The sequence below is a fragment of the Campylobacter helveticus genome (assembly GCF_002080395.1).
GTDB lineage: Bacteria > Campylobacterota > Campylobacteria > Campylobacterales > Campylobacteraceae > Campylobacter_D > Campylobacter_D helveticus.
In genome coordinates, this window is sequence record NZ_CP020478.1 from 1,590,825 (window position 1) to 1,758,726 (window position 167,902).

Here is a 167,902-nt window from a genome sequence, read left to right on the forward strand (position 1 = left end):
TCCAAATTTCTCAAAAAGACTCTCACTCGCACTTTTTGACACCACGCTTACCTCAAATCCAAGCGTTTTAAGGGCTAAAAAATGCTTTTTGCCTATGCTTCCAAAGCCTATGATTAAAGCTTTTTTATTCTTTAATTTCATCATTTGCCCTTTTAAATTCTTCCAGTCTGCCTATATCAATCCAATAATCCTCAACTAAAAAGGTATTCACCCTACCCTTTTGCATCACCTTTTCTATAAGTTCTGGCATATCAAGATAGCTATTTTTCTCTAAAAGCTCTAAAATTTGTGGCTCACACACATAAATTCCCGCACTCACTAAAAAGCTTTGCGTTGGCTTTTCCTCGATGTGTGTGATGAAGCCATTTTTTTCCTTAATCACCCCATAAGGCACTTGTTGGTGAAATTCCCTTACGCAAACACTCATTAAAGCCTTGCTTTTTTGATGAGCTTTTAAAAGCTCGTTAAAATCAAGCTCGGTTAAAATGTCCGCATTCATCACAATAAAGCTTTCTTTAAATTTTTGCTTTATGAGGCTTAAAGCCCCCGCAGTGCCTAGCTTTTTCCGCTCTTTAACATAAGAAATTTTAACATCAAATTCCTCGCCCTTTTTAAAATAATCCTCAATGATTTGCTTTTTATAATTCACACAAAAGATAAAATTTTCAAAGCCTTGCGTATGGAGTCTTTGAACGATATTTTCTAAAATAGGCTTTTTACCAACCTTTAGCATAGGTTTTGGCGTTTCTTTAGTCAGCTCTTTTAAGCGTGATCCAAGCCCACCTGCCATTAAGATGACATAAAAGGGGAGTTTTTTCGTGCTTAAAAGCGAAGAAATAGAGCGGATAGAAACGACCTCGCCCTTTTTATTTAAAACAGGAAAATCATAAATATCAGTTTTTGCACTTAATTCTAAAAGTTTTGCTTTGCTTGTATTTTCGGCTATGGTAATGGGGTTTTTGGTATAAATTTCTTTAATTTTGCTTTTTAAATTTTTACCATTTATCAAAGCTTTTCTAATGTTAGAATCTGAGATAATGCCCAAAAATTTCCCATCTTCACCCACAACAATGCCAAGCCTTACCCTTTCTCGTCCTATAATCTCAAGTGCTTTTTCTATGCTGGAATTTACACTTAGCTTTAAACTCTCTATATTCATTTTCTATCCACAAAATCTTTTTGTAAAATTGTAGCTAAATTTGTGTTTTTAATCACATCTTTTATAAAAATCGATGGACTTTTTTTACTTTCAAAAGGGTTTTTAAAATGCTTCATTTTTTCTTTAAATTCCTTACTTTCAAGCCTTTTAAAAGCCTTTTTTAAATCTTTCATCTTACAATCAATGATATTATCCCCCCTAATTCTTCCTTTTTGCCTATCGCCTATATTAATGCAAGGGGTTTTAAAAAAGCCACTTTCACAAATTCCACTTGAACTATTTCCCACCACTGCTTTTGCGTGTTTTAAGGCACTTAGATACTTAAGCGCCCCAAGATTATCAAAAAGCTTTGCTTTATGAGAGTTTTTAAGGCAGTAATTTTCTAGGGCTTGATTGATTAAAAGTCCGTTTTCATCGGCATTTGCCTTAGTAAAAATAAGTGTAATATCTTTAAGTGTATCTAAAAAATCAAGTAAAATTTGCACTTCTTTTTTTGTATTTTGCAAATTTAGCGTTTCGCTGTGATAAGTGATGAGTAAGAAATTTTTAAGGCTTAAACCAAGCTCACTTTCGAGCTCTTTTTTGCTTAAAAGCTTTAATTTTTTGACATTTTCCCCTGCTAAGGAGCCGACATTAAAAATACGCCCCTCCTCCTCGCCAAGCTGCATAAGCCTTTTTTTATAAGCTTTGGTGCTGACAAAATGAAGACTAGCCATTTTAGAAATGCTATGCCTAATGCTGTCATCCATAGCACCTAAAGTAAGCTCCCCACCGCAAAGATGAATAATGGGGATATGCATCATCAAAGCCGCACTTGCAACGCCTAACATTTCATATCTATCCCCTAAAATAACCACCGCATCAGGTTTTAATGTCTCAAAAGCCTCCGCAAAAGCACTCACCGCCACCGCCAAACTTTTCGCAAGGCTTAAGCTACCATCATTATCTTGTAAAATAGGAATTTTTTTAGTGATAGTGAAGTCTTTTTCTATCTCTTTAAAAGTGTAACCAAAATTTTCGCTCAAATGCGCCCCCGTTACCAAAAGCAAAAGCTCACATTTTTCATCTTTCTCAAGCTCTTTTGCCAAATTCCATAGTAAATACCACTCCGCCCTAGTCGCACTCACGAGGGCTATTTTTTTCTTACTCACGGATAAGCTCATCTTTTTTGTAAGTTTTTAAGGCTCTTTTTCCCAAATACTCCTCATACCGCATCGCACTAATGCCACTTCCTGGGCGTTTTGTCGTTAAATTTTGTTCGCTAAATTTCTCGCCTTTTTGAATTTCACGCTTTGCTACTAAACTTTTTCTAGCGATGATAATATTTTTCGCCTCGCTTTTACTTGCCTTTTTTATCCCATTTCCTAAGGCTTTTTCAAGCGTCCTTATACCCTCACAAAGCTCTTTTAGCTCACTAGGCTCTAAACTTGCCTTGTGGTCGGGTCCCTCCATCGTTTTATCCAAAGTAAAATGCTTTTCTATCACTACTGCACCTAGTGCCACCGCACCTAAGGCTGCGACTATACCCTTAGTGTGGTCCGAGTAGCCCACTTTAAGTTTAAAAGCCTCTTTTAAGGTTTTAATCGCATTTAAATTCACCTCTTCAAAGGGGGCTGGGTATTCAGTGGTGCAGTGCAAAAGCGTGATGTCTCTCGTGCCATTTTTGCGTAAAATTTCAAGCGCAGCTTCAATTTCTGCTAAATTTGCCATACCTGTGGATAAAAGCACCTTTTTTTTGCACCTTGCCACCGCTTTTAGATAGGGTAAATTTGTGATTTCTCCGCTTGGGATTTTAAAATAAGACAAATTAAGACTTTGCAAAAACGCCACACTTTCTAAATCAAAAGGCGTGGATAAAAAAGCGATATTATGTTTTTTGCAATGCTTCATAAGCTCAAAATGTGCCTCACGGGAAAGCTCGAGCTTTTTTATCATCTCCAGTTGGCTTTCATCTTTGGCAGTATTTTCTAGTTGGTATTTTGCCTTTTTTGCTTTTATGCTAACGCAATCCTCCGCCTTAAAGGTTTGAAATTTCACCACATCAGCACCCGCTTTTGCGGCTTGTTCAATCAGCTTTTTGGCTAAATTTAAATCACCATTGTGATTAACCCCAGCTTCTGCTATGATTAGCACTTTTTTCACTCTTTAACCCCTACAAAAATAAAATGATGCGCACTCCCCTCAAATTCATAAAAATTTATCGGGTCGTATTCTCCAAGATAAAGGCACTTAAAAGGGGCAAATAAAGCCTTTAAATCCTGTGCGTCTTTGACAAAATGAATATAGCTTGTTTCATTTAACCTACCTTTTAAAACAACCTCTCTAAGCCCCTGAGAGTCTTCATTTCCTGCGTGTTTGAAATAATAATTTTTCTCACTCATCATCGTTGCAAAAAAGATAGCCCCTTTTTCACACATTTCATAAAGCTCCGCCACATTTTGCGCCAAAACGCTTTTAGGCAAATAATAAAGGCTTTGATTCGCGATAATTAAATTCATCTTTTCCTCAAAAAGTCCCGCAAGGCTTGAATTTGGCTGTATAATCTTACAGCCCCCCCCCCCCAACAAGTTTTTCATAAGCTTGTTTTAAGCTTGGCACTATATCCACACCAAAGCATTTATAGCCCTTACTCGCAAAATATGCACTATGCACGCCCTTACCACAACCAAAATCAAGCATATTTCCAGCCCTAAAGCCTAGCTTGTATTTTAAAATTCTCTCATAAAAACGCACGATATGTCCATCGGCAAAACTAAGTCCATAATTTAAATCATCATATTTTTCTTTATAGGCTGATAAAGAATCTTGCATTGTTTTATTTTTTCCTTTCTAATTTACTTTTTAGCGGGATTTCGCCTAAAAGTAACTTCAAGGGCGTAGCGTTCGCACTTGTGCGATGAGTTACGAAAACGCACCGCGTTTGAAGTAAAAACGCTAAAGCCCAAGCCGCCGCTTCGCAAAAGCCGTCATTGCGAGAGTTTGTTAAAAACTCGTGGCAATCTATAACTTGCCGTCCCTAGCAATGTCAGCACAAAAGCCTATTTAAGCTCATTTTTAAGCTTAAATTCGCCAAATTCATTTTGATAAAAAAGCTCTTTATTATAATGCTTTTCTATGATTTGCCAGAATTTTGTTTTTGAAATCCCTACAAAAGAGCAAAAATCCTCCACGCAACGATTATCTAAATTATGGTCTCTTTGCTTAACGATTTTCACAGCTTCCTCACGGCTTAATAATCCATACCTCACAAAACGCGCCGCGTAATCGCTACTCATCGCGTGCCCAAATTTAGGATACTTCATCCACGCGTGTAAAATGTAGCCTATGCTATCAATTTGGTCAAAATTTTCCGCCGTGTGCGTTCTATCCCACTCACCCTGCAAATCACAAAAGCCACGCTTTTTCGCAAAAATATAATTTTGATACGAATTCCACTTTATAAAATAACTCAAATATATAGGCTCAAGTTTGTCTAAATCATCTTTACTAGGGTCAAAGAAAAGCTGTAAATTTTCTTCTTTTACCTCATCGTCTAAAAACTCGTTTAAGTCCATATCACTCGCTACGCCGTTTAAAAATATGCCCTTAGCGCTTGGCGTTTCTTTCGCATCTCCCCCCCCATACTCATAGCTTACATTTTCACCATACACAAGTAAAGGCGTGTTAAATTTCAAAGCCATACCAAAAGGATAGCTATAAATGAGGCGGTCGATAAACCAAGTTGGTTTTCCGTATTTTTCAAAGGTTTTTAGCATTACTCTTTTTTGAGTGCTGATGTCTGGCTTTAGTGTGATAAGGTGGCATTTAAAGGTTTCGCTGATATTTCTTAGGTTTTTCTTCCCGGCTTCTGTCATTGTGAAATTATCCTCCACGCTAAAAAGCACAGGGTTCATTCCAAGCTTTTCCTTCATAATATGCACTTGATAATGGCTATCCTTACCCCCACTCACAGCGATAGCGCAGTCATACTCAAATTTACCATTACGGCGGCGATGCTTATCGCAAAGCGCTTCTAGCTCTTTAAATCTTGCTTTATAGTCGATTTTGTCTTTGTTTTTGTGATTGATACAAGCAGAACAGATATTTTTACCTTTTTCATCAAGGCTAAATTTAATCCCCGGGCGTGTGTTTGGCATCACGCAATAATCACAATATTGCATTTCTTTCCTTTTTAAAATCTAATTTTAGATTAAATCGGCAAATTTACAAAAAACTTACCCCCCCCCCCGTGTATCTATATTTTAAAAAGAAAGGATTATTTTGCTTTGCACATAAGTTTTTATAATTTTCTTCATCAAACACAAGCCCAGCGATATAAAAATGTGTCCAAAGTGTAGAAAAACGGCTTTTAAAATAAAAAAGCGCATCATCATCCTCCACGCCCCCACCCAAAAGCACAAATTTCACACCTCTTTCCACACAAAGCTCGAAAAAATAATCAAGCAAAGCGGCATTAGCATTTCTTTCATTACAATTCGCACTTAAATGATAATAAGCAAAATCTTTTTCCACGAAAAAATCCGCAAAAGCTAAAATCCTCCCCTCATACTCAGCTCTTAAGCAAAGATGAGATTTGAAACTAAAAAGCGTGTCAAAATACTCTTGACTAAAAAAATAAAAATCATCTGCTTTATTGCGTATCATCGTTTTTTCATAAAGCTCACAAAAAGGCTTAGAAAAACTTTTATCACAAAAAGAAATTTCAAGCTCTTTTCGTGCCTTTTTCACATAGTTTAAAATGCGAGGGCTATAAGCTTTTCTAAGGCTTGTAAAATCTTGATTTGTATTGACTAAAACGATTTTTCTTTCTTTTTTGAAAAAATCAAAATACCTTTCATAAAAAGCCAAATTTGTATCAAAAGGGTGTAATCTTATAAAAAAAGCGATGATATTTTCAGCTAGAGCCTTTTGCTTTAGCTTTTCTAAAGCTTCTTTTAAAAAGGCTTCATCGCTAGAATTACTATAAAATCCACTATACCCATAGGGACTTTGCAGGTCAAAAAAGGGCGAATTTGGGATTTTGTTTTTAATGCCAAGTGTCTTAAAAATGAAGCCATTTTGACAAAAGCTAAATTCAAAAACCTCCCCATAAAGCCTTGCGTAGTCTTTATGAAAATAAATATCCGTGCCAAAATTTCCGCTCTTATCCCCCAAAAAAGCGTCCAAGCTTATCCTACTCATCTTCCAAAGCTCTGTTTTTCTCATTTTGAAGTGGTGGGAAGCCACCCCCCCCCCCCCCCCCCCGTGTGTGAAATCAGGCATTTTCACGCCTTCAAAGATGAGAAGCTTATCTAGCACCTTGCCCTTATTTTCTAAAATTTGAGTGCTTAAATTAAGAAATTTAAAACCCTCGTGCGTATAAAGCTCTTTAATGCTTAACTCATCATCAAAACGCAAAAATCCCAAATGAGTATAAATTCCCTCTTTTGGCTCGAAAAAATCGCCCTTACTCTCATCATAGCCCAAAAGTCCTTTTGCCAAAGTGATGGAAAAAAACTTACCTCCCGCCTTGAGTTTTTTAAAAGCCTTTTGAAAAATGGCTCTTGTTTTTTCCCTGTCATTACAACACAAACTTGCCACATCAATCACCGCGTCAAAACTTTCATCTTTAAAATTGTCAAGCTTTTCTAAATAATCGCCGATTTCAAGTTGTGCGATTTGTGTGCTTAGATTTTCATTTTGCATTCTTGTTTTAAAGCGTTCTACGCCTGTTTTGCTCCACTCTATACCGCTTACTTTAAAACCTTCTCTTGCACAAAACCATAAATTTGCACCTGTTCCTAGTCCTAATTCTAGGATAGAAATTTTATTTCTATCTTTAGCATTGTAAAAATTTCTAGCGATAAAACGAATCACACTTTCGCTTGGGTATTTACCCCATTCTTTTTTGGAAAAGATTTGTTCCCAAAAACTGCTTTCATTCATAGCGTTCCCCCTCGATGATGTAAAGCTCATTTAGCTGTTTTTCTAAGTCTTTTTGGATATGAATTTTAATGCTAGTGATTTTATAATTTTTCCCCTCATAAAGTCTTCTTAAATCCCCCTCATCACAATATCTTATCACGCCCGTGCAGGCGTCGCTTCCACTTGTTGGCTTGACTTGATGATAGCCTAAATTTTTATCCTCTTTAAAACCATCATTATAAAGACTAGGGGTAATGGAAAAAAATTTACCCCCAACCTTGAGTTTTTTCACCGCTTTTTCTATGATTTGCTTTGTTTTTTCTATATCGTTGTAAGCTAAAGAGTAGCTATCCATCCACGCGTCAAAACTTTCATCTTTAAAATTGTCAAGCTTTTCTAAATAATCGCCGATTTCAAGTTGTGCGATTTGTGTGCTTAGATTTTCATTTTGCATTCTTGTTTTAAAGCGTTCTACGCCTGTTTTGCTCCACTCTATACCGCTTACTTTAAAACCTTCTCTTGCACAAAACCATAAATTTGCACCTGTTCCTAGTCCTAATTCTAGGATAGAAATTTTATTTCTATCTTTAGCATTGTAAAAATTTCTAGCGATAAAACGAATCACACTTTCGCTTGGGTATTTACCCCATTCTTTTTTGGAAAAGATTTGTTCCCAAATCTCTTCATTTGAGCCTTGATTAGTCGAAATTTCTTTATTATCCGCATAAATTTTCATTTTTTTCCTTTGCAATAAACTCATAATTATAACAACATAAATTAATATTATTACAATATAATTACGCTAAATTTAATGAATCATAAGGAAAACTCAATGTTTGAAGTCGTTATAGGACTAGAGGTTCATACCCAGCTTAATACCAAAACAAAAATTTTCTGCTCTTGTGCCACATCTTTTGGCGAAGAGCCAAATACTAATGTTTGCCCTACTTGCCTTGCTTTGCCCGGTGCCTTGCCTGTGCTTAACGAAGAGGCGGTAAAAAAAGCCGTGTCCTTTGGTAAAGCCGTTAATGCCACCATACACAAAAAAAGCGTTTTTAACCGCAAAAATTATTTTTATCCCGACCTGCCAAAGGCTTATCAAATTTCGCAATTTGACATCCCTATCGTTGAGGGTGGGGAGCTTTTCATCAATGTAAATGGCGAAAACAAACGCATAGGCATTACAAGAGCGCATTTAGAAGAAGATGCGGGGAAAAATATCCACGAAGCAAATTTTTCTAAGGTGGATTTAAACCGCGCGGGAACGCCTTTGCTTGAGATAGTGAGTGAGCCTGAGCTTAGAAGCAGTGATGAGGCGGTGGCTTATCTTAAAAAACTGCACTCCATCATACGCTTTTTAGACATTTCGGACGCAAATATGCAAGAGGGGAGCTTCCGCTGTGATGCAAATGTAAGCATTCGTCCTAAGGGCGATACTAAGCTTTACACGAGGGTGGAGATTAAAAATCTTAACTCGTTTCGCTTTATCCAAAAGGCGATTGATTATGAAGTCGAAAGGCAGAGCAGAGCGTGGGAGGATGGCACTTATGATGAAGAAGTCGTGCAAGAAACAAGGCTTTTTGACACAAGCAAACTCATCACGCGTTCGATGAGAGGCAAAGAAGAAGCGGCTGAGTATCGTTATTTCCCTGACCCTGACCTTTTGCCTGTGCTTTTGAAAGAGGAATTTTTAAATTTAAGCATACCAGAGCTTCCTGATGAGAAAAAAGTGCGTTATGTCAAGGAATTTGGGGTAAAAGAAAGCGATGCGGAGGTGCTAATTAGCTCACTTGAAATGAGCCGTTTTTTTGAAAATTTATGCGGACAAAATTTAAATCCTAAACTCTGCGTAACTTGGCTTACAACTGAGCTTATGGGACTTTTAAAAGGGGATTTAACCATAGAAAATTCCCCTGTGAGTGCAGAAAAACTTGGCACTTTAATCAAACGCATTGAAGAGGGTGAAATCAGTGCAAAGGCGGCTAAAGAGGTTTTAGCCTTTGTGTTTGAAAATGTAGAAGTGGAGATTGACGCGGCGATTGAAAAACTAGGACTTAAGCAAGTCAGTGATGATTCAGCGATTGAAGCTGTGATTATGCAAATTTTAGAAGCAAATGCCGATAAAGTCGCGGAATATAAAAGTGGCAAGGATAAGCTTTTTGGCTTTTTTGTAGGACAGGTAATGAAAGAGGGCAAAGGAGCTTTCAACCCTGCAAAAGTCAATGAGCTTTTAAAAGAAAAGCTTGCTTAAGGAGGACTAATCCTCCTTCATCTTCTTTAATTCCTCCACCACCAAAGGCAAGTCCTTAAAGCCGTCCGTATCCATAAAATGCCCACCTTTTTCTACTAAGATTAACTTAGCATTTAAAGACTTGGCGAGCTTTTGACTAAGGAAAGTTGGGACGATTTTATCATCTTTTGCACTGATAACGACTCTATGTTTTATTAAGGTTTTTAAGCTTTCATAATGAGGCTTTTGATGCGTAAAATTATCCAAAATAGGCAAAATTTCCAAAGGCTCATCAAAAGGAGAAACCAAAATCACACCGCCTATTTTTACACCTTTTTCGCTTAAAAAATGTAGCAAACTCACACCGCCTAAAGAATGCGTGATAAAATAGGTCTTTTCGTCTAAAACAAGCTCCTTATCCATAGTTTCAAGCCATTTTTTCAACTCAGGCTTACTTGCATTTGGCAAATCAAGCGCCTTAACTTCATAGCCTAAATCATTAAGCTCTTGCCTTACGCTTGGTATCCAAGCATAATTTGAGTCACAATTAAAGCCGTGTAAAATATAAACGCCCTTAGCATTAAGCAAAATGGCAAATAACGCCAAAATCAACAAAATTTTTTTCATTATTTCTCCTTGTTTTTGATGATTGTAACAAAATATTATTATAATTTCGCAAGTTAAATTCAAGGATAAAAATGTATGATTATCTCTCACATCAGCCCCTGCTAAAAGCTTGTAAGCACTCACACGAACACGCCCACAATCACGAGCATTCTCACGCTGATGTAAGAGTTATGGATAAAAAAATTTTAAGCATTTCTTTGATGATGACAGCCTCAATGATGCTTGTGCAATTTATCTACGCCCTACTTTCAAATTCCTTAGCGCTTTTAAGCGATACCTTACATATGTTTTCTGATGTATTTGCCCTAACTTTAAGCCTTTTAGCCTTAATAGCCGTGCAAAAATGGCAAAACGAGCAAAAAACATTTGGCTATTTTCGTCTTGAAGTTTTAGTCGCTTTTATCAACGCTTTAAGCATTATTTTATCGGCTATTTTTATTATTTATGAAAGTATTTATAAGCTTTTTTATCCCGAAGAAATTGATGCTAAGACTATGATTATCGTGGCTTTTTTAGGACTTTTAGTCAATGCTTTCAATGCTTTTTTGATGTTTAAAAACACAAATTTAGATAATCTTAATATGAAATCCGCCTTTTACCATATGATGAGCGATTTGCTTGGCTCTTGCGTGGTCGTCGTGGGTGGAATTGTGGTGTATTTTAGTAAGATTGTTTATATTGATAGTCTTTTAGCGCTTATTTTGGCACTTTTGCTTTTGCGTTGGGCTGTGATTTTACTAAAGCAAAGCACAAATATTTTGCTTGAAAGCTCACCTGTTGATATTAATGAAGTCAAGGCTATGCTTTTGCAAGATGAAAGAGTTGATGAAGTGTTTGACTTGCATATCACGCAAATCACCAACAAAATGCTCGTTGCCACAATGCACATCAAAACTCCACTTAAAAGCCTTGATGAATTTGAGCTTTTATCTAAAGATTTAGCAAAAAATTTGCTTGAAAAATTTCATATCGGGCATTCTACCATACAGGCTTTAAGGAGTAAAAATGAAATTTAAAATGGCTAATGTTAATTGCATAAACTGCGTAAATCTTATTAAAAATTCACTAGAAAGCACCTTTGGCACTATTGACATTGACCTTGAAAATAAAATTTTAAGTGCCAATTTACAAGAGAAAGATAAAGCAAATTTTGAAAAAGAATTAAATGAGCTTGGTTTTGAAATCATAGAGCAGCTTTAATGAAGGAATTAAGACTTAAAATTGGCAAAATGACCTGCGTAAATTGCGCCAACGCCATCGAAAAAGCGACAAAAAAACTTGAAGGCGTAGAGGAAGTTAGCATTTCTTATACAAATTCAAGTGGGGTTTTTTTACTTAAAAATGAAAACGCAAAAGAAGAAATTAAAAACAAAATTTCTCAACTTGGCTTTGAAATTTTGCACGATGAACAAAGTGTCGAAAAGGCTAAAGAGAAAGAATTAAAACACCTTAAATTTAAGCTTTTACTTGCCCTTGTTTTAAGTAGCGTGATGATGCTATTTGAAATGTTTGTTTTTAACGCTTTTTCTTACAACCTACAACTTATCTTAAGCTTTATTGTAATTTTTTATTGTGGATTTGGCTTTTTTTCTAGTGCTTTAAAGGGTTTAAGATATAAAAATTTAACGATGAATACCCTCGTTGCTTTAGGAAGTTTTAGTGCGTTTTTATATTCTTTATGCGTGTATTTTAAACTTTTTGGGGAGCATTTGTATTTTAGTAGCGCGGCGATGATTATCACCTTTGTGCTTTTGGGTAAATTCATAGAGGAAAAAACGAAAAATAAAGCTCAAATTTATCAAAACAAACTCCAAAACCTAGAGGCAAAAAAAGCAAAGCTTATACTTGAAAATGGCGAGATTAAAGAGCTTCCTAGCTCTTTTGTGAAGGTTAATGACATTTTGCAACTTTGCAAAGATGAGATAAGTCCTGTGGATGGACTGATTTTAGAGGGGACGGCTGAAGTCGATATGAGTTTTTTAAGCGGAGAATTTATGCCTGTGCTTAAAAAAGCTGGAGATACTATCGAGGCTGGAGCATTGATTATTAGCGGGAATTTAAAATTAAAAGCAAGTAAAAAGGCTATGGATAGCACCCTAGAGCAACTTAAAAATCTCGTCTTTAAAGCAAGTCTTTCCAAAAGTCCCCTTATAAGGCTCATCGATAAAATTTCAGCGTATTTTGTGGGTTTCATTATCATTTTAGCCCTCATCGTTTTTCTTTTTTATCTCCCAAATTTCAATCAAGCTTTTTTACACGCCCTTGCCGTGCTTTTAATCTCCTGCCCCTGTGCCTTAGGACTTGCCACACCCCTAGCTTTAGCTCTTGCTTTTGAAAGGGGGGCTAAAAATTTCATTTTGCTTAAAAACCCTGCCGCACTTGAAATTTTAAGTCAAGTCAAACTCGTGCTTTTTGATAAAACAGGCACACTCACGCAAAATACCCTAACAATTTTTAATCATAATCTAAGTGAAGAAAATTTCCTCAAACTCGCCCAAATTCAATCCCTTAGCCCACACCCCATAGCAAAAGCCATCTTTAAAGCAGCGAATTTGAAAGAAAATCATTTAAAAGGTGAGCTAAATCATCACATCGGTAAAGGCATCTTATATAAAGAAAATGAAAATATCTATCTCATAGGAAATGAAGAGCTTGTTAAAGATACAAAAAATTTAAAAGCAGCAAAAGAATTTCTAAATTCTTGCGAAGAAAATGCACCCATTAGGGTTTATTTTACAAAAAATGGCATTTGTCTTGGTGGCGTAGCTTTAAGCAATGTTTTGAAAAAAGATGCTAAAGACCTTGTTAATTTTCTAAATTCAAAAGAGATTCAAAGCGTTATTTTAAGCGGAGATAATGAAAAAAGCGTTGCCAAAATCGCTAAAGAGCTTCAAATCAAATTTCACGCCAAAATGAAGCCTGAAGATAAATTTAACTTCCTACAAAAAGCACAAGAAAAGCATAAAATTCTTTTTGTAGGGGACGGCTTAAATGACGCCGCAGCCCTTAAAAAAGCGGACATTAGCATAAGCTTTAGTGAGGCGAGTGAGTTGGCAAAAAAAAGCACCGATATTATTTTAATGCGTGAAGATTTGACGCTGATTAAGTTTTGCTTTATCTTAGCTCAAAAAACAAAAAGCATTATCAAACTCAATCTTTTCTGGGCATTTAGCTATAATCTTTTTAGCATACCCCTTGCCGCTGGGGCATTTAGCCTTTCGCTAAGTCCTCATTTAGCTGCTTTAATGATGAGTTTAAGCTCTTTAGCTGTGGTTTTAAATTCTCTAAGGCTTAAAATGGATAAAACTTTCTAAAATCACACCATCAACGCCCATTTCATAAAATTTTTCCAAATGACAAAAGTCCTCGACCACATATAAAATTTTGCTATCAAATAAATAAAATTCCGCCGCCTTTGCACTAAATTTAACCAAATTTTCATCTTTAAAAATCAAAAATTCAGCCCCCAAAGCATTAGAAAGAAAAATTTCATCTTTGCTCTTAATAAAAATGGCAAACTTAACCCCCTGCTTTTTCGCCTCTTTAATACATTTTTCATCATAATCAAAACAAAAAATCGCCCCTTTCTCATTAAAATGCTTATGGGTGAAAATAAAAGTGGGAGCTTTGATAAGTTTGTGTCCAAAAATAAGCATAAAAGTCCTTTTTGCTTTGATTTTATCGTATTTTGCTTAAAGTTAATGAAAAAACGATAAAATAAAAATAAATTCAGTCAAAGAGTGCTAAATGAGTTCGATTGCTATCATCGGTGCTGGAAAATGGGGAAGTGCGTTATACCACGCCCTAAATGTAAAAAATACTTGCTTCATAAGCTCTCCCACTCCAAGAGAAATGCCAAATTTCATTTCCATTGAAAAAGCCCTAAAGTGCGAATACCTCATCTTCGCCCTAAGCACTCAAGCCCTAAGAGCGTGGCTTAAAGCTCATTTTGAAAATCAAAACGCAAAAGTTTTAATCGCATCTAAGGGAATCGAAGCAAAGACGGGGCTATTTTTAGATGAAATTTTTATGGAATTCTTAGATGAAAATCAAATTTGTGTCTTAAGCGGACCCTCATTTGCCACAGAAGTTGAAAATCATCTCCCCACAGCCTTAATGATAAATGGTAAAAATCTAAATCTTTGCAAAGAATTTGCAAATTTTTTTCCCTCATTTATCAAAACTTATGTTGATGATGATGTAAGAGGTGCTGAAATTTGTGGAGCATATAAAAATGTCCTCGCCATAGCAAGTGGAATTTGCGATGGCTTAAAACTTGGCAATAATGCAAGAGCAAGTCTCATCGCAAGAGGCTTAATAGAAATGCACCGCTTTGGCAAATTTTTTAAAGCAAAGGAAGAAACCTTTTTGGGATTAAGTGGGGCGGGGGATTTATTTTTAACCGCTTCTAGCGTGCTTTCAAGAAATTACCGCGTGGGATTAATGCTCGCTCAAAATAAAAATTTAGAAGAAATTTTACAAATTCTTGGCGAGGTCGCTGAGGGAGTGGGGACGGCTTTTGCTATCGATAAACTCGCTAAGGAAAAAGATATTTACACGCCTATAGTGAGTGAAGTGGTAAAAATTTTAGAGGGCGAGGGTGTAGAAAATTCTGTGAAAAAACTCTTAAAACAAAGTGATTGGATATAAGATGATAATTAAAAATGCAAAAATTTATGGAAAAGACTTAAAAGATGTCGCAATCTCGCAAGGACATATTCAAAAAATAGGCGAAAATTTACAAGGAGATGAAATTTTTGACGCTAAAGGGCTGACACTTTTACCTTCTTTTATAGATTTATGTGTCAATCTTAAAAATGAAAAATTTTCTTTATCAAATTTAGAACTTTTGGAAAAAGAATGCCTAAAAAGTGGGATTAGCACCATACTTTTACGCGATGTGATGGACTTTGATGAGGAAGCTTTCACTTTATTTTTACAAAATTTATCACATAGGAACTTGCAAATTTTTTCTAGCATTAAAGTCAAGGAAAAGCTAAGAAATATCGCCACACTTATCAATAAGGGTGCTGTCGCTTTGGAGCTTGACAGCTCACTAAATGCTAATATCCTTAAAATCGCTATGCAATACGCCCTAATGAAAAAAGTGCCTATTTTTGCTAAATGCTTAAATGAAGATTTTGATGATAATGGCGTAATGAATGAGTGCGCACTTGGCTTTGAACTAGGACTCATCGGTATGAGCGGGGTGGGTGAATTTAGCGAAGTTGCCAAACTAAGAGAAATCGCAAATTTTTATCAAAGCGAAATCATTTATGACCAACTTAGCCTTGCAAAATCAATTCGTTTAGCACAAGATGAAGCGATTTTAGTCAGCATACATCACCTAATTAAAAATGAAAATGCTTGTGAAAATTTTAATACCGCTGCGAAAATCAAGCCCCCTTTAAGAAGTGAAGAAGATAGGGTTTTTTTACAAAATGCTCTTAAAGAGGGTAAAATTCGCTTTTTAAGTGCTGCACATTGTCCTAAATCTATCAATTTAAAAGATTTAGCCTTTGATGAAGCGGCATTTGGAATTCATAGCATTTGTGAGTATATCAGCCTTTGCTATAGCTTTTTTATCCGTAATCACTTTATGTCTTGGGAAAAATTATGTGAATTTACAAGCCTAAACGCGGCAAAATTTTTGAAGCTAAATAGCGGAGAAATCAAGGAAGGTAAAGAGGCAAATTTGGTTTTATTTGATGAAAATGCAACGATAAAAGCACCCACAAATTCCCTTTATAGCAAAGATGAGCTTAAGGGAGAAATTAAACATCATCTACTTAAAGGGCAGTTTGTCCTTTAATGCTCAAATTCTTTAAGCTCTTTAGTTGTGCCAAGCAGTATCACAACATCGCCCGAAAAAGCTGTAATCGTCTCTAAATCAGGCAAAATTTCCCAGTCGGCATTGAGTTTTTTATAAGCGACAAGATGCATATTTTGAGCGATGTGCTTGAGTGAATTTCCTGCCAATTTATCATCAACAATAATCTTTACCGCACGCATTGTATTAGAAGAAAGGTCAAAAACCTCAAAATCCATACTCTGCACCAAAAATTCCTTCACCAGTCTCTTCGCACTTTCTTTTTCTGGGTAAATCACCTTAGTCGCACCTAGCTTTGAAAGAATTTGCCCATGAATGTTAGAAGTCGCTTTTGCTATGATATTACTCACGCCTATATCCTTAAGAGCCATTAAAGTCAAAATGCTTTTTTCAACATTTTCACCTATACTCACAATCACAACCCCAAGGTCGTGAAAACCAGCCTCTTTAAGCGCGGCAGCATTTGTAGAGTCTAAGATATAAGCATAATTAACCGCACTTTGTATGCTTTTTAACGCCTCTTCGTCTTTATCGGCGATTACCACAGTATGCCCAGCAGCCAAAAGCTCCTCCGCTACAACAGAGCCAAATTTCCCAAGTCCTATCACTCCATAAGTTAAATTCTTCATCGCTTCCCTTTTTACAAATTCACTTTACCCTGAGGGTATCTTAAATGCTTTACCTTATCTTGCCTGAAAACAGAAAGGAAAAAAGCAAATACCCCTATCCTTCCGCTTATCATCATTATAATAATAATAATTTTACTCACATCGCTAAATTTCGCACATAAAGAAAGTGTGCCACCATCTCCCACAGAAAGCCCCACGGTAGCAAAGGCTGAAGAGGTTTCAAAAAACAAAGCAATAAATTTAAAATCCGTCTCAAGCAAAGAAAGAGAAATAGCCGCCACAACGATATAAACAGCCGAGCCAACGCTAATAATAAAAGCTCTACTAATGGTTTCTTGTGGAATTTCATAGCCAAACATTCTCACGCGCCCATTTCTCAAAGTCCAGTAAGCATAAAGTAAAAGCACCATCACGGTCGTTACTTTCATACCTCCAGCCGTTCCTCCGGGCGCACCACCTATCACCATAAATAAAGAGCCAAAAAACAAACTCGCATCTTTAAAGCCCGCAATGTCTAGGGTATTAAAACCCGAAGTGCGGTAATTTACAGCCGCAAAATAAGAAGCTAAAATTTTATCAAAAAAAGAAAAGTCGCCTATGGTTTTAGTATTATAATACTCAAAAATAAAAGTGATAAGGGTAGAAAAAATAATAAAAAATATCGTCGCAAAAACGACAATTTTCGTATGCAAACTAAGACTTTGCAAACGCTTTTTTTGAAAAAAATAAAGCTCAATCACCACAAAATACCCAAGTCCGCCGATAATCACAAGGGAAGTGATGAGAAGATTGATAGTAATATCGTGTTTATACTCTAGCAAGCCATTTTCAAAAAGGATAAAACCTGAATTATTAAAAGCGCTTACCGCGTGGAAAAAACCAAACCATAAAGCCTTAGTAAAACTCATCTCTAAAGCAAAACGCAGGGTAAAAAGTATAGTCCCTATCAACTCTATGATAAAGATAAAAAGCAAAACTTTTTTAAAAAATTTAAAAATCCCCTCCATTGAAGGGTAAAGAAAGGACTCTTTAAGTAAATTTCTACCGCTAAAACCGACTTTTTTGCGTATGAGTATATAAACAAAAAGCCCTATACCCATATAGCCCAAACCGCCTATTTGCACGAGTGCTAAGATGATAATTTGCCCCCAAAGTGTAAAGTCCGCAGCCGTGTTTTTCACAACAAGTCCCGTCATACTTACAGCGGAAGTGCTAGTAAAAAAAGCATCTATAAAAGATATGGGCTTAGTGTGAGCCCAGTCAAAAGACAAAAGCACAGCACCCAAAAAAGCGATGATAACATAACCCGCAAGAAAAATTTTAAAGGTGCGTCTATCTAGTCCAAATTGTTTCAAAAATCCTCTTTTCAAGTTAAAAACTTTAATTCTATCTTATCAAAACTTTAAAAAATATAAAACAAATTTAGGAATTTTAAACTTATATTAAAGTTAAAAAGATAGAATTACATTTTTATATTTTGCGTGGTTGGATAGCTCAGTCGGTAGAGCAGCAGACTGAAAATCTGCGTGTCGGCAGTTCGATTCTGCCTCTAACCACCATCTTATTAGCTTTCTATTAAAATTTTATCAACAAAAATTAAAGTTTGAATAATTCGCAATGGTCTATCTTAAATTGAAGCATTTTCGCACTTTCTCTACCTCCATCACCGCCTTTTCTTTGCATAGTAACTTTGCCTATTTTAAGGCTTCCCTGCGGAGAAAATTTAACAATATCACTTCATTAAAGGGCTTTAAACTCTAATTTTTCCCTTTCCCAAACGCCCCATTTTTCTAAATCATAGCTTTTTTCTATGAGATAAAAATTTAAGCCATTTTCACCGCACTGCTTCACACTAACTAGCTCAAAAATATAATCTAACTCTTTATTAATGTAAGCCTCTTCAGCGATTTCTTTTAACTCGTTTAAGGATTTTCCTAACATTAGCTTTCTATGCTCCTCTTCGCTTATATCCTCCCATAAAACGCCATAACCCACCAAAAACTCCGCATAATAAATTCTTAAATTCTCCAAAGCCTCACTTAAATCACCAAACAACTTAATTTCTTGCAAAATTTCATCACTTCTATTTTCGCCCATATATTTTAAAAGCACACCATACATTACACTAATCCTTGATAAGATATTTGCACACTTTTATTTTGTTTAAAATCAAAATGTTTTAAAGGATTGAAAAATAAACTTTCTTTCGGCATTTCTTTTAAATTTCTTACAACAAACAAACAATAATTTTCCTTAAATTTATCTGCCATTTCATACTCTTTTTGCGTGAGTAAAAACTGCCCCTTATCTTCACTAAGTCCCTTAACCTCTACGCAAATTTGCTTATGATTTAAATCAAGCTTAAAATCAAAACCGCAACCAAATTCTCCAACATCAAGCACATTAAAATTTACAAAATGCTTTTTAAAATTTTGTAAAAAATACTGCTCCGCAGCCTTACCTGTGGCCACTCTTTTGATAAAACTTGTCTCTAATTTAAAATCTAAAAATTCACTCACTTGTAATTTTGCTTCATAATTTTCAATTAAAAAGCTAGAGATTAAATTTTTAAAAGATTCAAATTCTATATCTTTATATTTTTCAAAAATGATTTTTGTATAAGTTCTAAGTTCTCTTTTGTGCCAACCCTTTCTAGCATTATCAAAATAAGGGTCAAATTCATCTCTATAATTTTTAATATTACTAGGCTTACCTTGCAAAGAAAGCCCTAAGATGTTAAAGGCTTCTATAAAGCTGGAAAAGCCTAGAGCCTTGTAAGCTAAGGTATCAAATTTAGAAAGAAACAAACCACAAAGGATAAGCTTATCTCTATTTTTTACAGCGATTTTAGGCATAGCTTTCCTTACACAATAAAAATAGACTTTCCAAGCTAAGACGCCCACCGCCAATGCCGCTACAAAAATCTATGAAAGTCATTTTTTACCCTTAAAATAACAATTATAACGCAAAATGAAATAAAGCAAAGATAAACCTAAGGCTAGATATTCAAAAATGTAAGGCACTTTTGCGGATAAAAAATAATGATAACTTGCTATCACAAGGCATAAATAGCCAAGTTTTCTTACTTTTTCAAGCTTTTTAAAACGCTTAAACGAACTTAAAAACATTAAAAAAATGATGATAAAAGCCACAAAACCACTTCCCTCAAAAACCCTTGTACTAATGTCTTCATAAAGTTTTACGACGCTTAAATTCTTAGAAAAAACAAAATACACCAAAAAATGCAAAAAAACCCAAATTCCCCCAAAAAGTCCTAATAATTTTGGATAGGTTTTTGTGTATTTAAATTTGAAAAGAGAAAAAATAATGCTTAAGTGCAAAAACAAAAGTGCGAAAATGCCCGTATAAAAATAAAGCTCTAAAATTAAATCAAAACCAAAAAAAATATTATAAACGATAAAAGAAACAGAAAAAATAAAACTGAAAATAAAAGCACAAAAAGCCAAATTCTTATAAAATTTAGCCTTTAAACACATCAAAAATTCACTTTCAAATCCATACCATCATACAAATGAGCAACTTCTTTTTCATAGCCATTAAACAAAAGTGTAGGCTTAGTGAAAAACTCGCCCAAAGCCCTCTCATCTGCTTGAGACCATCTAGGGTGGGAGACTTTAGGATTGACATTAGCATAAAAGCCATATTCATCAGGTGCATAAGCTTGCCAAGTGCTTATAGGCTGCTCTTTCACAAATTCGATTTTAACGATGGACTTGATGCTTTTAAAGCCATATTTCCAAGGAACAACAAGGCGTATAGGAGCGCCATTTTGTGCTAAAAGTGGCTTTTTATACATACCTACGGCTAAAATGCTTAGAGGATTCATCGCCTCATCTAGTCTTAAAGCTTCGACATAAGGGTATTTAAGACTTGGAAAAAGAGCGTTTTGGTCAGGAAAACGCTGCTTATCTAAAAGCGTGGTAAATTTGACAAATCTCGCCTCACTTGTAGGCTTGACCTTTTCTATCAAATGCCTTAATTCAAAGCCCACCCAAGGAACAACCATAGACCAAGTTTCCACACAACGAAAACGATAAATTCTCTCCTCCAAAGGAAATGCTAAAAAATCTTGCATATTTAGCTTTAAAGGCTGCTCCACCTCCCCACTTATCGTAACCTCCCAATCCTTAGTTGTGAAATTTTTAGCACACTCTACGGCTTCTTTTTTATTAACAGAAAACTCGTAAAAATTCACATAAGTTGTAGCGAGTTTTTCATCGCTTAATTTTAAATCTTTAGCACTCTCATCAGTCTTAAAATCAAGCTCCAAAAGCTTCGCTTCAACCAACGCTGGACTTAGCAAAGCTCCAACGCCAAGTTTAAGAAATTCTCTTCTTTTTTTATATAAATTTTCTGGGGTTATCATCACCGTCCTTACAAATTTGCAAGAATTTTTTCGCACACTTCTTTGGGATTTAAAGCCTCGTAAATAGGACGCCCAACAACTATAAAATCGCTCTTATTCTCTTTTGCACTCTTCAAATTTGCCACTCTTTTTTGGTCATTTGCCTCTTCTTTAAAAGGACGGATGGCAGGAGTTAGAGTTAAGAAATTCTCACTTGTATTTTGCTTAATCAAAAGACTTTCAAAAACAGAACAAACCATACCATCAAGCCCACTTTCATAAGCTAATTTTGAAAAATTAACAACAGCTTCTTCTAAATTTTGTCTATAAACACTATAAAATTCCTCTTCATCAAAGCTCGTTAGTGCCGACACACCAAGCACCAAAGGGCGTTTTGAGGCTTTATCTAATCTTTGCATAACACTTTGCATAGCCTTTTTTCCAGCACTTGCGTGAAGATTTATCATATCAACGCCAAGTTTAGCACACTCCTCACACGCATCCGCCATAGTGTTTGGAATGTCATAAATTTTTAAATCCAAAAAAATAGGCTGTAGGCTAATTTTTCTTACTTCCTCTATAAATTTAAAACCATCTCTTATATAAGTCCTAAGCCCTATTTTAAGCCATATATCAAGCCCTTTTAACTCTTTTATAAGCTCTAAACACTTCTCTTTACTTTCCAAGTCCAAAGCCACACAAAGCTTCATTTTTCAGCCTTTTGCATACCATCTAAAACACCATTGATAAGCTTAGGGGCGTTTTCATTTGCTAGCTCTTTTGCAAGCTCCACAGCTTCATTTATCACAATAGCCGCTAAAGTGTCAGTATATAAAAGCTCAAAAGCCCCAAGCCTTAAAATCGCCCTTTCAATGTGTCCTATTTGGTGAATTTTATTTTCGTTTAAAAAGATATCAATGCGTTCATCTAAACTTTCTAAATGCTCCAAAACTCCATTATACAAGCTTAATGTAAAATTTTTTGCTTCGTTACGAATCTTTTTTTCATTTAAAAATTCATCAACAAAATTCTCATTTTTACCATTTAACTCTAAAGCATAAAGCAAAGAAATCACACTTTGTCTAACCTGATGTCTGCTTGCCATCTTAAGCCCTTAAAACGCTAGTAAGTCCTAGCATTTCCACTAAACTTACCATAGCTTCAAAGCCTTTATTTCCAGCTTTTGAGCCTGCTCTTTCTATGGCTTGTTCTAAATTATCTGTCGTTAAAACGCCAAAGCTTACAGGCACATTGTATTTCAAGCTTACATTTGCTATTCCCTTGGTCGTTTCAGCCGAAACATAGTCAAAATGCGGCGTTGAGCCTCTTATCACTGCACCCAAACAACAAATCGCATCAAATTTCTTGCTTTCTATCGCCGTTTTAAGAGCAAAAGGCACTTCAAAAGCACCCGGCACTAGAATAAGGCTTAAATTTTCCTCTTTTCCTCCGTGTCTTAAAAACGCATCTTTTGCACCCTCGACCAAGCGGTCTGTAATGATATGATTAAATCTTGAATTAATAATAGCAATCCTCTCATCACCTTTTAAATTTAGCTTTCCCTCTAAAATTTGCATCATTTATCCTTTTATAGTTTCTTGAATTTTTAAAAGTGTCGCAACACAATCTTTCAAACGCTTTATATCAAGCATATTTGCCCCATCACACAAAGCTTCGCAAGGATTAATGTGCGTCTCAAAGAAAAAGCCATCAACCCCAACAGCCGCCGCAGCCCTTGCCAAAGGCGGGGCAAATTCGCTCTTTCCGCCGCTACTACCCCCAGCAGCCCCTGGCATTTGCACACTATGCGTTGCATCAAAAATCACAGGTGCAAATTCACGCATAATCACCAAAGAACGCATATCAACAACTAAATTCCCATAGCCAAAACTACTCCCCCTCTCTGCCACAAAAACGCCATTTTCTTCTGCCACTTTATAGCCTTGAGATTTGACATTTCGAGTTTCTAGAACTTTTTTAATGCTATATTGTATATCGCTTGGAGTGAGAAACTGCCCTTTTTTAATATTAACTTTTGCAGAAGTTTTTGCCGCTGCGACAAGCAAATCTGTTTGACGACATAAAAAGGCAGGAATTTGAAGCACATCGGCAACCTCGCTTACTCTCTTTGCTTGCCAACTTTCGTGGATATCTGTTAAAATTTGCATACGAAATTTTTCTTTGACTTTTTGCAAAATTTCTAAACCTTTTTCAGGTCCCGGACCACGAAAAGAACTAATGCTTGTGCGATTTGCCTTATCAAAACTTGACTTAAAATAAAAATCGATTTTTTCATTTTCATTAAATTCTTGCAAAGCCTCTGCTACGCTAAAGACAAGCTCTTCGCTTTCTATCACACAAGGACCTGCAATTAAAATCATTTTTTTCATTACTTTTCCTCTACGAATTTGGAGCGATTATAACAAAGAAAATTTAATTATGTGTATTTGAGAGAAAAACCCTCTTAAGAGGGTTTTAAGCTTAAGAAAATTGAGGTTTTATTTGTGCTATCCAAGCGTCAATTCTTGCTTCTGTTTGGTCTTCTTGATTGTCATTATCCAAAGCCAAACCTACAAATTTGCCATCAACAACCGCATCGCTAGATTCAAAAGTATAGCCTTCAGTTGAAACTTCGCCCACTAAATTTGCTCCGGCATTTTTTAAATTTTGTGCTAATTTTCCCATACCACCACAATAAGTATCAGAATAGCTTTCACTATCACCCATTCCAAACACTGCTACAACCTTACCGCTAAGATTTAATGCTGAAAAATCAAAACTATCCCAGTCATCTTGCAAATCGCCACTTCCCCAAGTCGAAGTTCCACAGATAAGCTTATCGTAAGAATTTATCTTTGCCGCATCAACATCTGCTATGTTTAAAACATCGCTAATTCCAAGCTTAGATGCGATGGTATTTGCCGCACTTTCAGTATTTCCCATAGCACTTCCGTAAATTACTGCTACTGACATTTGTTCTCCTTAAAAATTTGTTTAACACGCGTTAATTTTAGCATAGTTTTTCTAAATCACACAAAAAAAGTTTTATTTCTAAATATTTGGGCAAGAAAATTTTTTATCTAATTTAAAAATTTTACAATATTCACAATACACACAACTCACGCTTCTTTTAGCACACACTAAAGGAATTTTGCGTTTTTTAACTTCTGTTTTAATTTTTTTCATTGTATTGTGGTTTAAAAAACTTGTTAGCATAACCACGCATTGCGTATCGCTTGGAATAGGTTTTTTATTAACCCTATTTTCATTTCTAGCATCCCAATGCACTATCTTTTTTGCACCTAAATCGTGTAAAACAGCCCGAATAGGCGTAATTTCATCTGCACCGATAACCAAAACTGACATTGTTCTTCCTTTCTTATTTTGATAATAATTATTATATTATAAAAAGCTAAATAAATTTTGAAATGTATTATCAAAACAGAAAAGAAATTTAAGTTAAAATTTCATAAAAACTTAAACTTGTCGCACCAAATTTTTTTAATTTTACTCTTGTGAAATTTGCGATATTTTCAGGCGTTTTAGCCTTGCTTTGGTGTTCAAAAATTATCCTTTCAACCAAACTTAAATCAAGTCTTGTTAAAAAATGAAAAATTTTATTATAAATCCCCTCAAAGCCCTGTCTCACATCAAAGGGGGGGTCAAAATATAAAATTGTAGGTTCATTAAGCCTTTTTAAAAGCTCGGGCAAAAGCAAAAAAGTATCTGCGTTTAAAATTTCAAGCTCAGCGTTGAGAGATTTAGCATTTTGCGAAGCGATTTTAAAAGCATTTCTATCAAGCTCAATCGCATAAGCCTTTAAAGCATAATTACTTAAAGCCTCAGCAGCCATCAAAGCACTACCCCCAAATGCCTCGATAAAAATTCTCCCTCTTAAATGCTCTCTTAAAACATTAAAAACACAAGCTCTCACTATGCTTTTTGTGCTTCTAGTTTTATCGAGGCTAGGCAAAAGAAATTTTTTGCCCTTAAATTTCCCACTTTCTATTGTCGTATAAAGTTTTAAAGATTTTTTAGGAGTAGAATTTTTGTAATTTTTCAAAAATTCTTTTACGCTAGGAAAGCTCTCATTCATTGACTAAAGCTTTGACAAGTTTATTTTTAAGCTCTAAAATCGCAGCATCAATCTTATTTTGATAGTCTTTTTTAAATTCATTAGCGATATTATCAATCTGTGCCTCAAGCTTTCTTTTTTCCTCTTCGACACGCTTTTGCGTGGCAAGTTGCAAAGCGCAATCAAATTCCTCCAAACTCGCAAGAAGCTTTTCTTTACTAAAAGGAATAGCCAAAAAAGGTGAATTTTTCGCTATGATAAAAAGTGGCTTAGAGCTTGGAATTTTCATATCACTAATGATAAAATCGCAATCTTTTTTCATCACCAAATGTTCTTTTAAAAACAGCTCCAAAGCCCTTTCTAAAAGCAAATCCTTAAATTCTAAAGAAATTTTCATACCAAACTTACCTTTAACGCGTGATTTTTAAGGCTATCGGGCTTAATGTTTTGAGTTAAAAGCTCAAATTCCTTAAAATTTAAAACATAAAAGTCGTTAAAATCCCTCCCACAACTTTGCATTAATTTCTTCGCACAGGTGTCAAAAAGATAAAAATCTTCCTCATTTTCTAGCAATAAAAAATCACACCCACTATCATAAGCGTCTAAAACAATATCCGCCGCCATTTTATAGCTTAATTCCTCGTTTAATTTTAAAAGCGAGTAGGCATTATTTTTATAAGCCTTGTCAAAATTAATAAACCGCGCTTTGAGTCTAGATTTAAGAGAATCTTCTAAGTCAAAATTGTAGCAACCTATATTAAAATTAGAAAAATCACATTTTAAATTCTCTCCAAGCTTCAATTTTTCCCCACCCTCTTTTCTCATAGAAAGTAAATTTTTATCAAACAAATTCAAGTTTAAAATTTCTTGTTGAAGCCAAGTTACAGCACTTTCAAGCTCATCAAAAGGGCTTTTAAGATGATAAAAAATCCCCTTTTTTCTATCGCACAAAATTTTTAAAATCGCCTCTTTTTTGCTAGGGTTTTTCTCTATCATCTTATACGCAAGGTAAAATAAAGCATCGCCCATAAACTCGCTATGAAATTCCAAAAGCTCACTTGCATAATAAAAATGCTCCAAGCCCCCATAAAGCTCTTTGTCTTCCTCATCCGCAAAAGGTGCGAGGAAGGTAAATTTTTCCCAAAAATCACCCTTATCAAAAAGCAAATCCTTATACGCCCTTTTTAAGCTTAAAGGCTCAATCACGAGCTCTAAGCCGTGTTGTTGCAAAAGCTCTTCTAAAGAAGTTGCAAGGGGGACAAAAGAGCCATTGATTTTTACAAAGGTGTTTTCATTTTTATCAAATTCAAAATAAATATCATCATCTTGCACCTGCAAAAGCAAGTCATAAAGGCTTAAAAAATTCTCATAATTATCATAAACATAAGGCTTATAATAACTCTCATAATCTAATTCTTTGTCGAAGCGAAAAATGCGTAATTCTAGGCTTTTCATTTTCTATCCTTTTTTGGAAATTATAATCAATTTTTGCAAAATTTCACTAGAAATTAAAGAAAATTCTATAAAATTTAGCTATGTGTAAGGAAGATTTTATCATCAAGGCTTTTTCAAATAAACTTAACGGAGACGATGGTGCCGTGCTTAAAAAATGGTGCTTGAGTAAGGATTTATTTTTTGAAGATGTGCATTTTAAGCGCTCTTGGCTAAATTTAGAACAAATCGCTACAAAAGCTATGCTTGTCAATATCTCAGACGCCATCGTAATGAATGCCGTGCCAAAATACGCTCTTTTAGGACTTAGCCTCCCAAATTTAAGCAAGAAAGAGATAAAAAAATTACAAAAAGGCTTTTTAAAAACAGCTAAACAATTTAACATCAAAATCATAGGCGGAGATACCATACAAAGCGATAAAATAGGCATTAGCATTACTTTGATTTCTAAGGTGAAAAAGCCCATTTTTCGCACAGGGCTTAAAAAAAATGATTTACTCGCCTTTACGGGAAAACTAGGACAAAGTCTCAAGGGGCTTAAAGCACTCCAAAAAGGCAAAAAGCTTAATAAAAATCATAAATTTATCAAGCCAAAACTTCACCCCAAATTTTTCTATGAAATCGCCCCTAAAATTTCCTGCGCTATGGATATTTCGGACGGACTTAGTAAAGATTTATCGCGTCTTTTAAAATGTAATCATTTAGGCGTTTCTTTACGCAAGAAATTAAGCAAAAAAGAGCTTTACAGCGGAGAAGAATACGAAATTTTATTTGGCTTTCCTAAGAAAAATAAAAAAGCCATCAAAAAAATCGCCAAAAAATATAAAATCAAGCTTAATATTTTCGGTAAAGCAGTGAAAGGAAAGTATGAATTCAGCGGAAGAGAACATCATTTTTAAGCCCTTACGCGTCTTAAGACATAGCCCTATAAATGTGCATTTTAGTAAAAATAGCGAAGATTTTGTTGTGAGAGAAAAACCACTCTATGAATTTAGTGGAGAGGGAGAGCATTTAATCTTGCAAATTTGCAAAAAAGACCTAAGCACGAGCGAGGCTTTAAGAATTTTAAGTGAATTTAGTGGGATTAAGATGCGGGATTTTGGCTATGCTGGACTTAAAGATAAGCAAGGCTACACCTCTCAATACATCTCCCTACCAAAAAAATTCGAAAGCACTTTGACAAATTTTTCGCATCAAAAAATGAAAATTTCGCAAAGCTTCACGCATAACAATAAGCTAAAAATAGGACATTTAAAAGGAAATTCTTTTTTTATTAGGCTTAAAAAGGTGCTTGCAAATGACGCCCTTAAATTAGAACAAGCCCTAGAAAATCTCAATAAAACAGGCTTTGCGAATTATTTTGGCTATCAGCGTTTTGGTAAATTTGGGGATAATTATAAAGAGGGGCTTGAAATTTTACGCGGTAAAAAAATGAAAAATGTTAAAATGAAAGATTTTTTAATCTCCGCTTTTCAAAGCGAGCTTTTTAACCGCTACCTTAGCAAAAGAGTGGAAATTTCGCATTTTGCAAAGGAATTTAGCATAAAAGAACTTAGTGAAATTTACAAAATTTCCAAAGAAGAAGCAAAAAATATCAAAACACAAAAACAATTTTTCAAGCTTTTAAATAATGAAGTTTTAGGGCATTATCCTTTTGGAAAATGTTTTTTATGTGAAAATTTAGAAAAAGAACTTGAAAGATTTACGGCAAGAGATATTAGCGCTATGGGGCTTTTGGTAGGAGCTAAGGCGTATAGATGTGGGGAAGGATTTGCTAAAAATTTGGAGCAAGAAATTTTTAAAGAGGGTTTGAAATTTGAAGATAAAATGCAAGGTTCAAGGCGTTTTTTATGGGGGTATTTGAAAGATTTAAGCTATAACTACGACGCACAAAAAGCCCATTTTAGTTTTGAATTTTTCCTAGAAAAAGGCTCTTATGCGACGGTGATTTTAGAGGAACTTTTGCAAAATTTAGAAGAAAAAACTAATTTTTTTTAAAAAAAAGTCGATATTAGAATTACCCCACGATAAAGGAGCAAAAATGCAAGTGAATACCTACGCAAATGTCGCTAGCATCACACAATCAGTTAGCAATAAAAAGGCAGACACAAAGGCGGAGTCTAAAGTAGAAACTAGCACTCAGGATATCAATTTGCAAAGTGCGAATTTAAAAGATGAGGAAACTTTAGATAAGTTAAATTCTCTCGGTGGAAAAGGCTTGACGCAACTTTATTTTATGGAGTTTGCACAGCAAAGTATGAATGCCATTTTTGGCAATACTAACGCACAAGCTGGCTTGGCAGATATGTTTAATGGCGGAGGCTTGGCAGGCTCTATCCTCTCTAAGATAGATTTTGCTGGACTTGGCTATACAGGCAAAAATCCCCTTGCGATGAATCAAGATGAGCTTAAAGAGCTTGTTGGAGAGAATGGATTTTTCGGTGTTGCAAATACGGCAAATCGTATTGCAGATTTTGTAATACAAGGCGCTGGAGATAATCTCGAAAAGCTTCAAAAGGGCTTTGAAGGGATGAAAAGAGGCTTTGAAGAGGCAAGTAATATGTGGGGCGGAAAACTTCCTCAAATCAGCCAAGACACCATTAACCAAGCCATAGAAAAGGTAAGTAAGCGTATCGATGAACTCGGTGGCAAAACGCTAAATCTTGAAGCTTGAGAGTGAATTCTAAGGCACAGATTTTTGTGCCTTTCTTCTTATAACCCTTTTCAAATTTCGGTATTTTCACACTTAGAAAACTACAAATCATATAAATTTTAAACTTGGAACACTTCTTGCTTTATCCCTTTCGAGCAATATTTTGAAAGGATTTAAAATGGGTTTTAGAATAAACACAAATATCGGTGCGTTAAACGCTCACGCAAATTCAACGGTTAATGCTAACCAGCTTGACAAGTCTCTATCAAGACTAAGTTCTGGTCTTAGAATTAACTCAGCAGCAGATGATGCTTCAGGGATGGCGATAGCAGATTCTTTGCGTTCTCAAGCAGCTACTTTAGGGCAGGCTATCAACAATGGTAACGATGCCATAGGTATCTTACAAACAGCGGATAAAGCAATGGACGAGCAGCTTAAAATCTTAGATACAATTAAGACTAAAGCAACTCAAGCAGCACAAGATGGACAAAGCACTAAGACAAGAAATATGCTTCAAGCTGACATCAACCGCTTAATGGAAGAGCTTGACAACATCGCTAATACAACTTCTTTCAACGGAAAGCAGTTATTAAGTGGTGGTTTCATCAACCAAGAATTCCAAATCGGCTCTCAATCAAACCAAACCGTAAAAGCAACCATTGGACCAACTCAATCAAGTAAAATCGGTCTTACAAGATTTGAAACAGGCGCTCAAATTATCCAAAGTAGCGAAGTGGAAATGGTTATTAAAAATTACAATGGCTTAGAAGATTTCAAATTTCCTAAAATCAAAATTTCAACTTCAGTAGGAACAGGAATCGGTGCTTTGGCAGAGGAAATTAATAGGGTCGCAGATAAAACAGGTGTAAGAGCTAGCTTTAATGTCCAAACTACAGGCGGAAGACCTGTTATGGCTGGAACAACTGATGAAAATTTCGCAATTAATGGCGTAATTATCGGTAAAATTGCTTACGAAAACAATGATGCAAACGGCGCTCTCATCGCTTCTATCAACGCTGTAAAAGACACAACAGGCGTTCAAGCAGCTTTGGATGAAAATGGCAAATTACTTCTTACTTCAACAGATGGTCGTGGGATTAAAATCACAGGGGCTATCGGTGCTGGGGCTGGTATCGCTAAAAATATGGAAGAAAATTATGGTCGTTTATCACTCATTAAAAACGATGGTAGAGACATCGCTATCGAGGGAACTGGCTTTGGCTTTGATAATGACAAACTTGTTTCTCAAGCTTCTGTATCTTTAAGAGAGACTAAGGGACAAATTTCTAAAGACTTAGCTGAGGCTATGGGCTTTAACTCTGTGGATAGACTAGGAAGTATTCAAATTGGTGTTTCTGCTTTATCTGTTTTAGAGGGAACAGGTATGAGTACAATTACGACTTTAGTCAATGGAGCTGGTAGTGGTTTCTCTCAATGGGTTACAAGTAAAATCTCAAATGTGGGACAAATGGTAGATATAGGACCAGGACTTGGACAGCTTTCTACTATGTCTTTCTCTGCTGTGGGTCTTAGTGGGCTTTCAAAACTGACTTTCTCAAGTGTTTATACTGTGGGAATTAATGCACTTTCAACGGTCAATGGAGACTTGCTAGTTGGTTCAGCTCAGGCGGGTGGTTTAAGTGCAGCGCTTAGTATGCTTGGCGTTGTGAGAGAAACAAAGAGAAATGATAATATAGGACAAGTCCAAACCGCAGGTGTAACCACCCTAAAAGGTGCTATGGCGGTGATGGATGTCGTTGAAACTGCGACCATTAACCTCGACCAAATTCGTGCGGACATCGGTTCTGTGCAAAACCAGCTTCAAGTTACGATAAATAATATCACCGTAACTCAGGTGAATGTAAAAGCTGCCGAATCAACTATCCGTGATGTGGATTTCGCGGCTGAGAGTGCGAATTTCTCAAAATATAACATTCTAGCTCAAAGTGGTTCTTATGCGATGAGTCAGGCTAACCAAGTGCAACAAAATGTTCTAAAACTACTACAATAATCCTAATGGGTGCAAAAAGCACCCATTAAACATTTGCCCCGCTGCTTAACTCCCACATCGGTAAAAATATCCCCAAAGCTAAAAATAAAACCAAAATTCCCACCAACAAAGTCATCAAAGGCTCTAAAAAATGCAAGAATTTATCTAACAAATCTTCTTGTTTTTCTTCATAAAAATGTGCTATCTTGGCACTTAAATTATCCAACGAAGCACTTTTCATCGCACTATGAAGCAAAGAAATGACAAGCTCATCAAAAATCCCTGCCTTTTTAAAAGCCAAAGAAAGCTCTAAGCCCTGCTCTAAAGAAAGATGAATTTGTCTAAATTTCTCTTTTAAAAATTGATTTTCTACGCTAGAACTTGCCAACTCAAAAGCGTGAGAAAGTGCATTACCACTTTGCAAAAGTAAAGAAAAAATCATAAAAAAATAATAATTTTGATTATAAAGTATAAAACGCGAAAAAAATGGAAGCTTTAAAAGCATAAAATCCACCAAAAAAGCAAATTTTTCACTCTTTTTATACGCCAAAACGAAAACGCTTAAAAACCCCACAAAACCAAAAATCAAGGGCAAATAATACGCACTTAAAAACATATAAAAACTCAGTAATACCTGAGTGATAAAAGGCAAATTTGCTCCCAAACTTTCAAAAAGTTCTAAAAATTCAGGCACAACAAAAAACATCAAAAATAAAAACGCCCCAAAAAGTGCCACAAAAACCATACAAGGATAATGAATCGCCTTTTTAAAACGCTTTTTATTTAAAATAAGCTTTTCTCTAAGCTCTGCGATTTGAGAAAAAATGAGAGCTAAATTTCCCGTTTTTTCACCCATTTTAATCAAACTCAACTCACTCAAATTTAAATTTAAAGATAAATTGCTAAATGCTTGACTTAAATTCTGCCCAGAATTTAAATTCGCACTTAATTCCCCCAGCACACCCCTTAGGCTCTTTACTGAACTTTCACCCATCAAATTTAAAGCTTCTTTCACGCTCAAACCTGCATTAAGCAAAAGGGCAAATTCCTTAAAAAACGCACAAAAAAGCATATCGTTTATCTTGACCTTGCTTTGTTTTTTTAATTCTTTAAGGCTTAAAATTTGTAAATTCTGCTTTAAAGCCATTGCCTGGGCGGTGTTAAGATTTTTCGCTTTTAGAATTTTTCTTAATTTTTGTTGATTTTTAAGATAATAAAGCTCATAAGTTTTCACCCAACCACCCTCATAAGCTCATCAATGCTAATAATCCCAAGCCTCGCTTTTTCAAGTCCTAGCTCAAACATACTTAAAAAGCCTCTTGTTTTTGCGTGGTTTAAAAGCTCATTTTTACTTGCATTTTTACGCACTAATTCTTTTAAGCCCTCATCAAGCTCCAAACACTCGCTAATTAATTCCCTACCCAAAAAGCCGCTAAAATGGCAATTCTCGCACCCCTTAGCTTCATAAAACTCGCCTTTAAATTCATCATTTCTCACACTTTTAATTTTACAATGCGGACAAAGCTTTCTTACAAGGCGTTGGGCAATGATGAGATTAAGCGAAGAGGCGATTAAATAAGGCTTTGCTTTCATATCAAGCAAACGCTCTATGGTAGAAAGCGCGTCATTTGTATGTAAAGTGCTAAGGATTAAATGTCCCGTTTGTGCGCCTTTAAGGGCTATATCAAGGCTTTCTTCATCGCGGATTTCCCCCACCATAATCACATCAGGATCCTGCCTTAAAATCGCTCTTAAGGCATTACTAAAATCAAGTCCCGCCTTAGAATTAAGCGCGATTTGCTGAATTTGAGGCATTTTATACTCTATGGGTTCTTCTGCGGTAATGATTTTCTTCTCCACACAGGCAAGACTTTTTAAACAAGCATATAAAGTCGTGCTTTTACCGCTACCAGTGGGACCGGTTAGTAGTATCATACCAAAAGGCTTTTTGATATTTTTCTGCACTAAAGTTAAATTTTCTTTAGAAAAATGCAAGTTTTCAAGACTTAAAAGCTTCAAATCCTGCTTTAATATCCTAAGCACCACACTTTCGCCCTTTTGCAAAGGTAAGGTTGAAATACGAAAATCATACTCCACACCCTCAAAGCTCTTATTAAAACTTCCATCTTGTGCTTTTCTACTCTCAGCAACATTTAAGTGCGCCAAAAGCTTAATGTGAAAAACTAGGGCTTGATAAAGCTGCTCCTCTAAAGTGCAAAAAAGGCGTAAAATTCCATCCACACGAAAGCGTATTAAAGCCTCATTTTCCAAGCTTTCTATATGCACATCGCTTGCATTTAGCTTTAATGCTTCTTGCAAGATAAACTCAAATAGCAAGCTCACGCTACTTTGCCCGTCCTCTTTCAAATTCGCATTTAATTCTTGCTTTAAATTGGTGCTTAATTCTTTTAATCTTTGCTTGATATAAAGCTTGTTTAAGTTTTGATTTAACTGATAAACATCACAAAGCGCATTTTTGATAAATTTGGAGCGAAAAAGATGCTCTATCTTACTTAAAAGCTCTAAATTTAGAGGTTTAGCAGAAAGGATAAAAATGCTTTCTGCATCTTTTTGTAGGGGGAGAATTTGATTTTGCCAAAGCAAAGAAAAGGCAAACAAATCGCATAAATTCTCATCTATCTCCTCAAATTCTACAAATTCCAAGCCTAAATGCTGTGCCAAAGCCCTTAAAAATTCCTCGCTCCTTACACCCAAATTTGAAAAAAGCACATTTAAATCAAGCCCATCTTTTAAATAAAGCTCAAACAAAAAACGCCTCAAAGCTTCATCTTTAAAGCCCTCTTGCACCTCTTCATTAAAACCTAAATTCTTTAAAAATTCCATTATCTTATCTCGTAAAGCTCATATACTCTTTTTGCCTCAGCAACTTCCCCTAAGGCTTCCTTAGCCCTAGCAAATAAAAGCAGACTTTGTTTAGAATTTGCGTCCATTTCATTTGCTTTTAAGGACCAAAAAATCGACTTTTTATAATCCTTTGCATTAAGGTAAAGCTCTGCTAATTTTAAGGCTTTTTCAAGGCTAGGATTTTGATAAAAAGACTTTTTTAAATTTGGCAAATTTAAAACATTTGAAGTGATGATAAATTTTTGTGGAGGGTTTTGCAAAAGCTCTAATTCCTCTTTTAAGCTCTCTTTTTCTTTTTCAAGTTTTTGGTTGCTTAATTTTTGTTTTTCTTGTAAGATTTTTGCTTGACTTATCTTAGTTTCCAAAACCTTTTTTTCAGCACTTACCTTTAAAGAAAGTGCCTTTTTTTCTTGCCATTTTTCCCAAATGAAAAAACCAAATATTAATAAAAAAATTCCAACAAAAAATGCCAAAATCCTTTTAAGCCACAACTTTTTTAAATATTTTTTGTAAGCCTTTTCTAGCTCATAAACCCTCTCTTGCATACCTAACCCAACAAATGATTTTCTAAAGCGCTTAGCTTTAAAGTGTAAAAACGCTCTTTATTTAAAAAGGCGTGAAGCTCTTTAAAACTCTTTAAAATTTTATCGACATTTCTTAAATTACTCTTGCAAATCTTAAAAATAAAATTGAGTTCTTTTTCGCTCAAATTTACATTGTGCTTTTCTTTTGCATAGTGCAAAAGCTCCGCTTTTTTCAAGCTTTTTAATTCAAATTCTGCTAAAATTCTGCTTTTAAAATGCTCTTTTGTGAGAATTTTTAGCTTTTTGTGTGAGCTTAAAACTATTAATAACTCATCACTATAAAGGCGTAAAATTTCAAACAAGCCCTCATCATACAAACCCACCTCATCAAATAAAAGTATGGAATTTTCACACTTTAAAGGCTTTAAAAAATTTTTTAACTGCTCTTTATCTTTAAAAATTTCTGTAATTTTTAAAGCATTTTCCTCTCTTGCAAAACGCTCCAAAATCGCACTTTTACCACTACCGCTTTTTCCATATAAAAAAATCAATCCCCTTTTTTGAGTGCTAAATTCCTCCAATCTTTTTAAAATTCTATCCTGACTTTCTATGCTAATAAATTCACTCATAATGCTTAAACCCTAAATCCTTAAGACTTAAAACACCCATTTGTTTATCCACTATGCTAGGCGTGATGATGAAAACGATTTCGGTGCTATTTGAACTTGACTCATCGCCACTAAATAAAAGCCCAAGCAGTGGAATTTTAGAAAGAAAGCTTACTTCACTCCCTTCTTTGATTTGATTATGTGAGATGAGTCCGCCTAAAATTAGCGTTTGGTTATTTTCCATAGAAACAACGGTGGAAAGCTTTTTTTGTATGGTATCTGGGGCTATGGTGCGGGGACTGCTTTGCCTTTGATTGTCTTGAGGATATTTAAAATCGCTTAGGCTTGGATTAATACGAAGCATAATTTTATTATCATCTGAAATTTCGGGCAAAATACTTAATAAAATTCCCACAAAAATAGAATAATTGCTAAAACTCTCACTCACAGTTGTGCCATTTTCTGTGCCTTTGGAGCTTTCTTTTACTTGGTAATTAATCGTATCGCCTACTGAAATGATGGCTTGTTGGTTATTTAAAGCCATAAGCTTTGGACTTGAAAGCACTTGCGTTTTGCCATTTTGAGAAAGAAAATTTAACACGGCACTAAAATTAAGATTTGCCCTTAAACCCAAATTTTTCACAAAACCTTGTCCGCTTTGAAGCTGGATGAAAGAGCCTTGCCCATTTTGCGTTGTGCTAGCAAAATCGACATTGAAATTTTGCCAATTTATCCCACTTGAATGATTTTCATTTAAACTCACCGCAATGATGCTCACATCGATAATCACTTGCTTTTTAAGTCTATTTTCAAGTCTATTAATATACTCTCCCACTTTTTTAAGCTGGATAGGTGTGCCTGTAACGATGATAATTCCAGCATTTGCATTGATAATCGGCGCTTTAGTCTCACCATAAGCATTAAGTAGGGTTGTGATTTCTTTTTCTATATTTTGCCAAAAATCAAATTTTTCCATACTTTTAATCATATTATCATCATTTTCATCGCTTAAATCAGCCTCATTTTGTCTTGGCTTAGAATCCACAGAAGCCTTGATAATGCTTTGTCCCTCGCGTATAGATGTGATGTAGCTCAACTTAAAAATTTGAGTTGAAATTCCCCAAATGCTTAAAATTTTTCCATCAAATTCATAGTTTAAATTATTTTCTTTCAGCAAAAGTTTAAAAAGCTCTTCTAGGGTCATTTGATGAATATATAAACTTTTTTGCATTTTAGTCAGCTCATTTTTAGCAAATTCATCTTTTACAACAATACTAAAGGTGCAATAACTCGCAAGTTCATCAAGTGCTTCCTCTATACTTAAACTTTCTTTTATATTAATATCAAAAAGTCTTTTTTGACAATCAAAACCATAAAGAAAACTCAAGCAAAAAACAAATTCAATTAATACTAATCTTAGCATTTTGTCTAAACTCTAAAGTAATATTTTGTTCATCATACTCAAACACAACGCTTCTTGCCTCGATACGCCTTAAAATTGCATTATAGATAATGTCATTTTCCTTATACCATTTATCATTAATTTTAACTTTTTGCGGAAAAATGGCTTGAATTTCTAGCTTCACCATTTGTTCTAAAGTGGGATTTGAAAAAGGATTTTGCAAATTTAAAAGTTCATCTTGTATATCTTGTGCGTGTAAGCTAAACCCTAACAAACACGCACAAAAAACCCCTCTCACTCGCCTTGCTTTTCATCACTATAATCAGCCATAGCGATGCGTTTGAGCTGTCTATAACGGCGTTGCGCGTCTTTTTTATTACGCTCAAAAAGCTCATTTGCGTGGTCTGGATTTGCTTTTTTTAAAGAATTATAACGCACTTCATTCATCAAAAACTGCTCATAAAGCTCCCAATCAGGCTCTTTGCTAACCATAGTTAAAGGATTCTTTCCTTGCTCTTCAAGGCGTGGGTCAAAAGTATAAAGAGGCCAATAACCACACTTAGTCGCTAACTCGCCTTGCTCTCCAGAATAACCAAGCCCACCCTTAATACCGTGTGCTATACAAGGAGAATAAGCTATCACTAAAGATGGTCCATCATAAGCCTCAGCAGCTTTTAAAACCTTGATGAGATGACTATAATTTGCACTTGAATTAACTTGTGCTACAAAAATATAACCATAAGTCATAGCAATTTGCCCTAAGTCTTTCTTTTGGATAGGCTTACCCGCCGCGGCAAACTGCGCTACAGCCCCGGTGCGTGAAGATTTAGAGCTTTGTCCGCCTGTATTAGAATACACCTCCGTATCCATTACTAAAATATTAACATTCTCTCCACTCGCTAAAACATGGTCAAGCCCACCATAACCTATATCATAAGCCCAGCCATCTCCGCCAAAAATCCAATGCGACTTTTTCATCAAAAAGCTTTTTAAATTTAAAATATCTCTAACGCCTTTAATATCTTTGTGTTGCTCTAAAAGAGGAAGCATTTTATCGCGGATTTGAAGCGATTCTTCGCCTTTATCTTTATTTGCAATCCACTCTTTAAACAAAGCACTTAAAGCATTTGGAACTACATTTATGTTTTCAGTCATAATGTTTTCTATACGATGCCTTGTATTTTCAGTCGCAATCTTCATACCCAAACCAAATTCAGCATTATCTTCAAACAAAGAATTAGCCCAAGCAGGTCCGTGTCCATTTTTCACGCTTTTTCTATATGGCGTAGAAGGCGCAGAACCCCCATAAATCGAACTACAACCAGTCGCGTTTGCAATAATCATCCTTTCGCCAAAAAGTCTTGTAATAAGAGTAATATAAGGCGTCTCTCCACAGCCCGGACACGCTCCGTGAAATTCAAATAAAGGCTGTGCAAACTGCGCTCCCTTTACACTCTCTTTACTTAAAATATTATCTTTATACTCGATTTGCTTAAATAAATAATCTGCATTTTCTTGCTCACCAAAATCCATTTCCTCTTGTAAAGGCACCATAACTAAAGATTTTTCTTTAGTAGGACACTCATGCACACAAAGCTCGCAGCCCGTGCAATCAAGCGGAGAAACTTGAATTTTAAAGCTTAATTTCTCACCCTTAGTTCCTTTAGCGTCTAAAGCGTGTTCTTTTACGCCTCTTGGGGCTTTTGCCATCTCTTCATCATTAATCAAAAATGGACGAATTACCGCGTGAGGACACACAGAAGCGCATTGATTACACTGGATACAATTTGACTCTATCCAACGCGGCACCATAACACCAACACCTCTTTTTTCAAATTCAGTCGTGCCGTGTTCAAAACTTCCATCTTCATAACCCAAAAACGCTGAAACAGGTAAATCATCCCCCTTAGCCGCATTCATAGGCTTAACGATTTTTTCTACAAATTCTGTCCCTTTGTAAGCATTAGTTTCTTCTTTTCCTTTGATTTCTAAATTTTTCCACTCAGGCTTTACTTCAACTCGCACAAGCCCATCAGCACCCATATCTATGGCTTTATAATTCATCTCAACGATAGCATCGCCTTTTTTACTATAAGACTTATAGGCAAGTTCTTTCATAAATTTTTGCGCATCTTCATAAGGTATGATGTTGGCAAGTTTAAAGAAAGCAGATTGCATAATGGTATTAGTGCGATTTCCAAGCCCTATATCACGCGCAAGTTTAGTAGCATTGATGATATAAAAATTCACTTCCTTTTCCGCTAAAGTCTTTTTAACAAAATCGGGCAATTGCCTTATAGTCTCTTCAGCATTCCAAATGCTATTTAATAAAAAAGTTCCACCTTTACGAATTCCAGCTAAAACATCATAAATTTCTAAATAAGCCGCCACAGAACAAGCGATAAAATGCGGTGTAGAAACAAGGTAAGTTGAGCGGATAGGCTTTTTAGAAAATCTTAAATGCGACCTTGTGTAACCACCTGATTTTTTAGAGTCGTAAGCGAAATAAGCTTGTGCGTAAAAATCAGTTTTATCACCGATAATTTTAATCGAATTTTTATTTGCCCCAACAGTTCCATCAGCTCCAAGCCCATAAAATAAACACTCAATGGTGCTTTCATCACCAAGTGCGAGTTTTTCACCCGTTTTTAAAGAAGTGTGGGTTACATCATCGTTAATCCCAACTGTGAAACCGTCCTTTGGATTATCAAGTTTAAGATTTTCAAAGACGGCTAACATTTGAGCAGGGTCGACATCTTTTGAGGAAAGTCCGTATCTTCCGCCCACTATAATAGGAGCGTTTTCTCTGCCATAAAAAGCAGATTTCACATCGATATAAAGTGGCTCACCTAAGCTTCCCAGCTCTTTTGTTCTATCTAAAACTGCGATTTTCTTTACAGATTTTGGCATTACATCAAAGAAATATTTAAGGCTAAAAGGACGATAGAGATAGACCTTAAAAACCCCAACTTTCTCACCCTTAGAATTGAGATAATCAACAACCTCTTCCAAAGTCTGCGTAACCGAACCCATAGCAATCACAATGCGTTCAGGCTCTTGATGTCCATAGTATGTAAAAGGTTTATATTCCCTACCTGTGATTTTAGAAATTTCTTGCATATATTCATTTACTACATCAGGCAAAGCATCATAAAAACGATTTGTCAATTCTCTCGTTTGAAAATAAATATCATCATTTTGTGCCGTGCCTCTTGTTTTAGGATTTTCAGGATTTAAAGATGAATTTCTAAAGGCTAAAACCGCCTCCCTATCAAGTAAGCGGTCAAAATGTGCATAATCCATCACCTCAACTTTTTGAATTTCGTGGCTTGTCCTAAAACCATCAAAAAAATGTAAAAACGGCACACGCCCCTTAATCGCCGCCAAATGCGCAACACCTGCTAAATCCATAGTTTCTTGCACAGAATGTGAGCAAAGCATAGCAAAACCAATTTGCCTTGCAGCATAAATATCTTGATGGTCCCCAAAAATAGAAAGGGCTTGAGACGCTAAAGAACGCGCCGCAACATGGATAACACAAGGAAGAAGCTGCCCTGCGATTTTATACATATTAGGAATTTTAAGTAACAAACCTTGAGAAGCCGTGTAAGTTGTCGTTAAAGCTCCAGTTTGCAGTGAGCCATGCACAGAACCAGCCGCTCCAGCCTCACTTTGCATCTCAACTAACTTCACAGGCATACCAAATAAATTTTTCTTTCCAGCAGCCGCCCACATATCAGTATAATCAGCCATAGGAGAACTTGGAGTAATAGGATAAATTCCAGCAACCTCAGTAAAAGCATACGCCGCATAAGCTGCAGCTTCGTTGCCGTCCATAGTTTTCATTATTTTACTCATTTAACTCTCCTTATCTACTCTTTTTTCAACTATACTATAATTTTATTAATATTATGAAAAGTCCGCTTAAAATTCGGCTAATTAGGAGAAAAATTTACTCATTTATTTGAATTTTGTAAGAATAAAAAAGCCCAAGCTAAACGCCTGGGCTTATTGCAATATTTTGAAAAGATTCATAAACTATATCGCTCATTTTTCAAAATACTTTAGAGTTTTTTATAACTTTTTATCTTTTTCAAGCTGATTGATATTAAGCATAATAAATTTATAGCCAAGATAAATCACCAAAGGCCAAGTTAATAAAAATAAAGCTTCCATCTTCTCTCCTTAATAAGCGTGTGCGTCGTTTGCGATTTCTTCCTTAGTAATTTTAACTTTATCCATCGCATTCCACACATAAGCAATATAAGCTAAAACAAAAGGCACAAATAAAGATACATAGGCCATAACACTAAGAGTATAATAGCTCGAGCTAGCATTTTTTATCGTAAGAGAACTTTGCAAATCACTAAGACTTGGGTAAAAGGCACTTTCTCCCAAACCCACACTTAAAAATAAAGCAAAAACAGCTAAAATAGTGCCAACACCTAAAGTCCAAATAGCTTTCGTGCATTTTTTAGCTCCTTGCACCATACCCAAAAGCACCAAAACAACACCCAGAACCAAAATAACCGCAAAAATAGGGTAAGAAAGAAAATTTTGCAAATAAACATTCGCCTTCAAACTTACCACACCACCATCACCAACAAAAAACCCATCTTTAAAGCAAATCCACCCTAAAAAACCCAAGAAAAAAGGTAAAAACAAAAGACTATTAAATTTAAGTTTAGCAATACACTTAGCCTTAATAGCTTCATCACTTATATTATTCATAAAATACGCCGCACCCAAAATTCGGCTTAAAAAAATTAAAGCAAAACCTAAAAGATAATTGTAAGGATTAAGCAAAAGTTCAAGCCCTCGCAAAGGGTGTTGCCACTGAACAAAATTTTGTGAATTTAAAGAAAAATGTGAGCCACTAAAAAAACTACTCACCGCAACTCCTATTAAAAATACGCCCAAAAATCCGTTGATTTTAAGGAAAATTTCATAAGTTTTCGAACCAAAGACATTATTTTCTTTCGAGCGGTATTCATAACTTACCGCTTGAAGTATAAAGCAAAGCAAAATAGCAAGCCAAGCCCAATAAGCCCCCCCAAAACTAGTCGAATAAAAAAGTGGAAACGCCGCAAAAGCCGCTCCACCAAAAAGCACTAAAGTTGTAAAACCAAGCTCCCATTTACGCCCTAAAGAATTTACAAGCATCGTTTTCTCTAAGGCGTTACTTGAAAGCTCGTCCATCAAAGTCTGCCCCCCTTGAACGAAAAACATAAATACCAAAAGTCCCCCCAAAAGACTTAAAACAACCCACCAATAAATTTGCAAGGCTTCAAGTTCTAAACCAAAAAACATTATCTAGCCTCCTTTTCGTGAAAACCTTTTTTAATCTGCGTTAGCATAATCTTAATCTCAGCCAAAAGTAAAGCTGTAAAAAGCACAGCAAAAATCCAAAAAGAAATTTGCACATTAAGCTTTCCAAGCTCTGTGGCAGCGATTCCAACAGGCATTAAATCCTGTATCGCCCAAGGCTGACGCCCTACCTCAGCCACTATCCACCCCGCTTCAGCGGCAACATAACCAAGCGGTATGCAAAAGATACAAAACCATAAAATTTTGCGAAATCTCTCAATATCATTTGCCATAGTTAAATAAAGCGTTACAATGAAAAGCACGAAAAATAAGCTTCCAAGCCCAACCATTATATGAAAACTATAAAAAGTCAAAGCGATAGGCGGCACAGCATCTTCTGGCTTCTCTAGGTAACCATAACCAAAATCCTTAAAATGACTTTCAAGCGAAGCTTTGCTTGTTTGCATTAAGCTCGTGTTGTTATTTTCTTTAGCATTTTGATAATTTTTTAACGCCTCTATGGCTATCTTACCTCTATCGATACGATTTTGCAAAGGCTCTATACCTTTTTCTGTGTTACCATAAACTATGTCTTCAATGCCCGGCACAAAAGAATTTGGATCTCGATTTCCCAAAATAGAAAGTGCATAAGGTATAGTCAAATCAAACAAAAATACGCTTTCATTATCATCTAGCTCTTTCTTAGGATTCAATACACCAAAAGCAACGATACCCGCTCTATGCTCCCCTTCATAAATTCCCTCCATAGCTGCGAGTTTCATAGGCTGAGTTTGCGTTACCCTATAAGCACTCTCATCTCCGCTAAAAAATAAAAACACCGAGCAAATTAAACCAAAACTAGCACCCACCACCAAAGACTTTTTCGCCTCTATAATATGTCTTTTTTTAAGTAAAAACCACGCCGAAATTCCCATCACAAAAAGTGCAGAAATCACATAACCGCTTCCTATAGTGTGTAAAAATTTCGATACAGCCACAGGGGAAAGAGCGACTTCAAAAAAACTTTGCATTTCACTTCTTGCTGTATCTGGATTAAACGCCATACCGACAGGATACTGCATCCAGCCATTAGCAACCAAAATCCAAAACGCAGATAGATTTGAGCCTATCGCCACACACCAAGTTGAAATGAGATGAAATTTCTTAGAAACCTTATCCCAGCCAAAAAACATCACAGCAAAAAATGTCGCCTCGAGGAAAAAGGCAAAAATACCCTCCACAGCCAAAGGTGCACCAAAAATATCACCCACAAACCAGCTATAATTCGCCCAGTTTGTGCCAAATTCGAATTCCATTATAATGCCAGTAGCTACGCCTATAGCAAAATTAATGGCAAATAAAGAAAGCCAAAATTTAGTGATATTTTTCCAACGCTCACTACCCGTTTTTACATAAATGGTTTCCATTATCGCAATGATAAAAGAAAGTCCTAAAGTAAGCGGCACAAATAAAAAGTGGTAAAGTGCCGTTAGGGCAAATTGCGCTCTAGACCAATCTACACTACTAAGTTCGCTCATTGATTTTCCTTTGAGATGAGATTTTGCATAACGAAATTTGTTTTACTTGCATCGTCTTTATAAAGGCTTTTAAAATTCACATCAAAAACAAAAAGTTTAAGAACGATGAGAATAATAAAAAGCTTTATAAAGATAATTTTCCAAAGAGTTTTGCCTAAGGTTAAATTTTTAAAACCATCCTTGTAGAAGTCAAAAATTTTAAAAACAAAACGCAAAGCCATCAAACCTTCCTTAACAAATCTTGAAACAAGTTTGGGATTTTATCTAATTTTATGTTATGATAGACTTAAAATTAAAAATTAAGAGAGGTTTTTATGCGAAAAATTGGAATTTTACTATTCGTTTTACTCGCGTTAAGTGCTTGTGGAACAAAAGAAATTAACCCGCTCGGCTCTTCTTTTGGAGCTAAAGATGATGGCGACCCTTTAAAACTTGGAGCAAATCCCACTTTTCCAGCAAAGCAAAAAACGCCTAGTCTCATTGATGGAAGTGATTTGGTCCCACAAACTAGTGTCGTCCCTCTGCCAAGACCGATTTTGGGTTCTTCAGCAGATAGTCCTTTGACAAGTGATTTTATGAGCATTCTAGGACCTAGTGGAGCAGCTTTGACCGTGTGGGCTTTAGCACAAGGGAATTGGATTTGGGGCTACACTTTACTTGATAGCAAAAGTTTTGGAGACGCAAGAGTATGGCAACTTCTTATAAGGCCGGACAATATTGTTTTGATTAAAAATGCCAAAACGCTCACTTGTCTCAATGCTTATAGAAATGGTATAGTGCATTTTTCCTGCGATGTAACTAATCCTGCACAGCTTTGGAAGCTCAAGCCTATGGATAATGGGGCGGTTCAAATTGAAAATATCGCGACAAAAAAATGTATCCAAGCACCGATTAGTAATCCTTTGGGAGATTTTAAGGTTTTTAGCATTTTTATCACAGAATGCCAAACAAAACAAAATTTAGACCAGCAATGGTATCTTACCACCCCACCTTTTAACGCGCAACCTCTATATAGGGAGAAATGATGAAAAAAACTATTGCTTTTTTATGTTTAACACTCAGTTTTCTTTGGGCGGATTTAGAAAAATATAATGTTGGGACTTGGAATTTGCAAGGCTCATCTGCTGCAAGTGAAAGCAAATGGAATGTAAGCATTAGGCAGCTTATAACAGGCGATAATGCTTTAGATGTTTTGATGGTGCAAGAAGCGGGTGTTTTGCCTAATTCTGCAACGATGACTGAAAGAATGGTGCAGCCCGGAGGAATTCCCATCCACGAATACATTTGGAATTTAGGCTCAAATTCGCGTCCTAATTCTGTGTATATTTATTATTCTCGAATTGATGTAGGTGCTAACCGTGTCAATTTAGCCATAGTTAGTCGCGTTCAAGCCGATGAAGTTTTTGTTTTACCGCCCCCTACCACAGCCTCGCGTCCAATCATTGGCATACGCATAGGAAACGATGCTTTCTTTTCCATTCACGCTCTTGCTAGGGGAGGTAATGATGCTGGAGCTATCATCACGGCGGTAGATAATTTTTTTAGAAATCGTCCTGAAATTAATTGGATGATAGCTGGAGATTTCAACCGCTCACCTGATACCCTATTAAGACTTGTCGATTTTGATGTGGCAAACCATATCAATGTCGTCTTTCCCTCAAGCTTCACGCAAATTAGTGGAGGCACACTTGATTATGCCGTTACGGGAAATTCTAATAGAAAAAGAACTTATGTCGCACCGCTTTTAAGTGCGATTTTGATGTTGGCAAATTTAAGAACTCACTTAGTTTCCGACCATTTTCCTGTTAATTTTAGAAAATTCTAAGGAGAAAAAATGAAAAAAATTTTAATATCAATTTTATTTTCCATCAATCTCATTTTTGCACAAAATCCTAGTGAGGGGGATTTAGAAAATTTTACGCAAATTTTTTCTTTACGCAGTTTGGAAAATGGCATTATCTTAAGCGTATTTAGAGATAGCAAGGAACTTTTACATCAAAATTGGAAGTTAAGAGAGCTTGTTTTAAGTCCTGAGCTTAAAGCAAAGGATAAAATGGCAAATAAGGTGCCTTTTGGTTATGTGCAATTTGTAACACCTACGCAAGATGATACCTGTATGGCGATACTACCGAATGGATTTTTTGGGGCGAAGTCTTGTTCGAAAGATTTAGAGGAGGGAGCTTTAGAAACAGTTTTTTCCATTATGCCAACTACAACCTCAGCCGTGCAAATTCGCTCTTTAGTTTTAAATTCTAATGAATGTATCGGCACTTTTTTTAATCCCAATGTTCCCATAGAAAAGCGTTTTGGACTAAAGCGTTGCACATTTGACCCATTTTCTGTAATTTTACCGGAAGATTTGATGATACTTACCCCTCCCTTATTTAAGGCGAATGTTTTATAAGAGTTCTTAATGAACTCTTATAAAACATAGGCTAAAATTTTGACGCCCAAGCACTTTTTTAACTTCTTTAGAATTACGAAAGTCCTCTTTTATGGTAATAAAAAGCCACCACAAGCAAAAGTAAAGTCCATAAAGCAAACTGCCACGCAAAACCTAAGGCTAACAAAAGAGGGGTTGTAAGTATGGGACTTAAAAACTGCCCTAAAAACATAGCACTAGCAAGTCCCCCATAAGCTCTAGCACGCACTTCTTGCGTGGTCTTTGTGAAAAGATAAGCGTTATTGTTTGTGATGATAAGCCCTCCAGAAGCTCCAAAAATAAAAAGCGTTATTAAAGCCATCCTAAAATCTTGCACCAAAGCGACAAGTAAGAAACCAAAAGCCTCTAAAATCACAGCCAAAACGAAAATTTGCTTTATGCTCAAAAGCTTTTTTAAATCCTCATAAAAATACGCAGAAAAAGCATAAGCGAGCGTAACCAAAGCCATAGCAAAGCCTATGTATTTTGCCTCAAGTCCCAAAATATCTTCGATATAATGAGGAAAATGCACCCCCACTAAATAATACATAAACACGCTAAAAAAACCTATAAAATAAGCATTAGCGTAATTTTTGTATTGAGGCTTAACTTTAAAATTTAACTTCTTTTTCTTTTTGCGAGGCTCAAAAAGGTAAAAAAGGCAAAAAATGAAAATCAAAATTCCACTACCATACACATAAAAAGCATAATGCCAAGATAGGCTTACAAGATAGCCCGCTAAAACAGTTAGCACAGCAGAGCCTAAAGCCATTACAAAGCCTTGCAAACTCAAAGCCCTATCACGCCGCTCTATGCTAAAATAATCCCCTATCAAAGCACTCGCCCCTGTGGTAATAAAAGCTCCACTTATACCCAAAACAAAACGGCTTAAAAGCAGGGTATAAATGCTATCACACCAAGCCCCACTTACCCCAGCTAATGTCCAAATGAGCATCATAGGATAGAGCAATTTCAGCTTGACATATTTATCCATCAAAATTCCCGCTAAAGGCGTGAAAAAAATCATAGCTAAAGCAGGTATGGTAAGGCTTAAGCCCGTTAAAAGCTCTATGTGAGGCGTAGAGGCAAATTCCTTAGCGATTTGTGGCAGAGCAGGACTTACTAGCACGGGTCCTAAAAAAGTCATCATTGCTGCGGAAAAAATGGCTAGCTTAAAACCTAGCCTTTCAGTTAAAGTTGCTATTTTACGCTCTAGTTTATTTTGAGCCGTTTGCATCAAAAAGCCTCATCTTTACAAATTTGCAAACTATTCCACCTCCCTCATATCAATCACATAGCGGAATTTTGCTGTGCCATTTGTGAGTTTTTCATAAGCCTCATCGATTTGACTAGGCTTGATAAGCTCGGTTTCAGGGTAAATTTCGTGCTTGAGTGAAAAGTCCATCATTTCCTGTGTTTCTTTAATGCCACCTATCAAAGAGCCATACACCCTTTTACCCGCTTTATAAACAAAATCTTTCACACTAATGCTAGGCATATTATCGTGTGGAGGAAGCCCCACGATAGCAAATTCTCCGCCAAATTTTAATAAATCCAAATACGCACTTGGCTCATAAAAAGTAGGGATAGTGGAGAGGATTAGGTCAAATCTTTCTTTAACTTCATCTGTATTTGTGCTGGTATAAAAGCCGCTTACTCCCATTTTAAACGCTTCTTCTTTTTTCTTTTCATTTCTGGCAAAAACACTTACTTTAGCACCCATTTTTAAAGCATATTTCACTGCCATCACACCAAGCCCACCAAAGCCTGCCACACCGACTTTAAAGCCCTCTTTGACCTTGCTAAATTTCAAAGGACTATAAGTCGTAATGCCCGCACAAAGTAAAGGTGCGACCTTTTCCATAGGGGCATTTTCAGGCACAGTAATAGCGAAATTTTCGCTCACGACTATATTGTTAGAATAGCCTCCGTAGGTATTAACCCCTCCGTGAAAGATGTCTTTGCTATTGTAAGTAAAAATGGTTTGTCCTCTTTCACAAAATTGCTCTTGTGAGATTTTGCACGACTCGCACTCACCACAAGAATTCACCATACAGCCTACCCCAGCATAATCGCCCACTTTAAATTTACTTACCTTTTCACCCACAGCGACCACTTCACCCGCTATCTCGTGTCCTGGAATGCAAGGATAAACCGCCTCGCCCCACTCGCTTCTTGCGGTATGTATATCGCTATGACAAATTCCAGCATAAAGAATTTTGATTAGAATATCTCTTTCTCCAAGAGGATGACGCGTAAAATCAAAAGGCGTAAATTTCGCGTCCTTGCTTAGCATAGCATAGCCCTTTGCAGGGATATTTTCTTTTAAATTTAACATCACTTCTCCTTTGTTAAAATTTGCAAAATTCTAAAGCAAAAGAGTAAATTAAAAGTGCAAAAAAGCACTTTTAAAAAATAAGTTTAAAGACTATATTTCCTCCAAAATAGCCCAACTCGTCCTTATTGAAACTATTTTTATAAAAGCCCTCTAGCCCAAAAATAGAATTTGGAGTGAGGTAAAAATAAGAACCCGTATTGAAAAAGAATTTGTAACGATAAGGGGCTTTATATCTTAAAAGCTCGTTTGTCGTCCCTGCGAGAAAGTGCTGATAATCATCTGTGTTAATAATCGCGCCCTGCAAACCTGTGTTTAATTTTAAATAATTCTTTTCAAAATAAGTGCTAAATTCCACTCCGCCCACTACATCTAAATTATAAGCACTTAAACTTTCGCTTTTTAAAGGCACGGCGTTACCATTTTCGCCTATTTTACTTCTATAATTATAAAAATGCTCCAAACCCACATAAGGCTTAATGTTAAAAGAATCCTGATAGACATAATTGAAAGCAAGTAAATTTTGCATACTAAGCTGATAAAACTCATAATCTCCCGTTGAGTTAAGATTAAAAGCTGGGAAAACGATGGTTCTAGAAGTATCAAAAAGTCCTACACCGAGATAAATTCTATTATTTGTTGAAAGTCTATCATCAAATTCATAGTGCTGAGAAATTCCCACCCCAAATAAATCGCCTTTTGATGAAGTTTTATGATAATCATCCCTTTTATGCAAAGAATTATAACCATAATCTAACTCAAATCTTAACAGATTCCCCTCCACTTCCTTATAATTATTGATATGAAAGCCTAAGGTGTAGCCTTTCCCCTCACCCAAAAAACCTGAGCCAAAAGTGCTTACTTCATAAGAAGAATAATCTTGATTAAAATTTAAAAGCTCTCTATCACGCATTGCGTCCATACTTGCAAAAGGTAAAGAAAGATAGCTCATCCTAATGCCTTTATCTGTATCATCTAAAATTCCACGCATTACATTAGAATTATATGAACTTACCACAAAGAAATTTTTTATCGCTCTATCGTCAATTGCCCTAGCTTGTCTAATCGGCGAAACCCCTATAATATCTCCCAAAGCTAGGCTTCTTAACAAAGCCCTTTCATTAGCACTTCCGCTACCATTTGCAAAGACTAGTTTTTCAAGCTGTTCGATTTGAGCGGGATTGTTTCCCCCTCCGCCGCCGCCCCCACCTCCGCCGCCGCCTGAGCTAGGACAGGTTAAAGTTTGCCCTTGCATACCAACAATGATAGAGCCATCGGGACAGGATAGGGTTTGAGTCATATTAGTCCCACCTGTGATACTAATATCCGTTTTACCGCTAATCGTTCCTGTAATGAGCTGTAAATTTCCTTGCTGATTAATGCCTGTAATATCTGCTTTAATGTCGCCTTGATTATTAAGTCCGCTTCCGCCAACTTCAAGCTTTCCAAAATTTCCACTATTATCTGCCTTAAAGTCAATGGTAGAATCCGCCTTATTTTCCATACCACCTTTTATAACGACACTACCACCATCGATAGATAAACCCGAATTTGTGTTATTTGTGGTATCCTTAAAGCTCTCATTAACAAGCTTTCCATCTATCGTAATGCTTCCTCCCTCATTGACGATTTTACCATTTCCACAAGTTCCCATTTGCGCACAAATATTAGGGTTATTATTACCTCCTTTGAAAAAGCCATTATACACATCGCCTTTGATGTGGATAGTGCCATTTTTATTTGTAACTGTGGCAAGTCCTAGCTCATCACCTAAAACACTCTTGTTTAAACCTTGAATCGTTAAAGAATTCGCGCTAAATGTGCTATTTTCTATCAAAGCATCTTGACTAAAAGTTACTTGCGTCCCAATATCCACAACGGAATTATTTTTCGCGCTGAATTTTCCGGAAGTTGTAAAACTTGCCGTGTTTTTAATCGTCAATTTACTATCGTCTATATTAATATCTCCGTGCGTAGAGAAAGAATTTTTAGCCTTATTTGTGCCTGTAAATATAAGAGAAGATTGATTTGTCAAGCTAATACTTTGCCCAATAAAGCTATCGAAACCTTGAATATCAAAAGTCGCCTCGCTTTGAGTTAGATTATTAAAGTAGATAGGAATGTCTTTATTATGCGTTGTGATACCACCTGTTGGGTCTTGCCGTGTGATTGTGAGAGTGTGCTTACCTGTAATGCTTAAATCATAGCCACCATTACTGCCATTATAATTAAAAGCACACTGCTGCTGATAACACGCGGCTTCGGCTTTATGTGTCTCATCTTGCGTTAGTGTAATGCTAGTGCTTGGAAATTTACTTGTATAATTTGCATAAGAATTTATGGCACAAAAACATATTATCGATAAAGTTTTTTTCATAATAATTATTACCTTTTTAAAAAATTTTGTGAAGCGGATTATACAAAAAAAAAAAAATAAGCCATAAAAATCCTAAAAAATTTTGTTGAATTTTTGGGCTTTAATAAGACTTTTTAAATCTTAAATAAAAAAATTTTAAGCTTTTATTAATAAATGTTAGAAAAAATGGAATTTTAAGAGTAAATCTATAAATAATATTCTATAATTTGAACTTATCATTTAATTTTAAGGAGAGTCGATGCACCCAGGTAATGTGTTGAACTACGACTATACGGTGGCAAAATATTTTATGTTTGCGACCATATTGTTTGGGATTGTAGGTATGGCTATAGGCACACTTATAGCTTTCCAAATGGCATACCCTGATTTAAACAATTTAGCAGGTGAGTATACAACTTTTTCAAGACTTAGACCCCTACACACTTCAGGCGTAATTTTTGGTTTTATGCTTTCGGGGATTTGGGCTACTTGGTATTATATAGGACAGCGTGTTCTTAAAGTCTCTATGGCAGAGTCGGCATTTTTAATGGCTGTTGGAAAGCTACATTTTTGGCTTTATATGATAACTATGGTTATCGCTGTTATCACGCTCTTTATGGGAGTAAGCACTTCTAAAGAGTATGCTGAGCTTGAATGGCCTCTTGATATCCTTGTGGTATTAGTATGGGTTCTTTGGGGTGTGAGTATCTTTGGACTCATAGGGATTAGACGCGAGAAAACTCTTTACATTTCTCTTTGGTATTACATCGCGACTTTCTTGGGCATCGCTATGCTTTATTTGTTTAATAATATGGAAGTGCCAACCTACTTTATCGCTGGACTTGGAGACTGGTGGCATAGTGTTTCTATGTATGCTGGGACAAATGATGCTTTAGTGCAGTGGTGGTATGGACACAATGCCGTTGCTTTCGTCTTCACCGTGGGAATCATCGCTCAAATTTATTATTTCTTACCAAAAGAAAGCGGACAGCCAATTTTCTCTTACAAGCTTTCTTTATTTGCGTTTTGGGGCTTGATGTTTGTTTATCTTTGGGCTGGAGGACACCATTTAATTTATTCCACAGTGCCTGATTGGATGCAAACTATGGGTTCGATTTTTTCCGTTGTTCTTATCTTACCTTCTTGGGGTTCAGCGATTAACATCTTGCTAACAATGAAGGGTGAGTGGAGTCAGTTAAGAGAAAGTCCTCTTATTAAATTTATGATTTTAGCTTCAACTTTCTATATGTTCTCAACTCTTGAAGGTCCTATACTTTCTATTAAGTCAGTGAATGCTCTAGCACACTTTACTGATTGGATTCCAGGGCATGTTCACGATGGCACACTTGGCTGGGTTGGCTTTATGACTATGGCAGCACTTTATCATATGACACCAAGAATGTTTAAAAGAGAGCTTTATAGCAAATCTTTAATGGAGGCACAATTTTGGGTGCAAACGACAGGTATTGTGCTTTACTTCTCATCAATGTGGATAGCAGGGATTACTCAAGGTATGATGTGGAGAGCTACTGATGAATATGGCAGCCTACTTTACACTTTCATCGATACTGTTGAAGTGCTTATGCCTTATTATTGGATAAGAGCGATTGGCGGATTGTTGTATTTAGTTGGATTCTTTATGTTTGTTTATAATATTTATAAATCAATTAGCTGTGGAAAAGTGCTTGACAAAGAGCCAAAAAGCGCTTCACCTATGGCAGCATAAAAGGAGAAATAATGTTTGCTTGGTTAGAGAAAAATCCATTCTTTTTTGCTGTGGCAGTTTTTATTGTAATTGCTTATGCGGGTATTGTCGAAGTTTTACCAAATTTTGCAGATAATGCAAGACCACTTGAGGGCAAAAAACCTTACACCGTTTTAGAACTTGCTGGAAGACAAGTTTATATCAAAGATAGCTGTAATGCTTGCCATTCTCAGCTTATCCGCCCATTTAAGTCCGAAACAGATAGGTATGGTATGTATTCTGTTAGTGGCGAATTTGCTTATGATAGACCATTTCTTTGGGGTTCAAAAAGAACGGGACCAGATTTAGCACGCGTGGGAAATTATAGAACGGCGGACTGGCACGAAAATCATATGCTAGACCCAACTTCTGTTGTGCCTGGTTCTATTATGCCTGCATACAAACATATGTTTAGTAATAATGCCGACATCGAAACAGCCTACGCAGAAGCACTCACAGTGAAAAAAGTTTTCAATGTCCCTTATGATGTAGAAGGACAAACTAAACTTGGCACTTGGGAAGAAGCACAGGCGGAAGTTAAAGCTCAAGCAGAAACTATCATAGAACAAATGAAAAATCAAGAAGTTAAAGATGCTTTTGCTAAGGGAGAAATCAAAGAAATTGTCGCTTTGATAGCTTATCTAAATAGCTTAAAGTAAAAGTATGCAAGACTTAGAGATTTTTTTTGGCGTGATAGGACAGCTTTTAAGCTTTAATTTGTCCGGTATAGAAAAACACGAATGGGAGATTTTTCAAGGCTATGGCTTTTTCTCCCTTGTGGTTTTTTTGGTGGTAGTTTTATATGCGTATTGGTTTCATCTTTATAGAAGCGAGAAAAAGGGCGAAAGAAATTATGAAAAATATGCCGACCTCGCTCTAAATGATGAACTTGGTGACCGTATTTTAGAAAATAAAAGGAGTGCTTAATGCAGTGGTTAAATTTAGAAGATAATATAAATCTTTTGTCTTTGATTGGTGCGATTCTTATTATCTTAATCACACTTGTGGTGATAGCTAGAATGTTCCAACAAATGAAAGAAAAAAAAGATAATGCGGAGCTTAGTGGGCATAACTGGGACGGCATAGGAGAATATAAAAATCCTCTACCTATTGGGTGGGCGGTTGTATTTTTTCTCACTATCGTTTGGGCGATTTGGTATTTTATATGGGGTTATCCTTTAAATTCCTACTCAAGAATAGGCGAGTATAATGAAGAAGTTGCAACCCACGCAGCGAAATTTGAAGAAAAATTTAAAAATCTTTCTGCAGAAGACAAAGTTGCTATGGGTGAGAATTTATTTTTAGTGCAATGCTCACAGTGCCACGGAATTACAGCCGATGGTATCAATGGTAAAGCACAAGACTTAAATCTTTGGGGTTCTGAAGAAGGACTTGTAGATGTCATCACTAAGGGTTCTAAAGGTATGGGATATCCTATGGGAGAAATGTCTCCTGCGACGGATTTAGGCATCGCAGCTGAAGATATCCCAGCCATTGCAGCTTATGTTGCGAAAGAAATTTCTGCGATTAAAAAAACAGCAAATGAGGACTTAGTTGCTAAAGGTAAAGAGGTATTTGCCACTTGTGTAACCTGCCACGGCGAAGATGGCACAGGAGTTATAGGTGGAGAAGTAATGGCGCCAGATTTAACAAAATATGGCTCGGCTGAATTTGTCGTTGAAGTGCTAAATAGAGGTAAAAATGGTGCTATCGGCTCTATGCCTAAGTTTAATAGCGACCTTTTAAGTAATATTCAAAAACAAGCTGTTGGCGAATATATAATTTCTCTTTCAAGGGGTGAATGATGGAAAATACTAATCGATGTGTGTTTTCACTTTCAGGTGTTACAGGAATGCTTATAGCAACAATCTTATTGCTTACGATTTTGGCTGGACTTACGATTTGGGGCATTAAAGCACAGCAAGATGTAATGCAAAAACCTTACAAACTTGAAAATCCGCAAGCAGTTAAAATGATAGGCTCTAAAGAGCAAGAGCATATGATTATAAAGGACGCAAAATGAGCAAAACACTTGAATATTTAATTGTTATCGGCTTAATAGTCAGTGCTGTGGTTACAGCTTGGTCTGTTTTAACCATAAATCATCTTAACATAGGATGAAAAAATTTTTCCAAGATGGCTTTTTAGCCATCTTTTTATCTTTTTTTGCTCCCATTTCTTCTTTTGCTTTGGACGCGGTTATTTATAATGAAAATGTTTTAAGCCAAAAAGTAAGCAGCAAAATCAATCTCATCGGCAAAGAATTATATGAAAAAACAGGCATTTTCCTAGCTCTAGCCGTAGGTGATAAAATCTCACTTGAAAGCTTAACTCAAAAGCAAAAAGATTTACCTCAACCTAGCGTTTTGCTCGTTCTTTCCAAAGAATCGCATAAAGTTGATATAGTAGGCTCTAGCGAAGCTTTAAGCTTTTTTGACAAAGAGGCAGTTTTAAGCCCATATGCTGGCACAGGGACGATACTTCCTATTTTAGCGTCCAAAAAGGGTGATATTTACAATGCGGCTCTTTTAAATGGTTACGCAGATATAGCCGATAGACTTGCAAGGTATTTCAAAATAGAACTTGAAAACTCCATAGGTAACGCCAATAGAGATACGCTAAATATCCTTCGCATTTTACTTTATGGCTTTATTTGCTTTGCTCTGCTTTATTACACCCAAAGAAGAATGAAAAAAAGACACCAAAGCCAAGAGACAAAAAGGAGACGATTTGGATAAAAAGAAAAGTTTTTGGCCCTATGGAATTTTACTATCCATTTTCGCCATAGTTTTAGCTTGCATCGCGACGATTATTTTTGCAAGTCAGTATCCTGTTTATGAAGATGATAGCTTTTTCTTATCTTATCAAGAAGTTAAAGATAATTACGACGAACTTGAAACAAAACAAAATAATTTTGATAAAAATTTTGCCCTAAAACTTGACGATAGGGAGCTTAAAGAGCAAGTCATTGACACAAAACGCGATAAAAAAGCTTATATCCTAAAAGATTCAAACCTTACTCTACTTCTAATCAAACAGCAAAAAGGCAAATTTGACTTTAAAGATGTGAATTTAACAGCCAAGCTTACCAGACCCCACACAAACGAAAATGATGCTTTTTTGCAAGGCGTTGAAGAATATGGAGTGGTAAATGTGCCTATTGTTGGAGCTAAATTTGATACAAAAATTTATTCCTTTATTTTACCACCTCTTGCAAAAGGCAGATGGCAGCTTAAAGTTAAGGCTGAAAACGAAGAAATTTTAGGCTTTAAAAGTTTTGAATTTTTTGTGCAATGAAGCTCTATATTTTTAGCTCTTCGAGAAAGATTAGGGAATATTACGAGAAGTGCAAAAGCTCAAATGCTCTTATAAATCAAGCCATAGGTGTGGCAGAATTTTTAGAAAAAATTTGCTTTGTCAGGGGCTTTAGGGCAAGTGCGTATGAGCGCTTACTCCTAATGCAAAAAGCTTGCAAACAAAGCAAAGATTTAGAAAAAAAGCTTGGAATTTCTACGGAATTTTTTGCTTTTTTAAAAAATAACGAATACCTTTTTTCCTTTTTTAAAGAGCTTGTTTTAGAAAATAAAACAATTAAAGACTTGCAAGATAGTGATTATTACACAAACTATAATGAGCATTTAGAAATTTTAGACTGCGTTTTTCAAAATTATTTAAAACTTTTAAAAGAAGCCACTTTATACGATGAGCTTTCCTTGCCACTTTCTTACACGCTAAATACAGATTTTTTAGACGATTATGGAGAAATCATTTATCATTTAGAGGGCTTTTTAAGTCATTTTGAGCTTTCTTTACTTTTGCAAATTGCAAAATATAAAAAGCTCATTTTTTGCTTTAAAACAAGCAAATTTAATCTTTCTTACCTCAAAGAATTACCATTTTTAAAAGATTTAAACCTAAAAGAAAACTGCTTTTATGAAGTTGATATAAGCAAAAATTGCTTATTAAAAGAAGAAATTTTAAAGCCAAGAAGTGCATTTATTAAGGTGCAGCATTTCGAGCTTAGAAGTTTGCAAGTTGCCTTTGTTTTAGATGAAATTTCAAATTTCATAAGAGCAGGTTTAAAGCCTGAAGATATAGTCATTATCACGCCTGATGAGGACTTTTGTGATTTTTTACGCCTTTTGGATAAAAATAACACTCTAAACTACGCTAACGGTATCAGCATTAAAGAAAGTGTATTTTATCAAAAATTAAAAAGCCTTTACGAGAGTGCAAATTTGGAGGATTTTAATTTTTGTGATTTGAAAGATTATTTTAGCGAAGCACAAAATTTTGATTTACATAATAGTCTTTTGCATTATTTTGAGCTTGATTTTAAAGAATTTAAAGCTAATTTTCATCAAAAATGCGATTTTTTTTATTTTGAAAATTTCATCAAAACACTTTTAAAAAACGAAAAAAGCGAACTTAGTCTTTTTGTGGAAAAAGAGCTTTTTTTCATTAAAAATTTACTTCACAATCAAAATTTAAGCCTTAAAGAGCTTTTGGAGCTTTTCTTTATCCAAATTTCTTCTTTTAAGCAAAGCTATGTTGGTGGCGGAGCTGTTACTGTAATGGGGATTTTGGAAAGCAGGGGGCTTAGTTTTGACGGGGTGATTGTCGTGGATTTTAACGAGGATTTTATCCCTAAAAGAAGCATTAATGAAATGTTTTTAAACGATGAAGTGCGTAAAAAAGCGGGTCTTATCAGCTATGAAAAAAGAGAAAATTTGCAAAGATTTTATTACGAGCAGCTTTTTACAAATGCTAAGAAAATCAGCCTCTCTTATGTGGAAAATGAAGAAAAAAGCAAAAGTCGTTTTTTAGAAGAGCTTGAATTTAAACTTGATTTTACTAAGGAATTTGACCAAAAAGCCTATTTAAACGCTTTAAAGCTAGATTACGAAGCGAAAAAAATCAACCTGAGCCCCATTCCATCACCTCAATTCAAACATAATCTTTTTAGTACTCCACTTTCTTTTTCAAGGCTTAACTTATTTTTACACTCTAAACGCACCTATTTTTACAAATACATTTTAAATTTAAAAGAGCCAAGAGCCTTAGATGAAGGTCAAAAGGCGAAAAATTTAGGCATTTTTATCCATAAAATTTTAGAACTTTACTATCAAAAAAATGAAAACTTTAAGGAACACCTCTTTATACCCTTGCTTGAAGATGAGGCTAAAAAGGCAAACATCAATTCACTTGACTTAGAGCTTTTAAAGCTTAAATTTAAGCATTTTGCCAAGAGTGAGGAAAAGCATTTTAAAGAGGGCTATAAGGTTAAATTCTTAGAACTTGAGCTTAATAAAAACATTAATATTAAAGGGCGAGAAATCAAACTCACAGGCAAAATTGACCGCATTGATGAAAATAAGCTTTTAGAAAAGATGATTTTAGATTATAAAAATGGAAAAATTAGCGAAAAATCCTATCAACTTGCCTTTTATAAGCTTTTATATGATGAAAAAGCGGCGGCGTTTTTTTATGATTTAAATGATTTTGAACTAAAAGAGGGTGAAAAGCACAAAAATGTCGAAGAGCTAAAAGAGCTTTTGGGTGAGCTTTTGGGTGAAGAAGAAGTGCTTTTTGAAAATGAAAAAAATGATTGTTGTCCTTACAGACTTCTTTACGAAAAGGATTTAAAATGAGTGGATTTAAGCCCTTTTTAGCCTTGGAGGCGAGTGCTGGCAGTGGGAAAACTTTTGCTTTAAGTGTGCGTTTTGTCGCTCTCATCTTAAAAGGTGCTAAAATCAACGAAATCCTAGCCATAACTTTCACTAAAAAAGCTACCAATGAAATGCAAAAAAGAGTGGTTGAAAGCTTTTTAAATTTTGAAAAAAAAGAAGCGGAGTTAAAAGAGCTTTGCAGACTTTTAGGGAAAAATAAAGATGAACTCATTGCTTTAAGGGACACTAGAAAAGAAGAGTTTTTAAGACAAAAATTAAGAATTTATACTTTCGATTCTTTATTTTCTCAAATTTTACGCGCTTTTGCTTTAAATTTGGGCTTGATGAGCGATTTTAGTATAAAAGAAAACCCAGACGACATTAGGGCGATTTTTTTTAAACTACTTTCACGCGAAGAACTTAAAGATTTAGCAAAATACATTTTTGAAATTGACAAAAAAGAAGATTTTTTCAAAGAGCTTGAAAATCTTTATCAAAACGCTTATTTTAAAGAACTTCCCCTGCCAAATTTCCCAGATATATCAAAGCTTGAAGAGGCTTATTTGGATTTAAGAAAATATTGCTTAAGCCTTAATGACAAAAAACTAAGTGCGAATTTTAAAAGTGAAAAATTAGACTTAAAAAGCTTTTTAGGTAGCACTTTTATGAAAAAATTTGAAACGACAAAATACTTGCAAGATTTCGCAAACGAAGATGAAAAATTGTGTCTAAAAAGAGAGCATTTTCTACACCTTTCAAACCTCTACGCCATAGAATTTGAAAACTTTAAAATAGCAAAATTAATGCGACTTTTAGAGCTTTTTACAAAGGCTAAAAATCACCTACATAAAGAAAAAAATGCCTTAAGCTTTAGCGATGCAAGCCGCAGGGTTTTAGAACTCATCAAAAGCGATTTAAAAGAGATGATTTATTTTCGCCTTGATGGACGCATTAGTCATCTTTTGATTGATGAATTTCAAGATACGAGCGTGGTGCAGTATGAGATTTTAAAGCCCATTATCACCGAGCTTGTAAGCGGAGAGGGTGTGAAAAAAGAGCGGAGTTTTTTTTATGTGGGGGACAAAAAGCAAAGCATTTACCGCTTTAGAAAGAGCAAAAAAGAGCTTTTTGACCTACTTAGAAATACCTTTAGCCAGATTGAAAAAGAAAGTCTAGACACAAATTACCGCTCTTTAGAAAGGCTGGTGGAATTTGTCAATTTGCATTTTAAAGATAAATTTGAAAATTTCACGCCACAAAAGGTCTTAGAACAAAATCAAAACAAAGGCTTCGTGCGTGTGGTGCAAAGCGAAGAAGAAAAAAAACGAAAGCAAGGCGAAGAAATCAAGAAAAAAGCCTTAGAAGCTTTAAAAAACGAGCTTGATTTCTTAGTGCAAAGGGGCGTATTACACGAAAAAATTTGCATCTTATGCTGGACAAATAATGACGCAGATAGAATTTTAGATTTCTTAAAAAAGCACAAAATCCCCGCTTTCACCGAAAGTAATATTTTACTTGAAAATAAAGCCAGTGTAAGGGCGGTGCTTGAATTTGCCAAATACTGCCTTTTTGGCGATGAATTTTATCTTCATTTTATCAAAGAGCTTTTAGGCTTTGAGCCTACAAAACTTAAGCTTGATTTAGCAAAAAGTAGTGAGCAAAATGTCCTTTACCTCATCAAAAATTTAAAGCTAAATTTAGCCGATACAGCCTTATTACAATTTTTAGAATATGCCAAGCAAAAAAGCAATTTTATGGAGCTTTTATTTACCCCCTGCCCTGAAAAAATCTTAAGTGAGCAAAGCTTTGGAGTGAGCATTATGACCGTGCATAAGTCTAAGGGCTTGGAATTTGACAATGTCATTTTACTTGATAAACTCTCAAAAGCCCCAAATGAAAGCGATAATATCTTGCTAGAATACGACATTGCCAAAGGTTGGCAAATAAAGCTTAAAGATAAAATCCGCGAACTCACAAATGATAGCCTCCATCTTGCTTTTTTGCAAGACATAAAAAAAGAAGAAATTGAAGATGAGATTAACCAGCTTTATGTCGCTTTCACAAGGGCTAAAAAAGCCCTCATCATCATCAAAAAAAACCCAGAATTTGTAAATGGAAGTTATCCAAGCTATTTTAACGGCGGAGCTTATTTAAATTTAGAGTGTTGCGAAATCGGCGCAATTGAGAGCGAAAGCACACAGCTTAAAGACGAAGAACAAAAGCTTCAAAATGCTTTAAAAGAATTTGTTAAAGTCCCACTTCAAAGCGTTTTAAAAAACGAAACGCAAAATGAATTTCACTTTGGAAATGCCTTTCACTTTTGTATGCAAAGCTTAAAGCTCCCACACGGAGAAAATTTAGAAAGCGTCAAGCAAAAGACAAGGGATAAATTCCGCCATTTTTTAAATGAAAACGAGTTTGAAGTGCTTTTTAAAAGGATAGAAAATTTATTACAAAATGAAGAATTTAAAGCCCTACTAAAAAACAAAACGCTTTTAAAAGAACAGAGCTTGAGCTTTAATAATGAATTAAAAAGGCTCGATTTACTCGCTTTAGATGAAAATGAAGCCGTGATTATTGATTATAAAACAGGTGAATTTAATACTAAAAATACCGAGCAAATCACGCTTTACAAACAAGCCATTAAAGAAATTTTAAATAAGCAAAACACAAAGGCTTTTTTGGTATATTGCCTAGAAAATGAGACTCAAATTTTGGAGCAAAAATGAAGCAGTATATTTACATCGCACAGGGAAGTTTAGAGCCTAGCAAATGCAAAATAGGCATTACAAACGATTTAAATCGCCGCTTGAAAGAATACAACTCCATTACGGGAATTTCAGCTGAAAATTCTTATTCTTATCTTTTTGCCGCCGAGGTGAATGATATGAGAGCCTTAGAGCAAGATATTAAAAATAATTTTTCTCACCTAAGAGAACAAAAAAGCCGAGAAATTTATTTTTATAATCCAAGCTTATTTGATATGTATATTGATTTCATACAATCAAGCGAACATTTTCTTAAAAAAGTTCTTTTTAAAGAGCCTAAAAAGCCTAATATCGTAAAGCCAAAAGCAGTGCCAAGTATGAAAGAAAGAGGTGTTACTAGAAAGACTTTGCTAGATAAGGCGATGAGAGTAAAAGACGATGAATTTTATACGCGTATGGAGGATGTGGAGAAAGAACTCTCAATGTATCCAGCTAAAATTTGGAAAGATAAAGTCGTCTTTTGCAACTGCGATGATGCCATAGGAGTTAAAAGAGACTACACTGACTCTTCTGCTTTTGCCTTGTATTTCTTAAAGCATTTCTTTCGTCTTAAGCTTAAAAAACTCATTTGCACCCATTATGGTGGTAAAGTGGATTTGTTTAACGCGGGGACAAAAGGCTATATTTTCACTAAAGAAGGAGTAAGTGAAATCGTAGAAACACCAAAGGACTATACGGGGAGTTTTGACTCTGAGCTTTCTCTTAAAATTCTCAATGAGGAAGCTAACATCGTTTGCACCAATCCGCCTTTTTCAAGGGCTGTGGAGTATTGGGATATTTTAATTAAAAGCAAAAAGAAATTTATCATTGTTTCAAACATTACAAACTGCATTAACACGGGCTTTATTTCACACTTTGCCGATAAAAAAGCTTGGGCAGGGTATAATCGCGTTGATAAATATCTAAATCCCAAAAGGATAGAAGTACAAGCGGCGGGGCATTTTTTCACCAATTTTCCTATTAAAGACCGCCCTAAAATCAAGCATTTAAAATTCACACCCCTAGATGAAATCCCTGATGTGTATCAAAGATATGATGATAGCGGTACACTTTTAGTGGATAATAGCTATATACCAAATGATTATGATAGACCTTTTGCTGTTTCTACAAGGCAAATTTTAAACGGTGTGCTTGAGTGTGGATACGAAATAATTTATAAAAGAAAATATGTGCCATATATCGATGGAAAAGAAAAATTCGCCAGAGTACTTATCCAAAAATCAAAAACTAAGCTTTAAAAAAGCTTAAATTAAGTTAAATTAAAGAAAATATTATTATAATTGCCTTTTTAAAAATTTTTGGCAAAAGGTAAGAAAATGACAAAGATAACAAAGCCAAACGAAGTCAAACGAGAATGGATTGTTTTAGATGCTGAGGGCAAACGCTTTGGGCGTCTTTTGACAGAGGTGGCGACTATTTTAAGAGGTAAAAATAAGCCTTGCTTTACTCCAAATGTGGATTGTGGGGATTATGTGGTGATTATCAATGCTTCAAAGGCAGTTTTTACAGGGGCAAATAAAGCTGAAGATAAGCTTTATCACAGACATTCAGGCTATTTTGGAAGTGTGAAAAGTGAGAAATTTGGAGACTTACTTGAAAAAAATCCTGCAAAGCTTTATAAACTCGCTGTTAGAGGAATGCTTCCTAAAACAAACTTAGGCAGAGCTATGCTTAAAAAACTTAAAATTTACGCAGGTAGTGAGCATCCGCATACCGCACAAATTGCTAAAGAAGGAAAATAATTATGGCAAAAGCAACATACGCAACAGGTAAAAGAAAAACCGCTATCGCTAAAGTTTGGGTAAAAGCTGGTAGTGGAAAAATAAGCGTCAATGGAGTGGATTTAAACACTTGGCTTGGAGGACACGAGGCGATTAAACTTAAAGTCGTGCAACCTCTACTTGTAACAAAACAAGAAGCCTCTATGGATATCCGTGCGACAACTTTAGGTGGGGGCTACTCTGCACAGGCTGAAGCTTTAAGACACGGAATTTCAAGGGCTTTAGCAGCGATGGACGCAGACTTTAGAGCCTTGCTTAAACCGCAAGGTCTCTTAACAAGAGATAGCAGAAGCGTGGAGCGTAAGAAATACGGACGCAGAAAAGCAAGAAGAAGTCCGCAGTTTTCTAAGCGTTAATTTGATTTTAAACTATTTTTTAAGGAATATCTTATGAAAAAAGTTCTTTTGTGTTTAGGTTTAGCAAGTGTTTTATTTGCTGCTGATAATAATGTGAAATTTGAAATCACCCCTACCCTTAACTACAATGTGTTTGAGGGAAATTTAGACCTTGATGATAGGGCTGCACCGGGTGTGAGACTTGGCTATCATTTTGATGATTTTTGGCTTGACCAGCTTGAGCTTGGCTTGGAGCACTACTCTAGCGTAAAGTATGCTAACAACGATAGAACAAACATCACAAAGGTGTTTTTGAGTGCGATTAAGGGCATTGATGTGGGTGAGAAATTCTATTTTTATGGTTTAGCTGGTGGTGGCTATGAAAGATTTTCTAACGAACAATTTGACAATGAAAGTGGTGGTTTTGGACACTATGGTGCTGGTGTAAAGTATAGACTAAGCGACTCTTTGGCTTTGAGACTTGAAACAAGAGACCAAATCAATTTCCACGAAGCAAATCATAACTGGGTTTCAACGCTTGGCGTAAGCTTTGGTTTCGGTGGCTCAAAAGATGGTGCTGTAAGTGGAAGTAGCTCTAAAACAAAAGCAATTAGCCCAGTGCAACCAAGAGAGGGTGCTTTACTTGATGAAAATGGTTGTGAAAGGACTATTAGCCTAGAGGGACATTTTGAATTTGATAAAACAACTCTAAATCCAGCCTTTGAAGAAAGAATTCAAAAAATCGCTAAAGTTTTAGATGAAAATGAAAAATACAATACGATTTTAGAGGGACATACTGATAACACAGGCTCAAGAGCTTACAATCAAAAGCTTTCAGAAAAACGCGCTCAAAGAGTTGCAAATGAGCTTATGAAATTTGGTATAGAAAAAGAACGCATTGAAGTAAAAGGTTACGGACAGGATAGACCTCGTTCAAGTAACGATACAAAAGAAGGTAGAGCGGATAATAGAAGAGTTGAAGCAAGATTTTTCTTAGCTCAATGAAAGGCAAAACCCTTCTTTTTGACTTAGATGGCACTTTGATAGATTCAACTCCCGCCATCTTAAATTCTTTTTATTTTGCCTTTGAAAAGCTTGGCTTGGAGCCGAGCTTGGACGAGGATATTAAGAGCTTGGTAGGGCTTCCACTTGATGAGATGTTTTCCAAGCTTTATCAAGATAAAGCCTATCTCGCAAATCAATTTATCGACTTTTATAGAGAAAAATACCATAAAATTTATTTAGAGCAAACCACACTTTTGCCTTTAGCAAAGGAAGCGTTAGAATTAGCTGACACATTTGCGGATTTAGCTGTCGTTACGACCAAAGGTTCGCAATTTACCAAACCTTTATTAGATTTTCTAGGCGTGGGACATTTATTTAAAACCATAATAGGGCGTAATGATGTCAAATTTCCCAAACCTCATCCAGAGCCTATTTTAACAGCTTTGGAAAGATTAAATAAAGACAAAACTCACGCTTTTATGATAGGCGATACACAATTTGACATCTTAGCAGCTAAAGCCGCTGAAATTTCCCACATTGCTTTAAGTTGTGGTTATGAAAGCATTGAAAGCCTACAAAAGCACAGCGATTGCATTAAAGATAATGCCTATGAAGCAGTTAAATTTATAAAGAATTTATAATATTATCTTTTATAAAAAGCTATTTCATCTAATGTTTTATAACTTCACATTAACTTCACAAAACAATGTTAAACTTCTCTAAATTAATTTTCAAGGAGACAAAATGAAAACAAAATTAGCTCTAGCAGCTTTATTAAGTGCAGGTGTGCTTTACGCACAAGATATAGTTATCCAGCCAAGTCAGCTTCCAGCCAACGCTCAAAGCTTTTTAAACACTCATTTTAAAGGTGTAGGCATAGGACTTGTAAAGAAAGACCTAGATTCTTACGATGTAACCTTAACCGATGGCACGGAAATTGATTTTGTCATCAATGGAGAGTGGAAAGATGTCGATGGTAAATACAAAGCTATCCCGCTTGGCTTCCTACCTTCTGTTCTTGTCAGCAAAGTGCAAGTAAGCCAACCAAACGCACAAATCATTCAAGTAGAAAAAGAAATCAACGGATACAAATTTAAATTTAATAATAATATGGAAGTTTATGCGGACTTCAATGGCAATATCTTAGGGCAGAAATTTGACGACTAGTCGCTAAAAAGGGAATTTAGCTTTTCTAAATTCCCTTGCATTGTTTTCAAATTTTCCTCTACACTTTTTTTAAAATCTACAAAAAAAGGATTTTGCAAACAAGCAATTAAAGCATTTTTATCTCTAGCAAAATAACTTGAAATTTCAAAGCTTTTTTCTTTTAATTTTTGATAAATTTGCTCTTCTTTTCCACCATTTATAGCCTGATGAGCCATTAAACAAATTCCACAAAAAAAGTGTCCTAGCTCATCTTTAAATTTTACATCATAGAGGGTAAAAGCTTTAAATTTAATCCCCTCTCCGCAACGAAATTCCTTTAAACTCTCGCTTAATTCAAGTCTTGTAAATTCCTCTTGCAAAAGACGCTTTTTAGTGAAATGCGCCTTATGTCGTGCTAAAAAATAATTTAAAATGCTAAGTTCTAGCTCTTTTTTAGCATTGATGAGTCTTTTGCTCGTCAAACGAAAGAAAAAAACACCCACAAAAATAGCCAAAGCAAAAGCTATCATCACATCTTTTATAAAAACAAAAGCTAAAAAACCCACAAGCAAAGCTTCAATCACGCTTAAGAATTTTAAAACGCCTAAGCGTTTTAAAAGGTATAATCTCTGCGTCTCCAAATTTAGCATTAAGATTTGCTTTTTTCCATTCTCTTTCTTTGCGCCTGGTCAAGATAACGCTTTCTCACACGCACATTAATAGGCGTTACCTCGACAAGCTCATCTTCTTCTATCCACTCTAAAGCCCTTTCAAGACTTAGTTTTCTAGGTGGCACGAGCTTTATCGCATCATCGCTTCCACTTGCCCTAACATTAGTAAGATTTTTACCCTTGATAGGATTCACATCTAAGTCATTATTACGGCTATGCTCCCCTATAATCATCCCTGTATAAACCTTAGTCTGCGGCTCGATAAAAAGCACACCTCTATCTTGCAAATTAAAAAGAGAATAGCCCAAAGCCACGCCATTTTCCATAGAGATTAAAGCACCATTTGCTCTTTTTTCCACTGCTCCGCTAAAAGGTCGAAATTCTAAAAAGCTATGATTCATCACACCCTCGCCTTTAGTGTCCGTTAAAAACTGCGAACGAAAGCCTATAAGCCCACGCGCTGGGATTTCAAACTCAAGCCTTGTTTGTCCATCTCCTGTGGGGCTCATCGTTTTCATCTCGGCTTTTCTTTTGCCAAGCTTTTCTATCACTGCACCACTAAATTCTTCTGGCACATCGATGACCAAATGCTCAAAAGGCTCGGTTCTAACTCCGTCTTCATTTTTAACGATAACTTCAGGACGCCCCATACAAAACTCAAAGCCCTCTCTACGCATATTTTCCGCTAAAATGGTGATTTGCAGCTCACCCCTACCACTGACTTTAAATTTACCTTCTCCGCTACTTTCATATTTCATCGCTATATTTGTTTTCATTTCAGCTTCCAAACGCTCGGCAATTTTATTGGAGGTTACATGCTTACCCTCGGTGCCTGCTAAGGGTCCGTCATTTACAGCAAAAACTATGCTTAAAGTCGGCTCTTCGATGTGAAGAGGGTCAAGAGGCATAGGATTATTAGGGCATACTATGCTATCGCCCACATCTAGGGTTTCAAAACCTGCAATGGCGACTATATCCCCACTACTTGCTTCCTCAATATCCATTTTTTCCAAACCCATAAAACCTATAAGCTTAGAAACTCTACCATTTACCTTTTCTCCGTCAGCTTTGACAAGCATTACAGATTGATTTTTCTTTACCACACCATTAAAAATTCTTGCTATGCCTATTTTACCAACAAAATTATCATAACCCAGAGTAAAAACTTGAAGTTGAAGAGGATTTTGCCTATCTCCGCTTGGGGCTGGAACGCGTTCAAGTATGGTTTTAAAAAGCGGTTCCATATTATCACTTGTATCATTTAAATCAAGTTTTGCATAGCCGTTTTTAGCTGCTGCATAAACGATAGCAAAGTCAAGCTGCTCATCATTTGCATCTAAAGCGACAAAAAGGTCAAAAATTTCATTAATCACTCTTTCAGGGTCTGCGGCTGGTTTGTCGATTTTATTTATCACCACAATGGGCTTTAAGCCAAGCTGTAAAGCCTTTTTTACCACAAATTTGGTTTGAGGCATAACGCCTTCTTGAGCATCTACCAAAAGCAAAACCCCGTCTATCATCTTTAAAACACGCTCAACCTCACCACCAAAATCGGCGTGTCCTGGGGTATCGATGATATTAATCTTCGTTCCTTTGTAGTTAATAGCAGTATTTTTAGAAAGTATGGTAATGCCTCTTTCCTTTTCTATATCATTACTATCCATAACGCGTTCTGCGATTTGCTCTCTCTCGCTAAAAGTGCCTGACTGCTTTAAAAGCTCATCAACCATAGTTGTTTTTCCGTGGTCAACATGTGCTATAACGGCGATATTTCTTATATTTTCCATTTTTGCTCCCAAATAATTTAAAGTGCTGATTATATAAAAACTTTGCTTAAAGATTTAAATTTAACTTATAGCAAAGTTGGAATACTTTTTGCTTTAAAGTTTGCAAGACTTAATTTTGAAAGGATACAAAATGTCAAAACCACTTAACGAAGTGCTTTTAAGCGAAGTTTTTAATGAGAAATGTCTAGCAAGGGAAAGCGAAACATTACTACAAGTTCTTAATTTACTAGAAATTTTAAAAAGTAAAGAAAACGATAAAATGGCAAGAATTTCAGGCGAATTGAGTGAGCTTTTAGAAAATGAAAAAAACTTTAAAAAAATCTCAAAAGCAAAAGATTTAAACGAACTTTTGGATATTTTAGTCTCTTTGCAAAAAGATAAGATGATAAAAGTTTATGAAAATTCCTATTTAGAAGAAAAATTTCCAACTTTAACAAAGGATAATTTTTTAAAAATCAACTAAGGATTAAAAATGTCAAACTTAGCCCCACAAAGCGAGGTTTTAAATCTCGCTCCTAGTAAGAATACAAACCAAGCTTCTTTTAGCAAAAATGTAAAAAATAATCAAAAAGAAGAAGCTTCAAGCGATAATGAAAGAGAAAGCTTTTTAAATTCCTTACTAGCCTCCATTGAAGAGACAAATGAGCATTTGCCTCAGCATATGAAAATAAGCGAAGCAGAAGTTGTGGGCGAAGTGATGAGCAAGCTACAAGTTGGTAATTTCGATGAGGGAGATAAAATTAGCATTTTTGAATCCGCCTCTTTAATGCAAATTTTATCGGTTCTTGACAAATTAAAAACGGATATGTCAAATGTAAAATTAGCCAACCTTGCTAACAATAACAACAATGCGCTCTTACAACTCATCAAAAATGAAAATAACTTCAACGCTCTTAAAAATGCCAATAGTCTTGGAGAGCTTTTGGACTTAGCTAAAGATATGGGGCTTGAGGTTAGGGATATTAAGGTTGATAGGCTGCTTGATTTAAAGGCTACTTTTCCAAATTTGGATAAAAAAGAGTTTTTTAAAGGGGCGATTGATAATGTTTTTAAAGAAATTTTAAATAACAAACTTGCCCACATAGAAAAAAACTTAGATAAAAATTTACAAACAAATAACAAAGTGCCTAAAAAAACAAATGAAGCAAATTCTTTGCTTTCTAAAACCTTACAAAATTTAGACACTCTCATCAAAAAAGAGGATAAATCCAAGAAAGAAAATAATGAAGAAGTAGAGATAAAGCTCAACACGAAAAACCATAAAAATGAAAATTTCAGCGAAATTTTAGAAGGATTTTCTAAAAAAACTAAAATCAGCGAAAACGATGAAAAAAAGACTCGCCCCGCACTAAAAGAAGAAACGATAAAAGAGGTCAATTTAGAAAATAAAAAAGAAACTTTTGTCAATAAAAAAGAGCCTTTGAAGGAAGTGAAAGAAGAAACGATAAAAGAGGTCAATTTAGAAAATAAAAAAGAAACTTTTGTCAATAAAAAAGAGCCTTTGAAGGAAGTGAAAGAAGAAACGATAAAAGAGGTCAATTTAGAAAATAAAAAAGAAACTTTTGTCAATAAAAAAGAGCCTTTGAAGGAAGTGCTGGATAAAGAAATTCTAAATACTCAAGAAAAAACAAAGTCTCCCCTCAAAGAAGCTGTTTTAAATGCGACCTTAAATAGCAAAGAAATGCCAAAAGAGACAGCAAAAGAAGCAATAATAAAAGAGGTGCAAAAAGACCTAAGCAAAGAAAGCCTTAAAGATATGAAATTAAACCGTGTCAATAGCGAGGGAATGAAGGTTGTAAGCGAAAATTTGACAAAAATCGTGCAAAATAAAAACAATGAAAACGCCTTTGGTGAGCTTTTAAATAAAGAAACAAACAAAGAATTCGTTGCGACAGAAAAAAGTGAAAATGTCAATGTAGAAAAATCCAGTATGGAGGATTTAAATAATCTTGTGAAAGATTTAAGCAGGGTAAATCAAAACCAAAAAATTGTAACCCCAAAAGAAACCTTGCAATATTTCTCTCAGGATTTAAAAGAGGCTATGGAGCAGTATAAAGCACCTATTACTAAGCTTAGCATCACACTAAATCCGTCAAATTTAGGCGAAGTTGAAGTTACTTTAGTGCAAAGAGGGGCGAACCTCCATATCAATTTTAACTCAAATCCTAACGCGATGAATTTATTTATCCAGCACCAAGCCGAATTTAAAAATTCTCTTGTAAATATGGGCTTTACAGGACTTGAAATGAATTTTAGCGAGCAAGGCAAAAGAGAACAGCAGCAAGAAAAGAAGTCAAAATCTCACTACTATGATGAGAAAATTGATGAGGAAAGCAGCCCTAAGATAAATTTAGAGCTTGTTTTAGCAAAATATTTTTAAAGTGGAACAGTTATTGCTAAAACTATAAAAAACAAAGGAGTGAAAGATGCAAACAAGTTGGAATCCTAATTTAAACTGGCAAAATGGAAGCGGTGGTACTCGGCAAAAACCTGAGGAAAACTGGAACCCTAATCTTAACTGGCAAAATAAACCTCAAACAGAGGATACACAAAAGCCTACAACTCCAAATCAAGGTAACCCAGGTGCAGAGCTAGATAAAGATGCGTTTTTAAAACTTCTTTTAATAGAAATGCAGCATCAAGATCCAACTGACCCTATGGATAGTGATAAAATGCTTACGCAAACTTCACAACTTGCCGCCCTTGAAATGCAGCAAAATACAAATAATGTTATGCAGCAAATGGTCGCGCAAATGGAAAAACTCTCAGCGGCTATGGGAACAAGCCAAAGTATCGGTGCTTTAGGAGCTATTGGTAAAATGGGAACCATTGCGGATAACAAAATCAAATTAACAGGTCCGGATGAAATTATCGCTCTTAAAATGTATCTACCAGAAGCTTCTAATAAAGATGGTATCACACTAGAAGTTTATGATAAAGATAATAAGCTTGTTTATACGGAAAAAGCGAGCGAGGGCAAGGAAGTTTCAGCAGGACACTTTACTATGGAGTGGCCGGGAAGAAATAATGACGGCGTTTATGCAGGTGATGGCGAATACACAGTGAAAATAGTCTATAACAACCAACAAGGTGAGAAAATTACCGCAAATTACGGAACATACCCTATCGAGGGCGTTGTCTTTAAAGAGGGGATAGCTTACGCAAAAATGGCAGGACAAGAAGTGCCATTTGACCAGCTTGGAGAAATTACGGATTATAAATTTGGAGGCGGCACGGAAAAACCTGAGGAAAAACCTGAGGAAAAACCTGAGGAAAAACCTGAGGAAAAACCTGAAACAGAAAATCCTAAGGCTTAAGCTATGATGAGTTCGTTTTATAATGGAATAAATGGTGTTAAAACCAACAGCTTTGGTATTGACATTAGTGCAAATAATATAGCAAATGTCAATACTACAGGCTTTAAATATTCTAACGCGGAATTTAAAGATGTTTTTTATAGCACCATTACTTCACAATCCACAAACCCAGCTCAAGGGGGCTATGGCTCGACCTCAGCATCTTCAAAGCTAGTTTTTGAGCAAGGTTCTCCTGTGGCAAGTGAGGGGGAATTTGATGTAGCTTTACAAGGAAAGGGCTTTTTTGGTGTTTTGGGTGCTGATGGTATGCCTTATTATACACGAAATGGAGCTTTTAGACGCGATGCAAATGGCTATTTGGTAGATTCTTATGGAAATTTCGTATTAGGAACGATGAATCCAGCCTTTCAAGGTATCACATATAGCGATAGAGTAGCGGGACTTATGGGAGACCATTTAAATACTGGAATGCCTGTTAATAGTGGCTTTACGGTTAATTCTAGCGACCCATTTGGCTTAGGAACAACAGGTTCGCAAGGACCGCTACAAGTGCCTTTAAATATGTATCTTCCACCAAAAGTTACACAAAATGTAATATGGAAAGGAAATTTGGATACTAGCACAAAAACAGAGGTCGTAACGCTTGACTTGGATACTAATAAAATCAAAGTAGAAAAAACTGCCGATGGCAAATATAAAGTAAGTGGTAGCGTAAGTAAAGATGAAATTTTTAGCGCAAAAGAAAATGATAGAATTTTGCTTAATTTTGTCGATAAAAACGGCGTAAAACAAAGCTTTGAAGCAACTTTGGATAAGGATTTAAATTTTGTCAGTAATGAGCTTGACTTAAAAGGCTTAGACTCAGACTCCATAAAACTTGAATCCGCACAAATAAGCACCGAACAGCAAAAAGCCAACAAAGATGTTTTAGAAGCTCCCATTTATAATGCTGATGGTAGTAAAAGCACTCTGAGACTAACCCTAGAACGCGTTTTGCCTCAAGTGGGTGATACTATGGTTTATAAAGCCACAGCACAAATTTATAATGCTGCTGGTGAAGCTGTGGGGGAACCAACTGAGGGAAGTTTGACCTTTAACGAACACGGAGCATTGCTAAGCAACGACATTAAAAGCGTGAATAATCCAAATGGAGGGACTATAAATATAGACTTAGGAACGCCTTACGACCCTAATATAGCGGGAAGTGGCTATAGTGGAATTTATGTCCAAGCAGGAAAAGATAAAAATGTCATCACTCAACACGATGGTATAGCAGAGGGATTCTTTGATAAATATAGCATAGGTAATGGCGGTGATTTAATAGCTCAATTTAGTAACGGACAAACCGTATCTGTAGGAAAAATAGCCCTTTATAACTTCATCAACGAACAAGGCTTAATGGCTATGGGAGATAATATCTTCGCGGCTACGGGAAATAGTGGGGAGGCGAGTTTTGTGATGAAAGATGGCAAAATTGTTAATACTGCTAATTTTAAGGGAGGTTTTTTGGAGCAGTCTAATGTGGATTTGAGTGTGGAGCTTTCCAATCTCATCGTTACACAAAGAGCCTTTGATGCGAGTTCAAAAAGCATTACAACAAGCGACCAAATGATACAAAAAGCCATCAATATGAAAAAATAAGTCCTAACAATAGGGCTTATTTATATAAATTCACCATTAAAAATATTTCATTTTAGTGCTTTGTGAAAGTTTTTAATAATTTTTATTGACAAATAAAACCTTTTTTAATATAATTTTTGTGATTCTCAAAAAAGAATACAAAATGAAAATCACAAAGGATAAATAATGAAACAATACGAAACCTATCAATGTCAAAAATGTGGCAATGAAATCGAGGTGCAAAAAGTAGGTGGTGGAGTGCTAACTTGCTGCAATGAAGCGATGAAGTGCATTACTGAGGATTTAACAGCTGTTAATTTAATGAAAGCTTTCGCAGGTGAATCTATGGCAAGAAATAAATATGACCTTTTTGCTGATATAGCAGAAGAAGAGGGATGGCACGCTGTAGCAAAACACTTTAGGGAAGCTGCAGAAAATGAAAAATGGCACGCAAGAGCAGAATTTAAAGCTTACCACGAATTAGTCGATGGCAAAGCTTTAGAAATCACAACCAAAAATCTCGTTTGTGCAGCTGAGGGGGAAAATTATGAGCATAGCATTATGTATCCAAATTTTGCTAAAATCGCAGAAGATGAGGGCAAAAAAGCTATCGCGAGACTTTTCACAGCCATAGGTAAGGTAGAAATAGAACACGAAAGAGAATATCTAGCTCTTAAAAAAATGCTAGAAGAAGAGGAATTTTTTAATAGTGAAGTTGAAGAATTATGGGTTTGTGAAGTGTGCGGACACATTCATCGTGGTAAAAAAGCTCCAGCAGCTTGTCCTTTATGTAAAGCACCAAAAGAATATTTTAAGCGAGAATTTTTAGGCTAATGCTCGTTGGAATCGATGAGGCTGGGCGTGGAGCTTTGGCTGGTCCTTTGTTTTTGGCAGCTTGTGAGCTTTACAAACCCCTAAAACTCATCGATGATTCCAAAAAGCTTAGTGAAAGAATCCGCGAAAAACTCTACGAAGAAATTATTTCTAATTCTAATTATCTCATTCTTGCTTTTTCTAATATGCAAATTGATACACTAGGGCTTAGCAAATGTTTGCAAAAAGGGCTTGAAATTATAAATTCACATTTTGAAAGAAAGAGAAAAATTTTTGACGGCAATACAAATTACGGCGTTTTAGGCATAGAAAATTTGATAAAAGCCGATAGCCTCATCGCTGAAGTTAGTGCCGCAAGTATTTTAGCCAAAGTTAGCCGAGATAGAGTAATGAAATTTTTAGCCTTAAAATATCCTCAATACGGCTTTGAAATTCACAAAGCTTATGGCACAAAAAATCATAGAGAACGCATAGTAAAATATGGTGCTTGTGAGCTTCATCGCAAAAGTTTTAAGCTTATATAGTTAAATCTCTTTGTGAAAAATATCCGCAACTCCAAGTTGAAAAGGCTATAAGATGCGCTGTTTTATGTTCTAAATTTGAGTTAAAGCAAGAAGATTTTGAGGACTTTGAAAATATTATTAAGCTTTTAATCCAAAGTCCTCAAGAAACAAAAGAAAATTGAGCTTATCTAAGAGAAAATAAGCATTAATCACTCATAATAATGATGGCATTAGTTTGTTTGTTGCAACGACAAGATTTATTTGTTGAAGCAACAATTTTAGGGTCTTTTTCCCCCACTTAAAAAAACATATTTGCCAGCTATACAAGCTGAAAGCCCGTGAAATTGAATTGTTTTTCCCTCGATATTTTTTAGATTATAATCAAGGTTATCAAAACAAGCGTCATACATCTCACCAGCATTAGCACTCACCGCAAAACCCAAAACAAGGCTCGTTAAAACAAATAATTTTTTCATTTCTCTTCCTTTTTAATTTTAATTTGTTAGCTCTTTCAAGCACCTTTTTCTTTACAACGCAAAAGTTTTAAGCTTATATAAAACCTTTAAAACCCATAAAAGAAAGATAAATTCCATAGCCAATCATTAAAAGCGAAGCAAAGATTGAAAAAAAATAGTTTAAACGCTCTTTTAAAAAAGTCGAAAAGTATGTGAAAAAAAGCAAAGATGGCAAAGTAGAAATTCCAAAAATAAGCATTATGAAAGTAGCTTTTGTGATATTTGATTGACTTAAGGCGTTTGCTAAAAAAAAATAAACTAAACCGCAAGGCACAAAACCATTACAAAAGCCCAAAATAACAGCTCCTTTAACGCCTTTAAAATGCATCGCTTTTCTTGTAAGCTTAGAGAAAAAAAGCTCCCATAAAATATTTTTCTCCAAAAAATTTAAAATCTGTCCTCTAAAAAGCAAAGCTAAACCCAAAATCCCCATAAAAATGCCTAAAATAAAAAAAGTAAGGCTTTGAATTTTGGCATTAAAACCTAGTAAAACCCCAAAAACTCCACATAAAATTCCAAGTAAAACATAAGCAAAAATACGCGATAAATGATAAAGCAAATTTAAAAAGAAAGGATTTTTAGCCTTAGAGCTTAGTTTTAAAAAAGCAAGATTAAACCCCCCGCACATCGCATAGCAATGGCTAAAACTCGATAAAAAAGCTATGGATATAATGGCAAAAATTTCACTCAAATTAACTTCGCAAATTCTTCAAAAATATACTTGCTTTCGTGCGGACCCGATGAGCTTTCTGGGTGATGTTGCACGGAAATAACGGGATAATCTTTATAACGCACACCCTCGACATTATCACCAAATAAATTTCTATGCGTAATAACCGCAACTTCACAAAGTTCTTCTGGGACATTATAATTATGATTTTGTGCGGTAATTTCAACCTTTTTAGTTTCTAAATTAATGACAGGGTGATTTGCTCCGTGCTGTCCAAATTTCATCTTGTAAGTTTCATAACCAAAGGCATTACTTAAAAGCTGGTGTCCTAAACAAATGCCAAGCATTGGAATTTTAGCTTCTGCAAGTTTTCTAATCTCTGCAATTTCATTTTTTAAAATTTTAGGCTCACCCGGACCATTAGAGAGAAAAACGCCGTGAATTTCACCCTTTTTAAAAAGACTTATCAGCTCATCTGCTTTAACATCGTAAGGGAAAACCTCCACGGCTAAATTTGCACCAACAAGCTCATTTAGGATATTTCTTTTCACGCCATAATCAATCACAGCAATTTTTTTCTTTGCTTTTTTAGGCTCATTATAAGTTTTGCCGTTCCATACGCCTTGCTCGTGTTTATAGGGCTTTTTAGTCGAAACTTCTTTGACAAAATTCACCTCATCGATCTTTTTACTTGCCAAAAGCTTTTCTTTAAGCTCCTCTTTATTTGAAATTTCTGTCGAAACAATGGCTCTTAAATTTCCGCTATCGCGTATAAGCTTAACCAAAAACCTCGTGTCAAGCTCACAAATTCCTATCTTCTTATGCTTTTTAAGGTAAGCTTCCAAACTTTCCTTAGCTCTATAATTTGAAAAGGTGGAGCTAAATTCACGCACCAAAATTCCGCTTGCAAAAATCTCTTTACTCTCATTATCATCGTCATTAGTGCCTACTATCCCAATTTCTGGCATAGAAAAAACGATAAATTGCCCCGCATAAGAAGGGTCTGAAACTATCTCTTGATAACCACTCATAGAAGTGTTAAAAACAAGCTCACCAAGAAAAGTCCCCCCACAACCAAAAGCCTTAGCACTTAAAAAAACATCATTTTCTAAATAAATGAAAGCTTTCATTTAAAACATACCTTTTTTTCTAAGTTCTTCTTGGTAAAGTTTTTCAAAAATCAGCTCATACTCCTCGCTCCCAGGCACTGGCTTACTTTTATAATTGCTTATCTTATCATAAACCTCATCTTCGATTTTCTCGTAAATCCTTAAATATTCCTCAATGCTTGAAAAAATGAGGTTTTTCACCCTATTTTCACTCACAATAAAATTAATATAATCATTTTCCACAAATTCACTTAAAATTTGATGGGCGAGGTGATTATGTCTATCTTCTTTATCTAAAATCACATCATATTCAGCAGCCAACTTTCGCTTCACAAGCCAAAACATATTTTTCCTATCGACCTGCATAAGTTCCATTTCATCCTCTTGATTTTCAAGCAATCCTCTCACTCTCTCATCTAACTTCTTCTCTTTATTTAAATCCTCTTCCAAAATATTTTTCACACATAAATTTAATTTTTCTAACTGGTCTTTAATCTCTATAAAAGAAGAATGGCTAATATCAAGCATTATTTTATTTGCTATATAGGGGATATGTGGAAATTTAATACGCATCTTTAAACCTTTATTTTTGATTTAAAATAATAACTTATTTTCGGTAAAAAATGGTTAAAAGCTTTAATTACTTGCGTTATTTTCCGTTGTATTATTATCCACACTCTCTTCTTTTTTATCTAAATTTTGAAGAAGTAAAGTCAGCTCGGAAGCTTTTTGTGGCTGCATTTTAGAAAGCACCCCTGAAATTTTTCTCGATTCTAAAGAAAGCATTATTTTACTTGCCTCCTCTGCGTCCATTTGACTTAAAACATCTGCCACAGCCGAGTCTTTCATTTGAGAGTAAATTTCTTTTATCCTACCCTCTGTTTTGCTGTTTATAGAATTTAAAATTTCCTCATTCTGCTTTAAAAGCCTCTCATTTTCCGCCTTTAAACTCTCAATCCTAGCTAAAGTTGCATTTACCTCAGCTTCCTTTTGACTTAGGGCATTTATCTTCTCTTTTTGCAAACTTTCAAACGAAGCCCTATAAGCCTCTAATGCTTGTCTCGCCTCATCAAATTCACGCGTTTGAATTTCTAGTTCGCCCTTTCTTGATTCAAAATATTGCTGACAATCCTCAGCAAAAATAACTCCAAAAAATAATACTAAAATTCCAATCTTTCTACTCATCTTTCTCCCCTTTAAAAAAACGACTAATGGCAAGTTCATCAAGAAATTTATCTTCTGCTTTTTGCAGGGCTTTTTGCATAGCTTTTAATTCTTCGCTTTGCAAATACTTTATCTTTTCATAGTCCAAATGTGCTTTTTTATATAAAAATTGATAATGATTCACTTCCTTGTGAGAGAGTTCCACTTTTTCTTTAGCTCTTGCTAAAGCCTCCCTTGCGACATTTGCCATAAAAGCATTTGCTTTTAATTCTTCGCTTGAAATCGTGCCTTTTAAAGACCCCAAATTTAATAATTCTTGCTGCGCTAACTCCAAAAGCCTTTCATTTTCTCTTTGTCTTCGTTGTGCGACATTTAAGTCCGTTTGTGCTTTATCAAGCTGCTGTTTTTTAACTTTAATCACCGCATTAAATTTGCTTTTCATAAAACAATCGTATCGTCTCTTTCAGCACTTGTAGAAATGAGCTTTACCTTTACGCCGACTAATTCTTCAAGTCTAGCAATGTATTTTTTAGCATTTTGAGGAAGTAAATCAAAATCCCTTATGCCAAAAACCTTATCCCAGCCATCAATTTCTTCATAAATGGGCTTAACTTTTTCTAAATCGCTCGGCATATAATCAATCTCTTTGCCCTCATACTCATAAGCACGACAAATTTTAATTTTTTCAAAGCCGTCCAAAACATCAAGCTTCATCAAGGCTAAAGAATCCAAGCCATTGAGCCTTGCTGTATATCTTACTGCCACAGCGTCAAACCACCCACATCTTCTTTTGCGTCCAGTGCTTACGCCTATTTCTTTACCTATCCTTGCGATTTTTTCGCCCTCTTCACCCTTATCCTCACTGGGGAAAGCTCCATTTCCCACTCTAGTCGCATAAGCCTTAACGATACCGATGATAGAACCTGTCTCTTTAGGGTTTAGCCCAAGTCCCGTTAAAGCCCCTGCTGAAATGGTATTTGAGCTTGTTACAAAAGGATAAGTGCCGTGATCAATATCTAGCATAGAGCCTTGCGCGCCCTCTAAAAGCACCCTTTTGTCTTCATCTAAAGCTTGCCAAAGCAATCTTGTCGTATCAGTGATGTAAGGGGCTAAAATTTCATTAAAACGCTTCAAATCTACCAAAAGCTCTTCTTTACTTGGAATTTCCACACCCAAAAAATCTAAAAAAGTCTTGTTATCTTCAAAATCTTGCATCAAATTTTCGCATAATTTTTCAGGGTTTAAGAGCTCTCCCACCCTATGTCCGCTTCGATTCATTTTATCCGCATAACAAGGACCTATACCTCTACCTGTCGTGCCTATGGCATTTTTGCCTTTAAGTTTTTCTTTTGCGATATCTATTAAAGAATGATGTTTTAAATTTAAATGCGCCCTATCACTGATATAAAGGCGTCCTTTAAGATTTTCAAATTGCGCCATTTCTGCGATTAAAACCTCAGGGGAGACAACCACGCCATTGCCTATGATATTAATACAATTTTGATGCAAAACACCAGAAGGCAAAGAATGCACCGCATAGCGAACACCATTGACCCAAATCGTATGCCCAGCATTATGTCCACCAGCACTTCTGCAAACAAAATCATAATTTTCACACAGCTTATCAACTACCTTGCCTTTACCCTCATCACCCCATTGAATTCCTACAACAATATCAGCTTTACTCATTACTTTCCTTTTTGTGGCGAGAAGATGAGAGAATCGAACTCCCCAAAGAATAGCCAGCTACCCTTTCATCTGATTTGAAGTCAGTGGCGCTCACCAGACACGCTTATCTTCCGCTTGGATTATAGCATTTTAAGTCAATTTTACAAAATCCACCCATAACATTTCGCAAGATAAAAATCTTTCGTTTTATTAATTAAGACTTAAATGACGCATTATCTCACGCCAAAATTTAACATTGCCAAGCCAAGCTCTTTTGTATTTTTCACCTTTTGGGTGGATGTCATTAAAGCGATATTCTATTAAACTCAAGTCCCCCTCCCTCCCTCCCCACTCTAATCCAAATCGCTCCATATCTCTTTGGCTTTCATCGTGGCGAATATTGATAAGTGTATATTTTGCCTTATGGAAATTTTGCATTCGTCCTAAAAAATTCTCAAATTCCTCATAAGCTCCTTGCCTACAAGAAACAAAACAGATATGTTTAGAAGCTTTAATATGGCGTTTTAAATTTTCAAATCTTCTTCTTTTTTGCGTAATAAAACGCTCATAACCCTCATCTAAACTTTCCTCAAAAGAAAAATCGTGCATTGAACGCATACCATTTTGCCTATCCCTCACCCAACGCTTATGTGTCGTGCTAGGCACTTCTTCATAATCTTTAAAGAAATTTGCAAAATCTTGCTCAAAACACACATTAATATCCACCAAAGTATAAAGTCCCAACCAATCAAAAGGTGAGGAAAAGGTGCGTAATTTAAATTTCTTTAAATAAAACGCCACCTTACAACCCGCCCCCACACTGATAAAAACATCAGCCTTAAGGCTTTTTCGGCGTTTGAAAAATTTAAAAATCAATCGCCAAGACTTGGCTTCATCTCTAAAATTTTCCAAGGAAGCCCCTGTGAATTAAGCTCGTCCATAAAAGGCTTGGCGTCAAATTCTTCCATATTTTTCACACCAACCCCACTCCAAATTCCACGCGCTACAAGCTTTGCACCTATCATCGCAGGAACGCCTGTGGTGTAGCTTACGGCTTGAGCGCCCGTTTCCTTAAAGCATTCCTCGTGATTGCAAACATTATAAATATAAATTTGCTTATCTTTACCATCTTTTACGCCTCTTATCACGCAGCCTATATTTGTGTAACCTTTCGTGCGAGGACCTAAACTTGCAGGGTCAGGCAGAAGGGTTTTAAGAAATTCGATAGGGATAATCTCCTGCCCCTTATGCTTTACAGGCTTAATGCCTAACATACCAACATTTTCAAGACATTTCATATGTGTAAGATAACTTTGCCCAAAGGTCATAAAAAAGCGAATTCTTTTAAGATGAGAGATATTTTTAACCAAGCTCTCAAGCTCTTCGTGATAAAGCAAATAGCTATCCTTTACGCCCACTTCAGGATAATCCCATTCCATTTTTATCTGCATAGGCTCAGTTTCTATCCACTGCCCTTTCTCCCAGTAACGCCCCTTAGCTGAAACCTCGCGTAAATTAATTTCTGGATTAAAATTTGTAGCAAAAGGGTAGCCGTGGTCGCCTGCATTGCAATCTAAAATATCAATGTAATGGATTTCGTCAAATAAATTTTGCTTCGCATAAGCACAAAAAACATTTGTTACACCCGGGTCAAACCCACTTCCTAAAAGCCCTAAAATCCCAGCTTTTTTAAAGTTTTCATCTTTTGCCCATTGCTCTTTATATTCAAATTTAGCTAGGTCTGGATGCTCATAATTTGCTGTGTCTATGTAGTGAATTCCTGTTTTCAAACAAGCGTCCATTAAGCTTAAATCTTGATAAGGCAAGGCTACATTGAGTAAAATTTCAGCTCCTGTTTTTTTGATAAGCTCCACAACCGCTTCGACATTATCCGCGTCAATTTGTGCCGTAGCAATCTGCACTCCCAAACGCTCTTTAATAAAAGCTGCAATTTCGTCGCACTTACTTTTTGTCCTACTTGCAAGAGTGATTTTGCTAAAAACATCGCTATTCATCGCACATTTTACACTTGCAACCCTACTCACTCCACCCGCACCGATGATAAGAAGATTTGCCATTCTCTATCCTTAAAATCAATTTTAAATTATTGTAACAAATTTAAGCTAAATGCCATTACGAATTTTTATTATAATTTCTCATCTTTTTTAAAGGTTTAAGATGTTTTCAGCGTTTTTTCTCTCTAAAAAATGGGCTTTATGGGCTTATGTAGGGCTTTTTGTGCTTTTAACCTTTTTATATTTGCAAACAAGCCTTAATGTCGCTATCAACGAGTGGTATAGGGATTTTTACAATATACTTCAAAAACCAAATATCCAAAATGCGCCTTTAATGCTTGATGAAAACGCTACAAAAATAGCCAACGAAAATGCACAAAAAGCTTTAGAAAATGCAAATTTTATCAATAAAGCCTCGATTTTTTATTATCAATTTCTAAACGAATGCTTTTTTTCTAGCAAAAGCATAGCCACTAAAGAAGCTTATGCTATGAGTGATTTTTACTCTAGCATAGCCGTATTTTTATGTATCGCTCTACCCTATGTTTTTATCGCAACTCTTAGCATTTATTTTGCCAGTGTTTATACCTTTAAATGGCGCGAAGCGATGACCTTTGCTTATCTTAAATTTTGGAAAAATAAAGATGATAATATCGAGGGAAGCTCCCAAAGAATCCAAGAGGACGCTTATAATTTTTCCAAAATAGTCGAAAATTTGGGACTTGCTTTCATAAAATCTTTAATGATACTAATGGCATTTATTCCTATTTTATGGAATTTAAGCGAAGATGTATCTAAAATTCTTTTTAAGGATTTAGGCGAAGGAAGTGCGTTTTATTTTTTAAAAGATATGCAGGGTTTGCTTGTCTATGTGGCTTTATTCATCTCGCTTGGAGGGCTTATTATATCGTGGTTTGTCGGTATTAAATTACCCGGGCTTGAATATAACAATCAAAAAGCCGAAGCTGCTTTTAGAAAAGAACTTGTTTATGCGGAAGATAACCGCAAAGACTACGCAAAAAGCGAAACAATGATAGAACTTTTTACGGGACTTAAATTTAATTACAAAAGGCTATTTTTACACTATGGCTATTTTAATATCTGGCTTATAATGTTTGAGCAAATCATCGTTATCGTGCCGTTTTTAATAATGGGTCCATCACTTTTTGCTGGAGCCATAGGGCTTGGCGTGGTAATACAAATTAACAATGCTTTTGACCAAGTGAGAAGTTCTTTTAGTGTTTTCATTACAAACTGGACTAAAATCACAGAGCTTAGAAGCATACACAAACGCCTTGATGAATTTGAAAAAAATATCTTGTATAAAAGAGGTGGCTAAATTTGACTAAGCTTTTCTTTTAGCTTTTTTAAAGAGGATGAAAGCTTTAACTCATAAGCCTTTTTAGAGTCTAATAAATCCTCATCAAGGCTTAAAATTTGGGCTTTTGCAAAGGTGGCAATTTCTTCCACACTTTTATCTTTACAAAGCCTTTTTCCCTCTTTAAATACACATTTTAAAAGTTCTTCGCGTCTCAAATTTGAGGGCAGAGTTTCTAATTTTTCATCATAAATTACAAGCTCATCATAAAGTGCTTTTTTACCCTCATAAATGCGAAAAAGCCTTTTAAAATGTGGAGTTGTCATTTTATAAGCGTCTTGAGAAATTTTAATTTTAGGGCAAACTTCTCCCTCATTTTCCACCGCCACGAGCTTATAAACACAGCCGAAAATCGCATCGCTAGAAGCCGTTATCAAGCGTTCTCCAACCCCAAATCCATCAATTTTTGCACCATTTTTTAACAAAGCCTCAATGCTTTTTTCATCTAAAGAATTTGAAACGATGACTTTGCACTCTTTTAATCCAACCTCATCAAGCCTTTGACGAATTCTAATGCTTAATCCACACAAATCACCAGAATCAACCCTTACAGCCCCATTTTCAACACCAAATTCCTTAAAAACCCTAATAGCATTTTCAAGCCCAAAAAAACAATCGTAAGTGTCGATAAGCAAGGTTGCATTTTCAGGATAAAGCTTTACAAAAGCCTTAAAAGCCTCATATTCGTTTTCAAACATTTGCACCCAAGAATGTGCCATAGTTCCACTTGCTTTTACGCCATAAAGCTTGGAGGCTAGGGTATTTGAAGTGGCTAAACACCCACCTATCATCGCCGCTCTTGCACCCTTAAGTGCCGCCTCGCTTCCGTGCGCTCTTCTTGCACCAAATTCAAGCACCGACTTGCCTTTTGCTGCTCTTACAATGCGATTTGCCTTAGTGGCAATAAGGCTTTGGTGATTTAAAGTGCAAAGCAAAAAAGTCTCTAAAAGCTGAGCTTCAATCGCCCTTGCTTTAATTATCATCACAGGTTCATTAGCAAAAATGACAGAACCCTCATCTAACGCGTAAATTTCACCACAAAATTTGAAATTTTTTAAAAAATTTAAAAATTTTTCCCCAAATCCCTTTTGTCTTAAAAAAGTAATATCACTTTCGTCAAAATGCCAATTTTCTACGAAATTTAAAATATCTTCTAAACCCGCAAAAATCGCAAAAGCCCCGTCATCCGGAGCCCTTCTAAAAAAAACATCGAAATAGCAAATCGTGTCCGCAAAACTCTCATTCAAATAGCCTTGCGCCATAGTAAATTCATAAAAATCACAAAGAAGATGATAATTAAAAGTCGTCAAAGCTTATGCTGCCCTTAGAATAATTTGTAACCTTGCTTTCGAAAAAATTGCTTTTTTGGTCGTTAAATTTAGAAAAATCATCAACCCACTTAATCGGGTGTTTTGCATTATACATTCTATCCAAATTTATCGCAACAAGCCTTGTATCTACAAGATAATGAATATACTCTTCGATAATATCATCCGTAAAGCCCATAATTTGATTTTGCGTGATATATTTTCCCCACTTAATCTCAAGCTCTCCAGCCCTTTTAAACATTTCATAGATTTTACTAATATTTTGCTCATTAAACAAATCGGCTCTTTCTTTACGCACCGAATTTATCATATTTTGAAATAATAATAAATGCGTGATTTCATCTCTTTGAATGAAGCGAATCATTTGCGCAGAACCTAGCATTTTTCCTGCTCTTGCTAGGGCATAAATCGCCGTAAAACCGCTATAAAAATACACACCCTCTAAAATTTGGTTCGCCACCATAGCAAGCAAGAGCTTATTATCATCAACATCGCCTGCCAACTCTTCATAAATGCCCGAAATAAAATCATTTTTCTCACGCAAAGTGGCATCGTGTTTTTCCATTTCATAAATCAAATCCGTATTATCACAAATCGCTTCAACCATTACCGCGTAAGATTTGGAATGATTTGCCTCTTCATAAGCTTGACGCGCTAAGACGGCATTGATTTCAGGGGCTGTGATGTAAGGATTGATATTATCGGCTAAATTGTTAGTTTGAAAACTATCCATTGAGATGAGTTGAGACCATACCAAATCATACATTCTTTTTTCTGCCGCTGTTAAATTACAACGATAATCAAGAGCATCTCTAGTTGTATCCACCTCTTTTGGAAACCAAGTATTTGCTTCCATTAAATCCCAAAGCTTTAATGCCCAAGTGTATTTTGCCTTAGTGAAATTTAAAATTCCGTGCGGATTACCTGAAAAAACTTTTCTATCACCTAAACTCTCATTAGAATTTGGATTATAAATTCTCTTTCTTTGCATTTTTATCCTTTCAAAACTATGCAAGTTTGCGTTAAAACATCGTGCAAACTTAAAGTGTCTTTTCTCAAAAAACTCACAAACAAACCAAAAAACAAACCAAAACTTATGATAAAAATCAAATATCTTAAACAAATTTGTAAAAAATTTGCCTTTCTGCCTGTTCTTTTATCTATCAAATATAGTTCATAAGCCCTAAGTCCCGGACTTTGCGCCTTTAAGCTTAAAAATAAAGCTTGGATAAAACCAAAAAGCAAAGTGCAAAAAGGTGGGATTAAAACACTTGCCAAAAAAGCCTCTTTGGAACCTAAAATAAAATAAAAAGCATACAAAATAGGCACATAAATCAAAAAAATATCAATCAAAAAAGCGCGAAATCTAAGCCACCGTGAAGCAATTTTCGCCTTAGCTTTCATCAGTTTCCACGACTTCCCGGTTTTATTGCCTTACTTCCTTGCAAACAAAGCCCACAACTTTGTGGCTCATAAATTTCAAAATCAAAATTTCCCAAAGCAAAAAGCGGTAAATTTGCAGGGAGTTTAGCGTTTGCTTTTCTTTCGTTATTTAAATTTTTTACCGCACAAAAGCCACGATTTGCCAAAGCAGCAAAAGCTACAACCTCGCCTCCTAAATTTTCAATAATTTTTGCACTCTCTAAAGCACTGCCACCTGTGGTGATAATATCTTCGCAAATGATGAATTTTTCACCTTTTTTTACTTCAAAACCGCGTCTTAAAGTCATCACTCCCTCGACTCTTTCTGTGAAAATAAAACGCTTTTTACTCGCTCTAGCTAATTCATACCCTGCTAAAACTCCGCCCAAAGCAGGAGAGCAAATGCTATCAAATTCTATCTTATAAGAAGTGATGATTTTAGCTAAATTTTCGCATAATTCTCCTGCTAAAATGGGATTTTCAAGCACTTTTGCACTTTGGAGGTAAAATTGCGAGTGTTTGCCAGAACTTAACAAAAAATGCCCCTCTAAATACGCTCCACACTCTTTATAAATTTGCTCTAAGTTCATCATTAAACCTTTAAAAGCTGTGCTTCTTTATCTTTAACGCTTTCATCAATTTTTGCCGTATAAGCGTCGGTGAGCTTTTGCACTTCATCGTAAGCTTTTTTTGCTTCATCTTCGCTTATCGCCTTATCTTTTTCAAGCTTCTTTACTGCATCATTGGCGTCTTTTCTGCCATTTCTTATTGAAACTTTAGCTTTTTCGCCCATAGCTTTAGCGTGCTTGACATTTTCCTCTCTTTGCTCTTTCGTCATAGGGGGGAAAAAAAGCTTCACGCTCTCGCCGTCATTATTTGGATTAACCCCTATGTTTGCCGCAGCTATGGCACTTTCTATGGCTTTTAACATAGGCTTTTCCCAAGGAGTAATGCTAATGGTCGAAGCATCACTTGCTAAGATAGTGGCAACTTGATTAAGTGGGGTCGCGCTACCATAATAATCCACCTGTATAGGGTCTAAAATATGTATATTAACTTTACCCGTCCTTAATGTCGTAAAATCTTTTTTAAGAGCCTCTAAACTTTTTTCCGCTTGACTTTTTTGTTTTTCATAAATTTCATTTAGCATTTTAAGTCCTTATTTAGTTGCATTTGCTTCGTTTGGAAGTTGTGGAGCGCTTGGCGCACTTGGCAAATTTGTCGGCAAACTTGGCAAAGTTGCATTTGTATCAATTTGCACTTTTTCTGCTAAAGAATTTTTATTAGAACTATTGTAAAGATAGCCTAGTGCTATGGTATTTGCGATGAGTAAAAGTCCCATTATAAAAGTAAATTTTGCTAAAAAACCCGCAGGACCTTTCGCACCAAAAAGACTCTCATTGCTCCCACTATAAGCACCAAGTCCTATACTTGAGCTTTTTTGTAATAAAACAGCAACACAAATTACCACAACGATAACAAATTGCAAAACAATTAAAAGAGTAATCATACAAAATCCTAAGAAAAAAATTTAAATTATTTTAACTAAAAAAGCTTGAAAAGAGTTTGAAACACAAAAATTTGCGAGAAAACTCGCAAATTATCGGCTATTAAAGCTTCTTAAAATATTAAGTAGAGAAATGAAAAGATTTACAAAATCAAGATAAAGAGCAACTGCACCCTCAATCGGCGTTTCATAATTTCCGCGTATGATATTTTGCGTATCATAAAGGATATAAAATGAAAAAAGAATAGCAGCTACCGCAGAAATCGCTAAATTTAACAAGCTACTTTGGAAGAAAAGGTTAAGCAAAGAAGCTGCTACGACTACAATTAAAACGATAAATAAAGCTTTTCCCATTAAAGTAAAATCTTTTTTAGTATTCATAGCAAAAATGCTAAGTCCGCCAAAAGCCACAGTTGTAAGCGCAAAAGCTTGAGCTACAATCACACCACCAGCCGGTAAAGCCAAAACAGAAATAAGCAAAGGCGTTAGTGTAAGCCCTGAAACAAAAGTAAAGGCAAAAAGTAAGATGAGATTAAGCGGAACTTCTTTTTTCTTATACATTAAGCCAAAAAGTAAGCCAAGCTCAACCGCAAAAAGCACCCAAAATGTGATTTGTGATTGTATAAAAAACTGCGCAAGGGCAAAAATTCCTATATAAGCACCCACAGTTGCTGCCAAAAGTGAAGCAGCGAAAAGCTGGTAGGTTTGCTTAATAAAAACACTCAATTCACTTGAGCGTGTGTTTTCAAATGTGCTAGATTTAGTATAATCTCTATCGTAAAGACTCATTATTTTCTCCTTGATAAATTAGTGGGCGAAATTTAACATACTTTCTTTAAAAATTAGTAAATTAATCATTTTTTTACACAAATTCACTATAATGAAACTTTATTAATCGGGGCAGGATATGGAAAATCTTATCAGTGGTGCAATTAAATTTATGCAAGAGGATTTTAAGGAACATTCTAAGCTTTTTGAAAGCTTGAAAAATAAGCAAAATCCCCACACTCTTTTTATAGGTTGTTCTGATTCTAGAGTGATACCAAATCTTATTACAAACACAGGACCCGGAGAGCTTTTTGTTATAAGAAACATAGCTAACATTGTCCCACCTTACCGCGTGGGGGAAGATTATCTAGCTACGACTTCAGCAATAGAATACGCGCTTACAAGTTTGCAAATTAAAAATATCGTTGTTTGCGGACATAGTAATTGCGGAGGCTGCAATGCTCTTTATAGCACTGAAGAGGAACTAGAAAAAGTGCCAAATGTTAAAAAATGGCTCACTATGTTAGAGCCTATCAAAAAAGATGTCTTGCTTTTCGCTAATAACGACTTAGCGATGCGTTCTTGGCTCACAGAAAAGCTTAACTTAGTCAATTCTTTGCAAAATATCCTTACTTACCCGGGTGTTGAAAAAGCCTTAAATGAAGGTAAAATTGAAGTACATGCGTGGTATTATATCATCGAAACAGGTGAAATTTATGAATACGACTTTAAAGCCAAAATTTTTACCCTAATTCAAAATAGGAAAAATGTATGAAAAAAATTCTTCTTGCAATCTTTCTTTCTTGTGTTTTGCTCTCCTATACTTTTGGTGAGAATTTAATAGAAAACAACACAAATATAAGAACGGAAAATAGTCTTTTTAACCTTGTGCAAGGCTATGTAGAGCTAAATACCAAAATGAAAGAATACAAACAAGTCAGCGATACAAATTCAAGCACTTATAAACAAATTATCGATGAATTGAATCAAGAGAAACAAAAAATTCTTTCAAGAATACCAGAAATCATCGTCTCACAAGAAGTTGAGCAAAAAGATGTGGATAAATTTTTACAAAAAAAGGAAAGTTTGAAAAAAATTAAAAATAGTAGCCAAAAACAAAGCTTTACCTACATTAATGCTAACCTTGATTTGCTTTATTTGCAAGTTTTAGAAGAATTTTACAATACCCTTACCAAACTCAAAGAGCTATTTAAAAACGCCGCTGGTAGTGAAGATATGATAAAACTTATCGATGAAAGTATGGAAAATTTACAAGCACTTGTAAATATAGACCTTACATCTTACAAAAATAAAATAACAAATACAGCAGAACTAGAAACAATAAATACAAAAGAAGCGCTCATAAAAGAAACATTTACTTCTTATAGCGAAATTTTGAAATATCTTAGAACCAACGCTCGTTTGCTAGAAAGTAACTATCTCTTTAGCGCTCTTGGGCTTCAAGTTTGGATAGATAAAATCAATTCTCTTGTTAATATAGAATTTCTTAATGTCGGTAAAATAACCATCTCTCTACTCGTTTTAGTCTTTTTTATGTCGCTTAGAAAATTCTTTTCTCACATTGTGTATTTTTTCCTCGTAAAGCTCGTTTATCGTGGCAAGGCAAATGCTGATGAGATTAAAACGATGTTTATTGAAAATATTAAAAAGCCTGTGGGTTTTTTACTTGTCATTTACGCCATTAGCCTTTGCCTTACGATAGCTTTTTATCCAGCACCTATGAATTTAGGACTTAGCAACACTTTCTACATCATCTATGCCATTTTCATCGCATGGCTTGTTTTGGCTGTTTTGGATGGATATGGAGTTGTTTTAGTCTCTAAGCTCGCACAAAAAAGCGGTAAAAAAGAAGTCGTTAATCTCATCATCAAAATTTTATATTTTGTCATCATAGTCATCGCCTTTTTGTTTATCCTAGCCCAGCTTGGTTTTAATATCTCCGCCATCATAGCTTCACTGGGAATTGGTGGTTTGGCTGTTGCTTTAGCGGCAAAAGACATTATCGCGAATTTCTTTGCCTCCATACTGCTTTTATTTGACAATAGCTTTAATCAGGGTGATTGGGTTGAGGTTTCTGGTGTAGAGGGAACCGTCGTAGAGACAGGACTTAGAAAAACAACCATTAGGACTTTTGACAATTCCTTAGTCTTCTTGCCAAATTCAGTCATTATGGGAGCAAATATTAAAAACTGGAGCAAAAGACGCATAGGAAGACAGGTAAAAATGTATCTTGGTGTAGGTTATGATGCCTCACCTGAAAAACTAGAAGCTTGTGTTAAAGACTTAAAAGAGCTTTTACACACAAGTCCTTTAGTCGCTCACGCTGATGATAGTGCTTTAAAATACGGCGATAGTTCTGCTAAATACCGCCAAAATCTCGTCTCTATAAACGACCTTGAGGGTTACAAAAACGACTGCTATGTAGGACTTAGTGATTTTGGAGAAAGTAGTATTAATATCGAAATTTATTTTTATACTAAAGCTGTTACAGCGGAGGGCTTTAGAAATGCAAGACAAGCCTTAATGCTTGAATTTATGCGTATTGTAGAAAAACATGGGCTTAGCTTTGCTTTCCCAAGTAGAAGCATTTATATAGAAAATTTACCTCCACTTGATGGGATAGTGAAAAAATGAAATTTGTGCATTTTATATGGAACGGCGAAAAACATTTAGGCGTTTTAAACTCTAAAAATAAAGTTGTTTGCTTTAAGCATTTAGAAATTGAAACTAATGATATGAACGAATTTATTATCCACTATGATAAATTTAAAAGTAAATTAACAAATTTAGATTCTTATCCCGCCATCGAAGTGCCTAAAGAAAGATTTTTAGCGCCTATACTTGAGCCTTTACAAGATATTATTTGTCTTGGAATCAATTTTTTAGACCACGCAAAAGAATCGGCTAAATTTAAAGGCGAGAGTTTTGAAGAGCGAAAATATCCTGTGTATTTTGGCAAAAGAGTGAATTACGCCTCCGCTGCTTATAGTAAAATTCCGCTACACGAAAGTGTTACAAAAAAGCTTGATTATGAATGTGAGTTAGCGTTTATTTTAGCAAAAGACGCTTACAAAATTAAAGCAGACGAAGCGCAAAATTACATCTTTGGTTATACCATTATCAATGAAATTTCAGCTAGAGATTTACAAGCCAAACACAAGCAGTTTTACCGCGCCAAAAGTTTGGAGGGAAGCACTATAATGGGTCCTTGTATCGTAAGTGCTGATGAGATAGCTTATCCGCCAAAGCTTAATCTTAAAAGCTATGTTAATAAAGAGCTTAGGCAAAATTCCAACACAAAATATTTTATCTTTGACATAGCCTATGTTTTAGAGGAATTAAGCGCCGGAATGCGTTTAAAAGCTGGTAGTATCATCTCTATGGGAACGCCAAGTGGCGTAGGTATGGGGCTTAACCCACCACAATTTTTAAAAGATAAAGATGAGGTGCGTTGTGAGATTGAGCAAATCGGCGAACTTTGCAATGTTATCAGCAAAGATTTATAAATTGAGTTGATAAAATCCATTTTTAAGTCGTTTAAAAAGCTTTTTTTCCTCTAGAAATTTAAAAGTAGCGATAATGGTCGGCTTACTTTGCTTTAATTTCTCCTCCAAATCGCTAATTTTAATCATCACAAAACCATTTTCATCAGCATTTTCACAAAGAAAATAAAGTAATTCAAAACGCTTTTTACCTAGAATTTTTTCTAAAGCTTTTTTAAAATTTTCACTCATAAAAAACCTTAAATAAAATAAAAACCCAAGACATTAAAGCAAAAAGCACAGAAAAAAGCACTGCCACGCTACCATAATCCTTAGCCATTTTAGCTTTTTCGTGCCACTCATTTGTGATTAAATCCACACAAGCTTCAATAGCCGAATTTAAAGCTTCCACAATGAGGATAAGCACTAAAACACCCGCTAAAAATAAATGCTCCGCAAGTGTGATGGGTAAAAAGCAATTTAAAACTAAAGCGGGGATAATAACACAAAGTTCTATTTTAAAAGAAGTCTCAAATTTCAGTAAAGCCACCAAACCTTGCAAAGCGTATTTCGCATTAGAAAAAAGAGCATATTTTGGTTTCAATTTCCAGCCTTAAGTTTAGGATTTAAAAAATCAAATTCCTCTTTATAAAATGGTGTTTTAATTTCAAAATATCCCAAAATAGTGCTAAAAATATTATCTTGAGAAAGCTTTATATCTTTATAACGAATAGCAATTTTTTTCAAATTTTCATCATCACTCCACACAATCAAAGGAATATGCGTTTGCGTTTTTGGAGCGATGGCATAAGGCATTGAGTGCAAATAAATTCCATTTTCCCCAAGACTTTCGCCGTGGTCTGAAAGATAAATGAGAGTATTTTGATAACCTTGCATTTTTTTAAGTTCATCGATAATTTCTTCCACGATATAATCAGTATAAAGTATGGAATTATCATAAGTGTTAGCGATTTGCTCAAAAGTGCATTTTGAAAGCTCATTTGTATCGCAAGTGGGAGTAAATTTTTCAAATTCCTTAGGATAGCGTTTATAATAAGCTGGTCCGTGAGAGCCTTGCAAATGCACAACAATTAAATTTGCGGTGTCTAAACCAGCGAGACTTTTTTTAAATTCTTCAATTAAAAAACCATCATATTCTTCATTAAAAATTTTGGCATTTTCTAGCCTTTGACACACCCCTTGACAGCCACCTGAATTATTATCAAGCCACGAAACTTTCACACCAGTTTTAACTAAAAAATCCAAAAGATTTTCTTCATAAATTTGATTAGAAAAATTCTGCCTATTTGAAGCGGAAAACATACAAGGCAAACTTACAGCCGTGGAGGTGCCACAACTTGCAATTTGACTAAAATATATCACGCCTTCGTGGGGGGAGGCAGGATTAGTTTGATTGACGCTATATCCACCAAGGGAATAATTTTTTGCTCTAGCGGTTTCGCCCACTATAAGCACGAGATTTCTTTTTGTAGCATTATTTTCCCTATAAGCTCCCTCACTTAAAATTTTAAGCGCTGGTTTAGAAGCAAGATAAATTTTATAGTAACGCCATAAAGCGTAAAATTGATAAAATGGGGTATTATACATTCTAAGCTCATTATGCTCCCTAAAAAATGGAACAAAGGTTTTTGTAAAAGGCAAAAAAGTGATACAAAAAATTCCACTCGCAACGAAGATATTTAAAAGCTTGATGCCAAGTTGTTTTTTAAATGGGGGATAAACAATTTGAATTTTAAAAATGAAAAAAACCGCAACCAAAACAATTAAAACAACAAACATCAAACGCAAGTTAATTAGGTCAAAAGCCTCTTTAGTGTCTGTATTAAAGACATTATGTATCATATCAGAATCAATTAAAATTCCATAGGTTTGCATAAAATAAGCGCTCATCATCGCCACGATAATGAAAAGCATAGATAAAAATCGACTTAAAAATCGCACAAAAACCAAAGAAAGTATAATATGCACTAAACAAGCATACGCTAAGATAAAAGCTAGAGTAAGCCAAAATGGATTTTGTGATAAATTTTTATAGATAAAAACAAAAGCATTGAAATTTATTAATACGATAATAATTGTATTTAAAAGCACAAATTTAAACCAAGAGATTCTTAGCATCAAGTCCTTTCAGTGTGAAAAATTTAAAGAGCATGATTATATTTTTTTTTCATTAATGTTTAGCAAAATTATGATAAGATTAGCCCTTTTTGAAAGGATAAAAATGAAACTAATTTCGTGGAATGTCAATGGACTAAGGGCAATTTGTGATAAAAATGCACTTGATTGGATTGCAAATGAAAAAATCGATTTTATAGGCTTTCAAGAAATCAAAGCTCACGAAGAAAAATTTCCTAAAAAAATTTATGAATATCCCTTTAAATATATGTATTTTAACTCTGCTAAAAGGGCTGGGTATTCCGGCGTGATGAGCCTTTGTAACTTTGAATGTGAAACAAAAAAATGTGAATTTTTTGATGATGATGAGGGAAGGGTTTTAGAACATCGCTTTAACGATGTCGTGCTTTTTAATATCTATTTTCCTAATGGGCAAAAAGATGAAGAAAGACTTAATTTTAAAATGAAATTTTATGCAGATTTTTTAAAATACTTAGACAAGCTTTTAAAAGAAAAAAAGCACATTATCATTTGTGGCGATGTCAATACAGCCCACAAAGAAATCGACTTAACCCACCCAAAAGCAAACGCTAACACTTCGGGATTTTTACCCATAGAAAGAGCCTGGATAGATGATTTATTAAAACTTGGTTTTATCGATAGTTTTAGAGAAATCAACGGCGATATAAAAGAAAAATACTCGTGGTGGTCTTATAGAATGAAAGCAAGAGAAAGAAATGTAGGCTGGAGAATTGATTATTTTTTCATTTCCAAAGGGTTGAAGTCTAAGCTCAAAAACGCATTTATAAGAGAAGACATTTTTGGCTCAGACCACGCTCCTGTTGGGATAGAGCTTGACATCTAACTCTGCCACAAATGCGTAATGAGGATTTTAAAACCGAGTAAAATTAGCACACCGCCGCCTAGAAATTCAGCTTTACTTTTAAGATAAATTCCAAAACGACTGCCGATTTTTAAAGCCGTAACACAAAAGATAAAGGTAATGCTAGCTATAAGAAAAAGGGCAAGTATAAGCGATACTTGTAAAAAAGCAAAACTCACGCCAACAGCTAAAGCATCGATACTTGTGGCAATCGCAAGGGAGAGCATTGTTTTAAAATGAAAGCCATCATCACTAGGACAGCTTTCCTTTTCAAAACCCTCTTTAATCATTTTAATCCCTATAAAAACTAGCAAAACAAAAGCTATCCAATGGTCGATTTTTGAATAAAAGAACTAAAACTTATGCCGATAAAAAAACCGATCAAAGGCATTAAAGCCCGAAATCCCCAAAATAAGCCCCAACGATAAAATAATGTTTTATCGTGGGAGTCTTTATCTAAAACCCTTACACAAAGACACCGCAAAGGCATCCATCGCCAAAGCACAGGAAAGTAAGATAAGCTCTAAAAGATTCATAACAATTCCTCAAAAAGCAAAATTAATCCTCGCTATCCTCACTTCTTACTTTTTTTACAACTTTCACTCTTTCAATAGAATTTCCGTCCATTTTTTTCACTTCGTAATAGCACAATTCATCTTCAATTCTATCGCCCACCACAGGCAAACGCCCCAAAAGATTAAAGACATAACCACCAATCGTAACTTGCTCCAAATCCTCATCATAAGTAATAAGCAAAAGTTCCTCAACTTTCTCTATATCGCAACGCCCTTGGAATTCATAGATATTATCAGCAAGTTTTTTATAATTATCTTCATCATACTCGCTCTTAATCTCCCCTATAATTTCCTCCATTATATCTTCCATAGTCAAAAGCCCAGCAGTGCCTCCATACTCATCGATAACTAAAGCAGTATGCGAACGCTCCTTATTCATCATTACAAGAACCTTTGAAATGCTAAGATTTTCAGGAACTAAAATCAGCGGCTTAACAAAATCTTCCAAATTTTCACTCTTAACATTTAGCTCATTTTGCACAATATCTCTAATATGCACCATACCCAAAATTGTATCCTTAGAGCCGTCTATATAAGGAAAACGCGTATGTTTATACTCGCAAATGATTTGCATATTTTCACTATAAGATTTTTGCTTGTTAAGACATATCATATCTTTTCTGGGCGTCATCACTTCCTTTGCAACCGTATCACTAAAATCAACAGCATTGCGAATAATCTCCGTTTCAAATTCATCTAAAACTCCGCCCTTTTGACTCTCACTAGCAATAATCTTAATCTCCTCTTCACTATGCGTTAGCTCGTGTTCTTTTGCGGGTTTAATGCCAAAAATTTTAAGTGTCAAAGCCGCCAAAACATCAAAAATTTTAATGCAAGGTAAAAATAAAATCCAAAACCAATGCAAAGGTCTTGCTACCCAAAGCACGGCTTTATCGGCAATAGCTATAGCAATACTCTTTGGCACAAGCTCACCCAAAACCACATGCAAAAGGGTGATAATACTAAAAGCGATAACAAAAGCTATGGTGTGGATTAAAACTGCATTTAAACCCAAATTTAAAAGCGGAACTTCAAGCATTTTAGCAATGGCAGGTTCTCCTATCCAACCCAAAGCTAGAGAACTTAGCGTAATGCCTAACTGACAAGCACTCAAGTAAGTATCGAGCTTAGAGGTTACCTCCAAGGCTTTTTTGGCATTAGGCTTTTTTTCTTTAACAAGCTCTTCAAGCTTAGAACGACGAACCTTAACAATGCTAAATTCGGATAAAACAAAAAAGCCATTTAGGAAAACTAAAGCGAGTGCAACAAAAATCATAAGAATAGAATAACCCGCATCCGTAGCTACAGGTAAATTTTGATTCACAATTTGACTGGGGTCCAATGAAACTCCTTAAAAATAAATATTTAATTATACACAATTAAATATATAAACTTTGCTTAAAAGAAGTAAAATATACTTTATAGAGAAATTGATTTTAAGGTTTTGAAATCAATTTCTAGAGTAAGGTCAAAACCTCATATTAATTTTTAACAAGATAATGAGTGCAACCATCATTAGCCACCTCTTTTTTATAATTATTATCAATAAATTTATTAATCAACTCTTTAAAACTACTACAACCATAATTTTTTGGATTAAAGTCTGGATATTTGCGTTGCATTATCGGAGGAATTTGGGAATATTCTGCACGATTTTTCTCCTCGATAAGCTGGTCGATAGTATTAAAAAGCTCTTTGATTAATTCATCGCTTTTTTCTTGCTTTTTATTTAAATAATGAAACTCATTAAAAGCATTAATATAAGATTGATTTGCTTTATTTTCCACTATACCCACAACTTGTTTTTTATTTTCTCTTAATTTATGCACTAAAGGAATGTAATCGCTATCACTTGAAACAATGATGAAAATTTCAATATCCTTTTCATAAAACATACTCATCGCATCCGCCATTAGATACATATCGCTTGAATTTTTGCGGTTAAATTTGAAATTTTGTATCGCAATGATAGAATGTTTGGCGATTTCATCTTTCCAACCACCTACCACTTGACTTGTCCAGTCCGCATAAATTTTTTTGATGATAGGCTCTCCATAACTTGAAGCAATATTAAAAATATCTTTGGCATATTTAAAGCTAATATTTTCAGCATCGATGAAAATGGCTACGCTTTTATTTTCCATTGTTTTTCCTTTTGAAACTCCCCCTTAATTTAGGAGGAGGAATTTTTAATTATTTTTTAGGCGGGTTATTGCCGCGACCGCCACCACTTGGATTACCAGTAGTGCTTGGACCATTAGGTGGTCTAGGATTACCATTTGGCATTTTATTATCCTCCTTTCTATCAAAATGCCAGATCTTAACAAAAAAAAAAAAAAACAATTTGTCAATACATATACTCTTTATTGTAAAAAAGCATTTAAAAATAGAGGAATAAAAAATAAGAGAAAAAAGGGGAGGATAAACTCCCCTAAATTTACGCAGGATAAACAGAAACTTTTTTTCTATCTTTGTCTTTTCTTTCAAATTTGACAAAGCCATCAATGAGAGCGAAGATAGTGTGGTCCTTACCTATACCTACATTATTTCCAGCGTGGGTAGCTGTACCTCTTTGACGGATGATGATATTACCCGCACGGACAAATTCTCCACCAAATTTCTTCACACCTAAACGGCGTCCTATGGAGTCGCGGTTATTTTGAGTTGAGCCTTGACCTTTCTTGTGTGCCATTTTTTACTCCTTAAGCTTTAATTTCTTTAACAACAACGCGAGTAAATTGTCTTCTAAAGCCTCTTTTTAGCTTAGAATCTTTTCTGCGTCTTTTTTTGTAAATTACAACCTTTTTATCTTTTCCGTGATTTATCACTTCCAAGACGACTTTTGCACCCGCTACAAAAGGCGCACCTACCTTTAATTCTTTATCATTGACAGCAAGAACTTCGCTTACCTCAATGTTTGCCTTGCTTTCAGCTTCAAAATAATCAAGCTTTAGCTCATCGCCAACGCTTACCTTATACTGCTTTCCGCTATGTTTGATAATAGCATACATTGCTCTTCCTTTAAAATGGTAGTCCTACAAAGCACCAAAACTGGATTTAAAAGCTTTAGTAGTTAAAGGGGCTAATTCTACAAAATTTAACTTTAAAATTTGTTAAAATCCAAGCTTTACGCCTCCACCTTCTTCAACCTCATAATTTGCATCGCGTCCTATGGTATAGCCATTTCCGTTGCCATTGCTACCCAAAGGACGGCATATATCGCCCACTTTCACGCTACCTTCAGTGATTTTTGCATAAGAAAGTTTAGGTGTGGAGCGTGTGATTTCTATGCTACCACTTTTAGTTTCTATCCTACCTGTAACTTCTTTTGTATAAGAATCTTTCACAGCCTTACCCAAAGAAAAACACTCATAGGTGTCGCCTTGATTTAAGCTTTGCGAAAAAACAATTTCATCGTTTTCTACACTTGCCACTTTCAAAGGATAAATTGCATTTAAAATATCGCCGGAAATACGACCAGCAATTTGACCTAAAGCTTGCTCATTTGCATTTAAACTATCGTCTTTAAGGGACACTTTCATTGAAAGCGTATTGGCAAATTTAATCTGCCTTGTTGCGAACAAAAGAACGCGGTAATCCACAACCACTTCCGCTTCCATTTTAGTTTTCCCTGTAAGATTGCTTGTTTTTTGTTTGCCATCAAGTCCCGAAATTGCAAAAAGTAAAATATAATCTGTCCCTAGCACATTTTTAAGCTTATAAATTTCATCTTTCGCACTATTGCCACTTTTAATAATGGCTTTTTCCATTTCATAATAGCCATTAGAATCCCTATCTAAGACATTGAATTTTCTACTTTGTAAAAGATTTGCGATAATTTTTTGTTGCAGAGCAACCCCTATGCCCCTTTTTCTAGGGTCTGGCGTAGAGTCAAAAACGGTGATACTTCTACGACTATCTGCACTTAGCCCGGGAGCTTGATATTTTTTGGTTGTTGTTGTTTTAAAAATTGTAACATTTGCCACAAATTTGCCATTTGTATCCTGCTCCACACTATTGATTTCATAAGTATCGGCTCTACCTTTTGTAACTTTTGAAATTTGTTCGCTATAGTTATCTTGTATGGTTGCACCTGAGCCATCTGTAGAAACATTAAGGTTAGATTGCTTAAGTGAGTTGATATTTACACCACTCATTTTTCCCATAGCCTCAATAATGGCATTATTTATCGCCTCTTCTCTGGTTAAGCCCATCCCCTCACCAGTGCTTGATTTTGTAGAAGTTGTGCTGACTACTTTTGCATTAAGACTTAAACTTAATAATAAGCTTAAAAAAAGAATTTTAATTAACCTCATATCTATCCTTAAAAATCATCTACGCTATTAACAACATTAGAGCTTCTTTGTATGTTTGATGACCTTTTTTCTTTGATTTGAGATTGCGAATTTGATTTTAACGCTTCATTTGTATTTTCCACATTTGCATAAGAATAAAATCTCACAACGCCAACATGCTCTATGCCATTTTCACTTGTATAGCTCCACTTTTTAAGAGTGCGTATCCCTTTGATACTTCCACTTGCACTAGCTTTAACCTTCTTATTTACTTTATCAATGATATTTGTAATGCTTTTGGTTTGCTCTTCGGTTGAGCCATCATTCACATTGATAGTTTGTTTAATAAGCTCTTCATAATTATCCCCTGTAACCTCTTCATTTTTAAGGCTTAAGTTGGTATTGATAAATTCAATAATAGCCGCATCCGCCATAGTCATAGCAGTATCTTTGGCTCTATCTTCTAAAATATTAGTTTTTTTAGCATTGCTAGAATCTGCGACATAACCCCAATTTCCATAACTTAAAATAATAGGCGCACCATTTTCATCATACACTAAACGAATTCCATATTCATTTAAAAAGCCTTTTTGCTCTTTTGGCAAATACTCGCTTACAGCCTTACCCTTGCCCTTAATGGTGCTTTTTCTAGCTAGTGCCATATCTTTAGCCAATTGACGCGTTTTGCTAGAAACCACAGCGATAACTCCCACATCATACTCGCCTCTTCTTTGTGTGATTATCGTTTGCACGGGGATAAGTCCGTTCATTGAGCCTACCGCTGTTGTCATAGTTTTGCTGATAAATTCTTCCTTTAATAAAGTCTTTTTCCTCTCCTCACTTAAGGAATTTGCATTAATACCCAAATCACCCAAGGCGCTATCAAGTTTTGCACCCGCTAATTGTGTCAATTTATCTAAAATTTGGTCCATTTTATCGCCTTTTGGCAACTCTTCAAATTCTCTTGCATTGGTGGAATTGTCCGCCTCATAACTTTGAATTTTACTTGTAGCTATCCTACCGAAACTATCTCTTATATATTCAGTTTGTAAATTTAGCATAGCTTTTTGATAGGCGTTTTGTAAAGCCTGTGCAAATTGTGGGTCCGTATCATTTACAGCCACTGATGCTTTACCTGTATAAAATGTTTTGCCGTCTTTTGTTTCGCCATATTTTATACCAAAATCATTTGAAAATTCTTCAAAAAATTCATCTAGCGATTTTGGGGTAATATCTTTGGTGCTTGCATCAGACATTTCATTTTGAGTGTCGATGTCTTGTTGAGAAATTTCTACAGGTTGTGAGCCTTGTGCGTAAAGAAATCCCGCAAACGCCACCAAACTAATTAACAATATCTTTTTCATTTTTATCCTTTAAATTTTTATGAAAAACTCTAAGCCTCACAAAGCTTAGAGCAAAATATAATGCTTAACTTACCAAGTTACGCTCTTGCTTGAGCCTGTTTTATCGATAGTTTTTTCATCTTCCCAATACACAAGCCCTGAATTTAAATCCGTAAGTCTTAGTAAAAAGAAGTATTCCACTTGAGTTTTGCCATTGCTAAGCTTGACATTATCTTGACGAATTTTCCCCGCTAAAGAATAATCAGGCGAAACAAGTGTGCCTTTTTTGGCTATGGTGTTTTGATTAAATTCGTCATTATCTCTAAGCTCTCTTACATCTTCACTCATACTATCCAACGCCCCTCCAGCCGCTACTGCTGAAGTTAGCACAAATTTGCCAGATTTTCTTAAAGCTGTGGTAATTTTTGCAGTTAATTTTTCAGTATCAATTCTTTGTGGAGTGTCATTGACAACTCTACCAATCGCAATCACTTTTCTAGTCCCCGGCTTAATATTTGCAAAAGCTGGGTCGCTAAGCATACTATTTATCATAGTCTCTGCTGTATTTTCAAAATCTTCTCTATCAAGTCCTAAAGTTAAAGCGTCGCCTTTTTTAACCTGAGAAGCCTTGCCATCTGTATAAGTGCTTTGCACACAACCGCTTAAAAATAAAGCTCCCGCTAGAGCTACCGTTAAAAATTTTGTTTTTTTCATTGTTTTGTCCTTTCGTTAGTTTTTTGTTTTCATATCGATTCTAAAATCCACCGCTCTTTTGTCAAAAGCAAGTTTTCTTAAAATCACCTCTTGATTGGCTGGAAGTCTTATAAGCTGATAATCTTCTTTCACGGAATTTCTCAACACAAAACCATCTTTATCTAGCCAATCCACCTTATAAAACACATCTTTTGCAAAAGTGCTTTTTAAAACAAGTTCAAATTCTAAAAAGCCATTATCATTAGTGCGTTGTTTCATTTGCTTAATAAGACTTTTAGGCAAATTTGAGCTTAAATTTGCACTATTCATCTCAAAATTACTTTGCGTAGGGGCACACGCACATAAAAAAAGTGCCGCAAAAAATAAAAAATACTTTTTCATTGCAAACCTATTTTTCTATCACGCTGACATTTGCAGGTAATACAGGCGAAAAAGAACGCACAAGCACAAGAGCATTTTTATTTTTATCTAAATTGGAGTTAAAAATTTCTACCCCTTGCGGATTTTTCACGCTTAACTCGCCTTTGTTTTCTACCATAACGACTGAGATATTTTTCGGTAAGCCTCTCCAACTTCTCACATCAGCCGCATTTGTCGCTGCTGTCGCCACAGAGCTTGCCAAAGTGAACCAACCACCTGTATTGTCATTATTTGCCACAACTAAATTAAGGCTTGTTTTAAGTATAGTTTGAGCCAAAGCTTTAGTAATCATTGCTGGCATATTAAGCTTAAATTCTGTCGCAACAATATCATCTAAATCTACAATTTGCTTGCTCTTTTCTCCATTTGCGCTAACAAATTCAAAAGAAGGCTCTCTTTTCTTCAATGTTTGCAAAGCTACACTTGTGCTAATCACTTTTTTATCCACTAAAAAAGGAAGTGTTAGAGTAAAATCATCTTTTATCACGCCAAAGCCATTTTCATAAACGACAAAAATATATTTTTTCTTGCTTTTGGAAAGTCTTTGCGAAGAACTTTTAAAAAGCTTTGCTTGTTTCCCAATTTCCGCATTTTTAGGATTTATAACCGCCACCTCTCTAAAAAGGTCATTTGCTTTTCTATAATCTCTATCCATAAAGAAAAACACCGAAGCTAAATAAGTCGCATAAGGATTTACAAATTTCTTGGTCGTATCGAAAGATTCGAATAAATGCTCGTATTCTTTATTGATAACCTTAGCATTTTCATTCATATTTTGTTTATAATTTGGGTCTTCTTTAGCTTTTTTAAGCTCTTCTCTATTTTTTTCAATCTCTTTTGCAAAATATTCTTTAGCCTTTTCTTGACGCATTAGAGCGCGGTTAAATTCCACTCTGGCGTTTTCATAATCATTTAAGCTCATAAAATTCAAGCCCTTATAAACATTAACCATAATTCTTTCATACAAAGAACCCTCATAATCGACTATGGTATCATTAATTAAAGTTGTTGCAACGACCTTAGCACCCTTTTTGCCGACATTTTGTAAATCCACATCATATTTATAAGACTCTTCAGCCTTATCAAAAAAGACATTACTTTTATTAAAATCTCCACAATTTCTAGCGATTAAGCCTACATTTAAGCCCGTGTAAATTACATCATCATTTTTTTCTAATTTTTGCAAATTTGTAGCGAAAAAATTCTCATCACAATACTTATTTACCAAAGCATTTTCAAAGGTTGCATTTGTTTTAGCACCATTTGAGCAAGCACTAAATAATAAAGCTCCCAAACCAATAAGGACTAAACTAAATTTAAATTTCATTAAAACTCCTAAAATTTAAAATAAAACTTGGATTATAACAAAAAAAAAAAAAAATAAACAAAGGAAATATTTGAAGAATTCCCGCTTAAGCGGGAATTTAATTAGAATAGTGAAACGACCAAGAAGCCTAAAGCTACGGCAATCGCGATTGCCAAAACGCCTGGCAAGAAGAAAGCGTGGTTAAAGATAAATTTACCTATTCTTGTTGAGCCTGTATCGTCCATTTGCACTGCACCAAGCAAAGTTGGATAAGTTGGTAAAACGAAAAGTGCAGAAACCGCCGCAAAACAAGCCACGAGCATAGCAGAATCTGTAACTGTTGCTATACCTAAAGCAGAAATGATAACAGGGGTAATCGCCTTAGCTGTAGCTGCTTGAGAATAAAGAAGCATACTAGCAAAGAAAAATGCCACTGCTAATAAAGCTGGAGTTTGTTTAACCCACTCACCAGCGACATCTTTAATCGCTTGTTCGTGTCCCGCAACGAAAGTATTTCCAAGCCAAGCCACACCAAATACACAAACACAAGCTGTCATACCACTTTTAAATACGCTAGTATCTAAAATTTTGCCCGGCTCTACCTTACAAAGCCAAGTAATCAAAGCCGCAGCGGTAAGCAAGAAGCTCATAATGGCTGCATCTCTAGGCATAATCACAGGGTCAATCCACTTGATATTATTTGAAATTGCAGTTGCGTATAAAACCACAGCCAAAACTGTAAATAGGAAAATTCCCACAGAAAGTTTTGCGCCTGGCTTATCTGTGCCGTGAAGAATTTCGCCTGCATCTTTAACCAAACCAGCCTTTAAACGCTCTTGATATACAGGGTCTTTACTCAAATCAAGCGGAGTGATAAGGCTAACGATGAAAGCAGTTAGCATACAAGCAATGAAAGTTGTGGCAATCCAAATTCCTATCAAGGTAGGATAATTCCAGCCAAATCCCTCTAGCACACCACTCATATAAACCACAGCTGCACTTACTGGAGATGCTGTAATGCCAATTTGTGAAGAAACAACCATCAAAGAAAGAGGTGCTGAAGGTCTTATGTTTTGAGACTTAGCCACATCAACAACAACAGGCATAAGGGAGAATACCGCATTTCCTGTTCCTGCCAAGATAGTAAGTAGCCAACCACAAGCTGGAGCTAGGTAGTTGATAAATCTAGGATTTGCTCTTAAAAGCTTTTCAACCACACGCACCATATAATCAAGTCCGCCAGCTTGCTGCATTGCTGAAATGGCAGCGATTGCAGCGGCAATGATTAAGATAACATCCCAAGGAATGCTTCCTGGCTTCATACCTAAAACAAGTGATAAAATCACAACACCAAGCCCACCAGCATAGCCAATCGCTATACCACCCAATCTAATACCGACAAATATCGCCCCCAAAAGAACGATAAGTTCTAAAATAACCATAATATCCATAATTTTCCTTGTGCAAGAAAAGCTTAATTAAGCTTTTCTTTTTTCTTTCATTTGAGGATTTAACATATTTTCAGGGTCTAAAATTTTGTCAATTTCCTCTTTTGTCAAATAGCCTCTTTCAAGACAGATATCACCCACAGCTTTTCCTGTTTGTAGGGCTTCTTTAGCCATACTTGCGGACTTTTCATAGCCTAGGACAGGATTAAAGGCTGTAACGATACCGATGGAATTTAGCACGAGTTTTTTGCAGGCTTCAGGATTAGCCTTTAAGCCTTTTACTGCTTTATTTGCTAGGGTTTTCATAGCATTTTCAAGTAAAATTAAAGAATTAAACAAGCCATAAGCAATGCCCGGTTCAAAAGCATTAAGTTCAAATTCACCTCTTTCAGAGCAAAGCATAATTGTAACATCGTTGCCAATAACTTCATAACAAGCCTCACCAACAACCTCACAAATTACAGGATTAACTTTACCTGGCATAATAGAACTTCCCGGCTGCATCGCAGGAAGGGTAATTTCACCTAATCCACATCTAGGACCTGAGTTCATAAGTCTTAAGTCATTTGCAATTTTAGAAAGTCTTACTGCGGCAGTTTTTAGACAACCGCTTACATAAACGAAATCGGCTGTATCTTGAGTTGCAGCGATTAAATCTTCAGCAGGAGTGAATTTGACGCCTGTGATTTCTTTAAGTTTTTTCTCAACAACATTTTTATAATCAGGATGGCAGTTAATTCCTGTTCCTATTGCAGTTGCACCTAGATTTAGAACAGCCATTGATTCTCTTGCACGAGTTAATTTTTCTATATCACTTTTAATATAGCTTGCAAAGGCGTTGAAAGTATTACCCAAAGTTGTAGGAACAGCGTCTTCAAGTTCAGTCCTACCCATTTTAATCATATCTTTATATTCTTTTGCTTTGATTTCGAGCTCGTTTTTAAGCTCTTCCATAGCCTTAAGTAAGTCGCCAAGCTTAGCGTGTGTAGCAACTTTAATAGAGCTTGGATAAGTGTCATTTGTAGATTGCCCTAAATTTGTATGGTCGTTTGGATGGAGATATTGATATTCGCCTTTTTTATGTCCCATACTCTCCAATGCGATATTTGTTAAAACTTCATTAACATTCATATTTGTGCTTGTGCCAGCACCGCCTTGAATCATATCGACAACAAACTGGTCTAAAAACTCACCTGCAATTAATCTATCACAAGCTTTCGCAAGAGCATCTGCTTTGTCAGCATCAAGAACGCCCACTTCCTTATTTGCTAAAGCTGCAGCTTTTTTAACTTGCGCAAAAGCCTTAATGAAGAAAGGATAGTTCTTTAAGCTTCTTCCACTCATATGGAAATTCTCAAGCGCCCTAAAGGTTTGAACTCCATAATACACATCATCAGAGATTTCAAGTTCACCGATGAAATCGTGTTCTTTTCTTGTTCCCATTTTGAACCTTTCTAAGTAATTTAGATTATTTTATGCAAATTTATGCAAACTGCAATTTGCATAAAAATTTCTTAATTGTAACTCAAAATATTTAATAAAAACTTAATAGGTTAAAATTGGTAAAATTATAGAATTTCTAGGATAGGATTTATCTTTATTTTGTTAAAATATTAACAAAATTTAAATAATGGAAAAGAAAATGCAAGAAATTGCCATAAACCCACAAAATATTAAAATCAATCCAGACTGGAAAGAATTTTTAAAAGAAGAATTTGAAAAACCTTACTTTTTAAACATCAAAAGGTACTATGTGGAGGCTTTAAAAATGGGTAAAACTATCTATCCACCTGCTAAATTTACTTTTAATGCTTTCAATCTTACGCCCTTAAATCGGGTTAAAATCGTTCTTTTAGGGCAAGACCCATACCACGCACCACATCAAGCTATGGGATTAAGTTTTTCTGTGCCAAATGGGGTAAAAATTCCGCCTAGTCTTAGAAATATTTTTAAAGAATTAAATGAAGATTTGGGTATAAAAATCCAAAAAGATGGCGATTTATCTTCTTGGGCGGCACAGGGGGTGTTGCTTTTAAATTCTATACTTAGCGTTGAAGAAAATAAACCCGCAAGTCATAATAATTGGGGTTGGCAAGAATTTAGCGATGCAGTTATTAAAAAACTTAGTTTTGAAAAAGAGGGGTTAATTTTTCTTTTATGGGGGAATTATGCAAAAAGCAAAAAACCTCTTATCGATATACGAAAGCATTTTGTTTTAGAAGCAGCCCACCCTAGTCCTTTAGCACGGAGTGGATTTTTAGGCTGCAAACATTTTTCTAAAAGCAATGCTATTTTACAAAATTTAGGCAAAGAACCCATAAAATGGGAATTATAAGAACATCGCTATTGCCGTGCCAATAATTAGCAAAGGTCCATTATAAAAGATAAAAGTTGGTATGCAAGTATCTTTTATATGGTCGTGCTGTTTATCGGCGTTTAGCCCCACACTGACGCCTAAAGTTGTTTCACTTGCAGGACTTCCCGCATCTCCCAACGCCCCCGCTACACCGATGATAAAAATAATCAAACTTACAGAAAAGCCAAGCTCTAAACAAATAGGACAAAACAAAGTCGCTATGATAGGAATTGTTCCAAAAGAAGTTCCTATACCCATAGTAATCACAAGTCCTATAAGAAGCATTGCAAAGATAGCTAAAAATTTATTCCCTTCAACGAAGGGAATGACAGCATTTACAAGCTCTTCTACCGCTCCGCTTTGTTTTAAAACCTCACCATAACCAGCCGCTACAAGCATTACAAAAGCGATAAAGCCCATCATTTTAAGCCCATCGTCAAACACTAAATCAACTTTTTTATAGCTCACACCGCCTAAAACTATCATCAAAATAAAGCCCAAAAGCCCTGATAGTGGTAAATTTTGCGTTATAATTTGACAAACAAGCGTTAGGATAAGTCCCGCTAAAACGCCCCATTCTTTACGAGTCATTTTAATTGCGTCATAATTCATATTTTTAATTGCTATTTCTTGATATTCTCTAGGTTTAGAATAAAAGATAAAAATAGAAGTTAAAAGACCAAAAAGCATACAAAAAGCCGCCAAGAACATCGTGCTAGTAACATCGTTTAAGCTTACGCTTACGCCATTTTGATTTAAATTATCCACAAGTAAATTTTGAAAAATAAGTCCAAAACCTAGAGGCAAAACCATATAAGGCGTGGTAAGTCCAAAAGTTAAGGCACACGCAACGCCTCTGCGGTCAATTTTAAGCTTATTGAAAAGCACGAGCAAAGGGGGGATTAAAATCGGCACAAAAGCCACGTGGATAGGCACTAAATTTTGCGAAAAACAAGCGATTATCGCCAAAGAAAGCACAAGTAAATATTTTTTATGCGAGATAAAATGGCTGACGATTTTAATCAAAAAAGCCGTTAAATTTGTCTTAGAAATCGCCGCCGCAATAGCCCCTAGTAAGATATAGCTAAGAGCTGTTTGTAAATTACCTTTCATACCATCAATGAGGGTATTCATAGTTTCAAGCATAGGAATTTGCGACACAAGCCCAGCAACCAAAGCGGAGATTAACACACTTAGCAAAACATTAAAACGAAACAAACATAAAATTATCATCACTAAAACGCTGATAATGATAGGATTAGTCAAAAGCATTATTTTCCTTTAAATTTAAAAGAAGTATTTTAGAAAATCTTTGATTAAAAATTTATTTAGTCTTATCTTTACTTATTTAAAAACCCATCAAATTCATCAATAAATGCTTGATTTTTGCTTATATCTTTATTTATAAAAAATGGTAAAGATTCTAATGTCAATATTTGATTTGTATCTGTGTCAAGCTTTTTGCCCTTTAGCATTGCTAGAAAATCCTCTTTCCAACTATCTTTAGGAGCTAAATGCTCTCCCTTTGTCTCCATAAAACATTGAATACTTAAAAACTTATCATTCCTTTCACTCAATTTTTTGCCAAAGAAAATAAAATCAGGCTCAAAGCCCATTCCATAAGTTACTTCATTTACGCGATTATCATAAATTTTAAATTCTTTAAATCCCTCATTTCTTATAATAAACCATTGAGAAAACATCTTATCAATATCATCTTTTCTGCTCTCTATAAATTCCAAAAATTCTCTTTCTAGCTTACTATCATAACAAAATGTCTTATGATATAGCCAAGTGAATCTAGAATCTTCAAAATTATCATCATTTTTAAAGATTATTCTATCGCCTATATTAAATTTATGAGACTGAAACTCACTTACTTCATATTCTTGCTTGATACTTTGCTTTAAGGATTTAAAATTTTCCAAAATATACTTTGCTATTTCAAGTTTATTTTCCATATTAAATGTTTGTTTTTTTGAAAAGCATACATATATTTTTTTTAAATAATTTTCTATAAAATCCCTTTTGCTTTTAAAGTCAAGATTCTTATTAATTTCTTTAAAACTAAGCCCTAACATATTCATTGCTTTAAGAAAATATTTGGTATCTATAATAGATTCAAGCGTTGAAGAGTTTTGTAAATCATATTCTTCTTTCACAATCTCAAATTTCTCTTCACTTTCTTTTATAGAGTTTGAAAAAAGTGGAATTTGCAGTCCCTTTATTTTCTGCTCTATTTCAGCTCTTGTCATAGAGAAAAGTTGTAAATCCCCTCTTCTAATCCTTTTATTACTGGCATAATAAATTTTGTTATCATCAATAATAGGCTTTATCTTTTCATTGACAATTAAATCTACACGCCTTTTTTCTTCTTCAAATAACAAGCCTTGCTTATTCATACTTTCATTAAGATTCTTAATAAATGCGACATCATTAATGGTATGATAGCTTAGTCTCTCTAATGCGTTTAGCTCATTGTCCAAGTCGTTATCATATTTTCTTATATAAATAGAATCACTATCAAACATAAATGATGGGTCTTTAAAAGGATAATATCTAGCACCTCTTCCTATAAGCTGAACTTCCTTAGTCGTAATAGTTTTGCTAACTTTACTGCCTCCAAGTCTTACTATATCAAAAAGATTTAGCACATCCCAACCCTCATTGAGTTTATCTACTGAAAAAATCACTCTTATTTCATTGCTTGTATCCTCCAAAGTATTTAATAATACTTGATTTTTTTCAAGCTCTTTTTCATCATTTGTATTTAATATATACAATGATTTAAAATTATTCTTTAAAAAGTTGATAATGCTATTTGCATACGACAAGCCATATTCTTTTTTAAAAAATTCTAAGCTTTTATGTAAAAGCTCACTCTCTTTATCAATATTTTCATAAAAGCTACTTATTTGAGAAGCTTCTAAATTTTCTAAAAAATTTATAAAAAACTCTTCATTTTGCTTTGATTCATTTATAGATTCACTTTTATACATTATTACAGGTTTTAGTATTATGTTATGCTTTTGTGCGAGTAGCTCTCTATAAAGGCTTGTTAGCATACTGCCTAAGATTCTATACTCTAAAGTTTCATTGTTATATTTTGTTAGAAATATCCGTTTAGAATAGCCGTCTTTGCAAAACTCTTTTAAAGCATATTCATAAATTATTTTATTTGTATATTTTTCTAAAACATTAGCCTCTTGTGGTATCGTAGCACTAAATTCAAATAATAAATTTTCTTTATTGCTTTCATAAGCCTTTGTTATGATTGTCTCCCAACCCTCTTTATTTTCTTTTTCACTTTTACTTTTAGTATCGCTATTTAAATGATGTGCTTCATCAGCTAATAACACAATCTTTTTATCCACTAAATCACTAAAGCTTAAAGAATTTTCCCTTTCTGTTTTAAATAAAGAAAACAAAGCCTGTATAGTCGTAAAATGTATATTGATACATTCATCTTTACTTTCACTGAGATTATTAATAATATTAATCTCTACATTTTCAGAATCTATATTGATACTCTCTTTAAAAAGGTATTTACTTGAATATTTATCAGCAAAATTCGCCTTAGTTTTTTCTAATATAGAATTAGAATTTACAAAGAAAATAAAATCTCTATATCCCCTTTTATAGCAATCAAGTATCAAGCCAGCCATTATCAGCGTTTTCCCACTGCCTGTTGCCATATTAAACATTAAGTGATTTTGTTTTATAGAATCTACATTAGCATAATAATATTTCAGTGCTTTTTCTTGGTAGATTCTTAGCTCTTTGGATAAATTTTCTTTGATATACAAAGGTATCTCTATATCTTCCAGCCCTCTTTTTCCAAACTCTTCTAGTAAGGTCTCATATAACTTTTTATTAAACATTATTTTCCTTTTTTGTCATTGCGAGATTTTACATTAGCAAAATCGTGGCAATCCCCATAAAAGATTCTATTTAGCTCTATTGTTTCATCGCTTATTGCATAATCCTTATCTTCTATATCCCCATATAGCACATAGTCCATATTAGAATCTAAAATGTCTAGCAAAACTTCTTTTTTCTCTTGTAAATCTAATTCTTTAAACTCTTTATCTTTTAAAATACTATCTAAATCTATACGATAATCCAAAAAAGCTTTAGATTCTAAATCTTTGTAAATAGAATCTAGCATTTTTTCATCATTTATATTTTTTATTCTCTCTTTATACGCTACATTTAAAGGCATAAGCTCTGCATAGATAAAGCTCCCACCTCCTTGCCAATCTACCGCTTTGCTAATCCCCCCTTGCTCTCCATTTATCACCTTTTTAAGCCGCTCTTTTGTGATAGATTCTATATAGTCCATTTGCTCTATGCCTATAAATTGTCTTTTCATTTTATGTGCTACGGCTAGAGTTGTGCCACTACCTGCAAAAAAGTCCATTACTAAATCTGGCGTCGTCTCTTGCGTGCTTTTGCGGGAGTCTTCGCTCTCGGCTCGGTCATTTATGTTTAATAAACTCCCTTCGCCTCGAGCTTGACAACCCACAAAATCATCACAAAATCCTTCCGCCACCGCCCTTGTAGATATTTCAATAATATATTTCATAAGTGCTTCGGGTTTTGGATTATTAAACACTTTTGTATCAAAAAGGGCTTTATTTTCCTTGCTTCCTACGCCACTTCCCACAAAGTCAGCAAAGCTTTTGGGCGGATTTTCCTTTTCTATTATCGCATAGTAGTTGCCATTTTCATCTTGTTTGACTTGTTTAGAATCTAGCCATTCTTTGCGTAAAACAGAATAGCCATTTTTACCAGCTTTAATAAGAATCCTATCAAGCTCATTAAGCGTTTTTTCCAGCGCCCATTTCCAGCGCCCATTTCCAGCACCCATTTTTGGAGGGCGTATCGGCACATAGCCTTGCTTTATCAACTCTTCATTATCGTTATATAACTCATCGTGGTTTGTTATAGTTTTTACAGAATCTTTATCATAATCTAAAAGTGGTTTTATATCTTTTGTTTGCGGATTGTAGTAAAAGGTATAGCCTAAATTTGGTCTATTCTCTAAGCTTCCGCCATCGCCCCCACCCATAGTAAGCCCTGCTCCCTCGTAGTAGAATCTGCCTGTTTTTTCATCTTTAAAGGCTTTTACTTTTACCTTTTGCTTGATTTTATAAATGGGTTTAGATTCTATATTTTTAGCATAGCATAGGATATATTCTTGGTTTCTTTGCATTGTATCGGCATCATTTTGTGCGTTACCTTTAAGCCATACAATACACCCTACAAAATTATCTCTCCCAAAAATCTCATCACAAAGCACTTTTAAATAAGCCTGTTCGTTGTCATCGCATTGTATAAATATCACGCCATCATCTCTTAAAAAATCCCTTGCTATTTCAAGGCGATTTTTCATAAAGGTAAGCCAAGTAGAGTGGTTAAAATTGTCATTATAATTAAAGCTATCATTGCCTGTGTTATAAGGTGGGTCAATATAGATTAGTTTTACTTTATTTGCAAACTTCTTTTTTAGAGAGTGCAAAGCTAAAAGGTTATTGCCTTTTATTAAAAGATTAGCATTGTTAAGATTTTCTTTTAAATCCCCTTGCCCTATAAGCTCAAAATTTTGCAAAGCTTTTCTAGCAAATAGCACATCTATTTCATCTTTTGCTAGAATCTCATTGAAAAATATCTCATTCTTTTTATCCTCATCTTTACTTTGTCCGCCTTTTATCACGCCATCTTTAAAAGCAAAGTTTAGCACGACTTCATTATTTGTTTTTAAAAAGCTTTTTGTTTTAAATCCTAGTCCTATTTTATTTGTATAACTTGTGAAGCTACCGCTTAAATTTCTAAGGTCTAAAAAGGTCAAAAAGTCATTAAGCTTAAAAATATAAGTGTTATTTCGCACAATAAAAAATCTATTCTTAAACTCATCTTTGTATGTGCTTTGCTCTAAAAGATAACAAAACAATTTTTCATCATAGCTTTGTGCTAAATTTCTAATATGCTTTAGAGTTTCAAAGCGATTTTCTAAATCTTGTAATAATTCATTTTTCATACATTCTCCTTCAAGCTTAGTCTAGCAAATGAAAACTAATCGCGTTTTCAAAAGCTCAAGCTTTCGCCTTAAAAAATTCACATCTTTGGCATAAATTTTCTAGTCTTTCTCCTCTTTCAAAGCCTTGCTTTAAATCTAAAAATTTTTTTGTTTCTAGCAGATTTTGAAAGGAATTTTCAAGCACATTTCCTAAATTTATATCCCCATTAGTATCCAAGCAGCAAGGCACTAATGTGCCATTACTTAAAATGCCAACTTGTTCTTTTAAAGCGTGGCAAAAGCCTTTTTTAGAAACGATAGGCGTTTTTAAACTAGGCCAAGTAAAACGCTTTGCTTGATGTAGCATAATATGTCTTTCAAGGCGAATTTTTGGCATTGTAAAGTCAAATTTTTCCTTAAAATTTTCATTTAGGATTTTATAAATTTCTTCATTTTCTTTAGGGGCTTTAAAATTAACATCAAAATTCCATAATCTTAAATTAATAAAACTCGATTTTTTAAGCTCTAAGTGCTTTTTGCAAAATGCTAAAATCGGCGTCAAATACGCGTTTAAACTTAGCTTTTTTTGTGAGAAAAATGAAGCGAGGGAAAAATTGATTTGGTGGATATTTTCGTAATTTAAAAGCAAATTTTGATTTTTCTCATTTAAATGAAATCCACTTGTTGTAATCTCAAGCTTCATTTGATAAGTGTTAGCCATATTTATAAACTGCTCTAAATTCCTTAAAATTAAAGGGTCTCCCAAAAGATGAAAGGTAAAAATTTCAGCTTTATCGTAAATTTGCGTGGCGATTTTTTCAAAATCTTGCAAAGGCAAAATGCCTCTTTGAGCTTTTTTGGAGGGGCAAAATTCGCACTCAAGCCCACAAATATCGCTTAATTCCACATAAATTTTTTTAAAAAGCATTTTTAGCCTTAAAAATTTGCAAAGCTTTTAAAGAGAGATTTGAGAGGGCTAAATTTTCGAGCTCTTTTAAACTTTTAAATTCAAATTTCGCATTCTTTTTTTGTAATATTTGATGATAAATTCTAATGTGTAATTTATATTTTGTGTAGGTGTGCTTAAATTCTCCTACAAATTTCGCATTGCAAAGATAAATTTTTTCACCGAAAGGAAAATTATAAAGCCCTTTGTAAAGTTTTTTTGTGCTTTTTTGGATGGCGAATTTACCTTTAAATTCTAAAATCAATAAATCAAGTTCTAAATTTTCATATTTTGTTTTTTTAGCTTTTGTATAAAGGTCTGGCGTATCTTTTCCCTTGCAAAAAGCATTTAGGGGGCAGAGTTTGCATTTTGGATTTTTAGGAAGACAAAGCAAAGCACCTATGTCAAGCAAGGCTTGGTTATGGTCAAAAGGCTCTTTGAAATTTAAAATGAGTTTAGCCCTTGCTTCAAGCTCTTTTGTTGTTGGATTTTCAAGTGCAAAAATTCGCAAAAGAATGCGGCTTATATTTGCATCCACAAAGCTTTCACACGCATCATACCCAAAGCAAGCCACCGCCCCAGCCGTGTAGTTTCCTATACCGCACAATTTTAACAAATCTTTCTTTTTGCGTGGCAAAAAGCCACCAAATTCCTCAACGCACTGCTGTGCTGCCTTTTTTAAATTCCTAGCCCTAGTATAATAACCAAGCCCTTGCCAAGCCTTTAAAATTTCATCTTCTTTTGCATTTGCAAGACTTAAAAGTGTGGGGAATTTTTGTAAAAAAGGAAAATAAAATTTTTCCAAAACAACCTTAACTTGCGTTTGCTGGAGCATAATTTCGCTAATATAAACCGCATAAGCTCTATTTGCCTTACCTTGCAAGTTTCTCCAAGGAAGCGTTTTGCGTCCGTTATTTTCATACCATTTGAGTAAATTTTTTTGTAATTTTTCTATCATCTCTTTTTGCATTAGGCAAAAAGTATAGCAAAAATTTTCATTTTTTTGTTAAAATTCATCAAAATATAAACATTAAGGAAAGAAAATGCTAACATTTTTTAAAGGTTTAGGCGTAGGATTTTTGTGTCTCTTGCTTTTCATCGCTGGGGTGGTTTTTAATGTTGAATTTTTGGGCAAAAAATCAAGTTCGAACGAAGTGGAATTAATCACAAAGGCGGAAAGTTCCATTAAGGTAAAGCCTGATATTTACGAGGCTGAAATTAATTTTTGGGCAAATGAGGATTTAAGCACAAAGCTTCATTTAAGCGAAACTGAAAAAGCACAAATCTCTCAAATTTTTAAAGAAATTTTAGAAAGAAGTGCTAAGGATAAGTTTTGCACGGGCGGAGCTTATAGTTTAGAAGCAAATTTCTCTTATGAAAACAATTTTAAAGTCCCTAAAGGACAAAGGCTAAACGCTGTTTTAAATTGCGAGATAAAAGAGGGAAATTTAAGTGCGTTTAATGCGTTTTTAAATGATATTAATGCTATTGTTGCAAAGAGCGAATTTATAGGCGTTTCGACCCCAGCCTTAAGAGCAAATTTCTCTAGCGATTTACTTAAAGCGACGAAAGAAAAATTAAACGACGAGCTTTTAACAAAGGCTTACGAGTATGAAAAAAATTATTCTACGAAACTCAATAAAAATTGCGTTTTAAAATCTTTTTCTTTAAATTCTGCCCCTATCGTTACCCCAAGAGCTTTAATGATGAGTGCAAAAAGTGCCGCCAATGAAGCGATTTCCCTACCTCTAACAAACGAGCAAAGTCAAAGTGCTGTCGCAAATTTACTTTTCATTTGTAAATAACTTAAAGCAAAATAAACTCTATTTAAGTTTATTTTGCTAGAATTTCGATTTTTACGCGGGAATAGCTCAGGGGTAGAGCACAACCTTGCCAAGGTTGGGGTCGCGAGTTCGAATCTCGTTTCCCGCTCCACCTGCCCGGGTGGTGGAATTGGTAGACACAAGGGACTTAAAATCCCTCGGAATTTTTCTTCCGTGCCGGTTCAAGTCCGGCCTCGGGCACCACATTTACATTTTGAACTTTGAGGCGATATAGCCAAGTGGTAAGGCACGAGCCTGCAAAGCTCTGATCCCCGGTTCAAATCCGGGTGTCGCCTCCAAACGGGAGATGGCTGAGTGGTCGAAAGCGGCGGTCTTGAAAACCGTTGAGGGTAACACCTCCAGGGGTTCGAATCCCTTTCTCCCGGCCACTTTTCTCTTTTAATGACCCTATTTTAATTAGCATTTTATAAAATTTCATAAGGAAGCCCGATGAATGCGACACAATCCCATCCGCTAGAATCCTTACTCGCCCAGCACTGCCCCAACGGCGTGGAGTTTAAACGCTTGGGCGAAGTGTGCGAGATTGACGGCGGTAAGTTAAATGCAAACAAAGCTCAAGAAAGCGGAGCTTATACATTTTTTACTTATGATTATAAAAATCCAAAATTTGTTGATAGTTATGCTTGGGATACCGAAGCTTTAATTGTATGTAAAAAAGATAATGGCGAAGAACCTTGCCGATATTTTGAAGGCAAATTTAATGCTTTTCAGTGGATGCGGATTTTGCATAGTTTTAAAAATGTAAATATCCATTTTCTCAAATATTATTTCAATGCCACTTTTATGAGATTTTTGCAAAAAAATATTATAAATATTAGTTTGCCTTATATTGCAATGGATACCATTAAAAAATTCCAAATCCCCCTGCCGCCGTTAGTCGTGCAGGAGAAAATCGTAGAGATTTTAGACACATTTACAGAGCTTCAGGCAGAGTTGCAGGCAGAGCTTGCCGCGCGGCGCAAGCAATACACCTACTACCGCGACAAGCTTTTGAGCTAGAGCGAGCTAGAGAAGCGCGCCCACGCCATAGGCGGCAGCGTGGAGCTTAAGCACTTGGGCGAGCTAGGGGCTTTCACGCGTGGCAATGGCTTGACAAAAAGCGATTTTGTGGATTCTGGTGTGCCGTGTATCCACTACGGGCAAATCCACACACACTACCACAACTACACGCATAGCACGATAAGCTTTGTAAGCCAAGAAGTGGCAAAGAAGCTGAAAAAAGCAAAATATGGAGATTTAGTCATTTCTGGGGTGAGCGAGGATAAAGAATGCGTTTGTAAGGCAGTCGTTTATCTAGGGGAGCAAGAAGCGTGCGTTAGCGGTGATACTTTTATTTTTTCACATTCACAAAATCCAAAGTTTATAGGCTATCTGTTCCAAGCCGAGCCATTTGATAAATTTAAAAAGAAATATGCACAAGGGGCAAAAGTTTTGAGAGTGCATAATAAACAATTAGAAAAATTCCAAATCCCCCTGCCGCCCCTAGAGGTGCAAAGGGACATTGTGGAGATTCTCGATAAATTTGACACGCTCACAAACGACCTTGCGCGCGGACTGCCTGCCGAGATAGAAGCGCGTAAAAAGCAGTATGAATATTATAGAGAGAGGCTTTTGGATTTTAGGTAGTGCAACTTTCATTTTAGGGCTATAAAAGCCCATTGTTTCAGTAATGATTATTGCATTTCTTTTAAAAAAGCGTCTTTAAATTCTACATAATTTTTAGCCGATATTTTTAAAAATTCAATTTCTTCGGGTTTTAATTCTCTTATAAATTTAGCTGGGTTGCCTAGTATTAAAGAGCGTGGAGGAAATTTTTTATTTTTAGTGACTACGCTTCCTGCCCCCACAATGCTATCTTCTGCGATATAAGCGCCGTCCATTACGACAGAATTCATTCCTATCAAAACGCGTTCTTTAATTTCACAAGCGTGTATAACGCAGTTATGCCCTATGCTAACATCATCTGCTATTATAGTGGGGTGTCCTGGGTCTTTTAGTGCACCATTTTCATCAAATTCTTTGTGCCAAATGTGTAGGGTGGTTAAATCCTGTATATTAACCCTTTTGCCTATTTTGATAAAATTATAATCCGCTCTTAAAACACAATTAAACCACACGCTACTATCTTCATCAATCTCCACTTCACCGATGATTTTAGCGCCGTCTGCTATGAAAACATTTTTGCCTATTTTGGGGGTTTTTCCTTGAAATTTAATTAGCATTTTCTCTCCTTTTTTTAAGTATATCTAAAAGTTTAATCTTTTTGGTTACAATTAGCCTTTTTATAGGAGTAAAAATGAACGCGTTTGAGCAAAAACGCTGTCAGGCTATGGCAGAAGAGATTTCTACAAAAACCTTTATCAACGAAGAGCTTTTTAACGCCTTTTCTCAAGTGCCAAGAGAAATTTTCTCTCCGCTCAAAGCTCACGCATATCGCCTCGATGCTCTACCTTTGACAAATTCGCAGTGGATTAGCTCTCCTTTAACTGTGGCTAAAATGACTATGGCATTACAATGCAAAAATGCCGATAGTGTGCTAGAGATAGGCTGTGGAAGTGGCTATCAAGCGGCGATTTTAAGTCGCATTATAAGGCGTGTTTTTACCATAGAACGCATTGAAAAGCTTGCAAAAAAAGCCGCAGATACTTTTAGAGAGCTTGGTTTTTTAAACATTAATGTCCGTTTTGATGATGGGCAAAATGGCTGGAAAAATTATGCTCCGTATGATAGAATTTTGTTTTCTGCTTATGCGACTTCGATTCCTGAAATTTTATTAGACCAGCTTAGTGATGGGGGGATTTTAGTCGCACCCATTTTGCATAATGGCAAACAATTTATCACAAGGCTCAGTAAAAATGGCACAAATTTACAAAAAGAGATTTTAGAAGAGTGCTGCTTTGTGCCTGTTGTCGATGGTAAGGAACAGCTTTAAAAGCTGTAAATTACCGTAACTATCGTTAATAATCCTGTCAAAAAGACAAATAAATCTAAAGCTTTATTTTGAAATTTTTTAAGCTTTGAAATGCTGTAAATCGCAATGATTGGCATTAAAAATAAAATTGCCGCGATAATAGGACCGCCAAGCTTTTCTATAAAGTCTAAAACGCTAGGGTTATAAAAGCCTACAAGTAGCATTATGATATACATCGAAAAGCCGCAGATGAGCCTGATGAGCTTTTGATTGGGATTTGTCGCTCCTGCCATTTTGCAACATTTGCGAACGATACCATAAGCGCCTTCTCTTGCTCCAAAATAATGCCCAAAAAAAGAACTTGTAATCGCCAAAAACGCCACCAAAGGACCACCATAAGCGATGAAAGGATTGTCAAGCTTATTAGCAAAATATGAAAGCACTGGGATATTTTGCGCTCTGGCATCGCTAAATTCCTCAGCATTTAAAGAAAGCACACAAGAAAACACAAAAAACATCACAAAGATAAGAAGCATTATTGAAGTTTTGAAAAGAATTTGGTCTGCTTTTTCGCCACTTTTATGTTCTTTATAATGTCTTTTTACGCTTAGTGTAAAAGTCGAAATGGCGGGAGAATGATTAAAAGAAAAAACCAAAACGGGCAAGGTAAGCCATACGATGGTAATAAATTCTTTAAAATGCGGTATGTGAGTAAAACTTTCTAAATTCCAATGCGGTATAAGATAAAGTGAAAATAAAAATAAAATCGCACACAAAGGATAAACAAGCCACTCGCAAATTCTAGTGATAAGCTCCTCGCTTAAAAGCATTACTATCATAAATAAACTTACCAAAATAAAGACAAGCAAAGCCCTATAAAAAGGAAAAAGATTCGCCACGACCTTATCATTTTCACTTGTGCTTACTTGATAAATACTTTGAATAAATTCAGCCACATCAGCACTGGCTAAGGGTAAAAATTGATGGTAAATAAAACTTTCGAAGGTATTGCTAATCCCAACACAATAGGCGAGACAAATGGGGAAAATCGCGAAAAAATAAAGCACAGAAATAAATAAAGCCGTATTTCTTCCAAAATACTCCTCTGCGGCGTGGGTGATGTCCTTATCCGCTCCACTTGCTTGAGAAACAAAACGACTTAAAGCCCTATGACTAAGATAAACCATAGGGAAAATAACAAAACCCATCGCCACCACAGGCCAAAAGCCCCCAGTTCCAGCCCTAATGGGTAAATAAAGAATTCCAGCACCTACAGCTGTGCCAAAAAGTGAAAGCATCCATCTTGTATCAAATTTATACGATTTCATTTCTTGCCTCAATGTAAAGCAGCGTTGAGTGCTACGACTTTTTTATTGAAGCCAACCATCATAGCCCCGCTAATGCTATCTTGCCTAAAATGCAAAGCATTGAGATTTTTAAGCTCTATGCCCTTATAAATTTCTTTATTAAAGTCAAAGCTAGGATTTACTTTTTGAAGCTCTTCTTTGTCTTTAAGTAAAAATTTCGTTCCCTCAAGCACGGCAATGCCAGCATCCACGATGCAATTATCCCCCAAAGGTATGCCCGTAACGGAATTTGCCCCCAAAAGACAGGCTTTTCCTACACTTATAGCATTTCCACTTGTGCCACTTAAAACACCAAGTATAGAAGCTCCTCCACCTATATCGCTTCCCTCGCCCACTATGGCACTAGAGCTTATGCGACCCTCAACCATACAAGCCCCTGTGGTTCCAGCATTAAAATTCACATAAGAAGCTCCGGGCATTATGGTCGTCCCAGAGGCTAAAACAGCACCCATTCTTACTTTAGCACTATCTAAAATTCTTGTATTATCTTCAGGGATAATGTGGGCTAAAAAGCGTGGGAATTTATCAACGAAATCAATCTTAGGATATTGCTTGCCCATCTTAAGACGCATTTCGTTTTCGCGTAAATATTCAAGTTCTATCGGTTTATCCTCACTCCAAGCGACATTATGAAGTAAGCCAAAAGCACCATTTAGATTAAGCCCTCTCAAAGGCACTTTTTTAGAAGAGAGCAAATAGAGCTTAAGATATACACTTTCCACACTCAAAGGCTCTTTATCTTCAAAAAGGCACACAAAGGCAAATTCTTCATCTTTAAATTTATCCTTGATAATTTTAAGCAAGTCGATATTTTTATGTCCTTCTTCCTCTAAAAAAGGCTTAAAACAAGAAAGAGCAAATTCTATATCTTCAAGTTTTAAAAGCTCTACGAATTCACTTTTGTCGAAATCAAGAGCCACACCACGCCTTGAAAAAGCCTCAAGCATAACCGCTGCTGAGGCATAATTTTGCTCAAAATTAACCAAAGCAAAAGAGGCTTGTAAAATTTTATTTTTATTAAGCTGTCCCCTATCAAGTCTCGCTATACCAAAAGCATAGGGCTTTCTATAATTTGCTTTTTGTTCAATTTGCTTTATTAAAAGCAAAAAATCTTCTTTTGTGCCTATCATTATCCATCCTTTTTTCTATGAAAAATGCCTAAATTTTAGCCTTTTTTGCTTAATGTTTCTTTGTTAAAAGAAAAAATACAAAAAAACCAAATATAATTAACATCATACCATCTATTTATTTATTTCTATCTATAATAAAATTTAAATTATCTCTATAATGAAAAAAAATAATATCAAAGAATCATTCAAAGTTTGTAAAGTCTTAACAATAAAAACACACCTACCTAAAAAACCTTAAAGCCTTAGTTAGCTTTATAAAAACAAATATAAAAACTTGAAAGAAAGAAAGCGTAACGCTGTGGAAAGTTAAAACAACAAGTCCGCAATGAGCTACTTTCCCCCTGCCAGTAAGGCGTAGTATCATCACCCACGATGTGCTTAGCTTCTTGGTTCGGGATGGAGCAAGGCGTTTCCACATCTGTATAATCACGGACATTGTTATTTAAATGTTTATAAGCCTCAAGTTTCATTTAGCTTTGACTTCATTTTTTCTGTCTTTGCCTAGCTTAGATTACAATAAAGCTTCTACAATTTTAATCCTTATTCTTTACCCAAGCAAAAACTCAATTTAGAATTTCAAACAAGAATCATTTCAAAGCGATAAACACTTAAAAAACAATGTTAAGAGCAAGTTTTAATAAAACTCTTTACCCTTTAAGGCTTTAAACCTTAACAAGGAAGTGATGCTTTATAAAAGTAAGCCAAACGCTCTATTAGTACTGGTCAGCTAAAAGACTTTCATCTATTACACACCCAGCCTATCAAACTAGTCGTCTTCTAGAGAGCTTAGAGAAGATTCATCTTAGAGTTGGCTTCACGCTTAGATGCTTTCAGCGTTTATCCTTTCCAAACTTAGCTACGCTGCGATGCTCTTGGCAGAACAACAGCTACACCAGTGGTTTGTTCAACCCGGTCCTCTCGTACTAGGGTCAAATCTCTTCAATCTTCTTACGCCCACGGCAGATAGGGACCGAACTGTCTCACGACGTTCTGAACCCAGCTCGCGTACCGCTTTAAATGGCGAACAGCCATACCCTTGGGACCTGCTCCAGCCCCAGGATGCGATGAGCCGACATCGAGGTGCCAAACCTCCCCGTCGATGTGAGCTCTTGGGGGAGATCAGCCTGTTATCCCCGGGGTACCTTTTATCCTTTGAGCGATGGCCCTTCCACACAGAACCACCGGATCACTAAGACCGACTTTCGTCCCTGCTTGACTTGTATGTCTTGCAGTTAAGCTGGCTTATACCTTTATACTCTACAAACGATTTCCAACCGTTTTGAGCCAACCTTTGTAAGCCTCCGTTATTATTTGGGAGGCGACCGCCCCAGTCAAACTACCCACCAGACATTGTCCCACTTGAGGATAACTCAAGCTGGTTAGCTACCCAAATAAGAAAGAGTGGTATCTCAACAATGGCTCATATACAACTGGCGTCATATACTCAAAGCCTCCCACCTATCCTGCACATTCTTATCCAAGTAGCAGTGTCAAGCTGTAGTAAAGGTCCACGGGGTCTTTCCGTCTTGCCGCGGGTAGGAGGAATTTTCACCTCCACTACAATTTCACTGGATCCCTCTTTGAGACAGCTCCCATCTCGTTACGCCATTCATGCAGGTCGGTATTTAACCGACAAGGAATTTCGCTACCTTAGGACCGTTATAGTTACGGCCGCCGTTTACTCGGGCTTCGATCAAGAGCTTCGCTAATGCTAACCCCATCAATTAACCTTCGAGCACCGGGCAGGCGTCACACCCTATACATCCTCTTGCGAGTTAGCAGAGTGCTGTGTTTTTGGTAAACAGTCGGGAGGGACTCTTTGTTGTAACCTTCTTTGCTTTCGAAGTAAATTCTAATACAAAGGGAGGCACACCTTATACCGAAGATACGGTGCTATTTTGCAGAGTTCCTTAAAGAGAGTTCTTCCACGCGCCTTAGAATACTCATCCCACCCACCTGTGTCGGTTTACGGTACGGGCAACATTAGCTAAACTTAGAAACTTTTCTTGGCTCGACGGCATCAGGGGTTCTTCTCGCTATCCGAAGACTTTGAAAAGCCTTTGAGTTCTCGGTGTATTCTCACACGGATTTGCCTGTGTAAGCACCTACAACCTTAGACTAGCACTTCCATCCGCTAGCCCCCCTAGCCCTAAGCGTCCTTCCATCGCACACTAATGTTGGTATAGGAATATTAACCTATTTTCCATCGCTTACCCCTTTCGGACTCAGCTTAGGACCCGACTAACCCTACGATGACGAGCATCGCGTAGGAAACCTTGGGTTTACGGCGTTAATGATTCTCACATTAATTATCGCTACTCATGCCTGCATGCTCACTTCTATCCGCTCCAGCACTCCTTGCCGGTATACCTTCGACGCAAATAGAACGCTCTCCTACCGCTTGCGCTTAGTAAAATTCTTTATCCTAAAATATTTTAAAACTTTCTTGCTAAGGCAAGAACCACTATCGTTAGTTTTAAATCTAAATGATAAAATATCAAAGAATTTAACTAAGCACAAGCCTACCGCTTCGGTACTTACTTTAGCCCCGTTATATTTTCCGCGCAAAATCACTAGACCAGTGAGCTATTACGCTTTCTTTAAAGGATGGCTGCTTCTAAGCCAACCTCCTGGTTGTTTAAGTAACTTCACATCGTTTTCCACTTAAGTAAGATTTGGGGACCTTAGCGGGTAGTCTGGGTTGTTTCCCTCTTGACGACGGATTTTATCACTCGCCGCCTGACTGCTGTGATTACACATAAGGTATTCGGAGTTTGATAGGGTTTGGTACATTGGTGTATGCCCTAGCCCATTCAGTGCTCTACCCCCTTATATTACGACACAACGCTATACCTAAATATATTTCGGAGAGAACCAGCTATCACGAAGTTTGATTGGCCTTTCACCCCTATCCACAAGTCATCCCATAGCTTTTCAACGCTAGCGGGTTCGGTCCTCCACTAGTTCTTACACTAGCTTCAACCTGCTCATGGATAGATCACTTCGTTTCGGGTCTGCAGCATCTGACTAAGCGCCCTATTAAGACTTGCTTTCGCTACGGCTTCGCGTGTGCTTAACCTCGCCAGACACCACAACTCGCAGGCTCATTATGCAAAAGGCAGTCCATCACACTGTATTGCTACATAGTGCTCTGAATGATTGTAAGCAAATGGTTTCAGGTTCTATTTCACTCGGCTCACCGCCGTTCTTTTCACCTTTCCCTCACGGTACTTGTTCGCTATCGATCTGGTAGTAGTATTTAGGGTTGGATAGTGGTCTACCCAGCTTCAGACAGAATTTCTCGTGTTCCGCCCTACTCAGGATACTGCTAGCTAAGGTTAGGTTTTCGCATACGGGACTATCACCCTCTATGGCTACACTTTCCAGAGTGTTCTGCTAACCTTTCCTATTGCACATTGCAGTCCTACAACCCCCAGTGCAAGCACTGGGTTTGCCCTCTTGCGCTTTCGCTCGCCGCTACTGACGCAATCTCTTTTGATTTCTTTTCCTGAGGGTACTAAGATGTTTCAATTCCCCTCGTTCGCTCCATTATGGTAATGTATATCTCTATACATTGGGTTGCCCCATTCGGAAATCTAGGCATCAAAGCTTCTTGACAGCTCTACCTAGCTTATCGCAGTCTAGTACGTCCTTCATCGCCTTTACCAGTCAAGGCATCCACCATTCGCTCTTAGTAGCTTACCTTTTAACCTTCTTTAGCGTCAAGGCAAAGCCTTGACTAAGAAGCAAGCTAAAGGCCTACCCCGCCAAACCTAATAAAATATTAAGCTTAACTAGAAGTTACCTTAACTTATTTCCTTAAACTAAAAAAGTTTTATAACATAATAAACTTATTGTGTTATGTTTGATTCTAAAACGCATCACTTCCTTGCTAAAGTTTAATGATAAAACTCTTTATCTTAAGACGGAAAGCATTCAAACACTTAATCAAAGAAACTAAGCTGTGAGTTTGAAACTTGTCTTTAGCTTTTATTTTAAACTAATCCTTAAATCATTTAAGAGATGAGTTTATAAACTTAGGAAAATTAAAAAAGTATAATTTTTAATTTCTTTTATTAGTAACACTAAAGAAAAGATAAATTTGTTTTACCCTTTAACAAGTTCAGTAAAATTGTTTTTATTAAAACTTGCTTGTGACTCTTAACAATGATAAGTTAAAGAACGCCTTTCTAAGAGTGTTGTAATGCTATTTAGAAAGTGAAAGTTGAAATTATACATAAAGAAACTTAAGGGAAGATGAAATTAGGGAGGGAATTGGGAATTATTGAAAGATGTTTGTTTTTTGTGGTGGAGGAGTAAAAATTGTGGAGGGCAAAATGAAATTTAGCAAAAATATTGTTTTAAAGTGGGTAAGCTCTTTTAAGAGCTTACTCTGGTTAATTGTTTTGGAGTAGGGGTTGGAATTTGTCTAGAGCATCGAGCTTTTCCCAAGGATAGTCTTTCTGCCCCACCTGTCCTCTTGCAGCGACATCAGCATACAAAAAAGTATCTTCACTTGGTTTATCAAGAGCAAATTTATCTCTAATCCAATTTGGCGTAAGGGCAAAATTTTCCATCACAAATTCACTCAGCTTGTCATCATTGATGCTGCTTAAATTTGTCCCCATACAATCCACGCTCACAGAAGTCGGTTTTGCCACACCTATGGCATAACTTAATTGAACGATGCATTTTTTAGCAAGCCCCGCGGCGACTATATTTTTAGCAAGCCATCTACCCGCATAAAGTCCGCTTCTATCAACTTTGGTATAATCTTTGCTCGATTGTGCGCCTCCACCTATAGGTGAATAGCCCCCAAAACTATCTACAATGAGTTTGCGTCCTGTTAAACCACTATCGTGCAAGGAGCTGTGATTAACATATTTACCCGTTGGGTTAATTAAAATTCTTGTTGTCTTAGGGCAAAAAAGCTCTTTAGGCAAATTGCTATCTAAGATTAATTTCATTACCAAAGCCCTTAAATCCTCTATCTTCATACTCTCCACGCAAGGCGCAGAAACAACTATAGTATGAATTTTTTGCGGAGCACAATTTTCAAAATTCGCTTTTGTGCCATAATCAATTGTAACTTGAGTTTTAATATCAACCCCAAGTTCATTTGGGTGCGCCTTAGCGTAAGCATAAACCTTATCACAAAGTATTCTAGCATAGCTAATAGCTGCTGGCATATATTCATCTGCCTCGCAACTTGCAAAGCCAAACATTATCCCCTGGTCTCCAGCTCCCGTTTCGCCATCTTCTTGGTCGACACCCTGATTGATGTCTGGGCTTTGTTCGTTTAAAAACACCATCACATCAACTTCATCTGGATGCAAACACTGTTCTTTAGTGAAATATCCAGCTCCATCGTAACCGATATTTTTCAAAACATTTTTAACTAAATTATCGTAGTCAGTCTTACTAAGCTTGTGATTTGACTTAACCTCGCCCCCTATCACAACCTTATTTCCTGCGACAAAAACCTCACTCGCCACCCTTGAATTTTTGTCATTTTTCAAGAGTATATCCACTATCGTATCAGCGATTATATCAGCGCACTTGTCAGGATGACCTGCGCTTACGACTTCTGAAGTGAATAGATACATAAAAGTCCTTTCATAAAAAATGAGAGAGCATTATACAAAATTTAAGTTACAATAACTCGCTTTTTATATTTTAAACTCATATGAGAATTATTTATCAAAGAATTTAAACTTCAAATTTGGTACGCTTGACATTAAAATTAAATTTACACATTACCTAAAGCATTAAATTTAATAAAACCTATAAGATATGAATTTTTTCCAAAATATACAAGCTTAAAGAATGTGCAACCATACACATTATAAGGCATACAAAAAAATCAATGATTTTAATAATATTTGGCTTTTTGTTGATATAAAAACTCAAAAATTTAGCCCCATAACCCAAAGAGAAAAACCATAAAAACGAAGCGCTTAAAGCCCCTATGGCAAAAAAGATTTTTTCATCAAAAGAAAAATTTAAAGCCGCACTGCCCACTAGAAAAACGGTGTCTAAATAAACATGAGGATTAGCAAGGGTAACGAGCAAGGTTAAAGCTATAGTTCTTTTTAAGCTAAGAGTTTTTCCCTTTGTTAATAACGCTAAAGTAGAATTTGAAAAAATGGCTTTAAGGGATAAAAAAGCATAATATAAAGCAAAAATCACACCGCAAAAAGCTAGGATAAGGGCTAAAATTTGGTTTTGCATAAAAATTCCGCCCACACCAAAGATACCTACACTCATCAAAACCACATCACATAAAAAGCAAAGTAGGCAAACTATGAAAATATGTTGATTTGCCAAAGCTTGTTTTAAAATGAAAGCATTTTGTGCGCCTATGGCTGCAATGAGAGAAAGAGAGAGCAAAAAACCTTTAAATAGTGGCGTCATCACTAAATTCCAAGTAGGAGTCGTGTCTTTTCAAAATCTGCTTCTTGCACGAAAATGTAATCCCTGCTAAAAGCCGACACAACTGAAACGCTGATATGATTTTCTTTAAAAGCTTTAAAACCTGAAATAAAATTCCACTTTGAGAAAAATCGTCAAGCTCATCAATATAAAATGCTCTAAATTTTAAAGAAGCCGTGCTATTTTTAGAGATAGTCTCAATCACACTTGGGCCATCATACTCATTGATTAAGCAAAAAATCGTTTTATTGAAAGCCACTTGTTTATCTAATTTTTTAATGGTAAAAATTTCATCGCAAAGTTTTAATTTCATTTAAGACACTCGATGTCAAAGCCTATGCTGGAGCGATAAGCCATTTCATTTGGATTAAGCGACGAAATTTCTGTAACTTCGTGCCACAAAGAGCTATGTAAATCTGCCTGTAAAAGCCCTTGCCCCTCTTTCAAAACGGCTTCAAAAATTTTAGTCTCTTTATCTTCTGCATAAACAATGCTTTTTGCACCATTGACATTTTTTCTCTCCACGACAAAAGCAAACATTATAAAATCCATCCCATCTTGATGGATACCCTCTGGTGAATTTGTAGCACTCTCACAGCCTTGACAAAAAATAAAAGTGTGATGAGCAAACCACCACACTGCGTATAACTTTGAATTTTCTTTAGAGCAAAAAGCATCATCTTTCTTAAATCATCATCAAATAAAGCTTCAGGTGATTCTTTAAATTTTCTTTCATTTTTTCTATAATCAAAAGCATTATTTGTAAGAGCAAAATTTTGCGTAAAAGGTTCGGCTTTTACTCTTTCAATTTTGTTATGATTTAAATCGACGATATATCGAGAAATCAAACACTTTCCATTTGCTTTCATCGTTGCTAGATGATTGAGAATATTTTCATTGACACCAAGCTGCGAGAAATCAAAATCTAAATCATAATAAATGCTATAATCTTTTATCTCTACAAATTGCCCCACATAATCTACTTTATTTTTATGTAGTAAATATAAATCATCTTCGCAGTCTAAGTAATGGTTGAAGAATTTATTTTGCATTGCTTTTAAATCAATTTGCATATCAACACTATCTACGATAGAAACAGGAAAACTGTTCATAAAATTACCTAAAATCCAACAAGTTGTTTTAAACCAATGGTGGGCCTAACAAGACTTGAACTTGTGACCTCACCCTTATCAGGGGTGCACTCTAACCAGCTGAGCTATAGGCCCTTAAGAAGAATGGTGGAGAATAGCGGGATCGAACCGCTGACCTCCTGCGTGCAAAGCAGGCGCTCTCCCAGCTGAGCTAATTCCCCAATTAGCTTTATCATCAATCTTTAAAATCTAAACAAGGACAATTGAAAAGCAAGTTTGTGAGAAACTTGACTTTATTATACTCTATCCTAACGAAAGGATAAAGTTGTACTCTAGAAAGGAGGTGATCCAACCGCAGGTTCTCCTACGGTTACCTTGTTACGACTTCACCCCAGTCGCTGATTCCACTGTGGGGGATAACTAGTTTAGTATTTCCACTTCGAGTGAAATCAACTCCCATGGTGTGACGGGCGGTGAGTACAAGACCCGGGAACGTATTCACCGTGACATGGCTGATTCACGATTACTAGCGATTCCGGCTTCATGCTCTCGAGTTGCAGAGAACAATCCGAACTGGGACATATTTTATAGATTTGCTCCACCTCGCGGTATTGCGTCTCATTGTATATGCCATTGTAGCACGTGTGTCGCCCTGGGCGTAAGGGCCATGATGACTTGACGTCGTCCCCACCTTCCTCCTCCTTACGAAGGCAGTCTCCTTAGAGTGCTCGACCGAATCGTTAGCAACTAAGGACGAGGGTTGCGCTCGTTGCGGGACTTAACCCAACATCTCACGACACGAGCTGACGACAGCCGTGCAGCACCTGTCTCTAAGTTCTAGCAAGCTAGCACCCTCATATCTCTATAAGGTTCTTAGGATATCAAGCCCAGGTAAGGTTCTTCGCGTATCCTCGAATTAAACCACATGCTCCACCGCTTGTGCGGGTCCCCGTCTATTCCTTTGAGTTTTAATCTTGCGACCGTACTCCCCAGGCGGTATGCTTAATGCGTTAGCTGCATTACTGAGATGACTAGCATCCCAACAACTAGCATACATCGTTTAGGGCGTGGACTACCAGGGTATCTAATCCTGTTTGCTCCCCACGCTTTCGCGCCTTAGCGTCAGTTAAGTTCCAGCAGATCGCCTTCGCAATGGGTATTCTTGGTGATATCTACGGATTTTACCCCTACACCACCAATTCCATCTGCCTCTCCCTCACTCTAGACTATCAGTTTCCCAAGCAGTTTAATGGTTAAGCCATTAGATTTCACAAGAGACTTGATAATCCGCCTACGCGCCCTTTACGCCCAGTGATTCCGAGTAACGCTTGCACCCTCCGTATTACCGCGGCTGCTGGCACGGAGTTAGCCGGTGCTTATTCCTTTGGTACCGTCAAAATTCTTCCCAAAGAAAAGGAGTTTACGCTCCGAAAAGTGTCATCCTCCACGCGGCGTTGCTGCGTCAGGGTTTCCCCCATTGCGCAATATTCCCTACTGCTGCCTCCCGTAGGAGTCTGGACCGTGTCTCAGTTCCAGTGTGACTGATCATCCTCTCAGACCAGTTAAGCGTCATAGCCTTGGTAAGCCTTTACCTTACCAACTAGCTGATACTATATAGTCTCATCCTACACCGAAAAACTTTCCCTATCTAACTTATGCTAAATAGGAGTATGGGGTATTAGCACTCATTTCTAAGTGTTGTCCCCCAGTGTAGGGCAGATTAACTATACCTTACTCACCCGTGCGCCACTAATCCACTTCTAGCAAGCTAAAAGCTTCATCGTTCGACTTGCATGTATTAGGCACGCCGCCAGCGTTCACTCTGAGCCAGGATCAAACTCTCCATATTTTTATCTTCTTTAACATCAGGCAAAGCCTGACTAAGAAGCAACACTAAAGATAAGATTGCTAAACACAATCCATTAATTAGGTTATTCCCTAGTATCTTTAGCTTTAGTGATATGAAGTTTTAATCTAAAACTTTTATTTGTTTAGCTTTACTAATATTATAGTAAAGTTGGCTCAATCGTCACTTATTTAGATTTCAAAGATTGACTATAAGATTTAAATAACAATGTTGGTGTTAAAGAACAAGACTTTTTTAGGTTTTTACTATGGCTAAGAAGCTAAGGGTAAAAAAACAAAAAAGAAATGAAATTGTAGCGAGGAAAGCTTAAAGTGGGATTAAAAATAAAGGAATTGGAGATTAAAATCTCCAACTTTCATTACAACTTAAAAATTTGAATTTCTTTTTGGAGATTATCGCTCAAATTTTTAAGTTCCATCATAGAATTTCGATTTTCACCGACAGCTTTTTGCGTTTGCTCTGAAATACTTGCGACAAAATTAATTTTTTCTTCAATCTCATTCATCAAATTCACTTGTTCTGCGACCTCTTTATTAACCTCTTGTGCTTTGATAAGACTATCATTTGCTTGATTAAAGATGATCTCTACGCTATCTCTAACGCCCTCACTTAAAGCTTTACCTTGTGAAATGAGAGGAATAGATTCTTCAATGGCACCCACAGTGGCTAAAGTTTCTTCTTGAATTTTCTTGTTTATCATCGCAATTTGCTCTGTTGCCGAGCCTGTTTTTTCTGCAAGTTTGCGAATTTCATCAGCCACGACCGCAAAGCCACGCCCTACTTCACCGGCTCTAGCTGCTTCTATGGCGGCGTTTAGTGCGAGTAAATTTGTTTGCTCTGTAATCTCACTAATCAACTCCGTGCTTGTGCCTATGTTTTTAGCATGCTCATCAAGCAAATTGATTTGCTGAGAAATTTTAGAAGAATTATCGGCAATGAATTCCATTTGCGAAGCGGTATCTTCGGCGGATTTTTTATTATTTTCACAAATTTCTGTCGTATCTTTTGAATTTTGCTCTGTTTCTAAAGCAATTTGAGAGACATTTTGCGTTTTTTGACTAATCTCTTTAATCTTTTGTGCCGATTCTCTTGAGGTTTTACCCTGAATAATTACAGATTTTTCCGTCTCCACAAAACGCTCTACCGCTAAATCTACTTTTTCATTTAAATTCTTTGAAGTGTGAAGCATTTGTTCAACTATGTTTCTTAATTGCTCTTGCATTTTTCCCACTGCATAAAGTATGCTTTCATTGTAATTTGTATCAATCTTTTGGGTTAAATTTCCATTTGCCACCTCTTTAATAACGCGATTGACCTCATTTGGCTCACCTCCAACAGATTTTTTAATATAAGAAACGATAAAATAAGCAATGAATAAAGCAAACACTAAAGCAGCACCTACAACACTTAGCATAGTAATTCCGAAAGAGCCTGTTGCCTTGAGTGATTCACCAGTTAATTTTTGACTTGAAGCCTCTTCATAGTCAATTAATTTGTTAATCTGTGCTAACCACAAAATAAATTTAGCCCTAGCTTCATCGAGTAAAAGCTCTGTGGCGACTGTTTTATTGCCCTTTGTAATGACTTGATTAATAATCTCTTCGTAAAGTTTTTTTGTGATAGCATTAGTCTTAGCGATATCTTCATACATAGCTTTTTCATTAGCATCGCCGACTCTGTTTAAAATATCTATCAAAACCTTATCCGCCCTATCATAATCCTCCTCAAGCTTTCTAATCTCCGCTAAAGTCTGCTCCAAATCTGCCCTATCATTATTAATCAAAAGCACATCGCGCACCAAAATCGACCTATCATGCACACTTCCTCTATAATTTATCGCTTGACGCGAAATGAGAGCATTTCTATCCGTGGTCATTCTTAAAGCATCGTCTAAAAAATTTACCTTAGCCATAGAAAAAAACGCAACTAGCAACATAATAACGATAATGAAAGAAAAACTTAAATAAAGTTTAGCTGAAATACCCAAATTTTTTAACATTTTTGTCCTTTACTTAATAAAATAATTTTTTTAATAATTTTTATTGTTTAACAAAAATGAGGAATTATAATCAACAAAACTTATTATTTGATTAAAAATTTAAATTTTGGCACATTCAACCATTTTGTTTTTTAAAAGAACAAACTGCTGGTTAAAATCGTTAAATTTTGGGATATAAGCATAACCACTTAGCGTATCGATAACAAGACAAATTTGCTTTTTATATTTCGAGCTAAACCGCAAAATGCAAGTGGAAGAATTTTTAGCAAGATTCTTATCAAAAACACTTTTTGCACTTTTTAAAGGGGAATAAAGTCTGCCAAACTCATCAAAAATTATCCTAGTCGTCCCACTGCAAGCACCCTTAAATTCGACCTTTTCTATACCAAACCTTTTTTCAATGTTAAATCTAGCACTCGCTTTTTCATCATCTTTATGTATCACCCCACTTTGACCAGAATTCATTAATTTCACGGGATTTAAGATATCTACAGCAATTTCCCTATCCAAATTTACATTCGTCTTACCCAAATTTGCATTGCCATCGCCGTTTTTATCCAAAAAAATTGTATAAGTTTGCTCATAATTTGTCGCAGCCGAATTAATAAAATAAAGTTGCCATCTGCTTTTATACCACTCTCTTTTTGCGTGATTTAATTCATTTGTTCTAAAAGAGCTTTGCATTAAAGCCAAATTTCTTGTATATAAAATATCATTTAAAATGCTTCTTGCACCCTCGCTTAATTTATCTTGCCTTAAATCAAAATTTGCAAAAGTTAAAATCACACCCAAAATTGACAAAACAAGCACAATTTCAAGCAAACTAAAGGCTTTTTTCACTTTCAAAACTTTTAATTTGGTAAATTTTTTGATGTTTCCCTAAAAAAATTCTTATCGTTTTGAATTTAGGATTTAAAATTTCGCCCTTTTTCAAAGCCTTAAGATAGAAAAATTCGCTATTTTTAATCCCATAAAACGCCAATCTTTTTTGAAGCTCTGGCGCAACCCTTAAAGAGTCTATCCCCTCTCTTTTAAGTTCTACGCTTAATTCTTTTGCCAAGTGGTAGTTATAAGCAAAATGCCTTTTTGGCTCATCGATGAAATCGTATAAAATCTTATTTGCCACAATGACAAAATAGCAAAAAAGTAAAAAAATCCCCGCGCACTCGATAAAAATTTTATACTTAAGTCTAAATTTAGGCAGTCTTACCCTATAACTTTGCATTAAAGTTTTAATGAGTAAAGGGGTGCAAATCACACAAAAAGGCAAAAAATCCTCCAAATAAAGCTTTTGACGCAAAGAAAGCAAGGAGCAAAAAATAAAAGTTGTTGTCATCAAAAACCACAACAAACTCTTATCCTTTTTAAAAGCAAGTCTATAAATCACATAAAAAAAATAAACAAAAACTAAAGGCGAAAAACACGCCGCAAAAATTCCCAAAGTATCTAAAAAATATCCCCTAGGACGCCCACCCGTATCAAAACCATAATAAAAAATACTTACGATAAAAAGCACCAAAGAAAGGCTGTATAAAAAGTGATTTTTCTTATAAATTCCAAAAAAGAAAAAAGTTAAAAAAAGGATACCAAAAGATTTATCCACAAACAAAACAAGCACAAAAAGCGGATAAAAAAGCCATTTTTTCTTATACTCATACGCACAAAGTAAGGCTAAAGAAAGCAATATCACAAAAGAGGCTTCATTGACAAGTAAAGCACTTGCCACACTTCCGGGGAGTAAAATGAAAAGCAAGAGAGAAAAAATGCTATCGCTCATTTTTTTGGTGTATTTTAAAGCGAGTAAAAAAAGCAAAATGCAACTTAAAAAATGAAAAAGCAAAAAAACAAAACGCAGTCCAAAGTCATTTTGCCCAAACAAAAGCGTTCCAAAATGCGTAAAATAATAAAGCAAATTCGAGCCGTTAAAATAAATTTTCGCCTCATCTTCGCTAATGCTTAGGGTAGAAATTCCATAAAGTAAAGCAGATAAATCAACAAAAAGTATCAAAAAAACAAATTTAAAATCTAAAATTTTTCTCATCATTTTAGATTTTATAAAATTTAAGCTGTGATTAAATTGAAAAATCGGGGCTATTAGCCTTAATTTTGGGCTTGCAAATTGTTTAATTTATTAAAATTTTCTGGAAATAGCATAGCTTGAAATTTTTTATCCTCTTTGTAGCTCTCTAAACCCGATTTAATGGCTAAAAAAACACCACCACATACTCCAAAAATTCCACCAATTGTAGCGATAATAGACTCAGCCACATTACCAAATCCAAACACTTTTTGTGTAATCAAATGCGCAATAAGCGACAAAATAAAACAAAGAAGCAAAACACCAAAAAATATAGCAATTCCAACAAATATACTACCCACAAAGCCCCCTTCTCCAAAAGTCCAGCGGTGTGTAAAATTTTTACAAGCATTTACATCAAAAATTCCAAATCGATTTTTTATCGCTCTAAGTATCACTTTATCTCCATCTTGTATGACATATTCATTGTTCGTGCGGAAAACTTCACTATGTCCCTGAAGTTTGAATTCATAGTTTACCGTATGTGTCGTTTTTATATCCCCTTTTACATTTTTGCCTGAAAATAAAGTCTCATTTGTTCTAATTTTTCCACTTGTATGTGCATATTCTCTTTTTTGAGCTTGTTCTACTATACCGATAAAAAAGCCGTCTTGATACATTTTTTCTCCTAAATCATTTAATAAAAGCGATTTTATGAAAAAAAAAAAAAACAAAAAACAAACAAAACGGATAAAATGCAAAGAAGCCCTAAGGCTTCTTTAATTAAGATTTTTTAAGTCGCCAAGAAGCAGGGTTGAAAAGCTCTAAAAATTCACTTTTAAGTGTCGCATTTTGCTCTATGCTAATTTCTCTAAATCTTAGCAAAGCAAAAAGGTAAAAAACAAAAGAAACAAAGCCACAAATTCCCATCAAAGCCACTAAAACCACACCAAAAAATCCTCTAAAATTTAGCAAACTTATGCCAAAAAACACAAGCACTAAAGCAGCCGTGTAAAGACTATAAAGAAAAAATGGCTCGTGGGTGATTTTTGCTAAAATTCTCACATAAAGCACAGCACTCAAAATAAAAGCTATAAGAGCTACCACACTCAACGCCCCAAGCACATAAGCTAACCATTTTCCACCAAAAAACGCACCAAATGTAGTCCCAGTGCTAAGAAAGCTTAAAACAATGCTTAAAATTATCGCTAGAAAAAAGGCTCTCATCAAAGCATAATTAGACGCTAAATGACACAAAGAAAATACCACCCAAAACACACATAAAAAGCTCACAAAACTCCAAAAAAATACTCCCGTGTCAAATTTCATTCCATACACTAAGCCACTCAAAAAACTTATAATTAAAGCAGTGAAAGAAAAGAATTTAATGGAGTGAATATTCATCGTTGAAAAACTCTCTTTAATCTTTCTAAAATCCCAAAATATAAAGGCATTATTGATAAAAGGAGGTTCAGCACACAAGCAACTTTCACCTTGCACCACGCTCACATTTACAGCCCTATCGTCCTCAGCCTTAAATTCCACCGAAGCATTTGTAGGAAATTCTCCCACATAAAAATATTTTTTGCCATCATCTGCCATTATCACACCACTTGAAATAATCTTACCCCTCATTACCCCTCCTTAAACTACAAATTTTAAAGCCGTGATTGTATCAAAAAAAAAAAAAAATCACCTTAAACTTCAAAAATTATAAGCTATCTTTGTATGCTTCGCATTCTTTAAGCTCATTTTGAATTTTCTTTGTGCCAAAGAGCATTAAATTCGCATAAAAAATAGGAAAAAACGCCCCTCTAATAAGAAAAAATGCAAATTTGAAAGCCCAAGTTACCCAAATGGTATTGTCTCGATATTCCCTTTCCTCATCAAACTTAGCCCTTATCCCAGCGGCACTATTTTCAAATTCTAATCTTCTTTGAGCTCTTTCCGTAAATCCAGCAAAAGCCAAGAAAAAACAAGCAAAAAAATACTGCCCAATTGAAAATGGAGTGCCTACAACAAGATGAGATAACAAAGCTATACAACCTAGTGCTAAAATCACGCTCCAAATGATTTTTTTAACTTTGATTTTACTTAATTCTTCCCTAAGCTCTGCGATATAGCTCTCCACTCTCGTTAAATCACAAGATTTGCAAATAGGCTTATTTTCTATCTTTACAGCATTGCTAACGCACTCATTACAAAGCCCTACACCACAATTTTGACAAGCACCAACTGCAACCAAATCATTATGATTAAAACAATTCATACAAATCCTTCTAAAGTAAATTTAGGCGATTTTACAAAAAAAAAAAAAAAACAAATTGCAAATCAAAATTCTGTGAGAATTATAAAATTAAAAAATGAAAGAGATAAAGGCAAAACGAAAATACGATTTGCCTTTATAAGTGAGATAAATTATAAGGCTTCTTTTTTCCTAACTTCTTTAAATCTAATCCAAGCAATAAGCTCAATAACTGCTGCAGCAATCATAAGAACAATACCTAAAATAGGCACTAAAATTGTAAGAGCTGCAACTGCACGGCATATAAAAGCATATAAAAAGAATTTTTCATTTGTAACTTCAGCCAAATCTCTATAATAAAAATAACTAAATACCAAACCACCGATACATATCAACACACCAACGACAATAAGAGCTATCATTCCAGTGGTAAATCCGCTACTACCACTCAAACCTCCTATAAAACTTCCAGCAACAGAAAAGCTCATAACTATTCCACCCACGAAAACTAATATCCAAGAAAGTAAAAAATTTCTAATCAAAGGCGCACCAGAAATTTTGCCGATGGTCAAAATAGCTAAAATCATAAAGACAAAACCAACAAGGCTAAGAGCCCATCCAAGAAAAGGGATAACACCAAGTATAACTCCAGCTACATAAATATAAGCTTTCGTTTTGATAGAATTAATGCTATCACCTTGCATAATATTTCCAATATTTATGAAATTTTTTGTGATAAATATAGATTTTGCCTCCGTTCCATCGACCTCAAAATCCACTTCAGCATTGATGATGTCATTTATCGTTTTATTATTTAAATTTCTCACATTTTCAAGAGAAAAACTATAACGATTACCATCGTTTCCACCGATAAGATTATCCGCAAGTATTTTACCCTGCATTTTGACTCCTTAAATTTAAAATAAAGTCGTATTCTATTTTTTTTTTTTGTATTTTCGCTGAATTTAAGCCTTAATTTGTTTTAAAAGTATAAAATTATGCCTTTTAAATGGATTTAAGGATTAATATGTTTGAATGGATTTTTAGCGTTGATGCTTGGGTAACGCTTTTGACTTTATCAGCCCTTGAAATCGTTCTTGGCGTGGATAATATCATCTTCCTAGCGATTTTAGTAAGCAAACTTCCGCCAAAACATAGAGATAAAGGACGCATTTTAGGTCTTGGCTTTGCGATGATTACAAGAATTTTGCTTCTACTCTCGCTTTTTTGGGTGATGAAGCTTGTCGCACCACTATTTTCCCTTTATGTGGGCGATGTCGCAAATTTAAGTGAGGAAGCAAAGAATTTAGCCTTTTTTAGCACAAGCTTTTTTGCCTTTTTTACCGGAGGTATAGCGGGATTTGAGGGGCTTAAATACTGGGGAGAGATTTCTGGTAGGGATTTGGTTTTATTTTTTGGAGGATTGTTTTTAATCATTAAATCCATCAAAGAAATAAAAGACGAAATTTTAAGCACACACGACGAAAATGACGAGGGCGAATCAAATCTTAAATTAAGCTCCAAGCTTTGGGTTGTGGTGGCTGAAATCGCCATTATCGACATCGTCTTCTCTCTTGATAGCGTCATCACTGCGGTGGGAATCGCACAAGATATTGAGATTATGATTATCGCGGTGATTTTAGCCGTTTTGGTAATGCTTTTTGCCTCTAAGCCCATTGCGGATTTTGTAGAAAAGTATCCTAGCATTAAAATTCTTGCCCTTGCATTTTTGATAATGATAGGCGTGGTTTTAGTGGCGGAGAGCTTAGAGCTTCATCTTAGCAAGGCTTACATTTATGTGGCTATGGTGTTTGCACTTGGAACAGAAATTTTAAATATCATAGCCGCAAAGAAAAAAGGAAAGGAAAGATAAAATGGCAAAAGATTCAAATGGAACGGAACTTAACGCAGGCGATAGCGTGAGTGTGATTAAAGATTTAAAGGTTAAAGGTGCAAGTGCAACTTTAAAGCGTGGCACAACAATCAAAAATATCAAGCTCACAAATAAAGAAAATGAGATAGAGGCTAAAATTGATAAATTTGGCACAATAGTGCTAAAAACAGAATTTTTAAAGAAAATTTAGGAAATATTTTGCGTATTTTACTCATTTTAAGAGGAAATTACCACGCGGGACAAGAGGAATTTATCGCTCAAAATGACTTAAAAAATTTTACGCTCGACATCAATGAATTAAGATTTTTAAGTGCTAGGGATAAAAATATACTTGGTGGATTTAAAAGTCTTGATTACAAAAATGACAATGAGCTTCATCACATTTTGCTTTATTTTTTAAAAATAAGAATGCAAAAAGGTGAATTTTGCGTGGTAAATACCTACAACGAAACTCTAAAGCCCTTTAAGGACTTAGCTGGAATTTATCGCTATAAGCTTTTTGTTGTTGATTTTAGTGATACCCCTCTTGAAATTTGCAAACAAAAAAATATCACCCTAGCACAAAAAACAGGACTTTTGACACCTATTAAGCTACTTGAAAAAACGCAAAATTTACTTAAAAAAATACCCAAAAAACACTCCATCCTAAAACCTAATGAATGGAAAGACTGCCTTTATCAAATGCCAAATTTAAGTGCTTACAAAAAAATTCATCATATAGGCGACTTACAGGGCTGTTATAGTGTGCTTAAAAAGTATTTAAAAGAATTAAAAGATGATGAATATTACATTTTTTTGGGCGATTATATCGATAGGGGCGTGGAAAATGGCAAAGTTTTGAAATTTTTACTTAAAATTTGTGAGAAAAAAAATGTCTGTCTGCTAGAGGGAAATCACGAAAAACACTTAATAAAATGGGCAAATGGAGAATTAGTAAGCTACAAAGAATTTAACGAAAACACCCTAAAAGACTTTCGCAAAGAAAAGCTTACCCCAAAAGACGCGAGAAATTTTTATCCGCATTTAAAGGAATGCCTCTGGTATAAATACGGCTCTAAAAAAATCTTTTGCTCACACGCTGGCATTACGCTTTTGCCAAAAAAAAGTGAGAATTTAAGCTTCGTGCCAAGTAGTGATTTTATCTATGGTGTGGGTGATTATGATGATAGCTTAAAAGTAGCGGAGGAATTTATACAAAATCACCCCCTTAGCTCTTACCAAATTTTTGGACATCGAAATAGGCTTAAACTTCCCATTAGGCTTAATAAGAGGGTTTTTTTGTGCGAGGGTAAGGTCGATGATGGCGGCTTTTTGCGTGTGGTAACGCTTGATAAAAAAGGATTTGAGTGCGTGGAGCTTAAAAACGAAATTTATAGAAGAAAATAGCAAGGTTTTCACCCTGCATATTTACTCGCTATCTTTTCGCTCACGCTATCAGAAATGATAAAATCCGTATGATAAAGTAAACAAGAACCCGCACTAATAACCCTTAAAACAAGCTTTTTATTGCCTTTTTCGTTTGGATTGTGAGCATTTCTTGCTATTTCGTGAATTTCATAGATAAGCTCTTTATTTAAACGACTTAAATCAAGCTCTATAATGTTATTTTCAAATTCCATAGGCTCTTTAGTGAAGTCATTTTTCTTCTCAAATTTTTTAGAAGAATATTTTTTCACAGCCTTAAAATCGCCGTTTTTAATCTCATCTAAAGTGCGAATTCCCCTTAAAGTAAAATTAAGTCTCGCGTCATCATTTTTAAACCCAAGCATAAAGCCAAAAGCGTCATTTTTACGCTCTTTAATGATGTTTTCTATCTCTTCAATGCTCGATTCAAAAATTGTCGTTTCAAAAGAAGAGTAAAAATCCAAAATTTCAAGTATGCCGTAGCGTTTTCCGCTCTTACTCATCAAGCTTTTAAAATTTTCAATTTTACCTATACTTAAAATTTCCCCGCTACCCTTAAGATTTTCAAAATCTATACTTTTGGTGTATTCTATGGTGTTAATTTCTTCAAAAAATTTATCCAAAGGATGCCCTGAAATATAAATTCCTAAAATTTCTTTCTCGTAAGTTAATTTTTCCATAGCTTCAAATTCGCTATTGTCGATTGTCATATTTATCTTGGTATCCGCATTTAATTCTTCCGCACCAAATAAAGAACTCGCTGAATTTTTTCTCACTTCAGCCATTTTTCTAGCACTTTCAGCCAAAATATCAAGATTATTAAACAAACATTTTCTAGTAAAACCAAAATCATCAAAAGAACCCGCCTTAACAAAGCCCTCAAGTGTTCTTCTATTAATCTTAGCTGTGTCAATTTTGCTTAAAAAGTCGTGCAAATCTTTAAAATTTCCATTTTTAGCCCTTAGTTCCAAAATATTTTCAATCGCAGGTCTTCCCACACTCTTAATCGCACCTAAACCATAAACGATAGCCTCTGTTCCATCATCTTGTTTAATGGCACTAAATTCACTGATAGCTTTATTAATGTTGGGTGGCAAAAGCTTGATGTTCATCTTTTTCATCTCTTCGATATACACAGCGACTTTTTCGACTTTATTTTCCTCACTCGTTAAAAGTGCTGCCATAAATTCACTTGGGTAATAAGTCTTTAAATAAGCCGTTTGAAAAGTGATAAGCCCATAAGCTGCGGAGTGAGATTTATTAAAACCATAACCCGCAAACTTAACAATAAGCTCCCACAAATCCTCCGCCTTAGCTCTATCATAGCCCTGTTTTACAGCACCATCAGCAAATTCGTCTTTGAGCTTTTTCATCTTTTCAGGGTCCTTTTTCCCCATAGCCCTACGCACGACATCCGCACCCCCTAAAGAAAAACCGCCTATAATTTGGACAATTTGCATAACCTGCTCTTGATAAACAATCACGCCATAAGTTGGCTCAAGCACTTCTTTAAGCACATCAAAAGGATAAACGATTTTCTTAAGTCCGTGCTTTCTGTCGATAAAATCATCAAGCATTCCAGACTCCATAGGACCGGGACGATAAAGCGCTAACACCGCAACCAAATCTTCAAAATTCTCAGGCTTAAGCCTTGCATTTAAGCTTTGCATACCATCGGATTCAATTTGAAAAATCCCTAAAGTATTTCCACTTTGTATCGTTTTATACACCTTAGAATCATTGACATCAATGCTCTCCCAAATGATGTCTTTATTATAACGCTCCTTTATCAGCTTAATGGCATTATGGATAAGGGTTAGCGTTTTAAGCCCCAAGAAGTCAAATTTGATTAAATCCACATCTTCTAAATGGTCCTTAGAATACTGCGTTATCAAATGCCTCTCATCATTTTTACTTTGCCTAAAAAGCGGAGTTTTATGCCATAAACTTTCATTTGAAATCACAAGTCCAGCCGCGTGCATACCTGCATTTCTATTTAAGCCCTCTAAAGCCTTAGCATACTCCCAAAGTTCCTTGCCTTTAGGATGCTTTTCTATAAATTCTTTAATTTTAGGCTCTTTCTCATAAGCCTCATCGAGAGTGATTTTAAGCTCTTCAGGCACAAGCTTAATAAATTCATCGACATCTTGCAAACTAATGTCCAAAACCCTCGCCACATCGCGTATCACGCCCTTAGCTAAAAGCTTGTTAAAAGTGCTTACCTGCGCGACCTTGTCGCTACCATATTTATCAATCACATAGTCAATCACCTCTCCACGCCTATCTTGACAAAAATCCACATCAATATCGGGCATACTTACACGCTCGGGATTTAAAAAACGCTCAAAAAGTAAATTGTAAGGGATAGGGTCAATATCTGTAATTTTAAGAGAATACGCCACCAAACTCCCAGCAGCCGAACCCCTACCCGGTCCCACAGGGATATTTTTGTCCTTAGCTACCTTAATGAAGTCATGAACTATCAGCATATAGCCTGAAAATTTCATCTCTTTGATAATTTTAATTTCCGTTTCCAATCTCTCTTTATAAGCTTCGTGCTTGTCTTCATCGATGAATTTTAGCCTCTCATCAAGCCCTTTTCGGCAAAGATATTCAAAAATCAAATCATCATTTTCAAAACTAAATTCCACTTTTTCCTGCGGTAAGGCAATATTAAATTCCTTAGCATATTCTCTTGTAAATTTGAAATTTGGGGGGGTTGGATTTCCTAATTTTAGCTCTAAATTGCATTTATTTGCCAAATCTTGAGTGTTAGAAATCGCCTCTGGTATATCGGCAAAAAGCTCACTCATTTGCTCAGCAGTCTTCACATAAAATTCTTTCACGCTATGACGCATTCTATCCGGGTCATTGAACCTTTTACCCATACCTATACACATAAAAACCTCGTGCGCATCGGCTCTTTCTTTAAAAGTATAATGCGTATCGTTTGTGGCGATGATTTTAACGTCAAGCTCCCTTGAAAGCCTTATAATATCGTCATCAATAGCCCTTTGGTCATTAATGCCGTGCCTCATAATCTCAAAATAAAAATCCTCCCCAAACACCCTTTTATACCAAAGAGCCGCCTCTTTCGCCGCTTCATAGCCTTTCGCACCAAAACGAACATTTCTTTCATTATGGATATTTAAGTGCCAATTTACCTCACCTTGCAAACAAGCCGAAGAGCAAATCAAACCCTCGCTATGCTTTTCCAAAAGCTTTTTATTAATACGCGGATAATAATAAAGCCCGTGAATATAGCTTTGGGAGCTAAGATACATCAAATTTTTATAGCCCACTTCATTTTTTGCGTAAAGGCAGAGGTGAAAACGCTGCCTTGAGCTTTTATCGCCCAAATCGTCCATATTATGTAAATACGCCTCAAGCCCAATTATCGGCTTAAGTCCTTGCGCTCTCATAGTCTGGTAAAAATCAATCGCCCCAAACATATTTCCGTGGTCTGTCATCGCCACACTTGTAGCACCTTGCTCTTTTAAAGTAAGGGCAAGTTCTTTAAGTTTATTAGCGCCGTCTAGCATTGAATATTCTGTATGTAAGTGAAGATGCGTAAATTGACTCATTATCTAATCCTCGCTAGAAATTTTTAAAAGATTATAAAAAATCCTTGCTGAATTTAAAGAATTTTAAAGAGCAATTTTGTTTTATTTAGTTAGAATTTCTCAAAAATTTTTAAGGGATTTGTTATGAAACAAGTAAAAATTTATTACTGCCAAATTTGAAACTACAAACCACAAGCTGCAAGGGTTGCAGAAGAATTGCAAAAAGATTTCGGCGATGTAAAAGTCGAATTTGAAGTCGGCGGTAGGGGAGATTTTGTCGTTGAGTGTGATGGTAAAATCATCTTTTCCAAAAAGGCTCTAAAAGACGAGCGTTTTCCTGAGGTTGGTGAAATCAGTCAGCTTCTTAAGGAAAACTAAATTGCGCAAAGCTCTTAAATTTAAGGGCTTTAATAAACTAAAGGATATAAATGCCAACAATCCAAACCGATGAAGTAAGCTTTCAAGTCAATTTTTATACACAAATTTTTCCTAATGGACTTTATGATGTTAATATATCAAAAAATACAGATGGATACACCAATAACATCATTTTTGAACATAAGCAAAATGTTACAAGCTACGGCAAGGCAAAGGCGTTAAGTCAAGCTTTGATTTATTTAGCTAGATTTAACCGAGACGGAGTGCCTATACCTGCTAAAATTTGCCTTGTGAGTCAAGATGAAAACCGATGCTTTATTTATGATGCGATTGATTATATTGAAATTATCAACGATATAGAAAATTACGCAAATTTAAAAGCAAGCGATGGTATAGCTGACTTTAAAGCAAATGAGCCAAGCGAAATCATTGAATTTGACCTAAGCTATGAGAAAGGCAAAAAAGCTATTAAAGAATTTGTAAGGGAACAAAGACATAATGTAAAAATTAACATCAACGAACATAATGTCTATGGCTGGGCAAATTTTTATTACGAAAATGCTTTAAATTTTAAACAAAAACCCGAAAAAAAGGCATTTTTTGCCGAACTTAAAGAGCCAAAAGGCACCCTTAAAAAATACATTAATGCTTGGCAAGGACGAGAAATAGACTTTAAGTATATTATGGATATGTTAAATGACCCTATGACACAAAAAAAATTAGGAGCTTTTTATACTCCAGCTCTTTATGCGAAACTTGGACTTAACTTAGTTAAAAAAGCCGTAGAAAGAGCAATGGGGGGGGGGGGGGAAGACCGACTATGTCATTATTGACAGATGTGCAGGCAGTGGGAATTTGGAGCAAGAATTTGATGATGAATTACTAAGCCACACTATCATTAGCACTTATGAGCTAAAGGAATGGATGGTTTTAAAAGACAGACTTGGAGGACGCGTTCGCTACATTATACCCCCTATCCCAAAAGATAAAAAACTTCCAAATTTAAACGATGAAGGTTTTTTAAGCGGTGCAAATGCACTCAGTAAAGACCTTATTAATCATCCTGAAATTAGAAAATATTTAGATAATCCAAAATGCGCAGTCATCTTATATGAAAATCCCCCTTACGCAGAAACGACAAGCATAGAATTTCAAAAGAAAAAGAAAGGTAAAGAAAGCTCAAGCTGGAAGCAAAATTTTGTCATTAATGAGATGAAAAAAGAGGTTAAGGGTGCTGCGACAAATGATTTAGCCAACGCCTTTATATGGAGTGCTTTTAAATATTTTTTACGCGATAAACTTGATAGCTATATTGTTTTTTCGCCGATAAAATATTACAAATCACAACATTTAATTTCAAAAAAATTTATGGACGGTTACGCTTTAAATCGCAGACATTTCCACGCCCCAACTGATGCTTGTGTGAGTTTGATATGGTGGGCTAATGAAAATGATACTAAAAGCACTGAAATTTCCCTAAAAGCTATGGATATTATCAATCATCAATTAGAAAATCAAGGAGAACTAAAAGCTAAAAAATGCTTTCATTTAATCAGCTCTAAATTTTACGAGGGAAATAGAATGAGTGATGTGGAGGGTGAGGGGATTTTGTGCGATTTAAATGGGCGTGAAAGCGACCCTTCACACAATAAAAAATTAAGTGCCACTGCTTATTTTAACAATGATGAAAAAGATGGCATTATGGGCTATTTAGCCGTTGATAGCTTTGGACTTGATAATCCTAGGCTTCACTCCTGCCTTACCATAGGGACTAAATTTAATGGACACGGCTTTTACTTACGCCGTAATAATTTTTTAGAAAAATTACCGATATTTGCCGCTTCTAAGTATCCTGACCACTGCAATGAATGGAAAGTGATGAGTTTTATTATGAAATCAGCCGACAAAGCAGAGCAGTATTTAAAAGATGTGAAAAATGGAGCATTAGATAAGTTTTTGTTTAAAACGATGTTTTGGACTTGTTTGAGTCATTATCCGCATTTAAGAAGTCTTTATGGAAGCGATGATAGGCTTTATAAAAACGAGCTTTGTTTTGATGGGGACACTTTAGCAAAGAAAACTATGCAAGATTTTATCGATAAAGGTTATAAATTAAGCGATACAGAAAAAGACCTTTTGAACGAATTTAATGAAATTTTAGAATTTGTCAAAAAAACCGAAGAATACCGAGACGATTTTAAATACGGACTTTACCAAATCGATGAAGAAATTAACATCAAAATAGAGCAAGGTGTCAATGCAAACGGAGAGCCGAAAATGGCTTTTAAATATGGAGATTTAAATAATCAAATTAAAGCCTTTAAGGTTAAAATAAAAGAATATTATAAAGAACAGCTTGTTGATGTTTTATTTGAATATGAATTTTTAAAATAAAGGCGGTTTAAAACAAACCGCCTAAGCCCTACTCAAAGGCACAAGCATACCCTCATATAAAGCCTTATAAATTTCTTCTCCACAAAGCACTTTTACAAGCTCTAAACCAAATAAAATCGCCGTTGCAGGACCTGCTGCTGTGATGACATTATCCCTCACAAGCACAGCTTTTTCGAGCCTTTGTCCCTTAAGCCCAGTCTCACACCCCGGATAGCAGGCAAATTCCGCACTCAAAACCCCCGCCTCAGCAAGCACTATGGGCGAGGCACAAATCGCCGCAACGATTTTCTTATCGCTATGAAGTTTTTTGATGATATTTAAAATCGTGCCGTTATTTTTAAGGTTTGTCATACCCTCAAAACCCCCGGGCAAAGCGATAGCGTCAAGGCTTTTTACATCGACACTTTCTAAAGAACACTCCGCCTTAATGCAAATGCCATTTGCTCCCTTCACCCAAAGCTCACTATCTAAAGAAGCGATGATGGGTTCTAAATCTTCACTCATCGCACTCGCTCTTTTTAAAACATCAGCTATACCTATAAATTCCGCTTCCTCAAAGCCTACTGCAAGAGGGATTAATACTTTTTTCATCTCGTTCCTTTTTTGCAAATTGTTATTAAAGTTGGGGAAATTCTAACAAATTCAATTTAACCAACCCCCACAAAAAAACAGAAACAAAAGCTAAGAAATCAAATCATAAAACAAGAAATTTAAAAAACCTTATACCTAGTTTTCACTAGGTATAAAGAAAGGAATAGAGGTAAAAAGAAAGAAGAGAAAAAACTAAAACTTCTTCTTCTTCACATCTTCAAGGATATTATTTGCTATATCACTAACATTATTAGAGATGATAGCACTTTCATTAGCTATTTCTACATTATCTTTAGTGGTTTGGTCGATTTGAGCTACACTTTCATTGATTTGAGTGATACCTGCAGTTTGCTCTTTAATACTTTCTGCCATATCATTGATAGATTGAACGAGAAGGTTAGTGTTTGCTTCTATCTCACTTAAAGACTTTTGGGTTCTTTCAGCTAGTTTTCTAACTTCATCAGCCACAACGGCAAAGCCTCTTCCGTGTTCTCCTGCTCTTGCAGCTTCTATGGCAGCATTAAGGGCTAGAAGATTGATTTGGTCAGCTATATCACCTATAATGCTTGTTACATTTTTAATCTCTTCACTTTGAGTGATAACATCACTTGTCTTTTGAGAGACATTTTGCATAGAGGAAGTAATCTCTTCTAAAGCAGCAGCTGTTTCTTCTAAAGAAGCTGCTTGAGAATTTGAACTTGTTGTTAAGTTTTGCACAGCGTTTTGTAATTTGGAGCTTTCATTGGCTAAAGAATTTGCAAAGTCTGAGCTTTGTTTTAGCATTTTGATGATTTCTTCGCCTAAGGCATTAGTTGTTACTTCTACACTACCTGTTGCATCTTCAATTCTATTTCTAAAGTCTAGGCTTTTAAATTCTTCAAAGATAGAACGGATTTTATTCATATCTTTACCCACTCTAGCTTGTAAAACATCAAGAAGATCATTTAAAACATTTTTGAGTTCTATAAGTTGTGGGTTTCTAGGATTAGCTGTGATTCTTGCAGTGAGGTTACCATTTTCTACTATGCCTACTGTTTCTACGCTTTCTTTGACGGCTTGTTTATCTTGGTCAAGTCCTTGTTTAGTTGCAAGGATATTTTCATTAATGGCTTTTGCCATTTGACCAAATTCATCGCTTGTATTTATATTGATAGTAGAGATGTCTTGTGTTTTATGGTTGATGAAATCGAAGAAGGAGTTAAGACCGGATTGGATGGAGCCTAATGGAAACAAACTCCTAGCAATCAAAACTCTCACCAAAATAAGTGCCACGACAATAGCCACAAGCCCAACGATGACTTGTTGGAGTAAAATTTTATTACTCGCATTAGAATAACTACTTTCAGCCGTAATAGTGCAAATTCTAAAATAAGGATTAAGGGTTAAATCGCACATTACCGCCTGTGCTTTACCATCATTACCCTCGACATAAAATAAAGTATCGTCATTATCATCATCTAAAAGATGCGGATTTGCCTTAATTGCATTAGCAATATTTTCACTTAAAGTTGTTTTGCTTAAAATTTTCTCTTCTTCTTCGTGGAAAAGTATATCGCCATTAGGACTAATCACTTGAGAATACGACTCCGCAGTGTGTCCCATCATTAAAATTTGGTCAGAAATCGCTGCTAAATTCAAATCTCCACCCACTATACCGACAAATGTGCCATTATGAATAACTGGCACGGTATAAGTAATGACTGTTTTGCCATCTGTTGCATTTTTATAAGGTTCGGTGGCGATTAGCTTACCTTCTTGTTTAGTTTTTTCATACCAAGGTCTTGTTTTGAAATCAAGTTGCGTAAGGCTAAGTGAAGTGCGATTTGAAAGGTAAGTTTTAGCATTTTGCTCACTTGCAAAGAAAACTTCGCCAAATTCTGCTGTTTTAAGTGTCATTTCAAGCAAATCATAAATTTCATCCTCGTCCAAATGATCCAAATGTCCTATTTGAGAGGATAAAACGGTCATAGCATTTCTTTTAAACCCTGTGTAGATATTAAAAGTCTTTAAGGTATCGTCCATTAATTTAAATTGCGATTCCTTAAGGAGTCTAAAGTTATTTTCTTTAGAGCCAAAATAAGCTACAGCACTTGCGGTGCTTAAAATAAGCACAATCAAAATCCCAACATAAAGTGTTAGTTTTGAAGAGACACTTCCATATTTTTCTGATTTTACCATACAACCTTCCTTTTGTAAGAACTTAATTAAAACTGAAATGGTATATTAATTCTCGTTAATAATTCCTTAAAAAATCGTTTTTTTTTTTTTTGTAATTTAAATTATTTACTTTAAATTAACTTTTCTTGTGAATGAATTTTTTTGCACTTTCCCATAGTCTAAATCCAAGATTTTTAGCTTTCAAAACATTTAAATTCTTATATTTTTCGCTTGTTCTTTTCTCTAGTTTTAAAAAATTCGCACTTAAATCATTCATCTTTCTTTGTGCCAACTCGTTAAAATCGTTGATTTTAGGATTTTTCTTAAGTTCAGCTAGAAAGAGGTTGATTTGGTTTCTATTTTCATTTGCGAAGCGTTTAAATTTTGCAAAAATGCTGTCAAATTCTTCCTCAAGCAAGCGTTCTATCAGTTCTTTTGAGGGATTTTTCTGCCTTTTTGCTTCTGTTTTTAATAACAAAACAAAATCGTCCTCAATCCCTATCAACTCTTTACTTTTAAACCTAACATCTTCTTCAAATTCCATAAAAGTAAGAGAATCTTTAAATTTCTCAATACCCAAACTAATGCCCTCACTCACGCCCCTAATCGCCCCCAAAACCAAATCTTTAGCAAAAACTATGCTTTCATTTGCAAGCTCAAACGCTGTGTTTAAAACAAGACTTGAAATTTGCAAAATTCTTTTTTTGTCAAACTGAGACTCGCAAATGGCATTATAAACCAAATTTTTAGCAATTTCTTCGCTTGTTAATTTTATATCTTCGCCTTTTTCAAGTGTCGTTAAAAAAGCACTTTCAGCCGTTTCTTTTAAAATCCCAAGCATCTCAATGTCAAATAAAATCGCCCCATCAAGCCCCTTAGAAAATTCATTTTTAAAGCTTGATTCTTGTAGCAATTTTTCAAATTCAAAAAAATTATGACTAATTTGATTTTTAAGTGCGATTTTATGATTTTCAATTTGCCTTTCAAGCCTCTCTGCTTCGGCGATAAGTGCATAAAGTGAATTTTGCGAGTCCTTAGTGCTAGCCCTAATCATCGCTTTAATCACCTTTGTTACATTTTCTTCATCAAATAAACCCAACTTTCTCAAAATATCTAAAAAATTTAATAAAAGCTCGTTGAGCGTGTTGGAATTTTGATATTTTTTATCTTTATAGACTAGATTAAAACTTAAATCTTCCAAAACCTCTTTTGCATTTTCTGGGCTCAAATTCGACAAAGAATTTTCAAAAATCATTAAAGCGTTTTTCATCATTTTCCTTTTTATAAAACAAATTTTGTTTTTTCTTTTAACTTTGCAAAAATCGCAAGCCTATCTTCCTTACTATCCACATAAACTCTAAGTAAATAACTTTGATATTTGCCATTTTGACTTAAATTTGAGGCTTTATATTTAAATTCCCTTTGCTTTAAAATGCTTTCAAAAAGTTTTCCTGCATTGACCTCGCTTTCAACTATCACTTTAAAATCCCAAAAAGTAGGATAATTAATAATAGGCTCTTGTTTAAAATCGCACAAATTTACCACTCTTACCACCTTCCTTACTCAAAAGCATAATTTCATCTATTTGCATTGTTTTATCAATCGCTTTAACCATATCATAAATTGTCAAAAGTCCAACACTAACAGCCGTTAAAGCTTCCATTTCCACGCCCGTTTTGCCCTCACACTTTACACTTACAATAAGCTTAAATGCGCGTTCTTTTTCAAGCTCGATTAAGTCCGTTTCAACTTTAGAAATCATCAAAGGGTGGCACATAGGTATCAAATCGCTCGTTTTTTTCGCTCCCATAATCGCCGCCACAACAGCCGTTTGAAGCACGGGTCCTTTTTTGGCACTATTCGTTTTCACGGCTAAAAAAGCCTCTTCACTCATAGTGATTTTACCGCTAGCTTTTGCGATTCTTAAAGTGCTATTTTTCTCGCTTACATCAACCATTTTTGGACGATTTTTATCATCTAAATGAGTTAAATTCATCATTTTCCTTTAAAAAATGCAAAATTATAGCAAATTTAATGAAATTTAAGCTAAAATACGCTTTTTCAATTAAGGAGTAAAAATGTCTTGGAACGATGAGGAAGAAAATTTCGAAGAATTTGATGATGAAGAAGAAGTTAGCAATTCGCATAATTCTTATAATTATGATGAAGATGATTACGAATTTGATGATGAAAATGACGATGAATTTTATGAGATAGACTAATGCAAACTTTAAAGAAAAAACACTTTAAAACTCTCGCTCTTTCCTCATTGGGCGGGACTTTAGAATTTTATGATTTTATCATTTTTGTCTTTTTTGCCGCTTACATTTCTAAGAATTTTTTTCCTGAAAATTTGAGCGAATTTTGGAAATTGTTTAATACTTACGGAATTTTTGCAGCGGGGTATTTGGCGCGTCCTTTAGGTGGGATTATAATGGCACATTTTGGCGATAAATTTGGACGCAAAAATATGTTTATGTTAAGCATTTTGCTTATGGTTATCCCTACCTTTGCCCTAGCTTTCATCCCTAGCTTTGAAAGTCTAGGCTATGCTTGTATCGTGCTTTTGGTGTGTGTGAGAATTTTGCAAGGCGTGGCGATAGGTGGGGAATTGCCCGGTGCTTGGATTTTCACATACGAACACGCCCCACATCATCAAAGACACACTTACTTGGGTGTTTTGACAGCTTCTGTTACGGGTGGAATTTTACTTGGTAGCTTAGTGTTTTTGTTTATGAATAAAATTTTTAGCCAAGAAGAGCTTTACGAGTGGGCTTGGAGGGTGCCGTTTTTCTTAGGGGGAATTTTTGGGATTATTTCGGTTTATCTTAGAAAATTCCTAAGCGAAACACCTGTTTTTGAACAAATGAAAAAAGAACAAAACCTAGAAAAATTTCCACTTAAAGAAGTTTTTAAAAGAGCAAAATTAAGCGTGGTATGCTCTATGCTAATCACTTGGGTTTTAACGGGCTGCATTGTCGTTTTAATTTTACTCTTGCCAAATTATATGGGCTCAATGCTTCAAATCGATAAAATCGAACAAAGCTATTTGCAAATGCTAGGCATTGTCTCAATTTGTTTTGGTTGTGTTTTTAGTGGATTTTTAGGCGATAAAATAGGCGTTGTAAAAACTTGTGTGTTATTTGCCCTAGGACTTATCATCTTTAATCTCATTTATTTTAACGCCCTTTATATGCAAAATTCTAGCTTTGAGGATGTGGCAAAATGGTATTTGTTGGCTTGTTTTTTTGGGGGAATTATGAATCTTTGCCCTATGATAATGAGTGAAATTTTTGATGCAAAAATTAAATTTTCAGGATTATCACTAGGCTATAATCTAGCTTATGCTCTTGCGGGAGGATTTACCCCGCAACTTGCCTTTTTCTTGCATACTTTCGCCCTGCAAAATTTAGATAACGCTTTGCGTTTTTCTCTTGGATTTTATATCCTACTTTTGGGTTTAGTAGCTTTTTATGCGGCTTTAATGTATAAAAAGCTAGCCAAATTTTAATAATATCCCACGCACAAACTCGGTGTAATCTTAATACGCTTTTCCAGTGGCGTGGGACTAAAAAAATGACATTTTTCTATATAAATGTGCTGGTGATAATCGAGCTTTAAAAAATCATAAAATTTCTTTAAATTAACAAATTTTACCCCGCAAAGCTCCTTAAGCTCCAAAAGTTTATAGATAGAAGAGCGATTTTTTTCCACTAAATGAGAAGGGGAAAGTGTCGTAAAAGAGCAAAATGCACTAGCCAAAACAAAGCCACTTAAATCCGTGCATTGCTTAAGAGCATTTTGATGCTTTTCTAAAATGCAATTTTTATGTAAAAAAACAATTCTCGTGCCTTGATATCTACCTATCTCAGCTTTTTTCCAAAATTTATAGGCGTTTTTAGAAATATTAGCAAAATGACAAAACTCAACATTTAAAACATAATGATCGAGAAATTCATTTGGCGGTAAAATAAGACTTTTCATCACAAACTAGCCAAATCGGCTAGTCCTTTTTAATATTTTTGCGTGCTCTTTCTGGGAGTTTTGCAACGAAGCTATCTAAATCAAACGATACGCCACTATTTATCGCCTCTTGCATTAAAGCTAAAGCTGCTTCAACATTAAAAGGCGAAGAGCCGTGATAAGGAGCAAAAAGATGGTCTGTAATAGACAAGGCATAAGCCGATTTTTTCACAGAATCAGAAGCTGCGTGAGGGGAATTAATAAAACAAACGCTTTCTATCAAACTCTCATCAAAATTCCAACGATGTAATAAAAAGCCTAAAAACGCGAGACTATCCACACCAACAAATTCATTTTCTATCATAGAAATATTAGTAAATTTCATTTCTTTCAATCTTGCTAGGAATTCCTTATCTTTATGATTTTGGATAAGAAAATGCGAAAAAATCACCATACCAAGCCTTAAAAGCATAACACAAGGCACAAGGCTATAAGAAAGCTTTTTGTCTTCTTCGTTAAGCCAATTTGTGATGAAATTGACCTCTTCATTGCAAGAATTTAAAAATTCTTGCGTATTTAATCCATAAGGGCTAAGGTCGATTTTAAAATTGTCTTTAATGGAATTAGCCAAAATCATATTTTTGATATTTCCAATGCCAAGCAGTGTTATCACTTGCGTAATGGTCGTTATCTCACTTTTAAAGCCATAAAATGGGGAATTGACAAGTTGCAAAAGTTTTGCCATTAATAATGGGTCGCCTGAAATAATCTCCGCAACCTTCTCCGTTCTAATCTCAGCACCCGCTTCATCAATGTAACGCCTAAGCTTAATTACAGTATCTGGCAAAGGAGGCAGGGTTTCTACACTTTGAAGCAAAAGCTCGTTCATATCCATTTCTAAATCCTTAATTAAATCTAGGAGAATTCTAAAGACAAATATAACTTAATTTTGTTAATTGAAAGTAAGAAATTTATCCAAGTTAAACTTGGATAAAGATTTATAAAGCTTTTTTCACAACGTCCGCTATCTTAGCAAAAGCTGCTGCGTCATTCATAGCCAAATCAGCTAAAATTTTTCTATCAAGCTCAATCCCTGCTTTTTTAAGTCCATTAATGAATTTAGAATAACTTAAATCATTAAGCCTACAAGCGGCATTGATACGCACTATCCAAAGACGGCGAAAATCTCTTTTCTTGCGGCGTCTATCGCGATAAGCATAAACAAGACTTCTTTCTAATTGCTCTTTTGCTTTTCTAAAATGCTTACGGCGTCCGCTATAAAAACCACGCGCTAATTTTAAAACTTTTTTGTGTCTGCGGCGTCTTACCACGCCTGTTTTTACTCTTGCCATTTTTATTTCCTTTCATAAAGTGGCGTCCAAATTTGGAGCTTGCCCTCAAAATTCTTTAAGGGGAGTTTGAATGACTCTAAGTCAAAAACTTAAATTCCTAGCATTTTCTCCACAGCCTTAACATTTGTGCTATGCACATATTTAGCTGTTCTTAAGTCGCGCATTCTCTTTGCAGGTTTTTTGGTCAAAATGTGGCTACGAAAAGCTGAGCCTCTTTTGATTTTGTTTTTACCTACTTTGAAGCGTTTAACTGCGCTTTTAACGCTTTTCATTTTTGGCATACGCTTTCCTTTGGATAAATTTTTTCGTAATGAAAGGGCGAATTATATTAAAACTTTGCTTTTTTTGGGCTTAAGTTTAGAAATTTAACTTGGCACATTTTTTGCTTATAAATCCATAGCAATAATTTGAAAAAGAGTAGGCAATGACAATTAATTCGGCAAATAATTACCAAAATTTCGCCCTTTCACATTCTAATATTCTTAATTTAGACAAAAAGGAAACAAGTTTAAAAACTGAACAAAGTCAGGATTTAGAGCAAAATTTTGACACAAATTATAAGCAAACTTATAGTAGCGAATTTGGCTTTAGAATAGATGAGAAAGGATTTTTTGAAAAAGATTTAAACCAAATCGCAAATATCCCACAAAGCTATGATATTCACATTAATAGTGTGCGTCTAATCGCTAAAGAGCTTGTTAAAGCAGATAAAACCATCAATCACAACCAAATCGACATTCCCAAACTCTTAAACGAGCATTACAATGCGTTAAAATCTTTAAATGTAGAATTTAACGATGATAATAATATGAATTTAAACCGCACTCAAATTTCTTCTTTAAATGCCGGATTTTCCACTGCAAATGGCGATTTTAAGGACGATATTATTAGAATTTACCCCAATCAAGAAACACTAGCAAAAGCTCAAAAAGAAACAACTTCGCTCAACACTCTTCTTTTGGATAACAAAATCACAAGCTTTCACTTTGACAAAACGATAAGTAATACCTCAACAAATAAAATTTTAAAACCCTACCTCAGCAAAAATGGAGAAGTTTCAAAATCTGGACTTTTAATGAATTTTGCCTATCATAACATTAAAGAAACAAATGAAAAAGAGGCAAATTTTTTTATGAAACCTGTCAATTTAGACTCCACCGCACATCAAAATTTGTATAAAATTTTAAAAGGCGAATTAAAAACGGAGGATTTTATCAAGGATAATAACGAAGAAAAAATGAGCTTTGACTTATATTTATATGTCAATGGAGTCGATAAAAAAACCACCTCGCAAGATAAACTTTCTGTTTTTTTTCAGCAATACATCAATTACCAAAAAGAAATGAATTTAAAAGAATTTGCTAATTCAAGTTCCATCTTTAAACTCTACATCGATGGAGTAAGGGAAGATTTTGAATCTATGGCAAAAGACTATGTGGAGCAAAATAAAAATTTAGAAGAAATCAACTTGCAAAGAAATAAGGAAAATGAGGACTTTTTAGAACGCAGACAAAAGATTGCGAATTTCAATAAAATCGTTAGCTCTTATTTAGATGTAATGAATTTTTAAGCAAAGAAAAAAATATAATCCACATTTTTCAATATCTCTAATTTTCTAAAATTTCTAAGGAAAATGTGGTATGCAAAACTCCCTCATAACGATGCACAGTGAGCTTTTAGACACGCAGCACAAGGAACTTTACGAGTTTGTAAAAGAAATTACACATATGAATCTTTCTTTCGCACATTCTAAGAAACTTAAACCTTTTTTAAGGGAATTGCTTTTATTTATGAATCGCCATTTTAGCGATGAGGAAGAATTTATGTCGCAAATTAATTATCCAAATTTAAGCGAACATAAAAAAATCCACCGCCAAATCATACTTGAAATCGAAGAAATTATCATTAAAGAATCTAAAACTTTAAACACTATGTCAAAAAAAATGGAAGATGTCGTAAAAAATTTAGTCTTTAAACACACGGCGAATGAGGATTCTAAAATTGCGAAATTTTATGAAGATAATTTCCTTAACAAAAACGAAATTTAACTAAAAATTTATAAATTTTTGATACTATCCGCTTTAAAAAGATATAATATATCCTAAATAAAGGAGTAATTTTTATGAAAGTGTATTTGGATAATAATGCAACAACTATGCTTGACAATTCTGCCTTAGAGCTTATGTTGCCTTATCTTAAAGAAAACTATGGCAACCCAAATAGTTTGCATCAGTGGGGCAGTGCGACACACCCAGCACTTCGCGATGCGATGGATAAACTTTATACGGGACTTGGAGCGAGTGATTTAGATGATATCATCATAACATCCTGTGCGACTGAAAGCATTAACTGGGTGTTAAAAAGTGCTTATTTTGACTATATTTTAGACAAAGAACGCGATGAAGTGATTATCTCAAGTGTGGAACACCCAGCTGTTTCAGGAGCGGCAAAATTTCTAAAAAATCTTGGCGTAAAAATTATAGAGCTTCCTGTTAATAATGAAGGTATTTCAAATGTAGAGCATTTAAGAGAAGTTATTAGCGATAAAACAGCACTTGTAAGCGTGATGTGGGCAAATAATGAAACAGGTATGATTTTCCCCATTAAAGAAATGGCGGAACTTAGCCACGAATTTGGCGCACTTTTTCATACAGATGCAACTCAAGCAGTAGGGAAAATTAAAGTTGATTTTAGAGACTGCGGTGTAGATTTTGCCTCTTTTTCAGCACATAAATTTCACGGACCAAAGGGTGTGGGCGGACTTTTCATCAAAAAAGGCTTAGAGCTTACCCCACTTTTACACGGGGGTGAACATATGGGCGGACGCAGAAGCGGAACGCTCAATGTCCCTTACATCGTGGCTATGGCAGAAGCCTTACGCATCGCAAATTCAATGCTGAATTTCGAAGATTCTCACATCCGCCGCTTAAGAGACAAACTCGAAGATGAAATTTTAAGCATAGAGGATACCAGCGTAGTGGGAGATAGAAAAAACCGCGTTCCAAATACAATTCTAGCAAGTATAAAAGGGGTTGAGGGCGAAGCGATGTTATGGGATTTAAATAAAAATGGCATAGCTGCTAGCACAGGTTCAGCCTGTGCGAGTGAAGATTTAGAAAGTAATCCCATAATGGAAGCCATAGGTGCTGAAAACGACCTTGCTCATACAGCTTTAAGACTTTCTTTATCGCGTTTTAACACGGAGGAAGAGATAGACTACGCAGCGACTCAAATCAAAGCCGCCGCTAAACGCCTAAGGGCAATTTCAAGCACTTACGCTTACAATCCAAATAATTATAAATAAGGGGAAACAATGGCTAAAAATAATCTAATCGGCGGTTCTATTTGGGACGAGTATTCTAAAAAAGTCCAAGATAGAATGAATCAGCCTAGATTTATGGGTGAATTTAACGAAGAAGATGCTAAAAACAGAGACGCCAAGCTCATCGTGGCAGATTTTGGTGCGGAAAGCTGTGGCGATGCGGTAAGGCTTTTTTGGCTTGTCGATGAAAAAACTGATACCATTATAGACGCGAGATTTAAAAGCTTTGGCTGTGGGACAGCAATCGCAAGTAGCGACACGATGGCAGAACTTTGCATCGGTAAAAAGGTCGATGAAGCAGTTAAAATTACAAATTTAGATGTGGAATTTGCAATGCGTGATGAGCCAAATACCCCTGCAGTGCCACCGCAAAAAATGCACTGCTCGGTTATGGCTTACGATGTGATAAAACAAGCCGCTGCAACTTATAAAGGCATTTCTCCCGAAGATTTTGAAGAACAAATTATCGTTTGTGAGTGTGCTAGAGTAAGTCTTGGGACAATCAAAGAAGTGATTAAGCTTAACGACCTTCACAGCGTAGAGGAAATCACGCAATACACAAAAGCGGGAGCCTTTTGTAAATCCTGTATAAAACCCGGCGGACACGAAGCTAGAGAATATTATCTCGTGGATATTTTAGCTCAAACTAGGGCTGAAATGGATAAAGAGCGCTTAAAAAATTCCACAAAAAGCGATGTGTCTTTTGATGAAATGACTATGGTGGGACAACTTAAAGCTGTTGAAGCGGTGTTAGATGCAGAAATTCGCCCTATGCTTCACGGCGATGGCGGAGATATGGAAGTCATTGACATACAAAAGGCTGAGGGGGGAGCTATTGATATTTATATACGCTATTTGGGTGCTTGTAGTGGGTGTTCTAGTGGGAGTGGAGCAACGCTTTATGCGATAGAGAGTATTTTGCAAGAAGAGCTTAGTCCAAACATTAGAGTAATGCCTGTTTAAGCGGAGTTTAACTCCGCTCATTTTATTATTTTGCTAGACTTGCCTCAAGCATCCAGATATTTTTTTCATATTTGGCGATGTTTTCTTGAGCAAAAGCTGCTGTGGTAGTATCTCCTGCTTTCTCTGCCAACTCATTTAATTTCTTAAATTCGCTCAAAAGATATTCGTAATCCTTTTTCACAAGCTCTAAAACTTCACTTGAATTAAAGTGGTCTTTTTCTGCTTTTGGAGCTTTTGCATTTTCTAACAAAACTTTAGGACAAACAATAGCTTTTTCTCCAAGCTGCAACGCTCTCTCCGCACAACCATCAAAAAGTTCAGCTAATTCTTCATAAGCCTTTTCTGTGTACTCGTGGATAGAAAAAAATTGAAGTCCCTTAACATTCCAGTGGTAATTATGAAATTTAATCCACAAACTATGTGCATCCGCTTGTAATTGTAATAATTGTTTTACAACTGACATTTTGTCTCCTTTTTAAAGATTTTTAACATTATAACATTTAATTCTTAAATAATAATTATTATTAATTAAAAAAAATCTATTTCCTTAATAAATTCTTTAAAATAAGCTTTCCCACCTCCACACCGGGCTGGTCATAGGTATTAATGCCTAGCATCAGCCCACACGCAGAAGTAAAAAGCTCATAATAATACATCAAATATCCACAATGCCACGCATCAAGCCTCTCAAGCTCTATCACATCGACACTCAAATTTTCGGCGATTAAAGCGTGCATAGTCGCATCACACTGCGCATTTAAAAGCTCGTGCAAATTCACACCATTACTCAAAGAATCCAAAAATTTAAAGTCTATATCAGGGATAAGTGGGGCTTTTTGGCTATCTTTAATCTTTAAAAAAGTAATCGTTTTGTTTTTAGGTCCGTCCATTATAAGCTGCAAAAAGCTATGCTGGTCTCTTGCGCCTATCAAAGCGATGGGTGTTAAACCTAGCCTTTTATAGCCTTGCTTTTTACCAAGACTTTCGGCGATAAGCTGGATATACCACTCATTAAAGCCTTTAAAAGAATCGCTATAAGAAAAAAGAACATTAATGTTCGCACTTTTGTGTGTGCAATAATGATAAGCCTTTTGCAAAATCACATCTTTTTTATGAGAGAAAAAATCCTCAAAACAAGCCTCAGCACCCTTTAAAAGAGCTTTGGCATTATAACCCAAAAAGCAAAGAGGCACGATACCAACAGCCGAAAGCACACTAAAACGCCCCCCAACATTTTGCGGGATAAAAAAGCTCTTTATCCCTAAATTCTCGCCCTCTTTATGTAAATTTGAGTTTTCATCGGTGATAAAGACAAAATATTTATGAAGTTCTTTTAAGTCCAAATTAAAATGCGCAATAATAAGCTTAAAAAGGCTTATAACTTCGACCGTGCTACCCGTTTTACTCGTAATGATAAAAAGGCTTTCCTCAAGCTTGATTTGTTTTAAAATTTTGCTTACAGAATGCGAAGAAGTATTATCAAGTATAAAAAGCTCTCTATCGTTATCCTTTTCGTCAAAAAGCAAGTCCTTAAGGGCTTTCACGCCGCAACTTGACCCACCCATACCGACTAAAATGACTTTTTTAATATAATTTTTTTGCGCGATAAATTCCAAACTTTCCTCTATCAAAGCTGCACCCATTTTATGCAGATGATAATAGCCCACGTCGCCACTTTCTTGCTCATCATTAATACGCCTAGCGTAAGCGTCTATCTTTTCTAAGCTCGTTTTTTCAAAAAAGAGTGTATTTTCTAGCATAAATTTTTCTTATAAAAATAATTTGTCGCTTCGACATAGCCATCGACACTTCCGCAATCAAAGCGTTTTCCCTCAAATTTGTAAGCTAAAACCATGCCATTTGTTGCTTGGGTTAAAAGTGCGTCTGTTAGTTGAATTTCGCCGTTTTTACCCACCTTAGTATTTTCTAAAATGCCAAAAATATCCGGAGTTAAAATATAACGCCCTATGATAGCAAGGTTACTTGGTGCTTCTTCTACGCTTGGTTTTTCTACCATAGAATGCACCATTATAAGATTATCCTCCACAGAATTCCCCGCTATCACGCCATAATTACTCACTTGCTCTTTTGGCACTTCCATTACAGCGATAATGGTGCAACGGTATTTTTCATAAATTTTTACCATTTGCGCCATTACATTTTGTCCATTTTCATTAACGCACAAATCATCTGCCAAAATCACCCCAAAAGCCTCATCACTCGCTAAAGGTCTGCCCTTTAAAACCGCATCACCCAAACCTCTCATTTCATTTTGTCTTGTAAAAGTAAAGGTGCAACGGCTAATTAAAGAACGAATTTCGCTGAGTAAATATTCTTTCTTTGTGCCTGAAATTTGATGTTCAAGCTCATAAGATATGTCAAAATAATCCTCCAAAGCCCTTTTTCCACGCCCCGTTACAAAGCCCATATTATCCATACCTGCCTCTAAAGCCTCATCGACACCATAGTGAATTAAAGGTTTTGTTAGTATGGGAAGCATTTCTTTAGGTAAAGCCTTAGTCGCTGGCAAAAAGCGAGTGCCATATCCTGCGGCTGGGAAAATACAAGTTTGAAGCATAGAATATCCTTATAAGTTTTATGGAAAATTATACTTAAATTTTATAAATGCCAAACAAGAAAGTAGCATAAACACAATTATCGCACTCTTGCTACTTCTGCAAGATATTCTTGCAAGGGCAAATTTTTAACATCCACACTAAAAATACAATAAGGCTCTAAAACTTTACAATGACTATACTCAAACGCACTTTTAAGAGGCGATAATAAAGTCTCAAGGCTATATCCGTGATGTCCATCATAACTTTTTGCATTACCCCCAGCAGTTGTGATAATTTGAAATGTTTTCCCCTCAAGCATTTTGGGATTATCCCCATACAAAATGGCTGTAAGCACCCTATCTTGCCACTCTTTGAGTAAAGCTGGTGTGCTAAACCAAAATAAGGGAAATTGAAAAATAATCTTACCGCTTTGTTGCAAAAGCTTCATTTCAAATTCCACATCAATGTTACCATTTGGATAAGCGGTGCTAAGATTGTGAATTTTAACATTATCTAAATTTGTAGCAGAGTCTAAAAGCGTTCTATTAGCCTTAGAATTCTCCCAAAATGTATGAGCAAAAACAAGTAGCGTTTGCATAGTATCCTCCTAACATTTCGTTATAAAATGATTATAACAGCTTTTTTACTAACAAATAATCTTAACCTGCCACCAAATACAGCCCAAATAACGCACAACTTAATACAGGAAAAGTTATAAGTGCAGAAAAAAACATATATTGCAAAAAACTAATGGAAATTCCATATCTCTTTAAGCTTGTAAGCCATAATAATGTCGCCAAAGAGCCAATGGGCGTAAGCTTTGCACCGATATTACAGCCAAGTAAATGTGCGAAAATAAGTTCTTTAGAAGAGTCCAAAAGTGCCAAATCTCCAAGCATTACCATAGGTAAATTATTAATAACACTTGCTCCAAGACTCGAAAAAATCCCTACGCCAAAAATCGCAAAAAAGGGTGAAAGTGGCTTATAATCTGCCATTTCACCCCTTAAAAATTCAACCAATCCTATATTTTTCAACCCAAAAACAACAATAAACAATCCTAAACTAAAAAGAACAATGCCAAAAGGAGCTTCTTTTGCAATTTGTGAAATTTTAAATTTTTGTGTGAAAACTCCCCAAATCACACTTAAAAATGCAGCCGCAAGTGTGAAAACACTAAGTGGGATTTTAAAACTCTCTCCACCAATAATCCCTATAAGTAGAAAAATCACCAAACCAACGCAAAATAAAGTGGTGGAAAATTTCGGCAAAGGTTTTGTGGAAACATTAAATTCCAAAGTTTTTGGAAGTTTGCGTATGAATACCCCAAAAAGCAAAATACTCGCCAAAATTCCAAAAAGCTGTGGCAACGCCATCATAAGAGCAAAATCTAAGAAAGTGATTTTAAAAAAGTCTGCTGTGATGATATTTGTCAAGTTTGAAAAAACAAATAAATTTGAAGCAAAATCACTCATAAAACCCACAAATAACAAAAAAATAATGAGAGGATTTTGCGAAAATTTTATATTTTTAATATGTGCCAAAAGTGCGATGATAAGTGGCGTTAAAATCAAAATCGCCCCATCATTTGCGAAAAAAGTTGCCAAAAGACTTGCAAACACTCCCATAAAAATATAAAATTTCCAAGTATGCAAATTCAAAGTTTGCTTATGTGTGGATAATTTTAGTATGTAGTATGCCAAGACCTCGAAAAAACCAAGCTTTTCCAATGCAAGAGCAAAAACTATCAGTCCAACAAGAGCAAGAGAGCTATTCCATACCATTTCCCATACAAAAATGACATCTCTCAAACTCACGCTACCAAATAACAAACTAAAAAACGCACCAAGTGTGCTGACAAGCCAAATAGGAGTGCCAAATGGACGCAAATAAATTCCAAGCATTACAAAACAAAAAATGATAAGGTCCATAAAATCCCTAATTTGTGAGAAATACGCTTAAAAATTATAGCTAAATTATTTTTCTTAATCTGCTCTTGAATTATTTTTTTTTTTTTGTAATATGTGCTTTCAATTTTAATACACAAGGAAAAACAATGAAAAAAGTTTTAGTAGGTGCGGTTTTAAGTGGCGTTTTAGCGTTAGGGTTTTTAAGCGGTTGTTCTTCGCCTAAAGAAAGATTAAAAGAGCTTGCGAAGGAAGGAACAAAACTTGAAAAGAAATTTGCCCTTAATGACTTTGAAACCGAATAGGAACGCAAAGAAGCTAGAAAAAGATACGAAGAAATATTAGGAGAAATCTTAAAAATTAAAGCAGAAGAAGAAAAATAAAAAGTTTAAGTAGAGTTTTAAACTCTACTGATGTTAATACGGAAAATCGACAATTTTCCTTTAAATACAACTAAAAATTTAACGAATTTTGAGAGAATTTAAAATTCACTTTCGCTTCACTTATTTATTTTATACTTCTAGCAAGATTTTTAAAGGAGAAACAATGAAAAAAACATTAGCGGTTTTAGCGACTTTAAGCTTAGGTTTAAGCGTGGCAAATGCGGAGGATATTTATGGGACGATTATCGACATTAATGACGCCTCAAAAACCATACTTGTAGAGACAACTTACGGACAAAGGCTTAATATGAAAATTTTACCTCATACACAAATTGATATGGACGAGTGTGGAATTTTTTGGACAGATAAACAAGGCACTTTTAAAGATTTAAAAGTCGGCACTTTTTTAGAGGCTGAAGTGTTTTACATTAATGCTCCAACCCAGCCTAATACCCAAGACCCACAAGCCACACCTCAAATGGTAACAGTGAAAAAAATCGACATAGAGTGTAAGAAAAAAGCCTACTAAAACACTTTCTTAATCAAAATTCATTATAATGCCCTTTAAAAAGGCATTATAATGAGGATTAACAAATTCCTATCTCACAATACCACATATTCACGCCGCGAAGCCGATGAGCTTATCAAGCAAGGCTTAGTTAAAATCAATCAAAAAATCGCCCAATTAAGCGATGAAGTCAAAGAAGAAGATAAAATTTTTCTTAAAAACAAAAGAATTCACAAAAAAACGCAATTTAGCGTCATCATCTACCACAAACAAAAAGGCGAAATCGTCAGCCGCAAAGATGATAGAGGCAGAAAGACTATCTATGAAAATTTGCCTAAAAATTTTTCCACTTGGCTTAGTGTGGGGAGGCTTGATTATGCGAGTGAGGGCTTACTTTTACTCACAGATAGTCCTGTGATAGCTGATGCTTTGATGCATAGTGATTTAGAAAGAGAATATTACTTAAAGATAAAAGGCAATCTTTCAAAAAATGTCATCGAGGCAATGCAAAATGGCTTAGAAATTCAAAACTGCACTAAGGGCGCTCACGCAAAAACAAAAATCACCTCTATGAAATTTGCTCCTTTTTTAGACTTTGAAATTTTTGGCTCAAGCGGAGGCTATACGAAACTTAGAGTCGTGATCAATGAAGGACAAAATAGGGAACTTAGACGCTTTTTTGGTTATTTTGATTTAGAAGTAATGGACTTAAAAAGAGTGGCTTTTGGTATAGTCGAGCTTGGTATGCTAAAAGTGGGGAAATACCGCTTTTTAGAAAGGGGCGAGTATGAAAAATTACGCGATTTTTTAAAAACAAATGGGATAAGATATTAATGTTCTCCCTATCATCTCGCCGCTATACAGGAGCTAAAACAAAGCTTTTAGATTCTATTGATACAAGCATTTTAAAAAGCTTTGATTATAGAGATAAGAAAAATCTTAGCTTTTTTGATGTGTTTAGTGGCACAGGGGTTGTGAGTGAGTATTTTGCTAAAAAGAAAGAGTTTAATAGTATTATCATCAATGATTTTTTACACTCAAATTTCATCATTTATCAAGGCTTTTTTACACAAGATTTGTTTGATTTAGAAAAGCTAGAATCTTTTAAAAAAGAATTTGCAAAGCTAAAGCCTAAAGATATAAAAGAAAATTATTATTCAAAGCATTTTGGCGATAAGTTTTTCAGTAAAAATGATAGCAAAATAATAGGCTATGTGCGTGATAGGCTAGATTATCTTTTAGACCAAAAAGCTATCAGTAAAAAAGAGTTTTTTATCCTTTTAAGCTCTTTGCTTTATAGTGTGGATAGGGTGGCAAACACGGTGGGGCATTATGATGCTTACCGCAAAAATGTTATCTTACAAGATAGATTTAGTTATGAGCTAATAAGCCCTTTAAAGCTTGAAAAAAGCATTGAGATTTATAAGGAAGATTCTAATGTTTTAGCACAAAATCTAGCAAAGCAAAAAAGGCAAATTGACATAGCCTTTATAGACCCACCTTATAATTCTAGGCAATATAGCAGATTCTATCATTTGCTTGAAAATCTAGCATTAAACAAAAAGCCAGAGTTATATGGCGTAGCCCTAAAACCAAAGCCTACCAATCTAAGCAAATATTGCAAGGTGGAGGCTAGAGAGACTTTTAAAGACTTGATAGAATCTTTAGCAAAGGTATGTAGGGTTTTGGTGCTTACTTATAATAATACTTATACTTCTAAATCAAATTCAAGTAGAAATAAGATAAAATTGCAAGAAATTCAAACAATCCTTGAATCTGTTAGCAGGGTAAAACTTTATGAGTGTGATTTTAAGGCTTTTAGCAGTGGAAAGACAGATTTAAAAGAGCATAAAGAAATTATTTTTATAGGTGAAATCAAATGACAATGCAAACAAGTTTTTTGCAAAATGATGGGGCTACTATTATCCGCTCTCCATTTTTTTATGTAGGCGATAAATATAAACTAATGCCACAGATTAAAAGATTATTTCCAAGCAAAATACAAACCTATGTTGAACCCTTTGTTGGCGGTGGAAGCTCATTTCTTAATACAAAGGCACAAAATTATAGACTGAATGATATAGATTTCTATGTTATTGCCCTGCATCAATTTTTACAAAATAATGCACAAAATCCCACTTTTTTCACGCAACTTTTTAGTTTGATAGAATCTTATAATCTTTCTTGCTCTCTTAAAAACATTATCCCGCCAACAGATTTAAGACAAAACTATAAAAAAACCTATTTTGCTAAATTTAATAAAGAATCTTATATGAGGTTACGCCACGAATTTAACAACGATAAAAAAGATATGCTAAAGCTTTATGCCTTGCTTATTTATGGTTTTAACCGTATGCTTAGATTTAATGCTAGGGGCGAGTTTAATTTGCCTGTTGGTAATGTGGATTTTAATCATAATGTTTTAAAAGCTTTGATGGATTATTTTCATTTTATCCAAGATAAAGATGTTGAGTTTTTTAATACGGATTTTAGGGATTTTCTTAACTCTATCTCTTTAAAAAAGGGCGATTTTATCTACCTTGACCCACCTTATCTTATTAGCGGAAGTGAATATAATAAACTATGGAACGAAGAGCTAGAATTTAGGCTTTATGAGCTTTTAGAAAGACTAGATTCTAAAGGCATTGCGTGGGGACTTAGCAATCTTTTAACACATAAAGGCAAAACAAACACGCTTTTAAAAAACTTCACCAAAAAATACCCTACCTATACAATTCAAAGCAATTATATAAGTTTTAATGACAATAGCATTAAAAAAGATTCCTTAGAGGTTTATGTAAGCAATGTATAAAAATGAAAAATATAAAATCCTAGGAATTTGGCTTTTGCTTTTATGAGATGGGCAAATCTCTTATTATCTCGCACACAGGGCATTTGCTCATAGACGCAGTCAATGAAATCCCAAGCAATGAAGCAAAAATTGCTAATATCTTTTTAAATTGTTTGATGAAATATCAACGCAATAATCCTTTTAGAAATGTTATCAACACAAACGCACCTTTGATTTTATTGCTTAATGTTTTAAGAAAATTACAAGAAAAAACGCAAGATTCTAAACTTTCTATTTTAGAAATACCTTTTTTATTATGCTGGAGAGATGATGATTATGCAGCCCTTACGCATTATATTTTAGAGTTTAGAAAAGCTTATCCTAGCTTTGCTTATAGTAAAGAGCTTATTTATGAAAAATGCTTAAAGATTTTAGAAACCACAAATACAAAACGCTTTAAATTTTCACAAGTTTGCAAAGAATCCATAGATGAATATATTAGAAAGATGAGAATTACAGGGATTATTTCACTGCGTGGAAATGGTAGGTTTATAGATTTTAACACTTTTGAAATATCAAAGATTGATTATGTGTTAAAGCATTATTCACATTATAAAAAATTTGATGACAAAAAGGCTTATTTTGCATATATGGGCGAAATAGATTCTCATATACTAGAGCTAAAAGAGCAAATTGACACAAACAAAGAGAGCTTAAAGCAAAAAATGCTTGAATCTTTTGCCGCCCAATATAGCAAAGAGCAAATTTACCACGAATTAAGCGTTTTAACTAGCAAAAACAAGACAAGCAAAGATGAGATTCTAAGATTTATCCCAGAGCCTGTAAGATTTGAATTTCTAACCGCCATTGCCTTAAGGCAACATTTTGGGGACTTAGAGGTTATGCCAAATTATAGCATTGATGATGAAGGGTTGCCAAAGTGCTTTGCAGGTGGAAATAAGCCTGATATTGTCTGCAAGGATAAAGAAAGCAAAAGCATTATTGAAGTGAGTTTGATTTGTGGCAGGGGGCAGGTAAATAATGAGCTTTTGCCGATTACAAGACATTTAAAAGAATTGATTAATTCATCTCAAAATAGTCATTTAAAGCACTCTTTTTTTGCCATATTTATCGCTCCAAAGATTTATGAAGATTCTAAAAGATATGTAAAATTCATCAAATTTGATGAGGGTTTAGAAATTAAAAATATGGATATTTTAGAGTTTATCCAAAATATTAAAATCTCTCATACGCAAAATCAAGCTATCAAAAATCTTTGCATACAACGAAACTTGGGGTAGCAAGTGGTATCAAACCCAGATTAAAGCAATGATTAAAAATTTAAACCCTTATCCTTAAATTCGCTGCGTGAGTCAGTGCTATGGCTATGGCGTCTGTGATGTCTAAAGGCTTGATGTCCTTTGAAATCCCCAAAAGTCTTTTTACCATAAAAGCGACTTGTTCTTTACTTGCCTTTGCTTTTCCTGTGATGGTTTTTTTGATTTGTAGGGGGGTATATTCTGCAAATTCGCCGTGAAGTTGTAAAATCTTAAGACTTAAAGCACCACGAAACTGCGCAAGTTTCAACACACTTTGGGGATTATAAGCAAAAAATATATCCTCTATCGCAACCTCATCAAAATAATGTGCTTTAAAAATCAAATCAAGCCCCTCGCAAAGCTCTGTGATTTGATACTGCAAGGTGCTAGGCTTGATTTTAATAAGTCCCGCCTCAATAAGAGAATTTTTGCTCTTAGTTGCTTCAAGTATGGCATAGCCACAAAAACGGCTTCCTGGGTCTATCCCTAAAATTTTCACATTTCTACCTTTATTCACAATGTGAAAAAAACTTTTCACAAGATGTGAATTTTAACCTTTTTTTATAAATTTTAAGCTAAAATTACGCCCTTAAATGACTAAAAAGTAGGAAA

Annotated in this window: 171 protein-coding genes, 8 tRNA genes, 3 rRNA genes and 3 pseudogenes (1 of these 185 running past the window's edge); 68 read left to right on the plus strand and 117 right to left on the minus strand. The window is 35.3% G+C overall.

Translation table 11 applies throughout. The features are described from left to right. From CHELV3228_RS08400 to CHELV3228_RS08440, 9 genes are all read right to left on the minus strand, one after another. Positions 1 to 144: the 5' end (the start) of a Gfo/Idh/MocA family protein gene (locus CHELV3228_RS08400; RefSeq protein WP_082200558.1), read on the minus strand. 777 nt of this gene lie to the left of the window's left edge; the window shows 144 of its 921 coding nt (coding positions 1-144); it begins with the start codon at positions 142 to 144; the stop codon falls past the left edge of the window. Further along, positions 125 to 1,159 carry a nucleotidyltransferase family protein gene (locus CHELV3228_RS08405; RefSeq protein WP_082200559.1) on the minus strand — a complete coding sequence of 345 codons (1,035 nt, stop codon included), beginning with the start codon at positions 1,157 to 1,159 and terminating at the stop codon, positions 125 to 127. Before CHELV3228_RS08405 ends, CHELV3228_RS08400 begins: the two co-directional genes overlap by 20 nt. After that, on the minus strand, positions 1,156 to 2,310 hold the full coding sequence (gene neuC / locus CHELV3228_RS08410; protein ID WP_082200788.1) for a UDP-N-acetylglucosamine 2-epimerase: 1,155 nt from the start codon (positions 2,308 to 2,310) through the stop codon (positions 1,156 to 1,158). Before neuC ends, CHELV3228_RS08405 begins: the two co-directional genes overlap by 4 nt. After that, the gene (neuB, locus tag CHELV3228_RS08415) at positions 2,303 to 3,301 is read right to left on the minus strand and encodes an N-acetylneuraminate synthase (protein ID WP_082200560.1); all 999 of its coding nucleotides are present in this window, start codon (positions 3,299 to 3,301) and stop codon (positions 2,303 to 2,305) included. The genes neuC and neuB overlap by 8 nt, the downstream gene beginning before the upstream one ends. After that, entirely contained in the window at positions 3,298 to 3,735 is a 438-nt protein-coding gene (locus CHELV3228_RS10325) for a methyltransferase (protein WP_234981016.1), read from the minus strand. Before CHELV3228_RS10325 ends, neuB begins: the two co-directional genes overlap by 4 nt. Then, a complete protein-coding gene (locus CHELV3228_RS10635) occupies positions 3,704 to 3,970 on the minus strand; it encodes a methyltransferase domain-containing protein (protein ID WP_115588777.1) in 267 nt (88 codons plus the stop codon). Before CHELV3228_RS10635 ends, CHELV3228_RS10325 begins: the two co-directional genes overlap by 32 nt. A 227-nt stretch (positions 3,971 to 4,197) precedes the next feature. Further along, positions 4,198 to 5,319, minus strand: coding sequence for an N-acetyl sugar amidotransferase (locus CHELV3228_RS08425; RefSeq protein ID WP_082200561.1), 1,122 nt, complete (start codon positions 5,317 to 5,319; stop codon positions 4,198 to 4,200). Between the two features lie 43 nt (positions 5,320 to 5,362). Next, on the minus strand, positions 5,363 to 7,084 hold the full coding sequence (locus CHELV3228_RS10640) for a class I SAM-dependent methyltransferase (RefSeq protein ID WP_244289596.1): 1,722 nt from the start codon (positions 7,082 to 7,084) through the stop codon (positions 5,363 to 5,365). Next, positions 7,077 to 7,799, minus strand: a complete 723-nt coding sequence (locus CHELV3228_RS08440) for a class I SAM-dependent methyltransferase (protein ID WP_082200562.1) — start codon at positions 7,797 to 7,799, stop codon at positions 7,077 to 7,079. The genes CHELV3228_RS10640 and CHELV3228_RS08440 overlap by 8 nt, the downstream gene beginning before the upstream one ends. 96 nt (positions 7,800 to 7,895) lie before the next feature. On the opposite strand from CHELV3228_RS08440, the gene gatB reads away from it, so the two are divergent. Continuing rightward, complete coding sequence (gatB, locus tag CHELV3228_RS08445) at positions 7,896 to 9,314, plus strand: Asp-tRNA(Asn)/Glu-tRNA(Gln) amidotransferase subunit GatB (protein ID WP_082200563.1); 1,419 nt, start codon at positions 7,896 to 7,898, stop codon at positions 9,312 to 9,314. Between the two features lie 6 nt (positions 9,315 to 9,320). On the opposite strand, the gene CHELV3228_RS08450 is transcribed toward gatB, so the two are convergent. Next, positions 9,321 to 9,920, minus strand: a complete 600-nt coding sequence (locus CHELV3228_RS08450; protein WP_082200564.1) for an RBBP9/YdeN family alpha/beta hydrolase — start codon at positions 9,918 to 9,920, stop codon at positions 9,321 to 9,323. Between the two features lie 71 nt (positions 9,921 to 9,991). Between CHELV3228_RS08450 and CHELV3228_RS08455 the strand changes: the two genes are divergently transcribed. Genes CHELV3228_RS08455 through CHELV3228_RS08465 form a run of 3 tightly spaced genes read left to right on the plus strand, consistent with a single transcriptional unit; the run spans position 9,992 to position 13,234 of the window. After that, positions 9,992 to 10,936, plus strand: coding sequence for a cation diffusion facilitator family transporter (locus CHELV3228_RS08455; protein ID WP_082200565.1), 945 nt, complete (start codon positions 9,992 to 9,994; stop codon positions 10,934 to 10,936). Beyond that, positions 10,926 to 11,120, plus strand: coding sequence for a heavy metal transport/detoxification protein (locus tag CHELV3228_RS08460; protein WP_082200566.1), 195 nt, complete (start codon positions 10,926 to 10,928; stop codon positions 11,118 to 11,120). The genes CHELV3228_RS08455 and CHELV3228_RS08460 overlap by 11 nt, the downstream gene beginning before the upstream one ends. Next, on the plus strand, positions 11,120 to 13,234 hold the full coding sequence (locus CHELV3228_RS08465) for a heavy metal translocating P-type ATPase (RefSeq protein WP_082200567.1): 2,115 nt from the start codon (positions 11,120 to 11,122) through the stop codon (positions 13,232 to 13,234). Before CHELV3228_RS08460 ends, CHELV3228_RS08465 begins: the two co-directional genes overlap by 1 nt. Here CHELV3228_RS08465 and CHELV3228_RS08470 read toward each other — a convergent pair. Next, positions 13,205 to 13,576, minus strand: a complete 372-nt coding sequence (locus CHELV3228_RS08470; RefSeq protein ID WP_082200568.1) for a hypothetical protein — start codon at positions 13,574 to 13,576, stop codon at positions 13,205 to 13,207. The genes CHELV3228_RS08465 and CHELV3228_RS08470 overlap by 30 nt on opposite strands. Positions 13,577 to 13,667: 91 nt before the next feature. On the opposite strand from CHELV3228_RS08470, the gene CHELV3228_RS08475 reads away from it, so the two are divergent. Next, positions 13,668 to 14,570 carry an NAD(P)H-dependent glycerol-3-phosphate dehydrogenase gene (locus CHELV3228_RS08475; protein ID WP_082200569.1) on the plus strand — a complete coding sequence of 301 codons (903 nt, stop codon included), beginning with the start codon at positions 13,668 to 13,670 and terminating at the stop codon, positions 14,568 to 14,570. Position 14,571: 1 nt separating this feature from the next. Next, positions 14,572 to 15,732: an amidohydrolase family protein gene (locus CHELV3228_RS08480; RefSeq protein ID WP_082200570.1), complete on the plus strand. Its 1,161-nt coding sequence runs from the start codon at positions 14,572 to 14,574 to the stop codon at positions 15,730 to 15,732. Here CHELV3228_RS08480 and CHELV3228_RS08485 read toward each other — a convergent pair. Then, positions 15,729 to 16,379, minus strand: a complete 651-nt coding sequence (locus tag CHELV3228_RS08485) for a potassium channel family protein (protein ID WP_082200571.1) — start codon at positions 16,377 to 16,379, stop codon at positions 15,729 to 15,731. The two genes, CHELV3228_RS08480 and CHELV3228_RS08485, sit on opposite strands and share 4 nt — an antisense overlap. Positions 16,380 to 16,390: 11 nt before the next feature. Then, a complete protein-coding gene (locus tag CHELV3228_RS08490) occupies positions 16,391 to 17,734 on the minus strand; it encodes a TrkH family potassium uptake protein (protein WP_082200572.1) in 1,344 nt (447 codons plus the stop codon). A 128-nt stretch (positions 17,735 to 17,862) separates the two neighbouring features. On the opposite strand from CHELV3228_RS08490, the gene CHELV3228_RS08495 reads away from it, so the two are divergent. Next, a tRNA-Phe gene (locus CHELV3228_RS08495) sits at positions 17,863 to 17,938 on the plus strand. A gap of 37 nt (positions 17,939 to 17,975) precedes the next feature. Here the strand turns inward: CHELV3228_RS08495 and CHELV3228_RS08500 are convergent. From CHELV3228_RS08500 to CHELV3228_RS08565, 15 genes and pseudogenes are all read right to left on the minus strand, one after another. Continuing rightward, a pseudogene (locus tag CHELV3228_RS08500) lies at positions 17,976 to 18,107 on the minus strand (PDDEXK family nuclease); the annotation flags it as partial. Between the two features lie 12 nt (positions 18,108 to 18,119). Continuing rightward, a complete protein-coding gene (locus tag CHELV3228_RS08505; RefSeq protein ID WP_082200573.1) occupies positions 18,120 to 18,500 on the minus strand; it encodes a hypothetical protein in 381 nt (126 codons plus the stop codon). Further along, the gene (locus CHELV3228_RS08510) at positions 18,500 to 19,234 is read right to left on the minus strand and encodes a protein NO VEIN domain-containing protein (protein WP_082200574.1); all 735 of its coding nucleotides are present in this window, start codon (positions 19,232 to 19,234) and stop codon (positions 18,500 to 18,502) included. Before CHELV3228_RS08510 ends, CHELV3228_RS08505 begins: the two co-directional genes overlap by 1 nt. Then, complete coding sequence (locus tag CHELV3228_RS10645; protein ID WP_139018537.1) at positions 19,227 to 19,316, minus strand: DNA cytosine methyltransferase; 90 nt, start codon at positions 19,314 to 19,316, stop codon at positions 19,227 to 19,229. Before CHELV3228_RS10645 ends, CHELV3228_RS08510 begins: the two co-directional genes overlap by 8 nt. Continuing rightward, positions 19,313 to 19,876 carry a ferric reductase gene (locus CHELV3228_RS08515; protein ID WP_082200575.1) on the minus strand — a complete coding sequence of 188 codons (564 nt, stop codon included), beginning with the start codon at positions 19,874 to 19,876 and terminating at the stop codon, positions 19,313 to 19,315. Before CHELV3228_RS08515 ends, CHELV3228_RS10645 begins: the two co-directional genes overlap by 4 nt. After that, on the minus strand, positions 19,876 to 20,769 hold the full coding sequence (msrP, locus tag CHELV3228_RS08520) for a protein-methionine-sulfoxide reductase catalytic subunit MsrP (protein ID WP_082200576.1): 894 nt from the start codon (positions 20,767 to 20,769) through the stop codon (positions 19,876 to 19,878). Before msrP ends, CHELV3228_RS08515 begins: the two co-directional genes overlap by 1 nt. A 5-nt stretch (positions 20,770 to 20,774) precedes the next feature. Next, complete coding sequence (gene pyrF, locus CHELV3228_RS08525; RefSeq protein ID WP_082200577.1) at positions 20,775 to 21,455, minus strand: orotidine-5'-phosphate decarboxylase; 681 nt, start codon at positions 21,453 to 21,455, stop codon at positions 20,775 to 20,777. Then, positions 21,452 to 21,850: a transcription antitermination factor NusB gene (gene nusB, locus CHELV3228_RS08530; RefSeq protein ID WP_082200578.1), complete on the minus strand. Its 399-nt coding sequence runs from the start codon at positions 21,848 to 21,850 to the stop codon at positions 21,452 to 21,454. Before nusB ends, pyrF begins: the two co-directional genes overlap by 4 nt. 1 nt (position 21,851) lies before the next feature. After that, positions 21,852 to 22,322 (minus strand): 6,7-dimethyl-8-ribityllumazine synthase, encoded by a 471-nt coding sequence (ribH, locus tag CHELV3228_RS08535; RefSeq protein WP_082200579.1) that lies wholly within the window; start codon positions 22,320 to 22,322, stop codon positions 21,852 to 21,854. A gap of 3 nt (positions 22,323 to 22,325) precedes the next feature. Beyond that, positions 22,326 to 23,135: a 3-deoxy-8-phosphooctulonate synthase gene (kdsA, locus tag CHELV3228_RS08540; protein ID WP_082200580.1), complete on the minus strand. Its 810-nt coding sequence runs from the start codon at positions 23,133 to 23,135 to the stop codon at positions 22,326 to 22,328. 91 nt (positions 23,136 to 23,226) lie between these two features. After that, positions 23,227 to 23,718, minus strand: a complete 492-nt coding sequence (gene fldA / locus CHELV3228_RS08545; RefSeq protein ID WP_082200581.1) for a flavodoxin FldA — start codon at positions 23,716 to 23,718, stop codon at positions 23,227 to 23,229. Positions 23,719 to 23,796: 78 nt separating this feature from the next. Beyond that, a complete protein-coding gene (locus tag CHELV3228_RS08550; protein WP_082200582.1) occupies positions 23,797 to 24,111 on the minus strand; it encodes a DUF2325 domain-containing protein in 315 nt (104 codons plus the stop codon). A gap of 88 nt (positions 24,112 to 24,199) precedes the next feature. Beyond that, complete coding sequence (rsmD, locus tag CHELV3228_RS08555; protein ID WP_082200583.1) at positions 24,200 to 24,841, minus strand: 16S rRNA (guanine(966)-N(2))-methyltransferase RsmD; 642 nt, start codon at positions 24,839 to 24,841, stop codon at positions 24,200 to 24,202. Continuing rightward, positions 24,834 to 25,217 (minus strand): ornithine carbamoyltransferase, encoded by a 384-nt coding sequence (locus CHELV3228_RS08560; protein ID WP_082200584.1) that lies wholly within the window; start codon positions 25,215 to 25,217, stop codon positions 24,834 to 24,836. Before CHELV3228_RS08560 ends, rsmD begins: the two co-directional genes overlap by 8 nt. Then, on the minus strand, positions 25,214 to 26,275 hold the full coding sequence (locus tag CHELV3228_RS08565; RefSeq protein ID WP_082200585.1) for an HdrB C-terminal domain-containing protein: 1,062 nt from the start codon (positions 26,273 to 26,275) through the stop codon (positions 25,214 to 25,216). The genes CHELV3228_RS08560 and CHELV3228_RS08565 overlap by 4 nt, the downstream gene beginning before the upstream one ends. An 80-nt stretch (positions 26,276 to 26,355) precedes the next feature. Between CHELV3228_RS08565 and CHELV3228_RS08570 the strand changes: the two genes are divergently transcribed. The 4 genes from CHELV3228_RS08570 (at position 26,356) to CHELV3228_RS08585 (ending at position 30,936) form a co-directional block, all read left to right on the plus strand. Then, positions 26,356 to 27,171: a thiamine-phosphate kinase gene (locus tag CHELV3228_RS08570; protein ID WP_082200586.1), complete on the plus strand. Its 816-nt coding sequence runs from the start codon at positions 26,356 to 26,358 to the stop codon at positions 27,169 to 27,171. Beyond that, positions 27,140 to 28,270 (plus strand): tRNA pseudouridine(13) synthase TruD, encoded by a 1,131-nt coding sequence (gene truD / locus CHELV3228_RS08575; RefSeq protein ID WP_082200587.1) that lies wholly within the window; start codon positions 27,140 to 27,142, stop codon positions 28,268 to 28,270. Before CHELV3228_RS08570 ends, truD begins: the two co-directional genes overlap by 32 nt. 43 nt (positions 28,271 to 28,313) lie before the next feature. Continuing rightward, complete coding sequence (locus tag CHELV3228_RS08580; RefSeq protein WP_082200588.1) at positions 28,314 to 28,946, plus strand: hypothetical protein; 633 nt, start codon at positions 28,314 to 28,316, stop codon at positions 28,944 to 28,946. Positions 28,947 to 29,103: 157 nt separating this feature from the next. Continuing rightward, complete coding sequence (locus CHELV3228_RS08585; RefSeq protein ID WP_082200589.1) at positions 29,104 to 30,936, plus strand: flagellin; 1,833 nt, start codon at positions 29,104 to 29,106, stop codon at positions 30,934 to 30,936. A gap of 25 nt (positions 30,937 to 30,961) precedes the next feature. On the opposite strand, the gene CHELV3228_RS08590 is transcribed toward CHELV3228_RS08585, so the two are convergent. From CHELV3228_RS08590 to CHELV3228_RS08635, 10 genes are all read right to left on the minus strand, one after another. After that, the gene (locus CHELV3228_RS08590) at positions 30,962 to 32,149 is read right to left on the minus strand and encodes a type II secretion system F family protein (RefSeq protein WP_082200590.1); all 1,188 of its coding nucleotides are present in this window, start codon (positions 32,147 to 32,149) and stop codon (positions 30,962 to 30,964) included. Continuing rightward, complete coding sequence (locus tag CHELV3228_RS08595) at positions 32,146 to 33,762, minus strand: GspE/PulE family protein (RefSeq protein WP_082200591.1); 1,617 nt, start codon at positions 33,760 to 33,762, stop codon at positions 32,146 to 32,148. The genes CHELV3228_RS08590 and CHELV3228_RS08595 overlap by 4 nt, the downstream gene beginning before the upstream one ends. Then, entirely contained in the window at positions 33,759 to 34,325 is a 567-nt protein-coding gene (locus CHELV3228_RS08600) for a transformation system protein (protein WP_082200592.1), read from the minus strand. The genes CHELV3228_RS08595 and CHELV3228_RS08600 overlap by 4 nt, the downstream gene beginning before the upstream one ends. Positions 34,326 to 34,327: 2 nt before the next feature. Continuing rightward, positions 34,328 to 34,933, minus strand: coding sequence for a P-loop NTPase family protein (locus CHELV3228_RS08605; RefSeq protein ID WP_082200593.1), 606 nt, complete (start codon positions 34,931 to 34,933; stop codon positions 34,328 to 34,330). Beyond that, a complete protein-coding gene (mshL, locus tag CHELV3228_RS08610; protein WP_082200594.1) occupies positions 34,926 to 36,335 on the minus strand; it encodes a pilus (MSHA type) biogenesis protein MshL in 1,410 nt (469 codons plus the stop codon). The genes CHELV3228_RS08605 and mshL overlap by 8 nt, the downstream gene beginning before the upstream one ends. Continuing rightward, the gene (locus CHELV3228_RS08615; RefSeq protein ID WP_082200595.1) at positions 36,313 to 36,612 is read right to left on the minus strand and encodes a transformation system protein; all 300 of its coding nucleotides are present in this window, start codon (positions 36,610 to 36,612) and stop codon (positions 36,313 to 36,315) included. The genes mshL and CHELV3228_RS08615 overlap by 23 nt, the downstream gene beginning before the upstream one ends. Then, positions 36,609 to 40,172, minus strand: coding sequence for a pyruvate:ferredoxin (flavodoxin) oxidoreductase (gene nifJ / locus CHELV3228_RS08620; RefSeq protein ID WP_082200596.1), 3,564 nt, complete (start codon positions 40,170 to 40,172; stop codon positions 36,609 to 36,611). The genes CHELV3228_RS08615 and nifJ overlap by 4 nt, the downstream gene beginning before the upstream one ends. A 327-nt stretch (positions 40,173 to 40,499) precedes the next feature. Continuing rightward, on the minus strand, positions 40,500 to 41,624 hold the full coding sequence (gene cydB, locus CHELV3228_RS08625; protein WP_082200597.1) for a cytochrome d ubiquinol oxidase subunit II: 1,125 nt from the start codon (positions 41,622 to 41,624) through the stop codon (positions 40,500 to 40,502). Beyond that, positions 41,624 to 43,159 (minus strand): cytochrome ubiquinol oxidase subunit I, encoded by a 1,536-nt coding sequence (locus CHELV3228_RS08630; RefSeq protein ID WP_082200598.1) that lies wholly within the window; start codon positions 43,157 to 43,159, stop codon positions 41,624 to 41,626. Before CHELV3228_RS08630 ends, cydB begins: the two co-directional genes overlap by 1 nt. Continuing rightward, on the minus strand, positions 43,156 to 43,380 hold the full coding sequence (locus CHELV3228_RS08635; protein WP_082200599.1) for a DUF4492 domain-containing protein: 225 nt from the start codon (positions 43,378 to 43,380) through the stop codon (positions 43,156 to 43,158). The genes CHELV3228_RS08630 and CHELV3228_RS08635 overlap by 4 nt, the downstream gene beginning before the upstream one ends. Before the next feature lie 93 nt (positions 43,381 to 43,473). Here CHELV3228_RS08635 and CHELV3228_RS08640 point away from each other — a divergent pair, with 93 nt between their 5' ends. Genes CHELV3228_RS08640 through CHELV3228_RS08650 form a run of 3 tightly spaced genes read left to right on the plus strand, consistent with a single transcriptional unit; the run spans position 43,474 to position 45,563 of the window. After that, entirely contained in the window at positions 43,474 to 44,184 is a 711-nt protein-coding gene (locus CHELV3228_RS08640; protein WP_082200600.1) for an RICIN domain-containing protein, read from the plus strand. Beyond that, a complete protein-coding gene (locus CHELV3228_RS08645; RefSeq protein ID WP_082200601.1) occupies positions 44,184 to 44,984 on the plus strand; it encodes a cytolethal distending toxin subunit B family protein in 801 nt (266 codons plus the stop codon). Before CHELV3228_RS08640 ends, CHELV3228_RS08645 begins: the two co-directional genes overlap by 1 nt. 9 nt (positions 44,985 to 44,993) lie before the next feature. Then, positions 44,994 to 45,563, plus strand: a complete 570-nt coding sequence (locus CHELV3228_RS08650; protein WP_082200602.1) for an RICIN domain-containing protein — start codon at positions 44,994 to 44,996, stop codon at positions 45,561 to 45,563. Positions 45,564 to 45,636: 73 nt separating this feature from the next. On the opposite strand, the gene CHELV3228_RS08655 is transcribed toward CHELV3228_RS08650, so the two are convergent. The 3 genes from CHELV3228_RS08655 to CHELV3228_RS08665 all read right to left on the minus strand — a co-directional run bounded on the left by CHELV3228_RS08655 (position 45,637) and on the right by CHELV3228_RS08665 (position 50,293). Then, on the minus strand, positions 45,637 to 46,818 hold the full coding sequence (locus CHELV3228_RS08655; protein WP_082200603.1) for an MFS transporter: 1,182 nt from the start codon (positions 46,816 to 46,818) through the stop codon (positions 45,637 to 45,639). A gap of 30 nt (positions 46,819 to 46,848) precedes the next feature. Then, a complete protein-coding gene (locus CHELV3228_RS08660; RefSeq protein ID WP_082200604.1) occupies positions 46,849 to 47,919 on the minus strand; it encodes an NAD(P)-dependent alcohol dehydrogenase in 1,071 nt (356 codons plus the stop codon). Between the two features lie 70 nt (positions 47,920 to 47,989). Beyond that, positions 47,990 to 50,293 (minus strand): autotransporter outer membrane beta-barrel domain-containing protein, encoded by a 2,304-nt coding sequence (locus CHELV3228_RS08665; protein WP_082200605.1) that lies wholly within the window; start codon positions 50,291 to 50,293, stop codon positions 47,990 to 47,992. A gap of 238 nt (positions 50,294 to 50,531) precedes the next feature. Here CHELV3228_RS08665 and ccoN point away from each other — a divergent pair, with 238 nt between their 5' ends. The 16 genes from ccoN to CHELV3228_RS08740 all read left to right on the plus strand — a co-directional run bounded on the left by ccoN (position 50,532) and on the right by CHELV3228_RS08740 (position 64,741). Beyond that, positions 50,532 to 51,998, plus strand: coding sequence for a cytochrome-c oxidase, cbb3-type subunit I (gene ccoN / locus CHELV3228_RS08670; protein ID WP_082200606.1), 1,467 nt, complete (start codon positions 50,532 to 50,534; stop codon positions 51,996 to 51,998). Positions 51,999 to 52,009: 11 nt separating this feature from the next. Continuing rightward, positions 52,010 to 52,675: a cytochrome-c oxidase, cbb3-type subunit II gene (gene ccoO / locus CHELV3228_RS08675; protein WP_082200607.1), complete on the plus strand. Its 666-nt coding sequence runs from the start codon at positions 52,010 to 52,012 to the stop codon at positions 52,673 to 52,675. Between the two features lie 4 nt (positions 52,676 to 52,679). Then, on the plus strand, positions 52,680 to 52,943 hold the full coding sequence (locus CHELV3228_RS08680; protein ID WP_082200608.1) for a cytochrome c oxidase, cbb3-type, CcoQ subunit: 264 nt from the start codon (positions 52,680 to 52,682) through the stop codon (positions 52,941 to 52,943). Then, positions 52,943 to 53,821, plus strand: coding sequence for a cytochrome-c oxidase, cbb3-type subunit III (ccoP, locus tag CHELV3228_RS08685; RefSeq protein ID WP_082200609.1), 879 nt, complete (start codon positions 52,943 to 52,945; stop codon positions 53,819 to 53,821). The genes CHELV3228_RS08680 and ccoP overlap by 1 nt, the downstream gene beginning before the upstream one ends. Next, positions 53,818 to 54,039, plus strand: coding sequence for a DUF4006 family protein (locus CHELV3228_RS08690; protein WP_115588780.1), 222 nt, complete (start codon positions 53,818 to 53,820; stop codon positions 54,037 to 54,039). Before ccoP ends, CHELV3228_RS08690 begins: the two co-directional genes overlap by 4 nt. After that, positions 54,036 to 54,137 carry a hypothetical protein gene (locus tag CHELV3228_RS10110; protein WP_115588781.1) on the plus strand — a complete coding sequence of 34 codons (102 nt, stop codon included), beginning with the start codon at positions 54,036 to 54,038 and terminating at the stop codon, positions 54,135 to 54,137. Before CHELV3228_RS08690 ends, CHELV3228_RS10110 begins: the two co-directional genes overlap by 4 nt. Further along, positions 54,134 to 54,754, plus strand: coding sequence for a hypothetical protein (locus CHELV3228_RS08695; protein ID WP_082200611.1), 621 nt, complete (start codon positions 54,134 to 54,136; stop codon positions 54,752 to 54,754). The genes CHELV3228_RS10110 and CHELV3228_RS08695 overlap by 4 nt, the downstream gene beginning before the upstream one ends. After that, on the plus strand, positions 54,747 to 55,313 hold the full coding sequence (locus CHELV3228_RS08700; protein ID WP_082200612.1) for a hypothetical protein: 567 nt from the start codon (positions 54,747 to 54,749) through the stop codon (positions 55,311 to 55,313). Before CHELV3228_RS08695 ends, CHELV3228_RS08700 begins: the two co-directional genes overlap by 8 nt. After that, positions 55,310 to 57,667, plus strand: coding sequence for a PD-(D/E)XK nuclease family protein (locus CHELV3228_RS08705; RefSeq protein ID WP_082200613.1), 2,358 nt, complete (start codon positions 55,310 to 55,312; stop codon positions 57,665 to 57,667). Before CHELV3228_RS08700 ends, CHELV3228_RS08705 begins: the two co-directional genes overlap by 4 nt. Next, positions 57,664 to 60,414 carry a RecB-like helicase gene (locus CHELV3228_RS08710; RefSeq protein ID WP_082200614.1) on the plus strand — a complete coding sequence of 917 codons (2,751 nt, stop codon included), beginning with the start codon at positions 57,664 to 57,666 and terminating at the stop codon, positions 60,412 to 60,414. Before CHELV3228_RS08705 ends, CHELV3228_RS08710 begins: the two co-directional genes overlap by 4 nt. Then, complete coding sequence (locus CHELV3228_RS08715; RefSeq protein WP_082200615.1) at positions 60,411 to 61,691, plus strand: adenine-specific methyltransferase EcoRI family protein; 1,281 nt, start codon at positions 60,411 to 60,413, stop codon at positions 61,689 to 61,691. Before CHELV3228_RS08710 ends, CHELV3228_RS08715 begins: the two co-directional genes overlap by 4 nt. A gap of 78 nt (positions 61,692 to 61,769) precedes the next feature. Continuing rightward, the gene (gene rplM / locus CHELV3228_RS08720) at positions 61,770 to 62,195 is read left to right on the plus strand and encodes a 50S ribosomal protein L13 (protein WP_002785866.1); all 426 of its coding nucleotides are present in this window, start codon (positions 61,770 to 61,772) and stop codon (positions 62,193 to 62,195) included. Between the two features lie 2 nt (positions 62,196 to 62,197). Then, on the plus strand, positions 62,198 to 62,590 hold the full coding sequence (rpsI, locus tag CHELV3228_RS08725; RefSeq protein WP_004276650.1) for a 30S ribosomal protein S9: 393 nt from the start codon (positions 62,198 to 62,200) through the stop codon (positions 62,588 to 62,590). Between the two features lie 33 nt (positions 62,591 to 62,623). After that, positions 62,624 to 63,574: an OmpA family protein gene (locus tag CHELV3228_RS08730; protein ID WP_082200616.1), complete on the plus strand. Its 951-nt coding sequence runs from the start codon at positions 62,624 to 62,626 to the stop codon at positions 63,572 to 63,574. Continuing rightward, complete coding sequence (locus CHELV3228_RS08735; RefSeq protein ID WP_082200617.1) at positions 63,571 to 64,215, plus strand: HAD family hydrolase; 645 nt, start codon at positions 63,571 to 63,573, stop codon at positions 64,213 to 64,215. The genes CHELV3228_RS08730 and CHELV3228_RS08735 overlap by 4 nt, the downstream gene beginning before the upstream one ends. Before the next feature lie 103 nt (positions 64,216 to 64,318). Next, entirely contained in the window at positions 64,319 to 64,741 is a 423-nt protein-coding gene (locus CHELV3228_RS08740) for a PepSY-like domain-containing protein (protein WP_082200618.1), read from the plus strand. Here the strand turns inward: CHELV3228_RS08740 and CHELV3228_RS08745 are convergent. Further along, positions 64,738 to 65,376: a poly(A) polymerase gene (locus CHELV3228_RS08745; protein ID WP_082200619.1), complete on the minus strand. Its 639-nt coding sequence runs from the start codon at positions 65,374 to 65,376 to the stop codon at positions 64,738 to 64,740. The genes CHELV3228_RS08740 and CHELV3228_RS08745 overlap by 4 nt on opposite strands. Next, positions 65,370 to 67,178: a translational GTPase TypA gene (gene typA, locus CHELV3228_RS08750; RefSeq protein WP_082200620.1), complete on the minus strand. Its 1,809-nt coding sequence runs from the start codon at positions 67,176 to 67,178 to the stop codon at positions 65,370 to 65,372. Before typA ends, CHELV3228_RS08745 begins: the two co-directional genes overlap by 7 nt. Positions 67,179 to 67,308: 130 nt before the next feature. On the opposite strand from typA, the gene CHELV3228_RS08755 reads away from it, so the two are divergent. The 6 genes from CHELV3228_RS08755 to CHELV3228_RS08780 all read left to right on the plus strand — a co-directional run bounded on the left by CHELV3228_RS08755 (position 67,309) and on the right by CHELV3228_RS08780 (position 73,473). Continuing rightward, positions 67,309 to 67,641, plus strand: coding sequence for a hypothetical protein (locus CHELV3228_RS08755; protein ID WP_082200621.1), 333 nt, complete (start codon positions 67,309 to 67,311; stop codon positions 67,639 to 67,641). Positions 67,642 to 67,650: 9 nt separating this feature from the next. Further along, positions 67,651 to 69,558 carry a flagellar hook-length control protein FliK gene (locus CHELV3228_RS08760; RefSeq protein ID WP_082200622.1) on the plus strand — a complete coding sequence of 636 codons (1,908 nt, stop codon included), beginning with the start codon at positions 67,651 to 67,653 and terminating at the stop codon, positions 69,556 to 69,558. A 46-nt stretch (positions 69,559 to 69,604) separates the two neighbouring features. Further along, positions 69,605 to 70,495: a flagellar basal body rod modification protein gene (locus CHELV3228_RS08765; RefSeq protein WP_082200623.1), complete on the plus strand. Its 891-nt coding sequence runs from the start codon at positions 69,605 to 69,607 to the stop codon at positions 70,493 to 70,495. Positions 70,496 to 70,498: 3 nt separating this feature from the next. Then, positions 70,499 to 72,136: a flagellar hook protein FlgE gene (locus CHELV3228_RS08770; RefSeq protein ID WP_082200624.1), complete on the plus strand. Its 1,638-nt coding sequence runs from the start codon at positions 70,499 to 70,501 to the stop codon at positions 72,134 to 72,136. Between the two features lie 165 nt (positions 72,137 to 72,301). Continuing rightward, positions 72,302 to 72,949, plus strand: coding sequence for a ferritin family protein (locus CHELV3228_RS08775; protein ID WP_082200625.1), 648 nt, complete (start codon positions 72,302 to 72,304; stop codon positions 72,947 to 72,949). Then, positions 72,949 to 73,473, plus strand: coding sequence for a ribonuclease HII (locus CHELV3228_RS08780; protein ID WP_082200626.1), 525 nt, complete (start codon positions 72,949 to 72,951; stop codon positions 73,471 to 73,473). The genes CHELV3228_RS08775 and CHELV3228_RS08780 overlap by 1 nt, the downstream gene beginning before the upstream one ends. 257 nt (positions 73,474 to 73,730) lie before the next feature. Here CHELV3228_RS08780 and CHELV3228_RS08785 read toward each other — a convergent pair whose 3' ends face one another. The 10 genes from CHELV3228_RS08785 to CHELV3228_RS08825 all read right to left on the minus strand — a co-directional run bounded on the left by CHELV3228_RS08785 (position 73,731) and on the right by CHELV3228_RS08825 (position 80,656). Next, positions 73,731 to 73,928, minus strand: a complete 198-nt coding sequence (locus tag CHELV3228_RS08785; protein WP_082200627.1) for a hypothetical protein — start codon at positions 73,926 to 73,928, stop codon at positions 73,731 to 73,733. 73 nt (positions 73,929 to 74,001) lie between these two features. Next, complete coding sequence (locus CHELV3228_RS08790) at positions 74,002 to 74,658, minus strand: sulfite exporter TauE/SafE family protein (protein ID WP_082200628.1); 657 nt, start codon at positions 74,656 to 74,658, stop codon at positions 74,002 to 74,004. Beyond that, the gene (gene carA, locus CHELV3228_RS08795; protein ID WP_082200629.1) at positions 74,655 to 75,767 is read right to left on the minus strand and encodes a glutamine-hydrolyzing carbamoyl-phosphate synthase small subunit; all 1,113 of its coding nucleotides are present in this window, start codon (positions 75,765 to 75,767) and stop codon (positions 74,655 to 74,657) included. The genes CHELV3228_RS08790 and carA overlap by 4 nt, the downstream gene beginning before the upstream one ends. Beyond that, positions 75,768 to 76,319, minus strand: coding sequence for a DUF507 family protein (locus tag CHELV3228_RS08800; RefSeq protein WP_082200630.1), 552 nt, complete (start codon positions 76,317 to 76,319; stop codon positions 75,768 to 75,770). A 63-nt stretch (positions 76,320 to 76,382) separates the two neighbouring features. Beyond that, positions 76,383 to 76,931, minus strand: a complete 549-nt coding sequence (locus CHELV3228_RS08805; protein WP_082200631.1) for a MotE family protein — start codon at positions 76,929 to 76,931, stop codon at positions 76,383 to 76,385. After that, positions 76,924 to 77,352 (minus strand): flagellar export protein FliJ, encoded by a 429-nt coding sequence (locus CHELV3228_RS08810; protein ID WP_082200632.1) that lies wholly within the window; start codon positions 77,350 to 77,352, stop codon positions 76,924 to 76,926. Before CHELV3228_RS08810 ends, CHELV3228_RS08805 begins: the two co-directional genes overlap by 8 nt. After that, entirely contained in the window at positions 77,349 to 78,599 is a 1,251-nt protein-coding gene (locus tag CHELV3228_RS08815) for an adenylosuccinate synthase (RefSeq protein ID WP_082200633.1), read from the minus strand. The genes CHELV3228_RS08810 and CHELV3228_RS08815 overlap by 4 nt, the downstream gene beginning before the upstream one ends. A 14-nt stretch (positions 78,600 to 78,613) precedes the next feature. Further along, positions 78,614 to 78,711 (minus strand) — tRNA-Sec (locus tag CHELV3228_RS10115). Between the two features lie 77 nt (positions 78,712 to 78,788). Further along, entirely contained in the window at positions 78,789 to 79,490 is a 702-nt protein-coding gene (locus CHELV3228_RS08820) for a DUF1796 family putative cysteine peptidase (protein ID WP_234981008.1), read from the minus strand. Then, positions 79,451 to 80,656: a saccharopine dehydrogenase family protein gene (locus CHELV3228_RS08825; protein WP_082200634.1), complete on the minus strand. Its 1,206-nt coding sequence runs from the start codon at positions 80,654 to 80,656 to the stop codon at positions 79,451 to 79,453. The genes CHELV3228_RS08820 and CHELV3228_RS08825 overlap by 40 nt, the downstream gene beginning before the upstream one ends. A gap of 100 nt (positions 80,657 to 80,756) precedes the next feature. On the opposite strand from CHELV3228_RS08825, the gene CHELV3228_RS08830 reads away from it, so the two are divergent. Then, positions 80,757 to 81,932 (plus strand): putative transporter, encoded by a 1,176-nt coding sequence (locus CHELV3228_RS08830; RefSeq protein ID WP_082200635.1) that lies wholly within the window; start codon positions 80,757 to 80,759, stop codon positions 81,930 to 81,932. Here the strand turns inward: CHELV3228_RS08830 and CHELV3228_RS08835 are convergent. The 7 genes from CHELV3228_RS08835 to CHELV3228_RS08865 all read right to left on the minus strand — a co-directional run bounded on the left by CHELV3228_RS08835 (position 81,929) and on the right by CHELV3228_RS08865 (position 87,017). Beyond that, complete coding sequence (locus CHELV3228_RS08835; RefSeq protein ID WP_255303404.1) at positions 81,929 to 83,281, minus strand: nicotinate phosphoribosyltransferase; 1,353 nt, start codon at positions 83,279 to 83,281, stop codon at positions 81,929 to 81,931. The two genes, CHELV3228_RS08830 and CHELV3228_RS08835, sit on opposite strands and share 4 nt — an antisense overlap. Next, positions 83,268 to 84,290 (minus strand): ribonucleotide-diphosphate reductase subunit beta, encoded by a 1,023-nt coding sequence (locus CHELV3228_RS08840; protein ID WP_082200636.1) that lies wholly within the window; start codon positions 84,288 to 84,290, stop codon positions 83,268 to 83,270. Before CHELV3228_RS08840 ends, CHELV3228_RS08835 begins: the two co-directional genes overlap by 14 nt. 2 nt (positions 84,291 to 84,292) lie before the next feature. Then, complete coding sequence (locus CHELV3228_RS08845) at positions 84,293 to 84,703, minus strand: RDD family protein (protein ID WP_082200637.1); 411 nt, start codon at positions 84,701 to 84,703, stop codon at positions 84,293 to 84,295. Then, positions 84,703 to 85,311 (minus strand): orotate phosphoribosyltransferase, encoded by a 609-nt coding sequence (gene pyrE / locus CHELV3228_RS08850; RefSeq protein ID WP_082200638.1) that lies wholly within the window; start codon positions 85,309 to 85,311, stop codon positions 84,703 to 84,705. The genes CHELV3228_RS08845 and pyrE overlap by 1 nt, the downstream gene beginning before the upstream one ends. A gap of 2 nt (positions 85,312 to 85,313) precedes the next feature. Next, positions 85,314 to 85,871, minus strand: a complete 558-nt coding sequence (gene frr, locus CHELV3228_RS08855) for a ribosome recycling factor (protein ID WP_082200639.1) — start codon at positions 85,869 to 85,871, stop codon at positions 85,314 to 85,316. 9 nt (positions 85,872 to 85,880) lie between these two features. Next, the gene (gene secG, locus CHELV3228_RS08860; protein WP_082200640.1) at positions 85,881 to 86,231 is read right to left on the minus strand and encodes a preprotein translocase subunit SecG; all 351 of its coding nucleotides are present in this window, start codon (positions 86,229 to 86,231) and stop codon (positions 85,881 to 85,883) included. Between the two features lie 90 nt (positions 86,232 to 86,321). Continuing rightward, positions 86,322 to 87,017: a Bax inhibitor-1/YccA family protein gene (locus CHELV3228_RS08865; protein ID WP_082200641.1), complete on the minus strand. Its 696-nt coding sequence runs from the start codon at positions 87,015 to 87,017 to the stop codon at positions 86,322 to 86,324. A gap of 118 nt (positions 87,018 to 87,135) precedes the next feature. Here CHELV3228_RS08865 and CHELV3228_RS08870 point away from each other — a divergent pair, with 118 nt between their 5' ends. Genes CHELV3228_RS08870 through CHELV3228_RS08880 form a run of 3 tightly spaced genes read left to right on the plus strand, consistent with a single transcriptional unit; the run spans position 87,136 to position 90,523 of the window. Continuing rightward, positions 87,136 to 87,771 (plus strand): carbonic anhydrase, encoded by a 636-nt coding sequence (locus tag CHELV3228_RS08870; protein WP_082200642.1) that lies wholly within the window; start codon positions 87,136 to 87,138, stop codon positions 87,769 to 87,771. Then, positions 87,768 to 89,651, plus strand: a complete 1,884-nt coding sequence (locus CHELV3228_RS08875) for a mechanosensitive ion channel family protein (RefSeq protein WP_082200643.1) — start codon at positions 87,768 to 87,770, stop codon at positions 89,649 to 89,651. Before CHELV3228_RS08870 ends, CHELV3228_RS08875 begins: the two co-directional genes overlap by 4 nt. Continuing rightward, positions 89,648 to 90,523 (plus strand): fumarylacetoacetate hydrolase family protein, encoded by an 876-nt coding sequence (locus CHELV3228_RS08880; protein ID WP_082200644.1) that lies wholly within the window; start codon positions 89,648 to 89,650, stop codon positions 90,521 to 90,523. The genes CHELV3228_RS08875 and CHELV3228_RS08880 overlap by 4 nt, the downstream gene beginning before the upstream one ends. Here CHELV3228_RS08880 and CHELV3228_RS08885 read toward each other — a convergent pair. From CHELV3228_RS08885 to CHELV3228_RS08895, 3 genes are read right to left on the minus strand one after another with little or no spacing between them, the layout of a single operon-like run. Beyond that, positions 90,518 to 90,751: a replication/maintenance protein RepL gene (locus CHELV3228_RS08885; protein ID WP_082200645.1), complete on the minus strand. Its 234-nt coding sequence runs from the start codon at positions 90,749 to 90,751 to the stop codon at positions 90,518 to 90,520. The genes CHELV3228_RS08880 and CHELV3228_RS08885 overlap by 6 nt on opposite strands. Next, positions 90,744 to 91,103: a diacylglycerol kinase gene (locus CHELV3228_RS08890; RefSeq protein WP_082200646.1), complete on the minus strand. Its 360-nt coding sequence runs from the start codon at positions 91,101 to 91,103 to the stop codon at positions 90,744 to 90,746. The genes CHELV3228_RS08885 and CHELV3228_RS08890 overlap by 8 nt, the downstream gene beginning before the upstream one ends. Next, on the minus strand, positions 91,100 to 92,638 hold the full coding sequence (locus CHELV3228_RS08895; protein WP_082200647.1) for a phosphoethanolamine transferase: 1,539 nt from the start codon (positions 92,636 to 92,638) through the stop codon (positions 91,100 to 91,102). Before CHELV3228_RS08895 ends, CHELV3228_RS08890 begins: the two co-directional genes overlap by 4 nt. Positions 92,639 to 92,741: 103 nt before the next feature. Here CHELV3228_RS08895 and CHELV3228_RS08900 point away from each other — a divergent pair, with 103 nt between their 5' ends. Next, positions 92,742 to 93,500 (plus strand): exodeoxyribonuclease III, encoded by a 759-nt coding sequence (locus tag CHELV3228_RS08900; RefSeq protein ID WP_082200792.1) that lies wholly within the window; start codon positions 92,742 to 92,744, stop codon positions 93,498 to 93,500. Here the strand turns inward: CHELV3228_RS08900 and CHELV3228_RS08905 are convergent. The 12 genes and pseudogenes from CHELV3228_RS08905 to CHELV3228_RS08960 all read right to left on the minus strand — a co-directional run bounded on the left by CHELV3228_RS08905 (position 93,497) and on the right by CHELV3228_RS08960 (position 105,062). Further along, positions 93,497 to 94,054 (minus strand): annotated as a pseudogene (locus CHELV3228_RS08905) (manganese efflux pump MntP). The gene CHELV3228_RS08900 and the pseudogene CHELV3228_RS08905 sit on opposite strands and share 4 nt — an antisense overlap. Positions 94,055 to 94,076: 22 nt before the next feature. Further along, a complete protein-coding gene (locus CHELV3228_RS08910; protein ID WP_082200648.1) occupies positions 94,077 to 95,435 on the minus strand; it encodes a hemolysin family protein in 1,359 nt (452 codons plus the stop codon). Between the two features lie 139 nt (positions 95,436 to 95,574). After that, a complete protein-coding gene (locus CHELV3228_RS08915; protein ID WP_082200649.1) occupies positions 95,575 to 96,237 on the minus strand; it encodes an NYN domain-containing protein in 663 nt (220 codons plus the stop codon). 293 nt (positions 96,238 to 96,530) lie between these two features. After that, positions 96,531 to 96,785 (minus strand): 50S ribosomal protein L27, encoded by a 255-nt coding sequence (gene rpmA / locus CHELV3228_RS08920; RefSeq protein WP_002778821.1) that lies wholly within the window; start codon positions 96,783 to 96,785, stop codon positions 96,531 to 96,533. Positions 96,786 to 96,795: 10 nt separating this feature from the next. Continuing rightward, positions 96,796 to 97,104 carry a 50S ribosomal protein L21 gene (rplU, locus tag CHELV3228_RS08925; protein WP_082200650.1) on the minus strand — a complete coding sequence of 103 codons (309 nt, stop codon included), beginning with the start codon at positions 97,102 to 97,104 and terminating at the stop codon, positions 96,796 to 96,798. Between the two features lie 102 nt (positions 97,105 to 97,206). Beyond that, positions 97,207 to 98,409 (minus strand): CsgG/HfaB family protein, encoded by a 1,203-nt coding sequence (locus tag CHELV3228_RS08930; protein WP_082200651.1) that lies wholly within the window; start codon positions 98,407 to 98,409, stop codon positions 97,207 to 97,209. Between the two features lie 8 nt (positions 98,410 to 98,417). Further along, positions 98,418 to 99,752: a DUF6844 domain-containing protein gene (locus CHELV3228_RS08935; protein ID WP_082200652.1), complete on the minus strand. Its 1,335-nt coding sequence runs from the start codon at positions 99,750 to 99,752 to the stop codon at positions 98,418 to 98,420. 69 nt (positions 99,753 to 99,821) lie between these two features. Beyond that, positions 99,822 to 100,445, minus strand: coding sequence for a penicillin-binding protein activator LpoB (gene lpoB / locus CHELV3228_RS08940; RefSeq protein ID WP_082200653.1), 624 nt, complete (start codon positions 100,443 to 100,445; stop codon positions 99,822 to 99,824). A gap of 15 nt (positions 100,446 to 100,460) precedes the next feature. Next, entirely contained in the window at positions 100,461 to 100,826 is a 366-nt protein-coding gene (locus CHELV3228_RS08945) for a DUF1425 domain-containing protein (protein WP_082200654.1), read from the minus strand. A gap of 7 nt (positions 100,827 to 100,833) precedes the next feature. Continuing rightward, positions 100,834 to 102,192: a COG3014 family protein gene (locus CHELV3228_RS08950; RefSeq protein ID WP_082200655.1), complete on the minus strand. Its 1,359-nt coding sequence runs from the start codon at positions 102,190 to 102,192 to the stop codon at positions 100,834 to 100,836. 101 nt (positions 102,193 to 102,293) lie between these two features. Next, positions 102,294 to 103,622, minus strand: coding sequence for an anaerobic C4-dicarboxylate transporter (locus CHELV3228_RS08955; protein WP_082200656.1), 1,329 nt, complete (start codon positions 103,620 to 103,622; stop codon positions 102,294 to 102,296). A 27-nt stretch (positions 103,623 to 103,649) separates the two neighbouring features. Continuing rightward, positions 103,650 to 105,062 (minus strand): aspartate ammonia-lyase, encoded by a 1,413-nt coding sequence (locus CHELV3228_RS08960; protein WP_082200657.1) that lies wholly within the window; start codon positions 105,060 to 105,062, stop codon positions 103,650 to 103,652. A gap of 199 nt (positions 105,063 to 105,261) precedes the next feature. Here CHELV3228_RS08960 and ung point away from each other — a divergent pair, with 199 nt between their 5' ends. Continuing rightward, the gene (gene ung / locus CHELV3228_RS08965) at positions 105,262 to 105,954 is read left to right on the plus strand and encodes a uracil-DNA glycosylase (protein ID WP_082200658.1); all 693 of its coding nucleotides are present in this window, start codon (positions 105,262 to 105,264) and stop codon (positions 105,952 to 105,954) included. Here the strand turns inward: ung and CHELV3228_RS08970 are convergent. The 5 genes from CHELV3228_RS08970 to mutY all read right to left on the minus strand — a co-directional run bounded on the left by CHELV3228_RS08970 (position 105,949) and on the right by mutY (position 113,910). Next, positions 105,949 to 107,247, minus strand: a complete 1,299-nt coding sequence (locus CHELV3228_RS08970) for a Na+/H+ antiporter family protein (RefSeq protein WP_082200659.1) — start codon at positions 107,245 to 107,247, stop codon at positions 105,949 to 105,951. The genes ung and CHELV3228_RS08970 overlap by 6 nt on opposite strands. A 68-nt stretch (positions 107,248 to 107,315) precedes the next feature. Next, complete coding sequence (locus tag CHELV3228_RS08975; RefSeq protein WP_082200660.1) at positions 107,316 to 109,856, minus strand: DEAD/DEAH box helicase family protein; 2,541 nt, start codon at positions 109,854 to 109,856, stop codon at positions 107,316 to 107,318. After that, complete coding sequence (locus CHELV3228_RS08980; RefSeq protein WP_082200661.1) at positions 109,856 to 112,015, minus strand: site-specific DNA-methyltransferase; 2,160 nt, start codon at positions 112,013 to 112,015, stop codon at positions 109,856 to 109,858. The genes CHELV3228_RS08975 and CHELV3228_RS08980 overlap by 1 nt, the downstream gene beginning before the upstream one ends. A 55-nt stretch (positions 112,016 to 112,070) precedes the next feature. Further along, positions 112,071 to 112,922, minus strand: coding sequence for a radical SAM/SPASM domain-containing protein (locus tag CHELV3228_RS08985; RefSeq protein WP_082200662.1), 852 nt, complete (start codon positions 112,920 to 112,922; stop codon positions 112,071 to 112,073). After that, the gene (gene mutY, locus CHELV3228_RS08990; protein ID WP_082200663.1) at positions 112,912 to 113,910 is read right to left on the minus strand and encodes an A/G-specific adenine glycosylase; all 999 of its coding nucleotides are present in this window, start codon (positions 113,908 to 113,910) and stop codon (positions 112,912 to 112,914) included. The genes CHELV3228_RS08985 and mutY overlap by 11 nt, the downstream gene beginning before the upstream one ends. 73 nt (positions 113,911 to 113,983) lie before the next feature. On the opposite strand from mutY, the gene CHELV3228_RS08995 reads away from it, so the two are divergent. The 7 genes from CHELV3228_RS08995 (at position 113,984) to CHELV3228_RS09025 (ending at position 116,410) form a co-directional block, all read left to right on the plus strand. Beyond that, entirely contained in the window at positions 113,984 to 114,745 is a 762-nt protein-coding gene (locus tag CHELV3228_RS08995; RefSeq protein WP_082200664.1) for a hypothetical protein, read from the plus strand. Between the two features lie 55 nt (positions 114,746 to 114,800). Further along, positions 114,801 to 114,875 (plus strand) — tRNA-Gly (locus CHELV3228_RS09000). 3 nt (positions 114,876 to 114,878) lie between these two features. Next, positions 114,879 to 114,967, plus strand: a tRNA-Leu gene (locus CHELV3228_RS09005). Positions 114,968 to 114,988: 21 nt separating this feature from the next. Continuing rightward, positions 114,989 to 115,062 (plus strand) — tRNA-Cys (locus tag CHELV3228_RS09010). A 2-nt stretch (positions 115,063 to 115,064) separates the two neighbouring features. Beyond that, positions 115,065 to 115,152: transfer RNA gene (locus tag CHELV3228_RS09015), tRNA-Ser, on the plus strand. A gap of 61 nt (positions 115,153 to 115,213) precedes the next feature. After that, a complete protein-coding gene (locus CHELV3228_RS09020; RefSeq protein ID WP_082200665.1) occupies positions 115,214 to 115,783 on the plus strand; it encodes a restriction endonuclease subunit S in 570 nt (189 codons plus the stop codon). Positions 115,784 to 115,822: 39 nt separating this feature from the next. Next, positions 115,823 to 116,410 (plus strand): restriction endonuclease subunit S, encoded by a 588-nt coding sequence (locus tag CHELV3228_RS09025; RefSeq protein WP_234981009.1) that lies wholly within the window; start codon positions 115,823 to 115,825, stop codon positions 116,408 to 116,410. A 47-nt stretch (positions 116,411 to 116,457) separates the two neighbouring features. On the opposite strand, the gene CHELV3228_RS09030 is transcribed toward CHELV3228_RS09025, so the two are convergent. Then, on the minus strand, positions 116,458 to 117,006 hold the full coding sequence (locus CHELV3228_RS09030) for a gamma carbonic anhydrase family protein (protein ID WP_082200667.1): 549 nt from the start codon (positions 117,004 to 117,006) through the stop codon (positions 116,458 to 116,460). A 74-nt stretch (positions 117,007 to 117,080) separates the two neighbouring features. Here CHELV3228_RS09030 and CHELV3228_RS09035 point away from each other — a divergent pair, with 74 nt between their 5' ends. After that, a complete protein-coding gene (locus CHELV3228_RS09035; protein WP_082200668.1) occupies positions 117,081 to 117,716 on the plus strand; it encodes a protein-L-isoaspartate(D-aspartate) O-methyltransferase in 636 nt (211 codons plus the stop codon). Here CHELV3228_RS09035 and CHELV3228_RS09040 read toward each other — a convergent pair. The 20 genes and pseudogenes from CHELV3228_RS09040 to CHELV3228_RS09130 all read right to left on the minus strand — a co-directional run bounded on the left by CHELV3228_RS09040 (position 117,713) and on the right by CHELV3228_RS09130 (position 136,745). Continuing rightward, positions 117,713 to 119,023: an aromatic amino acid transport family protein gene (locus tag CHELV3228_RS09040; RefSeq protein ID WP_082200669.1), complete on the minus strand. Its 1,311-nt coding sequence runs from the start codon at positions 119,021 to 119,023 to the stop codon at positions 117,713 to 117,715. The two genes, CHELV3228_RS09035 and CHELV3228_RS09040, sit on opposite strands and share 4 nt — an antisense overlap. A gap of 8 nt (positions 119,024 to 119,031) precedes the next feature. After that, a complete protein-coding gene (locus tag CHELV3228_RS09045) occupies positions 119,032 to 120,192 on the minus strand; it encodes a tetrahydrodipicolinate N-succinyltransferase N-terminal domain-containing protein (RefSeq protein WP_082200670.1) in 1,161 nt (386 codons plus the stop codon). A 317-nt stretch (positions 120,193 to 120,509) separates the two neighbouring features. After that, positions 120,510 to 120,626 (minus strand): 5S ribosomal RNA (rrf, locus tag CHELV3228_RS09050). A 258-nt stretch (positions 120,627 to 120,884) separates the two neighbouring features. Then, positions 120,885 to 123,897 (minus strand): 23S ribosomal RNA (locus CHELV3228_RS09055). Between the two features lie 692 nt (positions 123,898 to 124,589). Next, entirely contained in the window at positions 124,590 to 125,798 is a 1,209-nt protein-coding gene (gene metK / locus CHELV3228_RS09060; RefSeq protein WP_082200671.1) for a methionine adenosyltransferase, read from the minus strand. 178 nt (positions 125,799 to 125,976) lie between these two features. Continuing rightward, positions 125,977 to 126,606, minus strand: coding sequence for a LysE/ArgO family amino acid transporter (locus CHELV3228_RS09065; RefSeq protein WP_234981045.1), 630 nt, complete (start codon positions 126,604 to 126,606; stop codon positions 125,977 to 125,979). Beyond that, complete coding sequence (locus tag CHELV3228_RS09070) at positions 126,590 to 126,937, minus strand: hypothetical protein (RefSeq protein ID WP_082200673.1); 348 nt, start codon at positions 126,935 to 126,937, stop codon at positions 126,590 to 126,592. The genes CHELV3228_RS09065 and CHELV3228_RS09070 overlap by 17 nt, the downstream gene beginning before the upstream one ends. Beyond that, on the minus strand, positions 126,934 to 127,263 hold the full coding sequence (locus CHELV3228_RS09075; protein ID WP_082200674.1) for a 2OG-Fe dioxygenase family protein: 330 nt from the start codon (positions 127,261 to 127,263) through the stop codon (positions 126,934 to 126,936). The genes CHELV3228_RS09070 and CHELV3228_RS09075 overlap by 4 nt, the downstream gene beginning before the upstream one ends. Then, positions 127,164 to 127,736 carry a hypothetical protein gene (locus CHELV3228_RS09080; protein WP_082200675.1) on the minus strand — a complete coding sequence of 191 codons (573 nt, stop codon included), beginning with the start codon at positions 127,734 to 127,736 and terminating at the stop codon, positions 127,164 to 127,166. The genes CHELV3228_RS09075 and CHELV3228_RS09080 overlap by 100 nt, the downstream gene beginning before the upstream one ends. A 37-nt stretch (positions 127,737 to 127,773) precedes the next feature. Continuing rightward, a tRNA-Ile gene (locus CHELV3228_RS09085) sits at positions 127,774 to 127,850 on the minus strand. A 10-nt stretch (positions 127,851 to 127,860) separates the two neighbouring features. Further along, positions 127,861 to 127,936: transfer RNA gene (locus tag CHELV3228_RS09090), tRNA-Ala, on the minus strand. A gap of 115 nt (positions 127,937 to 128,051) precedes the next feature. Beyond that, positions 128,052 to 129,564: ribosomal RNA gene (locus CHELV3228_RS09095) — 16S ribosomal RNA — on the minus strand. Between the two features lie 376 nt (positions 129,565 to 129,940). Then, positions 129,941 to 130,996 carry a methyl-accepting chemotaxis protein gene (locus CHELV3228_RS10785; RefSeq protein WP_370445657.1) on the minus strand — a complete coding sequence of 352 codons (1,056 nt, stop codon included), beginning with the start codon at positions 130,994 to 130,996 and terminating at the stop codon, positions 129,941 to 129,943. A gap of 48 nt (positions 130,997 to 131,044) precedes the next feature. After that, positions 131,045 to 131,581, minus strand: a pseudogene (locus CHELV3228_RS10790) (MCP four helix bundle domain-containing protein); the annotation flags it as partial. A gap of 99 nt (positions 131,582 to 131,680) precedes the next feature. Beyond that, on the minus strand, positions 131,681 to 132,421 hold the full coding sequence (locus tag CHELV3228_RS09105; protein WP_082200677.1) for a pilus assembly FimT family protein: 741 nt from the start codon (positions 132,419 to 132,421) through the stop codon (positions 131,681 to 131,683). After that, complete coding sequence (locus CHELV3228_RS09110; protein WP_082200678.1) at positions 132,405 to 133,622, minus strand: glycosyltransferase family protein; 1,218 nt, start codon at positions 133,620 to 133,622, stop codon at positions 132,405 to 132,407. The genes CHELV3228_RS09105 and CHELV3228_RS09110 overlap by 17 nt, the downstream gene beginning before the upstream one ends. Before the next feature lie 59 nt (positions 133,623 to 133,681). Further along, positions 133,682 to 134,278: a hypothetical protein gene (locus CHELV3228_RS09115; protein ID WP_139018500.1), complete on the minus strand. Its 597-nt coding sequence runs from the start codon at positions 134,276 to 134,278 to the stop codon at positions 133,682 to 133,684. A 103-nt stretch (positions 134,279 to 134,381) separates the two neighbouring features. Further along, the gene (locus CHELV3228_RS09120) at positions 134,382 to 135,233 is read right to left on the minus strand and encodes a hypothetical protein (protein WP_082200680.1); all 852 of its coding nucleotides are present in this window, start codon (positions 135,231 to 135,233) and stop codon (positions 134,382 to 134,384) included. 76 nt (positions 135,234 to 135,309) lie between these two features. Further along, positions 135,310 to 135,867 (minus strand): hypothetical protein, encoded by a 558-nt coding sequence (locus CHELV3228_RS09125; RefSeq protein WP_082200681.1) that lies wholly within the window; start codon positions 135,865 to 135,867, stop codon positions 135,310 to 135,312. Positions 135,868 to 136,016: 149 nt separating this feature from the next. Next, positions 136,017 to 136,745, minus strand: coding sequence for a hypothetical protein (locus CHELV3228_RS09130; protein WP_082200682.1), 729 nt, complete (start codon positions 136,743 to 136,745; stop codon positions 136,017 to 136,019). 125 nt (positions 136,746 to 136,870) lie between these two features. Between CHELV3228_RS09130 and CHELV3228_RS09135 the strand changes: the two genes are divergently transcribed. The 3 genes from CHELV3228_RS09135 to CHELV3228_RS09145 are packed head-to-tail and all read left to right on the plus strand — an operon-like array spanning position 136,871 to position 139,123. Then, on the plus strand, positions 136,871 to 137,716 hold the full coding sequence (locus CHELV3228_RS09135; protein ID WP_082200683.1) for a TerC family protein: 846 nt from the start codon (positions 136,871 to 136,873) through the stop codon (positions 137,714 to 137,716). 1 nt (position 137,717) lies between these two features. Next, positions 137,718 to 137,927 (plus strand): alkylphosphonate utilization protein, encoded by a 210-nt coding sequence (locus CHELV3228_RS09140; RefSeq protein ID WP_082200684.1) that lies wholly within the window; start codon positions 137,718 to 137,720, stop codon positions 137,925 to 137,927. A gap of 8 nt (positions 137,928 to 137,935) precedes the next feature. Beyond that, positions 137,936 to 139,123, plus strand: coding sequence for a metallophosphoesterase (locus CHELV3228_RS09145; protein ID WP_082200685.1), 1,188 nt, complete (start codon positions 137,936 to 137,938; stop codon positions 139,121 to 139,123). A gap of 8 nt (positions 139,124 to 139,131) precedes the next feature. Here CHELV3228_RS09145 and dnaE read toward each other — a convergent pair whose 3' ends face one another. Continuing rightward, positions 139,132 to 142,725: a DNA polymerase III subunit alpha gene (dnaE, locus tag CHELV3228_RS09150; RefSeq protein WP_082200686.1), complete on the minus strand. Its 3,594-nt coding sequence runs from the start codon at positions 142,723 to 142,725 to the stop codon at positions 139,132 to 139,134. A gap of 123 nt (positions 142,726 to 142,848) precedes the next feature. Between dnaE and CHELV3228_RS09155 the strand changes: the two genes are divergently transcribed. The 3 genes from CHELV3228_RS09155 to CHELV3228_RS09165 are packed head-to-tail and all read left to right on the plus strand — an operon-like array spanning position 142,849 to position 145,476. Continuing rightward, positions 142,849 to 143,082, plus strand: coding sequence for a SelT/SelW/SelH family (seleno)protein (locus CHELV3228_RS09155; RefSeq protein WP_257466070.1), 234 nt, complete (start codon positions 142,849 to 142,851; stop codon positions 143,080 to 143,082). 50 nt (positions 143,083 to 143,132) lie between these two features. Beyond that, positions 143,133 to 143,915 carry a hypothetical protein gene (locus CHELV3228_RS09160; protein ID WP_082200688.1) on the plus strand — a complete coding sequence of 261 codons (783 nt, stop codon included), beginning with the start codon at positions 143,133 to 143,135 and terminating at the stop codon, positions 143,913 to 143,915. 22 nt (positions 143,916 to 143,937) lie between these two features. Further along, positions 143,938 to 145,476: a hypothetical protein gene (locus CHELV3228_RS09165; protein ID WP_084112191.1), complete on the plus strand. Its 1,539-nt coding sequence runs from the start codon at positions 143,938 to 143,940 to the stop codon at positions 145,474 to 145,476. Positions 145,477 to 145,497: 21 nt separating this feature from the next. On the opposite strand, the gene CHELV3228_RS09170 is transcribed toward CHELV3228_RS09165, so the two are convergent. The 5 genes from CHELV3228_RS09170 to moaC all read right to left on the minus strand — a co-directional run bounded on the left by CHELV3228_RS09170 (position 145,498) and on the right by moaC (position 150,220). Then, positions 145,498 to 146,067, minus strand: coding sequence for a DJ-1 family glyoxalase III (locus CHELV3228_RS09170; RefSeq protein ID WP_082200690.1), 570 nt, complete (start codon positions 146,065 to 146,067; stop codon positions 145,498 to 145,500). Positions 146,068 to 146,259: 192 nt separating this feature from the next. Then, entirely contained in the window at positions 146,260 to 148,245 is a 1,986-nt protein-coding gene (locus tag CHELV3228_RS09175; RefSeq protein WP_082200691.1) for a methyl-accepting chemotaxis protein, read from the minus strand. A 115-nt stretch (positions 148,246 to 148,360) separates the two neighbouring features. Continuing rightward, positions 148,361 to 149,494, minus strand: a complete 1,134-nt coding sequence (locus tag CHELV3228_RS09180) for a hypothetical protein (protein ID WP_082200692.1) — start codon at positions 149,492 to 149,494, stop codon at positions 148,361 to 148,363. A gap of 11 nt (positions 149,495 to 149,505) precedes the next feature. Next, on the minus strand, positions 149,506 to 149,769 hold the full coding sequence (locus tag CHELV3228_RS09185; protein ID WP_082200693.1) for an HP0495 family protein: 264 nt from the start codon (positions 149,767 to 149,769) through the stop codon (positions 149,506 to 149,508). Further along, positions 149,747 to 150,220 carry a cyclic pyranopterin monophosphate synthase MoaC gene (moaC, locus tag CHELV3228_RS09190; protein WP_082200694.1) on the minus strand — a complete coding sequence of 158 codons (474 nt, stop codon included), beginning with the start codon at positions 150,218 to 150,220 and terminating at the stop codon, positions 149,747 to 149,749. Before moaC ends, CHELV3228_RS09185 begins: the two co-directional genes overlap by 23 nt. Before the next feature lie 82 nt (positions 150,221 to 150,302). Between moaC and CHELV3228_RS10120 the strand changes: the two genes are divergently transcribed. Both CHELV3228_RS10120 and CHELV3228_RS09195 read left to right on the plus strand, forming a co-directional pair. Further along, positions 150,303 to 150,446, plus strand: a complete 144-nt coding sequence (locus tag CHELV3228_RS10120) for a highly acidic protein (protein WP_004278119.1) — start codon at positions 150,303 to 150,305, stop codon at positions 150,444 to 150,446. After that, a complete protein-coding gene (locus CHELV3228_RS09195; protein ID WP_082200695.1) occupies positions 150,446 to 151,735 on the plus strand; it encodes an MFS transporter in 1,290 nt (429 codons plus the stop codon). Before CHELV3228_RS10120 ends, CHELV3228_RS09195 begins: the two co-directional genes overlap by 1 nt. On the opposite strand, the gene cheQ is transcribed toward CHELV3228_RS09195, so the two are convergent. From cheQ to rpmI, 4 genes are all read right to left on the minus strand, one after another. Continuing rightward, positions 151,732 to 152,211 carry a cheVAW transcriptional regulator CheQ gene (gene cheQ, locus CHELV3228_RS09200; protein ID WP_167562808.1) on the minus strand — a complete coding sequence of 160 codons (480 nt, stop codon included), beginning with the start codon at positions 152,209 to 152,211 and terminating at the stop codon, positions 151,732 to 151,734. The genes CHELV3228_RS09195 and cheQ overlap by 4 nt on opposite strands. A gap of 16 nt (positions 152,212 to 152,227) precedes the next feature. After that, positions 152,228 to 153,082 (minus strand): cheVAW transcriptional regulator CheP, encoded by an 855-nt coding sequence (gene cheP, locus CHELV3228_RS09205; RefSeq protein ID WP_082200697.1) that lies wholly within the window; start codon positions 153,080 to 153,082, stop codon positions 152,228 to 152,230. 103 nt (positions 153,083 to 153,185) lie between these two features. Further along, positions 153,186 to 153,539 (minus strand): 50S ribosomal protein L20, encoded by a 354-nt coding sequence (rplT, locus tag CHELV3228_RS09210; RefSeq protein WP_082200698.1) that lies wholly within the window; start codon positions 153,537 to 153,539, stop codon positions 153,186 to 153,188. An 89-nt stretch (positions 153,540 to 153,628) separates the two neighbouring features. Then, positions 153,629 to 153,820 (minus strand): 50S ribosomal protein L35, encoded by a 192-nt coding sequence (gene rpmI, locus CHELV3228_RS09215; RefSeq protein WP_002777995.1) that lies wholly within the window; start codon positions 153,818 to 153,820, stop codon positions 153,629 to 153,631. Positions 153,821 to 153,963: 143 nt separating this feature from the next. Here rpmI and CHELV3228_RS09220 point away from each other — a divergent pair, with 143 nt between their 5' ends. The 4 genes from CHELV3228_RS09220 to CHELV3228_RS09235 all read left to right on the plus strand — a co-directional run bounded on the left by CHELV3228_RS09220 (position 153,964) and on the right by CHELV3228_RS09235 (position 157,824). Continuing rightward, complete coding sequence (locus CHELV3228_RS09220; protein ID WP_082200699.1) at positions 153,964 to 155,109, plus strand: hypothetical protein; 1,146 nt, start codon at positions 153,964 to 153,966, stop codon at positions 155,107 to 155,109. A gap of 70 nt (positions 155,110 to 155,179) precedes the next feature. Beyond that, positions 155,180 to 155,587, plus strand: coding sequence for a hemerythrin domain-containing protein (locus CHELV3228_RS09225; protein ID WP_234981026.1), 408 nt, complete (start codon positions 155,180 to 155,182; stop codon positions 155,585 to 155,587). A 74-nt stretch (positions 155,588 to 155,661) separates the two neighbouring features. Next, positions 155,662 to 156,843, plus strand: coding sequence for a NifS family cysteine desulfurase (locus tag CHELV3228_RS09230; RefSeq protein WP_082200700.1), 1,182 nt, complete (start codon positions 155,662 to 155,664; stop codon positions 156,841 to 156,843). Positions 156,844 to 156,852: 9 nt separating this feature from the next. Beyond that, positions 156,853 to 157,824, plus strand: a complete 972-nt coding sequence (locus CHELV3228_RS09235; RefSeq protein WP_082200701.1) for an iron-sulfur cluster assembly scaffold protein — start codon at positions 156,853 to 156,855, stop codon at positions 157,822 to 157,824. Between the two features lie 25 nt (positions 157,825 to 157,849). Here the strand turns inward: CHELV3228_RS09235 and CHELV3228_RS09240 are convergent, their stop codons facing one another. The 5 genes from CHELV3228_RS09240 to CHELV3228_RS09260 all read right to left on the minus strand — a co-directional run bounded on the left by CHELV3228_RS09240 (position 157,850) and on the right by CHELV3228_RS09260 (position 162,313). Beyond that, entirely contained in the window at positions 157,850 to 158,287 is a 438-nt protein-coding gene (locus tag CHELV3228_RS09240; protein ID WP_082200702.1) for a Dps family protein, read from the minus strand. Positions 158,288 to 158,363: 76 nt separating this feature from the next. Next, on the minus strand, positions 158,364 to 159,584 hold the full coding sequence (locus CHELV3228_RS09245) for a glucose-6-phosphate isomerase (RefSeq protein WP_082200703.1): 1,221 nt from the start codon (positions 159,582 to 159,584) through the stop codon (positions 158,364 to 158,366). Continuing rightward, a complete protein-coding gene (gene galU, locus CHELV3228_RS09250) occupies positions 159,578 to 160,402 on the minus strand; it encodes a UTP--glucose-1-phosphate uridylyltransferase GalU (protein WP_082200704.1) in 825 nt (274 codons plus the stop codon). Before galU ends, CHELV3228_RS09245 begins: the two co-directional genes overlap by 7 nt. Before the next feature lie 77 nt (positions 160,403 to 160,479). After that, positions 160,480 to 160,980 carry an NAD(P)H-dependent oxidoreductase gene (locus tag CHELV3228_RS09255; RefSeq protein ID WP_082200705.1) on the minus strand — a complete coding sequence of 167 codons (501 nt, stop codon included), beginning with the start codon at positions 160,978 to 160,980 and terminating at the stop codon, positions 160,480 to 160,482. A gap of 61 nt (positions 160,981 to 161,041) precedes the next feature. Further along, complete coding sequence (locus CHELV3228_RS09260; RefSeq protein WP_082200706.1) at positions 161,042 to 162,313, minus strand: arsenic transporter; 1,272 nt, start codon at positions 162,311 to 162,313, stop codon at positions 161,042 to 161,044. A gap of 125 nt (positions 162,314 to 162,438) precedes the next feature. Here CHELV3228_RS09260 and CHELV3228_RS10125 point away from each other — a divergent pair, with 125 nt between their 5' ends. The 6 genes from CHELV3228_RS10125 to CHELV3228_RS09285 all read left to right on the plus strand — a co-directional run bounded on the left by CHELV3228_RS10125 (position 162,439) and on the right by CHELV3228_RS09285 (position 167,272). After that, entirely contained in the window at positions 162,439 to 162,594 is a 156-nt protein-coding gene (locus tag CHELV3228_RS10125; protein ID WP_156890194.1) for a hypothetical protein, read from the plus strand. Positions 162,595 to 162,835: 241 nt separating this feature from the next. Next, on the plus strand, positions 162,836 to 163,201 hold the full coding sequence (locus CHELV3228_RS09265) for a hypothetical protein (protein ID WP_082200707.1): 366 nt from the start codon (positions 162,836 to 162,838) through the stop codon (positions 163,199 to 163,201). 51 nt (positions 163,202 to 163,252) lie between these two features. Next, positions 163,253 to 164,014 (plus strand): pseudouridine synthase, encoded by a 762-nt coding sequence (locus tag CHELV3228_RS09270; protein ID WP_082200708.1) that lies wholly within the window; start codon positions 163,253 to 163,255, stop codon positions 164,012 to 164,014. Further along, the gene (locus CHELV3228_RS09275; protein ID WP_200806024.1) at positions 164,008 to 165,063 is read left to right on the plus strand and encodes a DNA adenine methylase; all 1,056 of its coding nucleotides are present in this window, start codon (positions 164,008 to 164,010) and stop codon (positions 165,061 to 165,063) included. Before CHELV3228_RS09270 ends, CHELV3228_RS09275 begins: the two co-directional genes overlap by 7 nt. Then, positions 165,060 to 165,992, plus strand: coding sequence for a DNA adenine methylase (locus CHELV3228_RS09280; protein ID WP_082200710.1), 933 nt, complete (start codon positions 165,060 to 165,062; stop codon positions 165,990 to 165,992). Before CHELV3228_RS09275 ends, CHELV3228_RS09280 begins: the two co-directional genes overlap by 4 nt. A 47-nt stretch (positions 165,993 to 166,039) precedes the next feature. After that, positions 166,040 to 167,272 carry an AlwI family type II restriction endonuclease gene (locus CHELV3228_RS09285; RefSeq protein ID WP_082200711.1) on the plus strand — a complete coding sequence of 411 codons (1,233 nt, stop codon included), beginning with the start codon at positions 166,040 to 166,042 and terminating at the stop codon, positions 167,270 to 167,272. A gap of 40 nt (positions 167,273 to 167,312) precedes the next feature. Here CHELV3228_RS09285 and ruvC read toward each other — a convergent pair whose 3' ends face one another. Beyond that, a complete protein-coding gene (ruvC, locus tag CHELV3228_RS09290; RefSeq protein ID WP_082200712.1) occupies positions 167,313 to 167,789 on the minus strand; it encodes a crossover junction endodeoxyribonuclease RuvC in 477 nt (158 codons plus the stop codon). Between the last annotated feature and the right edge of the window lie 113 nt (positions 167,790 to 167,902).

What these genes read in the sequence shown, in the direction of transcription:
- CHELV3228_RS08405 (WP_082200559.1), bottom strand. Translation starts at nt 1,159, where the DNA reads ATGAATATAGAGAGTTTAAAGCTAAGTGTAAATTCCAGCATAGAAAAA.
- CHELV3228_RS10325 (WP_234981016.1), bottom strand. Translation starts at nt 3,735, where the DNA reads ATGAAAAACTTGTTGGGGGGGGGGGGCTGTAAGATTATACAGCCAAAT.
- CHELV3228_RS10635 (WP_115588777.1), bottom strand. Translation starts at nt 3,970, where the DNA reads ATGCAAGATTCTTTATCAGCCTATAAAGAAAAATATGATGATTTAAAT.
- CHELV3228_RS08425 (WP_082200561.1), bottom strand. Translation starts at nt 5,319, where the DNA reads ATGCAATATTGTGATTATTGCGTGATGCCAAACACACGCCCGGGGATT.
- CHELV3228_RS10640 (WP_244289596.1), bottom strand. Translation starts at nt 7,084, where the DNA reads ATGAATGAAAGCAGTTTTTGGGAACAAATCTTTTCCAAAAAAGAATGG.
- CHELV3228_RS08440 (WP_082200562.1), bottom strand. Translation starts at nt 7,799, where the DNA reads ATGAAAATTTATGCGGATAATAAAGAAATTTCGACTAATCAAGGCTCA.
- gatB (WP_082200563.1), top strand. Translation starts at nt 7,896, where the DNA reads ATGTTTGAAGTCGTTATAGGACTAGAGGTTCATACCCAGCTTAATACC.
- CHELV3228_RS08450 (WP_082200564.1), bottom strand. Translation starts at nt 9,920, where the DNA reads ATGAAAAAAATTTTGTTGATTTTGGCGTTATTTGCCATTTTGCTTAAT.
- CHELV3228_RS08455 (WP_082200565.1), top strand. Translation starts at nt 9,992, where the DNA reads ATGTATGATTATCTCTCACATCAGCCCCTGCTAAAAGCTTGTAAGCAC.
- CHELV3228_RS08460 (WP_082200566.1), top strand. Translation starts at nt 10,926, where the DNA reads ATGAAATTTAAAATGGCTAATGTTAATTGCATAAACTGCGTAAATCTT.
- CHELV3228_RS08465 (WP_082200567.1), top strand. Translation starts at nt 11,120, where the DNA reads ATGAAGGAATTAAGACTTAAAATTGGCAAAATGACCTGCGTAAATTGC.
- CHELV3228_RS08470 (WP_082200568.1), bottom strand. Translation starts at nt 13,576, where the DNA reads ATGCTTATTTTTGGACACAAACTTATCAAAGCTCCCACTTTTATTTTC.
- CHELV3228_RS08475 (WP_082200569.1), top strand. Translation starts at nt 13,668, where the DNA reads ATGAGTTCGATTGCTATCATCGGTGCTGGAAAATGGGGAAGTGCGTTA.
- CHELV3228_RS08480 (WP_082200570.1), top strand. Translation starts at nt 14,572, where the DNA reads ATGATAATTAAAAATGCAAAAATTTATGGAAAAGACTTAAAAGATGTC.
- CHELV3228_RS08485 (WP_082200571.1), bottom strand. Translation starts at nt 16,379, where the DNA reads ATGAAGAATTTAACTTATGGAGTGATAGGACTTGGGAAATTTGGCTCT.
- CHELV3228_RS08505 (WP_082200573.1), bottom strand. Translation starts at nt 18,500, where the DNA reads ATGTATGGTGTGCTTTTAAAATATATGGGCGAAAATAGAAGTGATGAA.
- CHELV3228_RS08510 (WP_082200574.1), bottom strand. Translation starts at nt 19,234, where the DNA reads ATGCCTAAAATCGCTGTAAAAAATAGAGATAAGCTTATCCTTTGTGGT.
- CHELV3228_RS10645 (WP_139018537.1), bottom strand. Translation starts at nt 19,316, where the DNA reads ATGACTTTCATAGATTTTTGTAGCGGCATTGGCGGTGGGCGTCTTAGC.
- CHELV3228_RS08515 (WP_082200575.1), bottom strand. Translation starts at nt 19,876, where the DNA reads ATGTGTTTAAAGGCTAAATTTTATAAGAATTTGGCTTTTTGTGCTTTT.
- pyrF (WP_082200577.1), bottom strand. Translation starts at nt 21,455, where the DNA reads ATGAAGCTTTGTGTGGCTTTGGACTTGGAAAGTAAAGAGAAGTGTTTA.
- nusB (WP_082200578.1), bottom strand. Translation starts at nt 21,850, where the DNA reads ATGGCAAGCAGACATCAGGTTAGACAAAGTGTGATTTCTTTGCTTTAT.
- ribH (WP_082200579.1), bottom strand. Translation starts at nt 22,322, where the DNA reads ATGCAAATTTTAGAGGGAAAGCTAAATTTAAAAGGTGATGAGAGGATT.
- kdsA (WP_082200580.1), bottom strand. Translation starts at nt 23,135, where the DNA reads ATGAAAAAAATGATTTTAATTGCAGGTCCTTGTGTGATAGAAAGCGAA.
- fldA (WP_082200581.1), bottom strand. Translation starts at nt 23,718, where the DNA reads ATGTCAGTAGCAGTAATTTACGGAAGTGCTATGGGAAATACTGAAAGT.
- CHELV3228_RS08550 (WP_082200582.1), bottom strand. Translation starts at nt 24,111, where the DNA reads ATGTCAGTTTTGGTTATCGGTGCAGATGAAATTACGCCTATTCGGGCT.
- rsmD (WP_082200583.1), bottom strand. Translation starts at nt 24,841, where the DNA reads ATGAATGAGAGCTTTCCTAGCGTAAAAGAATTTTTGAAAAATTACAAA.
- CHELV3228_RS08560 (WP_082200584.1), bottom strand. Translation starts at nt 25,217, where the DNA reads ATGAAAATTTCTTTAGAATTTAAGGATTTGCTTTTAGAAAGGGCTTTG.
- CHELV3228_RS08565 (WP_082200585.1), bottom strand. Translation starts at nt 26,275, where the DNA reads ATGAAAAGCCTAGAATTACGCATTTTTCGCTTCGACAAAGAATTAGAT.
- CHELV3228_RS08570 (WP_082200586.1), top strand. Translation starts at nt 26,356, where the DNA reads ATGTGTAAGGAAGATTTTATCATCAAGGCTTTTTCAAATAAACTTAAC.
- truD (WP_082200587.1), top strand. Translation starts at nt 27,140, where the DNA reads ATGAATTCAGCGGAAGAGAACATCATTTTTAAGCCCTTACGCGTCTTA.
- CHELV3228_RS08580 (WP_082200588.1), top strand. Translation starts at nt 28,314, where the DNA reads ATGCAAGTGAATACCTACGCAAATGTCGCTAGCATCACACAATCAGTT.
- CHELV3228_RS08585 (WP_082200589.1), top strand. Translation starts at nt 29,104, where the DNA reads ATGGGTTTTAGAATAAACACAAATATCGGTGCGTTAAACGCTCACGCA.
- CHELV3228_RS08600 (WP_082200592.1), bottom strand. Translation starts at nt 34,325, where the DNA reads ATGCAAGAGAGGGTTTATGAGCTAGAAAAGGCTTACAAAAAATATTTA.
- CHELV3228_RS08605 (WP_082200593.1), bottom strand. Translation starts at nt 34,933, where the DNA reads ATGAGTGAATTTATTAGCATAGAAAGTCAGGATAGAATTTTAAAAAGA.
- mshL (WP_082200594.1), bottom strand. Translation starts at nt 36,335, where the DNA reads ATGCTAAGATTAGTATTAATTGAATTTGTTTTTTGCTTGAGTTTTCTT.
- nifJ (WP_082200596.1), bottom strand. Translation starts at nt 40,172, where the DNA reads ATGAGTAAAATAATGAAAACTATGGACGGCAACGAAGCTGCAGCTTAT.
- cydB (WP_082200597.1), bottom strand. Translation starts at nt 41,624, where the DNA reads ATGTTTTTTGGTTTAGAACTTGAAGCCTTGCAAATTTATTGGTGGGTT.
- CHELV3228_RS08630 (WP_082200598.1), bottom strand. Translation starts at nt 43,159, where the DNA reads ATGAGCGAACTTAGTAGTGTAGATTGGTCTAGAGCGCAATTTGCCCTA.
- CHELV3228_RS08635 (WP_082200599.1), bottom strand. Translation starts at nt 43,380, where the DNA reads ATGGCTTTGCGTTTTGTTTTTAAAATTTTTGACTTCTACAAGGATGGT.
- CHELV3228_RS08640 (WP_082200600.1), top strand. Translation starts at nt 43,474, where the DNA reads ATGCGAAAAATTGGAATTTTACTATTCGTTTTACTCGCGTTAAGTGCT.
- CHELV3228_RS08645 (WP_082200601.1), top strand. Translation starts at nt 44,184, where the DNA reads ATGAAAAAAACTATTGCTTTTTTATGTTTAACACTCAGTTTTCTTTGG.
- CHELV3228_RS08650 (WP_082200602.1), top strand. Translation starts at nt 44,994, where the DNA reads ATGAAAAAAATTTTAATATCAATTTTATTTTCCATCAATCTCATTTTT.
- CHELV3228_RS08655 (WP_082200603.1), bottom strand. Translation starts at nt 46,818, where the DNA reads ATGCAAACGGCTCAAAATAAACTAGAGCGTAAAATAGCAACTTTAACT.
- CHELV3228_RS08660 (WP_082200604.1), bottom strand. Translation starts at nt 47,919, where the DNA reads ATGTTAAATTTAAAAGAAAATATCCCTGCAAAGGGCTATGCTATGCTA.
- CHELV3228_RS08665 (WP_082200605.1), bottom strand. Translation starts at nt 50,293, where the DNA reads ATGAAAAAAACTTTATCGATAATATGTTTTTGTGCCATAAATTCTTAT.
- ccoN (WP_082200606.1), top strand. Translation starts at nt 50,532, where the DNA reads ATGCACCCAGGTAATGTGTTGAACTACGACTATACGGTGGCAAAATAT.
- ccoO (WP_082200607.1), top strand. Translation starts at nt 52,010, where the DNA reads ATGTTTGCTTGGTTAGAGAAAAATCCATTCTTTTTTGCTGTGGCAGTT.
- CHELV3228_RS08680 (WP_082200608.1), top strand. Translation starts at nt 52,680, where the DNA reads ATGCAAGACTTAGAGATTTTTTTTGGCGTGATAGGACAGCTTTTAAGC.
- ccoP (WP_082200609.1), top strand. Translation starts at nt 52,943, where the DNA reads ATGCAGTGGTTAAATTTAGAAGATAATATAAATCTTTTGTCTTTGATT.
- CHELV3228_RS08690 (WP_115588780.1), top strand. Translation starts at nt 53,818, where the DNA reads ATGATGGAAAATACTAATCGATGTGTGTTTTCACTTTCAGGTGTTACA.
- CHELV3228_RS10110 (WP_115588781.1), top strand. Translation starts at nt 54,036, where the DNA reads ATGAGCAAAACACTTGAATATTTAATTGTTATCGGCTTAATAGTCAGT.
- CHELV3228_RS08695 (WP_082200611.1), top strand. Translation starts at nt 54,134, where the DNA reads ATGAAAAAATTTTTCCAAGATGGCTTTTTAGCCATCTTTTTATCTTTT.
- CHELV3228_RS08705 (WP_082200613.1), top strand. Translation starts at nt 55,310, where the DNA reads ATGAAGCTCTATATTTTTAGCTCTTCGAGAAAGATTAGGGAATATTAC.
- CHELV3228_RS08710 (WP_082200614.1), top strand. Translation starts at nt 57,664, where the DNA reads ATGAGTGGATTTAAGCCCTTTTTAGCCTTGGAGGCGAGTGCTGGCAGT.
- CHELV3228_RS08715 (WP_082200615.1), top strand. Translation starts at nt 60,411, where the DNA reads ATGAAGCAGTATATTTACATCGCACAGGGAAGTTTAGAGCCTAGCAAA.
- rplM (WP_002785866.1), top strand. Translation starts at nt 61,770, where the DNA reads ATGACAAAGATAACAAAGCCAAACGAAGTCAAACGAGAATGGATTGTT.
- rpsI (WP_004276650.1), top strand. Translation starts at nt 62,198, where the DNA reads ATGGCAAAAGCAACATACGCAACAGGTAAAAGAAAAACCGCTATCGCT.
- CHELV3228_RS08730 (WP_082200616.1), top strand. Translation starts at nt 62,624, where the DNA reads ATGAAAAAAGTTCTTTTGTGTTTAGGTTTAGCAAGTGTTTTATTTGCT.
- CHELV3228_RS08735 (WP_082200617.1), top strand. Translation starts at nt 63,571, where the DNA reads ATGAAAGGCAAAACCCTTCTTTTTGACTTAGATGGCACTTTGATAGAT.
- CHELV3228_RS08740 (WP_082200618.1), top strand. Translation starts at nt 64,319, where the DNA reads ATGAAAACAAAATTAGCTCTAGCAGCTTTATTAAGTGCAGGTGTGCTT.
- typA (WP_082200620.1), bottom strand. Translation starts at nt 67,178, where the DNA reads ATGGAAAATATAAGAAATATCGCCGTTATAGCACATGTTGACCACGGA.
- CHELV3228_RS08755 (WP_082200621.1), top strand. Translation starts at nt 67,309, where the DNA reads ATGTCAAAACCACTTAACGAAGTGCTTTTAAGCGAAGTTTTTAATGAG.
- CHELV3228_RS08760 (WP_082200622.1), top strand. Translation starts at nt 67,651, where the DNA reads ATGTCAAACTTAGCCCCACAAAGCGAGGTTTTAAATCTCGCTCCTAGT.
- CHELV3228_RS08765 (WP_082200623.1), top strand. Translation starts at nt 69,605, where the DNA reads ATGCAAACAAGTTGGAATCCTAATTTAAACTGGCAAAATGGAAGCGGT.
- CHELV3228_RS08770 (WP_082200624.1), top strand. Translation starts at nt 70,499, where the DNA reads ATGATGAGTTCGTTTTATAATGGAATAAATGGTGTTAAAACCAACAGC.
- CHELV3228_RS08775 (WP_082200625.1), top strand. Translation starts at nt 72,302, where the DNA reads ATGAAACAATACGAAACCTATCAATGTCAAAAATGTGGCAATGAAATC.
- CHELV3228_RS08780 (WP_082200626.1), top strand. Translation starts at nt 72,949, where the DNA reads ATGCTCGTTGGAATCGATGAGGCTGGGCGTGGAGCTTTGGCTGGTCCT.
- CHELV3228_RS08785 (WP_082200627.1), bottom strand. Translation starts at nt 73,928, where the DNA reads ATGAAAAAATTATTTGTTTTAACGAGCCTTGTTTTGGGTTTTGCGGTG.
- carA (WP_082200629.1), bottom strand. Translation starts at nt 75,767, where the DNA reads ATGAAAGCTTTCATTTATTTAGAAAATGATGTTTTTTTAAGTGCTAAG.
- CHELV3228_RS08800 (WP_082200630.1), bottom strand. Translation starts at nt 76,319, where the DNA reads ATGCGTATTAAATTTCCACATATCCCCTATATAGCAAATAAAATAATG.
- CHELV3228_RS08805 (WP_082200631.1), bottom strand. Translation starts at nt 76,931, where the DNA reads ATGAGTAGAAAGATTGGAATTTTAGTATTATTTTTTGGAGTTATTTTT.
- CHELV3228_RS08810 (WP_082200632.1), bottom strand. Translation starts at nt 77,352, where the DNA reads ATGAAAAGCAAATTTAATGCGGTGATTAAAGTTAAAAAACAGCAGCTT.
- CHELV3228_RS08815 (WP_082200633.1), bottom strand. Translation starts at nt 78,599, where the DNA reads ATGAGTAAAGCTGATATTGTTGTAGGAATTCAATGGGGTGATGAGGGT.
- CHELV3228_RS08825 (WP_082200634.1), bottom strand. Translation starts at nt 80,656, where the DNA reads ATGGCAAATCTTCTTATCATCGGTGCGGGTGGAGTGAGTAGGGTTGCA.
- CHELV3228_RS08830 (WP_082200635.1), top strand. Translation starts at nt 80,757, where the DNA reads ATGTTTTCAGCGTTTTTTCTCTCTAAAAAATGGGCTTTATGGGCTTAT.
- CHELV3228_RS08840 (WP_082200636.1), bottom strand. Translation starts at nt 84,290, where the DNA reads ATGCAAAGAAAGAGAATTTATAATCCAAATTCTAATGAGAGTTTAGGT.
- CHELV3228_RS08845 (WP_082200637.1), bottom strand. Translation starts at nt 84,703, where the DNA reads ATGAAAGCTAAGGCGAAAATTGCTTCACGGTGGCTTAGATTTCGCGCT.
- pyrE (WP_082200638.1), bottom strand. Translation starts at nt 85,311, where the DNA reads ATGAACTTAGAGCAAATTTATAAAGAGTGTGGAGCGTATTTAGAGGGG.
- frr (WP_082200639.1), bottom strand. Translation starts at nt 85,871, where the DNA reads ATGCTAAATGAAATTTATGAAAAACAAAAAAGTCAAGCGGAAAAAAGT.
- secG (WP_082200640.1), bottom strand. Translation starts at nt 86,231, where the DNA reads ATGATTACTCTTTTAATTGTTTTGCAATTTGTTATCGTTGTGGTAATT.
- CHELV3228_RS08865 (WP_082200641.1), bottom strand. Translation starts at nt 87,017, where the DNA reads ATGAGTCTTTACGATAGAGATTATACTAAATCTAGCACATTTGAAAAC.
- CHELV3228_RS08870 (WP_082200642.1), top strand. Translation starts at nt 87,136, where the DNA reads ATGGAAAATCTTATCAGTGGTGCAATTAAATTTATGCAAGAGGATTTT.
- CHELV3228_RS08875 (WP_082200643.1), top strand. Translation starts at nt 87,768, where the DNA reads ATGAAAAAAATTCTTCTTGCAATCTTTCTTTCTTGTGTTTTGCTCTCC.
- CHELV3228_RS08880 (WP_082200644.1), top strand. Translation starts at nt 89,648, where the DNA reads ATGAAATTTGTGCATTTTATATGGAACGGCGAAAAACATTTAGGCGTT.
- CHELV3228_RS08885 (WP_082200645.1), bottom strand. Translation starts at nt 90,751, where the DNA reads ATGAGTGAAAATTTTAAAAAAGCTTTAGAAAAAATTCTAGGTAAAAAG.
- CHELV3228_RS08895 (WP_082200647.1), bottom strand. Translation starts at nt 92,638, where the DNA reads ATGCTAAGAATCTCTTGGTTTAAATTTGTGCTTTTAAATACAATTATT.
- CHELV3228_RS08900 (WP_082200792.1), top strand. Translation starts at nt 92,742, where the DNA reads ATGAAACTAATTTCGTGGAATGTCAATGGACTAAGGGCAATTTGTGAT.
- CHELV3228_RS08915 (WP_082200649.1), bottom strand. Translation starts at nt 96,237, where the DNA reads ATGGAAAATAAAAGCGTAGCCATTTTCATCGATGCTGAAAATATTAGC.
- rpmA (WP_002778821.1), bottom strand. Translation starts at nt 96,785, where the DNA reads ATGGCACACAAGAAAGGTCAAGGCTCAACTCAAAATAACCGCGACTCC.
- rplU (WP_082200650.1), bottom strand. Translation starts at nt 97,104, where the DNA reads ATGTATGCTATTATCAAACATAGCGGAAAGCAGTATAAGGTAAGCGTT.
- CHELV3228_RS08930 (WP_082200651.1), bottom strand. Translation starts at nt 98,409, where the DNA reads ATGAGGTTAATTAAAATTCTTTTTTTAAGCTTATTATTAAGTTTAAGT.
- CHELV3228_RS08935 (WP_082200652.1), bottom strand. Translation starts at nt 99,752, where the DNA reads ATGAAAAAGATATTGTTAATTAGTTTGGTGGCGTTTGCGGGATTTCTT.
- lpoB (WP_082200653.1), bottom strand. Translation starts at nt 100,445, where the DNA reads ATGAAAAAAACAAAATTTTTAACGGTAGCTCTAGCGGGAGCTTTATTT.
- CHELV3228_RS08945 (WP_082200654.1), bottom strand. Translation starts at nt 100,826, where the DNA reads ATGAAAAAGTATTTTTTATTTTTTGCGGCACTTTTTTTATGTGCGTGT.
- CHELV3228_RS08950 (WP_082200655.1), bottom strand. Translation starts at nt 102,192, where the DNA reads ATGAAATTTAAATTTAGTTTAGTCCTTATTGGTTTGGGAGCTTTATTA.
- CHELV3228_RS08955 (WP_082200656.1), bottom strand. Translation starts at nt 103,622, where the DNA reads ATGGATATTATGGTTATTTTAGAACTTATCGTTCTTTTGGGGGCGATA.
- CHELV3228_RS08960 (WP_082200657.1), bottom strand. Translation starts at nt 105,062, where the DNA reads ATGGGAACAAGAAAAGAACACGATTTCATCGGTGAACTTGAAATCTCT.
- ung (WP_082200658.1), top strand. Translation starts at nt 105,262, where the DNA reads ATGCAAGAAATTGCCATAAACCCACAAAATATTAAAATCAATCCAGAC.
- CHELV3228_RS08970 (WP_082200659.1), bottom strand. Translation starts at nt 107,247, where the DNA reads ATGCTTTTGACTAATCCTATCATTATCAGCGTTTTAGTGATGATAATT.
- CHELV3228_RS08975 (WP_082200660.1), bottom strand. Translation starts at nt 109,856, where the DNA reads ATGTTTAATAAAAAGTTATATGAGACCTTACTAGAAGAGTTTGGAAAA.
- CHELV3228_RS08980 (WP_082200661.1), bottom strand. Translation starts at nt 112,015, where the DNA reads ATGAAAAATGAATTATTACAAGATTTAGAAAATCGCTTTGAAACTCTA.
- CHELV3228_RS08985 (WP_082200662.1), bottom strand. Translation starts at nt 112,922, where the DNA reads ATGCTTTTTAAAAAAATTTATGTGGAATTAAGCGATATTTGTGGGCTT.
- mutY (WP_082200663.1), bottom strand. Translation starts at nt 113,910, where the DNA reads ATGCAAAAAGAGATGATAGAAAAATTACAAAAAAATTTACTCAAATGG.
- CHELV3228_RS08995 (WP_082200664.1), top strand. Translation starts at nt 113,984, where the DNA reads ATGCTAACATTTTTTAAAGGTTTAGGCGTAGGATTTTTGTGTCTCTTG.
- CHELV3228_RS09020 (WP_082200665.1), top strand. Translation starts at nt 115,214, where the DNA reads ATGAATGCGACACAATCCCATCCGCTAGAATCCTTACTCGCCCAGCAC.
- CHELV3228_RS09030 (WP_082200667.1), bottom strand. Translation starts at nt 117,006, where the DNA reads ATGCTAATTAAATTTCAAGGAAAAACCCCCAAAATAGGCAAAAATGTT.
- CHELV3228_RS09035 (WP_082200668.1), top strand. Translation starts at nt 117,081, where the DNA reads ATGAACGCGTTTGAGCAAAAACGCTGTCAGGCTATGGCAGAAGAGATT.
- CHELV3228_RS09040 (WP_082200669.1), bottom strand. Translation starts at nt 119,023, where the DNA reads ATGAAATCGTATAAATTTGATACAAGATGGATGCTTTCACTTTTTGGC.
- CHELV3228_RS09045 (WP_082200670.1), bottom strand. Translation starts at nt 120,192, where the DNA reads ATGATAGGCACAAAAGAAGATTTTTTGCTTTTAATAAAGCAAATTGAA.
- metK (WP_082200671.1), bottom strand. Translation starts at nt 125,798, where the DNA reads ATGTATCTATTCACTTCAGAAGTCGTAAGCGCAGGTCATCCTGACAAG.
- CHELV3228_RS09065 (WP_234981045.1), bottom strand. Translation starts at nt 126,606, where the DNA reads ATGACGCCACTATTTAAAGGTTTTTTGCTCTCTCTTTCTCTCATTGCA.
- CHELV3228_RS09070 (WP_082200673.1), bottom strand. Translation starts at nt 126,937, where the DNA reads ATGAAATTAAAACTTTGCGATGAAATTTTTACCATTAAAAAATTAGAT.
- CHELV3228_RS09080 (WP_082200675.1), bottom strand. Translation starts at nt 127,736, where the DNA reads ATGAACAGTTTTCCTGTTTCTATCGTAGATAGTGTTGATATGCAAATT.
- CHELV3228_RS10785 (WP_370445657.1), bottom strand. Translation starts at nt 130,996, where the DNA reads ATGCTAAGTGTTGTAGGTGCTGCTTTAGTGTTTGCTTTATTCATTGCT.
- CHELV3228_RS09110 (WP_082200678.1), bottom strand. Translation starts at nt 133,622, where the DNA reads ATGAGAAAAATTTTAGATTTTAAATTTGTTTTTTTGATACTTTTTGTT.
- CHELV3228_RS09115 (WP_139018500.1), bottom strand. Translation starts at nt 134,278, where the DNA reads ATGTATCAAGACGGCTTTTTTATCGGTATAGTAGAACAAGCTCAAAAA.
- CHELV3228_RS09120 (WP_082200680.1), bottom strand. Translation starts at nt 135,233, where the DNA reads ATGAGGGGTAAGATTATTTCAAGTGGTGTGATAATGGCAGATGATGGC.
- CHELV3228_RS09125 (WP_082200681.1), bottom strand. Translation starts at nt 135,867, where the DNA reads ATGAATTGTTTTAATCATAATGATTTGGTTGCAGTTGGTGCTTGTCAA.
- CHELV3228_RS09130 (WP_082200682.1), bottom strand. Translation starts at nt 136,745, where the DNA reads ATGCAGGGTAAAATACTTGCGGATAATCTTATCGGTGGAAACGATGGT.
- CHELV3228_RS09135 (WP_082200683.1), top strand. Translation starts at nt 136,871, where the DNA reads ATGTTTGAATGGATTTTTAGCGTTGATGCTTGGGTAACGCTTTTGACT.
- CHELV3228_RS09140 (WP_082200684.1), top strand. Translation starts at nt 137,718, where the DNA reads ATGGCAAAAGATTCAAATGGAACGGAACTTAACGCAGGCGATAGCGTG.
- dnaE (WP_082200686.1), bottom strand. Translation starts at nt 142,725, where the DNA reads ATGAGTCAATTTACGCATCTTCACTTACATACAGAATATTCAATGCTA.
- CHELV3228_RS09160 (WP_082200688.1), top strand. Translation starts at nt 143,133, where the DNA reads ATGCCAACAATCCAAACCGATGAAGTAAGCTTTCAAGTCAATTTTTAT.
- CHELV3228_RS09170 (WP_082200690.1), bottom strand. Translation starts at nt 146,067, where the DNA reads ATGAAAAAAGTATTAATCCCTCTTGCAGTAGGCTTTGAGGAAGCGGAA.
- CHELV3228_RS09175 (WP_082200691.1), bottom strand. Translation starts at nt 148,245, where the DNA reads ATGGTAAAATCAGAAAAATATGGAAGTGTCTCTTCAAAACTAACACTT.
- CHELV3228_RS09180 (WP_082200692.1), bottom strand. Translation starts at nt 149,494, where the DNA reads ATGAAAAACGCTTTAATGATTTTTGAAAATTCTTTGTCGAATTTGAGC.
- moaC (WP_082200694.1), bottom strand. Translation starts at nt 150,220, where the DNA reads ATGAATTTAACTCATTTAGATGATAAAAATCGTCCAAAAATGGTTGAT.
- CHELV3228_RS10120 (WP_004278119.1), top strand. Translation starts at nt 150,303, where the DNA reads ATGTCTTGGAACGATGAGGAAGAAAATTTCGAAGAATTTGATGATGAA.
- CHELV3228_RS09195 (WP_082200695.1), top strand. Translation starts at nt 150,446, where the DNA reads ATGCAAACTTTAAAGAAAAAACACTTTAAAACTCTCGCTCTTTCCTCA.
- cheP (WP_082200697.1), bottom strand. Translation starts at nt 153,082, where the DNA reads ATGGATATGAACGAGCTTTTGCTTCAAAGTGTAGAAACCCTGCCTCCT.
- rplT (WP_082200698.1), bottom strand. Translation starts at nt 153,539, where the DNA reads ATGGCAAGAGTAAAAACAGGCGTGGTAAGACGCCGCAGACACAAAAAA.
- rpmI (WP_002777995.1), bottom strand. Translation starts at nt 153,820, where the DNA reads ATGCCAAAAATGAAAAGCGTTAAAAGCGCAGTTAAACGCTTCAAAGTA.
- CHELV3228_RS09220 (WP_082200699.1), top strand. Translation starts at nt 153,964, where the DNA reads ATGACAATTAATTCGGCAAATAATTACCAAAATTTCGCCCTTTCACAT.
- CHELV3228_RS09225 (WP_234981026.1), top strand. Translation starts at nt 155,180, where the DNA reads ATGCAAAACTCCCTCATAACGATGCACAGTGAGCTTTTAGACACGCAG.
- CHELV3228_RS09230 (WP_082200700.1), top strand. Translation starts at nt 155,662, where the DNA reads ATGAAAGTGTATTTGGATAATAATGCAACAACTATGCTTGACAATTCT.
- CHELV3228_RS09235 (WP_082200701.1), top strand. Translation starts at nt 156,853, where the DNA reads ATGGCTAAAAATAATCTAATCGGCGGTTCTATTTGGGACGAGTATTCT.
- CHELV3228_RS09240 (WP_082200702.1), bottom strand. Translation starts at nt 158,287, where the DNA reads ATGTCAGTTGTAAAACAATTATTACAATTACAAGCGGATGCACATAGT.
- CHELV3228_RS09245 (WP_082200703.1), bottom strand. Translation starts at nt 159,584, where the DNA reads ATGCTAGAAAATACACTCTTTTTTGAAAAAACGAGCTTAGAAAAGATA.
- galU (WP_082200704.1), bottom strand. Translation starts at nt 160,402, where the DNA reads ATGCTTCAAACTTGTATTTTCCCAGCCGCAGGATATGGCACTCGCTTT.
- CHELV3228_RS09255 (WP_082200705.1), bottom strand. Translation starts at nt 160,980, where the DNA reads ATGCAAACGCTACTTGTTTTTGCTCATACATTTTGGGAGAATTCTAAG.
- CHELV3228_RS09260 (WP_082200706.1), bottom strand. Translation starts at nt 162,313, where the DNA reads ATGGACCTTATCATTTTTTGTTTTGTAATGCTTGGAATTTATTTGCGT.
- CHELV3228_RS10125 (WP_156890194.1), top strand. Translation starts at nt 162,439, where the DNA reads ATGAAAAAAGTTTTAGTAGGTGCGGTTTTAAGTGGCGTTTTAGCGTTA.
- CHELV3228_RS09265 (WP_082200707.1), top strand. Translation starts at nt 162,836, where the DNA reads ATGAAAAAAACATTAGCGGTTTTAGCGACTTTAAGCTTAGGTTTAAGC.
- CHELV3228_RS09270 (WP_082200708.1), top strand. Translation starts at nt 163,253, where the DNA reads ATGAGGATTAACAAATTCCTATCTCACAATACCACATATTCACGCCGC.
- CHELV3228_RS09280 (WP_082200710.1), top strand. Translation starts at nt 165,060, where the DNA reads ATGACAATGCAAACAAGTTTTTTGCAAAATGATGGGGCTACTATTATC.
- CHELV3228_RS09285 (WP_082200711.1), top strand. Translation starts at nt 166,040, where the DNA reads ATGGGCAAATCTCTTATTATCTCGCACACAGGGCATTTGCTCATAGAC.